General features: G+C 55.1%; 190 protein-coding genes, 1 tRNA gene, 2 pseudogenes and 1 riboswitch (2 of these 194 cut by a window edge). Of the genes and pseudogenes, 68 read left to right on the plus strand and 125 right to left on the minus strand.

The features are described 5' to 3' along the window. Both GSQ62_RS00750 and GSQ62_RS00755 read left to right on the plus strand, forming a co-directional pair. Positions 1–416, plus strand: the 3' portion of a protein-coding gene (locus GSQ62_RS00750) for a DUF4262 domain-containing protein (protein WP_161887731.1). 58 nt of this gene lie to the left of the window's left edge; the window shows 416 of its 474 coding nt (coding positions 59–474); its start codon lies off the left edge, out of view; the stop codon is at positions 414–416. Positions 417–503: 87 nt separating this feature from the next. Continuing rightward, positions 504–2027 carry an ArnT family glycosyltransferase gene (locus GSQ62_RS00755; protein ID WP_161887732.1) on the plus strand — a complete coding sequence of 508 codons (1524 nt, stop codon included), beginning with the start codon at positions 504–506 and terminating at the stop codon, positions 2025–2027. A gap of 220 nt (positions 2028–2247) precedes the next feature. On the opposite strand, the gene GSQ62_RS00760 is transcribed toward GSQ62_RS00755, so the two are convergent. Genes GSQ62_RS00760 through sdaAB form a run of 4 tightly spaced genes read right to left on the minus strand, consistent with a single transcriptional unit; the run spans position 2248 to position 6837 of the window. Continuing rightward, complete coding sequence (locus GSQ62_RS00760; protein WP_161887733.1) at positions 2248–3237, minus strand: NAD(P)H-dependent glycerol-3-phosphate dehydrogenase; 990 nt, start codon at positions 3235–3237, stop codon at positions 2248–2250. A 20-nt stretch (positions 3238–3257) separates the two neighbouring features. Then, positions 3258–4661, minus strand: coding sequence for an efflux RND transporter periplasmic adaptor subunit (locus tag GSQ62_RS00765; protein WP_202621817.1), 1404 nt, complete (start codon positions 4659–4661; stop codon positions 3258–3260). A 5-nt stretch (positions 4662–4666) separates the two neighbouring features. Next, positions 4667–6148: a TolC family protein gene (locus tag GSQ62_RS00770; protein ID WP_161887734.1), complete on the minus strand. Its 1482-nt coding sequence runs from the start codon at positions 6146–6148 to the stop codon at positions 4667–4669. Between the two features lie 11 nt (positions 6149–6159). Then, on the minus strand, positions 6160–6837 hold the full coding sequence (gene sdaAB, locus GSQ62_RS00775) for an L-serine ammonia-lyase, iron-sulfur-dependent subunit beta (protein WP_161887735.1): 678 nt from the start codon (positions 6835–6837) through the stop codon (positions 6160–6162). Between the two features lie 347 nt (positions 6838–7184). Here sdaAB and GSQ62_RS00780 point away from each other — a divergent pair, with 347 nt between their 5' ends. The 3 genes from GSQ62_RS00780 (at position 7185) to GSQ62_RS00790 (ending at position 10553) form a co-directional block, all read left to right on the plus strand. Further along, a complete protein-coding gene (locus tag GSQ62_RS00780; RefSeq protein WP_161887736.1) occupies positions 7185–8150 on the plus strand; it encodes a tryptophan 2,3-dioxygenase family protein in 966 nt (321 codons plus the stop codon). A 237-nt stretch (positions 8151–8387) separates the two neighbouring features. Further along, on the plus strand, positions 8388–9971 hold the full coding sequence (locus GSQ62_RS00785; RefSeq protein WP_161887737.1) for an NAD(P)/FAD-dependent oxidoreductase: 1584 nt from the start codon (positions 8388–8390) through the stop codon (positions 9969–9971). A 219-nt stretch (positions 9972–10190) separates the two neighbouring features. Beyond that, on the plus strand, positions 10191–10553 hold the full coding sequence (locus GSQ62_RS00790; protein WP_161887738.1) for a CoA-binding protein: 363 nt from the start codon (positions 10191–10193) through the stop codon (positions 10551–10553). A 266-nt stretch (positions 10554–10819) separates the two neighbouring features. On the opposite strand, the gene GSQ62_RS00795 is transcribed toward GSQ62_RS00790, so the two are convergent. From GSQ62_RS00795 to GSQ62_RS00810, 4 genes are all read right to left on the minus strand, one after another. Then, the gene (locus tag GSQ62_RS00795) at positions 10820–11653 is read right to left on the minus strand and encodes an SDR family NAD(P)-dependent oxidoreductase (RefSeq protein ID WP_161887739.1); all 834 of its coding nucleotides are present in this window, start codon (positions 11651–11653) and stop codon (positions 10820–10822) included. 237 nt (positions 11654–11890) lie between these two features. Next, positions 11891–14470 (minus strand): ABC transporter permease, encoded by a 2580-nt coding sequence (locus GSQ62_RS00800; protein ID WP_317164386.1) that lies wholly within the window; start codon positions 14468–14470, stop codon positions 11891–11893. A gap of 97 nt (positions 14471–14567) precedes the next feature. Then, positions 14568–14963, minus strand: a complete 396-nt coding sequence (locus GSQ62_RS00805) for a lysozyme inhibitor LprI family protein (RefSeq protein WP_237586872.1) — start codon at positions 14961–14963, stop codon at positions 14568–14570. 142 nt (positions 14964–15105) lie between these two features. Beyond that, positions 15106–15813, minus strand: a complete 708-nt coding sequence (locus tag GSQ62_RS00810; RefSeq protein WP_161887741.1) for an ABC transporter ATP-binding protein — start codon at positions 15811–15813, stop codon at positions 15106–15108. Between the two features lie 147 nt (positions 15814–15960). On the opposite strand from GSQ62_RS00810, the gene GSQ62_RS00815 reads away from it, so the two are divergent. Next, positions 15961–16677, plus strand: coding sequence for an arylesterase (locus GSQ62_RS00815; protein WP_161887742.1), 717 nt, complete (start codon positions 15961–15963; stop codon positions 16675–16677). A 110-nt stretch (positions 16678–16787) separates the two neighbouring features. On the opposite strand, the gene GSQ62_RS00820 is transcribed toward GSQ62_RS00815, so the two are convergent. Then, positions 16788–17000 (minus strand): hypothetical protein, encoded by a 213-nt coding sequence (locus GSQ62_RS00820; protein WP_161887743.1) that lies wholly within the window; start codon positions 16998–17000, stop codon positions 16788–16790. 157 nt (positions 17001–17157) lie between these two features. Between GSQ62_RS00820 and GSQ62_RS00825 the strand changes: the two genes are divergently transcribed. Genes GSQ62_RS00825 through GSQ62_RS00835 form a run of 3 tightly spaced genes read left to right on the plus strand, consistent with a single transcriptional unit; the run spans position 17158 to position 19751 of the window. Further along, positions 17158–17691, plus strand: a complete 534-nt coding sequence (locus tag GSQ62_RS00825) for an RNA polymerase sigma factor (protein ID WP_161887744.1) — start codon at positions 17158–17160, stop codon at positions 17689–17691. A 17-nt stretch (positions 17692–17708) separates the two neighbouring features. Further along, complete coding sequence (locus tag GSQ62_RS00830) at positions 17709–18614, plus strand: hypothetical protein (RefSeq protein WP_161887745.1); 906 nt, start codon at positions 17709–17711, stop codon at positions 18612–18614. Positions 18615–18626: 12 nt separating this feature from the next. Next, positions 18627–19751, plus strand: coding sequence for an outer membrane beta-barrel protein (locus GSQ62_RS00835; RefSeq protein ID WP_161887746.1), 1125 nt, complete (start codon positions 18627–18629; stop codon positions 19749–19751). 57 nt (positions 19752–19808) lie between these two features. Here the strand turns inward: GSQ62_RS00835 and GSQ62_RS00840 are convergent, their stop codons facing one another. After that, a complete protein-coding gene (locus GSQ62_RS00840) occupies positions 19809–20561 on the minus strand; it encodes a TrmH family RNA methyltransferase (RefSeq protein WP_161887747.1) in 753 nt (250 codons plus the stop codon). 16 nt (positions 20562–20577) lie between these two features. Here GSQ62_RS00840 and tamL point away from each other — a divergent pair, with 16 nt between their 5' ends. Beyond that, a complete protein-coding gene (gene tamL, locus GSQ62_RS00845) occupies positions 20578–23028 on the plus strand; it encodes a translocation and assembly module lipoprotein TamL (protein ID WP_237586875.1) in 2451 nt (816 codons plus the stop codon). Between the two features lie 144 nt (positions 23029–23172). Here tamL and GSQ62_RS00850 read toward each other — a convergent pair whose 3' ends face one another. After that, positions 23173–25251, minus strand: a complete 2079-nt coding sequence (locus GSQ62_RS00850; protein ID WP_161887748.1) for an alpha-ketoacid dehydrogenase subunit alpha/beta — start codon at positions 25249–25251, stop codon at positions 23173–23175. Positions 25252–25481: 230 nt separating this feature from the next. Here GSQ62_RS00850 and hemF point away from each other — a divergent pair, with 230 nt between their 5' ends. From hemF to GSQ62_RS00870, 4 genes are read left to right on the plus strand one after another with little or no spacing between them, the layout of a single operon-like run. Further along, positions 25482–26384, plus strand: a complete 903-nt coding sequence (gene hemF, locus GSQ62_RS00855; protein ID WP_161887749.1) for an oxygen-dependent coproporphyrinogen oxidase — start codon at positions 25482–25484, stop codon at positions 26382–26384. 3 nt (positions 26385–26387) lie between these two features. Further along, complete coding sequence (locus GSQ62_RS00860; RefSeq protein WP_161887750.1) at positions 26388–26960, plus strand: phosphatase PAP2 family protein; 573 nt, start codon at positions 26388–26390, stop codon at positions 26958–26960. 50 nt (positions 26961–27010) lie between these two features. After that, positions 27011–29386 (plus strand): TonB-dependent receptor, encoded by a 2376-nt coding sequence (locus GSQ62_RS00865; protein WP_237586877.1) that lies wholly within the window; start codon positions 27011–27013, stop codon positions 29384–29386. Between the two features lie 2 nt (positions 29387–29388). Further along, complete coding sequence (locus GSQ62_RS00870; protein ID WP_161887751.1) at positions 29389–30324, plus strand: DUF4249 family protein; 936 nt, start codon at positions 29389–29391, stop codon at positions 30322–30324. Between the two features lie 255 nt (positions 30325–30579). On the opposite strand, the gene GSQ62_RS00875 is transcribed toward GSQ62_RS00870, so the two are convergent. After that, positions 30580–31164 carry a riboflavin synthase gene (locus tag GSQ62_RS00875; protein ID WP_161887752.1) on the minus strand — a complete coding sequence of 195 codons (585 nt, stop codon included), beginning with the start codon at positions 31162–31164 and terminating at the stop codon, positions 30580–30582. Positions 31165–31460: 296 nt separating this feature from the next. Between GSQ62_RS00875 and GSQ62_RS00880 the strand changes: the two genes are divergently transcribed. The 3 genes from GSQ62_RS00880 to GSQ62_RS00890 all read left to right on the plus strand — a co-directional run bounded on the left by GSQ62_RS00880 (position 31461) and on the right by GSQ62_RS00890 (position 33394). Next, the gene (locus GSQ62_RS00880) at positions 31461–32120 is read left to right on the plus strand and encodes a protein-L-isoaspartate(D-aspartate) O-methyltransferase (protein WP_161887753.1); all 660 of its coding nucleotides are present in this window, start codon (positions 31461–31463) and stop codon (positions 32118–32120) included. A 93-nt stretch (positions 32121–32213) separates the two neighbouring features. Continuing rightward, a complete protein-coding gene (locus GSQ62_RS00885; protein ID WP_161887754.1) occupies positions 32214–32747 on the plus strand; it encodes an acyl-CoA thioesterase in 534 nt (177 codons plus the stop codon). Between the two features lie 8 nt (positions 32748–32755). After that, positions 32756–33394: a hypothetical protein gene (locus tag GSQ62_RS00890; protein ID WP_161887755.1), complete on the plus strand. Its 639-nt coding sequence runs from the start codon at positions 32756–32758 to the stop codon at positions 33392–33394. 189 nt (positions 33395–33583) lie between these two features. On the opposite strand, the gene GSQ62_RS00895 is transcribed toward GSQ62_RS00890, so the two are convergent. The 3 genes from GSQ62_RS00895 to alaS are packed head-to-tail and all read right to left on the minus strand — an operon-like array spanning position 33584 to position 38821. Further along, the gene (locus GSQ62_RS00895; RefSeq protein WP_161887756.1) at positions 33584–34702 is read right to left on the minus strand and encodes a TlpA disulfide reductase family protein; all 1119 of its coding nucleotides are present in this window, start codon (positions 34700–34702) and stop codon (positions 33584–33586) included. A 10-nt stretch (positions 34703–34712) separates the two neighbouring features. Next, complete coding sequence (gene gatB / locus GSQ62_RS00900) at positions 34713–36170, minus strand: Asp-tRNA(Asn)/Glu-tRNA(Gln) amidotransferase subunit GatB (protein ID WP_161887757.1); 1458 nt, start codon at positions 36168–36170, stop codon at positions 34713–34715. 14 nt (positions 36171–36184) lie between these two features. Beyond that, the gene (alaS, locus tag GSQ62_RS00905) at positions 36185–38821 is read right to left on the minus strand and encodes an alanine--tRNA ligase (protein WP_161887758.1); all 2637 of its coding nucleotides are present in this window, start codon (positions 38819–38821) and stop codon (positions 36185–36187) included. 203 nt (positions 38822–39024) lie between these two features. On the opposite strand from alaS, the gene GSQ62_RS00910 reads away from it, so the two are divergent. Further along, the gene (locus GSQ62_RS00910; RefSeq protein ID WP_161887759.1) at positions 39025–39372 is read left to right on the plus strand and encodes a MerR family transcriptional regulator; all 348 of its coding nucleotides are present in this window, start codon (positions 39025–39027) and stop codon (positions 39370–39372) included. Positions 39373–39392: 20 nt separating this feature from the next. Next, positions 39393–40520 (plus strand): DNA-processing protein DprA, encoded by a 1128-nt coding sequence (gene dprA / locus GSQ62_RS00915; RefSeq protein WP_161887760.1) that lies wholly within the window; start codon positions 39393–39395, stop codon positions 40518–40520. Between the two features lie 258 nt (positions 40521–40778). Here the strand turns inward: dprA and GSQ62_RS00920 are convergent, their stop codons facing one another. Then, positions 40779–41780, minus strand: a complete 1002-nt coding sequence (locus GSQ62_RS00920; RefSeq protein WP_237586879.1) for a cation diffusion facilitator family transporter — start codon at positions 41778–41780, stop codon at positions 40779–40781. Between the two features lie 195 nt (positions 41781–41975). Then, the gene (locus tag GSQ62_RS00925; RefSeq protein ID WP_161887761.1) at positions 41976–42275 is read right to left on the minus strand and encodes a GIY-YIG nuclease family protein; all 300 of its coding nucleotides are present in this window, start codon (positions 42273–42275) and stop codon (positions 41976–41978) included. A 308-nt stretch (positions 42276–42583) separates the two neighbouring features. Between GSQ62_RS00925 and GSQ62_RS00930 the strand changes: the two genes are divergently transcribed. Next, complete coding sequence (locus GSQ62_RS00930) at positions 42584–42844, plus strand: hypothetical protein (protein WP_161887762.1); 261 nt, start codon at positions 42584–42586, stop codon at positions 42842–42844. A 6-nt stretch (positions 42845–42850) separates the two neighbouring features. On the opposite strand, the gene GSQ62_RS00935 is transcribed toward GSQ62_RS00930, so the two are convergent. Beyond that, a complete protein-coding gene (locus tag GSQ62_RS00935) occupies positions 42851–43051 on the minus strand; it encodes a hypothetical protein (RefSeq protein ID WP_161887763.1) in 201 nt (66 codons plus the stop codon). 144 nt (positions 43052–43195) lie between these two features. On the opposite strand from GSQ62_RS00935, the gene GSQ62_RS00940 reads away from it, so the two are divergent. Then, entirely contained in the window at positions 43196–43942 is a 747-nt protein-coding gene (locus GSQ62_RS00940) for a pseudouridine synthase (RefSeq protein WP_161887764.1), read from the plus strand. On the opposite strand, the gene GSQ62_RS00945 is transcribed toward GSQ62_RS00940, so the two are convergent. The 7 genes from GSQ62_RS00945 to GSQ62_RS00975 form a co-directional block, all read right to left on the minus strand. Continuing rightward, positions 43932–44285, minus strand: a complete 354-nt coding sequence (locus GSQ62_RS00945; protein WP_237586881.1) for a hypothetical protein — start codon at positions 44283–44285, stop codon at positions 43932–43934. The genes GSQ62_RS00940 and GSQ62_RS00945 overlap by 11 nt on opposite strands. 40 nt (positions 44286–44325) lie before the next feature. Continuing rightward, positions 44326–45261, minus strand: a complete 936-nt coding sequence (locus GSQ62_RS00950) for a DnaJ C-terminal domain-containing protein (protein WP_161887765.1) — start codon at positions 45259–45261, stop codon at positions 44326–44328. Positions 45262–45398: 137 nt separating this feature from the next. Next, positions 45399–46019 carry a YqaE/Pmp3 family membrane protein gene (locus GSQ62_RS20725; protein ID WP_237586883.1) on the minus strand — a complete coding sequence of 207 codons (621 nt, stop codon included), beginning with the start codon at positions 46017–46019 and terminating at the stop codon, positions 45399–45401. A gap of 166 nt (positions 46020–46185) precedes the next feature. After that, positions 46186–46902 carry an N-formylglutamate amidohydrolase gene (locus tag GSQ62_RS00960; protein ID WP_161887766.1) on the minus strand — a complete coding sequence of 239 codons (717 nt, stop codon included), beginning with the start codon at positions 46900–46902 and terminating at the stop codon, positions 46186–46188. Then, entirely contained in the window at positions 46896–48155 is a 1260-nt protein-coding gene (locus GSQ62_RS00965) for a carboxylate-amine ligase (protein WP_161887767.1), read from the minus strand. Before GSQ62_RS00965 ends, GSQ62_RS00960 begins: the two co-directional genes overlap by 7 nt. Further along, complete coding sequence (locus GSQ62_RS00970; protein ID WP_161887768.1) at positions 48148–49617, minus strand: RimK family protein; 1470 nt, start codon at positions 49615–49617, stop codon at positions 48148–48150. Before GSQ62_RS00970 ends, GSQ62_RS00965 begins: the two co-directional genes overlap by 8 nt. A 3-nt stretch (positions 49618–49620) precedes the next feature. After that, on the minus strand, positions 49621–50346 hold the full coding sequence (locus GSQ62_RS00975; protein WP_161887769.1) for a C39 family peptidase: 726 nt from the start codon (positions 50344–50346) through the stop codon (positions 49621–49623). Positions 50347–50534: 188 nt separating this feature from the next. On the opposite strand from GSQ62_RS00975, the gene GSQ62_RS00980 reads away from it, so the two are divergent. Next, entirely contained in the window at positions 50535–51221 is a 687-nt protein-coding gene (locus GSQ62_RS00980; RefSeq protein WP_161887770.1) for an MCP four helix bundle domain-containing protein, read from the plus strand. Here the strand turns inward: GSQ62_RS00980 and argH are convergent. The 9 genes from argH to GSQ62_RS01025 all read right to left on the minus strand — a co-directional run bounded on the left by argH (position 51218) and on the right by GSQ62_RS01025 (position 60597). Next, the gene (gene argH, locus GSQ62_RS00985; RefSeq protein ID WP_161887771.1) at positions 51218–52549 is read right to left on the minus strand and encodes an argininosuccinate lyase; all 1332 of its coding nucleotides are present in this window, start codon (positions 52547–52549) and stop codon (positions 51218–51220) included. The two genes, GSQ62_RS00980 and argH, sit on opposite strands and share 4 nt — an antisense overlap. A gap of 129 nt (positions 52550–52678) precedes the next feature. Next, on the minus strand, positions 52679–53719 hold the full coding sequence (locus GSQ62_RS00990; protein WP_237586885.1) for a M20 family metallo-hydrolase: 1041 nt from the start codon (positions 53717–53719) through the stop codon (positions 52679–52681). A 29-nt stretch (positions 53720–53748) separates the two neighbouring features. Continuing rightward, a complete protein-coding gene (gene proC, locus GSQ62_RS00995) occupies positions 53749–54570 on the minus strand; it encodes a pyrroline-5-carboxylate reductase (protein WP_161887773.1) in 822 nt (273 codons plus the stop codon). Positions 54571–54687: 117 nt separating this feature from the next. Continuing rightward, positions 54688–55482, minus strand: a complete 795-nt coding sequence (gene argB / locus GSQ62_RS01000; protein ID WP_161887774.1) for an acetylglutamate kinase — start codon at positions 55480–55482, stop codon at positions 54688–54690. A gap of 19 nt (positions 55483–55501) precedes the next feature. Beyond that, the gene (locus GSQ62_RS01005) at positions 55502–56452 is read right to left on the minus strand and encodes a Rossmann-fold NAD(P)-binding domain-containing protein (protein WP_161887775.1); all 951 of its coding nucleotides are present in this window, start codon (positions 56450–56452) and stop codon (positions 55502–55504) included. Further along, a complete protein-coding gene (locus GSQ62_RS01010; RefSeq protein WP_161887776.1) occupies positions 56452–57606 on the minus strand; it encodes an aspartate aminotransferase family protein in 1155 nt (384 codons plus the stop codon). Before GSQ62_RS01010 ends, GSQ62_RS01005 begins: the two co-directional genes overlap by 1 nt. Before the next feature lie 85 nt (positions 57607–57691). Continuing rightward, entirely contained in the window at positions 57692–58699 is a 1008-nt protein-coding gene (gene argC / locus GSQ62_RS01015) for an N-acetyl-gamma-glutamyl-phosphate reductase (RefSeq protein WP_161887777.1), read from the minus strand. Continuing rightward, the gene (gene argG, locus GSQ62_RS01020; RefSeq protein WP_161887778.1) at positions 58684–59889 is read right to left on the minus strand and encodes an argininosuccinate synthase; all 1206 of its coding nucleotides are present in this window, start codon (positions 59887–59889) and stop codon (positions 58684–58686) included. The genes argC and argG overlap by 16 nt, the downstream gene beginning before the upstream one ends. Positions 59890–59916: 27 nt before the next feature. Then, the gene (locus GSQ62_RS01025) at positions 59917–60597 is read right to left on the minus strand and encodes a GNAT family N-acetyltransferase (protein ID WP_161887779.1); all 681 of its coding nucleotides are present in this window, start codon (positions 60595–60597) and stop codon (positions 59917–59919) included. Positions 60598–61168: 571 nt separating this feature from the next. On the opposite strand from GSQ62_RS01025, the gene GSQ62_RS01030 reads away from it, so the two are divergent. Continuing rightward, positions 61169–61459 (plus strand): hypothetical protein, encoded by a 291-nt coding sequence (locus GSQ62_RS01030; protein WP_161887780.1) that lies wholly within the window; start codon positions 61169–61171, stop codon positions 61457–61459. A gap of 50 nt (positions 61460–61509) precedes the next feature. Here GSQ62_RS01030 and GSQ62_RS01035 read toward each other — a convergent pair whose 3' ends face one another. Together GSQ62_RS01035 and GSQ62_RS01040 are read right to left on the minus strand one after the other, a co-directional pair. Continuing rightward, complete coding sequence (locus GSQ62_RS01035) at positions 61510–62766, minus strand: aspartyl protease family protein (protein WP_161887781.1); 1257 nt, start codon at positions 62764–62766, stop codon at positions 61510–61512. A 155-nt stretch (positions 62767–62921) separates the two neighbouring features. Continuing rightward, positions 62922–64262 carry a voltage-gated chloride channel family protein gene (locus GSQ62_RS01040; RefSeq protein WP_161887782.1) on the minus strand — a complete coding sequence of 447 codons (1341 nt, stop codon included), beginning with the start codon at positions 64260–64262 and terminating at the stop codon, positions 62922–62924. A gap of 45 nt (positions 64263–64307) precedes the next feature. Further along, a riboswitch (Fluoride riboswitch) is annotated at positions 64308–64380 on the minus strand. A gap of 309 nt (positions 64381–64689) precedes the next feature. Between GSQ62_RS01040 and nhaA the strand changes: the two genes are divergently transcribed. Next, positions 64690–66030 (plus strand): Na+/H+ antiporter NhaA, encoded by a 1341-nt coding sequence (nhaA, locus tag GSQ62_RS01045; protein WP_161887783.1) that lies wholly within the window; start codon positions 64690–64692, stop codon positions 66028–66030. A gap of 431 nt (positions 66031–66461) precedes the next feature. On the opposite strand, the gene GSQ62_RS01050 is transcribed toward nhaA, so the two are convergent. Beyond that, on the minus strand, positions 66462–67385 hold the full coding sequence (locus GSQ62_RS01050; protein ID WP_161887784.1) for a universal stress protein: 924 nt from the start codon (positions 67383–67385) through the stop codon (positions 66462–66464). Positions 67386–67746: 361 nt separating this feature from the next. Next, positions 67747–68577 carry a metallophosphoesterase gene (locus GSQ62_RS01055; RefSeq protein WP_161887785.1) on the minus strand — a complete coding sequence of 277 codons (831 nt, stop codon included), beginning with the start codon at positions 68575–68577 and terminating at the stop codon, positions 67747–67749. Between the two features lie 209 nt (positions 68578–68786). On the opposite strand from GSQ62_RS01055, the gene GSQ62_RS01060 reads away from it, so the two are divergent. Then, on the plus strand, positions 68787–70565 hold the full coding sequence (locus tag GSQ62_RS01060) for a chloride channel protein (RefSeq protein ID WP_161887786.1): 1779 nt from the start codon (positions 68787–68789) through the stop codon (positions 70563–70565). Between the two features lie 288 nt (positions 70566–70853). Next, positions 70854–71714 carry an alpha/beta fold hydrolase gene (locus GSQ62_RS01065; RefSeq protein WP_161887787.1) on the plus strand — a complete coding sequence of 287 codons (861 nt, stop codon included), beginning with the start codon at positions 70854–70856 and terminating at the stop codon, positions 71712–71714. A 206-nt stretch (positions 71715–71920) separates the two neighbouring features. Here GSQ62_RS01065 and hisIE read toward each other — a convergent pair whose 3' ends face one another. The 19 genes from hisIE to GSQ62_RS01160 all read right to left on the minus strand — a co-directional run bounded on the left by hisIE (position 71921) and on the right by GSQ62_RS01160 (position 96458). Then, entirely contained in the window at positions 71921–72529 is a 609-nt protein-coding gene (gene hisIE, locus GSQ62_RS01070; RefSeq protein WP_161887788.1) for a bifunctional phosphoribosyl-AMP cyclohydrolase/phosphoribosyl-ATP diphosphatase HisIE, read from the minus strand. A 118-nt stretch (positions 72530–72647) separates the two neighbouring features. After that, positions 72648–73406: an imidazole glycerol phosphate synthase subunit HisF gene (gene hisF, locus GSQ62_RS01075; protein WP_161887789.1), complete on the minus strand. Its 759-nt coding sequence runs from the start codon at positions 73404–73406 to the stop codon at positions 72648–72650. Continuing rightward, complete coding sequence (gene hisA, locus GSQ62_RS01080; RefSeq protein WP_161887790.1) at positions 73396–74124, minus strand: 1-(5-phosphoribosyl)-5-[(5-phosphoribosylamino)methylideneamino]imidazole-4-carboxamide isomerase; 729 nt, start codon at positions 74122–74124, stop codon at positions 73396–73398. The genes hisF and hisA overlap by 11 nt, the downstream gene beginning before the upstream one ends. Continuing rightward, positions 74121–74702, minus strand: coding sequence for an imidazole glycerol phosphate synthase subunit HisH (gene hisH / locus GSQ62_RS01085; protein WP_161887791.1), 582 nt, complete (start codon positions 74700–74702; stop codon positions 74121–74123). Before hisH ends, hisA begins: the two co-directional genes overlap by 4 nt. A gap of 254 nt (positions 74703–74956) precedes the next feature. Beyond that, positions 74957–76312: a magnesium transporter gene (mgtE, locus tag GSQ62_RS01090; RefSeq protein WP_161887792.1), complete on the minus strand. Its 1356-nt coding sequence runs from the start codon at positions 76310–76312 to the stop codon at positions 74957–74959. A 167-nt stretch (positions 76313–76479) separates the two neighbouring features. After that, complete coding sequence (locus GSQ62_RS01095) at positions 76480–77490, minus strand: bifunctional 3-deoxy-7-phosphoheptulonate synthase/chorismate mutase (RefSeq protein ID WP_161887793.1); 1011 nt, start codon at positions 77488–77490, stop codon at positions 76480–76482. Between the two features lies 1 nt (position 77491). Next, a complete protein-coding gene (gene trpA, locus GSQ62_RS01100) occupies positions 77492–78268 on the minus strand; it encodes a tryptophan synthase subunit alpha (RefSeq protein WP_161887794.1) in 777 nt (258 codons plus the stop codon). Then, positions 78261–79448, minus strand: a complete 1188-nt coding sequence (gene trpB, locus GSQ62_RS01105; protein WP_161887795.1) for a tryptophan synthase subunit beta — start codon at positions 79446–79448, stop codon at positions 78261–78263. The genes trpA and trpB overlap by 8 nt, the downstream gene beginning before the upstream one ends. Positions 79449–79560: 112 nt before the next feature. Continuing rightward, positions 79561–80193 carry a phosphoribosylanthranilate isomerase gene (locus GSQ62_RS01110; RefSeq protein WP_161887796.1) on the minus strand — a complete coding sequence of 211 codons (633 nt, stop codon included), beginning with the start codon at positions 80191–80193 and terminating at the stop codon, positions 79561–79563. Further along, positions 80190–81005, minus strand: coding sequence for an indole-3-glycerol phosphate synthase TrpC (trpC, locus tag GSQ62_RS01115; protein WP_161887797.1), 816 nt, complete (start codon positions 81003–81005; stop codon positions 80190–80192). Before trpC ends, GSQ62_RS01110 begins: the two co-directional genes overlap by 4 nt. Positions 81006–81045: 40 nt before the next feature. Next, entirely contained in the window at positions 81046–82056 is a 1011-nt protein-coding gene (gene trpD / locus GSQ62_RS01120) for an anthranilate phosphoribosyltransferase (protein ID WP_161887798.1), read from the minus strand. Between the two features lie 73 nt (positions 82057–82129). Beyond that, positions 82130–82693, minus strand: a complete 564-nt coding sequence (locus tag GSQ62_RS01125) for an anthranilate synthase component II (RefSeq protein ID WP_161887799.1) — start codon at positions 82691–82693, stop codon at positions 82130–82132. Position 82694: 1 nt separating this feature from the next. Further along, positions 82695–84107, minus strand: coding sequence for an anthranilate synthase component I family protein (locus GSQ62_RS01130; RefSeq protein ID WP_161887800.1), 1413 nt, complete (start codon positions 84105–84107; stop codon positions 82695–82697). Positions 84108–84352: 245 nt separating this feature from the next. Beyond that, entirely contained in the window at positions 84353–85855 is a 1503-nt protein-coding gene (locus GSQ62_RS01135; RefSeq protein ID WP_161887801.1) for a M20/M25/M40 family metallo-hydrolase, read from the minus strand. A 297-nt stretch (positions 85856–86152) separates the two neighbouring features. Further along, positions 86153–87253 (minus strand): bifunctional histidinol-phosphatase/imidazoleglycerol-phosphate dehydratase HisB, encoded by a 1101-nt coding sequence (gene hisB, locus GSQ62_RS01140; protein WP_161887802.1) that lies wholly within the window; start codon positions 87251–87253, stop codon positions 86153–86155. Positions 87254–87344: 91 nt separating this feature from the next. Then, positions 87345–88388 (minus strand): histidinol-phosphate transaminase, encoded by a 1044-nt coding sequence (gene hisC / locus GSQ62_RS01145; protein ID WP_161887803.1) that lies wholly within the window; start codon positions 88386–88388, stop codon positions 87345–87347. Continuing rightward, the gene (gene hisD, locus GSQ62_RS01150) at positions 88381–89673 is read right to left on the minus strand and encodes a histidinol dehydrogenase (protein WP_161887804.1); all 1293 of its coding nucleotides are present in this window, start codon (positions 89671–89673) and stop codon (positions 88381–88383) included. Before hisD ends, hisC begins: the two co-directional genes overlap by 8 nt. A gap of 3 nt (positions 89674–89676) precedes the next feature. Further along, positions 89677–90528, minus strand: a complete 852-nt coding sequence (gene hisG, locus GSQ62_RS01155; protein WP_161887805.1) for an ATP phosphoribosyltransferase — start codon at positions 90526–90528, stop codon at positions 89677–89679. A gap of 782 nt (positions 90529–91310) precedes the next feature. After that, complete coding sequence (locus GSQ62_RS01160; protein WP_161887806.1) at positions 91311–96458, minus strand: HYR domain-containing protein; 5148 nt, start codon at positions 96456–96458, stop codon at positions 91311–91313. A gap of 1507 nt (positions 96459–97965) precedes the next feature. Here GSQ62_RS01160 and GSQ62_RS01165 point away from each other — a divergent pair. Next, a complete protein-coding gene (locus tag GSQ62_RS01165; RefSeq protein WP_161887807.1) occupies positions 97966–98826 on the plus strand; it encodes a DUF2911 domain-containing protein in 861 nt (286 codons plus the stop codon). A gap of 83 nt (positions 98827–98909) precedes the next feature. Here GSQ62_RS01165 and GSQ62_RS01170 read toward each other — a convergent pair whose 3' ends face one another. The 5 genes and pseudogenes from GSQ62_RS01170 to mnmA all read right to left on the minus strand — a co-directional run bounded on the left by GSQ62_RS01170 (position 98910) and on the right by mnmA (position 105595). Beyond that, positions 98910–101345, minus strand: a complete 2436-nt coding sequence (locus GSQ62_RS01170) for a TonB-dependent receptor (protein ID WP_161887808.1) — start codon at positions 101343–101345, stop codon at positions 98910–98912. A gap of 9 nt (positions 101346–101354) precedes the next feature. Then, positions 101355–102011: a ribulose-phosphate 3-epimerase gene (gene rpe / locus GSQ62_RS01175; RefSeq protein ID WP_161887809.1), complete on the minus strand. Its 657-nt coding sequence runs from the start codon at positions 102009–102011 to the stop codon at positions 101355–101357. Between the two features lie 68 nt (positions 102012–102079). Beyond that, on the minus strand, positions 102080–103750 hold the full coding sequence (locus GSQ62_RS01180) for a S8 family serine peptidase (protein ID WP_161887810.1): 1671 nt from the start codon (positions 103748–103750) through the stop codon (positions 102080–102082). A 2-nt stretch (positions 103751–103752) separates the two neighbouring features. After that, entirely contained in the window at positions 103753–104466 is a 714-nt protein-coding gene (locus tag GSQ62_RS01185) for a hypothetical protein (protein ID WP_161887811.1), read from the minus strand. Continuing rightward, positions 104466–105595: pseudogene (mnmA, locus tag GSQ62_RS01190) on the minus strand (tRNA 2-thiouridine(34) synthase MnmA). Before mnmA ends, GSQ62_RS01185 begins: the two are co-directional and overlap by 1 nt. A gap of 235 nt (positions 105596–105830) precedes the next feature. On the opposite strand from mnmA, the gene trpF reads away from it, so the two are divergent. After that, positions 105831–106454, plus strand: a complete 624-nt coding sequence (gene trpF, locus GSQ62_RS01195) for a phosphoribosylanthranilate isomerase (RefSeq protein ID WP_161887813.1) — start codon at positions 105831–105833, stop codon at positions 106452–106454. A gap of 95 nt (positions 106455–106549) precedes the next feature. Then, complete coding sequence (locus tag GSQ62_RS01200) at positions 106550–107476, plus strand: alpha/beta hydrolase (protein WP_161887814.1); 927 nt, start codon at positions 106550–106552, stop codon at positions 107474–107476. A gap of 158 nt (positions 107477–107634) precedes the next feature. On the opposite strand, the gene trmB is transcribed toward GSQ62_RS01200, so the two are convergent. The 9 genes from trmB to holA form a co-directional block, all read right to left on the minus strand. After that, positions 107635–108297 carry a tRNA (guanosine(46)-N7)-methyltransferase TrmB gene (trmB, locus tag GSQ62_RS01205; RefSeq protein WP_161887815.1) on the minus strand — a complete coding sequence of 221 codons (663 nt, stop codon included), beginning with the start codon at positions 108295–108297 and terminating at the stop codon, positions 107635–107637. Between the two features lie 5 nt (positions 108298–108302). Continuing rightward, complete coding sequence (locus GSQ62_RS01210) at positions 108303–109595, minus strand: bifunctional folylpolyglutamate synthase/dihydrofolate synthase (RefSeq protein WP_161887816.1); 1293 nt, start codon at positions 109593–109595, stop codon at positions 108303–108305. Between the two features lie 24 nt (positions 109596–109619). After that, a complete protein-coding gene (locus GSQ62_RS01215) occupies positions 109620–110540 on the minus strand; it encodes a hypothetical protein (RefSeq protein WP_161887817.1) in 921 nt (306 codons plus the stop codon). 9 nt (positions 110541–110549) lie between these two features. Next, positions 110550–110945, minus strand: coding sequence for an ExbD/TolR family protein (locus GSQ62_RS01220; RefSeq protein ID WP_161887818.1), 396 nt, complete (start codon positions 110943–110945; stop codon positions 110550–110552). Positions 110946–110947: 2 nt separating this feature from the next. Next, positions 110948–111652 carry a MotA/TolQ/ExbB proton channel family protein gene (locus GSQ62_RS01225; RefSeq protein WP_161887819.1) on the minus strand — a complete coding sequence of 235 codons (705 nt, stop codon included), beginning with the start codon at positions 111650–111652 and terminating at the stop codon, positions 110948–110950. Between the two features lies 1 nt (position 111653). Then, entirely contained in the window at positions 111654–112808 is a 1155-nt protein-coding gene (locus GSQ62_RS01230; RefSeq protein ID WP_161887820.1) for an HU domain-containing protein, read from the minus strand. Positions 112809–112817: 9 nt separating this feature from the next. Continuing rightward, complete coding sequence (locus tag GSQ62_RS01235; RefSeq protein WP_161887821.1) at positions 112818–114512, minus strand: porin family protein; 1695 nt, start codon at positions 114510–114512, stop codon at positions 112818–112820. Positions 114513–114555: 43 nt separating this feature from the next. Next, positions 114556–117780: a tetratricopeptide repeat protein gene (locus GSQ62_RS01240; RefSeq protein ID WP_161887822.1), complete on the minus strand. Its 3225-nt coding sequence runs from the start codon at positions 117778–117780 to the stop codon at positions 114556–114558. A gap of 242 nt (positions 117781–118022) precedes the next feature. Beyond that, the gene (gene holA, locus GSQ62_RS01245; RefSeq protein ID WP_161887823.1) at positions 118023–119069 is read right to left on the minus strand and encodes a DNA polymerase III subunit delta; all 1047 of its coding nucleotides are present in this window, start codon (positions 119067–119069) and stop codon (positions 118023–118025) included. Positions 119070–119454: 385 nt separating this feature from the next. Between holA and tyrS the strand changes: the two genes are divergently transcribed. Beyond that, a complete protein-coding gene (gene tyrS / locus GSQ62_RS01250) occupies positions 119455–120759 on the plus strand; it encodes a tyrosine--tRNA ligase (protein WP_161887824.1) in 1305 nt (434 codons plus the stop codon). Between the two features lie 77 nt (positions 120760–120836). Here the strand turns inward: tyrS and GSQ62_RS01255 are convergent, their stop codons facing one another. After that, positions 120837–121028 (minus strand): histone H1, encoded by a 192-nt coding sequence (locus tag GSQ62_RS01255; protein WP_161887825.1) that lies wholly within the window; start codon positions 121026–121028, stop codon positions 120837–120839. Positions 121029–121133: 105 nt separating this feature from the next. Beyond that, positions 121134–122372, minus strand: a complete 1239-nt coding sequence (locus tag GSQ62_RS01260; protein WP_161887826.1) for an aminotransferase class I/II-fold pyridoxal phosphate-dependent enzyme — start codon at positions 122370–122372, stop codon at positions 121134–121136. A 209-nt stretch (positions 122373–122581) separates the two neighbouring features. On the opposite strand from GSQ62_RS01260, the gene accC reads away from it, so the two are divergent. Next, complete coding sequence (gene accC, locus GSQ62_RS01265) at positions 122582–124081, plus strand: acetyl-CoA carboxylase biotin carboxylase subunit (RefSeq protein WP_161887827.1); 1500 nt, start codon at positions 122582–122584, stop codon at positions 124079–124081. A 59-nt stretch (positions 124082–124140) separates the two neighbouring features. Here accC and bshB1 read toward each other — a convergent pair whose 3' ends face one another. From bshB1 to GSQ62_RS01305, 8 genes are all read right to left on the minus strand, one after another. Further along, complete coding sequence (gene bshB1, locus GSQ62_RS01270) at positions 124141–124860, minus strand: bacillithiol biosynthesis deacetylase BshB1 (RefSeq protein WP_161887828.1); 720 nt, start codon at positions 124858–124860, stop codon at positions 124141–124143. A gap of 13 nt (positions 124861–124873) precedes the next feature. Beyond that, the gene (locus tag GSQ62_RS01275; RefSeq protein WP_237586887.1) at positions 124874–125920 is read right to left on the minus strand and encodes a M23 family metallopeptidase; all 1047 of its coding nucleotides are present in this window, start codon (positions 125918–125920) and stop codon (positions 124874–124876) included. A 139-nt stretch (positions 125921–126059) separates the two neighbouring features. Beyond that, positions 126060–126998, minus strand: a complete 939-nt coding sequence (trxB, locus tag GSQ62_RS01280) for a thioredoxin-disulfide reductase (protein WP_161887829.1) — start codon at positions 126996–126998, stop codon at positions 126060–126062. A gap of 152 nt (positions 126999–127150) precedes the next feature. Further along, complete coding sequence (locus GSQ62_RS01285) at positions 127151–128014, minus strand: sigma-70 family RNA polymerase sigma factor (RefSeq protein ID WP_161887830.1); 864 nt, start codon at positions 128012–128014, stop codon at positions 127151–127153. A gap of 187 nt (positions 128015–128201) precedes the next feature. Beyond that, positions 128202–130343, minus strand: coding sequence for a polyribonucleotide nucleotidyltransferase (gene pnp / locus GSQ62_RS01290; RefSeq protein WP_161887831.1), 2142 nt, complete (start codon positions 130341–130343; stop codon positions 128202–128204). Positions 130344–130481: 138 nt separating this feature from the next. Continuing rightward, on the minus strand, positions 130482–130757 hold the full coding sequence (rpsO, locus tag GSQ62_RS01295) for a 30S ribosomal protein S15 (protein WP_161887832.1): 276 nt from the start codon (positions 130755–130757) through the stop codon (positions 130482–130484). A 113-nt stretch (positions 130758–130870) separates the two neighbouring features. Next, complete coding sequence (locus GSQ62_RS01300) at positions 130871–132292, minus strand: LptF/LptG family permease (protein ID WP_161887833.1); 1422 nt, start codon at positions 132290–132292, stop codon at positions 130871–130873. Between the two features lie 99 nt (positions 132293–132391). Next, positions 132392–132796: an START-like domain-containing protein gene (locus tag GSQ62_RS01305; RefSeq protein ID WP_161887834.1), complete on the minus strand. Its 405-nt coding sequence runs from the start codon at positions 132794–132796 to the stop codon at positions 132392–132394. A gap of 134 nt (positions 132797–132930) precedes the next feature. Between GSQ62_RS01305 and GSQ62_RS01310 the strand changes: the two genes are divergently transcribed. Continuing rightward, positions 132931–133004, plus strand: a tRNA-Met gene (locus tag GSQ62_RS01310). A 199-nt stretch (positions 133005–133203) separates the two neighbouring features. On the opposite strand, the gene GSQ62_RS01315 is transcribed toward GSQ62_RS01310, so the two are convergent. Next, positions 133204–134028, minus strand: a complete 825-nt coding sequence (locus tag GSQ62_RS01315) for a DUF481 domain-containing protein (protein WP_161887835.1) — start codon at positions 134026–134028, stop codon at positions 133204–133206. 424 nt (positions 134029–134452) lie between these two features. On the opposite strand from GSQ62_RS01315, the gene GSQ62_RS01320 reads away from it, so the two are divergent. Both GSQ62_RS01320 and treZ read left to right on the plus strand, forming a co-directional pair. Beyond that, on the plus strand, positions 134453–136060 hold the full coding sequence (locus GSQ62_RS01320; protein ID WP_161887836.1) for an alpha-amylase family glycosyl hydrolase: 1608 nt from the start codon (positions 134453–134455) through the stop codon (positions 136058–136060). Positions 136061–136127: 67 nt separating this feature from the next. Then, positions 136128–137993, plus strand: a complete 1866-nt coding sequence (treZ, locus tag GSQ62_RS01325) for a malto-oligosyltrehalose trehalohydrolase (RefSeq protein ID WP_161887837.1) — start codon at positions 136128–136130, stop codon at positions 137991–137993. A 157-nt stretch (positions 137994–138150) separates the two neighbouring features. On the opposite strand, the pseudogene GSQ62_RS01330 reads toward treZ, so the two are convergent. Then, positions 138151–140084: pseudogene (locus GSQ62_RS01330) on the minus strand (ABC-F family ATP-binding cassette domain-containing protein). Positions 140085–140454: 370 nt separating this feature from the next. Here GSQ62_RS01330 and GSQ62_RS01335 point away from each other — a divergent pair. Continuing rightward, on the plus strand, positions 140455–141006 hold the full coding sequence (locus GSQ62_RS01335) for a 2'-5' RNA ligase family protein (RefSeq protein WP_161887838.1): 552 nt from the start codon (positions 140455–140457) through the stop codon (positions 141004–141006). Between the two features lie 75 nt (positions 141007–141081). Continuing rightward, positions 141082–141447, plus strand: a complete 366-nt coding sequence (locus GSQ62_RS01340) for a DUF2200 domain-containing protein (RefSeq protein ID WP_161887839.1) — start codon at positions 141082–141084, stop codon at positions 141445–141447. Positions 141448–141574: 127 nt separating this feature from the next. Here the strand turns inward: GSQ62_RS01340 and GSQ62_RS01345 are convergent, their stop codons facing one another. The 7 genes from GSQ62_RS01345 to GSQ62_RS01375 all read right to left on the minus strand — a co-directional run bounded on the left by GSQ62_RS01345 (position 141575) and on the right by GSQ62_RS01375 (position 148694). Further along, positions 141575–142546, minus strand: a complete 972-nt coding sequence (locus tag GSQ62_RS01345) for a deoxyhypusine synthase family protein (RefSeq protein WP_161887840.1) — start codon at positions 142544–142546, stop codon at positions 141575–141577. 182 nt (positions 142547–142728) lie between these two features. Next, the gene (hslV, locus tag GSQ62_RS01350; protein ID WP_161887841.1) at positions 142729–143271 is read right to left on the minus strand and encodes an ATP-dependent protease subunit HslV; all 543 of its coding nucleotides are present in this window, start codon (positions 143269–143271) and stop codon (positions 142729–142731) included. A 281-nt stretch (positions 143272–143552) separates the two neighbouring features. After that, positions 143553–143984, minus strand: coding sequence for a monoheme cytochrome C (locus GSQ62_RS01355; RefSeq protein WP_161887842.1), 432 nt, complete (start codon positions 143982–143984; stop codon positions 143553–143555). A 131-nt stretch (positions 143985–144115) separates the two neighbouring features. Continuing rightward, positions 144116–145318 (minus strand): sulfite oxidase, encoded by a 1203-nt coding sequence (locus GSQ62_RS01360; RefSeq protein ID WP_237586889.1) that lies wholly within the window; start codon positions 145316–145318, stop codon positions 144116–144118. 455 nt (positions 145319–145773) lie between these two features. Beyond that, entirely contained in the window at positions 145774–146043 is a 270-nt protein-coding gene (locus GSQ62_RS01365) for a sigma-70 family RNA polymerase sigma factor (RefSeq protein ID WP_161891262.1), read from the minus strand. 183 nt (positions 146044–146226) lie between these two features. Further along, positions 146227–147945 (minus strand): pyruvate dehydrogenase complex dihydrolipoamide acetyltransferase, encoded by a 1719-nt coding sequence (locus GSQ62_RS01370; RefSeq protein ID WP_161887844.1) that lies wholly within the window; start codon positions 147943–147945, stop codon positions 146227–146229. Positions 147946–148052: 107 nt separating this feature from the next. Beyond that, on the minus strand, positions 148053–148694 hold the full coding sequence (locus tag GSQ62_RS01375; protein WP_161887845.1) for a histidine phosphatase family protein: 642 nt from the start codon (positions 148692–148694) through the stop codon (positions 148053–148055). 112 nt (positions 148695–148806) lie between these two features. Between GSQ62_RS01375 and GSQ62_RS01380 the strand changes: the two genes are divergently transcribed. The 8 genes from GSQ62_RS01380 to GSQ62_RS01415 all read left to right on the plus strand — a co-directional run bounded on the left by GSQ62_RS01380 (position 148807) and on the right by GSQ62_RS01415 (position 156515). Continuing rightward, on the plus strand, positions 148807–149175 hold the full coding sequence (locus tag GSQ62_RS01380; protein ID WP_237586891.1) for a PaaI family thioesterase: 369 nt from the start codon (positions 148807–148809) through the stop codon (positions 149173–149175). Between the two features lie 77 nt (positions 149176–149252). Next, on the plus strand, positions 149253–150395 hold the full coding sequence (locus tag GSQ62_RS01385; RefSeq protein WP_161887847.1) for a chorismate-binding protein: 1143 nt from the start codon (positions 149253–149255) through the stop codon (positions 150393–150395). Between the two features lie 152 nt (positions 150396–150547). Beyond that, positions 150548–152254 (plus strand): 2-succinyl-5-enolpyruvyl-6-hydroxy-3-cyclohexene-1-carboxylic-acid synthase, encoded by a 1707-nt coding sequence (menD, locus tag GSQ62_RS01390; RefSeq protein WP_161887848.1) that lies wholly within the window; start codon positions 150548–150550, stop codon positions 152252–152254. A 128-nt stretch (positions 152255–152382) separates the two neighbouring features. After that, a complete protein-coding gene (locus GSQ62_RS01395; protein WP_161887849.1) occupies positions 152383–152841 on the plus strand; it encodes a DoxX family protein in 459 nt (152 codons plus the stop codon). A gap of 206 nt (positions 152842–153047) precedes the next feature. Then, positions 153048–153503: a DoxX family protein gene (locus GSQ62_RS01400; protein ID WP_161887850.1), complete on the plus strand. Its 456-nt coding sequence runs from the start codon at positions 153048–153050 to the stop codon at positions 153501–153503. A 246-nt stretch (positions 153504–153749) separates the two neighbouring features. Then, on the plus strand, positions 153750–154574 hold the full coding sequence (menB, locus tag GSQ62_RS01405; protein ID WP_161887851.1) for a 1,4-dihydroxy-2-naphthoyl-CoA synthase: 825 nt from the start codon (positions 153750–153752) through the stop codon (positions 154572–154574). A 210-nt stretch (positions 154575–154784) separates the two neighbouring features. Next, positions 154785–155897 (plus strand): AMP-binding protein, encoded by a 1113-nt coding sequence (locus GSQ62_RS01410; protein ID WP_161887852.1) that lies wholly within the window; start codon positions 154785–154787, stop codon positions 155895–155897. Between the two features lie 195 nt (positions 155898–156092). Next, entirely contained in the window at positions 156093–156515 is a 423-nt protein-coding gene (locus GSQ62_RS01415; RefSeq protein WP_237586892.1) for a hypothetical protein, read from the plus strand. A gap of 348 nt (positions 156516–156863) precedes the next feature. Here the strand turns inward: GSQ62_RS01415 and GSQ62_RS01420 are convergent, their stop codons facing one another. The 13 genes from GSQ62_RS01420 to GSQ62_RS01480 form a co-directional block, all read right to left on the minus strand. Continuing rightward, a complete protein-coding gene (locus GSQ62_RS01420) occupies positions 156864–157820 on the minus strand; it encodes a sugar phosphate isomerase/epimerase family protein (protein WP_161887853.1) in 957 nt (318 codons plus the stop codon). 47 nt (positions 157821–157867) lie between these two features. After that, a complete protein-coding gene (locus tag GSQ62_RS01425; protein ID WP_161887854.1) occupies positions 157868–158758 on the minus strand; it encodes a hydroxypyruvate isomerase family protein in 891 nt (296 codons plus the stop codon). A gap of 27 nt (positions 158759–158785) precedes the next feature. Further along, entirely contained in the window at positions 158786–160051 is a 1266-nt protein-coding gene (locus tag GSQ62_RS01430) for a nucleoside permease (protein WP_161887855.1), read from the minus strand. Positions 160052–160222: 171 nt separating this feature from the next. Beyond that, positions 160223–160966 carry a 3-keto-disaccharide hydrolase gene (locus tag GSQ62_RS01435; protein WP_161887856.1) on the minus strand — a complete coding sequence of 248 codons (744 nt, stop codon included), beginning with the start codon at positions 160964–160966 and terminating at the stop codon, positions 160223–160225. 4 nt (positions 160967–160970) lie between these two features. Beyond that, positions 160971–161522 carry a c-type cytochrome gene (locus GSQ62_RS01440; protein WP_161887857.1) on the minus strand — a complete coding sequence of 184 codons (552 nt, stop codon included), beginning with the start codon at positions 161520–161522 and terminating at the stop codon, positions 160971–160973. Between the two features lie 24 nt (positions 161523–161546). Then, on the minus strand, positions 161547–162599 hold the full coding sequence (locus tag GSQ62_RS01445) for a sugar phosphate isomerase/epimerase family protein (protein ID WP_161887858.1): 1053 nt from the start codon (positions 162597–162599) through the stop codon (positions 161547–161549). Positions 162600–162815: 216 nt separating this feature from the next. Next, complete coding sequence (locus tag GSQ62_RS01450; RefSeq protein ID WP_161887859.1) at positions 162816–163379, minus strand: gluconate 2-dehydrogenase subunit 3 family protein; 564 nt, start codon at positions 163377–163379, stop codon at positions 162816–162818. A gap of 62 nt (positions 163380–163441) precedes the next feature. Further along, the gene (locus tag GSQ62_RS01455) at positions 163442–164908 is read right to left on the minus strand and encodes a Gfo/Idh/MocA family protein (protein WP_161887860.1); all 1467 of its coding nucleotides are present in this window, start codon (positions 164906–164908) and stop codon (positions 163442–163444) included. A 98-nt stretch (positions 164909–165006) separates the two neighbouring features. Then, complete coding sequence (locus GSQ62_RS01460) at positions 165007–166686, minus strand: GMC oxidoreductase (RefSeq protein WP_161887861.1); 1680 nt, start codon at positions 166684–166686, stop codon at positions 165007–165009. A gap of 572 nt (positions 166687–167258) precedes the next feature. After that, a complete protein-coding gene (locus GSQ62_RS01465) occupies positions 167259–168083 on the minus strand; it encodes a pirin family protein (protein WP_237586893.1) in 825 nt (274 codons plus the stop codon). Between the two features lie 441 nt (positions 168084–168524). Further along, positions 168525–169406: a cysteine synthase CysM gene (gene cysM, locus GSQ62_RS01470; RefSeq protein WP_161887863.1), complete on the minus strand. Its 882-nt coding sequence runs from the start codon at positions 169404–169406 to the stop codon at positions 168525–168527. Positions 169407–169590: 184 nt separating this feature from the next. After that, complete coding sequence (locus GSQ62_RS01475) at positions 169591–170007, minus strand: EamA family transporter (RefSeq protein ID WP_262886641.1); 417 nt, start codon at positions 170005–170007, stop codon at positions 169591–169593. Between the two features lie 188 nt (positions 170008–170195). Next, positions 170196–170870 carry a type 1 glutamine amidotransferase domain-containing protein gene (locus tag GSQ62_RS01480; protein ID WP_161887864.1) on the minus strand — a complete coding sequence of 225 codons (675 nt, stop codon included), beginning with the start codon at positions 170868–170870 and terminating at the stop codon, positions 170196–170198. Positions 170871–171133: 263 nt separating this feature from the next. Here GSQ62_RS01480 and dinB point away from each other — a divergent pair, with 263 nt between their 5' ends. From dinB to GSQ62_RS01515, 7 genes are all read left to right on the plus strand, one after another. Further along, the gene (gene dinB / locus GSQ62_RS01485) at positions 171134–172213 is read left to right on the plus strand and encodes a DNA polymerase IV (protein WP_262886642.1); all 1080 of its coding nucleotides are present in this window, start codon (positions 171134–171136) and stop codon (positions 172211–172213) included. Positions 172214–172435: 222 nt separating this feature from the next. Continuing rightward, on the plus strand, positions 172436–173341 hold the full coding sequence (locus GSQ62_RS01490) for an IS982 family transposase (RefSeq protein WP_161887865.1): 906 nt from the start codon (positions 172436–172438) through the stop codon (positions 173339–173341). 172 nt (positions 173342–173513) lie between these two features. Continuing rightward, positions 173514–175127, plus strand: a complete 1614-nt coding sequence (locus GSQ62_RS01495) for a CTP synthase (RefSeq protein ID WP_161887866.1) — start codon at positions 173514–173516, stop codon at positions 175125–175127. A gap of 29 nt (positions 175128–175156) precedes the next feature. Beyond that, positions 175157–176986 carry a membrane protein insertase YidC gene (gene yidC / locus GSQ62_RS01500; protein ID WP_161887867.1) on the plus strand — a complete coding sequence of 610 codons (1830 nt, stop codon included), beginning with the start codon at positions 175157–175159 and terminating at the stop codon, positions 176984–176986. A gap of 218 nt (positions 176987–177204) precedes the next feature. Beyond that, positions 177205–178041, plus strand: a complete 837-nt coding sequence (locus GSQ62_RS01505; RefSeq protein WP_161887868.1) for a M48 family metalloprotease — start codon at positions 177205–177207, stop codon at positions 178039–178041. Between the two features lie 30 nt (positions 178042–178071). Further along, the gene (locus GSQ62_RS01510) at positions 178072–179211 is read left to right on the plus strand and encodes an App1 family protein (protein WP_161887869.1); all 1140 of its coding nucleotides are present in this window, start codon (positions 178072–178074) and stop codon (positions 179209–179211) included. A 308-nt stretch (positions 179212–179519) separates the two neighbouring features. After that, positions 179520–180425, plus strand: a complete 906-nt coding sequence (locus tag GSQ62_RS01515; protein ID WP_161887865.1) for an IS982 family transposase — start codon at positions 179520–179522, stop codon at positions 180423–180425. Positions 180426–180586: 161 nt separating this feature from the next. Here the strand turns inward: GSQ62_RS01515 and GSQ62_RS20965 are convergent, their stop codons facing one another. From GSQ62_RS20965 to GSQ62_RS01535, 5 genes are all read right to left on the minus strand, one after another. Further along, positions 180587–180700, minus strand: a complete 114-nt coding sequence (locus GSQ62_RS20965; protein ID WP_202621818.1) for a glycerophosphodiester phosphodiesterase — start codon at positions 180698–180700, stop codon at positions 180587–180589. After that, positions 180697–181422 (minus strand): glycerophosphodiester phosphodiesterase family protein, encoded by a 726-nt coding sequence (locus GSQ62_RS01520; protein WP_202621819.1) that lies wholly within the window; start codon positions 181420–181422, stop codon positions 180697–180699. Before GSQ62_RS01520 ends, GSQ62_RS20965 begins: the two co-directional genes overlap by 4 nt. Positions 181423–181518: 96 nt before the next feature. Continuing rightward, positions 181519–182250: an MIP/aquaporin family protein gene (locus tag GSQ62_RS01525; protein WP_161887870.1), complete on the minus strand. Its 732-nt coding sequence runs from the start codon at positions 182248–182250 to the stop codon at positions 181519–181521. A 33-nt stretch (positions 182251–182283) separates the two neighbouring features. Beyond that, positions 182284–183780, minus strand: coding sequence for a glycerol kinase GlpK (gene glpK / locus GSQ62_RS01530; protein ID WP_161887871.1), 1497 nt, complete (start codon positions 183778–183780; stop codon positions 182284–182286). Positions 183781–183802: 22 nt separating this feature from the next. After that, complete coding sequence (locus GSQ62_RS01535) at positions 183803–185458, minus strand: glycerol-3-phosphate dehydrogenase/oxidase (RefSeq protein ID WP_317164387.1); 1656 nt, start codon at positions 185456–185458, stop codon at positions 183803–183805. Positions 185459–185978: 520 nt separating this feature from the next. Between GSQ62_RS01535 and GSQ62_RS01540 the strand changes: the two genes are divergently transcribed. Beyond that, positions 185979–186551 carry an HD domain-containing protein gene (locus GSQ62_RS01540; RefSeq protein WP_237586894.1) on the plus strand — a complete coding sequence of 191 codons (573 nt, stop codon included), beginning with the start codon at positions 185979–185981 and terminating at the stop codon, positions 186549–186551. 523 nt (positions 186552–187074) lie between these two features. Continuing rightward, positions 187075–187917, plus strand: a complete 843-nt coding sequence (estT, locus tag GSQ62_RS01545) for a macrolide hydrolase EstT (RefSeq protein WP_161887873.1) — start codon at positions 187075–187077, stop codon at positions 187915–187917. 402 nt (positions 187918–188319) lie between these two features. On the opposite strand, the gene GSQ62_RS01550 is transcribed toward estT, so the two are convergent. From GSQ62_RS01550 to GSQ62_RS01560, 3 genes are all read right to left on the minus strand, one after another. Then, complete coding sequence (locus tag GSQ62_RS01550) at positions 188320–188958, minus strand: alpha/beta hydrolase (RefSeq protein WP_161887874.1); 639 nt, start codon at positions 188956–188958, stop codon at positions 188320–188322. Positions 188959–189044: 86 nt separating this feature from the next. Next, positions 189045–189980 (minus strand): ring-cleaving dioxygenase, encoded by a 936-nt coding sequence (locus GSQ62_RS01555; protein ID WP_161887875.1) that lies wholly within the window; start codon positions 189978–189980, stop codon positions 189045–189047. A 220-nt stretch (positions 189981–190200) separates the two neighbouring features. Then, positions 190201–190962 carry an NUDIX hydrolase gene (locus GSQ62_RS01560; protein ID WP_161887876.1) on the minus strand — a complete coding sequence of 254 codons (762 nt, stop codon included), beginning with the start codon at positions 190960–190962 and terminating at the stop codon, positions 190201–190203. Positions 190963–191075: 113 nt separating this feature from the next. Here GSQ62_RS01560 and GSQ62_RS01565 point away from each other — a divergent pair, with 113 nt between their 5' ends. Then, the gene (locus GSQ62_RS01565; RefSeq protein ID WP_161887877.1) at positions 191076–192731 is read left to right on the plus strand and encodes a carboxylesterase/lipase family protein; all 1656 of its coding nucleotides are present in this window, start codon (positions 191076–191078) and stop codon (positions 192729–192731) included. 121 nt (positions 192732–192852) lie between these two features. Here GSQ62_RS01565 and GSQ62_RS01570 read toward each other — a convergent pair whose 3' ends face one another. From GSQ62_RS01570 to GSQ62_RS01580, 3 genes are all read right to left on the minus strand, one after another. Next, on the minus strand, positions 192853–193062 hold the full coding sequence (locus GSQ62_RS01570) for a zinc ribbon domain-containing protein YjdM (RefSeq protein WP_161887878.1): 210 nt from the start codon (positions 193060–193062) through the stop codon (positions 192853–192855). Positions 193063–193132: 70 nt separating this feature from the next. After that, on the minus strand, positions 193133–194776 hold the full coding sequence (locus GSQ62_RS01575) for an ABC-F family ATP-binding cassette domain-containing protein (protein WP_161887879.1): 1644 nt from the start codon (positions 194774–194776) through the stop codon (positions 193133–193135). Positions 194777–195035: 259 nt separating this feature from the next. Next, positions 195036–197954, minus strand: a complete 2919-nt coding sequence (locus tag GSQ62_RS01580) for a malectin domain-containing carbohydrate-binding protein (protein WP_161887880.1) — start codon at positions 197952–197954, stop codon at positions 195036–195038. Positions 197955–198821: 867 nt separating this feature from the next. On the opposite strand from GSQ62_RS01580, the gene GSQ62_RS01585 reads away from it, so the two are divergent. From GSQ62_RS01585 to GSQ62_RS01595, 3 genes are all read left to right on the plus strand, one after another. Continuing rightward, positions 198822–200015 (plus strand): Pycsar system effector family protein, encoded by a 1194-nt coding sequence (locus GSQ62_RS01585; RefSeq protein WP_161887881.1) that lies wholly within the window; start codon positions 198822–198824, stop codon positions 200013–200015. A 106-nt stretch (positions 200016–200121) separates the two neighbouring features. Next, positions 200122–200646, plus strand: coding sequence for a GreA/GreB family elongation factor (locus GSQ62_RS01590; RefSeq protein ID WP_161887882.1), 525 nt, complete (start codon positions 200122–200124; stop codon positions 200644–200646). A gap of 385 nt (positions 200647–201031) precedes the next feature. Beyond that, positions 201032–202156, plus strand: coding sequence for a class I SAM-dependent methyltransferase (locus GSQ62_RS01595; protein ID WP_161887883.1), 1125 nt, complete (start codon positions 201032–201034; stop codon positions 202154–202156). Positions 202157–202165: 9 nt separating this feature from the next. Here GSQ62_RS01595 and GSQ62_RS01600 read toward each other — a convergent pair whose 3' ends face one another. The 4 genes from GSQ62_RS01600 to GSQ62_RS01615 all read right to left on the minus strand — a co-directional run bounded on the left by GSQ62_RS01600 (position 202166) and on the right by GSQ62_RS01615 (position 209268). Next, positions 202166–205567 carry a sensor histidine kinase gene (locus GSQ62_RS01600; RefSeq protein WP_161887884.1) on the minus strand — a complete coding sequence of 1134 codons (3402 nt, stop codon included), beginning with the start codon at positions 205565–205567 and terminating at the stop codon, positions 202166–202168. A gap of 223 nt (positions 205568–205790) precedes the next feature. Next, positions 205791–206429 carry a hypothetical protein gene (locus tag GSQ62_RS01605; RefSeq protein ID WP_237586895.1) on the minus strand — a complete coding sequence of 213 codons (639 nt, stop codon included), beginning with the start codon at positions 206427–206429 and terminating at the stop codon, positions 205791–205793. Positions 206430–206557: 128 nt separating this feature from the next. Next, complete coding sequence (locus GSQ62_RS01610; protein ID WP_161887885.1) at positions 206558–207667, minus strand: acyloxyacyl hydrolase; 1110 nt, start codon at positions 207665–207667, stop codon at positions 206558–206560. Between the two features lie 113 nt (positions 207668–207780). Next, positions 207781–209268 (minus strand): glycoside hydrolase 5 family protein, encoded by a 1488-nt coding sequence (locus GSQ62_RS01615; RefSeq protein ID WP_237586896.1) that lies wholly within the window; start codon positions 209266–209268, stop codon positions 207781–207783. Positions 209269–209992: 724 nt separating this feature from the next. Here GSQ62_RS01615 and GSQ62_RS01620 point away from each other — a divergent pair. Beyond that, positions 209993–210466 (plus strand): hypothetical protein, encoded by a 474-nt coding sequence (locus GSQ62_RS01620; protein WP_161887886.1) that lies wholly within the window; start codon positions 209993–209995, stop codon positions 210464–210466. A gap of 4 nt (positions 210467–210470) precedes the next feature. On the opposite strand, the gene GSQ62_RS01625 is transcribed toward GSQ62_RS01620, so the two are convergent. Next, the gene (locus GSQ62_RS01625) at positions 210471–211367 is read right to left on the minus strand and encodes a sulfotransferase domain-containing protein (protein WP_161887887.1); all 897 of its coding nucleotides are present in this window, start codon (positions 211365–211367) and stop codon (positions 210471–210473) included. Between the two features lie 120 nt (positions 211368–211487). Between GSQ62_RS01625 and cysC the strand changes: the two genes are divergently transcribed. Next, the gene (gene cysC / locus GSQ62_RS01630; protein ID WP_161887888.1) at positions 211488–212123 is read left to right on the plus strand and encodes an adenylyl-sulfate kinase; all 636 of its coding nucleotides are present in this window, start codon (positions 211488–211490) and stop codon (positions 212121–212123) included. A 354-nt stretch (positions 212124–212477) separates the two neighbouring features. On the opposite strand, the gene GSQ62_RS01635 is transcribed toward cysC, so the two are convergent. The 3 genes from GSQ62_RS01635 to GSQ62_RS01645 all read right to left on the minus strand — a co-directional run bounded on the left by GSQ62_RS01635 (position 212478) and on the right by GSQ62_RS01645 (position 220059). Beyond that, positions 212478–213869, minus strand: coding sequence for a glycoside hydrolase family 140 protein (locus tag GSQ62_RS01635; protein WP_161887889.1), 1392 nt, complete (start codon positions 213867–213869; stop codon positions 212478–212480). Between the two features lie 476 nt (positions 213870–214345). Further along, entirely contained in the window at positions 214346–218467 is a 4122-nt protein-coding gene (locus GSQ62_RS01640; protein ID WP_161887890.1) for a chemotaxis protein CheB, read from the minus strand. 41 nt (positions 218468–218508) lie between these two features. Then, complete coding sequence (locus GSQ62_RS01645) at positions 218509–220059, minus strand: GAF domain-containing protein (RefSeq protein ID WP_161887891.1); 1551 nt, start codon at positions 220057–220059, stop codon at positions 218509–218511. A 516-nt stretch (positions 220060–220575) separates the two neighbouring features. On the opposite strand from GSQ62_RS01645, the gene GSQ62_RS01650 reads away from it, so the two are divergent. Then, entirely contained in the window at positions 220576–221154 is a 579-nt protein-coding gene (locus GSQ62_RS01650; protein WP_161887892.1) for an O-methyltransferase, read from the plus strand. Between the two features lie 121 nt (positions 221155–221275). After that, entirely contained in the window at positions 221276–221683 is a 408-nt protein-coding gene (locus tag GSQ62_RS01655; RefSeq protein ID WP_161887893.1) for a hypothetical protein, read from the plus strand. A gap of 139 nt (positions 221684–221822) precedes the next feature. Here GSQ62_RS01655 and GSQ62_RS01660 read toward each other — a convergent pair whose 3' ends face one another. Next, positions 221823–222701: an alpha/beta fold hydrolase gene (locus GSQ62_RS01660; RefSeq protein WP_161887894.1), complete on the minus strand. Its 879-nt coding sequence runs from the start codon at positions 222699–222701 to the stop codon at positions 221823–221825. A gap of 420 nt (positions 222702–223121) precedes the next feature. On the opposite strand from GSQ62_RS01660, the gene GSQ62_RS01665 reads away from it, so the two are divergent. The 3 genes from GSQ62_RS01665 to GSQ62_RS01675 all read left to right on the plus strand — a co-directional run bounded on the left by GSQ62_RS01665 (position 223122) and on the right by GSQ62_RS01675 (position 224902). After that, positions 223122–223538, plus strand: coding sequence for a hypothetical protein (locus GSQ62_RS01665; protein ID WP_161887895.1), 417 nt, complete (start codon positions 223122–223124; stop codon positions 223536–223538). Positions 223539–223746: 208 nt separating this feature from the next. Continuing rightward, complete coding sequence (locus GSQ62_RS01670) at positions 223747–224541, plus strand: HipA family kinase (protein ID WP_161887896.1); 795 nt, start codon at positions 223747–223749, stop codon at positions 224539–224541. Continuing rightward, positions 224519–224902 (plus strand): DUF3037 domain-containing protein, encoded by a 384-nt coding sequence (locus GSQ62_RS01675; RefSeq protein WP_161887897.1) that lies wholly within the window; start codon positions 224519–224521, stop codon positions 224900–224902. The genes GSQ62_RS01670 and GSQ62_RS01675 overlap by 23 nt, the downstream gene beginning before the upstream one ends. Positions 224903–225111: 209 nt before the next feature. Here GSQ62_RS01675 and GSQ62_RS01680 read toward each other — a convergent pair whose 3' ends face one another. Continuing rightward, complete coding sequence (locus GSQ62_RS01680; RefSeq protein WP_161887898.1) at positions 225112–226299, minus strand: XdhC family protein; 1188 nt, start codon at positions 226297–226299, stop codon at positions 225112–225114. Positions 226300–226711: 412 nt separating this feature from the next. Between GSQ62_RS01680 and msrA the strand changes: the two genes are divergently transcribed. From msrA to GSQ62_RS01700, 4 genes are all read left to right on the plus strand, one after another. Beyond that, complete coding sequence (msrA, locus tag GSQ62_RS01685) at positions 226712–227251, plus strand: peptide-methionine (S)-S-oxide reductase MsrA (RefSeq protein WP_161887899.1); 540 nt, start codon at positions 226712–226714, stop codon at positions 227249–227251. A 222-nt stretch (positions 227252–227473) separates the two neighbouring features. Beyond that, positions 227474–228229 carry a sulfite exporter TauE/SafE family protein gene (locus GSQ62_RS01690; protein WP_161887900.1) on the plus strand — a complete coding sequence of 252 codons (756 nt, stop codon included), beginning with the start codon at positions 227474–227476 and terminating at the stop codon, positions 228227–228229. 15 nt (positions 228230–228244) lie between these two features. Then, positions 228245–228487 (plus strand): molybdopterin converting factor subunit 1, encoded by a 243-nt coding sequence (gene moaD / locus GSQ62_RS01695; RefSeq protein ID WP_161887901.1) that lies wholly within the window; start codon positions 228245–228247, stop codon positions 228485–228487. 12 nt (positions 228488–228499) lie between these two features. After that, a complete protein-coding gene (locus tag GSQ62_RS01700; RefSeq protein ID WP_161887902.1) occupies positions 228500–228916 on the plus strand; it encodes a molybdenum cofactor biosynthesis protein MoaE in 417 nt (138 codons plus the stop codon). Positions 228917–229016: 100 nt separating this feature from the next. On the opposite strand, the gene GSQ62_RS01705 is transcribed toward GSQ62_RS01700, so the two are convergent. Next, positions 229017–230686, minus strand: partial view of a cation-translocating P-type ATPase gene (locus tag GSQ62_RS01705; protein ID WP_161887903.1) — the 3' portion only. 1000 nt of this gene lie beyond the right edge of the window; the window shows 1670 of its 2670 coding nt (coding positions 1001–2670); its start codon lies off the right edge, out of view; it ends in the stop codon at positions 229017–229019.

The raw sequence follows: 230686 nt of genomic DNA on the forward strand, positions 1-230686 counted from the left end.
TGCATGTTATCCATGTTTTAGAAGATGAAAAAGGCCCTAAATTTTCTTACTCAGTAGGGCTATTTCACAATTATCAGCATCCAGAAATCATAATAATTGGTCTCAAAAGAGAATTAGCTCATATCCTAATCAACAATATCGCCTTTGACATCAAAGAAGGTAAAACATACAAGGGTGGACAATTTTATTCTGATATATTAGATGATTTTAAATGCCTAATGCTGGACGTTGAAGCGAAATACTATGATGAATACTTAGGTCAGGCAAGCAGGTTTTATGAAAGCAATGATTTTCCTGTGCTGCAATGTGTTTATCCTACTGTAAGTGGGGTATACCCATGGGAAGATAGTTGGCCAGAAGACCTAAAAGCCATCCAACCATTATTGGGTGAAATCAATAGTAACTTTATCAAGTAAAAATACAGTGGCTAACCACACCCATAAGCCAGCTACGCCGCCTTATGGCCAAGTCCGTTAGATGGTAATTCTAAAGCCCAGCACCTGATGGCAAGAAAAGCAATTATCTTAACAGGCTTTATCATCTTGAAATTTCTTTTGCAGTACATGCTGATAAGCCCGGAGTATGATTTGCAACGTGATGAATACCTCTACCTTGACCAGGCAAACCATCTGGCGTGGGGTTATATCTCCATACCACCTCTGACTGCCTGGATATCCTTCCTCATCAAGCTTTTGGGCAATAGCGTGTTTTGGGTTAAGTTTTACCCTGCCCTTTTTGGTGCCTTGACAATTGCTGTCGTTTGGAAAGCCATTGAAGAACTCAACGGGAACTTAGCTGCCTTGATTTTAGGGGCTACCGGCGTTTTATTTTCTGCTCTTTTAAGACTCAATACGCTTTATCAACCTAACTCATTGGACGTACTCTGCTGGACGACGCTTTACTTCGTTGTCATAAAGTACCTCAATACCCTAAAACCGAAGTGGCTGTATGTCGGCGCCCTTGTATTCGCCATAGGTTTTTTGAATAAGTACAACATCATCTTCCTGCTCATAGGTCTTTTACCGGCCATTTTGATGACCGAGCAACGTGAAATACTGTCCAGGAAGGACCTATACCTGGCCATGCTACTAGGGCTGCTGCTTATCCTGCCAAACCTTGTATGGCAATACCAGAACCAATTTCCGGTTGTGCATCATCTGAATGAACTGGCTGAAACCCAATTGGTAAATGTGGATACCGGGGGATTCTTGAGATCGCAAGTGCTTTTTTATATAGGCTCTTTGTTTGTCATCATTTCAGCCCTTTACGCCTTATTGTTTTACAGACCTTTCAGAAAATATAGAGCCTTTTTCTGGGCGATTATTTTTACGCTGGCTGTTTTTATTTATTTCAAGGCGAAAGATTACTATGCCATAGGGTTGTATCCCATTTACATAGCTTTCGGTTCTGTATTTATTGCCGATATGCTGAAGACTGGCTGGAAAAGATATTTGCAGGCTGTTGCCATTGCCATTCCGGCCCTACTTTTTATTCCGATGTATAATATCGCTTTTCCCAATAAAAGCCCGGAATACATCCTGCAACATGCAGAGCGATACAAGGATCTGGGAATGCTTCGGTGGGAAGACGGCAAAGACCATGCTTTGCCACAAGACTTTGCCGACATGCTCGGGTGGAAAGAGCTGGCCCACAAAGTGGATAAGATTTATGCGGGTCTTCCTGAACCAGGTAAAACATTGGTGCTCTGCGATAACTACGGTCAAGCCGGTGCCATCAATTACTACACCAATAAGAATATCAGGGCTGTCTCTTTCAATGCTGATTACGTCAACTGGTTTAACCTCGAACAACCATTTGATCATCTGATAAGGGTTAAAAGCTATACAGGCAGGGACAGCGAATTGGAGGAAACCAGTCCGTATTTCCATACTTCACTCGTATCGGATTCCATTACAAACCCATTTGCAAGGGAATACCGAACCACCGTTTACACATTTATAGGGGCTAAAGTGAACATCAATGAAAGAATAAAAGAAGAAATTGATAAAACAAAAAACTACCGCTGACCGCCTGTAGAAGAAGGCAAATGGAATGAGGGCTTTTAATCTGCATATATACGCAGGCCTCAACTACTATTTAAAAATCTACTATAGAAGATTTAAAGCTTTTTGATGTAGCTTTAGTTTTTACAAACAATAAAATCACTGCCACCAACCACACCTTAACTTTAGCTGCGCCACTGTTTAGCCCAGTCGTTAAGCGCAAGCGAAAGGGCTTCTCTCTGATTTACTTCAATTTGTCCTTCAGGATTTCGAACTCTACCGCCGGCGAGATGCGCTCATACAGGATATGATACACGGCATTCGTGATGGGCATATCCACCTGCAGTTCCCTGTTCAGCTCGAAAATGCTTCGCACAGCATAATAACCCTCCGCCACCATGTTCATCTCTATCTGGGCCGATTTAACGGTATAGCCGCGGCCAATCATGTTGCCGAAGGTGCGGTTGCGGCTGAACTGCGAGTAAGCCGTCACCAGCAGGTCGCCCAGGTAGGCGGAGCCGCTCAGGGCGCGGTGGATGGGCATGATGGCATCCAGGAATCGCTCAATCTCGAACATGGCGTTGGACACCAGCACCGCCTGAAAGTTATCGCCGTAGTTCAGGCCACGGGCAATGCCGCAGGCCAGGGCAATCACGTTCTTCATCACGGCGCAGTACTCAATGCCGTCCAGGTCGTCGAGCGGGTTGGCTTTCACATAGCGGTTGCGGAGCAACTGGCAGAAGCGCTCGGCGGTGGGCAGATCATGCGAGCCGATGGTGAGGTACGACTGCTTCTCAAGCGCCACCTCCTCGGCGTGGCAGGGGCCGGCAATCACCAGCTGGCGCGCGTCGGGCACCTGGTAGTGGCGCTCCATATACTCCGTTATCAGGATGTTCTCCTGCGGTATCATGCCCTTCACAGCAGACACCACCACTTTCCCTTTGAAAGCCTCTGCAGGAAGGTCCGCGAGTACGTGCTGCACGAATGCGGCGGGCACCGCCAGCACCACCCAGTCAGCGGCAGCCACCACGGCTCGCAGGTCCTTAGACGGCTTTACATAGTCAAGGTCGAACGACACCTGGCTGAGGTAGCGCGGGTTGTGCCGGTATTGGATCAGGTGCTGCACATCCTGCTTGTTGCGCATCCACCAGTGTACGTGTGCTCTGTTCTCCGAGAGGATTTTCGCCAGGGCTGTTGCCCAACTTCCGCCCCCAAGTATGGCTATTTTTTCCAAAAGTATTTTATCGGTTAATGCTACTTTGTATCCGCGGCGATGGCCTCTTTGTTCAACGAGGCCTCGTCTTTCACGGCTACTTTGGCACCGTCTTTCAGCGTCTGCGACACAGCTCTGAACGGACCCGCCACCACTTCCTGCCCTTCTTTTATGCCGCTGAGGATCTCGATGTTCTCAAAATCGCTGATGCCGGTTTCCACTTCAACGGTTTCAACGGTATTCGTGGCGCTTTCATATACAAAAACTACTTCCTTCACCGGCTCGTCGCTGGCGGCGGCAGGCTGGGCATTGCCTTGGTTCGGCTGCGGCCCCTCCTCCTCCGGTTCTGCATTTCCGGCAGGTGCGGCCTCACCGCCGGGGGCACCGGGCGAGCGCGTTGTAACGGCAGACAAAGGCACAGACAATACGTTTGACTTCTTTTCGGTGATGATGTCAACTGATGCCGTCATTCCGGGGCGGAGCGGGCGCACTGTGATGTCTTTGAGATGGCTGTAGGAATCGTTGAGCAGGCGGATGCGCACCTCAAACTCCGTTACGGCCTCCAGCGTGGTGGCGTCGTTGGCGGTGTTGGCGATGGCTGTCACCACGCCCTTGAATTTCTCGTCGCGGCTGGAGTAAGATTCCACCTCCACATCCACCGAGTCGCCCAGTGCCACCCGGATGATGTCGTTCTCATTCACGTTTACGCGCACCTCCATGTTGTTGAGGTTGGCGATGCTCATTATCTCGGTACCCGCCATTTGCGAGGTTCCCACCACGCGCTCGCCCTGCTCCACGTTCAGCTTGGAGACGGTGCCGCTCACCGGGGCATATATGGTCGTTTTGCTGAGGTTTTCACGGGCATCCTTCAAAGAGGCCTGGGCGTTCTGCACGCCAAACTGCGATGCCCGCACACCTTGCCGCGCTGTTTCCACCTCCGCCTTCATGGCTTCGTAATTGGCGTTAATCTCCTGCCACTCCGACTGGGATATAACTTTCTGGTCGAACAGCGGCTTGTTTCGCGCGTGGTTCTGTTCAATCTGCACAAAGTTTGCCTCTGCCTGCGCCAGCCGGGCCCGTGCCTGCGCCAGGTTGGCCCGCGAGGTGTTCACCGAGGCTTCCTGCGCGTCCACCATCGACTGGTAGTTGTCGGGGCGGATGCGCAGCAACAACTGGCCTTTCACCACCGAGTCCCCTTCCTCCACCTGCAGCTCAATGATCTCGCCGGACACGTCCGGGCTTATTTTCACTTCTGTCTCAGGCTGTATCTTGCCGGAGGCACTGACCTTCTCCACAATCTCGGTTTTCTTCGCTTTTGCCAGCACTACTTCAATGCCTTCCACCTTCCCGATCCAGCCTTGCTTTTTTGCGACGAGCACACCCACCAGTACCAGCACGAGCACTCCGATCAGAATAGGGATCAGCTTTGATTTTTTCTTAGCCATAATTTTTAGAGAGAAATGTCTTTGCCCTGGTAGAAATCCAGGACCTTCAGTTTAAACGTGTATTCATACTTTGCCTGCGCCAGGTTAGACTGGGCGGCGCGGTAGTTGTTGGCCACAATGTTAAAATCGACGGTGTTGATCACCCCGCTGTTCAGGCGCAGTTGGGCATTGCTGTAGTTTTTCTCGGCGGCCCGCAACTGCTCTTTCGCGGCGGCGTACCTGCGCTGCGCAGCCAGGGCATCCACGTAGGCTTGCTCAATAGTCTGGCGGAGGTTGTTGCGGGCAATATCTGCGTTGATTTTGGCGTTCTGCTGCTGCAGCTTGGCGCGCTGCACGCTGGAGCGGACCTGCAGCCCATTGAGAATGGGCACCTGCAGCGATAACCCTACCTGCTTGTTGATGTTGTCCTGCAGCTGGTCGAAGAATGGATAATCACCATACATTGGGACCTCATATATGTTTGGCACATAAATAACTACTGCATCATTGCCACCCTCGTCATAAAAGCCCAGCTCCCGGCGCTGCAGCCCTTCGTTTACCGTCTGCCTGCCTACCAGAAACTGACTCGTGCTGGAGTACCTCGAAAATAAGCCTGCATTCAGACTCAGGCGGGGGTAATAACCGCCTTTGGCCACCTCAAGCGCCTTTGCGGCGCTCAGCACGCGCAGGTCAGCCGCTTTGATGGCAGGCAGCGTCTGGGCAGCCACGTCATATACCTGCTCGCCGTTGACGAGCACCGGGTTCTGGTCCGGCTCAGGAATTTCCGGCACTTCAATCTGGAAATCTTCTGTGGTGGGCAGGTTCAGCAGTTGCATCAGCGAGAGGCGGGCGATGTCGTGCTGGTTCTGCGCGTTGATCAGCTCCAGTTCGTCCGCCGCCAGTTGCGACTCCAGGTCCAGCACCGCGTTTTCTGCCACACTGCCCGCGTCAAACAGGATGCGCGTGCGCTCCAGTTGCTGCCGGGTCAGGTCGCGCGTTTGCTCGGATATCTTGGTAAGCTCGTCTGCGAAAAGGATGTTGAGGTAGGCGGTAACGAGCTGCATGGTGATGTCGTTCTGCGCCGACAACACATCCTGCTGGCTGGCCTGCAGGTCCAGTTCTGACTGCTTTATCTGGTTCACCTGCTGAAAGCCCGCAAAGAGCGGCACTGAGGCGCTCAACTGAAAGCTTCCGGTCTGTGCGTCCTGGGTCACGAGGTTAAAAGTAACCGGGTCCTGAAACGAGCCTGTATTGTAATTGTAGCTGCCGCCAGCGTTGATGCTCGGGAGCCGGTCAAACTTAAGCTGGTTCAGATCCACCTGGTTCACGCTATTGTTGAGCCGGCTCTGGCGCACCTGCAGGTTATTCTCTCTGGCATAGTTCACAGCCTCCTCTAACGACCATGTGCCGTCGCTGCCGCCTCCCTGCTGCTGGGCCGCCGCGCCAGCCATGCCCGACAGGGACAGGCCGATAACCAGCAACAGCTGTTTTGATAATTCTTTTTTCATAGTGTTCAATGTTATAGGTCGATGTTCGGGATATAAACCACGTGCTTCACCCAGCTCAGCTGCCGCAGGTATTCCAGTGTGATGGGCTTGATGCCGGAGTCCATCTCAATAAACTGCCGGGCCTGCTCGTTGCGCCCTTTCCTGGAAACGCTCATGGTGGCGATGTTGCACTCGTCGTGCGCCAGCACAGAGGCAATAAAGGCGATGCTGCCCTTCACGTCCCCGGCGTCGATGATGAGCGTGTGCAGGGTGGCGGAGAAACTCGCCGTAAACCCGTCCACTTCTGTGATGCGGATCACGCCGCCGCCCCGGCTCTCCCCCACCACCTCCACTTCGCGGCCAGCTCCCTTCAGGTTCAGCCGGATAGTGTTTGGGTGCAGCGTGGAAGCATTCCCGATGGCTTTAAAGCTGTATTTCAATCCCCGCTCTCCGGCATGCGCGAACGCGTCCTTGATGCGCTTGTCATCCGTCTTGAAGTCGAGCAGGCCTGCTATAATGGCCCTGTCGCTGCCGTGGCCCTCGTAGGTGCGGGCAAAAGAATTGTAAAAGGTAATGACAGCCTCCTCGGGCGGAGCGCCAAGGATGCGGATGGCTGCCCTGGCAATGCGCACCACCCCGGCCGTGTGCGAACTGGAGGGTCCTATCATGACGGGGCCTATCATATCAAATACGCTGCTTCTTTCAGCCATATACCTTTTTTGCTAAAATATCGCAAAAACCAAATTTAGCGATAAACTTCAGAGTTTTGCAGCTATATAATCTAAAAACAGGGGAATTTCTACCAACCCCGCGTTTCCATCTACAAAATCTGGAATAGGCCCCACATATATTTGGACCCCACATATATAGCGGAGTGTGTCGTGCTGGCGGAGGTCCTATAAGGCAGATGCCGGAAAAGCCGGAAAGGTTGCCTGCTGCGCGTGCCGGGGAAGAATTTTTCTGCGCCAGCAATAATTTGGCCGCAAACTGGATGCTCTGGCGCATATTTGCGTTATTTGTGCATCGGAACATCATCACGCACAAGATACCGCCTGATATGAAACACCAATTCAAGCCCGAGGTACTGGATCAGCTGAAGCGGCTGGAAGAAAAATATGTGCCGCTGGGCCAGAGCCTGGCTTCCTACCTCGAGGGGCTCTACCACACCGACTTCCTGAACTACTGGGACTATATCCACCTCGACACCCTCCTGAGCCTGCAAAACCCCCGCACCACCCTCCCCGACGAAAAGATATTTATCATTTACCACCAGATCACAGAACTCTATTTCAAGCTTTGCCTGGAAGAGTACCGCCAAATCGGGGACGACCCGCATATCACAGCCGAGTGGTTCCTGAAGCGCCTGAAGCGCATCAACCGCTACTTCGACAACCTGATCAACTCCTTTGATGTGATGGTGGAGGGCATGGACCCGAAGCAGTTTCTGCAGTTCCGGATGGCGCTGATGCCCGCCAGCGGCTTCCAGTCGGTGCAGTACCGTCTGGTGGAGATCGCCTCCACGGATTTGCGCAACCTCGTGGACAAGGACCGGAGGGCGGCCTTGGGGCTGCAAAGCACCCAGGAGGAGATGATCGGCTGCATCTACTGGAAAGAAGGGGCCACCGAGGTGGCGTCCGGCACCAAAACGCTGACGCTGCTGCGGTTTGAGGAAAAGTACACTGCCCAACTGATTCAGTTCGCAAAAGAGTACGAGCACAAGAACGTGTGGTCGGTGTACAAGCGGCTTCCGGCGGAGGCGCAGCAGGACCCGGCCATCACCAATGCCATGCGCTCGCTCGACAGCAACGTGAACGTGAACTGGCCCCTGGTGCATTACAAGTCTGCGGTGCGTTACCTCCAGAAAGACCCCGAGGTGATAGCGGCCACCGGCGGCACCAACTGGCAGAAGTACCTGCCCCCGCGCTTCCAGAAGCGCATCTTCTACCCCGAACTTTGGACAGACCAGGAGGTCGGCGAATGGGGACGGGGCTGGGTTGAGCGGGTGCTGAAGGAATTGATGTGATGGTTGGTTGTTACTTGATGATTGGTTGAATGGTTGATTGAGCTTATATATAGCTGGGAGCGCAGCGCATAGTTAGCTCCATTTTCAATAGTTTATATATAAACCCCAATCATATATAAAAGCCGAACTTCGAGCGAATAAAAAATGTTGTGGATCAATAATTTAACAATAATCCACTTCAACAATCAACAACAAGCAATCAACAGGTTTAAGGATAAATCCCTTACCCACCACTATATGAGAAAAAAAGAACTGGAACTGGTGCTGGCACCGGAGGTGGCCTTCGATGCGCAGCAGCTGGAGCGCGAGATACTGAAGAGTGCCCACCTGAAGCCAGAGGATGTAAAGTTCCTGCACCGGATAAAGCGCTCCGTCGATGCCCGCGGCCGCGAGGTGCTGGTCCGCGTGCGGGCTGACATATACCTCGACAACCCTCCTGCTGATATTCTTTCACCCAGATACCATTACCCGGATGTGACCAACGCCAGGCGCGTGGTGATTGTGGGGGCGGGCTCTGCCGGCTTGTTCGCGGCCCTGCGCTGCATCGAGCTTGGGCTGAAGCCTGTGGTGCTGGAACGCGGCAAAGACGTGCGCAACCGTCGCCGCGACCTCGCCGCCATCAACAAAGAGCATACCGTGAACCCGGATTCCAATTACTGTTTTGGGGAAGGCGGCGCCGGCACCTATTCTGATGGCAAGCTATATACCCGCTCCAAAAAGCGCGGCGACCTGCAGCGCATCCTCCAGATACTGGTGCAGCACGGCGCCACACCGGATATCCTGTTCGATGCGCACCCGCACATCGGCACGAACAAGCTTCCCAAAATTATCGAAGCTATCCGCGAGCGCATCCGGGCAGCGGGCGGCGAGGTGCTGTTCGAGAGGCGCGTGACGGATTTTGTGGTGGAGCAGGGCGAGATGCGCGGGGTGCTGACGCAGGACGGCGCAGCCTATATGGGCGAAGCCGTGATATTGGCCACCGGCCACAGCGCCCGCGATATTTTCGAGCTATTGCACGCCAAAGGCATCACTGTGGAAGCCAAGCCCTTTGCCATGGGCGTGCGGGTGGAGCACCAGCAAAGCCTGATCGACCACATCCAGTATAAGCTGGAGGACCGGGGGCCCTACCTGCCAGCCTCCTCCTACGCCCTGGTACACCAGACGCACTATAACGACAAACAGCGCGGCATTTTCTCCTTCTGCATGTGCCCCGGCGGGTTTATCGTGCCCTCGGCCACAGCACCCGGCGAGGTGGTGGTCAACGGCATGTCGCCGAGCCGCCGCGATTCGCGCTTCTCCAACTCGGGCATTGTGGTGGCGGTGGAACTGGAGGATATGGATTTGAAAAACCACGGACCGCTGGCGGGGCTGCGCATGCAGCAGGACCTGGAGCGGAAAGCCTGTGCGATGGCAGGCGGCACACAGGCGGCTCCGGCGCAGCTGCTGCAGGATTTTACGGGCCGCAAAACAGGCGGACCTTTGCTGGAAACGTCTTACCAGCCGGGCTTGGTGGCAACAGACATGAATGCGCTGTTTTCGGAGGATATGGGCTACCGCCTGCGCGAAGGCTTCAAGGCATTCGGCAGCAAAATGCGCGGCTACCTCTCGAACGAGGCGCAGATCGTGGGCGTGGAGAGCCGCACCTCCTCGCCTGTCCGCATCCCCCGCCACCGCGACACACTGGAGCATGTGCAGGTAAAGCGTTTGTTTCCCTGTGGCGAAGGAGCGGGCTATGCCGGGGGCATTGTTTCGGCGGCAATGGACGGCGAACGCTGTGCGGAAATGGCTGCCATGAAGCTTGGTGTTCGTGTCTCTGAATGAACCGGTTAAGTGGAAGACAGGGGCTGGCATATACCTTAGCGCATCCTCGCAAACCAACAATTTGGCGCGGGATGAGTAAGATATATGGGCAGTATATGGCAGTTCGCCCGAGAGCCGGTGCAATTTAGATAGGCTCTTTTCGTGGCGGCTGGACAAGAAGTGTAACCTTCAGAGTCCGTCTGCCGCTGCTAAAACATGTTGAACTGAATAAATTTATATATGAAAAAGACAGTAGTATTGGGGGCCACCGACAACCCTACGCGCTATGCCTACAAAGCCGTACACCGGCTGAAACAGCATGGGCACGAAGTAGTGCCCGTCGGTATAAAAAAGGCGGAGGTTGTGGGTATTCCCATTATAACCGACAAGGCTGAGGCCATTACAGATGTAGACACGGTCACGCTGTACGTAGGGCCGCAGAACCAGCCCTCCTGGTACGATTACATCATCAGCCTGAAACCAAAGCGCATCATCTTTAACCCCGGCACCGAAAACCAGGAACTGGAGCGGCTGGCAGAAGAAGCCAACATCCAAACGCTCCACCACTGCACTTTGGTGATGCTGGCAACGGATAGTTATTAATTTTAATAAAATATTTATAAAAACTAAACCCCGCAAATTACTAAACGTATAAATAAGAAATTAAGCAGATGGCATTTGTTGTCTATGCTTAAAAAGGAGAAGGGGTCTTTAAACAAGGTCCCTTCTTTCATTATGTGGCTAAAATCATAATTATAAAAGCAGCGCCCTGGTATATATACCGGGGCGCTGCTTTTGTCGGATCATATATAACCCGGTGCTCCTTCCGCTTTCTTGAAGCTGACGATGCAGCAGGTGGCTTTAACGATCTAGTCCTGATAGGAAGAATGCACCTCCTCATCTTCCTCCTCCATCAGGTGGCGCATTGAGGCGGCCGTGGCGCTGTCGGGCAGCACACCTGTAGCCACTGCCTGCACCTTGTTCATCATACCCGACACTACGCGCATCTCACCATTCATCAGCGCGTTATAGCCGTCGCGGGCCACATCAGCCGGTTCGGATAGGCTGCCGTTTGCAGCTCTGGTGTGCGCTGCGCCCGCTCTCCGGAAGAACATGGTGTTGCTGGCTCCCGGACAAAGGGCGGTCACGGTGATGTTTGTGTCCTGCAGTTCGTTGGTGAGGGCTTCGGAAAAGGATAGCACGAAAGCCTTCGTGGCGCCATATATGGCCATCAGCGGCGACGGCATGAACGATACCACAGAGGCCACGTTCAGGATCTTGCCTTCGTTGCGCAACTTCATGTCCTGCAGGAAAAGCTTTGTGAGCGCGACGGGCGTGCCGATGTTCAGTTGGATGATGGCCTGCTCGCGCTCCAGGTCGGTGTCGTGGAAGAAGCCGTGCAGGCCCGCCCCGGCGTTGTTCACCAGCACGTCCACTTCGATGCCGCTGCTCCTTACTGCGTCGTATACCTCCTGTGCGGCCTCAGGCCTTGTCAGGTCTGAGGTGATGATGCAGACATGCTCCAACTGATGTTCGTCCTGCAACTCATAGCCGAGGTTTTTCAGCCGGTCGGTGCTGCGGGCCACCAAGATGAGGTTGTAGCCATCCTGCGCAAATAATTTGGCAAACTCCATCCCGAAGCCGTTCGACGCCCCGGTAATCAATACGGTCTTCCCTTTGTTTTCTTCTTTCGTTGTTTTCATAGTATATACCTGGTTTCTGTATCTGTGATAAGTCACGTCCTCTCTTTTACCAGTGAAGCAAGGCTTAGGTTGTGGCGGGAAAGCTGGGAGCGATGAATAAATGGCAGATAGAACTCCGGAAGAGGTACCCCCTGTTGTCTTAAAACCATAGAAATCATATATAGAATGAGGCACATCTATATAGGCCATGGCGCATTCTATATATAATTTGAATACAATTTGCCCGCAAAAGATTACCTACCCTTCCCGGCGCAGCACCTCCAGGGGAGGTTTGTTCAGAATGCCCCGGCTGTTGAACATCCCGATGAACACGGTTAACCCGGTGATACCGATAAAAACCGGCAGAAGCGGCACAAGGTCCGGGACAAAGGGCATTTCGAAACTGAACACGGCCAGCGCCCAACTGGCCGCCACCGACAGCACAATACCCGTCCCGGCGGCCAGCGCGCCCAGCAGCAGGTACTCAAAAGCATTGATGGTCAGGATCTGCCTGCGGCTCGCGCCCAGCGTTCGCAGCAGCACACTCTCCTGCACCCGCTGAAACTTGCTGATATTGACCGAGCCGATGAGCACCAGCAGGCCGGTGGTGATGCTGAAGAGTGCCATGAAACGGATCACAAATGAAATCTTGCTCAGGATGTCGTCCAGCGTCTCCAGTATAAGCCCTAAATCAATAGCCGATACCGTCGGGAACTGCTGCACGAGCGTCTGCTGAAACTTCGCCGCCTGGGCGTCGGATGCGGTGCGCGTCATGAGCACGTGAAACTGCGGCGCCTCCTCCAGCACGCCAGCCGGGAAGAGCACCAGGAAATTGGTCTGCACCCTGTTCCAATCCACTTCCCGCAGGTGCGCCAGCACCGTAGGCACCAGCGCGCCCTGCACATTAAAAATTAGCGTATCACCCAAGCCTATCTTCAGCCGCTCCGCGTAACCTTCCTCCAGCGAAATGGGAATCGGGCCCTCGTCTAAAGAGGCCGTTCCCTTCCAGGTTCCGTCCACAGTTTCTTCGGAGTCTATCAGCGTGTCGCGGTAGGTGACGCGGTACTCGCGGGTAAAGCTCCAGTCCGGGATGTCGAGGGTCGTGTCTTCGCGCACATCAGCCGCGGTCAGGCCTTTCATTTCTTCCAGGCGCATCGTCACCACGGGCACCTGCTGCAGAATGGGCAGCCCTTCCTCCCGCGTCAGCTGCGCCACCTCCTCTTTCTGCGCGTTCTGGATGTCGAACAGCACCAGGTTCGGCTGGTTCTCGCTGCCCGCAATGGACACCTCGCTCAAAAGCAGGCGCTGCATCAGGAACAGCGTGGCAATCAGGGTGGTGCCCAGGCCAATCGAAACGGTCAGCAGCAGCGTCTGGTTGTTGGGGCGGTAGAGATTGGCCAGGCTCTGGCGCCACACATAGCCCCAACCCGACGGGAAAAAGCGTTTCACCAGCCACATCATCAGCCGGGCAATCAGGGCCAGCACCACAAAGCCCACCAGCACGCCGCCGGTGAAGGCCAGCGCCCGGAGCCACTCGCCCAACTGCAGGTAAGCGAACACCAGCACAAAGGCCAGGATGAGGCCATACACCCCGACGCGCCATTTATCCGGCTGCTTCGAGACGTGCTCGATGCCTGCCCGCAGGGTGATGAGCGGCGACACGTTCCGGATGGTGAGCAGCGGGAGCAGCGCAAACAGGACAGAAATCACAAGCCCGATACCGATTCCTCCGGCGATGGCCGCCCATGACACCGACACCGTCACCTCCACGGGCAGAAAAGACTGGAAAAGCTGCGGCAGGTACAACTGGATGAGGCTGCCCAGTATGGCGCCCACCACCGCCCCTATCAGGCCCATCGCCGCCACCTGAATCAGGTAAATCAGAAAAGCCTGCGTGCCGCTCATGCCCAGGCAGCGGAGCACCCCAATCGTGGCCAGTTTCTCCCGGATATAGACATGCACCGCGCTGGCCACACCCACACAACCCAGGAGCAGCGCCACAAACCCCACCAGCGCCAGAAAGCGGGACAGGTTTTCATAGGATTCTCCGGTGCTCTCCTTGCGGCTCTGCACGGTGTCGTAGCCAAAGCCAGCCTCCTCAAAGCGCGGTTCAAGTTTCTCCACCAGCTTGTCGGCATCGGTGGAGGCGGGCAGTTTGTAATAATGGTAATAGCTGACGCGGCTGCCTTTCTGCAACAGGCCCGTCTCCTCCAGGTAGCGCCGGGGGATATAGACGGCCGGGGCGATGGTGGCCGTCATGGCCGTCTGGCCGGGTATTTTGTGCAGCGCACCGGCAATCTCAAAAGTCAGGTTTCCTACCTTAATGGAATCACCGGGCCTGGTGTCGAACTGAAGCAGCAGCGTATTGTCCACCAGCGCTTTGCGCCCCCCGGCCCGGAACGTCGTGCTGGCAGCCACCGGCACCGATTCTATCTCCCCGTAATAAGGGAAGCCGCCTGCTTCCAGGGCCCGCACCTGCACCAGCCGCGTGCCCTGCGATTTCTGAAACACCACCATCGAGGCAAAGCGCACCTCATCCGAGCGGTCGCCGCCGATAGCCAGTGAGTCCAGCAACTGCTGCATTTTTGGCTCTACCTCCTTGTTGCTGGCCACCACCAGATCAGCCCCTATCAATGATTTTGCCTGCCGGTCTATATCCGCGCGCAGGTTATCGGAAAAGGAGTTGATGGCCACCAGCGCCGCAATGCCCAGCACGATAGAGGATATAAACAGCGCGAGCCGCCCGCGGTTGCGTCTGCTGTCGCGCCAGGCCATCTTCAGCAGCCAGGGCAGGTTCAGGTTCTTTTTCTTTTCTATCTTAATGATGGTATCGGGCACAGGTGGATAGTTGATGATTGTTAATTGTTTATCCTATATATGTCAGTTATCCAAATCGCAGCAAAGCTGGTGCGTCGGGTGTGGTGTATGCTGGAGGTTAATTCTTCAAGCTGACGGAACCGGAACAGGCATCGCCCTCCGCTGCGACCTGAAGCCATTTCCGCAGCGTCGCTGTGCGTTCCCGCGTCAGCTCGGCCAGGTAGCTTGCCCGGCAAAGCGGATGCATGGAGCCGTAGAAACCGGCATCTCTTGCCGGGTACTTCATGTTGAGCTCTGCATCCCGGAAGGCGATCCATATCCGTTGGGAAGCCCGCAGGTTATATATAAAAGCCGTGTCTGATTTATATGCCAATAAAATATCCCGGTACACCTCGTTCAGTTCTTTGTCCGCCTTCTCGTAGGCAGCATATGCTTCCTTGTTCATGTCGGCCTGTGTCTGTGCAAAAGACGCATTCACTGTAAAAACAAAGCATAGATATAGGAGCTTCCTCATGTTGTTCTTGATTAGCATATATATGAAGCCGCAGTTGGACAGGTACCAGGAGCATCTCAAAGCGGCGGCAGCGAACTCTGTTTCCTCTATACCGCCGTTTGCCGCATCTTCAGGAGAGTTATATATGGCTCTGAGAGACTTTTCAGAACTGCTCTCTGTCCACCGAAACCGGGGCGCCGGTGTCCGAGACCACGGTGCCGCCTTTGATGCGGATGATGCGCTGGGTTTTCTCGGCCAGTTCCAGGTCGTGCGTCACCAGCACCAGCGTGGTGCCCGACTCCCGGTTCAGGTCGAACAGCAATTGCTCTACCCGCTGGCCCGTCTCCTCGTCGAGGTTGCCGGTGGGTTCGTCCGCGAACAGAATGGTGGGCCTGTTGGAGAAAGCCCTGGCCAGCGACACGCGCTGCTGCTCCCCGCCCGAAAGCTGTGTTGGGTAGTGGTCGTGGCGCTCGGCAAGTCCGACGCGGCCCAGCAGCTCCATCGCCTGCCGCTGCACATGGCGCTCGCCCCGCAGCTCCAGCGGCACCATCACGTTCTCCAGGGCCGTCAGCGTCGGGATGAGCTGAAAATTCTGAAAAATAAAGCCCACATACTGGTTGCGCACCTGCGCCCGCTCGTCCTCCGAGAGGAAGTCGAGCCTTACGCCGTTCAGCACAACCGAGCCGGAACTGGCCCTGTCGAGCCCGGCGCAGAGGCCGAGCAGGGTGGTTTTGCCGCTGCCGGAGGGCCCCACGATGGAGCAGGTGTCTCCCGCCTGTAAGGAAAAATTGATGTCCTGCAACACCGTCAGGTGGCGGTCGCCGCTGTTGTATGTTTTCTTTAAATCCTGTATATCGAGTATAATAGACACGCGCTGGGGTTTGTTTATATATAAATTTAATTCAATGACGCCTGCGAAAAGAATGACAGTAATTTATCCTCAAACCAAATAACTCTTACAGCACGTTATTAGTTTTGAGCTTAGGAGTATAAATTTAGCAAACATAGTGCGAGACAGATGATAAAGATGAAATATTTAATGCTTCAGCTGACGGCAGTGCTGGTGCTGGCTGGCTGTGGCAATGCACAGAACAACAACCGCCTGGAGGCCGGGGAAGATGCCACGGCCGCAGCGGAAACCAGCGAGGCACCCCCGAAAGAAACGGAAACGAAGACCATCCTCTTTTTTGGAAACAGCCTAACGGCAGGCTACGGACTTGAGCCGGACCAGGCTTTCCCGGCGCTTATCCAGCAGCGCATCGACTCGCTGGACCTGCCTTACAAGGTCATCAATGCGGGTGTCAGCGGCGAGACCACGGCAGGCGGCAAGGCGCGCATCGACTGGCTGCTGAAACAGCCGGTCGATATTTTTGTGCTGGAACTGGGCGCCAACGACGGGCTGCGGGGCATCAGCACAGAAGAAACCTACAACAACCTGAAGGCCATCATCGAAAAGGTGCGCAGCAAGAACCCGGAGGTGGAAATCCTGTTGGCCGGGATGCAGATTCCGCCGAGCATGGGCCAGAAGTACACGCAGCAGTTCCGGGAGGTGTACACTAGGCTGGCCGAAGAGGAACAGGTGGTGCTGATTCCATTCCTGCTGGAGGGCGTGGCTGGCGATCGCGACCTGAACCAGGGCGACGGCATCCACCCGACCGAGGAAGGCCATAAGATTCTGGCGGAAAATGTGTGGACTGTTCTGGAACCTGTACTTCAGGAGGAAGCAGCATCATAAAATAAAAAATAGTTATTATTTCAGCAACCGCACAACCATCTTCACTTCGTGCCGTTTATATGAATGGCTAAAAGTTGAATAATCAATTCTATAAACAGCAGCGGCTCCTGTCAAAGGGAGCCGTTGTTGTTTATAGCTATATGGCCTATATTCGCTCCTGCCGGAGTTGCCTCCCTCCCATTCCTCCTCTGTTCAGGCCACTGTGTTTCTATATCTTTTTCGTTCCTGTCCTTATCCTCCTGACGGTATGCAAAGACGTACGCGAACAGTAAATTTATATATGCTATACAGAATGTTCTGCTAATTTTGTGGCTGATACTCATGGTTTTAAAGTAAGCGAATTGCATCTTCCGGAATATATTTAAAAATTTATTCTTTCTCAGGCAACCAAACCTCCACCACTTTGCATCTAAGGGATAAAGAGCCCCAAAGCTCCTGTTTTGAACCAGATCCGGATTATTTGATAAACCTTTACGAAGCGTGACAGAAGCAGAACTGATAGCAGGATGCCAGCGGGCAGACACCAAGGCGCAGAAGCTCCTGTACGAGCGCTTTGCCTCGCAGATGTACGGCGTGTGCCTGCGCTATCTCAAAAACGGGATGGACGCTGAAGAAGCGCTGCTGAACGGGTTTATGAAGATTTACCAGCACATCGGCTCGTTTGAGGCAAAGGGCAGCTTTGAGGGCTGGGTGCGCCGCATCATGGTGAACGAGGCACTCGGCTTCCTGCGAAAGAAGGAACCGCTGCACCTTGCCATCGAGGACAGCCATGTGCAGGTGGCGGGCACCGGAAGCGCCGACCATGAACTGGCAGAAGGCGAACTGCTGGAGCTTTTGGCGGCTTTGCCCGCCGGTTACCGGGCTGTTTTTAACCTGTACGCGATTGAGGGATATGCACACAAAGAGATAGCCGACATGCTCGGGATTACCGAAGGCACCTCAAAATCGCAGTTGAGCAAGGCGCGTGCCATGCTGCAGCGCCGCCTGACAGGCAAAGAGGCTGTAGTTTTATAACGAAGGAGGAGAAGACCATGAGACCAGAAGAGATAGACAAGTTATTTAAGGAGCGCCTGGGCAACACCGCCCCCACACCTCCCGCAGATTTGTGGGGCAGGTTGCAGGAGCGGATGCAGACTGAAGCCCTGTCGCGGGAAGAGGAGGAAGTGAAAGTGGTGCCGCTGCAGTCGGAGAAAAAGAAAAGCAACTATATATGGCTGTACCCCTCTATCGCCGCCGCCGTGTCGCTGGTGCTTTCGGTGGGTGTGGTGTTTTACAACATCAACAACGGCACACCGGAAGTGAGTGAGGCGCTTGCCGGTAAAAACCAGCCACTGGAACTGCACGAGCAACCCGCTACCGCACAGGCAGCACCGGAAACAATGGCACAGGCCGCGCCAGCAGAAGCGGAAACCACAGCAGAAGAAAATATTTCTACCTCCCAGGCAACCGACCCAACCTCAACTGCATCTAACGGTACAGAAGCGGTTGCAAAGCCGGAAGCCATAGCAAAGGCAGCTCCCAAAGCCATACAGCCTGAACCTGCCAAAGCTATTGCCACCGCTAAACCCGAGGCTGATGCGCAGCCGGCCATCGCTGTTAATGTTTCCGAAAGCGCCGCCGAAACGCACGAAACGGCACCGCAGCCGGCTGTGAAGCCCGCGACCCCTGCTGCCCTGGCCAAAGCAGCAGCTAACCTGAACGCGGAGCCGGTCGAGATCATCATCAAGCGGTCTGTCGCCTCTCCGCCTGCCATGGCAGAGGCAGCCCCGAAAGGCCTTGGCAAGAAAGCGAAGCTCGCCAAAGGCATTTTCAGGCAGGTGCGCAACCTGGCCAACGGTGATGGTGTGGAGCTTTCGGAGGTGGGCATCAACGCTGATAAAGTGGCGCTGAACACGCAGATCGGCAATCAGAAATTCTCAAAAGTTATTAATCTCTAATCCCAAAAAAAGATGAAACGAGTATTACTTCTCCTGGCCATTTTCATGGCCACCGCTACCGGTGTGTTCGCCAAGGGCGGTCCTACGGTTGGCCAGTACCTCGAAACCCCCGAGGACACCATCATCATCAAAATGGCGAACGGCGCCAAGATGATCCTGCAACTCCAGAACATCCAGCAGCTGAAGGCCTTCCAGAACTACAGCCTCGACTCGCTGATGCGCGAACTGAATAAATATGTGGAGCGCGTGGACGAGATGGAAAGCTCCAACCCCGGCTCGAAAGACATGACTGTCACCTTCAACACCTCCGAATCGGAGGACGGCAAGGCTGAGCAGGTGACGGTGACGGTGCAGGAAAACGACCCGAAAACCGGTGAGGTGAAAACGGAGCGCCATGAGATACGCATCAACAAAAACTTTAAGATTGACGTGGAAGTGGAGGAAGACGGCGACAACACCAAAGTGAACGTGGACGTGCCCACCAAAGACGAGCGCGACAGCACCCGTGCCGCCCACGAAGAGGAGCATTACAAGGTCACCCGCTTTGAATCCGGCCTCGACCTGGGACTGAACGCCTTTACCGGCGACGCCAGCAACCTCGTCGACCTGAAGCCATTGGGCTCGCGCTACGTGAGCCTGAACCTTCACCTCAAATCGCAGGTGGGTGGCCGCAAAAGCCCTTTCTATATCGTCTCAGGCCCTGAGTTCGCTTTCAACAACTACATGTTCGAAGACAATGTGGTGGTGGAGGAAGAGGGCGACATGACCGTGTTCCGCGAGGAAGAGGAGCTGAATTTCGAGAAGTCAAAACTGACGCACTCTTCCGTTAACCTGCCCCTGATGGCTCTGTTTCAGTTCAAGCGGGAGAACGGCAAAGACGGGTTTACGATTGGGGCCGGCCCTTTTATAGGCTACCGCCTGGGCAGCCACACCAAGCAGAAGTACGAACTGGAAGGCAGAACGGAACGGGACAAGACGCGCGACTCCTTTAACCTGACCGATTTTCAGTACGGCGTAGAGGGTGTGGTGGGCTACGGCAGCCTGAGCCTGTTCGCCAAATACAACATGAACGACCTGTTCAAGGAGAACCGCGGCATCCAGACCAACGTTGTCAGCTTCGGCATCCGGCTGAATTGACCGGGGCTATATATAAATTACGTCAGAAGAGGAGCCTAACAAGGCTCCTCTTCTGCATTACTGCCCGGTGTGCCGCCTGAAGTTATCGATGATGATGGCCGCAGCGGTAGCCACATTCAGTGATTCGGCGGTGCCAAAAGCGGGGATTTTGATGAGTTGGTTCACCTGGGCGGCCACCTCCGGCCGCAGCCCACTGGCCTCATTCCCCAGCACCACGATGCCCTCCGGCTTCAGGTGCATGGCGTGCAGGTTCTCCCCGGCCAGCGATGCGCCATATATGGCATGGCTCGCACGGTGCTGTTGCAGCCATACGGCCAGGTCCAGGTAATGCACCTGCACCCGGGTAAAGGAGCCCATAGAGGCCGCGATGACCTTGGGGTTGTAAAAGTCGGCGCAGGTTTCGGAGCAGATTATTTTTTGGATGCCGTACCAGTCGGCGATGCGGACGATGGTACCCAGGTTTCCCGGATCCCGTATGTCGTCTAAGGCGATCGCCAACTCGTCCGGGGCTACCCGGAGCGGCGGGCGCTCCCGCATGCGAGCCACGGCCAGCGCCGCGTTGTTGCTGGAGAAGGTCCCGGCTTTTACCAGGTCGTCTTCCGTCACCACGTCTAAGGCTATGTTTTCGGGGAAGCTGTGCCCGTGCTGCCGGTAAAACGGCTCCGTCACGAACAGGTATTCGGTTTCAAAACCGGACTTGAGCAGCTCCAGCACGCTCTTGCCCCCCTCCACCACAAATGCCCGGTGCTGGGTGCGGTATTTTTTTAATTGCAGGGATTTGATATACTTTACGACCGCTTTTGACAACATAGTAGGCGCTATACGTTTGAAACCACGATTATACATATCCATCCTGGCATTTACAATGGCCTGCCTGCAGGGCTGCATCCCCACCAGGTACCTGGCCGAGGACGAAAAGCTGCTGGTGAGCATGGAGCCGGTGGGGCTTGAAACCGTGGAGCCAGCCTCCATACAGGCGCTTTACCAACAGGAGCCGAACCGCATGGTGCTGGGATCCACCCCCTACCTGGCGCTCTACAACTTCGGAAAAAAATTCTACGACCCGCAAAAGATACAGCACCGCATTGAGCGGCAGGAGGCGAAGCGCGACCGCAAAATAGCGGAGGCGAAAGCCGACAACGACTCGACCAAAGTGCTGCGGCTGCGGGAGAAGTTCGACAGCCGCATCGATCGCCTCCAGGAGAACAAGAAAGAGGGGAACGTGCTGATGCAGATAGGCGAACCGCCCGCCATATATGACTCTACCCTGATGGAGGAGACGATGGAGCAGATTCATATATACCTCAACTCCAAAGGCTATTTCAACCACCAGGCCGACTATGAAAAGAAAGTGCGGAACGAAAAGCTGGTTTACATCACCATTAACGTAGAGGAGAACGCCCCGTACCGCTACACCGCGTTCAGCTACGACATACCCGACTCTGCCATGCTGCGCCTTGTGAAGGCCACCGCCGACCGCTCGCTGCTGCAGCTGGGGGAGAAATACGACGAGGAGCAGCTATCTGCCGAGCGCGACCGCCTGTACGACCTGATGAAGAACCGCGGCTACTATGACTTTGCCCGGGCCTATATAGAGTTTGAAGTGGACACCAGTTTCGCCGGGAAGACCGCGCACATTGAAACCATCATCCAGAACCCGGAGGACGGGGAAAAGCATCCGCTGTACACCATCAATAAGGTTTATTTCAAAACCGACGCGGACCGCTTCGGCATCCCGCGCGACACCATCCGCTACAACGGGATTAACTACGTGGCTTACAAGCACCGCTTCTCCCCGCTCATCCTCGACAAAAAAGTGGATATATACCCCGGCCAGCGGTACAGCCAGCTGCGCACCTCCACCACACAGCGGAAACTGGCGGAGCTGGACGTTTTCCAGTTCAACAACGTGCTCTACAACAAAACCGATACGCCCTCAGACTCCAGCTTCCAGCTCGATGCCTATATCAATGCGCTGCCCGCCAAGAAGTTTCAGGAAACAATTGAGCTCGGACTGAACTTTACGGAGCGCACGCCGGGACCCTTCTCCAGCGTCAGGCTGCGGGTGCGCAACCTGTTTGGCGGCGCCGAGAACCTGGACATCGGGCTGCGGGGCGGTATCGAGGGGCAGATCAGCATAGCCGACAATAACCAGACGGTGCTGATACGGGAGTTTGGGGGCGACGTGGCATTGTCGTTTCCTGTTATCCTGCTGCCCTTCACCAACAAAAGCCTGCTGTCGGAGTACAGCCCGCGCACCCGCATTTACACCGGCTACACCAACAGCGACCGCCAGCAGTACATCCGCACCAACTACGAGCTGGGCCTGGACTATATATGGCAGGTGACGCGCAACCCGCTGCGCCCCCCCGTGATGCAGTTCATCTTCTCGCCCGTGAACCTGAACGTGGTGCAGGGCGAGATACTGGACCGTGACTTTGAGCGTAGCCTGATTGCGAACAGCGAGGGCAGCCGCTCCCTGATAGAGAGTTTCTCGGATGGCATCATCTCCTTTGTCGGCTTCAGCTTTATATATAACACCAACGACTTTACCCAGACACGCAACGCCCATTACTTCCGCACGCAAATGGAAGTGGGCGGGCTGACGAAAGAACTGGGCCTCGACCTGAGCAACAGCAAGCTGCAGACGTTCCAGTATTTCAAAATCAACCCTGATTACCGCCGCTATATACCGCTCGGGGGCGCCCGCTACTTTGTGTACCGCCTGAGCGCGGGGGTGGCCTCTCCTATTTTCGACTCGGAGATACTGCCCTATGAAAAGCACTTCTTCTCTGGCGGGGCCAGCAGCGTACGGGCCTGGCAGTCGCGGCGGCTGGGGCTCGGCTCTTATTCAGCCATAAAGCCCGTGGAGGAGACGGAGCCTTACCGTGTGGGCGTGGAGCGCGATTATGACCTAGAGCAGCCCGGTGAGGTGCTGGTGGAGGCGAACGTGGAGTACCGGTTCAATATCTTCAGCTTCCTGAACGGGGCCCTTTTTGTGGACGCGGGAAACGTGTGGCTTTTGGATCCGGACATTAACCGGCCAGGCGCAAACTTCGAGTTCGACAGGTTTTACAGGGAGCTTGCCGTGGGCACCGGCTTCGGCCTGCGCCTGGATTTGTCGGTGCTGATCCTGCGCTTCGACCTGGCCACGAAGGTATATGACCCCGCCGGACTCTACGGCAATAAGTTCATTCTGAATGATTTCCGATTCGGGAATTTCCTCACTCGCAACAACCAGAGCACGCTGCAGATAGGGATTGGCTACCCGTTTTAAGGTGCTATATATAAAGACACCTTATTCAGAATCATCCTATATGGCGGAATCCTATATGAATCAGGAAGAAACGTTAGCGATATAGAAATCCTTATATAAAATCACAAACCGTAGAGACGCAAAGTATGGCGTCTCTACATGATGTCAATAGTTCAGCAGTTCTTCAAGAGCCGCCGCTACTTTAGCAGCATCGGGCAGCATCATTCGCTCCAGCTCCACATTCAGCGGGACTGCCGGAAGGTTGGCGGCACCCAGGGTATGTATAGGTGCATCCAGGTGCTGAAAGCAGTCTTTCGCAAGGCGACCGGCCAAGGACTCTGCGAACGAGTTCAGCAGCGGCTCCTCGGTCAGTACCAGCGCCTTGCTGTGGCGTATGACAGCTGCTTTCACTGTTTCATAATCCAATGGGTTGAGGGTGCGCAGGTCGATGATTTCGACGGATCCTGGAAATTTCTTAGAAGCTGCTTTTGCCCAGTACACAGCCATGCCATAGGTTATCACTGCCATGCTGTTGCCTCTTTTTATTTCCTGTGCGGCCGCCTGCTGCGCTACACACGCTTTGCCCAAAGGCAGGATATAATGTTCATCCGGCTCCACAGTCTTGGCTTCCTCCGTGCCGGGCACTTTAGACCAGTATATCCCCTTGTGCTCCAGCATCACCACCGGGTTCGGGTCCAGAAAGGCGGCTTTCATCAGGCCTTTCATATCGGCGGCATTGCTCGGGTACACCACCTTGATGCCCCGTATGTTGAGCAGGGAGGACTCGATGCTGCCCGAGTGGTAGGGTCCGCCGCCGCCATAGGCCCCGATGGGCACCCGGATGACAGCCTGAACCGGAAACTGGCCGTTGGACAGGTAGCAGCTCTTGGACAATTCCTCCACCAACTGGTTGAGGCCCGGCCATATATAATCTGCAAACTGTACCTCCACTATTGCCTTGGCGCCCACCGCCGACATGCCCGCCGTGGAGCCGATGATGTAGGCCTCCTGAATCGGCGTGTTGAAGACGCGGGCATCACCGTATTTCTTCGCCAGCAGCGCCGCCTCCCGGAACACCCCGCCTAATTGACGCCCCACGTCCTGCCCATAGAACAAGGCCTCCGGGTAGACGCGCAGCAAATCGTCTACGGCATGCAGGCCCGCATCCACCATGGTCACTTTGCTGGCTCCGGCAGGGGTTCGCTCTCCTTTTTCCTCGGTTATGGGCGTGGGAGCAAACTCGTGCTGGTCAAAGGTGGCGGGGTCAGGGGCCGGAGCAGCGAGGGCTTTCTCAAAATCCCGCGCTACTGTCTCTCTTGCCTCCCGCTCCAGCGCTTCTATATCGGAGGAAGGCACATGTGCCTCCAGCAATACCTGGTGCAGCAGCGGAATCGGGTCGTTGACGGCCTGCTTCTGCAGGTTTTTGCCCCGGTACCATTCCCGGCGCACCCCGGAGGTGTGATGGCCCAGCAGCGGCACTTTCGCGTGTACCAGCACCGGCCTCCGCACCTGGCGGGCATACTCAAACGCCACCCGCATCCCCTCGCAGGACTCCAAAAAATCAGCCCCGTTCACGCTGAGGCGCTCCATCCCTTTGAAACCGGCGGCATACTCGTAGGCGTTCATGGCACGCATTTCTTTTCCTTTGGCCGATATGCCCCAGTCATTGTCCTGGATGAGGTAGATGATGGGCAGCCCCTTCAGCACCGCCATCTGGAAGGCCTCCGCCACCTCGCCCTCCGTCACGGCCGCGTCTCCGAGCGAGCACAGCACCACCGGCCGCTCCCCTGCCTGCAGCAGCCCCTGCCCTTCGAGGTAACGGAGGCCATGCGCCATGCCGGTGGCCGGAATAGCCTGCATGCCCGTGGCCGAGCTCTGGTGCGGTATAGTGGGGAAGCCTTTGCGCCTCAGTGCCGGGTGCCCGTAATAGGTGCGGCCGCCGGAGAAAGGGTCATCGGCTTTGGCCATGAGCTGCAGCATGAGTTCGTAGGGTTGCAGCCCGATGCCCAGCAGCATGGAATCGTCGCGGTAGTAGAGCGAGGCGAAGTCGCAGGGCTTGAGCTGGAAGGCGGCGGCCAGCTGGATGGCTTCGTGGCCGCGCGAGGTGCTGTGAACATACTTGCTGCAGATGGCTTTCTGCTCCTCATAGGTATCCGCCATAATTTTGGCGGTCATCATCAGCCGGTACGCTTTTTTTAACAGGTCAACGTGCAGCTTCGCCGCCGCCATGGTCTCCTTCGGCATAGTTCAGTAAGGGTTTGCCTCCATGTACGGATTTCCGCACCGGAAGTAAAAAGCGCTGCCACGCGCGGTACTCCGGCCTTTATTCGCTAATTTTGCCATATAACAGGCGGAGGATACAGGTTTTTGAAAGGGCTTCAACAAGCTGCTGCCAGCGCTGTATAAGTTGGCAAGAGAAGAAGCCTTTTGTTCCTCCTTTGTCATTTTCCTATATAAATTCTTTTTCTGAAAGCATGTTTAGAGAAAAAGTAGAGGCGTTTATGCGCCGGTTCCAGAATGACCTTTGCCGTGACCTCGAGACCTGCGACGGCGGCGCCACCTTTGCATCGGACGCGTGGCAGCATGAGAGCGGCGGCGGTGGCATATCGCGCGTGATAGAGGGCGGCAATGTGCTGGAGAAGGGTGGCGTGAATTTTTCGGCGGTGGAGGGCGAGCTCTCCCCGGCTTTCCTGAAGATGCTGCAGATGCCCGACCCGGCTTATTTTGCCACCGGCGTTTCGGTGGTGCTGCACCCGCACAGCCCGATGGTGCCCATCACCCATATGAACGTGCGCTACTTTGAGGCGGGCAACGGCCAAGCCTGGTTCGGCGGCGGCATCGACCTCACGCCCATATACCTCGACCTGAAACAAGCAAAAGAATTTCATGCGCAGATGAAGGCTGTCTGTGACAGGCACCACCCGTCGTACTACCCGGAGTTTAAGAAGTGGGCCGATGACTATTTCTACAACGAGCACCGCGAGGAAACCCGCGGCGTGGGCGGCATCTTCTTCGACAGGCTTTCCGCCACCGACGAAATCAGCCTGGAAGAACGGTTTGCTTTTGTACACGACGTAGCTTACGCTTTTGCGCCATTTTATACCGCTATCATGAACCAGAACCGCGACCTGCCCTACGGGGAGCGCGAAAAGCAGTGGCAGCTGCTGCGCCGGGGCCGTTATGTGGAGTTTAACCTGGTATATGACCGCGGCACCAAGTTCGGGCTGCTGACGAAAGGGCGCATCGAGTCTATCCTGATGAGCCTGCCGACGAACGCCTCCTGGCTCTATAACTTTAAGCCTGAGCCGGGCAGCCCCGAGGCGCAGATGCAGGCGTACCTCAAAAAGGATATAGACTGGGTAAACGTGCAGGCCTAGCGCATGGAAGAACTGGAGCAACTGGACCAGGAGGCGTTCCTATACCTCAACGACATGCACAGCCCGTTCTGGGACAGCGTGATGGTCTTTGTGTCGAACAAATACGTCTGGATTCCCTTTTACCTGGCCCTCATCGGCTACCTCGTCTGGCGCTACCGGAGGCAGAGCATCCCGATGCTGCTGCTGGCCATTGTGGCCGTGGGCCTGGCGGATTTTATCGCATCCGGCATTTTCAAACCCTATTTCGCCCGCCTCCGCCCCTGCCACGACCCGGAGCTTTCGGAGGTGGTGAACCTGGTGAAAGGCTGTGGCGGCCGGTTTGGTTTCATGTCCTCGCATGCCTCCACGGGTTTTGCACTGGCAGTTTTCTTCAACCTCATCCTGCCCGACCGTTACCTGATTTTTAAGATTGTGCTGGTGGCCTGGGCGGTGGTGGTGTCGTACAGCCGCATTTACCTGGGGGTACACTATCCGGGCGACATCCTGGGCGGGGCTTTGCTGGGCGCTTCTCTGGCTTATGGCTGCTCGCTGTTATATACCTTTCTGTTGAACAAATACCCTTCGCTGGTGCGTTAAACCTTTACAGCAGCAAGCTGTTCATTCAAGGATTACACAACAGCAAGGGTTTGCCACACTACAGCTTCTTTTTCCTCTATATACTTCTGATGCTTCTCGCTGCGGCTCCCGTTTCAGCGCAAACAAGTTACACCCTGTCCGGCCGCGTGGTAGATGCCGGGACGGGCGAAGGACTGGCGGGAGCCCTTGTGGCCCTGAAGGAACGCATCAGTCCCGGCACGACCACTGATGCCAGCGGCCGCTATTCCTTTTCGGTCCCAGCCGGCGCTTATACTCTTGTGGTACAGTATATCGGCTACAGCACTTTCGAGCAGAAGCTGCAACTGAGCCAGAACCGGCGGCTTAACATAAGTTTAGCACCCGTGACATACGATGTGCAGGAGGTGGAAGTGATAGCGGAGCGGCAGCAGCCGCTGACGCAGACACCTGCGATGGGGCAACTGGAACTGCCCATGGAAACCATCAAAACGCTGCCAGTGCTTTTTGGGGAGGTGGATATCCTGAAGACGGTGCAGTTGCTGCCGGGCGTGCAGTCGGGCGGTGAGGGCAACACGGGCTTTTACGTGCGCGGCGGCGGGGCCGACCAGAACCTCGTGCTGCTCGATAAAGCCACCGTATATAACCCCGGCCACCTGTTCAACTTTTTCTCGGTGTTCAACAGCGACGCCATTGAGAACACCACGCTCATCAAAGGCAGCATGCCCGCCCGCTACGGTGGCCGCCTCTCCTCGGTGCTGGAAATCGAAAGCAAGGACGGGGACAAAAATGGCTTCCGTGCCGATGGCGGTATCGGGCTCATTGCCTCCCGCCTGACGGTACAGGGGCCATTGCTGGAAGACAAGGCGGCTTTTATTTTCTCCGGTCGCCGCACCTATATAGATGCCCTGTTCAACCCCTTCCTGAAGAACACAGAGCAGGGCGGCGTCCCCTACCGCTTCTACGATCTCAACGGAAAGCTGCAGTACCTGTTGTCGGAGCAGGACGAGTTGTCGCTGAGTGGCTACTATGGCCGCGATGTAGGCAAACTGAAGCTCTCGGACGGCCGCTTCGCTGCAGACTTCTTCTGGGGGAACGCCACCGCCACCGCCCGCTGGCGGCACCGCTTCAACGATAATCTATATATGGATGTCAGCGGGGTGCTGAGCAACTATGCCTTCCAGTTCTCCTGGGACTACGGCGGCTACAAAACCCTGCTGCAAACAGGCGTGCGCGACTATGCCGCCAACATCGACTTTGACTATACCCCCAGCGTGCGCCACCACCTGCAGTACGGGGTGCAGTACACCTACCACACGCTGCGGCCGCGCACCGGCGAGGCCGAGGGCGAAGCGGGTGAGCTTTTCGGAACCAACCGGGTGCTGCCGAAATACGGACATGAAACAGCGGTCTATATATCCGACGACTGGAACGTGACGGATAAACTCCTCCTGAGCCTGGGGCTGCGGAACAGCTATTTTACACAGGTGGGGCCGTTCAGCTATTACCGTTTCAACGAAAACCAGCTTGTGACGGACTCCACGTCCTATGGAAACGGTGATGCGGTGAAGACATATACGGCTTTAGAGCCACGGGCATCGGTGCGGTACCTGCTGAGCGAGCAGGCCTCCATCAAAGCGGGTTTCACGAAATCAGCCCAGTACCTGCACCTCGTCTCGAACGCCTTTACCACCCTGCCGCTGGATGTGTGGGTGCCAAGCTCAGCGATCGTGAAGCCGCAGCGGGCAACGCAATATGCCCTGGGCTATTTCCAGAGTATCGACAACAACCAGTACGAAGGCTCGGTGGAGGTGTATTATAAAGAACTGCAAAACCAGTTGGAGTACCGCGAAGGCTTTGCGCCCGGCCCCAGCAACCGCGATTTGGAATATGAGTTTGTGCGCGGCAGTGGCATGTCCTACGGGGCTGAGTTTTTCCTGCGCAAGAACTACGGCGACCTGCAGGGCTGGGTCGGCTATACCCTTTCCAAAACCACCCGCCGGTTTCCGGATTTAAATAATGGTGAAGTGTTTCCGGCCCGCTACGACCGCCGCCACGACTTGTCGCTGGTGGGCAGCTACCGCTACAACAACCGCTGGACCTTTGGCGGCACTTTTGTGTTTGGCACCGGCCAGGCCACTACACTGCCGGAGCGGCGCTATTATCTGGAGGGCACGGTAAACTACCAGTATGGCGACCGCAACAGCTTCCGGATGCAGCCCACGCACCGCCTCGATCTTTCCGCCACCCTTGAGGGAAAGGCGCGCGAGCATATACAGTCGAGCTGGACCTTTTCTATCTACAACGTATATGGCCGCCGCAACCCGTTTCTGTATTACGTCGACAACGAGGGAAGCCCAGGCAGCCAGAACGTGCAGCTGCAGGCCAAGAAGGTGTCTATCATCCCCTTCCCGCTGCCCTCCGTTACCTGGAACTTTAGCTGGAAATAAGCATGCGCAAGACTCACTTTATATATATACTCCTGCTGCTCCTGCCCCTGTATGGCTGTGAGCAGGACCTAACAATTGATTTGCCGGAGGGAGATGAAAAGCTGGTGGTGGAAGGGCATATAGAGCAGGGCGCACCGCCCATTGTGGTGCTGACGCGCACGGTGCCGGTTTTTTCAGAAATATCGCTGGCGTCGCTGGAAGAGAGTTTCGTGCATGGGGCGCAGGTAACGGTAAGGCATGAAGGGCAAAATTATATACTGCAGGAAGTGTCCTCAGCAGTTTTATCAGAGCAGTTGCGTGAGGTGGTGAGCATGCAGTTGGGGATATCAAAGGCGCTGTTAAGCGGCAGCGGCGGGTTTCAGTTTTATGTCTACACCACCGAAGAGCTGTTTGGGGAGTTGGGAGAAAGCTACAGCTTATATATAGACCACGAGGGTCAAACCCTCTCCGCCGTCACCACCATTCCGCAGCTAAACCCCATCGACTCGCTCTGGCTTGTGCCGCACCCCGACCCGGAGCAGGACAGCCTAAAAACACTGTATTACCGCTACTCCGACCCTGACACCCTCGGCAACAGCGTCCGGTATTTCACCAAGCGCAACAGCGAGCCTTTCTTCCCCGGCCTCTTCACCTCCGTTTTCAACGACGAGTTGATAAACGGAAGCACCATCAGTTTTCCGCTGGACCGCGGGGAGCCGAAAGGCCAGCAGGAGATTGACGAGGATTTATATAGCTACTTCGGCGTGGGCGACACCATCACCGTACGCTGGGCCGCCATCGATTTACCCCACTACCGCTTCTGGTACAGCCTGGAGAACGAACAGAACAGCAACGGCAGCCCCATCGGCACCCCCAACATCACCCAATCCAACATTGAAGGAGGCCTCGGCATCTGGGGCGGCTACGGCGTGACGTACCACAAGATAATTGTTGATTGAGTGGATGAGTGATTGAGTGGATGAGTGATTGAGTGATTGAGCGAATGAGTGAATGTTATATATGGAATTCATCCCAAGGTTATCCTGTAGGATTACTGATGTAATTAATTTTCACTTTGCGCCTCGCCTCCATAATTCTCCAAAGCAAATCCGAGAAGAAGAGCTTCCTCAATGTGAGGTGTATATATTCAAATTTTCAAAATTCAGTTTTTCAAAATTTATTATTCACTCAATCACTCATTCGCTCATTCAAAATTACCTGCGCAGCAGCCGCGCCACGTACTTGCCGATGATGTCGAACTCCAGGTTCACGGTATCGCCAGGTTTTACGTGCTGCAGGTTGGTGTGCTCGTAGGTGTAGGGGATGATGGCGACGGAGAAGGAAGCCTCTTTGGAGTTCACCACCGTCAGGCTGATGCCGTTGACGCAGATGGAGCCTTTTTCGACGGTGACGTTTCCTGTGCCCGCATCGTAGCGAAAAGTGAACACCCAGCTGCCATCTATATCCTCCACCGACTCGCAAACCGCCGTCTGGTCTACGTGCCCCTGCACCACGTGCCCGTCGAAGCGTCCGTTGGCCTGCATGCAGCGCTCCAGGTTCACCACATCGCCCACTTTCAGGCTGTTCAGGTTTGTCTTTTGCAGCGTCTCATCTATGGCTGTAACCGTGTAGGCATCCCCATATATACCCACCACCGTCAGGCACACGCCGTTATGCGCCACGCTCTGGTCAATCTTCAGCTCGTTCGCAATAGCCGCGGTAATGGTGAAATGCCTGTTCGTGTTTTCCTGCCGGATGTCGGTGACGCGCCCCAGCGTCTCTATAATGCCTGTAAACATTTTCTCTTTCCTAAACTTATATATTGTGATGAGCCGCTGTAGCCGATGTCTTTGGAATAACTAAGCAGTAGGCCATCATGAAATTACACCAGCCCCTTCCCTTGTTTTGTCCGAATACTTATAGAAACATACAGGACTGAAACTGTATCAAAAATAACAGCATTTTACGGCTTATAGGCAAGGTAGATTATTTTAAAGTTAATGCTAGGATAAACGGAATATATGGGCCGGTATGCTTATTTTCGCAGACCTGCGCTCGAAAGCAGGGTAAACAGGAGTATAAACAGCAGCTATAGATGCAAACAGACTCGTACAGACACAAAGGCATGCGCCGGGCTTTGATAAAAGTGCTGCAGGAAAAAGGCATCCGCGACCCGCGCGTGCTCGCTGCCATAGAGGCTGTACCCCGGCATTTCTTTTTCGAGAAGGCTTTCCTGGAGCAGGCTTACCAGGACAAGGCTTTCCCCATCGGAGAAGGGCAAACCATCTCGCAGCCCTATACCGTCGCCTTCCAGACGGAGCTGATGCAGCTGAAGCCCACCGACAAAGTGCTTGAAATTGGTACCGGTTCCGGTTACCAGTGTGCAGTGCTGCTGCAACTCACGCCGCACGTCTATACCATTGAGTACAACCGGGCGCTTTATGAGAAAGCCGTCATGTTTTTCAAGAAATATGGGCTGAAGCCGCACACCTTCCATGGCGACGGCTCAGAAGGCCTTCCTGCCCATGCCCCATATGACAAGATTATTGTCACGGCTGGTGCGCCGGGCGTGCCCCGCAGCCTGGTGCGCCAGCTGAAAGTGGACGGTTCGCTGATAATACCGGTAGGGGATGCCAAGAGCCAGAAGATGATGCGGATTACCCGTGTGGAGGAAGACGAGTTTACCAGGGAGGAATTCCACAGTTTCAAGTTTGTGCCGCTGCTGGGCTCGTCCGGCTGGGATGCTGCCCAGTAAGCCTGCTATATATAGCAGGCTCCTCCACACAAGTATTTTTTCTCCTTAGCGGAATGCCGCGTATCTTTGCGGCAGCAAACAAGGCACCCTTACATGCGCAAATCAAAAAAAGTACAAGACTCCTACGTCATCATGACGGAGCTGGTGTTGCCCAACGATACCAACACCCTGCACAACCTGATGGGTGGCCGCATGATGCACTGGATGGACATCGTATCAGCCATCTCCGCTCAAAAGCACTCGAACCGCATCGTGGTGACAGCCTCCGTCGACAACGTTTCTTTCACCGAAGGCATTAAATTAGGTAACGTGGTCACGCTGGAGGCAAAAGTGACGCGCGCTTTCAATTCCTCCATGGAAGTACACATTGTGGTATATGCCGAGGACATTCCGAGCGGTAAGCGCGTGATGTCGAACCAGGCCTTTTTCACGTTTGTGGCGGTAGACCAGCTGGGTAACCCGATTGATGTGCCGGAGGCGGTGCCGGAGACGGAGGACGAGGTAAAACTTTATGACGGTGCCCTGCGCCGACGGCAGCTGCGCCTCGTGCTGGCCGGACGCATGAAACCCAGCGAGGCGAAGGAACTGAAATCCATTTTTGAGATAAAGGAAGACGCACAAGGATAAGCTAGGATATGGCAGGACTGCAGGCAGACGATATAAACGAGGCGTTCCTGAAGAACCTCTTCACGGAGACCCTCTATATGGTGGGTGGGGAAAATCCTGCGCCTGCCAAACCGGAAGCGCCTGTGCCACCAGTTCCTGCTAAAGCAGTTTCTAAAGTAGCAGAAGAGAAACCAGAACCGGCAGTAAAAAACCTGATTTTGGACCATAAACCTGTGGATACTCCGGTTATACCGCATGTTCCTCTCCCGTCGGCTCCGGCTAAATATAAAGTGGCCGGCACAAACGACAAGGGCGTGGTGGTGCTGGTGACGCTGCCTGATGATGCATTTGAAAAGCTGCCTCAGCTCACTTTCCTGCAGAAAATATTATACGCCATTGGGCTTAAACCGACAGATGTGGCCTATGTCAACAACCTGTCGGGAGCGACCGCCAAATTCGAAGACTTGCAACAGGAGCTTCAGGTGAGCTACATCATCAGCTTCGCCAGCCGCCTCGACACCGTGTTGCCGCACGATAAATTCACTTTATACCATCCCGTACTGGTGGGCGATGTGCCTGTCGTGTTTTCGCAGGCACTAGCGATGCTGGAGCACAATACTGAGCACAAGCAACTGCTGTGGAATGCCCTCAAGAAGGTCTTTCTTTAAGCTCTGATATAAGAGTTTTTGACGAAGGACATAAGATAAAATGTTTCTGGTTGACAATTTATCATACAGCCAGCACATCCCTGTAAGAAATCATATATAACAAAGCAGCGGCCTTCCTATATACAGGAAGGCCGCTGCTCGTTTACATATACGTCCTATATAACATCTTATATATGGCCGCTTAAAAATTTACTGTAACAGGGACGCCAGCTTTTGCTCCAGCTCCGCTCCTCTCAGGCCTTTGGCAATAATCTTTCCCTCCGGGTCGACGAGCACTGTCTGCGGTATGGCTGTGATGTTATATAGCTGCGCCGCCTGACTTTCCCAGCCTTTCAGGTCAGAAACATGGGGCCAGGTAAGTTTGTCTTTCTCTATCGCCTGCAGCCACTTGTCGCGCGACTGGTCCAGCGACACGCCGAAAATCTCGAAGCCCGCGCCTTTGTCTTTGTAGGCGTTGTACATCCGCACCACGTTCGGGTTCTCTTTGCGGCACGGCCCGCACCAGCTTGCCCAGAAGTCGATCAGCACGTACTTGCCCCGCAGCTCAGAAAGCGACTTGCTGCCGCCTTCCGGCGTAGGCAGGGATATGTCCGGTGCCAACTGACCAACGGCCGTGCTTTTAAATGGCTCCAGCCGCTCGTTCAGTAAAGCTGTGTACTTTGAATTCGGCAGGTTCTGGTTGAACAGCGTCGCCATGCTGTCGGCAAAGGCAAAATCGTTGGTGGGGTCAATGAGGCTGGCGGTGCCAAAGGCAGCCACTACGGAGTTGGGATGCTGAGCAATAAAGTCTTTCACCTGCCGCTGCATCACCACGTAGTCCTGGCGCACCGCCTCGGCCTCTTCCGTATTTCCTTCCTGCATCGCCTTGTTGAAACGCTGCTCCAGTTCCGCCTGCTTCTGGCGCGTATCGTTCACGATCCGGTTCAGCTCCAGGAAAAGTTTGGTGTCTTCAGAGCCTTCCACCTTCGCGGTGCCGTTCATGTCCTTTGCATCCGCCTCCAGCTGGATTTCACCTTCGTCCAGCACCAGCATCAGGCCGTTCTGCTGATCAAGGCCGATGCGGTAAAAAGTCGGCTCCTCCACATTCCCCTCAAACTGGAAGGTGCCGTCCTGCGAGATCTGCGCCGTATCACGGGCCACAAACTGTACCTCGCCCAACTCATACAGGTATATGGGGCCGGCTGTGGCATTGTTCAGCTTGCCTTTGATGGTATAATTATCGCCGCCGTTGGAGGCAGTCTTGTTTCCCTGGCAGCTGGCCAGCACGGCAACAGCCGATGCAACGGCTGCTAAGTTTCTCCATTTCATAGGATATGGTTTAAGCGTTCAGGCTCTCCCGTAGCAATTTGTTTGCCACTTTGGGGTCGGCCTTTCCTTTTGTCTTTTTCATGATCTCGCCCATGAACATGCCGATCAGCGACTGCTTTCCTGCCTTGTACTCTTCCACCTTGGCAGGATTTCCGGCCAGCACGTCATTTATGATCTGGCTCAATTCATCAGCATTGGATTCCTGCAGCAGGTTCTGCCCTTCTGCCACCTGCAGCGCCGTTTTCTCCGGGTGCTCCAGCATATAGGGGAAAACCATTTTGGCAGCCACGGAATGACTTACCTTGTTTTCATCTACTAAAGCGATAATTTGTGCGATTTGTTCCGGGGCCAGCGGAAAGTCACGGATGTGCAACTGCAGCTCGTTCAGATAGGACTTCACCGGGCCCATCATCCAGTTCGAGGCAGCCTTATAGTTAGATGTCTCCTTACAAAGCTCTTCGAAATACAGCGCAATTTCTTTGGCATCCGTCAGCACGGCAGCATCGTATTCCGGCAGGCCATATTCTCCCACAAAGCGGTCATATAGCTCCTGCGGAAGACTCGGCATGCCCGCCCGGATGCCCTCCAGCCAATCCTGCTCGATAATGAGCGGCGGAAGGTCCGGCTCCGGGAAGTAGCGGTAGTCGTTCAGGGTTTCCTTGGATCGCTGCGGAGTGGTGTTGCCGGTGTTGGCGTCATAGCCGCGGGTTTCGCCCTCTACCTTTTCGCCGCTCTCCAAGATGGCAATCTGTCGCTCAATCTCGTGCTCGATGGCGCGCTGCACGTTGCGGAAGGAGTTCATGTTCTTCACCTCCACCTTGGTGCCATATATGGAAGCGCCTTTTAGCATCACCGACACGTTGGCATCACAGCGCAAAGAGCCTTCCTCCATGTTGCCGTCACAGATCTCAAGGTACTTCACCAGCTTTTTGATCTCCGTCAGGTAGTTATATGCCTCCACCGAGTCGCGTATATCCGGCTCCGACACGATCTCGATCAACGGCACCCCGGCCCGGTTCAGGTCTACCAGCGTCTCCACCTCGCCCGGCAGGTGCATTGATTTTCCGGCATCCTCCTCCATATGGATGCGCGTGATGCCGATGCGCTTGTCCTTGTTCTCGGCGTCTTTTACGATGAGATGTCCGTGCGTGCATACCGGCGTCTTGTCCTGCGTGATCTGGTAGCCCTTCGGGAGGTCCGGGTAAAAGTAATTTTTGCGCGCATACACGTTGTAGCGTGTGATGTCGCAGTTGGTGGCCAGGCCCATTTTCACGGCCATCTCCACCACTTTCTTGTTCACGCGCGGCAAGGTGCCCGGGTGCCCAAGCGTGATGACGCTGACGTTGGTATTCGGCAGCATCCCGTACTCGGTGGAGTCGGAAGAGTAGGCCTTGCTCTCCGTCAGGAGCTGCGCGTGTACTTCCAGACCTATCACTGCCTGGTATTTATCTTTTATCTCTTTATCCATCTGCTTCTTACAGCTTATGCGTTCAGTGATTTCTTTAACAATTCAAGCGCCTTGCCGGGTACTGCGGGCAAACCGGCAGTATCCTTGCCTCCAGCCGTGGCATAAAAGGGCTGTCCGCCCCCGCCGCCCTTGATCTCTTTGGCGAGTTCGCGCACCAGCTGTGTAGCGTTCAGGTTCTTGTCCGCCACCACATTGTCTGAGAGCATCACGGCAATCTGTGGCTTGCCATCTATTTCTGCGGCCAGCACCAGCACCAGGTTGTCCACCACCTGCCGTATGTCGAAAGCCAGCTTCTTCAGGTAATCGGCGTTGCTCACTTCCACCTGCTCTGCCACAAAGTTCACTCCGTCCAGCGCCTGGGCCTGCTGCACCAGGTTGTCTTTCAGACTTCCCAATTGTTTCAGCTCGTATTGCTCCAATTGCTTCTGCAGTGCCTTATAATCTTCCTGCAGCTTCTGTACCGCCCCTGACAGGTTGCTTTGGGTGCCCACCACCTCACGCACCGCCTGAAGTTCGTTCAACTGCTGCTGCACGTAGTCCTCTGCCACGGCTGCCGTCACCGCCTCAATGCGGCGCACGCCCGCCGCCACAGAGCTCTCCGACACGATTTTGAAGTAGCCGATCTGTCCGGTGTTGTACACGTGCGTGCCGCCGCAAAGCTCCACTGAGTGTTCCCGATCGAAAGCGATAACACGCACGAACTCGCCGTATTTCTCCCCGAACAAAGCCGTGGCTCCCATGCCTTTGGCATCAGCGATAGGCGTATTGCGGAGTTCTTCCAGCGGGATGCTCTGGCGGATGCGCTCGTTCACGAGATGCTCTACCTCGCGCAGTTGGGCATCCTCTACTTTAGCGAAATGCGAAAAGTCGAAACGCAGGAGCTTTTCATTTACCAGAGAGCCGCGTTGCTGCACGTGGTCGCCCAATACTTTTCTTAAAGCAGCATGTAATAAGTGCGTGGCGGAGTGGTTTTTGCGGATATAGTTGCGCCGATCCACATCTATGTTGCTCCTGAAAGCCGCCTCTATATTTTGCGGCAACTTGCTGGTGATGTGCAGGGTCAGGTCGTTTTCCTTTTTCGTGTCCAGCACCTCCACCTGCTCCGTGTCGGAGATAAGGTAGCCGGTATCCCCTACCTGCCCGCCGCTCTCGGCATAGAAAGGCGTCTGGTCCAGCACCAAATGATACTCGCTCTTGTTCTTGGTTTTCACCTGGCGGTAGCGCACGATGTGCGAATCCGCCACCTCGCAGTCGTATCCGACAAATTCATTCACCACATCCGGCTGCAGGATCACCCAGTCGCTTTGCTCAGTGGCCGAAGCGTTGCGCGAGCGGTTTTTCTGCTGCTCCATCTCCTCCGTAAAGCCTGCCTCGTCAACTTTCAAGCCTTTCTCCCGGGCAATCAGAGCCGTCAGGTCCAGCGGGAAGCCGAAAGTGTCATATAGTTCGAAAGCGGTTTTGCCGTCGATGGTGTTGTTGTTCTCTCTGAATTTCTCTTCCAGCGCATCCAGCCGCTTCAGGCCATTATCTAGGGTGCGCAGAAAAGCGTTCTCCTCTTCCTCTATCACACGCTGCACAAAACCCAGCTGCTGCTTCAGTTCCGGGAACACATGCGCCATCTGGTCGGCCAGCACTTCGGCCAGCTTATATAGGAAGGGCTTTTTGAAGTCGAGGAAGGTGAAGCCATACCGCACCGCGCGGCGCAGGATACGGCGAATCACATAGCCCGCTTTGTTATTCGAGGGCAACTGTCCGTCCGTAATAGCGAAGGCGATGGCGCGAATATGGTCGGCCATCACCCGGATGGCAATGTCCGTTTTATCGTTCGCGCCATATATAACCCCAGCTTCTTTGGCGATATATTGAATCAGCGGCTGGAAAACATCAGTGTCATAGTTGGAGCGCTTGCCCTGGATGGCCATGCACAAACGCTCGAAGCCCATGCCCGTATCCACGTGCTGCGCAGGCAGTTTCACCAGCGAGCCGTCAGCCAGGCGGTTGAACTCCATGAACACGTTGTTCCATATCTCCACCACCTGCGGATGGTCGTTGTTCACCAGATCTTTGCCCGGCACCTGCGCGATTTCTTCTTCTGAGCGCAGGTCAATGTGAATCTCGGAGCAGGGGCCGCAGGGACCGGTGTCGCCCATTTCCCAGAAGTTGTCTTTCTTTGAGCCATACAGGATGCGGTCTTCGGAGATCATGCTTTTCCATATCTCAAACGCCTCTTGGTCTTTCCCGAGGTTATCCTTCTCATCGCCCTTGAACACAGACACATATAACCTGTCTTTCGGCAGCTTGTATACCTCCGTCAGCAGTTCCCAGGCCCACTGCAGCGCTTCCTTCTTAAAGTAATCCCCGAACGACCAGTTGCCCAGCATCTCGAACATGGTGTGGTGGTAGGTGTCGTAGCCTACTTCCTCCAGGTCGTTGTGCTTGCCGCTCACGCGCAGGCATTTCTGCGTGTCCGCGATGCGTTTATAGGGGGCTGGTTTGTTGCCCAGGAAATAGTCTTTGAAGGGAGCCATGCCCGAGTTGATAAACATCAAGGTCGGGTCGTCTTTTACCACGAGCGGCGCGGAAGGCACGATCTGGTGTTGCTTGGAAGCGAAGAAGTCGAAAAACTTCTGCCTGATTTCAGCTGAATTCATGTATGAGTATTAAGCCTTTAGATATTGAGCGCTATACTTGTTGTTTAATAACAAAAAATATCGAATTTTTGTCTGACAGTACGCCACAAAACTGGCACCGCCTGAAAGCCTCAATAGAGGCAAAAGTAGCACATTTTAGGCGTAATCAGTAGTGCCTGTCTTAAAATTAGTGAAGGTGCGGCTTTATATATAGCAAAAGGAATATGCCTTACAAGGAAAGAGAAATCGAGAAACAATACTATACCATCGGCGAGGTGGCAGCCCAGTTTGACGTGGCTCCGTCGCTCATCCGCTTCTGGGAAACCGAGTTTGAGCAGCTCAAGCCGAAGAAAAACAAAAAAGGCAACCGCCAGTACACGCCCAAAGACATCGAGACGCTGCGCACGGTGTATCACCTGGTGAAAGAGCGTGGCTACACCATCCAAGGGGCCAAGGAGGTGCTCAAGAACAAGTCGGTGCAAACGAAGGACAAGATCGAAATCATTGAGTCGCTGGAGAAGGTGAAGGCTTTTCTGCAGGGAATCAAGAGCCAGCTGAACACCAAAGGCTAAGATTGCCGTAAGCGGCTACCATGGCGGAGGATCAGAAACTGTATGAGGTCGCACTAACGCGGCTGCCAGGCATCGGGGCGCAGCTGACACGGCTGTTGGTCAGTTACTGCGGCTCCCCAAAAGCCGTTTTCGCCACCCATGCGGGCAAGCTGCTGAAGATACCTGGCGTCGGAAACGGCGTGGCCCGGAATATCTTGGATGGTTCTAAAGGAGCTTTGCAGGAAGCAGAGCAGATTCTGAAGCAGGCCGAAGAACTGGACGTGCAACTGCTTTTCTATACCTCTCTCAACTATCCTGATCGCCTGAAACAAATTGCCGATGCGCCTACGCTGCTGTACTTCCGTGGCAATGGCAACCTCAACCAAAAGCGCATTGTCAGTATTGTGGGCACCCGCCAGGCAACCTCCTACGGCCAAACGGTGACAGAGCGGATTGTGGAGGATCTAAGGCCGCATCACGTGATGGTGGTCAGTGGTTTAGCCTACGGAATCGACATTATGGCGCACAGGGCGGCGCTCCAGGCGGGGCTGCCCACCATCGGCGTCATGGCCAGCGGACCGGACATTATATATCCGGCCATCCACCGCAAATATGCCGAGCGCATGCTCACCCAGGGCGGTCTGCTGACGGAGGGTGTTTTCGGCACGAAACCTGATGCGCCGCGCTTCCCCGCCCGCAACCGCATCATCGCGGGCATGTCGGACTGCACTATTGTGGTGGAGGCGGCCCTGAAAAGCGGCACTTTAATTACAGCAGACATCGCCCACAGCTACGACAAAGAAGTGATGGCTGTGCCGGGCAACATTACTTCCCCCGTCTCGGAGGGCCCAAATTTCCTGATAAAGTCGATGAAGGCTGCCGCCTATACATCGCCACAGGACCTGGTGGAGTTGCTGAACTGGGATCTGGAGGATGCCGCCACAGCCCGGACGAAGGCTAAAGCTGCCGCCGTGTTCGACCCCGCTGATTACAGCGAGGATGAACTGAAAGTGCTGCAGGTATTACAGCAGTCGCGGGAGGAGCAGATGGACAACCTGAGCTGGAAAGCGCAGGTGCCGGTGAGTCTTTTGGCCTCTGTGCTGCTGGGGCTTGAGTTTAAAGGTGTGGTAAAGGCGATGCCGGGCAAGAAGTTTATGCTGCTGGTTTAAATTTTGAATCAGCGGTTGAGTGAATTAATTTTGAATAAATGACTTTTGAATAACTGAATATAGCCTACCGCTCATTCTGGAAGCTATTAATCCCGGACGCGCTGCGCAAAATAAAAATTTACTGCATGGGGATTTCCACAGGATACGCTTGATAGATTTTATATATAATATTCACTCATTCGCTCCATCACTCATTCAAAATCCATTCACAAATTCACTCATTGAGGATTCAATTATTCAAAATTCAAAGCTCATTCACTACTCCAGGCTGTGCTTCCGGTCTGCAATCACTTTATCAAAATCCCACTCTACCCGCGCTTTGAAGGGGTGCCGGCGCACCGCACAGGTTTCTAACTTGGTGCAGACAGAACAGGACGATTCAATACACGGGTCCGTATGAATAAACAGCTCGATGCTGGGGTCGATCTTTTCACGTACCACCCTGGCGACGGCCTCTACCTCGTCATGCGCCTCCAGCACGTTCAGATACCACGGCACGGTTAAATGGCAGTCGATGTGCAGCGTGGAGCCGTATTTGATGACGCGCAGGTTGTGGATGTCGATCCAGTTCTCGCGGCGGTTCTCGTTCAGCACCTTCACAATCTCCTTCAGTAGCGCATAATCGGCCTCATCCATAATGCCTGCTACCGAAGCCCTGAGAATCCGCGAGCCGGTTACGGCAATAATCCCCCCAAAAATAATGGCTACCACGCTATCGAGCCATACCAGCCCGGTGAGGTAGATCAGCACCAGACCGACCAGAATGCCTGCTGTGGAGTAAGCGTCGGACATGAGGTGCTTGCCGCCTGCCTCCAGCACCATCGATTTGGAAAGCTTCCCCTTGCGGGAGGTGATATAGCCTACGCCGTAGTTGATAATACCTGACACGGCGATAAGCAAAATACCGATGTCCAGCTTTTGGATCGGGACAGGCTCGATCAGGTTATATATAGATTTGAGAATGATGATGCCTCCCGCCACCAGAATCAGTGAGCCTTCCAGCGTGGCCGCGATAAATTCTATTTTGCCGTGCCCATAGGGGTGGTTCTCGTCGCGGGGGCGGGCAGACAGGATGAGGCTGTAGAGCGAAAAGCCGCCAGCCACCACATTGATGATGGACTCCAGCGCATCGGTCAGGATGGCATTGGAGTTTGTCAGGAAGAAGGCGAAGAACTTGGCCAGCAGCAGCAGCACGCCCACCGCCACCACCATCAGTTGCAGTCTTATATTCTCACTCTGATTCTTAAGTTTCCCGAACACGCGTCTCTTTCTCCTGAAGATAAACCTGATCACAAACAATTCCTGCCGGATATGTTTGAGGGGAATAAAGGTAACAGAATAGGTTGTGAAAGTCTAACCGAATGAGCCGTGGCGGGAGATATTCGATAAGTCCCGCAGAAAGGCAGTTATATATAGAGAAAAAGGACTGTAGAGATATCAAAACCATTCGGGTTTCTAACCAATCATATCGCTCAGATCCAGCCAGTTCGGGTTCATCGACTCAATGAGGCGCAGGACGGTATCCTCCCCGCCGCGCATGATTTCCTGCTCCCGGTTGCGGGCGATTTCTTCTCTCTCGTAATGCTCGTAATACACCAGCCGGGGCATTTCCTTTACAGCGGCCACACCGGAGGAGGCCTCTCCGCTTATTTCCCGCACCTGCTTCTGTAAATCTCCGGCAACACCTACCTGCACGCTGTTGTGGGGGGCGGTGCCAAAAATATAGACATAATAATGTGGTTGTATAGCTACCATGTTTGTTTTTTTATTTGCGGTTGCGCCAGGCCGTTTGGTTCAAAAGCAGCACAACTGCCTCTGCTTCTTTCAACGCCGGCGCAGTCAGCTTATTGCAGACTAACGGGGCGCGTTCATTATTGGTTTAACCCCAGGCGCCTGGCGTCGTTTATAGTTTATATGGCGCGCAGCAGGCAGCGCCTCACGCGGAAGCCACCGTTGAACCCGCTGCATTTGCGCGGGATTATCTGGTAAGGTGGGCTCTCCGGCTGCTGGCCAGGCAGGCTCTAAACCATATATCCTATATATAATTTTACTTGAAAAGGACGATGCCACTCAACCCCAAGCTGACAAAAGTGCTCGAAAAAAGATATGAGCCGCAGGAGCGGTACGACCAGAAGCTGCTCGGCAAAGACATCACTTTCGTGACAAACGAACACGGAGAGCCGGTGACGTTGTTTATCGGCCAGCGGCGGGAGGATGGCAGCATTGCCGGGGAGCGCTACGTGCGCCGCATTGTGCGGGAGCCCTACAGCCTGGAGATTCAGAAGAGCCACTGGGAGAATAAAGGCAAAGTAGGCCGGGGCTAAGGGGTGCTAAAGTTCGTCCATGTCAAAGTCCTGGCCTTTGCCGTACTTCACGAGGTCGTGCAGCAGGTATATATCCAGTGTGTTGAGGTCCTTGACTTTGTACGCCCCTTCCTCCGGCATTTCCACCACCTGAAACTCAAATGACTCGCCGTAGTTGGTGAGCCGGTATTTCTTTCCGCGCCGGAGGTTGTCCATGGATATCGCCATCGCTGCTGCCTTTCACTTTTTCAATTTCAGGTTTCTGCAAATATACGTGATGCACACCGTTTATGAACGGCACGAACGGAAGTATATGCCTGCCGCGGCCTCAGGCGGAATGACTTTTCTTTATATTTGTGAAAAAAGGAAACGGTGCTGGAGATTATATATGAGGATGCGCAATATGTAGCCATTAACAAGCCGAATGGTTTGCTGGTACACCGCACGCGCATTGCCGAGGAGAAAAAGGAATTTGCCCTGCAGCAGCTGCGCGACCAGCTAGGCTATCACCTCTATCCAGTACACCGCCTCGACCGCGGCACTTCCGGCGTGCTGCTCTTCGCAAAAACGCCGGAGGCGGCGGTTCCCCTGATGAAAGCTTTTGGGCAGCGCCAACCCGATAAAATCTACCTGGCCATTGTGCGGGGATATACACCCGAGAGCGGCTCCATCGACAGCCCTATCCGCCCCGACAAAGACCACCGGCACAAGGAGCCGCAGGAGGCCATCACCCATTACAGCCGCTTGGCTACCATAGAACTGCCCATTCCCGTCGGACCCTACCTGACGGCCCGCTACAGCCTTGTCAGGATAAAGCCGGAGACAGGCCGGATGCACCAGATACGCAAGCATTTCGCGCATATCCGGCACTATATAGTGGGCGACAAGCGCCATGGCGACTGGCGGCACAACAGAATGTTTGAGGAGGAACTGAACAGCCCCCACCTGTTGCTCCATGCAGCGGCACTTACCTTTCAGCAGCCTTTCACGGGAGCAACGGTAAAGGTGAAGGCGCCATTGCCGGAGAACATGCGCCGCCTGTGCCACCAGTTTGGCTGGAGCAATGTGCTGGCTAATGAGGGAGCGCTCCCCCAGCCGGTTCCGTCCGTTACAGACTAAGCACGCGCCGCACCAGCTCCACCTGCGTGCGCGCCACCATGTCGTTGTGCGGGTCAGCGTTCAGCACCATCAGCAGGTAGGCCATCGGCGACAGCCGCCAATCCTGCACCACTTTCCCGCCCTGCGAGCGAAAAACGACCTTGAAGTTCTCGCGCAGCGGCAGGTGCATGCTGTGGCACACTTCCGTGGCGCGTCTTACTGCCTGCCCCAGTTCGGTAATGCTCGCGCAGCCGCGCTGCTGCAGCAGGTCGGAGGCGTAGCAGGTCAGTTCCCGGTCTGCCAGGCTGTCTATAAAGTCATTCAGCCGGCTGTAGGTTTGCGGTCGATCAATGGTCATCAACATAGGCACAGTGATTAAGCTTGTTTATATGGGACGGGTGCCGCTATACTGCCTTCGCCTGCCTGATGTCGCGCAGCTTCTCCAGCAACTGGCGTTCCTCCGTGCTCAGGTGCGTAGGCAGGGTCACTTCTATTTTTACGTAAAGGTCGCCGAACTGGTCGGCTTTGCCATATATGGGCATGCCCTTGCCCCGCAGCCGCAGCGACTTGCCTGGCTGCGTACCCGCCGGAATGGTCAGCTTCAGCTGGCCGCTCATGGTGTTTACATGGGCCTGCCCGCCCAGAATGGCCGTGTACATGTCCACCGGCAGGTTCGTGTAGAGGTCATCGCCCCGCCGCTCGAAGCGCGGGTCGGGCTGCACACGCACGTTTATATATAAATCGCCGCTGGTGCCGCCGCCTGCGGCCTGTCCGCCTTTGCCTTTGATGCGGAGCTGCTGGCCGTCGGCCACGCCGGGTTTGGTGGTGATGCGCAGTTGCTGGTTGTGGAGGTTTATCAGCCGGGAAGTGCCGCTGTATGCCTCCTGCAGCGTAATTTCCAGTTCCGCTTGGTAGTCCTGGCCTTTGCGCGGCTGGCTTCTGCCTCTGCCCGCCTGCCCGAAACCGGCGCCTCCGCCCCCACCAAAAAACTGCTGGAAGAAGTCGGAGAAGCCCCCGCCGCCACCTCCGCCGAACATGTCGCTGAAGTCGCCCTCGTAATAACCGCCGCCGGGCTGGCTCTGATACTGTCCGCCGCCTGCCCCGGCGTTCTGGAACTGCCGCCAGTTGGCGCCCAACTGGTCGTACTGCTGGCGCTTTTCCTTATCGCCCAGCACCTCGTAGGCTTCGCTTATATCCTTGAATTTTTCCTCTGCGGTTTTGTCGCCTTTGTTTTTGTCGGGGTGGTACTTCTTGGCCAGGCTGCGGTACGCCTTTTTTATATCGGCCTGCGAAGCAGTTTTATCCACCCCAAGAATACTATAATAGTCTTTATAGTCCATCTGGTACCTGGTTTTTAAACAGCAATCATCTTTTCTGGTTTAACGAGATCAGCTAGTGGAGGTTAACAGGAAAATTCCGCCAAAAGAAGAAGCACCGCTTTAGGCGGTGCTTCGGGTACTGGTTGTGCTGCCGGGCATCAGATAGTGTCCGTCACGACGAGCAGGGCATATATAACTCCCGGAACCCAGAACAGCAGCGTGAGGATAACGCTGATCCAGAACGAGGTGTCGATGCCATCGTGCAGGAACACGGCCAGCGGCGGCAACAGTATCGCCAGAATGATCTCGACAATGGAAGCGCCTCCGCCACTCTGCCGGAACGCCTCTTTCATCTCCCGCTTCAGGTCCTTTTTCTCTGCTTTCGTCATATCGGCGAGCCGCTCTTTGGCCATTGTCAGGGCCTCTGCCTCAGCCACTGTCATCTCCCGCTTTTCGAGCGCGATGCCCTCTGTTACAGCTGGCGCTTTTACCACCTCAGCGGTTTTGTTGCCGATTACGGCCGGGCTTGGCGCTGCGGTGCTTGCCTCCAGTACCGGAGCAGGCGGTACAGCTTGCTCCTCAACAGCGGCCAGCGTTCGCTCCTGCGCTACAGGAATGGTTATAACTGGCTCCGCCGCAGGGGCTGGTTTATCCTTCGCCGTGTTATAGGCTTCGGGTTTTGTGGCGGAGAAACGGTAGTACTCGGCGGAGCTACAGCCAAACAGCATCTGGCCCACGAGCAGCACGGCAACGGCGTGTAGTAAATTTTTACTTTTCATAGTTTTGGTTTTTAAATGTAAGGATTATGCTTTAAAGTTAAAACACCTTTTGTGCCTGCCGCACATGTCTCTCCTACGCTGCAAAAGGCCGCTTTCTTTACTGTACAATACTATATATAAACTGTTTTTGTTCTCCTGGCTGCAGTTTTTACTCGTTTCATCCCTACTATTCCACGTCGGTGTTGCGGTAGGGCTGCAGCGTATGTTGCAAACTTTGCCTGATCAGGTGCCGCAGGCGCCGCCACTGCTGCTGATCGCCGGTGGCGAATTTCTGGTTCACCTCCAGTTCGATGCCCATATATTGCCGCTCATTGAATTTGCGGCGCAGGTACGTCGGGAAGCCGTCTGATATGCCCAGGTAAGGGTAGTTGTACCGCACGAGCACACTGGGGTCGAGTTGCTGCAACTGCCGCTTCCAGTGGCGGCAAAAATTCTGCTCACTACTGCGCCCGGGGTCGTAAAGCAGGCCGATGTCGCACTGGCGTTCCTCGCCGTGCAGCACGGGCGTGAAGGTATGCACGGCGAGGTGCAGCACCTGCCGCCCTGCCATGATAAAGTCATGCACAAGGCTTTCCACGCGCTCGCGGTATGGCCTGTAGTGCTCCCGCAGGATCTGCTGCTTCTCCTCCTCGGGCAGTTGCCGGGTGAAGGCCGAGAAAAGCTGCTTGTGGTGCAGGGAACGGTTCAGTTCCACCAGCAGCCGCGTGGTGTCGGCACAGAAAGACTTCTGCGCCAGGTCTTCCAGCTCCAGAAAAAGCTCCTTCGCCCCGATGTCATAACCCTCGTGTGAGGCGAGCAGCTGCTGGTGCGTTTCAAATAAATGGGTATAGACGGCGGGCACGGTGTTTCCGCCGTGTTCGCAGGTCAGTACGAGTATCAGCATGGTTCATCGTGAAGGAAGGTGCCGCCCTGGTGCAGGCAAACTGCCAGTTGCCGGTACACTTCCCGTATTTTTTCATCTGTTGGGTCCTCGCCGGTGGCCTCCAGGATGCGCACCGCCAGGTTGCCGCGGGAGGTGATGGTGTTCAGGATATAGGCTGTTTCCGGTTCATCTTCCAATTCCAGCGCTTCGCGCACCAGGTGTTGCCATAGCTCTCCGGCCGTAGCACCTTCTGCTCCGCTCAGCCCAAAGCAACTCAGGTAATCCTGATTCAGGATAACGGCTTCCTGCCCTTTCCGGATTACCTCCAGCAATACGGAAGCAAGCATATCCTCCCCGAAATTCTGAAGGTGCGCTATTGTTGCCCAACGCTCCGCCACCAGCGCCTGCAGCACGCCCGTCACCGCCCGCAGCACCGCCATATCCGCCGCCGGGTTCTCCTGTATATCTATCAGGCGAATCTCAATGGCGTTGCGGCTGAAGCGGGCAATGGCGCCACGGGAGTTTAGGAACTCGTCCTGCAATACTCCCTCCGGATCATAAGGGGCCACGGCTTTATATATGCGCCGGAAAATCTGTTCCTCGTACGCTTTCTTCGTAAAAACAGCCTCCGGTATCACCTTGCCTGCTATCGCCGGAATCTTGTCCTGGTTGTGGCGGTACACCTCCAGCCGTGTGTCCTGGAGTCCGGTCACTTTGCCATCCAGGATGGGGGAAGAGGCGCTAATGGCCGGGATGAGGGGCAGCAGGATGCGGATGGCCGCATGCAGTTTTCCAAACTCCTCATCACCCGCGAAAGGCAGGTTCAGGTGCGTGCTCTGCAGGTTGGCCCAGCCGTGTCCGCGGCAGTCGAAAATACGGTTGTAGGCTTCATATACCACATTGTATTCGTGCGGCCAGAGCTTTGTGTCGGTGTACGGGTTCATCAGCGGGTGCGCGCCGGTGGGCAGCAGCATGGCATCGTACTTCGCCAGCATCCTGTTTATCTTCTGCACGTGCTGTTGGAATTTTTCCGACAGCCCCACAAGGCTGCTGGCGGGTCCGTTTGTCTTCAGCTCCACCACGTGCAGCACCAGTTCGTTGCTCCAGGCGATGTCTCCGAACTCCACGTCCGACAGGTATGCCCCCACCTCATCATATATAAGCCTGTCTGTAATGGGCAGCACACGCAGGTCGCCGCGCTGCACAATCATATACTCAAGCTCTACGCCAAAGCCCTCAAACAAGTGCAGCGGCGACTGTGGCTGGTTACTCATCGCTCCGGATGTTTTTGTTTGCGTTGATGCGCCGCTTGATAGACTTGATGATGGTGGCGTAGAGTTCCTTTTTCAGAATCCTGTCCTCCACCCCGGCATCGATACTGGGGTTGTCGTTCACCTCTATCACATAAGCTTTGCCCTTGATCTCTTTCAAATCCACCCCGTACAGGCCGTCGCCGATGAGGTTGGCGGCCTTCAGGGCCGTGTGCAGCACATGGAAGGGTACCTGCTCAAAGGGCACCACCTCGCCGTCGCCCTCCTCGTCCTGCTTCTTCCCGTTCCAGTTATATATCTGCCAGTGGCCTTTCGCCATATAGTATTTGCAGGCGTACAGGGGCTGCTTGTCCAGCACGCCGATGCGCCAGTCGAAATCAGTGGGGATATACTCCTGCCCGATGATGAGCTCGGAGTCCGCCAATAGCTGGTCCAGTTCCCGTTGCAGGCTTTCCCTGTCTTTGGCTTTCACCACTCCCTGCGAGAACGAGCTGTCGGGCTTTTTCAGGACACAGGGCAGCCCCAGTTCCGCCTCTACGCGCTCACGGTTGTCTTTGTGGATGATCATGGTCTTCGGCACCGGCACCTTCGCCTTGGTCAGCAGCTCGGCAAGATACACTTTATTGGTACACCGCAGGATCGAAACCGGATCATCAATCACCACGAGGCCGTCGGCGTGCGCCCTGCGGGAGAAGCGGTAAGTATGGTGGTTCACGGCAGTCGTCTCGCGGATAAACAGGGCATCAAACTCCGCCAGCCTTCTATAGTCGTCTTTCGTGACGAGCTCGGTGTAGAAGCCCTGGCACTCGGCGGCGTCCACAAAGTTCTGGATGGCCTTCTCGTTGGAGGGCGGTGCCTTCTCGTGCGGGTCCACCAGTATGGCCAGGTCATATACCTTGCGGGAGACACGGGCCCCCGAAAAACGGTGCCGGGCGAAATATACCCTGGCGAAGCGCTTGAGGTCGGGCCTGTGGCTTTCGGGCACTTCGTTCACCGGTATCGGCGAGATGCTCTGCAGCACCCATTCCTCCTTCAGCACGAACTGCGCCCGCAGCAGGGGGGCCTGGAACAGGTCGTGCAGTTGCTTGCACAGCTTCTCGTACTTCACGGCCACGTTGTGTCCGAAGTAGATGCTGAGGGTAAAGGTATTGGAGCGCAGCCCGGCAAGGCTTTTCTGGATCAGGTCGTTTATCTCGACCGTGATAGCCCGCACAATGGTGGGGCTCTTCAGATCCTGCATCGTCGTGACGCTCGGGATAGCCTTGTGGCCCCGTGCCTCCGCCAGCAGCGAAACATAGTAGCCGGCGCTCTGGTAGCGGTACGACCGGCTGAGGTTGAACACCCGGGCATTCTTTATGTCGGTGTAGGCGGCGTCTGTCAGGTATGTCTGCGTGTCCACCACTTCTGTATCTTCCGTCGCCTCATCCCAGTCCCTTGGGTGATCCACAACCACAATTTTTCGCATGTTTCAGTCTTGCTCAGGTTCTTCTTGAATGGCAGGTTGTATGGCCAGCAGGTTGGCATCGAACGTGGCCATGCCCAGCATAATGGAATTGATCAGGTGCGAGGCCTTCACCTTGTAGTAATTGTCGTGGAAGTAGGGATTCTCCCGGTAAGGGTCCGCGACAACCACACTCCGCTGGTCTTCGGCAAAACCGCAAAGCACCACAAAGTGCCCCATCGGGAAGCCACTCACGTCGTCATATATGGATTTGTCCATATCGTCCACCATCTCGCGGGCGCTCTGGTAAAGGTATGTGGCGCTAAGCCCCGTCAGCAGCGGGATATCCTTGTCGAAATACTCCCGCAGCATGGTCTTTGTCAAATCGCGGCAGCGGAGCTCGCCGCCCAGCTGCAGAAAATCGATGTAGGCGCGGGAGGCCCTGTGCAGCTTGCTGCCTTTCTTAACCTGCATCTGATCCTCCAGCTTCATGATGATTTCCTCGTTTTCGAGGTTAAACCAAGTTGGGTCGAAGATATGCAGGTTGTAGGTGTAGATGCGGGCGCGGTAGCCGCGGCGCAGTGCATGGCATGCCAGCAGCACCTCCAGCGTCCCGCCCTCATCCAGGTAAGGCACTTCCTTTATCACCTCGCTCAGCGAAATGGTGTCCTTGAAGTAGCGGTAAACGGCATGCAGGCTGGTGGGCCCGCAGGTCGAGTCGTCTGGCTGCGTGTGGATCTTGATTGGTATCACGGCTGAAAGCGCAGGTTATATATACATGGTGCTAGTATGTGCCCCTTATACGCGGCCTGGGGCATTAGTTATTTTGTTATTTCAAGATTAATCTGCTACATCGGGAGCCGGGCCATATACCTGCCTCACAAATTGGTGATTATGAATTAAATTGGTTAAATTCAATAAGAAAAAGCAGGGGCATTGATATGAACCGGATCATAAAGAACAAGGAACGGCAAAAGATTGCGCTGGCGCTGTGCATCGTATTCGTGATTATTGTGCTGGCAAACTGGTGGGTGAGCCACAGCATGACGCAGGTGAGCAGCCAATTCGCCTCAGTGTACCACGACAGGCTGGTGCCCGCCCTGGACCTGGCCGCCATGCAGGAGCGCTATTACCAGAACAGGATGCTGCTGGAGGAACACCTGCTGGCAAAGGACCCGGCGCAACAGCGGCGCATCGGGGAGCAGCTGCAACAACACACAGCAGAGATCGACTCCCTCTCCGCCAAATACGAGGCAACTTACCTCACGAAGCAGGAGTCACAGGATTTGCGGCAATACAAGCAGGCGGTGGCACACCTGACGGCCGTGCAGGCACAAGCCCTGGAGCTGAGCCGGGCAGGCGATAAGGCCGCCGCTGAACGGATATATAAAGCGGAGGTGGTGCCCGCCTTCGACCGGCTGTTGATGCCGATGCACGCGCTGAGCAGCCTGCAGCAGGACGTGGGCCATGAGCTCTATGCTTCGGCCGAGCGGCAGCTGAACTCGTTGCGAATGCTCTCTTCCGTAGTGGTGGCCTGCGCCGTAATTCTGGCCTTGCTGGTGGGGGTGCTGCTGCAGAACAAGCGCCAGCAGATCAAGATAAAGCCGCAGAAGTTCCACCTGAACTAGGCCAACAGCGCGTTATAGGCCGCCTTCACCCGTTCGAAATTGAACTGCGCCAGCGCCTGCTGCATCAGCTCGGCTATTTTGTCGTTGCACAGGTTGCCGATGCTGCCTTCGTGCGTATGCGCTACAGCGGCTGCCGGTGAGAAAGTGCCATTTTCTATCTGTGCCCCCACGGCTTTGTAGGCATCCCGGAACGGCATGCCCTGCAGCACCAGCGCGTTCACGGCGTCCACACTGAACAGGTACTGGTATTTCTCGTCATCGAGGATGTTTTCCCGCACCTGCACCTGCGACAGCATATAAGCCATCATCTCCAGGCAGCTTTGCAGTTCCTCAAAGGCCGGGAACAGGTTCTCTTTCAGCAGTTGCAGCTCGCGGTGGTAGCCGGAGGGCAGGTTGATGAGCAACATCGAAATCTCGTTGGGCAGGGCTTGCAGTTTGTTGCACTTGCCGCGCAGCAGCTCAAACACATCCGGGTTTTTTTTGTGCGGCATGATGCTGGAGCCCGTAGTGAGGCTGTCGGGTAGTGTGATGAAACCGAAGTTCTGATTCATATACAGGCACAGGTCCATCGCCATCTTTGCTACCGTGGCCGCCACCGAAGACAGGGCTGTCGCCGCCACCCGCTCCGATTTGCCACGTCCCATCTGCGCATACACTACGTTGTAATTCAGCGTCTCGAAACCCAGCAGATCCGTCGTCATCTGGCGGTTGAGCGGGAACGATGAGCCGTAGCCAGCCGCGGAGCCCAATGGGTTTTTGTCTGCTATCTTATAGGCGGCGTGCAGCAGGTGCATGTCGTCCATCAGGCTTTCTGCATAGGCACCGAACCACAGGCCGAACGACGAAGGCATGGCCACTTGCAGGTGCGTGTAGCCCGGCAGCAGCACATTTTTGTAGCGTTCGCTTTGCTGCTGCAGCACATCGAACAGGGCTTCCACGCCTTCCACCGTGGCCTGCAACTGATGGCGGAGATACAGCTTCAAGTCGAGCAGCACCTGATCGTTTCGGGAGCGGCCGCTGTGTATTTTCTTGCCCGCGTCGCCCACCCGCCGCGTCAGTTCCAGTTCCACCTGCGAGTGGATGTCCTCCACCCCGGGCTCAATCTTAAACTCTCCAGCTTCAATGCCTTTATAAATTTCCTTCAGGTGCGCCTGCAGCACCTCCAGTTCTCCGGCAGTCAGCAGGCCGATGCTCTGCAGCATGCGCGTGTGCGCCAGCGAACCCAGCACATCAAATGGAGCCAGCTGCATATCCAGTTCCGCGTCTTTGCCCACCGTAAACGTTTCTATTTCAGCGGCCGTGCCGGATGTTTTCTGCCAGAGTTTCATATATGGATTTGAAGATTTGGATATGTGAAGATTTGGGAATGTGTTGATGAGGTGATGTGATAATGTGATAATGAGCTTCGGCTACTGGTGGTTTTATATATGGCTGAGACAAAAACAAAAATTTAACCATTAAACCACCTGCTCCAGCATTTTTATATATAGGTTGATGCCTTCCTCGATTTCGTGCAGGTATATATATTCATCGGCCATATGGGAGCGGCCCGAAAAGCCTGGGCCCATTTTCAGCGACGGCATGGGTAGCAGCGCCTGGTCGGAGGTGGTGGGGGAACCGTACGTTAGGCGCCCGAGCCGCAACCCTGCCTGCACCAGCGGGTGCTCTTTCGGAATAGACGAGGGGCGCAGGCGCATGGAACGCGGTTTTACCTCCGCTTTCACGTGCTGCCGGATTATCCCGAGCACTTCTTCCATGCTGTATTTGTCGGTGAGGCGTACGTCTACGGTGAACTGGCAGTTGTCGGGCACCACGTTGTGCTGCGTGCCCGCCTGCACCACCGTCACGCTCATCTTCACCGGCCCCAGGTGCTCCGACTCCTCCGGAAAGCGGTAGTTCTGGAACCACTGGATATCCGGCAGCGCTTCATATATGGCGTTCACCCCTTCTTCCCGCGCGGCGTGACCTGCCTTGCCTTTTGCGACACAGTCCAGCACCAGCAAACCTTTCTCCGCCACGGCCAGGTGCATCTCAGTGGGCTCCCCTACGATGGCGGCTTCAATCGACCCCAGTTGCGGCAGGATATGCTCAATGCCATTGCGGCCCGATATTTCTTCCTCCGCTGTCGCCGCCAGCACCAGATTATAGGCCATCTCCTCCCGCTCCTGAAAATGCAGGAACGTGGCTATCAGGGAGACCAGGCAGCCCCCGGCGTCGTTGCTGCCCAGGCCATATAGCTTGCCGCCTTCCTCGGTGGCCGCAAACGGATCGCGGGTCCAGCCGGGGTTTGGCCTCACGGTGTCGTGGTGCGAGTTGAGCAGCAGCGTGGGTTTTTCTGCATCATAATGCCTGTTGAAGGCCCACACGTTGTTCAGTTCGCGGTGTACCGCCACTCCCCGCGCTTCCAGGAACTGTGCTATCAGACCAGCCGTTTTGTCTTCTTCTCTGCTGAACGAGGGCGTCTCTATCAGCGCTTTCAGCAATTCGACAGCTTCCATGTATAGCTTCCGGTCAGACATATGGCTTTTTATTTCTCCTTATGATACAGCTGCTCCGCTTTGAGAGAGGACGTTTTGATGCCTTTGATCATGGCGGAGCTGAAACCATGGTGCTCCATCTCGTTCAGACCGGCAATGGTGCAGCCTTTTGGGGAAGTCACTTTGTCGATCTCGTTCTCAGGGTGGCTCTGGAAGTGCAGGAGCAGCGAGGCTGCGCCCTTGGCCGTTTGGGCCGCCATGCGCAGCGCATCCGCCGCATGAAAACCAATCTCGGTGCCGCCCTGTGTGGCCGCCCGGATGGAGCGCAGGAAAAATGCAATGCCGCAGGCGCAGAGCGCGGTGGCCGAGGTCATCAGTTCTTCCTCTATCTCCACAGTCTCTCCCACCGCACCGAATATCTCCCGCACCAGCGCCTGGTTCTCAGGGGTGGCTTTGCTTCCCGCAATGCAGGTCATTGACTCCCGGATAGCGATGGCGGTATTCGGCATGGCCCGGATGACCTGCACCTCGCGCCCTACACGGTACACGATATCGGCTACGTTCACGCCCGTCACGATAGACACAAACAGGTGCCGCTGTGGGTCGATGCTGGGAGCGATGGTGTCCAGCACACCGTCCAACTGCTGTGGCAGCACGCTCAGGACCACAATGTCGGCACCGGCAACGGCCTTGGCGTTGTCGGTAGTCACCTGGAAGCCCCCCACTGCGATGCTGTCGAGGGAGCGGAGGGTGCGGCGCGTGAGCGTGATGTCGGCTGGCTGGTATTTGCCGGAGGCGACCATGCCCCGGGCCAGCGCCACCCCCATATTGCCTCCGCCCAGAATGGCAACTTTCTTCTTCTCTGTACTCATATAGGTAGGTTACAGTGTTGCGTGTTAAATATGATGGTGAAACTAATCCGGAGAATGAAAGTCAAATTTATATAGGAATCCGGATTTAAGCGGAATCATATATAAGCTGACAACCCGCTACAAGGTAATCAGCGTTCCGGCCTTCCCTCCTGCTGCCATACGCCCCACGGCAGACGCATCGCCAATCTGTACCGCCCGCACACCTTTGTCCAGAGCCGCAAACGCATTGTCGAGCTTCGGAATCATTCCCAGCGACACCACGCCCGTTTCCTTCAGCTCATTGTATAACGCTTTGTCTATTTCAGGAATGACGGAGTCGTTATCTGCGGCATCCTGCAGCACGCCTTTTTTCTCGAAGCAGTAGATGAGTTTCACCTCGTAATGCGGAGCCAGGGCGGTGGCCAGTACCGAGGCAATGGTGTCAGCGTTCGTATTCAGCAGGCTGCCGTTGCCGTCGTGTGTCAGGGGGGCGAAAACAGGCGTCAGGTCCAGAGAAAGCAAACCCTTTAAAGCAGCCGCGTTGATGTTTTTGGAACCGGACACATCGCCGGCAAAACCATAGTCCACCTCCCGCACCGGCCGCTTCTCGGCATATATGGCATTGGCATCGGCGCCCGTCAAGCCAATGGCGTTGCAGCCCAGGGCCTGCAGTTGCGCCACCACCTGCTTGTTTATCAGCCCGCCATATACCATCGTCACCAGTTCCAGGGTCTCTGCATCCGTTATGCGTCGGCCTTCCACCATTTTAGGCATGATGCCCAGCCGCTGCCCGATGGATGAAGCGGTTTTCCCGCCGCCGTGTACCAGCATCTTCGCCCCATCCAGCGAGGCGAAATCACTGAGGAAGCGGTGCAGCTGCACAGGGTTATCGAGGATGTTGCCGCCGATTTTAATGATATTCAATTCTTCCATAGTTGCCGTGGTGTCGTCATTACAAACTTTCCAGCAGCCGCTTCAGCACAGCCTGTGCGGCGTAGGTGCGGTTATTAGCCTGCTCCAGCACCAGCGAGCTCGGACCGTCCAGCACCTCGTCGCTGAGCTCCACGTTGCGGCGCACCGGCAGGCAGTGCATCACTTTGCCGTTGTTGGTGGCCTGCAGTTTCTCGTTTGTCAGCATCCAGCCCTCGCCATCTGTCAGCACCTTGCCGTAATCGGTGTAGCTAGACCAGTTCTTGACATATATAAAATCGGCGTCCTGCAGCGCCTCCTGCTGGTTGGTGGTCACCTGCGCGTTTTGTGTAAACTCGTCCGCCAGCTCATATCCCTCCGGGTGCGTAATCACCAGGTCCACATCGGCCTCCCCCATCCACTCGGCAAACGAGTTGGCCACGCACTGCGGAATCGCTTTCACGTGCGGCGCCCAGGTCAGCACCACTTTTGGCCGCTTGCTGGCCGCTTTATTCTCGGTAATCGTAATCAGGTCGGCGAAGCTCTGCAGCGGGTGGCGCGTGGCCGACTCCAGGCTCACCACCGGCACCTTGCAGTAGGAGATGAATTTATTCAACAAGTCTTCGCTGTAGTCCTCCTCGCGGTTCTGCAGTTTTGGGAAAGAGCGGATGCCGATGATGTCGCAGTACCGGCCCATCACGGCAGCGGCCTCTTTTATATGCTCCACGGTGCTGCCGTTCATCACGGCTCCTTCCTGCGTCTCCAGCGCCCAGCCTTCCTTGTCGAGGTTCATCACCATCACGTTCATGCCCAGGTTAGCGCCCGCAATCTGCGTGCTCATGCGGGTGCGCAGGCTCGGGTTGAGGAAAAGCAAGCCGAGGACTTTGTTTTCCCCGAGGTGTTTATAGGCGTACGGATTCTGTTTCAGGTGCAGCGCCTCGTTCACAAAGTCATCGAGGTTGGCTACGTCCTGCACAGCTGTAAATTTTTTCATTAGTTCGTTTGTATGGTGATGGTGTGTAAGATTGACTCGAAAGCAGACAGAAAGGTGTCTACCTCGCGGGCGCCGATGCACAGGGGCGGCAACAGGCGCAGTGTGTTTTTATCAGAGGAGGAACCGGTGAAAATACCATGCTCCGCCAGCAGTTGCTTCCGGATGGGGGCACAGGGCTCTTCCAACTCCACTCCTATCATCAATCCCTCGCCACGCACCTCGCGCACGCCCGGCAACTGGCGCAACTCCTGTATCAGCCGGTTGCCCATGTGCTGCGCATTCTCCATCAGTTTCTCTTCTTCCATCACTTCCAGCACGGCAAGCGCCGCTACGCAGGCGAGGTAATTTCCGCCAAAGGTGGTGCCCAGCAGGCCATGCTTCGCCTCTATTTTAGGGTTAATGAGCACCCCGCCAATAGGGAAGCCATTGCCCATGCCCTTGGCTATCGTAATCAGGTCGGGCTGGATGCCAGCGTGCTGGTGCGCGAAAAATTTGCCGGTGCGACCATAGCCTGTCTGTACTTCATCCAGAATCAGGAGCGCGCCTGCTTGCTCGCATCCGGCGGCAATCTCCTGCAGGAAGGCTTTCTCCGGCACATGCACGCCACCCACGCCCTGCATGCCTTCTATGATAACGGCAGCCAGCTCCGGTCCGTGCGTTTGCAGCGATTCTTTAAAGGCGTTTATATCATTCAGCGGAAGAAAAACGACGTTGTCCGTCTCGTTGATGGGCGCCTGTATGGCAGGGTTGTCGGTAACGGCTACGGCTGCGGAGGTGCGTCCGTGGAAAGCGCCTTTGAACGCAATTACCTTTTTGCGACCGGTATGGAAGGAGGCCAGCTTCAGGGCGTTCTCGTTTGCCTCGGCACCAGAATTGCACAGGAACAGCTCGTAATCAGGATAGCCGCTCAGCCTTCCCAGCTTTTCGGCGAGTTCCTGCTGCAGCGGCATCTGCACCGAGTTGGAGTAAAAGCCGATGTCATAAAGCTGGCGGGCGATGCGCTTGAGGTAGTGCGGGTGGCTGTGGCCAATGGATATGACGGCGTGGCCGCCATACAGGTCGAGGTAGCGCCGGCCGTTCTCGTCCCAAAGGTAGGCTCCTTTTGCCTTGACAGGGGCTATATCAAAAAGCGGATAAACGTCGAAAAGATTCATTTCTCGTGTTTTAGAGGTAAGAAGTTAAACAGTAAAGGAAGTACTTGACGTACATGGCTTTGATTATTAAATTGTTGATTGCCCTTTAGAAGGCAGAGGCTTTCAAATTCAAGCCGGCTCTTTCGTCCAGTCCGAACAGCAGGTTCATGTTCTGCACCGCCTGCCCGGAAGCGCCTTTCACCAGGTTATCGATCATACTGGTAATCACAAGCTGGTCACCTTGCTTCTCTATATATAAAAGGCACTTGTTCGTGTTCACGACCTGCTTCAGGTCGGGTGTGGTGGCGCTCACGGTTACAAAAGGGTGCGGCGCGTAATAGGTTTTATAGAGCTCGACCGCTTCGCTCTGGCTGAGGCTGCAGCGGGTATAGGACGTACACAGGATGCCACGCGTAAAAGGCCCGCGGTAAGGAACGAAATGAATGGCGGGCACCTCTGTCTCCTGCAGGCTCTGCAAAGTGCGGCCCAGTTCGCGCAGATGCTGGTGGTTCAGCACCTTGTAGTTCGAGATGTTGCTGCTGCGCCAGCTGTAGTGCGAGGTGGGGCTCAGGCTCTGGCCAGCGCCGGTGCTGCCGGTGATACCGCTTACGTGTACTTCTTCTGTTAGCATACCTTCCGCGGCGAGCGGGAGCAGCGCCAACTGGATGGCTGTGGCGAAGCAGCCAGGGTTGGCAACATTCTGCGCCTCCCGTATCGCCTCGCGCTGCAGTTCGGGCAAGCCATATATAAAAGTGCGGCCAGCTGCCGTCACAGCATTCTCCTTAGTGCCTTCGTTCCAGCGGAAGTCCTGGCTCAGGTCAATTACTTTTACCTGCTCTGGGATGGCGTTGGCCTCCAAAAAATGTTTGGCGTCGCCGTGGCCCACGCAAAGGAAAAGCACATCCACCTCTGGCTGCAACTCGCCCGAGAAGTCCATTTCTGTGTCTCCCTGCAAATCCCGGTGTACTTCATATACCGGCTTCCCGGCCTGGCTGTTGCTCTGTACGAAAGCGATGTCGACGTTGGGGTGGTGCAGGAGCAGGCGCAGCATCTCACCGCCTGTGTAGCCCGCTCCGCCCACAATGCCTGCCTTTATCTTTACTTCGCTGCCCATTCCGTGTCGCTGTTTATGCTGTGGTACATCTTGGTCTGGTTGCCGAAAATCTTGGCAAATCCCTTTACATCGTCCGAGGTCCAGGCGCGGTTCATTTCGCCGTAGGTACCGAACTTGTTGCTCATCAGGTCATGCGCGCTCTCAATGCCCTCTATCTGGAAACGGTACGGTGCCAGCAGCACATATACTTTACCGGTCACGTGCTGCTGCGTGCTTTGCAGGAAGGCTTCTATGTCGCGCATGGTCGGGTCGAGCAACTGCCCTTCGTGCAGCCAGTTGCCGTACCACACCGACAGCTGATCTTTCCAGTACAATTGCCATTTCGTGAGCACATGCTTCTCTAAGGTATGGTGGGCTTTGATGATGACCATCGGGGCCGCAGCCTCAAAACCTACCCTGCCTTTGATGCCTATGATGGTATCGCCGACGTGGATATCGCGGCCGATGGCAAAAGGCGCGGCCAGTTCCTGCAGGTGCTGGATGGCCTGCACCGGGTGCCCGAATGTCTGGTCATTCACGCCCACCAACTCGCCCTTCTCGAAGTGCAGGGTGACGCGCTCCGGCTGTTGCTTGCTCAGTTGTGTCGGGTAGGCCTCTTCAGGCAAAGGCAGGTGCGAGGTGAGTGTTTCCTTTCCGCCCACCGAGGTGCCCCATATCCCTTTGTTGATGGAGTACTGCGCCTTTTTGAAGTCCATCTCCACCCCATTTTCCTTCAGGTATTCGATCTCCTCCTCGCGTGAGAGTTTTTTGTCACGGATGGGCGTAATGATCTCTACCTCCGGGATGATGGCCTGGAAAATCATATCGAAGCGCACCTGGTCGTTCCCGGCGCCGGTGCTGCCGTGGGCTACGTAATCAGCCCCGATGGTTTTAGCGTAGTTGGCGATGGCGAGTGCCTGCGTCACGCGCTCCGCACTCACGGATAGCGGGTATACGTTGTTTTTCAGCACGTTGCCATATATCAGGTAGCGGATGCAGCTGTTGTAGAAGTTCTCAGTTTCGTTCAGGTGCGTGTGCTCTTTTGCCCCCATGGCATACGCCCGGCGCTCCACATCCTGAAGCTCCTCCTCCGAAAAGCCGCCGGTGTCTACTATGGCGGTATAAACTTCCAGGCCCAGTTCGCGGGAAAGGTATATGGCGCAGTACGAGGTGTCTAATCCGCCGCTAAAGGCTAAAACTACTTTTTTCATTGTTTCTATTTTCTGGTCACTGGCTGCTTAGGCCGCCGACATGTTAGTGTTTTTGTCTTCTGAATTTTGGTTCTGGCGCTGGCGGTGGCGTGTCCAGCGCTCCTGCACGCTGCTCGCCTTGGGCTGCGCCTGCTTCTCCACCACTGGCAGCGGCAGATAGTTTTCGTCCTTGGCCGGATCGTACAGCATGGCGGTGCAGAGGCAGTTCGTTCTGTTTTTGCTCTGCAGAATCTCAAAGTTGACGCAGCTGCGGCAGCCTTTCCAGAATTCCTCGTCATCCGTCAGTTCGGAGTAGGTAACCGGCTTATAGCCCAGGCTGGAGTTGATGCGCATGACGGCCAGGGCCGTCGTCAGCCCAAAAATCTTCGCATCGGGGTACTTGGTGCGCGACAGCTCGAATATCTTACTTTTGATCTGCCGGGCCAGGCCGCTCTTCCGCAGGTCAGGCGCAACGATAAGGCCGGAGTTGGCCACGTACTTGCCGTGTCCCCAGGTCTCGATGTAGCAAAAACCCGCCCAGCGCCCATCCCGGTGCAGGGCAATCACCGCTTTGCCTTCCAGCATCTTCTGGGCGATGTAGTCAGGGGAGCGCTTGGCAATGCCAGTGCCTCTGGCCTTCGCCGATTCCTCCATCTCAGTGCAGATCTGCTGTGCGTAGATGATGTGTTGCTCTCCGGCAACGGTAACAATGAATTCGGATTGATTCATTTTAAATATATATTCCTCTGTGCTCCCGCACAGTGTAAAATGAAAAACTTAAAAGGATGCAGCCCACATGCACAAAGTAGCTTTGTGCTTAGGTGTTTCGGCTTTTACAGGAAGATTATGGGGAGTGTGACCACCACATAGGCGGCCGGGAAAAATGCCGGCCTAGGGCCTGGAGCGGACCACGGGTGAGATGGCCCCAAAAACTACCCCTCCGGGAAGGGTAGAAAAAGTCGCACGCTTCTGGATAGAAGAGTGTTTTATCATATTGGATGATAAATGCGCCTTTTTTTGCATTGCTTTAGTAGATTGTTAATAAAAAGGTATGGTTCTTATACCCATATGAACAGTACAAATGTTTCACATTATTTTTTTTATTAACAAATAAACCGTCAAAAATTATCCAAAAAAATAGAAAACTGCTTTTTCTCAGGCCAAGCTGCTGCCAATATCGCATTTGTCGCAGGTGATGGCTTTGTTTTCTGCTGCCCGGCTGCATCCCAATCTGCGGCAAAAAATATATCTTGCCACTTAATCAGGTTAAATCCGGCAGCAAGAACAATTTTCTATAACCATGCCAAAATTTACACCCAAAGTCATCATCGGATTATTTTTCTCAGCGGTTGGACTGGCGACGCTCCTCCTGCTGCGCCAGCCCCTGACGGCAGCGGCATGGCTGAGCTTTGGGAACGGCCTTGTGCTGATGGACTTGAAGTTTACCGGGACCGACGCGAAAGGTAAAATCTTCCTGAAGCCTGTTCCCGCCATTAGGTTATATGTGGCCGCGTTTCTGATACTGCTGGCTGTGCTGCTCCTGGCGCTGCAGATGTACCTCGATTTTCAGAAGTCAGACGCTGCGCCATAAAGGCTAAGTGATATAGCATGTTATATATGCCCTGTGCCGCCAGCCCACTTTTATATACGGCTTTCCAGCACCAGGTCCACATCCAGAATCTCAGCTTCGCGGCGCAGGCGCAGGCGCAACTTGCGGCCGGGCTTGCTCTCCAGCAGTTGCAGCAGTTCCGACAGCTTTATTTCAGTGCAATTGCGGCCGTTCACGTGCAGCAGTTGGTCGCCGGGTTCCAGGCCCCCGAGCTTCGCCGGTGAGTCCTCCACCACGTTCGATACGATATATAAATTAGTGCCCGGCAGCGGCGTGGTTACCTCAAAGCCCGCCATGTTGTAGTGGAAGGGTTCCCGAAAGCGCCTGTTCGGGAGCATGATGAGCCGGTTGTGCGGGTAATCAAATATAACCGTGAAGCGCGACAGGATATCCGAACCCAGGTTGCCGTTGCGGTTGGCGATGTTCAGCGCCAGTTTGATCGATTCCTCGTCCGGGTAAGCTGCAGTGAGGTCCTCCAGTTCGTACTTGCCGAGAGAGAACGCATCCAGGCGCCCGATCTGCCCGTTGATGTCGCCGCTCAGCCCTGTGCCCAGGTAAGCCTTCATCACCTTGGGGGGCAGCATCAGGCGCTCGTCGGAGGGCAGGTAAAGCGAGATGCTGTTGCTGGCGCCCGTGTCCACCACCAGTTTCACCTTTACCGTGTCACCATTGTGCTGTCGTACTTCGCCGTACACATAGGGTTTGGTGCCCTCTATATACAGCGGGTATTCTTCTGCCCTGCGTTTCTTTTTGACTTCCTCGTCGGGCCTGTAAAGGGTGATGACCTTGCTGCTGTAGTTAATCTTGACGATAAAATTCTTGAAGATGTCGAACCCGATGATTCCGTGAACGGGCATGCCCATGCGCGTGGATAGGTTGAAGACATCCTCCATCAGCACATACACCAGGTTGTTTGTGCCCCTGATGCCAGGCATGTGCAGGTTATTTCCCTTCGACTGGTACGCCTCTATCGAATGCCCTTCGCCCAGCCCCCGGACACTGATCTTGTTCACGTCGTTCAGGTCGAGCGAATCAGAGAAGAAGAGATGGGTGATCAGGATGTTTTTCACACCGGAGTCCAGGATGAAGTTGAGCGGCTGTGAGCTGTTAATCCGGACCGGGAGGATAATCAGGTTATGGACGAATTTGAAGGGAATCTTGACGCTCTTGTGATTGGTCGTGAAAAAGACTGTGTCGCTGCCTGAAACAGGTTGTACCTGTGCCTGTGCCACTGCCGGCAGCAACAAAAGGGACAGCACTATCAGTGTGATGAAAGAGGCTCGTGTCATACCCTGTTCGTAAAAGGGTGGTACAATATCAGCGCATTATATTTACATACGAAAAACCATGTCTAAATATCTATCTTTCAATCAGTTATTGGTAATATTTTTTTTAACGAAACGCTGTTTTAACATTGGTGGGTTTCAGGCAGCAGAAAAGGGGTTTATCCTTTTCTCTTTTTCCGGACCGATGCCACAGCTGACAGGCTCCGCCCCTTTTCGCGGCCAAAGAAGAGGAATTTAGGACTGCCGATAACCTGCGCACCATATATGCCGGAATGGCCGGAGAAAAGGTAGGCCGTAACGCAGGCCAGTGCCATATAGACGCTGCTCTCGGCACCGAATAGCTCGGTGGCCATGATGGTGCAGGTAAGGGGGGTGTTGGTGGCGCCTGAAAACACCGCCACGAAGCCCATGCCCGCCAGCAGGGCTATCGGGAGCGGCACCACAACAGACAACGCGCTGCCCAGCGTGGCGCCGGTGAAGAATAGCGGCGTCACCTCCCCTCCCTTGAAGCCCGCCCCCAGCGTGAAGGCTGTCAGCAGCACCTTCACGAAGGCCGCGTACCACGGCTGCGCCTGCTCAAACGACTGCAGAATGGTGGGGATGCCGAGGCCAATGTATTTCGTGGTGCCCATGGCCCACACCGCTGCGGCTATTACGGTGCCGCCCAGCAGCGGCCGGAGCGGCGCCCAGGCGATGTGCGCTTTGAACTGCGACGTAAAAAAAAGAGTGGACTTGGCGAAGAACATCCCGGTGAGACCAAAAGCCGCCCCCAGCAGCAGGGTATAACCGATGCCGGCAAGCGTGACCTCCGGGACATAGGGAATGGCGTAGTGGGTGTGGCTTACCCCCCAGGCCAGGCAGGTATAATCGGCAATGACGGCGGCCAGGAAACTGGGGAGCAGCGCCTCGTAGCGCAGCCTGCCCAATATAAACACCTCCAGCCCGAAAACGGCGCCTGCCAGCGGCGTGCCGAAAAGCGAGGCGAACCCGGCGCTAATTCCGGAGATGATCAGCACTTTGCGGTCGCGGGGGCGCAGGCGGAAAATACGCGTGAACTGATCGGCGATGCTGCCGCCCATCTGCATGGCCGTGCCCTCCCGCCCTGCCGAGCCGCCCAGCAGGTGCGTGACCAGCGTACCCAGCAGCACGAGCGGGGCCATCCGGAAAGGCAAAACCTCCCGTGGCCGCTGAATCTCCTCCAGCAACAGGTTATTGCCTTTGGCGGCACGCTGTCCATAGTAATGGTAAAGCAGACCCACCGCTAAACCACCGAGTGGCAGCAGCCATAGAATCCCTATATGGGCCTCCCTATAGTCGGTCACCCAGTCGAGCGCCACCAGAAAGAAGGCGGATGCGCTGCCAGCCGACACGCCCACCAGCAGGCAGATAACCAGCCACTTCAGCAGGTAAAGGGCGGCTGTTGCCTGCTCACCGGCAGAAAGCGCCTTGCTTGCAAATCTTTTGAGGAGGGAAGGCTGGGAGTAGGCTCGTTTTTTCATATGCTGCTGACGACAAATATACAATAATGGCAAAGCAATGCTTGCCAGTTTGCAGGAGTCATCAGCCGGTGCGGCGGGCGGCGGCGGTTCGAGGCGGTACCCCATCGCCTTCAGGTTGAAGGTATGTAAAATTAAGCGCTTAAGAAAACCTGATGCCGTTTTTTAGCATTGTAGCTGACAGGTGGTTTTTTAATAGGACATGCTATATATAAAGCAGCGCAGCAGCCCAAAACCCGGCACTCCTTCTCCTCACCATGTTCCATATGTAAGAATTGCATTCCTGCTCATCCTTTTCCAGCACGCTATATGCCAGTGGCTTGCGGATTTTTGTACTGTTTAAATGCCGATGCCCTATATGGCAACAACATTTAAGGAAAAGTCACGTCTCTTAATGGGATTATATAACCTCAAATTCCAGGACAAGCATATGCCCAAGCTTCAGTTGGTTCGCCGGATTATCTATCCGTTGCAGGAATTTGTGAAAGCGGAGGCATTCAGCGGGATCCTCTTGCTGCTGATAACTCTGTTAGCTATTGCCTGGGCCAACTCTCCCTGGCCTGAAACTTATGTCGCCGTTTGGAACACGCCGCTCACGATTGCGCTTGGCGAGTACGGCCTCACCAAACCTGCCATCCACTGGATTAACGACGGGCTAATGGCGGTTTTCTTTTTAGTGGTGGGGCTGGAGATAAAGCGGGAAATGCTGATGGGAGAGCTTGCCTCTCACCGCAAAGCCGTTTTCCCGGTGGTGGCTGCACTGGGGGGCATGCTGGTGCCCGCCGGTATATATGCCGCGTTGAACTACGGCACCGGTGCGCTAGCTGGCTGGGGTATTCCGATGGCGACGGACATCGCCTTGGCGCTCGGCGTCCTGGCGTTGCTGGGGCGGCGGGTGCCGCTCTCCCTGAAGCTTTTCCTGGTGGCCTTCGCCATTTTGGATGACATCGTTGCGGTGCTCTTAATTGCACTGTTCTATTCCTCGGAGGTGGATTATCTCATGCTCTGGTGTGCCATGCTGGTGTTTGGGGTGCTGCTGGTCCTCTGCGCAGTGCATGTGCGCAGTATCTGGGTTTATATCTTCCTGGGCATCGTCATGTGGTTTGCCTTGCTGCAATCGGGGGTGCACGCCACTGTGGCTGGCATCCTGCTGGCCGCTACCATCCCCACCCGCTCCAAAATCTCGGATTCCGATTTTATAGCCACCACCGACACCCTACTGGGGGAGTTGCAGGCATTTCATTACAAACGCAGGGGGGATGATGACGAGAAACCGGAAGAAGAGAATTTCCAGGCTGCCGTACACACCCTGGAGAACAACTGTGGGGAAGCCCTGTCTCCGTTGCACCGGCTGGAGCATGCCCTGCATCCCTGGGTGGCTTACTTCATCATGCCCATGTTTGCCCTGGCCAATGCCGGGATCTACATCGACGCCTCGCTGACGGACGGATTCTTCAACGCTGTCTCGTGGGGCATCCTGCTGGGCCTTGTGGTCGGCAAACCGGTGGGCATCCTGCTGTTTGCCGCTCTTGCCACCGCTACAGGCCTGGTGGCAAAACCGGATTCCATCAGTTGGGGCCAGTTATTGGGTGCCGGAATATTGGGCGGAATTGGCTTTACGATGTCTATTTTTATTGCCAACGTGGCCTTTGCGGCCTCCCCTTCCCTGCCGCAGGCTAAGCTGGCGATACTGCTGGCCTCTGCCCTGGCGGGCATTATCGCTTACCTGCTGCTCCGCTATACCTCTCCACGCCCGCCTGAAGAAGCCTGACCAAACTTCTGCTGCACACCATATACTCACATTAGCGCATCAGCCCAAAGCCTCACCGAGTTTATAACCCAGGCTTCTATATGCCCCATCTTTATCTCTTTGGAGGAGCAGGGCCATTATATGCTGAGCAATTTTGCCATATGGCGTGTATATGGTGTGCGCGTCCCCACTCGTGCTTATTATCAATAGCCTCCAACCCAAATTCATATATAAACCCCATTTATATATAGCTTGAGTGCATATATAGGTTTCGTTTAGATATAGAACCTGTTTAGCGTTTCCGATTTTAGTGTCAAAACCTGCCGTTGTAGGTGTTTTCACCGACAGCTATATTTTCACTAACAAGTTTTTGCTGGTGAAAACACGCAGCAAGGGCATCATGCATCGATTTTTTGGAAACGCTAAGCAGGTTCAATATGTACCGGGTGCCGCTATTCCATGATGGCATCCAGAAAGCCCAGTTTCTCCCCGTCTTTGTTCTCGAATACCAGCAGCGGAATATCCATATCGTGGCGCAGCACTTTTTCCGTGACGCTGCCGATAACGTACACAGCCACTGTCGTCATGCCCTTCGCACCCATCACCAGCATATCGGCACGCAGTCTTTTTGCCTCCATCACCAGCATGGCTCCTACATCACTGTGCTCCCCCTGGCGCACCAACACAAACGCTGCCCTGTGCTGTAGGTCCGGGAAACGCTCCATCAGGTTATCGTATTTCTCTTGGGCAATATCCTGCATGCGCTTATCAAAATCCTCATAGCTCATACCGAGGGTAATGTAGCCGGTTGGCACCTGGTATACATGCAGGCACGCCACCTGCACATCGGGTTGGACCAGGGCGAAGTGATTTACACGATCCAGCGCCATTTCACTGTGCTTGGAGAAGTCCAGGCTTACCACCACCTTGCGCAGCCTCGGCTCAAAAGCCTCAGGAACAAACAGCACACTGATACGTCCGTGGCGCAGCAACTTCTGCCCCACCGCACCGCTGCCATGCAGGCGCAACTTTCGCCCCACCAGTATAAGGTCCGCTTGCTTCTCCGTCGCCCAGTGAAGCAATTGCTTCAGCGGATCGCCTGTCACTACGAGCACCTCGGTTTCTACCTGCGGCAATCCCGAAAAGTCTGCCGCCACGCGCGAACTAATCATTTCATGGATATGTGCCCCGCTCTCCCTATTTTCTGTCCCTAGGTTATTCACCCGTTTAGGGGGTGTTTCCGGATGCCTTTCTACATGGATGAAACTTACCTGCCGCACCGGTAGCCGGGTGCATATATAGGCTGTGTAATTGATAAGTGTTTGGTCCGCAGAACTTAGGTCAAGTCCTACCAGAAGTCGATTCAGGGTGTCCATGCTTTGATTCGATACAAGTTTAAATGATGGTTTGTGCAGCTTGCACGGTCTTCATCGAAACTGATCTGCCGGAAGCGCGCAGGTTGCTGGTAATTCCTATCACATACGGGAATATCGCGAAAGCAATGCATTAAATCTATATAGGGGGGGCTAAAATCGGTGACCAATAGCTGGCGGGTCAGTTCATGTTTCTTTTGGTTGTTTAATTTAACCATACCAATAGTTGCCCATGAATCGTGCTCGCAGTGGTTTCGCACAGAAATCTCTTTTAGAAGAAGAGAAATTTAAGCAAGGTGAAGATGCTTCTGAACCGTAGCAACCTGGTAAAGGAGCGGTCCAAAAAACGATACGGAACAGCAACTCAGGAAATAGAAGAGTGCTGCTCGTGGCGGGGATGTGAAATAAAAGGCCGCATCGGCTCCGCATATCTTCCGAAAGCCTTTACGGCGGTAAGCTTGAAGTCCGGGTAAGTGAGGGCGGTGAGGCTGCCGCCGAAAACACAGCCTGTGTCTATGTTGATGGTGTTGTTGCGCCAGAACGGCTCGTGTACCGGCGAGTGCCCATATACCACCACGGGCTTACCGCAGTACTCAGCTGCCCAGTCCAGCCGAATCGGCAGTCCGTTTTCATCTTTGCCACCAGCGGTGGGACCGTAGAGACAAAGCGCCCGCACGCCTTTGGAGTTCTTGCCGTGCAGCCGCTCCTCCAGCCCCGCGTGCGCCACTATCAGCCGGCCCTCGTCGAGTATCAGGTGGTGCGGAAGCGACCCCAGAAACAGCCTCACCCGCTCAATGAATGCGGCATCTCTGGACGCTAACTGGGCAGCCGTCAGTTCCAGACCATGCCGCACCTGCACATTGTGCCCCAGCAGCATGCGGTGCAGCTTATCATCGTGGTTGCCGCTCACGCAGTAGGCTATTCCCTGTTCCACCATATCCATCACCAGACGCAAAACCTCCGGCGAATCAGGGCCTCGGTCCACCAGGTCACCCACGAAAATCAGCTTGCTGTCATCGGGTGGCAGCGTTACGTACCGTTGCTGCTGCGCATCAAAGTTAGTGGCGTACTTCAGCTGCTGCAGCAGCGCCAGCAACTCACCCAAGCAGCCGTGTACATCTCCGATGATGTGAAACGGACCCCGCTGCTCCGGAAGCGCCAGATACTCCTGCTGTTGCTGTTCGTGTGTTGACATTTTTAAACGGACGCTATAAACTAAATAAACAAATATGCATAGATATGAATTAGCCCTCTATATGAACAGTACAAATGGCGCGCAAGTTAAGTTGCAAGCTGAATTTTTCGTGAACGGACTGCCAAATAAGTTTAACATCTGGTGGAGGATGGTCTTAATTCTTTCTAATTTTACCTCCCGTATATATTGTCCCGCAAAGGGCACCCGTAATGCCTTCGTTTAAAAAGTATAAAATTCCCCTCCTCTGGCTGCGGCGCCATATCTCTGCCCGCGATTTCATGCTTGTTTCCAGTGTGCTGGTCGGGTTTACTGCCGGCCTGGCTGCCGTCGTGCTCAAATCGCTGGTGCATTATATACAGCTTCTGCTGGCGTACGGCAACAGGCTGCTGGACCAGCCCTATTGGCTTGTCATCTTCCCCATCCTGGGCATTCTTCTGACCGTGCTTGTGGTGCAGTCGCTGTTTAGGGGCAGCATCGGTCGCGGCACGGCGAACGTGCTGTTCAGCATATCCCAGAAGTCGAGCCTGGTGGAGCGCCACAAGGTGTACTCTCATATGCTGACCAGCGCCCTCACGGTGGGCTTTGGCGGCTCTGCGGGCCTTGAGTCCCCGATTGTGGTGACGGGCTCCGCCATCGGCTCCAACTATGGGCGCGACTACCACCTGAACTACCGCGACCGCACGCTGCTGCTGTCGTGCGGCGCGGCGGCCGGTATTGCGGCGGTGTTCAACGCCCCCATTGCCGGTGTGCTCTTTGCCATTGAGGTGCTGCTCAGCGACATCAGCATCGCCGCTTTTATCCCGCTTATCATTTCGGCGGTTACCGGCGCTCTCTGCTCCCGGATTATTCTGGACGAGGAGATCCTCTTTAATATTGCGAAGCATGACTTTTTCGCCACAGGCCACGTTCCGTTTTATATCCTGCTGGGCATTTTGTCGGGCATGCTGTCAGTGTTCTACACCAGGGTGTCGCTGCGTGTGGAAGCGGTATTTGAGATATATCAACACAGGGTATATACCCGGGCGCTGGTGGGAAGCCTGCTGCTGGGGCTGCTGATCATGCTTTTCCCGCCCCTTTTCGGTGAAGGGTACGACAGCGTTCTTTTGCTGGAGCGCAACCAGGCCGACAGGCTTCTGCAGGACAGCTGGCTTGCCTTTTTCGGCACAAACGAGTGGCTGGTGCTGGGCTTTGTGGGGGCGATGGCGCTGGTGAAGGCCTTTGCCACCTCCTTTACCATTGCCGCAGGCGGAAACGGCGGCAATTTTGCCCCCTCCATGTTTGTGGGGGCCTGCGCCGGCTATTTCTTCTCCCGCCTCATGAACCTGCTCCACATCTCCGACCTGTCGGTCAGCAGCTTTTCGATGGTGGGGATGGCCGGTATCCTGAGCGGCGTGATGCACGCCCCGCTCACGGCGGTCTTCCTCATCGCAGAGATTACGGGCGGCTATACCCTCATGATACCCCTTATGATTGTCTCGGCCGTCTCCTTTGCCCTGGTCAAGTACTTTGAGCCGTACTCGCTCGACACAAAGAAGCTGGCGCAGAAAGGCCAATTCCTGAAGGGCAACAAGGACAGCACCATCCTGCATATCATGAAAATCCGCCACCTGATCGAGCACGAGTTCCAGACAGTTTCGCCGGACGCCACGCTCGGGGAACTGGTGCAACTTATCGCGCACTCCCGCCGGAACGTTTTTCCGGTGGTGAATGCGGAGAAAGTGCTGGAGGGGGTCGTGTACCTGGAGAATGTGCGCGAGATCATGTTCAAGGCAGAGAAATATGATACGGTGCGGGTACATGATCTGATGGTGCAGCCTCCCGCCGTGGTGCAGTACGACGACAGCATGGCGGAGGTGATGAAGAAGTTTGATGAGAGCGGTGCCTGGAACCTGCCGGTGCTCCGGCAGGAAAAGTACGTTGGCTTTGTCTCCAAGTCCAGCATCTTCACCAAATACCGGAAGCTTCTGATCAAGACGACAAATATGTAATGGTGCCCCCTTTTATATATCTGCTTCCGAGACGCACCATCCCGCGCAATTGCTATATTAACCAAAAATCATACAGCAACAGTTGGGGATATTGAAAACACAGCCTATCTTGAACAGGCGTTCGGCTGCATCTATCCATATATGGCAAATCATTAAGAGAAGCGGGAGGGAAATATGGCTTTGCCAGGGGTGCCGAACTGCTTTATTTTCTCATGTAGGGGGATTACCCGCCTGATGAAGTAGCTGCCCTGCATATATAGAAACACGGACTACCTAACTCCTGAAACGATGGAATCTCCGAAGTGGCTCGATCGCATTCTCTACCCTTTCCGGCACCATACACTGGCTTTGCAGGCGGGGCAAATGCATTATATAGACGAAGGAAGCGGCGCGCCCATCGTATTTGTGCATGGCACGCCCACGTGGTCGTTTGTGTGGCGACAGCAGCTAAAATCGCTGAGCCGCGGCTACCGCTGCATCGCCCCCGACCATCTGGGCTTTGGTTTGTCAGATAAACCCGCTGATTTTGCCTATACTCCTGAGGCACATGCTGAGAACCTGGAGGCGCTGATAAACCACCTGCAGCTCAAAGACATCACGCTGGTGGTGCACGACTTCGGCGGCCCCGTCGGGCTGCGCTATGCGCTGCGCCACCCGGAGAACGTAAGAAAACTGATAATACTGAACACCTGGATGTGGAGCCTGCAGGACGAAAAACAGCTGATGAAAATCAGCAGGTTTATGAGCGGTGGCATCGGGCGTTTTTTATATATGAATGGCAATTTCTCTGCCCGCGTACTGCTGCCCAAAGGCTATAACGAGCGCAAACACCTGACAAAGGACATCCACCGCCACTACCTCAAGCCCCTTTCCACCTCTCCGGACAGGCAGGGCACTTGGCGCTTTGCAGTGGCTTTGCAGGAGGCTAATCCTTATTTCGCCCAACTGTGGGAACAGCGGGAGAAACTGAAACCTATTCCAAAGCTCATTATCTGGGGCGAAAAAGACAGCCTGCTGCCGTTGCACTGGCTCGCCAAGTGGCAAATCGCTTACCCGGAGGCCCGGGTGGTCACGCTGAAAGCTGGCCACTTCCTGCAGGAGGAAAAAGGCGGGGAGGTAGCAGATGCTATCCGGGCGTTTCTGAATTGATTATATATCGCCCCTTGCTGCATATCCTTTGATAGCCGCGCTCCAAACCTCGTGGCGTGCACAGTTCCCGCAAGTGGTTTAACCTGACTGCCGGGACTACTTTTACATTACATCGAACAGGCTTCTGCCACAGACGCTCGCGAGTTGTAAAAACACCGCAAGGTCTTTAAAACAGGAAGTGCAACAAGGGCAAAATGCCGGATTCTTTACTTCCTGTGCCGCTCCTCCAGCACTTTCACCACGTCTTTCAGCTCCAGGCCGGTGGCGGATAGCAGCACCAGCAAGTGGTAGAGCAGGTCGGCGGCTTCGCCTTTCATGGTGTCCAGCTTTCCGGCCACTGCGTCAATCACCGTCTCTACGGCTTCCTCCCCTACTTTCTGCGCTATTTTGTTCACGCCTTTCCCGAACAGGAAATTGGTATAGGACCCTTCCGCCGGGTTTGCTTTGCGTTGCTGGATAACCTCCTCTAGGTTTGCGATAAAGCGGATGGCCGCCGCCCGGTTTGAGGCTTCTTCCTCTCCGAAACAACTGGTGGTGCCGGTGTGGCAGGTGGGGCCATTTGGCTTCACCTTAATCAGCAGCGTGTCATTATCGCAGTCGCGGGTGATGCTGACGACCTCCAGCGTGTTTCCAGAGGTTTCACCTTTTGTCCAGAGTCGGTTCTTGGAGCGGGAGAAAAAGGTGACTACCCCCTCCTGCCGCGTTTTTTCCAGCGCCTCCCGGTTCATATAGCCCAGCATCAGCACCTGTGCTGTCAGATTGTCCTGTATCACGGCGGGCACCAAGCCGCCTGTTTTGTCAAAATCGAGTTCCACCTTTTTTAATTACGAATTAAAAATTACGAATTATGAATGAGTTTTTGATGAAGCGTGTGCAGGAAGTTCCTGATTCAGTTATTCAACATTCCCCATTCATACATTCACTCATTCAAAATTATATACGCACGTCCACGCTCTGTTCCTTCAGAAACTGCTTCAGGTCAGGTATTTCCAATTCGCGGAAGTGGAAGAGGCTGGCGGCCAGCGCCGCATCGGCATGCGCCTTTTCAAACACGTCCGCGAAATGCTGCCTGTTGCCTGCCCCGCCGGAGGCTACTACCGGAACAGTAACGGTTCTGGCCACTTCGCCGGTTATATCCAGGGCAAAGCCGCCTTTGGTGCCGTCGTTGTTCATGCTGGTCAGCAATATTTCGCCTGCCCCCAAATCTGTCACGCGCTTAGCCCAGTCTAAGGTGGCGTGTTCGGTTTCGACGGTGCCGGCGCGGGCATATACTTTCCAGCCGGTGGCAGCGGTGTGCTTGGTGTCAACGGCTACGGTGATGCACTGGCTGCCGAAGCGCTTCGCCAGTTCCTCCACCAGTTGCGGGTTCCGGATAGCGGCGGAGTTGACCGAAACCTTGTCGGCCCCGGCCTGCAGCAGCACCTCCACATCGGCCACGGCGCCGATGCCGCCGCCCACCGTGAAGGGGATGTCTATATGGCGGGCTATATCGCGCACGAGTTCGGCGAAAGTCTTGCGCTCTTCGTTGGTGGCGGTTATGTCCAGAAACACAAGTTCGTCCGCCCCCTGCTCTGCGTACCATTTGGCCAGCTCCACCGGGTCACCTGCATCCCGGATGTTCTCGAAGCGCACGCCTTTCACGGTGCGCCCGTTCTTGATGTCGAGGCAGGGAATGATGCGTTTAGTCAGCATATATAAATCGTTCTAAATCCTTTAACTGTATGGTGCCTTCATAGATGGCTTTGCCGATGATGGCTCCCGTCACGCCGATTTCCTGCAGCACTTCCAGGTCCTGGATGGTGGTCACGCCGCCGCTGGCGATTATGCCTGCCTCGGGCAATGTGGTCTGTAACTGCCTGTATGTCTCGATGGAGGGGCCCTGCAGCTTGCCGTCTTTGCTCACGTCGGTGCAGATGAACAGTTTTGCTCCGTGCCGCACGTAGTCATATATAAAATCCTGCAGCGCGTAAGAGCTTTCCTCGGTCCAGGCGCTGATGGCGATGTTGCTGCCCTTAAAATCTGCCCCAACGATAATTTTCACCGGGCCATAGAGTTGTAGCCAGTTTTGCACGGTTTCCGGCTCGCGCACCGCAATGCTTCCTGCCGTTATCTGCGCCGCCCCTGCCTCAAAGGCCTGCCGCACCGCCTCCTCCGACTGCAGGCCGCCGCCGAAGTCAATGGTCAGGTTAGTGTTGGCGGCAATTTTCTCCAGCACCGCCAGGTTCACCGGCTTTTTGGCCCTGGCTCCGTCTAAGTCCACGAGGTGCAGGCGCTGGATGCCATAGGCCTCAAAACGTTTGGCTACCTCCAGGGGGTTGCTGTCGTAGGTGGTTTGCTGGGCGAAGTCGCCTTCGGTGAGGCGCACGCACTGGCCGCCGATCAGGTCTATGGCTGGGATGATCTCCATCATATGGCTAAAAAGTTCTTCAGGATTTGTGAGCCGGCAGGTCCGCTCTTCTCAGGGTGGAACTGCGCGGCATAAAAGTTTTTGTATCGCAAAGCAGCGGAGAATGGCTCCGGATAGGAGGACTGGGCGATGGTGTATTCGCTCAGCGGCACATAGTAGCTGTGCACATAATACACATACTCCTGCTCCTGCAGCCCCTCAAACAAAGGAGATTGAAGGTTCTCCAGCTGGTTCCAGCCCATGTGCGGCACCTTCAAATCCGTCTGAAAGCGCTTTACCTGCAGGGGGATGATGCCCAGCAAATCGGTGTCGCCTTCTTCGGAGTGCTGGCACAGCAACTGCATACCCAGGCAGACGCCAAAAAAAGGCTGCTCCAGCGTGGGGAGCAATTTGTCGAGGTTGCGGGCTTTGAGCTGTGCCATGGCCGACGAGGCCTCGCCCACTCCCGGGAATATAACTTTGTCCGCCGCTTTTATCGTCTCGAAGTCGGCACTCAGCGTGGCCTGCACTCCCAGGCGCTCCAGCGCAAACAGCACCGACTGCACGTTTCCCGCTTTGTAATCAACTATAACTAAATTCATCCCTTTTGATTCAAAATTCAGAATTAGAAATTAGAAATAAATGGTGCTTCAGAACTAATCTTTAAATAAAAAAGCCTGACCCATTTCGGAGTCAGGCGCTTGGATTACATTCTATATAGGCTCAGCAAATCCATAGGCAGACGGCTCCGAAACTGTTGCTTCGTGCGTGATGCGGATGCAGATGGGTTGTTTTTTGTGCCACAGGTACAAATATAAAACATGCGGGGTACTTTATATCAAGAAACAGCAATTATTTACAGCAGCGTGCCCGTCAGCAGGGCGGCGGCAATGGAAAAATAGATGACCAGGCCCGTTACATCTACCAGCGTCGCTACAAACGGGGCCGACGAAGTGGCGGGGTCCAGCCGCAAGAGGCGCAGCAGGAACGGAATCATGGAACCCGAAAGGGTGCCCCACAGCACAATCCCGATCAGAGAGAAACCAACCGTCAGAGCTATCAGCCAGACAAACTCCCCGTAGTCGTAAAATCCCGCCTGTTGCCACAACACAATGCGCAGGAAACCGACTACACCCAGTATCAGCCCCAGCAGCATGCCCGACAGCACCTCTTTCCGCATCACATACCACCAGTCCCGGATGCCCAGTTCTTTGATGGCCATGGCGCGCACAATAAGCGTGGCCGCCTGAGAGCCGGAGTTGCCGCCGCTGGAGATGATGAGCGGGATAAACAGCGCCAGCACCACCGCCTGCTCAATCTCCGCCTCAAAAAAGCCCATGGCCGAAGCCGTGAGCATCTCGCCCAGAAACAGGATCATGAGCACGCTGGCCCGCTTCCGCACCAGCGTCAGCAGCGGAGTGTCGGTGTAGGAAAGCTCCAGCGCCTCCAGGCCACCGAACTTCTGGATGTCTTCGGTGTCGCGGCGCTCGATCTCATCAAAAATGTCATCGAACGTCACGATGCCCACCAGCACGCCGCTTTCGGACACCACCGGCATCACCGCCCGGTCGTACTTGTCGAACTGCTCAATGGCTTCCTCCCGCGTCATGGTGGTGGTGAGGCTCACGAACTGGTAGTCCATGACCGACTCCACGGTCTGCTCCTCGTCGGCCATCAGCAGCTTGCCTATCCGGATATCGTCTATCAGCTTGTTCTCTTTGTCTACCACGTACACGTGGTTCAGCGTCTCGGCTTTTTTGCCGTAGCGCCGGATGTTGTTCAGGGCCTGCTTAATGGTCCAGCCCTTCTTGGCCTGTATATAGTAAGGCGTCATGATGCGGGCGATGCTCTTCTCGGGGTAGCCAAGCAGGTTCAGGGCGATGCTTTTCTCCTCATCCGACAGCAGGTTAATGGACTCTTTGATGAGCAGGTCCGGGAAATTCTCGAAAATCTCCGTGCGGTCGTCCGGGGCCATGTTCTCCAGCATCTCTGCCGTATCGGCAGAGCCCAGCTTTTTCAGCAGTTCCTCCTGCGTCGTGTAGTTGAAGTAGGTGAACACTTCTGACTTCAACTCGCCCGGCAGCAACAGGAAGCCCAGCACCCGCTCCTTCTCATTCAGCCCCCCCAGTACTTCGGCTATATCGTTGGGGTGTTTGCTGTTGAGGTCGTCGAGGTTTAAATTCGTCCGGAAAGTGTCGAGTGCTTTTGCCATATTTTGCGCTTCCTCATCGGGGTGCTGTAAACCTTCGCTCTTTAACGGTTAAGCTTGCTTCAATTTATATATAGCCGGAGACTGACGTGCGGCTGCGTCAGGCTTTGGCTATATATAAATTCTGAAAGTACTCCTATAATCAATATGCACCCGATTCCTATATATACTTAAAAGCTTTCGCGCAGCGCATAGGTCTGACGCATGCGGCGGATCAGGCGCGCGGACTCCTCGAAGTTCAGGGTCTGCTGCCCGTCCGAGAAGGCTTCCTCCGGCTTCTGGTGCGTTTCATATGTCACACCGTCTGCCCCGGCCATCACGGCTGCTAAAGCCATATCAGCTACATAATCGCGCAGGCCGATACCGTGCGAGGGGTCCACGATCACGGGCAGGTGCGTTTTAGCCTTCAACACCGGCACGGCGTTCAGGTCGAGGATATTGCGGTACGCATTCTCGTAGCCCCGGATACCGCGCTCGCAGAGCATGATGCTTTCGTTGCCGTTCGAGAAGATATACTCCGCCGCCTGCAGCAGTTCCTCCAGCGTGCCCGAGATGCCGCGTTTCAGCAGCACCGGCTTCTGCGCTTCCCCCAGTGCGTCCAGCAAATTAAAATTCTGGCTGTTGCGCGCCCCCACCTGGAACACGTCCACATAGTCCATCATCTCCTCGATCTGCGACACCTGCATCACCTCTGTGATGATTTTGATGCCATTCTCCCGGCAGATGCGGTAGAACATCTGCAGCCCCTCAATGCCCATCCCCCGGAAATCATAAGGTGAGCTACGCGGTTTAAAAACCCCGCCGCGCATAATCCTCACGCTGTTCTGTTTCAGGTGCTCCACCACCAGCTCGATCTGCTTCTCACTCTCAATCGAGCAGGGCCCGGCCATGATGCTGAAGCTGCCCTCCCCCACCGTTACGCCATCGCCTAAATCGATGCGGGTCGGCTCCACGCGCCACTTTCGGGATATGAGTTTATAGTCTTCTGACACCCGGTGTATGTCCGCCACACCGGGCAACTGGCCGATGGTGCGAATGTCAAAGTCTTTCTTGCCGATGCCAACCAGGTAATTCCCCCGTTGTGTTTTCACCTCGCTGGCTTTATAGCCTATATGCTTTACCTGCCGCAGAATATTTTCTTTCAGGTCGGCAGGTATGCCTTGCTGTAGTTGTATGATCATGTCAGTTTTTGATGCGTTGAATGAAATTCGCGATGTTTTGCTCGAGTGTCCCTTCCTGCGCCAAAGCCTTGATGAAGGCACTGCCGATGATGGCGCCCTTCGCGTGGTTGCAGGCCTGCGAAAAGGTGTCACGGTCGTGGATGCCGAAACCGATAATGCCGGGATTGCGGAGCGCCATCTTCCCCACCCGCTGAAAATAATCCGTGTTTACTACGGCATTGCCATTGGTGCTGCCTGTCGTGGAAGCTGACGACACCATATAGACGAAACCGTTGGTGTGGCTGTCTATCTCCCGGATGCGCTGCTCCGGTGTCTGCGGCGTGATCAGGAAGATCTTGCTGAGGTTGGACCGCTCAAAAATCTCCTTGTACTCCCGCACGTAGTCGGCCAGCGGGAGGTCGGGCAGGATGATGCCGTCGATGCCCACTTCACTGGCTTTCTGGCAGAAGCGCTCCACGCCGTACTGCATCACCGGGTTCAGGTAGCCCATCAGCACCAACGGAATCTGGGTTCGCTGGCGTATGTCTTTCAACTGCTCAAACAGCTTCGGGATGGTCATCCCGTTTTTAAGGGCGATGTCGCTGCTCTGCTGGATGGTGGGGCCATCGGCCAAAGGATCGGAAAAGGGCATGCCTACCTCCAGCAGGTCCACGCCGTTCTTCTCCAGTTCCAGGATGATCGGCACGGTATCTTCTAAATTCGGGTAGCCCGCCGTGAAATAAACCGACAGCAGTCCCTGCGGCTTCTGCTCGAAAAGGGTTTTGATTCTGTTATCCATGGAGTTGGAATCGATCTAAGTAAGTTGACAAATCTTTATCGCCGCGGCCGGAGAGGTTCACCACCACCACATCCCCCGGCTTCGCCCCGATTCTATCCAATGCGGCCAGGGCGTGGGCACTCTCAAGCGCCGGAATAATGCCTTCCAGCCTCGTCAGTTCCAGCACGGCCTGCAGCGCCTCTTCATCCGTGATACTCTCAAAAATGGCGCGCTTCGACTGGTGCAGGTGCGCGTGCAGCGGCCCCACTCCGGGATAATCCAGTCCGGCGGAGATGGAGTAAGGCTCCGTCACCTGCCCGTCCTCGGTCTGCATCAACAACGTGCGGCTGCCGTGGATGATGCCTTCCCTGCCCAATACGGACGTAGCCGCCGACTCACCGGAGTCAACGCCCATGCCGGCTGCCTCCACGGCTACCAATTTTACCTCGGGCACGTCGAGGTAATGGTAAAAAGCACCGGCTGCGTTGCTGCCGCCGCCCACACAGGCCACGATATAATCAGGGTTCTCGCTACCGGTTTTCTCCTTCAACTGCCACTTCATCTCCTCGGATATAATCGCCTGGAAACGGGCCACCATATCCGGGTAAGGATGCGGCCCCACCACTGAGCCGATGATATAGTAAGTGTCTTCCGGGTTGTTGATCCAGTCGCGGATGGCTTCGTTGGTAGCGTCTTTCAGTGTGCGGCTGCCGCTAATGGCTGGCACCACCGTCGCTCCCAGCATTTTCATGCGCGCCACGTTCGGGGCCTGGCGCTCTATATCCACCTCCCCCATATAGACGATGCACTCCAGGCCCATCAGGGCGCACACCGTAGCCGTGGCCACGCCATGCTGCCCGGCGCCGGTTTCGGCGATGATGCGGCGCTTGCCCAGGCGTTTCGCCATCAGCACCTGCCCCACCGTGTTGTTGATCTTGTGCGCGCCGGTGTGGTTGAGGTCTTCGCGCTTGAGGTAAATGTTGGTGTCGTGCTTTTCAGACAGGCGCTTGGCAAAATAGAGCGGGGTCGGGCGGCCCACGTAGTCCTTAAGCAATAGTTGCATCTCTTCCTGAAAGGCAGGCTCCTGCATAATGTTCAGGTAATTCTGCCGAAGCTCTTCCACATTCGGATAAAGCATCTCGGGTATATAGGCTCCCCCGAACTGACCGTAGAAGCCGTTCTCATCAACTGCGTATTTCATCTTTTTAGACGTTAGATATAAGACTTATATAACTGTTTGTTCTATTGTTGTGTTATTATTCAAGCAGCAGAATACTGTGCTTTGAAAAATGACAGCTATAAACTCTTCACTCTCAACTTTTAACTCTCAACTTATCAAGCAATTGCTTTAGCTCCTCCACCTTTTTCAGGCCTGGCTCCTGCTCAAAGCCGCTGTTTACATCCACGGCAAAGGGTTTGGGTCTGAGATTTTCAAACTCCGGGCTCTGCAGGTTCTCCAGGGTCAGGCCGCCGCTCAGGAAGTAAGGTTTGTCAGCTATATACCCTTTCAGGATTTCCCAGTCGAAGACGGTGCCATTCCCGCCGTAATTGTTGCCCCGGGTGTCGAACAGGAAGTAGTCGCAGTAGCGCTCGTACAGCAAGGTGTTCTGAAAGGAGAACCCTTCGTCCACTGAGAACGCCTTGATGACTTTGATTCCCGCTTCCTGCAGTTCCTGGCACTGGCGGGGCGTTTCCCTGCCGTGCAACTGCACCAAGTCTAGGTTATATATAGCTGCCTTCTGTTTGATGATGTCTGGCTGCTCGTTTACAAAAACACCAATTTTTTGGATAGATGCCGGGAGCGAAGCCAGTAAGGCAGCCGAAAGGTTGTCTCCTACAAAACGTTTAGACCCGCTGTAGAAAATAAAGCCCATGAAGTCGGGTTGCAGCGCCGCCACCTGCCGGATGTTCTCCGAATCGCGCATGCCGCACACTTTCACCTTCACGCCAGCGCCTCCATCTTCCCCTGCAGCGTCCGCAGTTCTTTAATAAAGGACGCCGCCGCCTGCTCCGGCCGGCTGCTCGTCATAAAACTCTCCCCGATCAGGAAGCCGTTGTAGCCCGCCTCCTGCAACTCCACCAGTGTCTGCGGCTGGCTCAGGCCGCTCTCAGATATCTTTGTGAAGCCAGCCGGTATATGCTTCGCCAGTTCAAACGACAAACCCACGTCTGTTTTAAAGGTTTTGAGGTTGCGGTTGTTCACCCCCACCACCGTCACATTGTCATTCAGGCTGCTTTGCAGTTCCTCCAGGTCATGTACCTCCAGTAATACTTCAAGCCCTAAAGTCCGGGCGAAGGCGGCCAGTTCTTTTAGCCGGGCAGGCTCCAAAGCTGCCGCGATCAGCAGGATCGCATCGGCTCCGATGGACTTCGCTTCCACAATCTGGTATTCATCCACCATAAAATCCTTGCGGAGGATGGGGCAGTAGTTGAACTTCCGGGCGGTCATCAGGTCTTCGCTCCGTCCGCCGAAATAGTTTGTATCCGTGAGGATGGACAAAGCCGAGGCGCCCGCCTGCATATATCCAATCGAGGTCCGCTCCACCGACACGTGCGGGTTGATATCGCCTTTGGAAGGGGATCTGCGCTTGATTTCGGCGATGATACCGCTCTTGTCGGGGCGCAGCAGGTAATGCTCCAGCGACACGCAGGGAGTTCCGAAGTAGAGGCTTTTCTCCAGCAGCTTTACCGGAAATAGCTCTTTCCGCTCCGCTACCTCTTTGTGCTTATGGGCGATGATTTCGTCAAGTATGTTCATGGGTGTTTTTATATAAACCAACATTTTACAGGCAGCCTGCCTATGCCGTTGCAAGTTCTTTGTCCTGTATCAGCCTCTTAAACAAATCATAGGCCTTGCCAGATTCAAGTGTTTCTTTCGCAAGCGCCACGGCCTCCTGCGGGGCAAGTTCCGGTTTGGCAGTCATTAGGGCCATGCCTGCGTTCGCGGCCACCACGGCTCTTTGTGCTTCGGTGCCCTTGGCCTGTATCACCTCCAGGAAAATCCTGGCGGAGGAATCTATATTGCCCCCGCCCTGTATCTGCTCGCGCTGCAGTGTTGGGAGGCCCAGTTTTTCGGCATCATACAAAGCCTCCCGGTTGTCAGAGATAACCTTGAACGGACTTGTCAGCGAGATCTCGTCGTAGCCGTCGAGGGTGTGAATGATGCTGTAGCTGACGTCCGGCTGCTGCTGAAACAGGTAGCCGTACATCCGGGCCAGCTCCAGGCTGAAAACGCCGACCATCTGGCGCTTCGGGAAGGCCGGGTTCACCATCGGGCCCAGCATGTTAAAGAATGTTTTCACGCCCAAATCCCTCCGGATGGGGCCCACGCTCTTCATGGCCGGATGAAACAGCGGCGCATGCAGAAAGCAGATGTTGTATTTGTCGATGCTGCGCTCTAACAGGTCTGTGTCGGTGGTGAATTTGATGCCTAATGCCTCCAGCACGTTAGACGAGCCGCAGGACGAAGACACGCCGTAGTTGCCGTGCTTGGCCACATGCACCCCGGCGGCGGCCACCACAAAGGAAGACAGCGTGCTAATGTTGAAGGTATCCTTGCCGTCGCCACCCGTTCCGCAAAGGTCTATCGGGTCGTACGCATCCAGGTCCACGCGGTGGCAGAGTTCCAGGAGGGCGTTGCGGAAGCCTTCCAGTTCCTCCACCGTAATGGAGCGCATCATATACACCGTCAGGAAACTCGAAATCTGGCTCTGGTTGTATTTGCCCGCCGTCACGTTGGCCAGCACTTCCCGCGCCTGCTCCCGGGTAAGCGTCTTATGCTCGAATAAGTGATTCAGTATCTCTTTCATTTTTGTATTTGCGTATCACGTAGCACGACACATGTAGCACGACACATGTAGCACGACTATTAACTCTCAACTTTTAACTATCTAACCAGTTCTTGATCATCTGCCTGCCGTGCTCCGTCAGCACCGACTCGGGGTGGAACTGCACGCCGCGCACATCGTGCTCTTTGTGGCGCAGCGCCATGATATGGCCCGTCTCGTCCACCGCCGTTGGCAGCAGGCACTCCGGCAGGTCCTGCCCCACCAGCCATGAGTGGTAGCGGCCTGTCCCGAACTGCTGCGGGATGTTCCGGAAAAGCGGCTCGTCCTCGCTTACCACACGCACCGGCGTCGCCACGCCATGCCATACCTCGCTGCTGTTGAACAGCCTGCCGCCATATACCTCCCCGATGGCCTGATGCCCAAGGCACACGCCAAACAGGCTCCTGTTGGCACCGTAGGTCCGGATGATGTCTTTCAGGATGCCCGCCTCTTCCGGAATGCCGGGGCCAGGCGAGAGCATGATTTTCTGAAACTCACCAACCTCTTCGAGCGTGATTTTATCGTTCCGGCGCACGGTTACCGTGGCGCCCAGTTCCTGGAGCAGGTGTACCAGGTTGTAGGTGAACGAATCGTAGTTATCGATGACAAGGACTTCCATATCAGTTAATTTCTTGGGCTATTTGAAGGGCGCGGCGCAGCGCCATCAGTTTGTTGTCTACCTCCTGCAACTCGCTCTCCGGATTGGAGGCGGCCACAATGCCTGCACCGGCCTGGTAAAATAGTTTGTAGTCTTTGCTCAGGAACGAGCGGATCATGATGGCGCTGTTGAAGTTGCCGTTGAAGTCGAGGAAACCGATGCAGCCGCCGTAGAAAGCACGATTGGTGGTTTCGTAGCGGTCGATGAGTTGCATGGCCATATGCTTTGGAGCCCCGGACAAAGTGCCCGCCGGGAAGGTGCTGGCTACCATTTTCAGCGAGTCCTCCTGCTGGTGCAACTGCCCCGACACCTTCGACACGAGGTGAATGACGTGCGAGTAAAACTGAATTTCGCGGAAGGTCTCCACCTCTACGCTGTGCCCATTCCGGCTCAGGTCATTCCGGGCCAAGTCCACCAGCATCACGTGCTCGGCGTTCTCTTTCGGGTCGGCCAGCAGCTTCTCGGCGAGGGCGGCGTCGGCGGCATCGTCACCGGTCCTTCGGAATGTGCCTGCAATCGGGAAAATACTCGCTTTCTTGTCTTTAATCACCAGCTGCGCCTCCGGCGAGGAGCCGAAGATTTTGAAGCTGCCATAATCGAAGTAAAACAGGTATGGCGACGGGTTGACCGAACGCAGCGCGCGGTACACATTGAACTCGTCACCCTGAAAAGCCTGGGCGAAACGCCGCGAGAGCACCAACTGGAATACATCACCCCGGAAACAATGCTGCTTTGCCTTCTCAATATTTTTCAGAAACTCGTTGCCGCTGATGTTGTGCTCTTCGTCCCCCACAGGCCTGAAGGTATAGCTCGGGATATTGCGGCTGTTCAGCAGCGCCTCCAGTTGGCTGATGCCGTCTTCAATGCCGTCCGTGTAGCTGTGCGCAAAGATAAAGGCCTCGTTGGTGAAGTGGTTGATGGCGATGATGTGCCGGTACACCGCGTAGTACAAATCAGGAATCTGCTGGCGGTCCGGGCGGAGGGTTAGCTGTATATCCTCGAAATAACGCACCGCATCGTAGTTCATATAGCCGAACAGGCCGTTGTGGATGAAATTGAAGTTGTTGTGCTCGGCAATATCGAAGCTGCCTGCGAAGGCGGCCAAGTGCGCCGGCACATTTATATCTGCCGTTATGTCGGTGTGGCGCAGGGTCCCGTCGGGAAAAATTTCCGTCAGCACCTCGTTTTCTGCCTTGATGCTGGCTATGGGGCTGCAGCATATATAAGAGAAGCTGTTCTCGGCGCCGTGGTAGTCAGAACTTTCCAGGAGGATGCTGTTGGGGAAGCGGTCGCGCAGCTTCAGGTACACGCTCACGGGGGTAAGGGTGTCGGCCAGAAGGCGTTTGTAGGTAGTATTGATTTTGTACTTTTCCATCGTTTTATATCAGGGTGATAAACAAAAAGCCCGCTATTCAGGTGAACAGCGGGCTTAAATCTTTTTATCGTGTGCTATCGAAGGCCTTCCGGACTATATAGCAGGGCTGTTCACGCTCGGTTCTGAAACGTGCCACCACCATGCCATATGAATATTCTGAATCACTTTATCTCTCTCTTGTTTTGTTTTCTCTTTCGCAAATCTATTCTCTAATCTTAGAATTCCCAAATTTTATTTAAAATTTTTTATTTGACGCCTGCCGCCACAGGAGCAGCCTGTTTTTGGTGCTGTATTACCAGTTCTTTTGCCGCCGTCCCGCAGGTATTCCGAATGAGGTTATCATAGAACACGATGCACCTGCCAAACACCTCCACCGACAGGCGCTCGTTCACGTTATGCACCAGCTTGGCGCTCTGCCGGTCCACCACCTGCGGCGCAAAGCGGTATATGTTACTGGTTAAATGGCTGTAGTGCTTTGCGTCGGTGCTCCCCGGGAAAAGTGCCGGGGCAACAAGCGTTACCTCCGGGAATGTCTGCCTGATGGTTTGAGATAAGGCTTTGTATGTCCAGGTGTCTGTAGATGTTACCGGAGAGGGAGGTATGTACAAGCCGCTTACCTCCACCTCCACCCGTTCGTCAGCAATGGCCTCCCGCACATGCGCCAGCACGGTCTCCCGGTTCTCGCCGCTCAGGATGCGAACATTGACGACAGCCGTGGCCAGGCGCGGCATCACATTGTCCTTCTCGCCTGCAGCCAGTATGGTGGGTGCCATTTGGGTGCGGATAAGCGCATCGGTGGCGCGGTCTTTCGCCAGCATCTTCAGCACACGGCCCTTCAACAGGCCATAGTGCCGCATCGCGAATCGGTACCTGCCGCCCATTTTAGCTGACAGCAGTTCCAGCGTCTCTATGGTGGTGGGTGTCATGTGGGGGGCGAAGGGGTGGTCGTGCAGGCGGCTGATGGCGACGCTCAGTATATAAATCGGCGAGTCTCTCTTCGGGACGGAGGAATGGCCGCCCTCGCCCTTCACCGTCAGTTGCAGGTTCAGGTTGCCCTTTGCCGCGGTTCCCACAAAAGCGACAGGCTCCGTTACGCCCGGCACAATATTGTCGGCCACCGCCAGCCCTTCGTCAAAAACCGCCTCCAATTGTACCCCCTGCGCCTGCAGGAAAGCGCCTATCTCCCCTGCTCCAAATTCTCCCCCTGTCTCCTCGTCGTGCCCGAAAGCAAGGTACAGGGTGCGCTCCGGCTGGTATCCCTCCCGCACCAGTTGCTCTACCGCTTCCAGAATGGCCACTACCCGGTACTTGTCGTCCATGGTGCCGCGCCCCCATATATAACCATCTTCCACGGCTCCCGCAAACGGCTGATGCTCCCACTGGTCTTTTGTGGCTTCCTCCACGGGCACCACGTCCAGGTGCGCGCTCAGCAGGATGGGCTTCAACGCTTGGTTTTTGCCGGGCCAGGTATAGAGCAGGCTGTACCGGTTGATAACCTTCCGCTGCAGCCGGTCGTGCAGGGCGGGGAATGACTTCTGCAAATAACGGTGCAGGGCGATGAAGGCGGCGGCATTGGTTTCGCCCGGGGTCGCGGAAGAGACTGTGTGGAACGCAATGGCCCCGGCGAGTTTCTGAACGGCCCTGGTCGGGGCAGCCGTGGCGGTTGTGTCGGAGAACGCGGCCGCCTGACCGGACAGGAAGAACTGCACCGGAAACAGACAAAAAAAGACTCTATAATAAAGCTTCATATATACCTGTCTCAGCTGTTTGAAAATTGATATCGCTGTAAGTGCGAAGCAGGAGGAAAAAGTAGCCGGAGCATATCTGCTTTTAACAGGCTGTCTGGCTTATACTTACAGTACGGACATATTCCCCTGCAGTTCTGATGGATGGTCACACTGCTGATTACTGCTGAGAAATATATAGTTAGCGTCGACACAGCAGAAGGCACACGCTTCAGACATAATGCTATATACCTATGTTATTTAAACAAAAGAGGGATAGCCGACGCTATCCCTCTTTTGTTACTGACGGGCAATCTTCTTTTATAGAATGCCTTTGGTGCTGGGGATGGAGTTGTCCTGGAGGTCGCGCTGCACCGCCATCCGGACAGCCCGCGCGAAGGCCTTGAAAATTGCTTCTATCTTGTGGTGCTCGTTCTGCCCTTTCACCTGCACGTTCAGGTTGGCTTTGGAGGTGTCGCTGAAGGATTTGAAGAAGTGGAAAAACATCTCTGTGGGCATGTCCCCTACTTTCTCCCGCCTGAACTCCCCTTCCCACACCGTCCAGGGCCTGCCGCTGAAGTCGATGGCCACCTGGGCCAGCACGTCGTCCATGGGCAGCAGGAAAAAGCCGTAGCGGCTGATGCCGCGCTTGTCGCCCAGCGCCTGCAGAAACGCCTCACCTAGGGCCAGCCCTGTGTCCTCGATGGTATGGTGCTCGTCAATATGCAGGTCCCCTTTCACCTGGATATATAAATCTACCCTCGCGTGTTTGGCCACCTGCTCCAGCATATGGTCAAAAAATCCGAGCCCGGTGTGGATGTCCATCTTGCCGGTGCCGTCGAGGTTGAGCTCAATGCTTATATCTGTTTCGGAGGTGCTGCGCCGCACGCTGGCTGTGCGGCCATTGGTTTGGGTGAGAAACGTGTAAATGTCATCCCAGTTATCCGTGCTCAAGGCCGCGCCTTCTGCGGCGGTGTCGCCTATATAGATGGCTTTGGCTCCTAAATTCTGCGCCAGTTTCACGTCTGTCAGGCGGTCTCCAATCACGTAGCTGTTGGCCAGATCATACTCCCCCGCAAGATAGCGCTTCATCAGGCCGATGCCGGGCTTGCGCGTCTCCAGCCCCTCGTGCTCAAAGCTGCGGTCAATCAGGATTTCATCAAACCGGATCCCCTCGCTCTCCAGTATCTCCAGCATCTTGTTCTGGTAAGGCCAGAAAGTGTCCTCCGGGTAAGAGTCGGTGCCGAGGCCGTCCTGGTTCGTCACCATCACAAACTCGTAGTCCAGCTCCCGGAAGATGCGGGCCATGTTGCTGATGGATTTTGGGATAAAGGCAAACTTTTCAAAGGAGTCCACCTGGAAATCCGTCTTCGGCTCTACCAATATGGTGCCGTCACGGTCAATAAATAAGGCTTTTTTCATGTTAGCTTTCGATAATCGTATCACGTATCACGACACACGTATATATAGCATTACGTATATATAAGTGTCGTGCTACGTGCTACGTGATTCGTTAAAACGCGGCAATAGCCTGCAGCAGCCGCTGGTTCTCTTCCAGGGTTCCGACAGTAATGCGCAGGCATCCTTCACAACCTGGCAGGCTGGAGCGGTTGCGCACCACGATGCCTTTGTCCAGCAGGTAGGTATATAGCCCGTTCGCGTCCCGCACCTGCACCAGTATAAAGTTGGCGTCCGAGGGAAATACTTTCTCAACAGCGGGCAAATCCGGCAGCGCCTGCATCAGCAGCGCGCGTTCCTGCACAATTTCCTCCACCATGTCCTTCAGCGCCTCGGTCTGCGTCAGCGCCTTCAGGGCGAGCTCCTGCGTTGCTTCGTTTATATTGTAAGGGGGCTTTATCTTGTCCAGCACCGCGATGAGCTCCGCAGAGGCAAACGCCAGGCCGAGGCGCAGGCCAGCCATGCCCCATGCCTTAGAGAAAGTCTGCAGCACGACAAGGTTCGGGAACTCCGCCAGGCGCGTGGTCCAGCTCGGGCTGTCGCTGAAGTCGATATAGGCCTCGTCCAGCACTACCAGCCCGTTGAAGTTCCGGAGCACCTGCTCAATGCTTTCGGGTGCAATTGCATTGCCGGTCGGGTTGTTGGGGGTGCAGATGAAGATGATTCTGGTGTTTGGCTTCACTTGCGCCAGCAGTTCCTGCACCGGCAACTGAAAATCAGGCGTCAGCTGCACGGCCTCCAGCGCCACATCATTCAGGTTTGCCGACACTTCGTACATGCCGTAGGTGGGCGGCAGGTGCAGCATCGCATCCTGACCCGGGCGGCACACCATCCGGAACAGCAGGTCGATGGCTTCGTCGCTGCCGTTGCCCAGGAAAATCTGCCCGGGCTGCACACCTTTTATTTCAGCGATGCGCGCCTTCAGCTGCTTCTGGTGCGGGTCCGGGTAGCGGTTGTAGTTGCCGCCGGCCAGGCTGCCGAGGTTATTCTCGTTGGCATCCAGAAACACGCTGGCGCTGCCCTTAAACTCGTCGCGGGCCGAAGAATAGGCTTTCATCTTCAGCACGTTGGGTCTGATGATATCGTTCAGGTTAAACACGGTTCACCTCTTTAAGTCGTATTGTTACTGCATTTTTGTGCGCCTCCAGCCCCTCGGCGGCGGCCATGGTTTCGATGGTGCCGCCAATATTTTGCAAGCCCTCCGGCGTGATGTGCTGGAACGTGATTTTTTTCACGAAGCTGTCCAACGACACGCCGCTATAGGCCCGGGCATAGCCGTTGGTGGGTAGGGTGTGGTTGGTGCCGGAGGCATAGTCGCCGGCAGCCTCGGGGCTGTAGTTGCCCAGGAACACGGAGCCCGCGTTCACGATGCTTTCCAGCGCCTCCTCGAAGTTCAGGATAGAGAGAATCAGGTGCTCCGGCGCGTACAGGTTCGAGAAGTCCAGCATCTCCGCCACGCTGTCGAACACCAGGCCCAGGCTATTGCCCAGGGCCTGTGAGGCAAACGCCTCGCGCGGCAGCACCGCCAGTTGCGCCTCCAGTTCCGCCTCTACCCTGTCCAGAAAATCCTCAGAATTCGTAAGCAGCACCACCTGCGAATCGGGTCCGTGCTCCGCCTGCGACAACAAGTCAGCCGCCACAAAAGCCGGATTGGCCGAATCATCCGCTATCACCAGCACCTCCGACGGACCAGCGGGCAAATCAATGGCCACCCCGCCTTTGCCCACCAGTTGCTTGGCCACCGTCACATACTGGTTTCCGGGGCCGAATATCTTATATACTGCCGGCACTCTCTCCGTGCCGAAGGCCATGGCCGCGATGGCCTGCGCGCCGCCGGCTTTCACTACGCGCGTGACGCCTAGCAGGGAGGCTATATATAAAATAGCGGGATGCACCGAGCCGTCCTTGGAAGGCGGCGTGCAGAGCACCAGTTCGCGGCAACCGGCAATGCGGGCTGGCACGCCCAGCATCAGCAGCGTGGAGAACAGCGGCGCCGTACCGCCCGGTATATATAACCCCACCTTTTCGATGGCCACGCTCTTGCGCCAACAGGTTATGCCCGCCATTGTCTCCACCTGCTGCACCTGCTCCGCCTGCTGTGTGTGGTGAAACACCTGGATGTTGCTGTATGCCTGCAGAATCGCCTCTTTCAGCTCCACCGGCAGCTTTGCCTCGGCCTCCTCTATTTCCTTCTGGCTCACCAGCAGGCTTTCCAGTCTCACGCCGTCAAATTTTTCGGCCAGTTCCAGCAGGGCCGCGTCACCGCGTTCCTGCACCTGCCTGAATGTTTCCTGAATGCCAGGCTCCAGTTCCTCCAGGTTTTTGGTGGGCCGCTTTACCAGCTCCGGCCACTGCTCCGGCGAAGGGTTTATCAGTTTGCGCATGGTTTAAACAATCATTTTCTCTATGGGAATCACCAGGATGCCCTGTGCCCCGGCGTCTTTGATTTTTTCGATGATCTCCCAGAAGTCATCCTCGTTCACAACCGAGTGGAGCGAACTCCAGCCTTCTTCGGCCAATGGAAGAATGGTGGGAGATTTGATACCTGGGAGCAGATCCTTAATCTCCTGCAGACTTTCGTGCGGGGCGTTCAGCACGATATACTTGGCCTTCTGCGCGCGCTGCACCGCATGAATCCTGAAAAGCAACTTATCCAGCACCCTACGCTTCTCCTCGTCCAGGCTGTCGTTGGCTATCAGGACCGCCTCGGATTTAAAGACCCGCTCCACCTCTTTCAGGCCGTTGCTGATCAGGGTGCTGCCGGAGCTTACGATGTCGCAGATGGCTTCTGCCAGCCCGATGCTCGGGGCAATCTCCACGGAGCCGCTGATGGTGTGGATGTGCGCCTGCACGCCCTGCTCGTGCAGGTAAGCCTGCAACAGGTTCGGGTAAGAGGTGGCGATGTTCTTTCCGTTCAGGTCGTGTATCGATTTATAGTTATCGCTTTTGGGAACGGCAAGCGACAGGCGGCACTTGGAGAAGCCCAGCTTTTCCACGGTCAGGGCCTGCTTCCCCTCCTCCACCAGCACGTTCTCGCCCACTATCCCGATATCCGCCACGCCGTCGGCCACGTAGCCTGGAATGTCGTCGTCGCGGAGGTAGAGGATCTCGAGCGGGAAGTTCGTTGACTCTGTTTTGAGCTTGAGGGAGCTTGTGATAAATGAAATGCCGCATTCACGGATCAGTTTCAGCGAGTCTTCGCTCAACCTGCCGGACTTCTGGATGGCCAATCGTAGCATATGGGGCTATGGTTATATATAATCTGGTTAAAAAAGGACTGCTGCCTTTGCTGCCGGCAAAGTACACAAAATGGGTCAGTACCCGAAGGGGCGGTATGATTTTGTTATTCCTCTTACGAGGAATGGTGGTTGCGATGGAGATGCACGGGCACAGCCTCGGCAACCGAAAAGGCCGGAGAGGAAAGGAGGCTATATATAGAAGTTGTGCTCATGTGCGATGCCGCAAAGTAAAGTTGTTTTGGGTATATATGAAAGCAAACGACACAAAAAAAAGCAGCGGCACGGACTCTACACGTCCGGGCCGCTGCCTTACCCGCTCTTATTTTGAGGCTGATACCAATTCTAAGAGCCTCTTAAAGATAAACCGACACACAATCATGTTAATAAATTTATGTATAGCGTTAGCTGTGTTCCCAAAGCAGCTGCATCCCTAAAATACCCCCTTATACCCCCTGCTGCTAAAAAAGTTGTAGACGCACTGCCTGGTATCTTCCTGGCAGCTACAGCGCAAATGGCAATTTTCAAGTTTCATCATTAGAAATTGCCCCGACACTGCCGTTGCGATATAGACAGAAACCATACTATCATGATATCTGAAGTCTGCTCCAAGCAGGTTGCTCATTAAGGCCTTCTTTATGTTGGGGAGCTTTGCGTATGTCACGTTTCCTGAAGTTCATAATGATAGGAAGCTCGTATTCATAATCAGCCTTTTTCAAACAGCAAGCGCCGGCTCCCTCACGGGCACCGGCGCTTGCTGTTTGAAAAAGGCTTACCTCCAGATACTACCTCTTCAGCACCATCTTGATGGTCTGAACACCAGAAGCGGTGATGAGGCGGGCAAAGTAAACTCCTTGCGGAAGATTATGGCCTTCGAAGTCGTACGCATAGACCTTTCCGGCTTCCGTCACGCCCATGTCCACTTTCTGCACCAAGGCACCTTTCACCTCGTACACCTCCAGTGCAAAGCTCTCCTCCTTCTCTGTCGAGAAAGTGATCGTTGTTCTGTAGTTGAACGGGTTCGGGTAGTTGGAAAATTTAGTAGTTTCAGACAAAGCAGGTACTTCAACTGCTGTTACAGATTTAGAAGAAGTAGACTTGATATTAGGGTTATGGATAACGATAGAACCACTACCTATTGCTGTAGTAGCATCAGCATTTTCTACAATCCCAAGTTCGTTATCATACACAACTGCTTTTGGAGAGCCAGCACCTACTATTCTAATCCTGAATCTATCGATACCATCTCCACCATTTAAATTTCCATCAATCACAGATACCATAAATTCATACTTTCCTTCTCCATTCACTGTACCTTCTCCACGATAAGTTGCTTTACGTCCTGCAACTACTAAGCTCATAGCAGTATGGTTTGTACTTTTGAAGTGGAAATCTCCATCTCGGAACTGGAAATTAGTACTTCCATCTACCTCAGTAACATCATTCTTTCCACTCTTATACTTAGCATTGAATCCAAATGTAGCCCTGCCCTCCGCAAGAGGCTTGCTTGGCATACTACCAGGATTAGAGTAAATCCAGCCTCCACCAGTTACAAAGCCCCCGTTCGGATCGTAGATTACGATGAAACCATCATATAAAACTTCGGCCGTAGCTCCGCATGCATCGGAAACAACTAATTTAACATTGTAGACGCCTGGAGCCAGATTGAATGAGCCAGATACTGTACCATTAGAAACCACCCCTTGCTGCGGGTTGCCGTAGATTTCCCCATCCGTGCTGAAAGTGAAAGTTGCTAATACCAGATTATTGTCTGTATAATTTGCAGATAGCGTTGCGGCAGTACCAATCTGCACAGGATGTGCAGGACCTGTAATCGGAGATAGAGTTGGATTTGCATTTTCTACAGTAACCGTGAAGCTCGCTGTGGCCGGGTTGCCGGCTTCGTCTTCCGTTTCATAAGTCACGGTGGTGGTGCCAACTGGGAACTCAGCGCCGGAAGCAAGACCAGCACTCAACTTAGGAGTAACGGTGGAGCAGTTATCTGAAGCAGAAACTGCGTATGTAACCACCGCAGTGCATTTACCTGCATCGTTTTTCACGGTAATGTTTGCAGGAACGGTAACAACAGGAGCTTCATCGTCTGTTACTGTTACCAACAGTTCGTCAGATGACGAGTTGCCAGCCACATCAGTGCCCGTATATGTGATGGTTGTTACTCCCTGATTGAAAGTATAACTTCCTACTTGACCTGTACCACTATTTGTAGTAGCGCCTGTCATTACCCAACTTAATTGGCCAACAGCACAGTTATCTGTGAATTCAGCATCAGGGATAGAAACTTCTGCAGTGCAAGTACCTGTGTTAGTGCCAGATGTCTGGTTTTCGGCTGCTGCCAGCACTGGGGCGGTCTCGTCCACGACCGTCACGGTCTGCGTGGCTGTCACTGTGTTGCCGGCTGCGTCTACTGCTGTGTAAGTTACAGTTGTTTCGCCCAGCTCGAAGGTCTCGGGAGCATCGTTGGTCACTTCAACATTGGCTGTGCAGTTGTCAGTGGCTGTGGCATCGCCAAGGTCCACGCCGGTGGCCTGGCACTGCGCATTGGCCGCTACCTGAACTGCCGCTGGCGCTGCCAGCACTGGGGCGGTCTCGTCCACGACCGTCACGGTCTGCGTGGCTGTCACTGTGTTGCCGGCTGCGTCTACTGCTGTGTAAGTTACAGTTGTTTCGCCCAGCTCGAAGGTCTCGGGAGCATCGTTGGTCACTTCAACATTGGCTGTGCAGTTGTCAGTGGCTGTGGCATCGCCAAGGTCCACGCCGGTGGCCTGGCACTGCGCATTGGCCGCTACCTGAACTGCCGCTGGCGCTGCCAGCACTGGGGCGGTCTCGTCCACGACCGTCACGGTCTGCGTGGCTGTCACTGTGTTGCCGGCTGCGTCTACTGCTGTGTAAGTTACAGTTGTTTCGCCCAGCTCGAAGGTCTCGGGAGCATCGTTGGTCACTTCAACATTGGCTGTGCAGTTGTCAGTGGCTGTGGCATCGCCAAGGTCCACGCCGGTGGCCTGGCACTGCGCATTGGCCGCTACCTGAACTGCCGCTGGCGCTGCCAGCACTGGGGCGGTCTCGTCCACGACCGTCACGGTCTGCGTGGCTGTCACTGTGTTGCCGGCTGCGTCTACTGCTGTGTAAGTTACAGTTGTTTCGCCCAGCTCGAAGGTCTCGGGAGCATCGTTGGTCACTTCAACATTGGCTGTGCAGTTGTCAGTGGCTGTGGCATCGCCAAGGTCCACGCCGGTGGCCTGGCACTGCGCATTGGCCGCTACCTGAACTGCCGCTGGCGCTGCCAGCACTGGGGCGGTCTCGTCCACGACCGTCACGGTCTGCGTGGCTGTCACTGTGTTGCCGGCTGCGTCTACTGCTGTGTAAGTTACAGTTGTTTCGCCCAGCTCGAAGGTCTCGGGAGCATCGTTGGTCACTTCAACATTGGCTGTGCAGTTGTCAGTGGCTGTGGCATCGCCAAGGTCCACGCCGGTGGCCTGGCACTGCGCATTGGCCGCTACCTGAACTGCCGCTGGCGCTGCCAGCACTGGGGCGGTCTCGTCCACGACCGTCACGGTCTGCGTGGCTGTCACTGTGTTGCCGGCTGCGTCTACTGCTGTGTAAGTTACAGTTGTTTCGCCCAGCTCGAAGGTCTCGGGAGCATCGTTGGTCACTTCAACATTGGCTGTGCAGTTGTCAGTGGCTGTGGCATCGCCAAGGTCCACGCCGGTGGCCTGGCACTGCGCATTGGCCGCTACCTGAACTGCCGCTGGCGCTGCCAGCACTGGGGCGGTCTCGTCCACGACCGTCACGGTCTGCGTGGCTGTCACTGTGTTGCCGGCTGCGTCTACTGCTGTGTAAGTTACAGTTGTTTCGCCCAGCTCGAAGGTCTCGGGAGCATCGTTGGTCACTTCAACATTGGCTGTGCAGTTGTCAGTGGCTGTGGCATCGCCAAGGTCCACGCCGGTGGCCTGGCACTGCGCATTGGCCGCTACCTGAACTGCCGCTGGCGCTGCCAGCACTGGGGCGGTCTCGTCCACGACCGTCACGGTCTGCGTGGCTGTCACTGTGTTGCCGGCTGCGTCTACTGCTGTGTAAGTTACAGTTGTTTCGCCCAGCTCGAAGGTCTCGGGAGCATCGTTGGTCACTTCAACATTGGCTGTGCAGTTGTCAGTGGCTGTGGCATCGCCAAGGTCCACGCCGGTGGCCTGGCACTGCGCATTGGCCGCTACCTGAACTGCCGCTGGCGCTGCCAGCACTGGGGCGGTCTCGTCCACGACCGTCACGGTCTGCGTGGCTGTCACTGTGTTGCCGGCTGCGTCTACTGCTGTGTAAGTTACAGTTGTTTCGCCCAGCTCGAAGGTCTCGGGAGCATCGTTGGTCACTTCAACATTGGCTGTGCAGTTGTCAGTGGCTGTGGCATCGCCAAGGTCCACGCCGGTGGCCTGGCACTGCGCATTGGCCGCTACCTGAACTGCCGCTGGCGCTGCCAGCACTGGGGCGGTCTCGTCCACGACCGTCACGGTCTGCGTGGCTGTCACTGTGTTGCCGGCTGCGTCTACTGCTGTGTAAGTTACAGTTGTTTCGCCCAGCTCGAAGGTCTCGGGAGCATCGTTGGTCACTTCAACATTGGCTGTGCAGTTGTCAGTGGCTGTGGCATCGCCAAGGTCCACGCCGGTGGCCTGGCACTGCGCATTGGCCGCTACCTGAACTGCCGCTGGCGCTGCCAGCACTGGGGCGGTCTCGTCCACGACCGTCACGGTCTGCGTGGCTGTCACTGTGTTGCCGGCTGCGTCTACTGCTGTGTAAGTTACAGTTGTTTCGCCCAGCTCGAAGGTCTCGGGAGCATCGTTGGTCACTTCAACATTGGCTGTGCAGTTGTCAGTGGCTGTGGCATCGCCAAGGTCCACGCCGGTGGCCTGGCACTGCGCATTGGCCGCTACCTGAACTGCCGCTGGCGCTGCCAGCACTGGGGCGGTCTCGTCCACGACCGTCACGGTCTGCGTGGCTGTCACTGTGTTGCCGGCTGCGTCTACTGCTGTGTAAGTTACAGTTGTTTCGCCCAGCTCGAAGGTCTCGGGAGCATCGTTGGTCACTTCAACATTGGCTGTGCAGTTGTCAGTGGCTGTGGCATCGCCAAGGTCCACGCCGGTGGCCTGGCACTGCGCATTGGCCGCTACCTGAACTGCCGCTGGCGCTGCCAGCACTGGGGCGGTCTCGTCCACGACCGTCACGGTCTGCGTGGCTGTCACTGTGTTGCCGGCTGCGTCTACTGCTGTGTAAGTTACAGTTGTTTCGCCCAGCTCGAAGGTCTCGGGAGCATCGTTGGTCACTTCAACATTGGCTGTGCAGTTGTCAGTGGCTGTGGCATCGCCAAGGTCCACGCCGGTGGCCTGGCACTGCGCATTGGCCGCTACCTGAACTGCCGCTGGCGCTGCCAGCACTGGGGCGGTCTCGTCCACGACCGTCACGGTCTGCGTGGCTGTCACTGTGTTGCCGGCTGCGTCTACTGCTGTGTAAGTTACAGTTGTTTCGCCCAGCTCGAAGGTCTCGGGAGCATCGTTGGTCACTTCAACATTGGCTGTGCAGTTGTCAGTGGCTGTGGCATCGCCAAGGTCCACGCCGGTGGCCTGGCACTGCGCATTGGCCGCTACCTGAACTGCCGCTGGCGCTGCCAGCACTGGGGCGGTCTCGTCCACGACCGTCACGGTCTGCGTGGCTGTCACTGTGTTGCCGGCTGCGTCTACTGCTGTGTAAGTTACAGTTGTTTCGCCCAGCTCGAAGGTCTCGGGAGCATCGTTGGTCACTTCAACATTGGCTGTGCAGTTGTCAGTGGCTGTGGCATCGCCAAGGTCCACGCCGGTGGCCTGGCACTGCGCATTGGCCGCTACCTGAACTGCCGCTGGCGCTGCCAGCACTGGGGCGGTCTCGTCCACGACCGTCACGGTAAAGTTACAAGTTGTCGAACCACATGAATTTGTTGCTGTAACAGTAACATTTGTAGTTCCTATATTGAATGTAGAACCACTGCCTGTTCCACTGCCACTGCCATTGGTGTCACCGCTAAATGCATAAGTGTATGTTGGTGCCGGAGTACCGGAAGCTGTTGCATCATAATTTACCATAGCAGAACAAGCTCCAGAAGCAGTAGGCGTAGTAATATTATCAGGGCAGGAAGTAAATGATGGAGCTTCGATCAAAGTCAAAGTTCCTGTACCTGTCCCTTGATCTTGCCCTGCAGCAGCTGTTACTGTAAAAGTATAGTTGCCAGGAGTTGCTGTTGAAGGAATAGTAAGTGTTAATGTAGAGGAAGGAATCGCAGTTCCACCACCTGAATTTACTGTAGTAGGCGAGAAAGATCCTGTAACTCCTGTTGGCAAGCCCGAAACTGAATATGTCACATTTACAGTTCCGTTTTGAAGTCGGGACGCCTGCACAGTATAAGATATTGTTATAGTACCGCTTTCCGGTATACAGGCAGTCTGAGTGATAGGAGTAACAGTTACAGGTCCAACTCTCTGTGCGTCAGTAAAAATATGTGTAGATGTATAACCACTCTGTTTACCGACGGCAACAACCGTGAATTTCACACCTAAATGCCGCCATTCAATTGGATAATCAATTCGCCAGATACCGTTTGAATCAACGCTTACATCATATTTATGAAAGTCAGGATAATCTGGTTCTTCTTTTAATTCTACATGGACACTTTGATCCTGTGTCCAACCATAGCCAGTGATATGAGCAGTATCGCCAGGGTAGTAATCTTCCTTATCAGATGAGACAGTTGGTGCGTAAATGTCAAGTGCATTGGCACCTACAAAAGAAAGAGCGGCTAATATTGCAACCAGGTAGAGCACCCGCCATTTCGCCGTACGTTTTAGTAAAAGTTTTACATTCATGTGTAAGTTGAGGTTAAATAGTTGAGAAGAAGTGTAGAATAAAGCAGTACAATCGAACGCAGCAATAGCCTTACCATGGCAAAATGCTGCTGCATCAGGCGAGGATGTAGCTGTCCTTAGCGCTTCCTGGAAGCAATGGGGACTACTTTAGGTGTTTCTAAGAAAAAAGTGGAGGTATTTTAAGAATTATTTGACTGCTACCCTTAAGCCAACTTTATTGCTGGTTTAATAGTTCAAATTTACGTTCTTATTATACAATTAAACAAGCTTTATGTTGCAATTATTTCAAAATAAATTTATATAGTCATATATAGAAATCGCACAAGAATAAAAAATTAGTAAATAAATGTATATATGGCTGTACATCAAATGACTAAACACTGATTGGTACTTTCGTTTTACCTGATTAAAGTAAGGAACTGTGCCGCAACTGGAATTGCTTTTTTGCTACCTTTGCTGCCTCTGCCATATATATAGCCACTCTGGCATAGTTTTTTCTTTTATATGACTTGAGCAAAAGCGCTTAAAATTCTTTTACACTATGAAAATATACTTGTCTCTCCTTCTGTTGTTTCTCTTTTTGGGAGTGTCTGCCGCCACTGCACAGGTGATCTTGCCGCAGGCCAGCCCGGCAGCTATGGTGAAGCAAACCATCGGCTTAACGGATATCACAGTTAATTACCACGCCCCGGGCGTGAAAGGGAGAAAGGTTTTCGGAGACCTGGTCCCTTACGGTTCGCTTTGGCGGGCGGGTGCCAACGAGGCAACGCTCATCACTTTTACTGATGAATTGTTTCTGAACCATGAGCGGGTACCCGCCGGGACCTACTCCTTCTTCATTTTTCCGCAGAGCGACACGCTGTGGCAGGTAGTGCTGAACAAGGACACGGGCCTGTGGGGACTGGAAGGATATAACGAGTTGGACGACGTGGCATACCTGGAGGTAAGGCCAGTGAAAAACGAATTCAACGAGACGATGCAGTTCTCTTTCTCCGACATCGGCGCCAACAGCGGCAAACTTAATCTGGTATGGGAAAACATGAAGGTGAGCCTCGATATTGAAACGGAAGTAGAGAAGAAAGCGCTCGCCAACATCAACGAAGCACTCGCCAAGGCAGCCCCGGACGACTGGTATATATGGGCGCAGTGCGCGGAGTATATGCTCCCCCGAAAGGAGTACCACCAGAAGGCGCTGGAGTGGATCAACAAGTCTATCGCCATCAAAGACAATTTCTTCAACAACTGGATCAAAGCCAAGCTATATGCCTCCAACAATGAGTATGAGGTGGCATCTAACCTTTCGGCCAAGGCCATCAAGTTAGGCTCTACCGAGCCGGAAAGCTACCAGGAGTATGCCAGCCAGATTGAGACAGCCTATAACGACTGGAAAAAGCGCAGGTAATTATCGAAAGTTTATGTAAAGCAGCGGCGGGAGTTATATTCTAAATATAGCTCCCGCCGCTGCTTTACATAATATATATAGAATCAGAACTTCGCCACGAACCGGAGGTTGAGGCGGCGGCCAGTCAGGAAGTTTGGCACAGCATAGGTCAGGCCGTTCACATCGTTCACGTAGGTATAGGATATCCTGTTCTTCGCGTCGATCAGGTTCAGCACCTCCAGCCCAATCCATAGGCTCTCCAACGATGCTTTCTTCCGCTCCACCAGGTCGCTCTCCAGAACAATCAGCTTCGAGAATCCCAGGTCCACCCGTTTGTAGGATTTCCCGTCGAAAGCGTTCCGGTACTCTGGCCGGCGGGGCGGGCCGAAGGGAAGGCCGCTGCCGTACACGAGGTTGAGGGACATCCGGATGGTGGGATTGTCGGGCAGGTGGTCCTGAAAAAACACCCCCACGTTCACCAGTTGGTCTGTTGGCCTGCGGATATAGCCCTGCTCCTGCCTGCCTGTCACTTCGCCCTGTGCGTTATATATAAATGAGGAATCCCCTTGCACATCTTCTTTTGTTGTCAGCAGCCCCAGGCTCAGCCACGACTCCGCGCCCGGTATAAACTCGCCGTTCACGCGCACATCCAGCCCGGCCGCGTAGGCCTTTGCGTTGTTTCTGGCATAGTAACGCAGGCGCACGTTGTCGATGTCATACGGAATTACGTTAGTCATCGATTTGTAATACGCCTCCGTCGTCAGCTTAAAGTCACGCCCCCAGGCCTTGAACAGGTAGTCGCTCCCAACGATGGCATGCACCGCGCGCTGCGCCTTCAGTAGTGGGTTAAGCTCGCCCTCAAAGTTACGTAGTTCCCGGTAAAAAGGCGGCTGGTAATACAGGCCCAGCGCCGCTTTGAAGGAGAGGTCCGGGTTGTGGCGGGAGATAAACGCATACTGCACACGCGGCGAGATGTTCAGCTCCTGGTTATAATCCCAGTAGGTGGCCCGAAGGCCGTAAGTGATGGTCTTGAGCGAGTCAAGCTCGAATGTGTGCTGCACAAAGCCGCTGTAGCGCATCGTGTTCAGGCCGAGCTGCGAGCGCAGGAAATAGTTTTGGAAGACATAATCAGCCGAATCCACAAAACCGTACTCCGACAGCTCATCCGAAATGTTCTCGGAGGTTGCCTTAGCACCGAACTGCAGGTTGCTGCCCTGGCCCATGCGCCAGCTGTTCCGGATCTCGGCAGTGCCGATGCGCGCCAGCAGTGTGTTGCGGGCATGGTCGTACTGCGTGCCGAAGCCCAGTTCCTGCTGGCACTCACCAATGTTGTTGCCCGAGGTGCTCACGTCGCAGAGCCGGTAATAGGCCTCCACCTCCCGGAACTCGCGCTCCCAGGAATGCACTGCCGAAAGAATTACCTCGGTGGTATAATCATCCGTAAACCGGTGCGTCAAATTAAGGCCAGCCTGGTAGGTGGTGTATTCCATCAGTTCCTGCCCCTCAAAGCCCACCGCCAGCCGCAACGGCGACTGGCGTGTGCCGAAAGTGGTGACCTGCGTCTCCGGCTCCACAGAATAGTTGTTGCGGGCGTAGCTGCCCAGTATGCCCAGTGTGGTACGACCAGAAGGCACAGTGTCCTTGGCAAGATCAAGATGTATATAGGCTTGCGCGTCCGTGAAGACCGGATTATATCTGCCATCCACGGGAAGGCCCTGCAGCAGGTAACGGCTATTTTTGTGGCGCGCGCCGAGCAGGTAAGACACCTTTCTGTTTTTGGAGGCCGACTCCAGGTGCAGGGTGCCGCCGGTTAAGCCGCCGCTCACAGAGGCGGCAAAATCCTTCGGCTGCTTGTACTGGATGTTGAGGACCGAGGAGAGTTTATCGCCGTATTTGGGCTGCCAGCCGCCTGAGGAGAAGGAGATATCCGCCACCAGGTCGGGATTTACGAAGCTGAGTCCCTCCTGCTGCCCGGCCGTGATCAGGAAGGGCCTGTAAATTTCGATGTTGTTGACGTAAACGAGGTTCTCGTCGTAGTTGCCGCCCCGCACAGCATAGGTGCTGGACAGCTCGTTGTTGCTGGTAACACCTGGCAGCGTCACGAGCACCTTGTTAAAATCGCCGAAAGCGGAAGGTAGGCTTTTAATGTCGCGCGGGTCCAGCTTCGTGACGCTGACCTGCTCACGGGTATCCTGATGGTTTTTCCCGCGCACATCCAGCGTGCCCAGTTGTTGGGAATCCGGCTGCAAAATCAACTCTACATGCAGCGTCCCGCCGGGTTGCGGCTGTACGGTTCGCTCCAGTTCCTGATAGCCCAGGTATCTTACCAGCAGCACGAGTTCCTGCTGTGCCGCCACCCGCAGTTCAAAAACGCCCTCCGGGCCTGTCTGTGTTGCCAGCGTCGTCCCCTTCACCGCGACCGTCGCGAGTTCCAGGGGCTGCCGCGCCGGGTTCAGGACCTTGCCAGTGATGCGTGCCTGCTGCGCTGAAACGGCCAGGGGTAAAAGCAGCACAAACCACACCGGCAAAAATCTCAGCATCAGGGAAAGCTATATAGAAGATGATTTGAGCGCCGCAATAGTGTGCAGCGGATCGGCGGAAGTGAACACGAAACTGCCGGCCACCAGCACATCGGCCCCTTTCTCCAGCAGCAGCGGAGCGTTCTCCAGGTTCACTCCCCCGTCAATTTCGATCAGGGCATGCGAGTTGCGGGCGATGATGAGATTTTTGAGCGCCTCAATCTTGCGGTAGGTGTTATGGATAAACTTCTGGCCGCCAAAACCGGGGTTCACCGACATCAGGAGCACCATATCTACATCAGCGATGATATCCTCCAGCAGTTGCACCGGAGTATGCGGGTTCAGCGCCACGCCCGCTTTGGCGCCGGTGTCCTTGATCTGCTGCACCGTGCGATGCAGGTGGATGCAGGCCTCCAGATGCACCGTGATGGTGTCCGCGCCTGCCGTCCTGAACCGCTCTATATATAGCTCCGGCTCCTGAATCATCAGGTGTACGTCCAAAGGCTTCTGCGCGTGGCGCTGAATGGCCTCCACCACCGGAAACCCGAAAGAGATATTGGGCACGAAACGGCCGTCCATAATGTCGATGTGCAGCCAGTCGGCCTGGCTCTTGTTAAGCATCTCTACCTCTGCCTGCAGGTTGGCAAAATCGGAGGCTAGCACTGAAGGAGCAATAAGTGGAATCATACCTGCAAAGGTAGTTTTTTAATTAAATTAAGGAAGAAAATCAGCCGTGGAAAATGGTATACCGAATGTTACAGCTTCACAAAGCGGAGCGTGACCACCCGGCTGCCCGAACGGAGGCGGCACAGGTAAACACCTGTTTTCAACCGGAAGGGATCCAATTGCAGCACCTGCTCTCTGGCAGCCGCGCCAATGGCTTGGTTATATAGTGTTTTGCCGGTCATGTCCAGCACCTGCACCTGTACAGCTTGGCTCCACCAGTCCGGCCCTAATGCCAGTATAATGTCCTGCTCCTGCACCGGATTGGTGATATAGGCCGTGCTCTTCAGCGGCAGTTGCGGCAGGGCCGTCAATGTCCTGCTATAAGTCGGGATGCCGTAGCCAACGGCGCTGTCCGGCGAGGCGGCATTGCTCCCGCTCTGGCGCAGCAGTTGGATCACCTGCATGTTTTTTCTGCTGCGGTTGGCCTGCCACAGGCAGGTCGCGAAGCCCGTCATGATGGGCCCCGCGAAAGAGGTACCGTTAGATCTGACGACATTCCCGCTGGTGGACAGCACGTAGGCATTCCGCCCCAGCGCCACCACATCCGGCTTTACCTGCCCGTCCGCGGTCGGGCCGAAGGAACTGAAGCCTGCCTTCACACCCAGCGAATCCACGGCGCCAACGGCAAGCACCGAGTCGGCATCGGCGGGAGCGCCTATATAGTGCCACTCCTTGCCGCCGTCGTTCCCGGCGCTCACCACTACCAGCATACCCGTGGCTGCGGCCATGTCGGCTGCCCGCGACACAAGGGTGGTGTTGCCGTCAAGGTCGTTGTAAGTGTAACTGGTGGAGGGGCTGTCGAAGGAGGTATAGCCCAGGGAGGAGTTAATGACGTCGGCCCCGGCGCTGTCGGCGTACTCGGCGGCCAGCAGCCAGTTAATTTCCTCGATGTTGTGCTCTGAGGCTGCATTTTCGGTGCGCAGCAGCAGGTAGTTGGCGGCATAAGCCGTGCCGATCATTTTGCCGGGAGCATAGGCCGCCATGGTGGAGAGTACGGCCGTGCCATGCGCATCGGCACCGAAGGCCTCCGGCTGCTTCTGCACAAAATCAAACGTGCCTTTTATCCTGTCGTTCTGGAAAAGGTGGGAAAAGGCATCGAGGGTATTTACCTCCGGAAAGCCCGCATCAAACACCGCGATGGTCATGCCTTCGCCGGTAAAACCTTCCGCATGCAGGGCCGTTGCCCCCAGCATATGTGCCTGATGAAAAGCCAGTCCGTAATCTTTATCCTCCAGTGCCGCCTTAAGAGGCGCCGTAAACGGCAGCGTCTCCATCTCCTGCTTCGACTGAACGCTTCGATCCGGTGCAGGCACCGCTACTCTGTTCAGGTTGCGTGCATTTTTTACAAAGGGCAAGGCCTCTATTTTCTGGAGTTTATCGGCCGGGCACTGCACCACCGCCGCATTGAACCAGCGGGAGGTATACCACACCTGCACACCCAGTCGTTTGAGATTGGCTATATATGTAGGGTTTACCGGAAGGTCGCGGACAGTGAGCGGGATGTGCTGCCGCTGCCTGCGCTCCAAAGCTTTGGCCGACAGAAAGGCTTCCGGCTCGTTTAGCGAAAAAGTCGAACCGGACTTGTCGGTAAAGTAAATCAAATGCTTCTGCTGCGCTTCTGCCGTGCTGTCTGCTCCCTGCCCGTTTGTGAAAGGACTATATAGGAACAGCGCACAGATGAAGAGGAGCAGCTGTCGCATGGCTACATTTTTCCGTAGGAAATCAATTCTTCATGCCGCTCATGGCCATCCAGTTTATAATCTGCTCCGAATTCGCAGACGGAGCCGCTTGTCTGGTTGCAGTACACTACCCGGTTAAAAAGCCTGTATACCCGTCCCACGCCTTCCGCATATACCTCCTTGCGATTGTCCAGGTACACCAGGTTCTTTACAGGAGTGCCCTGGATAACGGTGGCGGTGATGGGAAACACCTGGCCGTTTACCTCATAGGGCTCCCCCACCTGGGTATAGGCATATGTCTCTTTCTCACCCTTATTGACTGCGCGTGTATTAAAGGCATCGCCTGCCCAGGTTTTACCGTTGCTTACAGGAAAAACCAATTTGACGAAGGTGGAGTTATCTTTAGTGAGCAGGAGACTGTTCTCCACTTGCCACACCACCATCACGGAGTCTTCCACCCACGCGCTATTCTCATCAGGACGCGTGGAGCGTACAACTTTGTAGCTGAGCGTGTTGGTCTGATCGTAGAACGAAGTATCTACCCGCTCCTGCAACTGGAAGTGCAGGGTATCGCCCACATTGTCTCTGAACTTGATGTCCGTGACCTCATATATGCGGTAAGCACCTATTTCCAGCGGGTAATAAGCATAGCCCATGGCCTTCGGATCGGGGTACTTCTCTTCGCAGCCGGAAACAAAGCCCGCCAGCACCACCAGGAGCAACAGCACTTTTCTCATCAGGATAACACGTCCAGTTTTATATAGTCCAGGTTGTAATTCGACTCTATCCAGCCGCCCCCACCACGTCGTCGCCTTCGTAGAACACGGCGGCCTGGCCCGGGGCAATGGCATGCACCCCCGTCAGGAAATGCACTTTCATTTTGTCGCCCTCCTGCTCAATAATGGCCTCGGTGCCGGCATCGTTGTAGCGCACCTTCGTCACCGTCGGGATGGGCTGGTCGATCAGGTTGTCGTACTTGGACATACTGAGCTTGCCCACCGTCATCGCGTTCTTCGACAATTCCTCGTAGTTGCCGAGCACCACCTGGTTCCTATCCTTCTCAATGCGTGTTACATAGGCCGGGAAACCTAAAGCGATACCTAGACCCTTGCGCTGCCCGATGGTGTAGAATGGGTAGCCTTCGTGCTTGCCCACCACCGTGCCGTCCTCCAGCACAAAATCACCTCCGGCCACTTTCTCCTCCAGGCCTTCCACGCGCCGCTTCAGGAAGCCGCGGTAGTCGTTGTCCGGGATAAAGCAGATCTCATACGATTCGGGCTTGTTCACCAGTTCGGTAAAGCCGCGGTCCATCGCCATCTGCCGTATCTCCGACTTGTGCAGTTTACCCAGCGGGAAAATAGTGCGGCTGAGGCTCTTCTGCGAGATGCCCCACAGCGCATATGACTGGTCTTTGTGCTCGTCTAGCCCCTTGGAGATGATGTAGCGGCCGTTCTCCTCGCGCACATTGGCGTAGTGCCCGGTGGCGATAAAATCGCAGCCCAGCTGGTCGGCGCGGCGGAGCAGCGCGTCCCATTTGATGTGGGTGTTGCACAGCACGCAGGGGTTTGGCGTGCGACCCGCCAGGTACTCGTCCGTGAAATGGTTGATCACAAAATCGCCGAACTCCTCGCGGATGTCAATGATATAATGCGGGAAGCCCAGTTGAACGGCAATGTTGCGGGCATCGTTGATGGAGTCGAGGCTGCAGCAGCCGGTTTCTTTCTTGCTGGCGCCGCTGGAGGCGTAGTCCCAGGTTTTCATCGTCATCCCCACCACCTCGTAGCCCTGCTCGTGCAGCAGCACGGCAGCTACCGAACTGTCGATGCCGCCGCTCATGGCCACCAATACCCTTCCTTTGTTACTCATTTTATATATAAAATGTATTTCTGCTTGATCTGTTAAATGTATGCAAATATAGCAACAACTCTACAGTTATAAAGATTCAGGAACGCAAAATTGGACGCCCCGGCGTATGCCTCCCGCTCCAAAGCCACAGGACAGAGAAAAAGGACATAAAAAATTGGCATGGTTCGGGAAATCGGATTTACTTTGAGTAACAAAACGAGTATATATACCTCTAACATATAAAGCATACAGTACCATGGGCTTACGTACCTCTGTGATAGTGAACGGCATAAACAACCTGAGCGACGCCCGTTATTGCGCCGGCATGGGTGTGGACATTATCGGATTTAACCTGAAACTGGATGATCCGGAGCGCGTGAAACCCGAGGCGCTGAAGGAAATAATCGGGTGGGTGTCGGGCGTACACATCGCTGGCGAGTACACCCGCGCCCGGCCTGAGATGATAAACGATATGGCGGAGGAATTCGGGCTCGATTATATACAGCTCGACACGCCGTACCTGATCGACGAGATTGAAGAAATCAACCGCCCTGTGATTCAGAAGATATTCATCAACAAGGACACGGTGGAGAGCGAACTGCTGGAGATGATGGAACTCTACAGCCCGGTGGTGCATGCCTTTATTGTGTACTCCGACGATTTCAGTTCGGTAGACGAGACGAACATGAAATTCTTGAAGAGCCTCGCCAAGCAGTTTAAGGTTTATATAGGCTTCGGCATCGACAAAACAAACATCACCGCCATCCTCACCAGAATCAAACCGGCCGGAATTGGTTTGCACGGCGGCCACGAGATTAAGCCGGGGCTGAAGGATTTCGACGAGCTGCAGGAAATTTTCGAGGAGATAGAGGAAGCCTAGCGCTGCCGGTGCATTGGAACGCATATACCCTATATATAAGCATATAAGCCTGACTGACAGCCGCGTCATGTTGTTTCCATAAATAAAACTAATCCATGAAAAAACGAATCCTGCTCCTGCTCTTGCCCGCATTATGCTTTGTGCCATTCTCCAAAGCCCTCAGCCAGAAAGCCCCTCTGGAAATACCGCTGTACCGCAAGCAAATCCCGAACGAAGTGAAGGGACCGGACGAAGAGGCATCCGCGACCGACGGAGGCATCATGCGCGTCAGCAAAGTCCGGAACCCGTCTCTGGCCGTATTTCTCCCTCCGAAAGAAAAGGCAACGGGCACGGCCGTGCTCATATGCCCGGGTGGCGGGTATGGCATTATCGCGATAGACCATGAGGGATATGATGTGGCGAAGGCGTTTAATGAGCAGGGCATTGCGGCCTTCGTGCTGAAGTACCGCCTCCCATCTGACAAGACCTCCTCCAAACCAGAGATAGCGCCTATTCAGGATGCACAGCAGGCCCTGCTCCTCATCCGGGAGCGGGCGAAGGAGTGGCAGGTAAACCCCGCCAAAGTGGGCGTCATGGGCTTCTCGGCAGGCGGGCACCTGGCCTCCACCGTGGGTACGCATTTTCAGAAGTCCTATATAAGCAATCCGAAGCAGACGAGCCTGCGGCCCGACTTCATGCTGCTGCTGTACCCGGTTATCAGCGGCGACAAAAAAATTACGCACCAGGGCTCTTTCGACAATCTACTGGGCAAGGACGCCACCCCGGAGGAAATCAACGAATTCTCGAATGAGCTGCAGGTGACGGCGCAGACACCGCTCACTTTCCTGGTGCACGCCTCCGACGACAAAGCGGTTCCGGTTCAGAACAGCATCCGGTTTTACGAGGCGCTGCTGCAGCACGAGGTTCCGGCGGAACTCCATATATACCAGAACGGTGGCCACGGCTTCGGCCTGAATAACAAAACTACTGCGGATGTATGGTTTGAGCGCTGCGTTAACTGGCTGCACAGTAACAAGTTTTAGGCTTTGTATATAACCTATATATAAGTTGGTTGACGGGAGAAATCAATATCCTCCCAAGTTTTAGATGCTCCTGACTGGCATATATAGAAAAGAGCCCGTGAAGGTATATATCCTCACGGGCTCTTTTCTTTAGGAGTACAGCTGTACCTTTTCAGGATTTACCTAAACCTGAACTGCAGGTACTTTATTGGAACTCCTTCTGCCATATAGCGATTTTCATACGTGGTATATATCCCCATGGTGTGCTCCTGCAACTCGGAATGGTAGAGGTCCTGGGTATATAGCAGATCCCTTATCTGTCCCGCCCGCTCCTGCAGCACCTCCAGGGTATATTCATAGAGCGCCAGGTTGTCCGTCTTGAGGTGCAGAATCCCGTCGGGCTTGAGAATTTTCCGGTACAGGTCCAGGAAGCGCGGCGAGGTGAGGCGGCGCTTGATGTCTCGGTCGCGGGGGCGCGGGTCCGGGAAAGTTATCCAGACCTCATCCACCTCCTGCGGCGCAAAGTTGTCTTCCAGTTGCTCGATAAACGTGCGCAGGAAAGCCACGTTGTCCAGTTCCTCCTCCTCCGCCAGGGTGCTTCCCTTCCAGAGGCGGGCGCCTTTTATATCACTCCCGATAAAGTTCTTCTCCGGGAAAAGCCGCGCCATGCCTACCGTGTACTCGCCCCGGCCACAACCTACCTCTAGCACCAGCGGGTTATTATTCCCGAATTGAAGTTCCCGCCACCTTCCCTTTATTTCGCCATACAGCTCGTCGCCCGGCTCAATGACATTCTCCCGCTCCCCGATGGCGGCAAATTTTGCTAATTTAGATCTTCCCATGAATTCTACAGTTCCTCAATTTCTGCGACCACAAAGGTACTGCCCCCGATGAAAATCACCTCATCCGGCGCAGCATTTGCTTTAGCCGCCGCCACGGCCTGCGACACGGTGCTATATGCCACTCCCCCCAGCCCCACGGCCTGCGCCCGCGCCAGCAGGTCCTGCACCGGCAATGCCCTCGGGATGCTGGCCTGGCAGAAATAATACCTGTACTGCTTTGGCAGCAATTTCAGGATGGCCGTGATATCCTTGTCGTTTACCGCACCGAATACCATATGCACCTGTTTCGGATGCAGGCTCTCCAGTTGCTCCAGTATCTGTTTAATACCATCTTCGTTATGGCCTGTATCACAAATGGTTAATGGCTCATGTCGCAGCACCTGCCAGCGTCCCTTCAGCCCCGTCAGCTTTTTGGTGTTGGCCAGCCCGCTTCTTAAAGCCTGATGGGTAATGTGAAAGCCTTTTTCATGCAGCAGCACCAGCGCCTGCAGCACACCGGGCAGGTTATATATCTGATATGCGCCCGCCAGGTCCAGTTCCAGGCCGGGCAAAAAGGGTTTTTCATTCCGGTATACCTGCAGCACCTGCCGCTCAAGCGTGGCTTCCGTCACCTCAAACCTGAAGTAGTCGGGCGCAAAATAGATGGGAGCCCCTGCTTCCTCTGCCTTCGCTTCAAACACCTCCTGCGCCTCCTGCTGCCGCGTGCTGATAACGGCCGGTATGCCCGTTTTGATGATACCTGCTTTTTCAGAGGCAATGGCGCTGATCGTGTTGCCCAGCAAAGCCTGGTGGTCGTAGCCGATATTGGTGATAAGGGAAAGCTCGGGCTGAACGATATTGGTGGAGTCGAGGCGGCCGCCGAGGCCTACCTCGATGACGGCTATATCTACCTGCTCCTCAGCAAAATACTGGAAAGCCAGCGCCACCGTCATCTCAAAAAAGGAAGGCTGGATGCGCTCGAAGAGCGGCTTGTGCTGCTCTACAAAGCGCACGAGGTAATCCTGCGGCAGTTCCTGCCCGTTGATGCGGATGCGCTCTGTGAAGGACTTGAGATGGGGCGAAGTATAGAGGCCGGTTCGGTAGCCGGATTCCTGCAGCACGGCCGCCAGCATATGCGAACTGCTGCCCTTTCCGTTGGTGCCCGCCACATGTATGGATTTGAACTGCTGCTGCGGCTGTCCCAGCGCCTCGCACAGGGCGATGATGTTGTCGAGACTCTTCTTAAAAGCAGCATTGCCGATGCGGTGAAACATCGGCAATTGCTCATATAGGTAATCAAGGCACTCCTGATAAGTCATAAAGTTAATGCTGACGCGCAGCGATTAGCGCGAGGTGATCCTGAAAGTCACGATACCGGAGGCACCTGCGTTTGCCGCTCCGCCCCCGGTGCGGCTAAACGTTGTTTTCTGCAACTGCTCTTTATACCAGGCCACTACCTGCGGCGATACATTGCTCTCCAGCACATTAATCCCGCTCAGGTTGCCGTCCGCGTCAATCTTAATGGCGAATTTGATGATGCCGGTCACGTTGCTGTAAGGGTCCTTGCGGGGCTCAATGTCGTAGCGCCAGCCGGGCATGTCCAGCGAACCGCCCGAACCACCGCCTGCTTTGCCATACAGGGCCTTGGCGTCTACCTTGCCCTCAGGGTCTCCCTTGTCGCCCACTGCGCCGTCATCGTCCCCATTGTTGTTGCCGGTGGCCGCGTCTGCTGTGCCGCTCTTCCCGTTTCCGGTGCTGGTGGTCGGCTGGCCCGGGTACAGCGACTTCGGCTTCTCCGGCTCCTTCTTTACTACCTCCTTGGTGGGCTCTGCCTTAGGTTGCGGCTTGACCTCCTCCTTCTTCGGCTCTGGCTTGGGCTGCGGCTTCACCACCTCCTTCACAGAAACCGGCGCCTCGGCCGTAGTGGTGGTCACCTTCGGGGTTTCTACCGGCTGGGGGGGCGATGGCGGGGTGGTTGTCGCGACAGGCTCTGGCTCGGGCAAAGGATCGGGCTGCGTGGGCGCTGGCTTGCTGTCTTCCACGTTTTCAGATTCGTTAGCCGCCGCCAGTGTCTGCACTTCGCCGCTCCCCACCTCATCCATACCAAAGTTCAGCTCAATACCGTATTCCGGGGCGGGCGGGTAAGGCGCCTCCCAGGCAAGCATAAAGATCAGAAGAAGCAGCAGAAGGGCATGGAAGCCGATGCTCACGCCTGCGGCTATGCGTTTGTTCTTTTCTTCTTCGTGTGGTTGGGCAATAGCCATATATAGTTCCTATTCACCTGGCACCGTGGCCAGTGTAACGCTTGCATTCAGGTTTTTGGCGATGCCGGCCACCCTCACCAGGTGCTCTACCGGCACGCTCTTGTCTACGTGTAACACCACGGCACCCTCCTCCGTTCCCTGCAGCAGGGCCGTCAGTTGCGGTTCAATGTCGTCGAGCGCAATGGGCTTCTCGTTCAGGTAGTACTTCAGGTCCTCTGTTATAGTGACGCTGATCTTCTGCATGGTGATGTCAGAGGCCTTGCTGGTGGGCAGGCTGACCGGCAGACCCGTGGGTGCCACGAAGTTTGAGGTGAGCATGAAAAATATCAGCAACAGGAAGATGATGTCCGTCATGGAGGACATGCTGAACTCAGCGTTTATCCTGTTTTTGGAGCGTAGATTCATTTCTAAAGCTGTGGTTCTTGTAATAGATCGAGGAACTCGATGGAAGAGTATTCCATGCCATGCACAATGCTGTCAATTTTCGATACCAGGTAGTTGTAACCAACATAGGCCGGAAGACCGATAATCAGACCCGCTGCTGTCGTCACCATGGCTTCATATATACCACCCGATAATAGCTTTGGGCTGATGGAGCCCTCGGCCTGCGCAATGGCGATGAAAGCCTGAATCATACCCGTTACCGTTCCGAGGAAGCCCAGCATCGGGGCGGCTCCGGCGATGGTAGCCAGGGAAGAAAGATTTTTCTCAAGGCGGCTAATCTCTATCTTGCCTACGTTCTCAATAGAAGTCTCGATGTTCTTAAGGGGGTTTCCGATCCGGGTGAGGCCTTTCTCAATCATGCGTGCGACAGGGGTGTTAGTCTGCGCGCACAGCATTTTTGCGCCGCTTATATCCCCGGCAAGCACCATCTTCTTGATCCGGTCGTTGAAACCATCGGGATTTTTGGCGGCTTTCTTCAGGGTGAGGAAGCGCTCCACGAAGATATAGATCGCGGCCAGGGACAATATCGCCAGCGGGATCATCGCCCAGCCTCCCGCCAGGGCAAGGTCAATAAGCCGTACTGAATCAGGTCCCGATCCGGCACCCTCTGCCAGGGCTGCAGTTGTGTCAGCTGCTGTAGTTGTGATTTGTAATAAGAGTGATGTCATGTTAGTAATTAAGTACCCAAATTGTTTCTCCGAATGATTTTTTATAGTCTTTAAGCGCCGCCTTTGCTTCGTCGGGTGTGGCAAAGTCGGCTACAGAAACCCGGTAAAGTTTGCCGGACTTGCCAGGCAACAGCATTTTGGAGGCGAAGCCTGCCTCGCGCACCGCCTCGCGGCGGTTTTCTGCATTCTCCGCGGTAGAGTAGCCACCGATGATGATATAGGAACGGCCGGTCTCAGCCTTTATCGTCATGACAGGTTTCTCCGGAGCCTTGATTTCCTCTGCCAATGGCGCGACCTCTGTTTCTGCTTGGCTGTCAACGCTTTTTATGTGCGCATCTGCAGTGATGCTTTCACTTGCTGACACCGCTGTGCCAGTTCCGAATGGCGGAGCCAGCACCGTTTCTTCTTCCGCTACCGGGGCTTCCACAGGCAGTATGCTGCTGTAGTTCGCCGCCTGCTCCTCCACAGTAAAGGGTACATAGTCTGAGGCATACTTGCTGGCAGTTGCACCGTTGCTTGCGGCATAACCGGAGTTGAACAGCGCAACCGGGTTCAGGCTGCTGATGTTGTAATCGGCCTGCAGCGACAGGAAATAAAGGGCTGTGCCCGTCAAACCCGCCAGCGCCAAGCCCGCAGCAACGTTGTAGGCGCGCTTCAGGCGCTTCTGCAACGGCTGCCGCTGCAACTGGTGCTCCTGCTGGCGCTCTTTTATGAGGGCGCGCAATACGGCAGGCTCCTCTATCCTGACCGGCCTTGCCACCAGTTCGGGCAGACCGAAGCTGTCCTCCAGCAGGTTGTCGCCTTCTGTATATTCAAACTGAATTTTGTGCTCAGGGCTGTATCTGAAAATGCCTATATCCTTCAATTCAAACCGGTTTTCCGCCTGCAGGCGCGCCTTTGCCCGGTACACGAATGAAGCCACCAGTTGCTGCGCCTCCTCCACCGGCAAGTTATCCCGGTAAGCGATTGTGCTGATCAGCAAACCGTCGTTCAGCACCAGTTTTTCGTTAAAAGCAATCTTTTTGGAGGGCGGTGCAAAAGAGTGCCTCACCGGATTGATTTTAGCGGACACATACCGTGTTATCAGCCCACCGAAATCGGGTATGATAACGCAGTCGTTGTCATAAAGCAGTGACTTAATGTGCTTCTCAACCATAAGCAAATTTTAGAATGAGTAAGTAACGCCTCCAATCAGGTTCAAGCTCTTGCCCGGGTAGTTGACGAATCTTTCGTACTTCTTCCCAAACAGGTTGTTGGCCATCAGAAACACCGTGAAGTTGTTTGTGAAGCGGTAGTCTGCCTTCAGGTTCAAGTCCACGATGGTGTCTGTCTCACGCAACGCGTGGGTTCCGTCGGGGCCGGTAACCTGCCCAAACGAGCTTCCAATATAATAAAGTTCTGAATTAAAGAGAATCTTGTCGTAGAAGTTGTAGGTGCCGTAAACGCTTGCCAGCAGTTCGGGGCGATGAAAGGGATGCTCCAAGGAGGCGGTATTATAGTTGTTATAATCAGCCTTTACACCCAGCCTGAACTCATCGGAGTAATTAAAGGACGCCTCTGTATAAAAATTCAGAACATTTGTCACGCCGTCGTCATACACCAGCTCAAACTTGGCTGGGTTGAGCGGTGAGTTGTTGTAGAAGTACAGGTTACGGTAGTTCTGGTAGGCGACGCGCGCGTTCAGCTGCACGTAGTTGGCAATGTTGGCCTGCATGCCGCCATATATCTCCAGGCCCTTGTTGATGTCGGCTACCCGTGCATCAGGCGCCAGCCACGGGTTCTCCTGTGTCAGCTGGTATAAAGTAACCCTTTCCAGATCGCCGCCTAAACCAGCATATAACAGCAGGTTACCTTCAATAGGCTCTACCCCTACACGAACCATCGGGTATATATTCACCTTCTTGGCGTTGTTGACGGTATCGCCGGTATACGCCACCTTGGCGCCCAGCGTCAGGCGCAGGGCATTCAGCTGGCGCTCGTAGGCCGCACCCAGCTTCACAAAATTCCGGCTAAAGAAAAGCGAATCCTTCTGCGAAAGGAAGGAAAGGTCTGCATCAACCCGGAAGGCCGATGTTTCGTCTATGCCGTACTCGCTGCGCAGTTTGAGGGCCAGGTTGCTCTCGCTCATGTCGTAGCGGTCGTTCAGGTAGCGGAACTGCACATCCCCTTTGTACTGGAATGGCGCATCCGAGGAGTGGTTGTGCAGGAAGCCCTCCGCCGACACCCGGTTAAAAACCTGCCGAATGGAATCCTTCTCCACTTCCTGATCTCCCTCCAGCGCCGGCTCGTAGCCATAGAAGTGGTACTTGTCGCGGCCGTAGTGCAGCTTGCCTCCGGCGGTGAACCCCTTCATATAGCGCTCACCGTGCAGGGAGATGTCCGAGTTGGCAACGGCGGAATTGCCTTTGTCAACGGGGCCGCGGCCGGAACCGATATGGCTCACTTCCGCGCCAAGGTCCGCTGTTTCGCTGCGTTTGTTATGAAAGTAGCCCTTCAGGTAAAGCGATGCATAATTCCCGATTCCGGCTTTCAGGTAATTGCCATATAGCTTCGTGAGCTCGTCCTGCTTTATGGTGAGCACGCGCATCTGAAGCTCTATGTCCTGCTCCGGCAGGCGGTAGTCGGCAAAACGGTAGCGCACGTTGCGGTCGCCGGTCTCGGGCGGGTCGATCCGGAATTTCTCGAAGTTGCGGGCTGCCTGGGGCAACTCTATCACGCGGTCTTTCTCCACCACCACCTCCGTGTCCTCCAGTTTGGCGCCTTCGCCCCAGCCCTGCGTTTGCGCCTGTGCATCGTTGAGGTAGCTGTACCCCACACTCATAACAATGGCAAGCGAGGCTAATCTTACTTTATTTCTCATGTTTTGATGATCCTAAACTAAACTGCTTTTGAACTTCCTTTGCCTACTCCTGCCCCGTTGTGTCCACCTCCGGCTCCAGGTCCAGCGAATCGATCCGGGGTTGGAGCTCGAGTGAGTCGCCTTGTTCCTCTATATCCAGCGAATCGCTCTGAGGCTTCATATCAAGCGAATCTTGCTGAGGCTGCATGTTCAGGGAATCGCCGGAGGGAACCAGCGTCGGCTGCGGCGCCTGCCCCTGCTGCTGTGGCTGTGTGCCTGCGTTGGTTCCCTCCATTTTGGCCAGCTTCTGCTTCGCCTCTGCCACAATCTCTTTGTTTGGCGCGTTCTCAATGATGGAGTTGAGGGTGGCTTTGGCCTGGAACATCTCGTTCAGGGCCGCATAGTTGTCGGCAATAATCAGGAAGGTCTTGCCCAGCCAGTAATCGTAGTTGGCGTATTTGGTGTTGAAGTCAAACGCCACCTCATTCGACTCCTTGTATTTCTTCTGCTTGTGAAGAATCTCTGCAATCAGGTACTGCGCCTCCGCCCCGTTCACGTCTGTGGCCGAGGCCACCGCCTCCCGCAGTTCCTTGAGGGCCTGCTCCAGGTTTCCTTGCGCGTAGGTGGCTTTCCCTCTGAATAAAAGCGCTGTGTTATAGGCATTCAGCGAGGCGTTGCCCTGGCTGATCAGCTCGTTTGCCGTGCGTTTGGTGGACGTGTAGTCGTTGGTGAGGTAATAGGTTTGCATCAGGCCGGTAAGGGCGGTTTGCTGCTCTTTCCGGTTTGTGGCCAAATCGCGCAGGCGGGTGTAATACTTGATGGCCTCAGGATAGTTCTTCGCCTCAAACTCCAGATCAGCCACCCGCTGGATCGCTCTGTTCACATACTCGGATTTGTTTTCTTCGATCACCTGCTTCATGCGCGGCAAGCCTTTCTGCATGTTGTTCTGGCGCAGGTAAGAATCCGCGAGGAAGTACCGGGCATCGGCGCCGTAAGTGCTCTTCGGGTAAGCCTTTAAGTAAGCCTCGAACTTAGGCACCGCCTGATCATATTTCTGACTGAAGTACAAAGTCTTGGCAGCCTCGTATTCAACGCTTTCAAGCGCGTTGCTTTCCGGGTTGGCGGCCTTAAACTTATCCAGGTACTCGTCAAACTCATTGCTGCGGTTCTCGGTGCCCAGCATCTCCTGCAGGCTGTACAGGGCGCCGCTGGCCACACCCGCATCCGGGAACTCTTCTATCACCCGCTTCTGGTCTGCTATAGCCAGGTCATTCTGGCCCAGGTTGGCATATGCCGTGCCCCGCTTCTGCAGTGCGTTCGGTATCAGCTTGCTGTCAGGCATCAGCCCGATCATGGTGGTAAACTCTTTTACAGCCGCCTGGTAGTTGCCTGCCTCATAATCAATTACGGCAATCTGGTAATAGGCATCGTCGAGGTACCTGGACTTGGGATATTTGCTGATCAGCTCCTGCAGCGCCTCTTTCGCCATAGCGTCGCGGTTGTTGATGCTCAGGAGGACACCCTTCTGGAACAGCGCGTAATCGCGGTCAGGGGAACTGGAGGAAATCACCCGCTCATATAGTTTCAGCGCTTCCGCATAGTTCTTGCCTACATAATAAGTATCGGCCAGCCGGAGCGTGGCGTCGTTGTAGTTGGGGTTGCTCGGCTGAATAGCGTCTAAATAGGCTTTGAAATGCGTCTGCGCCTTGTCGTATTCCTTGGTGTTGAAGTACGCGTAGCCAATGCCGTAGCGCGACTTGGTATAATAGTCTTCTTTGGCGTTGGGCGCCGTGCGGAACACCGCACCATAGCTGTTGATGGCGTCTTTGTAGCGGTTGCCGATGGAATAGGCTTCTCCTTTTACGAAATGGCTCGCGGCGGTCACTTCTTTGTCGTAAGGATACTGCAGCGACTTGTCGAGCATCTGCACGGCCTGCGGAAACTTGGCGTCGTTGAACAGGTTTACGCCCTGGTGATAGGTCACGCGCTGGTAAGTCTGCAGAATGCGCCAGCTTTTGTTGGGCAGGCTCTCTATATGGCGGATGGCCTCGGCGTAGTTGTTAGAGCTGAAGTAAGCGTCGCTCAGCAGTTTGTCTGCCTCCTCCCCCTGCTCCGAGTTGGGGTACTTCTCATTGAACTCCGCAAGCGCATTGATCACCTCCCGGAAGTTGCCAAGTTCGTAATTCACCTGGGCATACTTAAGCGTAGCGGCCTCTGTGATGCTCTTGTCCTGGTCGTTCTTCCTTGCCAGATCAAAGGCCGTCAGGGCAAACTGCTTGTTTTCGTCCTTCAGGTAGCTTAGGCCAAGGTAGTAGGCCGCGTTCTGGCCAAGTGAGTCTTTCTGCAGCGCCACTTCCTTGAAGTTGGCGATGGCGTTTTTGTAGTTGTTGTTCTTATAGTCCGTAAAGGCGATTTTATACTGCACCGTCGGCTCGAGGGTGCGCTTGCCGTCGGCAAACTGGCTGAAATACTTTTCGGCGGTTTTGTAGTCTGCCTTCTGATAATAAGCGTCTCCCACCAGCAGGGCGATGTCGTCGGCCTGCTGCACCGGGGGCGTTCTGGCCAAGGCCGCCTCGCCATACCGGATCACCTCATATATGTCGTCCTCCTTGTACAGGATCTCTGTAATCATATAGGGTACAATATTGGCGTACGCCTCGTTCTTCTCCGCAATTTTCAAGTCGGCTTTTGCGGCGGCGTAGTCGCCTTTGCGGTAGGCTATATAGCCGGCGTAGTAGTTGGAGGCATAGGCGAAGCGGTGCTCATCCTCCCGGAAGCCGTTCGTCTTGTTCTTGTCAAAGTAAATTTTGGCGTTGTCGAAATCCTTGGTGGCAAAGTAAGAGTAGCCCAGCTTGAACTCCAGCTCCTTATTCTGCTTGATGCCAAGCAGGTGCGTAGGAGCCTGCTTCAACAGTTCAATGGCTTTTTTATAGTCCTTCTGCTCGAAGTAGTACAGGCCCAGCTCGTAGTTGGCCAGCGCGGTCTTGGGGTGTGCAGGGTATTTGTGCGCGAAGTTGAGGATGAGTTGCTCGGCGTCGGGGTGAAACAGGTAAAGGCCGCTGAGCGCATAATAGTACTGGGCATCCGCAGTTTTGGCATCGTCGCCCATCAGCGCTATATACTTCTGGAACGCCTCCTGCGCCGCACCGTATTTGGCTCTGTCGAACAGCTCCAGCCCCTCGTGGAAATATCGTTCTTCGTTGGTAAAAACCTGCGTGTGCTGGGCCACCACCACATGGGAGCCACCCGCCAGTACGGATGCAAGTGCTACTTTGTACGCTATCTTCATATATAGTTTAATTGCCTTTGCAGGCCTTCAGACTTCGCTTTTATCTGAGGGAGAACCAGCCGGGATTTTGTGCTCTTTCCCGGCTTCGATGGCTCACCCACCTCATCCAAAGTTAATAAAAATTGATTAGCCGCTGCCCGAAAATCGAAAATCTTCTGCCGCCCGGAGCGCAAATATTGTGTATTATATATACAATGACAAGTTGCCCCGGAATATTGCATGGCGTGGAAAATATACCGCCGTCAGAAGACCAGCGCCTGCGGCACCGGGTGCAACACCTTGAACACCAGTTCCCGCAGAATGGCGGCGTCTGACATGTCGCCTCCTTCAATGCCCTTAACCTGCAGGTCGGCCACGCGCACAAAATGGATGATGTCGACGCAGCGCTGGCGAGGAAACACCCGCAGGGCCTGCATATACTCTTTCACCAGAAATCCCCGGTTGCCCAGGCTCCGGCGCACCGCCGCCTCCGACTTGTCGGGGGCCATATGCAGGCACAGCAGCTTGGTGAAGAAGGAAAACAGCAGCGTGAGGTTGGGGATGAGCGGGTTGTTCTTCGGGTTGGCCTCGAAGTACTGGATGATTCGGTAGGCCTTCAGCGCGTCGCGGGCGATCAGGGCCGACTGGAGCTCAAAGATATTGTACTCTTTGCTGATGCCGACGTTCTCCTGCACCACCTGCTCGTCAAGGGTTGCGCCCGGCCTGAGGTTAAGCAGCAGTTTGTCTATCTCATTCACCAGCCGCGACAGGTCCGCCCCGATGTACTCGCTCAGCAGCAGCACCGCCTGCGGCGTGGCCTGCACCCCTTTCTGCTTCAGGTAACCATTTATCCACGTCGGAACCTGGTTGTCGTACAGCTTTTTGGTGGTGAGCAGCACCGCCCGCTTGCCCACGGCTTTGGCCAGGCTCTTGCGGCCGTCGAGGGTTTTGTGTTTGTAGCAGAGCACGAGGATGGTGGAGGGCAGCGGATGGTTCAGGTAAGCCTCCAGTTGCTTCACGCCCTCCTCCTTCTCGATATCCGGAATGCTTTGGGCCTCCTTCACAATCACCACCGACCGCTCTGACATCATCGGGAAACGCTTTGCCTGCAGCAGCACCGTGGCCACGTCCACGTCCTTGCCATATAGCACCACCTGGTTAAAGCCTTTCTCGTGCTCCTGCAGGGCGTGCTCGGCTATATAATCCGAAATGAGGTCGATGTAATAAGGCTCCTCGCCCTGCAGAAAATAGACGGGCGCGAACTGCCGCTTCTTAAGCTGCTCCAGAATGGCCTCGGGGGTGTGCGACATAGCGGTTTATATATAAAATTGAGAAAGACGAGCGGATAACGCTGGTGGCTATATGCCGACCACAAAAGTAAGCATTGCCCAGTAAGTAACAGAACGAATATGGGAATAAACCTTATATATGGGAGCGGCCTAAATAGCTGCTATGCCCCCGCTTGTATTACAGATTAAGGGGTGCCTTCACTCCACTTTTCCTCATTCTCAATCTGAACTTAAGGTAACCTTCTCTTATATATAAAGCTAATCTCAAAAGCAGCTGCATAAAATTCTCCGGCAGTACAGCGCTGAGCAAATAGCTCCGCGTGTGTTGCTCGGAAGGTTCTGGATTTTCACCAGCCAGTCTGCCAACTCTTTTATATATTTGCCCTGAACTGAGATGTAAGCATTCATGAATCTGATAGAAGAATTGCGCTGGAGAGGCATGCTCCATGATTTCATGCCAGGCACCGAAGAACAGCTGGCATCCGGCATGACGACCGGCTATATCGGCTTCGACCCGACGGCCCACTCCCTGCACATCGGCAACCTGGCCACCATTATGCTTTTGGTACACCTGCAGCGGGCGGGCCACAAGCCAATTGCATTGGTGGGCGGCGCCACCGGCATGATCGGCGACCCATCAGGCAAGTCGGCGGAGCGCAACCTGCTGTCGGAGGAGGTGCTGCAGGCGAACCTGAGCGGCATCAAAAAGCAGTTGGAGAAGTTCCTTGACTTTAACGCCGGCGCCAACTCCGCAGAGATCGTGAACAACTACGACTGGTTCAGGGAGTTCAGCTTCCTGGGTTTCCTGCGGGAGGTGGGCAAGCACCTCACCGTGAACTATATGATGGCAAAGGACTCGGTGAAGAAGCGCATCTCGGCGGATGAGGACGGCGACCGCGCCGAAGGGCTTTCCTTCACGGAGTTCTCCTACCAGCTCATCCAGGGCTACGATTTTTACCACCTGTACAAAAACAAAGGGGTGAAGCTGCAGATGGGCGCCTCCGACCAGTGGGGCAACATCACGACCGGCACCGAACTGATCAGGCGCATGGACGGCGGCAAGGCCTTTGCACTGGTGGGCAGGCTGGTGACAAAGGCAGACGGCACCAAGTTCGGCAAGTCAGAAGGCGGTAATGTGTGGCTCGACCCGAACCTGACCTCCCCGTACAAGTTTTACCAGTTCTGGCTCAACCTGTCGGACGAAGAGGCGGAGAAGCTGATAAAGGTGTACACGCTGCTCCCGCAGGAGGAGATCAAACGCATAACCGAAGAGCACAAACAGGCCCCGCACCAGCGCGCCTTACAAAAAGCCCTGGCTAAGGATGTTACAATTCGCGTGCATTCTCAGGAGGATTATCTGGCTGCGGTGGATGCCTCTGAAATTTTATTTGGCAAAGGCGATCTGGAGACGCTGAAGGGGCTTCGGGAGGATGTTTTGCTGTCGGTGTTCGAGGGCGTGCCGCAGATTGAGGTGAGCCGGCAACAGTACGCTTCGGCGGAGACCGTGACCGATCTGCTGTCGGAGGCGACGGGCGGGCAGGTGTTCGAGTCGAAGGGCGAGGCAAAGCGCATGATCAAGAACGGCGGCGTGAGCATCAATCGGGAGAAGGTGCAGGGAGCCGATGACGCTGTGCGTTTTGAGCTGCTGCAGGGTAAATACCTCGTGGTGCAGAAGGGAAAGAAGAACTACTACCTGGTGTGCGTTAACTAGTTGGTATACTGTATATTAACAAAAAGAGGAGGCTGTAGACAGCCTCCTCTTTTTAATTGTAACACTTCGAGCCGTAATTACTTTGCGCTCTCTGTGCTGTTTTTCATGTCCTGAACTTCTTTGCGGATATCCTGCGCCATGTTTTTCAGGTCCTGCATGCCTTTGCGTACTCTCGTACCCGCCGCTGCGTTTCCCTTATCGTAGAACTTCTCGAAATCGCTTTCCAGCGACATTACCAAATCCTTGAGTTTGCTGAAGTTGTTGTTCATTTGTGCTATTGATTATGTGAAACATATAGTTTAATAGCTCTAATATACACATTTAATCATAGCAAGCAAAAATTAAGGAATTTTAATATAAGCCTTTGCAGGGCATCAGGCAGTAACTGCCGGGCTGGAGTAAAGTCCCTTGTCCAATTTTTGTGCAATTTTCTCAAACGCAGCGATGGTCTCTTCCACGTCAGCCAGGGTATGAACGGCCGTCGGGATAAGGCGTAGCATGATCACATCCTTGGGCACCACCGGGTAAACCACAATGGAGCAGAAAATGCTGTAGTTCTCGCGCAGGTCCAGTGTCAGTTGCGTGGCATCCGGAATCTGACCGTTCAGGAACACCGGCGTCACCGGCGAGTCCGTCGTGCCGATGTTGAAGCCCTTCCCGCGCAGGCCGCTCTGCAGCGCCCTTACGACCTCCCACAAATTGTTTTTCAGTTCAGGCTTGGTGCGCAGCAATTCGAGGCGCTTCAGGGCGCCCACTGTGATGGGCATGGGCAGCGACTTGGCGAATATCTGGGAGCGCATGTTGTAGCGCAGGTACTCCACCACCTGCTCGTTGGAGGCCACGAAGGCCCCGATGCTGGCCATGGATTTGGCGAAGGTCGAGAAGTACACATCAATGCCGTCCTGGCAGCCGAGGTGCTCGCCGGTGCCGGCGCCTGTGGCACCCATCGTGCCGAATCCGTGCGCATCGTCCACGAACAGGCGGAAGTTGAATTTCTCTTTCAGGGCCACTACCTCGCGCAGCTTGCCCAGGTTACCGGACATGCCAAACACGCCCTCTGTTATCACCAGAATGGCACCGCCTGTGTTCTCAGCCCAGCGCGTGGCGCGCTCCAGTTGTTTCTCCAGGCTCTCCATGTCGTTGTGGCTATATACAAAGCGTTTTCCCTGGTGCAGGCGCACGCCGTCGATGATACAGGCATGCGACTCGGCATCATATACAATCACATCGTGGCGGTCCACCAGGGCGTCGATGATAGACACCACCCCCTGATAACCGAAGTTGAGCAACAGCGCATCGGGCTTCTTCACGAAATCTGCCAGTTCTGCCTCCAGCTGCTCGTGCATGCTGGAGTTGCCGGACATGATGCGCGCGCCCATTGGCGTGGCCATGCCCCATTCTGCAGCCGCCTCAGCGTCAACTTTGCGAACCTCTGGGTGGTTGGCAAGGCCAAGGTAGTTGTTCAGGCTCCACGTCAGTACCTCTTTTCCTCTGAACTTCATGCGCGGGCCGATTTCCCCCTCCAGCTTCGGGAAGGTAAAATAGCCATGCGCATAATGAGAGTGGCTGCCTAACGGGCCTCTGTTGGTCAACAACTTTTCGAATAAATCCACTTGTGTAATGATTAGGTTATCAGGATAGTTTCATACTTAACACTAGCTTTATATAGTATGTGCTATATAAGTGTAAGGCAGGGCAAAGTTATCATTTATTCAAATCATATACAATCGCTATATCCGCTGCCGGAAAGCTTTTTCAGGCCTCCCTTTTTAGTCTCGCGGTAATCTGTTTTCTTTGGAGGAAATCAATCAGAAGCCGCTGCATGAGAAAGATAAACAAGCTGCTGGTCGCCAACCGCGGCGAAATAGCCCTGCGCGTGATGCGGACGGCAAAAGAAATGGGCATCCGCACCGTGGCCATATATAGCCAGGCCGACCGGAACGCCCTGCACGTGCGCTTCGCCGATGAGGCGGTGTGCGTGGGCGGGCCCAAATCGAGCGAGTCTTACCTTCACGGCGAGGTAATCATAGAAGTTTGCAAGCAGCTTAAGGTAGATGCTATTCACCCGGGTTATGGCTTCCTGTCGGAGAACGCGGGCTTTGCCAGCATGGCGGCGGCCGCCGATATCATCTTCGTAGGCCCCTCTCCGGAGGCTATCGAACTGATGGGCAACAAGCTGGCGGCCAAGGCAGCCGTAGCCCGCTACAACATCCCGATGGTGCCCGGCACAGAAGAGGCCATCACGGATGTGGCGGCGGCAAAACAAATTGCCACCGAGGTGGGCTTTCCCATTCTGATCAAGGCCAGTGCGGGGGGCGGCGGCAAGGGCATGCGCGTAGTGGAAAGCGTGGATGCGTTTGAGCAGCAGATGAAGCTGGCCGTCAGCGAGGCGACTTCCGCCTTCGGCGACGGCTCCGTGTTTATCGAGAAGTACATCGGCTCGCCCCGCCATATCGAAATACAGGTGCTCGGCGACACGCACGGCAACATTGTACACCTGTTCGAGCGGGAATGCTCTATTCAGCGGCGCCACCAGAAAGTGATTGAAGAGGCTCCGTCGGCGGTGCTCACGCCTGCCTTACGGGAGGAAATGGGCCGCTGCGCCGTGAATGTGGCCAAAGCCTGTGACTATATAGGCGCTGGCACGGTGGAGTTTCTGGTGGACGAGAACCTGAATTTCTACTTCCTGGAGATGAACACGCGCCTGCAGGTGGAGCACCCGGTCACGGAGCAGATCACGGGGCTTGATCTGGTGAAAGAGCAGATCCTGATTGCCGAAGGGCATCCATTAAGCTTTACGCAAGAGGATTTGCACATAAAGGGGCATGCGCTGGAACTGCGGGTATATGCCGAAGACCCGGCCAACAACTTCCTGCCGGACATCGGTAAACTGGAAACATACATTCGGCCGCAGGGCCTCGGTGTGCGGGTGGACGATGGGTTTGAACAGGGCATGGACATTCCCATATACTACGACCCGATGATAGCCAAGCTGGTGACTTTCGGAAAAGACCGAGGCGAGGCCATCGCCAAGATGCTGCGATCCATCGAAGAATACCAGATAACCGGCATCGAAACCACACTTTCATTCGGGACGTTTGTTTTGCAGCACGAGGCGTTCGTGAGCGGCAACTTCGATACCAAATTTATAGACCGCCATTTTACGCCGGAGGCACTGCAGCAGCAACCTGGAAGCGATGAAGAGGAAATTGCCGTGGCGCTGGCCGCTCTCCTGATGGAGGAGAAAAAACCAACCGCCACAAGTGGCAGCGAACAAGCGGCCCCTGTGGCCACCTCTAACTGGAGAAAGAACAGGACCTAGCCATATATAAACACAGGGACTATTATAGCTGTAGCCCCTGTGTTTATATATGGCTTGTGTTAAATCAGATCGAAAAGGCTCCGCGTGCCAATCAGCCTATCCGTGGTGAAGCCCTCACCGTACTTTACGCCAATGGCATGGCCTAGCTCCTGCGCCCGTGATTCCACAAAGCCCAGGAACTCCGGAGAGGATATATGGGTGTTTGGCGTGGGATCATCGGGATTGTAAAACTGAGACTTGAAGGCGCGGATAGCCTCCATCTTCTTCTCCCAGAAGGGCGTTACATCCATTACGATGTCCGGTGTGATGAGGCGGTCCTGGATAAAATGATAGATGGCTTTCGGCCGCCAGGCTTCCTGCTCATTCCCCGCTGCATCTTCCGTGGGTATCATCTTCAGGCCTGCCTTAAAGCAGGCCTCCGTTACCAGTTCAGAGCCGCGGCCGTGGTCGGGGTGGCGGTCATGAATGGCGTTGGCCAGCACAATGTCGGGGCGGTACTGGCGTATTTTCCGGATAACCTGCAGTTGGTGCTCCCGGTCGTTTTGGAAAAAGCCGTCTGCCATGCCCAGGTTGTCACGCACCGCAATGCCCATTATTGCCGCCGCCGCCGCCGCTTCCTGCAGCCTTGTCTCCGGCGTGCCGCGCGTGCCCAGCTCGCCCTCCGTCAGGTCCACGATGCCAGCTTTTTTCCCTGCGGCGATATGGGCGATAAGGGTTCCGGCACAGCCTAGCTCCACATCATCGGGATGCGAGGCAAAAGCGAGTATGTCTAGTTTCATGTGATTTGCTGGGTTATCTGATGCGCAGCGATTTTCCGATGCGGAGCGTTGAGCGGGTGCTCATGCCGTTCAGCCTCGTCAGCTGCTTTACGGAAACGCCGTACTTTTTGGCAATACCGGAGAGCGTATCGCCCCTGCGGATTTTGTGGTAAGCCGCCCGCCTTCCCCCGCTGGTGCCGCTCTTTGCTTTGTTGTAATAGTTGAACAGCGCTGAAGTGATCTGGAAATTCTCGCCTTTCAGCAGGTAGTCCGGAAAGTCATATATATATTCCGGGTCCAGAGGGTTGCCCTGGTAGCGCACCTCATAGTGCAGGTGCGGCCCCGAGCTTCGCCCCGTGCTGCCACCCAGTCCTATCAACTGGCCTGCCTCCACAAAATCCCCGGGCTCGGCTATCGCCTTGCTCATATGCCCATATAGCGTCTCAAGGCCGTTGTAGTGCCGCACCACGATATAGTTGCCGTAGCCGCCACCGTCCCACTTGTTGATGCGCACTACACCGTCAAACGCCGCCACAATCGAATCTCCTGTGTTCAGGTCAATGTCGGTGCCGTAGTGCCAGCGCCCCCCCCTGCTGCCGAAGTGGCTCGTAATGGGTGTTTTCTCCAGGGGCATATCATACTTGCGGTCGCTGGCCAGGTCATATAGCTTTATATCGACGGTGTCTTTCAGCTGGCGGCCATCCATCTTGTACGGGTTTAGGTTGTGCGTATCCCATATGGCGTAATATCCCGCGATCTTAATCCAGCTGGAGTCCACCAGCACCTCCTCCGACATTTCCACGATGTGCTGCTCCCCCAGGTCCAGTTCAGAGGTGTCCTCACTCACGATGGAGAGTTCTTTCTTAGGGTTGAAGTTAACCGACGCGTCGGCATCCGAGCCTTCGTCCGGAAAATCCTCGTACTTGATGAGGATCGTCGTGTCCGGGCGCACATAGTCTATCTTCGGCGTCTTCACCTTGAAAAGGTCCTTCACCTTGCCCTGCGCCTTGGCGCCTCCGGCGCACCAAAGCAGGCAGCATAAAAGCAGTATGAAAGTAAAGGGTGCTTTGAATTTGTACATTCGGTTTTCCTGGTAGGCTATGCTGCTTCGTCCACAACACAGTTGCTCATATCTAACTGCAGCGGTGCCTTTTTATTGTAATATCCCACCCACACAGGAGGCTTCCAACGCGCATCGGCAGGTTGTTTACTTCCTGAAATTAATGCAGACTCTGGGCCGCCAGGTATCTTTCCGCATCCAGGGCAGCCATACAGCCCGTGCCAGCGGCCGTCACAGCCTGGCGGTAGGTAAAGTCCTGCACATCGCCGCAGGCAAACACGCCGTCAATATTCGTTTTAGAGGTACCCGGTATGGTGCGTATATAGCCATTCTCATCCAGGTTCAGGTAATCGGAGAAGATGTCGGAGTTCGGTTTGTGGCCGATGGCCACGAAGAAACCGGCCACCGGAATCACGCGCGTTTCCTCCGTCAGCACGTTCTTCACGCGCACGCCTTCCACCACGTGTTCTCCCAGAATCTCTTCCGTCAGCGTGTTCCACAGGATTTCAATATTTCCGGTTCTCTTCACACGGTCCTGCATGATGGTAGAGGCCCGCATTTCGTCGCGGCGCACAATCATATATACTTTTCTGCAAAGGTTGGCCAGGTAAGTGGCCTCTTCCGCAGCCGTGTCACCGGCCCCGATGATGGCCACATCCTGCCCCCGGTAAAAGAACCCGTCGCACACCGCACAAGCCGATACGCCGCTGCCGTTCAGCCGCGCCTCCGACTCCAGTCCGAGCCACTTGGCCGAAGCGCCCGTGGATATGATAACGGTGTGCGCCTCGATCACTTTCTGATCGTCGATGGTCACTCTATGTGGCTTCGATGAAAAGTCCACGGAGGTGGCTATGCCATATCGCACATCGGTGCCGAATCGCTCTGCCTGCACCTTAAAGTCCTCCATCATCTGCGGGCCGTTAATCCCCTGAGGATAACCCGGATAGTTCTCAACGTCGTTGGTGATGGTGAGCTGCCCGCCCGGTTGAAGGCCCTGGTACAGCACAGGGTTAAGGCCGGCCCTGGAGGCATATATAGCGGCCGTATACCCAGCAGGGCCCGACCCGATGATAAGGCATTTTACTTGTTCTATTTCCATTTGTAAGGTGTGTCAAAAGAAATCAGGTGCAAACATACAAAATTTCTGTGCCTCCGCCTGCATCCGGGGGCATTTTGCTCATGTCCTGTCTATATATAACAAAAGAAAAGCCCCGGCTGTTTGGCCGGGGCTCCTGCTTCTTAAAAAGGCCGCTACCCTAGGTAAGGCTTCAGCGCCTTGCTGCGGGAAGTGTGGCGCAGCCTTCTGATGGCTTTCTCCTTGATCTGGCGCACGCGCTCGCGCGTCAGGTTGAACTTCTCGCCTATCTCCTCCAATGTCAGGGAGTTCTCGCCGTTCAGCCCGAAGTACAGCGTAATCACGTCCGCCTCGCGCTTGGTCAGCGTGGACAGCGCGCGTTGCACTTCTTTGCGGAGCGAGTCGTTCATCAGTCCCATATCCGGCGACTCCTCGTCCTCGTTCTCCAGCACGTCCAGCAAACGGTTTTCCTCACCCTGAACAAAGGGCGCATCCACCGACACATGACGACCAGAAATTTTTAGGGTGTCCACCACCTCGGCCGTGGTCAGTTCCAATACTTCGGCGATCTCTTCAGGCGACGGCTCACGCTCGAACTTCTGCTCGAGTTCCGAGAAGGATTTGGAAATTTTGTTGAGGGAGCCGACACGGTTCAGCGGCAGGCGCACAATGCGAGACTGCTCGGCCAACGCCTGCAGAATTGACTGGCGGATCCACCAAACGGCGTAAGAAATAAATTTAAAGCCCCTTGTCTCGTCAAATCGCTTGGCAGCTTTGATCAGACCCAGGTTGCCTTCGTTGATAAGGTCGCCCAATGATAGCCCCTGGTTCTGATACTGCTTTGCCACCGATACCACAAAACGCAGGTTGGCTTTTGTCAACTTCTCAAGCGCAAACTGATCTCCTTCCTTTATTCTCTGTGCAAGCGACACCTCTTCGTCCGGAGTAAGCAAATCGACTTTGCCAATCTCCTGGAGGTACTTGTCAAGCGATTGGCTTTCGCGGTTTGTAATTTGTTTGCTTATCTTGAGTTGTCTCATCAGAGTGTATGGTTATTGCAAAAAATGTGAAAATTTAAATTCGGCCCGGTATCGTAACATTAAAAAATCCCGCAAAGTTCTTGCATCTTTCAATTATAAGCAAGACGACTTTGGTGAGATGAAAAAACTCCTGACACCATGCCTTTAACCAAAGCCGGGCACCAAGAGTTCTTTTTCAGGAGATATACTACTTATTTTGTTCCGGAGCGCCTGGCTTAGGCAAGATGGCTTTGCGGGAAAGCTTGAATTTGCCCGTTTTCTTGTCTACGTCGATCAGTTTCACCTTCACTTCCTCCCCGATTTCCAGCACCCCGTCCATCGTCTCGAGGCGCTCGTGCCTGATCTCAGAAATATGCAATAAGCCGTCTTTGCCGGACATAAACTCCACAAAAGCGCCGTAAGGCTGGATAGATTTCACCTTGCCGATATATACTTCGCCAACCTCCGGCTGCGCCACAATCGCCTTGATCTTGGAAACCGCGCTGTCCATGGCGTCCTGGTTGCTGGCGAAGATGTTCACGTGGCCGCGCTCATTCTTCTCTTCGATGATGATGGTGGCACCGGTGTCTTTCTGGATTTGCTGGATGACTTTACCGCCTGGTCCTATCACCGCGCCGATAAACTCTTTATCAATCACGATGTTGAACGAACGCGGCGTGTGCGGCTTGTAATCGGCGTTGGGCGCGGCAAGAGTTTTGGACATCTCGTTCAGGATGTGCTTTCGGCCTGCGTTTGCCTGTGCCAGCGCCTGGGTCAGCACCTCGTGAGACAAGCCCTGTACTTTAATGTCCATCTGGCAGGCGGTGATGCCGTCTTTTGTGCCAGCCACCTTGAAGTCCATATCCCCCAGGTGATCCTCATCGCCCAGGATATCAGACAGCACGGCAAACTTTCCGGTTTCCTTGTCTGTGATAAGGCCCATCGCAATACCGGACACGGCGCCTTTTACAGGTACACCGGCGTCCATCAGCGCGAGGCTGCCCGCGCACACAGTAGCCATAGAAGACGAACCGTTTGACTCCAGGATATCGGAGACGATACGGATGGTATATGGATTCTGGTCTTCGGGCGGAAGCACTTTCTTCAGGGCGCGCAGCGCCAGGTTTCCGTGGCCCACCTCGCGTCGGCCGGGGCCTCTGTTTGGCTTCACCTCTCCGGTAGAGAAGGCCGGGAAGTTGTAGTGCAGCAGGAATTTATTCGTACCAGACACCATGGCGCTGTCGATCATCTGCTCGTCCAGTTTCGTGCCAAGTGTCACGGTTGTCAGCGACTGGGTTTCGCCGCGCGTGAAGATGGCGGAACCGTGCGTGGCCGGCAGGTAATTTACCTCTGACCAGATAGGGCGGATTTCATCCAGCCGGCGGCCGTCCAAACGAACACGGTCGTTCAGGATCATGTTGCGGACAGCTTCTTTCTCCACCTCGTGGAAATATGTTTTGATGAGGCCCTTGTCGTAGGTGTGATCTTCCGGCAGGGAGGCGATGAATTCATCCACCACGCTGGCGAAGCCTTCTTTGCGCTCGCTTTTGTTGGCGCTGCCTCTCTTGGCTACCTCATATGCCTTGGCATAGGTGGCGTCATATACGCGCTGGCGAAGTTCTTCGTCGTGCGTTTCGTGCGAATACCCGCGCTTTACGGTTTTACCGACTAACTCAGCCAGTTCGAGCTGTGCCTGGCACTGTACCTTGATGGCTTCGTGCGCATACTGGATAGCCTCCAGCATTTCCTCTTCCGACACCTCGTTCATCTCCCCCTCTACCATGGCCACGCTGTCAATGGAGGCACCCACCATCAGGTCGATGTCAGCGCGCTGCAGGTCAGATATTTTTGGGTTGATGATCAGTTTGCCGTCGATACGGGCAACGCGCACCTCTGAAATAGGCCCTCCGAAGGGAATATCGGAAACAGCCAGGGCGGCAGAAGCAGCCAGGGCGGCCAGTGCATCCGGCATCACCTCTGCGTCGGCCGAGATCAGGTTGATGGTCATTTGCGTCTCCGCGTGGTAATCATCCGGGAACAGCGGGCGCAGCACGCGGTCTACCAGGCGGGACACCAGTACTTCATAGTCAGACAGGCGGGCTTCCCGGCGCAGGAACCCCCCCGGAATTTTGCCGGAAGAGGCGAACTTCTCCTGATAATCCACTGACAGCGGCAGGAAGTCCACGCCTTCGCGGGCTTCTTTGTTAGAAACCACGGCAGCCAGCAGCATGGTGTTACCCATTTTCACTACTACTGAGCCATCGGCCTGCTTGGCGAGTTTTCCGGTTTCGATTGTTATCTCCCGGCCGTCCGGGAGCAGAATGGTTTTGTTAATGGCGGTGTAAGGCATCTTCAGTTTTTCGTTAACATCAAAAAGACAGGGCTACCCGTTGCGGCCGCTGTCGGTACTGGCACTGGAGGAAGGAAGGGGTGCTTTAAAAAACATTAGGGAATCCCTGTTTGAAGAAATTCCCTAACGCTCAAGAGCTTATTTACGGATACCTAACTCCGCAATGATGGCTCTGTATCTTTCAATATCATTTTTCTGCAGGTAGTTCAGAAGTCTTCTTCTTTTACCTACCAGTTTCAACAGGCCCAGCCGTGTGCTGAAATCCTTCTTGTGGATTTTCAGGTGCTCCGTCAGGTCGGCAATGCGTGTGGTGAAAAGCGCAATCTGTGACTCGGCAGAACCTGTGTCAGTCTTAGACTTGCTAATGCCGTGCTTCTCGAAAATTTCTTGTTTCGCTTCTGTGGTTAATCTCATTGCGTGAATATATCAATCTGTTTTATCTTGCAAAGGCTACTATACAAGCCACAAAGGTATATAATTAACTTTAACAAAAAAATATTTTACCGCATCTTTATATATCAAACCGGCTATAGTTTGTTGCGGCGAAGGCGGGCCATCAGCTTGCGCCAGAAGTCGACCTCCAGCAGGCTGGAGTCGTTGCGGGCCTGGTTCAGGAAGAACAGCCCGATCGGGAGCAGAATAAGGTTGCCTCCCCAGAGCCCGGCCCCCACCGGCACCAGCCCCTCGCGCGCCCACTTCTCCCCCAGGATCGACATCACATACATCAGGATAAAGAACATGATGGAGATAAGCACCGGCACGCCCAGGCCGCCTTTCTTGATGATGGCGCCGAGGGGCGCACCGATCAGGAACATGATGAGGATGGCCGCGGACTGCGTGTACTTTTTCCATATCTCTATCTCGTAGTTGTTGGCCTCGCGCAGGGTGTTGCGGATGTTCTCGACATAGCCGCCCGTGTAGCTCTTGATGTTGCGGGCCTTGTTCGTGGCCATCTTCAGTGTTTCGATGTCTGGCGCCGGAAGCACTTTCGCCACTGCAGAAGTGTCAATCGCATCCAGGCGCCTGCCGTTCTTCACCTGGCCGGTGTCGGCTTTAAAATAACTGTAATACGGATCCACGGTGGGCGCGTAGAGCTTCACTTCCCGGTCCTTGTACTGGCGCAGCGAGTCCGTCACCACTTCCAGCTCCGCGATGTTCTTCATCATCTTGTTGTCGGAGAAGAGTTCTTCGCGGGTGCGGTCGAGGTTAAAGGAGGCCATGCTCAGGATGATTTTGCTCTCATCGAACTTCTGCCGCACAAACTGGTCGCTGGAGCTCCGGAACGAGGCGTTGTTCTGCGCCACGTAGGTATTGCCCCTGAACAGCTCCAGGATCAGGTAGTTGTCGTCGTAGGCCATATACATCTCCCCCGAGTCGGCCAGTATCACGGTGGTGTTGGAGCCTCCCTTGGAGTGGTCGTAGATCATCACCTCGCCCAGTGTCTGCCCGTCGTTCATTTTCTTGTTCACCTTGATGCTGTAGCCCGGGATGCCGTTGTAAAAGGCGCCCTCCTTGAAGTTCATGGCGGGTTTCTTCTGCCGGATATCCCAGAGCAGGCTATATGCCTTCAGGTTAGCCTTGGGCACGATGCGGTTGTTGAAAAAGAACGCGCCGACGGTGAGGAGCGTGACGGCGATAAAAACGGGGCGCAGGATGCGGGTGAGGGTAATGCCGGAGGTTTTGATGGCGGTGAGCTCGTTGTGCTCGCCCAGCGTGCCGAAGGTCATCAGCGACGACAGCAGCACGGCCAGCGGGAGCGCCACCGGTGCCATGTTGATGCTGAAGTAAAAGAGCAGCTCGCCGAACACCTCCGCGCCGAGGTCTTTGCCCACGAGTTCGTCAAGGTACTTCAGCATGTACTGTGTGAGCAGAATAAACTCCACCACAGCGAAGGTAAGGATAAAAGGGCCGAAGAAGGCCTTCAGTATAAGCTTGTCTAATTTCTTCATGCGCAACTGGGGGCGGTGCAGCCGGGCGCCACATAGCCCTAACCCTGCCTGAGGCAGTCAAATATCGTGCAAAGATAAGCAGATGCAGGCGCAAACCTGCTACCCCCCCACTATTTCGCGCAGATTTTGCATCAGGTTGTCCCAGAGCTCTTCCAGTTCCTGGGTGTCCTCCTCGCTGTTGTAGTCTATCACTTTCAGAAACTGCTCCTGGGTCAGCTCACTCGACTCGATGGAGAAGTCGACATAGGCGGGGTCGGCGGTGTGCATTTTCTTGTCGTTGAGGAACAGGAACCGGACGGAGCGGTTGGTGCGGTAGCTGGTCAGTTCAGCGTAATGGCTGCGCCCGTCCCACAGGAAATTATATATCTTGTCAGAGTCTACTTTCACATCATCGCAAAACCACTGCGCAAGACCGCCTGGCGTCGCTAAATAAGGGAAGAGAAGCTTAGCGGAAGCATTGATCGGGTACTCGCGAACAAACTTAGTCTTCGAAGCTTTTGTCATGATAAGGGATGTATGTATCTGAGTAATTATAAGCTTTATTTCCGAGTGTTTATATATCTAAAAAATAAAATATTTTTTTCAAGCCCAGATTTGCTTCCATATAAAACAATCTGTTATATTTGCACCCACAATTCGGCGGGGTAGCTCAGATGGTTAGAGCGCAGGATTCATAACCCTGAGGTCGGCAGTTCGATTCTGCTCCCCGCTACTGCAAAAGCCGTACCGCCTTCTGGCGCTGCGGCTTTTTGCATTTTCGCCCTGCCACTGCGTGCATCTCTCGTTTTTCCTTGATTAAAGTTATATATGCCTCAGCGTGAGCTGCCAATGCTAAGGCGGCTGTCGGTTCATATCTCTAAGCCATTGCTCATATGTATCTTGCGCGCTGCAGTCCCAAAGCCACCGTTTACTTACAGGCTGTTGCCAAGCGAAACGCCGAAGGTAAAGATGGAATCGTGGTGGCTGCGGGTGGCCTCCACCTCACTCTCGTAGGTGTTTGCATAGCTGGTGCGGATGGAGACCCACTTGTACAAAGGCATTTGCAGGGATATGAGCGTATTCCAGCGCAGGTTCGAGAAGTCTGAGAGGGACGGCTGCACGAAGGTGACATGGTTTAGCTGCAGCTTGTTTTTCAGAAGCGCGTGGCTGCCTTTGGCCCTGAACGAATTCCGCTGCGTGACGATGGTGGGGCGCTCCGCAAAATCAGTTGACTCATGGATAAGGGCGTTGGTCAGCGTCAGGGTGTTTCGCTCGGTCTGCAGCAGGCGGTAGCCGATACCCGCCCCGGCCAGTTGCCGCAGGTCGATGCCCCGCAGGTTGCTGATTTCTACGGTGGCCAGGCCGAACACGTAGGTTTTTCTCTTCTTAAACACATCCACAAACAGGTCCACGTACGTGTCGCGCTCTGCCAGCACCCCGCTTTGCTTGCCATAGCTGAACCGTGGGTTGGTGGAGATGGAGAGCACCGGCCCGTTCACCGCCACCTCCGCGCGCAGCACCACCAGGCTGCGGCTCACGTTGCCCTGCGTAAAGCTTCCGTCGCCGAAAAAGCGGTAGCTGATGCTGTCGAGCGCAAAAACGGTGGGACGGGACAAGCTATCCGGGGGAGACTGTCGGAGGGAATCTCCCTGCGAGAGCAAAGCGGGTGTTGGCTGCCGGGCGTGCGCAGGGGTGGAAAAGGACAAGAAAAGGAGGACGGTCAGGCCAAAAAAAGAACGGGAGGCAGTATTTTCCATTCGCTAAAGTTAAGTCAAAAAGTAAAGACGGAGAAGCCTGTCCTCCCGTTTCCACTGGTTCTGAAGTAAAAGCCGGCAGCGCGCTCAGGCTGGTCAGGCACCTACTTACGCCAAACAGCTGTGCTGCAAAGTGCTACATGCTCCCCACCAACCAACCCGATCTCTGCTAGCTATATATAGGATTTGTAAGCCCTAACGCCGCAGGAACTACGAAGAATAGGATAGTCGGCTTGCCGGACAAAGACCCCATCCGCAGTGCCCACAACAGATTTCACATTTAGGCTTTCCACGGATATATAGGTCTGACTGCTATGCATATAAGTTCAGCAGCGCAATGTCTTTCTCTGCCCCCTCCCCTGCCCTTCAATATCCTCTGACGGATTGTTCCGTACAACCAAGGCAAAATCAAAGAAGCACACGCTATATGGAGGAATCACAGGAACAACAACATCTATGGTGGCACCAGGGAATCATATACCAGATTTACCCGCGGTCTTTCCAGGACAGCGACGACAACGGTGTCGGTGATCTGAGGGGCATTATCGGTAGGCTGGATTACCTGAAATGGCTGGGCATCACGGCGGTGTGGATCTCCCCCATCTATCCCTCGCCCATGGCTGACTTTGGCTACGACATCTCGGATTACCGGGGCATTCACCCGCTGTTCGGCACGATGGATGATTTCGACGAGTTGCTGCAGGAGGTTCACAAGCGCGACATGCGGCTGATCCTGGACCTGGTTCCCAATCACACTTCCAGCGAGCACCCGTGGTTCCTGGAGTCGCGCTCCTCAAGGGACAACCCCAAGCGGGACTGGTATATATGGGAGGACCCGCAGGAGGACGGCAGCGAGCCCAACAACTGGCTGAGTGTGTTCGGCGGCAGCGGCTGGGAATGGGACGAGAAAACGCAGCAGTACTACTACCACGCTTTCCTGAAGGAGCAGCCCGACCTGAACTGGCGCAACCCCGAGGTGCAGCAGGCCATGTTTGATGTGATGCGCTTTTGGCTCGACAAGGGAGTGGACGGCTTCCGGGTGGACGTGATGTGGCATATGATCAAGGACAAGCAGCTGCGCGACAACCCGCCGAACCCCGATTACCAGGACTATATGGCCACCTACGAGAGGCTGATTCCGGCCTACTCCACCGACCAGCCCGAGATACACGACATAGTCCAGAAGATGCGGGCGGTGACGGACGAATACAAGGAGCGCCTCATCATCGGGGAAATTTACCTGCCTGTACACCGGCTGGTGACTTATTATGGCCCTGATAACGATGGCGCGCACCTGCCCTTTAACTTTATGCTTGTAAACCAGCCCTGGGACGCCAGCACGCTTGCGCTGCACATCAGCGAGTATGAAGGCGCCATTCCGCCAGGAGGCTGGCCGAACTGGGTCATCGGCAACCACGACCAGCCCCGCATCACCAGCCGGGTCGGCTACCAGCAGGCCAAGGTGGCGGCCATGCTGCTGCTCACGCTGCGCGGCACCCCCACCATGTACTATGGCGACGAGATTGGCATGCGCGACGTGCCGATACCACCCGAGGAGGTGCAGGACCCACAGGGCCTGAACATGCCCGACAAAGACCTGAGCCGCGACCCCGCCCGCACGCCCATGCAGTGGGACGGAAGCGAGAACGCCGGCTTCTCGAATGTAAAGCCCTGGCTCAGGCTGCCCGATAATTACAAGCGCGTGAACGTGGCCGCACAGCGCGACGACCCCTACTCCATGCTTTTCTTTTACCGCCGCCTCATCCAACTGCGGCAACATGAGCCGGCTTTGTATTTAGGCGATTACGCGCCGGTGGTGACCAAAGGCCCGCTGCTCGCCTTCCTGCGAAGGCACGGGGGCAAGAGGTTCCTGGTGCTCCTGAACCTGAGCCACAGGCCAGCCCTCTTCCGCTCGGAGCACACCATCTATGCCGGAACCATTGTGCTGGCCACGGACCCGGAGCGCGAGGATAGGCATGTGGAAAAAAACATCAGCCTGTCTGGCGACGAGGGCATTGTGGTGGCGCTGGACTAGCGGGTCTGCCCCAATTTATATATACCCCTGAGTAAATTTGACTCTCATCAACATAGCATCGGCATACATGAAAACAGTTGGTTCAGAATACCAGGGCAACGGCCGTTGCCGCTTTACGGTATGGGCACCTGAAAAAAAGAGCATGACGCTCCACCTGGTGCATCCCGAGGAGCGGGAAATAGAAATGACGCGTGCGGAATGGGGCTACTTTACCTACGAAACTAAAGAGGCCACCCCGGGCACGCGCTACTTCTACAGACCGGATAACGGGCAGGATTATCCCGACCCGGCCTCGCACTTCCAGCCGGAGGGCGTACACGGGCCCTCGGAGGTGGTGGACCACAGCACCTACACCTGGCGCGACACAGGCTGGCGGAACCTGCCCCTGCAGGACCTGGTGCTGTACGAACTGCATGTGGGCACCTTCACCCCGGAGGGTACCTTCGAGGCCATTATCCCGAGACTTGACGACTTAGTACAGACGGGCATTAATGGGATAGAGCTCATGCCGGTGGCGCAGTTTCCAGGCAGCCGCAACTGGGGCTACGACGGTGTTTTCCCTTATGCGGTGCAGCATTCTTACGGAGGCCCGCCCGGCCTGAAGAAACTGGTGGACGCCTGCCATGCCAAGGGTATCGCCGTGTACCTGGACGTGGTGTACAACCATATGGGGCCGGAGGGGAATTACTTTGGCAAGTTCGGCCCCTATTTCACCGACGCGTACAGCACCCCCTGGGGGGACGCGATCAACTTCGACGGGGAATACTCGGACGGGGTGCGGGAGTATTTTTCGAACAATCCGCTGTACTGGCAGGAGCACTTCCATATAGACGGACTGCGGCTGGATGCCATCCATACCATCCACGACAAGAGCGCGGTCTCTATTTGGGAGCTCACGCAGCATAAAATTCAATCGGTTACGGAGCAGACCGGGAAGCCTTTTTACCTGATTGCTGAGAGCGACCTCAACGATCCAAAGGTGGTGAAGCGGCCGGAGGTGGGCGGCTTCGGCTTCAGCGCCCAGTGGCTCGACGATTTCCACCATGCCCTGTATGTGCTGCTGGATAAAAAAGGCCGGGAACGGTATGAGGATTTCGGCAGGATGGAGCAACTGGCAAAGGCCTACACAGAAGGCTTCGTACACAGCGGCGAGTATGTCAGGTTCCGGAAGAAAACCTTCGGCCGCTCATCTGCCGCCGTGCCTGGAGACCACTTCTTATGTTTTGTGCAAAACCACGACCAGGTCGGGAACCGCGTGAAGGGCGAGCGCCTGTCGGTGCTGGTAAACTTCGAGCGGCTGAAGCTGGCCGCCGCCGCCCTGCTGCTGTCGCCTTATATCCCGATGCTGTTTATGGGCGAGGAATACGGCGAGGACGCGCCTTTCCTTTATTTTGTGAGCCACTCTGACAAAGAGCTGATAAAAGCCGTGCAGAAAGGCCGCAAAAAGGAGTTTGCCCATTACAAATCAGAAAGCGATTTTCCGGACCCACAGGACGAAAACACGTTTGAGGATTCGAAGCTGCAATGGCAGAAACGGCAACAGCCAAAGCACCAGCCGCTGCTGAAGTGGCACAAAAAGCTTATCCAGTTACGGCAAACCCTGCCCGCCCTGCGAAACTTCAACAAGGCGGATGTGCAGGCGCAAACCCTGGGGCAGAACGCCCTGGTGCTGCTCCGTCAGAGCCACGACCACCAGTACCTGCTTCTCTGCCTGTTCAATTTTTCGGAGCAGGAAGTGCCTTTCACCCTGCCGGACACAGCGGCTTCCTGGAAGCTGGTGCTCACCTCAAAGGAGAAGCAATGGCTGCCGCAGCAGGACTCAGTACAGGCCGCCGGGGTTCCTGCACAGGCTGCAGCGGGCAAAACCGTTGCCTTGCCTCCCCTGAGCGTGGTTGTATATCAGAACAAAGTAAGTGAAACAGGAGCTATATAGCCCATATTTAAAGAGCTTCCGCAGCAGCACATTTCATATGTGGTTTTAGCCCACACATACAAGAAAGGAAAAATGGCTGCTTTTAGAAAGCCCTATATATAAAACGGCCCCGGTCATATATAGCCGGGGCCGTTTTATATAGGACGCGTACCGAAAATTAATCCGCTATCCTGGCTTCTAGCTCTTCTGCCTCTAGCATCAGTTCTTCCCATTTTTCCTGCGTGGTGCCGAGCTTTTTCTGCACGGCCTCAAACTTCAGGGTTGTTTCCTGCAGCGCCCCCACGTCGCCATATATCTTCGGGTCAGCCAGCTGCTTTTCTAAGCCAGCGCGGTCCGCCTCCAGTTTCTGCACCTGGTCCTCCACCTCGCGCAGCTGCCTGTTCACCTGCTTCAGCTGGTTTGTCAGCTGCGTCACTTCGCTTTTCTCCCGCGGCGGCTTTGGTTTTTCTTCCTGCTTCGGCTCCGGCGCAGCCACTGTGTTCTTTTTGTTGTCCTTCTCGCGCTTCTCCATCCAGGCCTCGTACTCATGATAAGTACCGGGATAGGTTTTGAGTTCGTAATCCTCTATATACCAAATCTTGGTGGCCACGTTCTCCACAAAAAAGCGGTCGTGCGAGATAATAACGAAAGTGCCCTCGTACTGCTCCAGCGCCTGAATCAGGATGTTCACCGATTGCATGTCGAGGTGGTTGGTCGGCTCGTCGAGCATCAGGAAATTGGCCTCGGAGATAAGCGTTTTGGCCAGCGCCACCCGGCTCTTCTCCCCCCCCGACAGCACTTTAATCTTCTTGAAAACCGAGTCGCCGGTAAACAGGAAGGAGCCCAGCAGCGTGCGCAGCTCCACCTCCGTTTTTTTGGACCCGGCCTGCTGCAGTTCCTGCAGTATCTCGTTTTCCACATTCAAAGACTCCAGCTGGTGCTGCGCATAAAAGGCCATGATGACGTTGTGGCCCAGCTCCCGCTTCCCTTTGATGGGCTCGGTGCCGGCAATGATGCGGAGCAGCGTGGACTTTCCCTTGCCGTTGGCCCCAATCAGAGCAATCTTGTCGCCGCGCTCTATATGCACGTGGGTGTCTTTGAAAATCACTTTTTCGCCGAAGCTCTTGCTCATATGCTCCAGCCGGAAAATATGGCGGCCAGGCTGTGTGCTGAACCTGAAGCTGAAGTTGACCTTGGCGGCGTCGGGAGCCACGTCCTCAATGCGCTCCATGCGGTCCAGCTGCTTCATGCGGCTTTGCGCCTGCTTGGCTTTGGTGGCTTTGGCTTTAAAGCGCTCGATAAACCGCTCTGCCTGCCGTATCTGCGCCTGCTGGTTCTCAAACGCGCCTTTCTGAATCTCGTTCCGCAGCACCTTCTCTTCCATATAGAAGCTGTAGTTGCCGGGGTACAGGTTCAGCTTGCTGTTGGAGACCTCCACGGTGATGTTGGTGGTGCGGTCCAGGAACTCGCGGTCGTGCGACACAATCACCACCGCCCCTCAAAACGCTCCAGGTACGTCTCGAGCCACTTGATGGAAGGCAGGTCGAGGTGGTTGGTAGGCTCATCCAGCAGCAGCAGCGAGGGTTTCTGCAGCAGGATCTTGGCCAGCATCACGCGCATGCGCCAGCCGCCTGAGAAAGTGGCCAGCGGCTGCTTCAGTTCTTCGGTCGAAAAGCCAAGGCCTTCGAGAATGGCCTCGGCATTGGCCTGCATGGTATAGCCGCCCAGCGCCTCGAAGCGCTCCTGCAGGTGCGACAGCCGGTCCACCAGGTCGTCGTGGAAGTTGTGCTCGAACTCCACCAGCACCTTGTCTATCTCCTGCTGCAGGCTCACCGCCTCCTCAAAGGCCTGCATGGCCACCGACAGGATACTCTCGTGCGTCTCGTAACTCAGCAGGTCCTGGTTCAGGAAACCGATCGTGGTGTCCTTGCTCATCTGGATGCTACCGCTGTCCGGCTTGTACTCCCCCACAATGATGCGCAGCAGGGTGGATTTGCCGGTGCCGTTCAGGCCAATCAGGCCGATCTTGTCTTTAGGCTTGATGTGGAGGCTGGCATCCTCGTACATGGGGCGGCTGCCGAAATGGAAACTGAGATTATTAATCGAGATCATGTGCTTGTTTCTGCTGAAACCACAAAGGTACTTAAATTTGCGCTTCTCTTAAAAACGCATCGCGGCGGCGGCTGATGACGGATTTGCTATCTTTGCTGGTGAGGGTGTCATCTCTGTTCTGATTGTACATCGGAGAAGCTATATAGGCAGCCATATATGCCGCAGGCAGCAATCCGAACGTTCAGAGGCAGTGCCTATGAAATAACACAACGTGCTATATATAATGGGACCTCAGTTATATATAAAACATCAGGAATCGCCTGCGAAAGAGGCTTGCCCTAAACAATAATATAGAGGGCACGTTTTATACTCGTGTGCGACAACACGCACGCTTTTGCCTACAGCCAAAGAGCACCAAAAGCCATACCATATGATTGCGATTGCTTCGCTTTTAGACCAGAATGCATCAGACCGTGTGACAGACCTCACCAATAAGCTGGAGACGAAGTTTGGTTTAAGTGGCGTCAAAATCACGCCATACCCGCACCTGACCCTGCTTACGGCAGAGATGCCGGACATGGAAGAGTTCAAGGAGTACCTGGAGCTAACCTGCCTCGAGTCGCGCAAGATTACGGTGCGCACCACCGGCCTGGGGATTTTTCCGGGGCAGAAACCGGTTGTTTTCATCCCGGTGCTGCGCACGCTCCCACTCAACGAACTGCATGCCCGCCTGCACCGCGACGTGTCTGAAATGAGCTCCGAGATGGGTGTTTTCTACAACCCGAACCTGTGGCTGCCGCACATCAGCCTGGCGCTCGGCGACACCACCCCTGAGATTCTCGGCCCGGTGCTCGCCTTCCTCTGCGACTATAACTTTAACTGGGAGATAACGCTGGACAACCTCACCATCCTGCAGAAGTGCGGCAATTACTTTCTAAAAGACGATGCCTACCACTTCGGCAGAAGAGAGCTGATCAGCTAAGTTTGTATATGCGTTTCGGCGATTTATATACTGCGCCACCTATTTCTGGGCAGCCACAAAATGAAATATACTAACTTGAACACAACGACAGATCACGATGCAAAGATGGCAGAAATGACCTTTGCATCGGTGTACCCGCACTATATCACGAAAGTGGAGCGCAAGGGCAGGACAAAGGAAGAATTGCATCAGGTTATCGAGTGGCTAACGGGCTTTGGGGATGATAAACTACAAAAGCTGATCGATGAGAAAGCAAACTTTGCAATATTCTTCGGGCGTGCAAAGCTGAACCCGAATGCCCATTTAATTACAGGAGTAATTTGTGGCTATCGGGTAGAAGAAATTGAAAATCCTTTAACAAAACAGATAAGGTATCTAGACAAGTTGGTGGACGAACTGGCGAAAGGCAGGAAGATGGAGAAGATCTTGCGGCAAGCGTAAAAGCAAAGGGCAAACGGATTTAGCCCCACCGTCCCAAAGTAATCCACGCTATATTACCACCCCTGTATAAAAAGAGAAGGGGCTGTAGAATTCTACAGCCCCTTCTCTTTTTATATATGATTTAGCACTACATATCCAGCACTATCGCAAAAATAAGCGGCGCTACAATCGTGGCATCCGACTCGATCACAAATTTTGGCGTTTCTTTGCCCAGCTTGCCCCAGGTTATTTTCTCGTTCGGCACGGCGCCGGAGTAAGAACCGTAGCTGGTTGTGGAGTCCGATATCTGGGCGAAGTAGCCCCAAAGCGGCACGCTGGTGCGCTGCAAGTCCTGGTGCAGCATCGGCACCACACATATCGGGAAGTCACCGGCTATACCGCCGCCAATCTGGAAGAAGCCTATCTTGGATTCCTCTGTGGCGGTGTTTGTATAAAAGTCAGCCAGCTCTATCATATACTGAATGCCTGTTTTGACGGTGTGCACGTTCTTGATATCGCCGCTGATGACGTGGCCGGAGAAGATGTTTCCCAGCGTGGAGTCTTCCCATCCGGGCACAAAGATCGGCAGGTTCTTCTTGGCCGCCTCCAGCATCCAGCTGTTTTTCGGGTCGATCTGGTAGTATTGCTCCAGCTCGCCGGACAGCAGAATCTGGTAGAAGAACTCGTGCGGAAAATAAGCCTCTCCGGCTTTGTCGGCTTTCTCCCAGAATTTCAGCACCGTGTGCTCGATACGACGCATGGCCTCCTCCTCCGGAATGCACGTATCAGTCACGCGGTTCATGTGGCGGCTCAGGAGCGCTTCCTCGTCGGCGGCAGACAGTTCGCGGTAATGCGGCACGCGCTCATAAAAATCGTGCGCCACCAGGTTAAAGATGTCCTCCTCCAGGTTTGCACCAGTGCAGGAGATGGCATGCACCTTGTCCTGGCGGATCAGCTCGGCCAGGATGATGCCCAGTTCAGCCGTAGACATGGCACCGGCCAGCGTAATCAGTATCTTGCCACCCTCGTTCAGGTGCGTTTTGTAGGCTTCAGCAGCATCTATCAGAGCGGCCGCATTGAAATGTTTGTAGTGTTTCTTTAAAAAATCTGTTACCTGCATAGTTATCTGTTTTTCCGGCCCGCTGCCCTGTCTGGCAGCCTGGCTCCGCAATATATATAAAATCGTACTTCTGCTGCTTGTTATTCGTAGTTCGGGCTCAGAATGTTCTGAATGTGGATGGGGCGTATTACAACCTCCTGTTTCCATTGGTGGCGGGTGGCTGCCGCTCTCAATTAACAGATTTAAGAGGCGGGTTTCTCAATTACCAGGTTATGGTTGGTATAGATGCAGATATCGGCGGCAATATTTAGGGCCTCCCGCACCATTTCCTCGGCCGACAATTGTGGGGCATATTTCTTCAGTGCCAAGGCGGCGGCGTGGGCGTACATGCTGCCCGATCCGATGGCGGCAATCTGGTTGTCCGGCTCCAGCACATCGCCCGTGCCGGATATGATGAGCAGTTCCTCTTTGTTGGCCACCACCATCATCGCCTCCAGTTTGCGCAGGTACTGGTCTTTGCGCCAGTCCTTGGCGAGTTCTATGGCCGCACGCTTCATGTTGCTTTGATAAGCGCCCAGCTTTTCCTCGAAACGCTCCAGAAGGGTAAAAGCATCTGCGGTGGAGCCGGCAAAACCCGTTACTATCTTTCCGTCCAGCAGCTTCCGTATCTTCTTCACGTTGCTTTTGGCGATGTGCTTGTCCATGGTGGCCTGTCCGTCTGCGCCCACCGCTACTTCGCCGTTGTGGTAGATGCCGACTACTGTGGTTGATCTTATTTTTGTCATAGCTTCGTTTCTTTGGGTTCTCTGTTCACAAAGAGAAAGCCAGAGGCAGGGAGTGTGCCAAATTGACTGTGTTTCTGAGGGCTTGTTAGCTATATATAATGAAGCAATACAGGTGCTATATAAGCTGCATAAGCTGCGATTGTTGCGGTAAAGAATCCTGACATCGGCTCGTAAAATTTAATCAGATGCTACAACAGCTTCCGCAGCAAAGAAAAGATTTAAGTCGTGAAGGAGGATGCTGATTCCTGTTCTGAATACTTCACAGTGGCAGGGAATCTGCCTCACTCCTCCAGTATATACCACTCTATACCTGTCAGTTGCCTGCGCCTGCCTGTATCTTCGGGTGCGTAGTTTTTAGCGAGATAGTCCAGTATTGGCTTTTCATTCTTACCCAGGTCCCAAAGGCCCTGCGTCTGCTGCATCCACCGGATGGTCGCCAGCCAGCCTTCGAGGGAGGCGCGCTTGTTCTTCACCAGGTCCAGCGAGTGGCAGTTGCTGCAGTTGTTCCGCACCAGCAGGTATCCATCATCCGCGACCAAGCCCGTGGGCACATGAATTCCGTTCACCACCTGGCTGTCAGGGGCCACGCTCAACGCCTGAGCTACAGAGTCTATTGCCATGGCGCTCTCCACTACCTGTGCTTCGGGCTGCTGATCGTTCGTAGAAGATTGGCTCTGGCAGCCGGAACCCACCATCAGGAAAAGCCAGAGCACGGACAGTAGCCAGCTTTGCTTCCTTGTTCGGGAAGCAACAACGGACTTCACCAAGTGTAGGTTATATTTAAATGTTTTGGTCAAACCAGCGCCAGTTATATATAAATAAAAACTATCAAAGCACGAATGTGCTACCCCACCTGCACCGCGATGCGGTGGCAGGCATTGTTTAAGTAGCCGCCGGGGTTCCAGGCTGGCACCACCATCGGCTGCATGGTCCCTTCGGTGTCGGTGGCGCGGGCCCACACCTCGTAATAGCCGGTGGAGGGAAATGTAACTTGTGCATTCCAGTGCTGCCATGCCAGTCTGTTTACCGGTTTTTGGAGCTGGCAGGGCTGCCAGGTAGCCCCGAAATCAAGCGACACATGCATTTCCTTCACTTCCAGGTCTCCGGCCCAGGCATGGCCGCGGAGTTTGAGGGTTTTCTTATTTTGCAGGATCGCACCCGTCTTCGGGTAAGTGATGAGCGACCGCACAGGCATCGACTCAATGATCCGCATGTCTTTGTCTTCGGGCGCCTTGGCACCGGGCGCAATAGGCCGCGCGGGAACCATATAGCTGCCGTGCGTCATCTTAGGGCCGTCATGCACCTTGTTCCGGACCACGAGGCGGTCTACCCATTTGCCACTTGTGGAGGCGGGCCAGCCACCAAACACTACCCGCAGCGGGTAGCCGTGTATCAGCGGGATATCCTCGCCGTTCATCGCCCACGCCAGCAGCGACTCCTCCTCCAGCGCCTTTTTTATCGGCACGCCCCTAGAGATCGGCACTTTCTCCGGGTCGCCGCTCACATGCCGGTCTTTGCCGTAGTAAGCCACGTACACCGCATCCGGCTTTACCCCAACCGCCGCCAGCACGTCCTTCACCCGCACACCTGTCCATTGGCAGCACTGGATGGCCCCGTTGCCCCACTGGTTTCCCTTGCCAGGCGGGCTGAACTCCCCGCGCCCGTTGCCGCCGCACTCAAGCTGCAGTTGGTAGGTGTAATGCTTGAAGTTTTTCTTCAGATCGGCCAGCGTGAATTTCTTCCGGGTTTTGGCAGATTCCCCTTCCACGGTCAGCGTCCAGTTGGTGGCGTCAACGCTTTCAGGCGGTAAGCCATTGTTCCGGATGAAAACGTTTGCGGTGGGTGTCACCTCGTCGTTGAGCAAATGGGGCGGCGTCTCCACGTTCAGGGGGCGGTCGCTGAGCACTATCAGTTCCGGGTTTTTCCCTTGCATGTTAAATCCCGAAGGCCTGAGCGTTCCGGAACTGGCTTGCGCCCGCAACGATTCGGTATGCAGGGTGCTTTTGCCCAGCGCCAGCGACATGGTGAGCAAAAGCCCTTTCGCCATAAAAGTTCGTCTCCCCGAAAGGCTGTTCGATGGGCCTGCTTTATTTCCCGAAGGTTCTGTTTTACCTGTATATTCGGCCATAAAAGGTGTTTATGCTCGCTGAGAGCAGCATTTTGATATATGATAAAGCCATGCTAAATATAAAGCTTTTACCGGAAAGCCCAAAGGCGGCCGCCTTGTTCCTTTAGGTCACTGTTGCAGGAAACATTATCTGTCCCCTGCCTCCAACTTGACACATCATGCGTGGCGATCAGCAGGAGCGTCTGTTCTCTACTGCTCTCCGGGCACAACCTGATGCATCCAGTTGGTTTATATAGGCAACTGTGATTTTACTTCATATATGACGCTGTTGCATCACACGGCGTTCTCATATGCTGCCAGTTATTCTTTCAGTTCCTTTATTTGGCTTCTGTAGCGCGTTGATGGCCCGTTGCAACTCCTGGTCGTGTTCCACGTCAAGCCGCTCGGGTTTCCGGGCCAGAGAAGTTCAGGTGCTGCAGTTTGAGCGGCTGCCATTGCGGCCTCCGGCTGTTGCTGCGCAGGCTGGTGATTGCCGTGTTCAGCGCCAGCCGGTACAGCCAGGTGGTCACTTTCGCGTCGTGCCGGAAGCTGGGATATGAGCGCCACAGTTGCAGCACCATCTCCTGGAAAAGGTCCTCGGCATCATCCCGGCTGCTGCCATATACCCGGCACACCTTCAGAAGGATGCCCTGGTGCTGGCTGATGCTCTGTAAGAATAACTTTTTCCAAGGGAGGAGGCGACTTTATATATAGGTCGCAGCGTGTGCGGAAAACGTAGAGGTATATATAAATTCTATTTCAAAAGCGCGCATTTATATATACCCCGAAAGCATGAGAGCCTCTCCGTTTCCGAAGAGGCTCTCATGCTTTATATATCAATCAGAAGTTTACACCAGTATTCTTACCGGGTTCTCCAGCAGGTTCTTGAATGTTTGCAGGAAAGCGGAACCTACCGCTCCGTCCACTACGCGGTGGTCGCAGGAGAGCGTTACCTTCATCACATTGCCTACCTTTATCTCGCCGTTCCTTACCACAGGCGTCTGCTTGATGCCACCCACGGCCATGATGCATGCATCCGGCGGGTTGATGATGGCGGTGAACTCCTCAATGCCGAACATGCCCAGGTTGGAGATAGTGAAGGTGCTTCCCTCCCAATCGGCTGGCTGCAGTTTCTTGCTTTTCGCCCTTGCCCCGAAATCTTTCACCTCGGCAGATATGGCCGATAAGGATTTGAAGTCGGCGTTGCGCACCACCGGCACCAGCAGCCCCTCTTCCACGGCCACCGCCACCCCGATGTTGATGTTCTTGTTGTAGCGGATCTTATCGCCCAGCCACGACGTGTTGACGGCCGGGTGCTGGCGAAGCGCCGCAGCGGCGGCTTTTATCACCAGGTCGTTAAACGACACTTTCACCGGTGCCACCTCGTTCATGCTGGTACGCGCTTCGATGGCCTTGTCCATGTCGATTTCCATGGTGAGGTAGAAGTGCGGCGCCGTGAACAGGCTCTCCGACAGGCGGCGGGCAATGACCTTGCGCATCTGCGACACGTTCACCTCCTCATACGCCTCCGACGGAAGGCCCGGGATAGAAGTGGCCGGAGCGGCCTGTGGGGCAGCGGTTTTAGGGGCCGCCTGCTGCGGCGCAGCCGATGGCGTGAAGCTCTCGATGTCGCGCAGTACAATGCGGCCGCCTTCACCTGTTCCTTTTATCTGTGAGAGGTTGTAGCCTTTATCCTGCGCCACTTTCTTGGCCAGTGGGGAGGCCTTGATGCGGCCGTCCTCAGAAGGAGTCGCACCGCCGCTGGCAGCAGCCTCACCACCCGGAACAGCTGTTTCCTGTACCTTGTCTTCCGTTACGGCATCAGCGCTGGCCTCAACGGCCTCGTCCGTCTGCGCATTCTCCTGCCGTGAACCTGTGTTCCCTGAAGCGGCTTCCAGCAGGGCCTTGTAATTAGCGCCTTCTTCCCCGATGATGGCGATGATGGCATCCACGGCTACAGAATCACCTTCTTTCACACCTGTGTAGAGCAGCGTGCCGTCCTCATACGACTCCAGCTCCATGGTTGCCTTATCGGTTTCCACCTCGGCCAGGATGTCACCGGACTTCACTTTGTCGCCCTGCCTTTTCTGCCAGCTCACGAGCACGCCCTCCGTCATGGTGTCGCTCATTTTGGGCATTCTGATGATATTGGCCTTGATGCTGCTGACGTCCACAGCCGGTTTGGCGGGCGCTGCTTCCTTCGTGGGAGCAGCTTTGGTTTCTGCTGGTTTCTCTTCTTTTGGAGCCTCCTTTGCAGACGGCTGCTCCGCTTTGGCAGCTGGCTGGCCACCGCCTTTTAGCTCTTCCAGCAAGCCTTTTATATCTTCCCCCTCTTTGCCCAGAATGGCGATCACGGCATCCACCGGCACAGAGTCACCCTTCTTGGGGCCTATATATAATAGTGTGCCGTCTTCGTATGATTCCAGTTCCATGGTCGCCTTGTCGGTTTCCACCTCGGCCAGGATGTCGCCGGAGCTCACCTTATCGCCTTCTTTCTTCAGCCAAGATGCAATCACCCCCTCCGTCATCGTGTCGCTCATCTTGGGCATTCTTATAACTTCAGCCATAAATTTAGTCTTATTTTGTTCGCCCAGTTGGTCTTCGTGTTCTCAGCCCAAATTTAGATTTAAAAATATTTTATTCAAACTATATGCTTCTTATTTGTTAGAAGCCGCTATTTGTCCTTTGTGCCGCTCTCCAACTCCTGCAGGTGCGCCACGTCGCAGTACTTCTTCACGGCGAACATACTGCCGGTGTAGTCCAACTGGTAAAGGCACAGGTTCTGGTGCTCGAACTCGTCCATGCAACGCAGCGGGTAGTGCAGCAACTGGCACAGCAGCACGCGCATGGCACGGCCATGCATGCATATCAGCACGGTCTCCTCCTCCGGGCGGCTCAGCAACAGGTCGATGAAAGGCTGCTGCCGCGCCGCCACCAAATCAGGGCTCTCCCCTCCTTCGATGCACACGTCGCAGTTGCCCTCGCGCCAGGTCTGCAGAATGTCGTAGTAATACTTATCCTCTTCCGGCGTCATGCGGGTTCCTTCGCGGGTGCCCCAGTGAATCTCGTTCAGGCCCGCGTGCTGCTCGTGCGGCAGGCCCAGGTCCAGGAAGCCCTGCACCGACTGGATGCTGCGCTGCAGCGTAGAAGTATATACTTTGCCGAACGGAATGTCTTTGTAGTGCTCGAAAAACAGCTCGGCCTGGCGCCGCCCGGTCGCGTTCAGCGAGGAGTTGATGCCGCTGCCCTGCACGATGCTCTGCAGGTTGTAATCGGTTTGGCCGTGCCGGATGAGGTATACTTTCTTGCTACTCAAAATTCTTCTACTTTTGGCTTTTGACTTAAATTTAGCCCAAATTTAGGCATCTATGTCTGTACAGAAAAATACTAGTACGTTAGAACGGGTAAAAGAATGGTGCCGGAACTCCATGGTGGAACATTTAGGCATAGAAATAACAGCGGTCGGCGAAGGGTATGTCTGCGGCCGCATGCCCGTTGACCACCGCACGCACCAACCCATGGGCCTGCTGCACGGCGGGGCCTCCGTGGCGCTGGCCGAGTCGCTGGCGAGCATGGGCGCCGCGCTGCAGGTTGATTTAACAAAAAAGGCCTGCATTGGTTTAGAAATAAACGCAAACCACATCCGCAGCGTACGCGATGGCTGGGTATATGCCCGCGCCGAAGCAATTCATTCCGGGCGCAGCACCCAAATCTGGGAAACGAAAATCACTACGGAATCCGGAGACCTGGTTTGCATCAGCCGCATGACGGTGGCTATCATAGACAAGAAAGCATAATGGAATCAGAAGAGGGCATTTTTTCCTCAGCAAATATAATTACGGGCGCTGAACGCAGGGGAAACTCCCTGGATCACATGTATCGAACAGCCATTGCGAAACAATACTCCATGGCCATGTGGTGTCTGCCAGAGACCGGGGAACTGCAGGCTTGCATCTCGCTGCAGCCAAACATGGTGGTGCCGAAGCCGGACCTGGAGCAGAGCCCTTTCGGCTTTTTGTTCTGCCCCTTCGCCCCACAGGGCCCGCACCAGAACCTGTTCATCAAAGCCGATTTATTTTATACTGCCGAAACAGGCAAGCTGACAGCTGCGCCCGATGTGCCGGTGCAGGAGTATGAATCTTTTCGTGCCGCATTAAAAGTGCCGCACCCGAACAGCTGGCACATTTCGGGCCCGGCCTTTCTGCACGCATACCAGCAGGAAGACTGCTTTACGAGCGGCGTCGCGAAGGCTGTGCAGGCAATCAGGGCGGGCGAAATGGAAAAAGTAGTGCTGTCGCGGGATTACTTGGAGCAATTACCCTCAGACTTTAGCCCGGTAGCTGCGCTGGAGGCAATGCAACAGGCATACCCGAGGGTGTTTGTTTCGCTGGTCTCTATTCCGGGCGTCGGCACCTGGATGGGGGCCTCGCCTGAGATACTGGTGAGCGTGAACGAAGAGAAGGTATTCCACACCGTTGCGCTGGCAGGCACACAACCGGCAGTGGCCGGCGAGTCGGTGGCGTCGGCTATCTGGCGGCAGAAAGAGATTGAGGAACAGGCGATGGTGGAGCGCTACATCCTGAAATGCTTTAAGACCCTGCGCCTGCGCGATTATACCGAAGTGGGGCCACGCACCATCATCGCCGGGAACCTGATGCACCTGCGCACCGATTTTAAAGTGGACCTGAAAGAGGTGGATTTCCCGACGCTGGCGTCCGACATGCTGGCGTTGCTGCACCCGACTTCCGCCGTTTGCGGGCTGCCCAAAGAACCCGCCCTGCAGTTCATCCTGGAGAATGAGGGCTTCGACCGCAGCTACTACAGCGGCTTCCTGGGCCCGGTGAACAGCGCCACCGGCACCCACCTGTACGTTAACCTGCGCTGCATGGAGCTGCTCGAGGAAGAGGCCATCCTATATGCCGGGGCCGGTATCACCGCCGAGTCAAACCCGCAAAAAGAGTGGCAGGAAACGCAGCACAAGATGCAAACGATGCGACGGATTCTGGCTCAATTTTGAATAACTGGATTTTGATAATTGAATAATATGGTATTAGAGGGGTATCAATCATCTTGAATATGGTTTCATGCATATATAAATCATTTCTTATGCTGCTTTAAATAGATTAGATTCAGTCATTCAATATTCAGTCATTCAAAATTAGCTTCCCCATGCTTATCCAACCTGTTGTCAATATTGCTGAAATCTGTGCCCGCAAGGGAGTGGAACAGGTGGTGCTGTCGCCGGGGTCGCGTTGCGCGCCGCTGACCATCGCGTTTGCCCGCCACCCGAAGCTGACGGTGCGCACGGTGAGCGATGAGCGGGCCGCCGCCTTCATCGCGCTGGGTATGGCGCTGACGACAGGAAAGCCAACCGTGCTGGTTTGCACTTCGGGCACCGCCACGCTGAATTACGCGCCTGCCGTGGCCGAGGCGTTTTTCCAGCAGGTGCCGCTGCTGGTGCTCACCGCCGACAGGCCTCCGGAGTGGATTGACCAGCTGGACGGGCAAACGATTCGGCAACAGGGGATATATGGCCAACACATCAAGCAGAGCTATACCTTCCCGGTTGACTTTACGCACCCGGATGCCATATGGCACAGTGAGCGCATGGTGTCGGAGGCACTGAACGAGGCCGTGGCATTCCCGGCCGGCCCGGTGCATATCAACGTGCCGCTGCGCGAGCCTTTTTATCCTGCCCCGGATGAAGAAGTCACTTTTGGTGAGCATATAAAAGTGATTGAGGAAGAGCAGCCTATATATAAAATGGGCCCGCAGCAGGCGCAGCAAATGAAACAGGAACTGCAGGCTTACGGGCGCGTGCTGGTGGTGGCAGGCCAGCACCCATATGATGCCGCATTACTGCAAGCATTAGAGGCGTTTGCACAGGCAACAGGCGCTGTGGTGGTGGGTGATGTTATCAGCAATGTGCAGTGGAACACATTGGCGGTGCGCTATCAGGACATCCTCCTCTCCTGCCCGGACGAGGAACAACTTGCGCAACTGCAACCGGACCTGCTGCTTACCTTCGGCATGTCCATCATCTCCAAAAGCCTGAAACTGTACCTCCGCAAATACAAACCGAAGGCCCACTGGCACCTGCAGCAGGCCGGACAGGTGGCGGATACGTTTCAAAGCCTGTCAAAGATAATTCGCTGTTCACCGGCAAATTTTTTCTCAGCCTTTTCTGGCAACGCGGAGCAAGCGGCGAAATACCCGGATGTCTGGAAAACCAGGGATGCAACGGCTGGCGGTTTCATCAGGTCCTATATAGCCGAGGCTCCTTACAGTGAGTTAACCGTTGTGGGGCGCGTGCTGCGGCAGCTGCCGCAGCAGAGCAACCTGCACCTCGCCAACAGCATGGCGGTGCGCTACGCCAATATCGTAGCGCTGCAGCCGGGACAGCAGGTACGGGTATACGCCAACCGGGGCACCAGCGGCATCGACGGCAGCACCAGCACCGCCGTGGGCTGCGCGCTCATGAGCACCGGCATCACCACATTACTCACCGGCGACCTCGCCTTTTTCTACGACCGCAACGGCCTGTGGCACAACTACCTTCCGCAGAACCTGCGCATCGTGCTGCTCAACAACCACGCTGGCGGCATTTTCCGGCTGATTGACGGCCCGAAGCAGCAGCCTGAGCTGGTGCCGTTTTTTGAAACGCACCAGGCCTTGGACGCTCAGAACACGGCCTGGGATTTCAAACTGCGCTATACGGCGGTTCACGATTTGCCAGAACTGGAGCAGGCGCTTCCGGCCTTCTTCTCCCCGGAGGCCGGGGCAGGCGTTCTGGAGGTTTTCACTGACAGCGCCGCGAACGCAGCAGCTTTTGCCGCTTACAAACAGGCTGCCCGAAACATCGCCTATATTGGTTGACCAGGCGCCTGGCGGCTCATCTCACAGCACCCGAACCAGGTTTAAAATCATCCGGGAAAGATAACCATGTCTGACGTGAAAGGCGTATATTCATATATAGACGCATACTTTCATTTAACCTCACAGTCATGAATGTAGCACATAATGTTTCAACTCCCGCACGAATCAACAGCGCCAGCAACCCTGTCTGGATGGATGGCCTTCGGATTCTGCTGGGCCTGTTTCTCTTCACAAAGGGAATTTTGTTTCTGGAGAACACCAGCGACGTGTTTTATGTCTTCAGCGCGAGCCAGGATATAATCTCTGCGGAGCGAGCCACGCTACTTACCAGCGTCGTGCATATCGTGGGCGGGCTGATGATTGCGTTCGGTTGCCTCACGCGCCTGGCGCTGCTCTGCCAGTTCCCCATCTTAATCGGGGCGGTGCTGCTCGTAAACCCACAGCGCGGGGTGCATATGGAAAACACCGAACTCTGGCTCTCTGTTGTGGTAACCGGGCTGCTGCTGTTCTTCATGATTGTCGGGCCGGGTCGCTACTCCATCGACAACAAGGTGCTGCGGCAAAAACAGCCGGAGCCTGAAAAGTAACATAAAAGCTATTTATATATACCGGCCTATTTACCATATTTCCCAGCCGCATCTGTCCCACAGGTGCGGCTGGGCTTTTATATAGGGCCAGTTGCAAATCACGCCCCGGCCCCGGCTCTTAAAATACCCCCGGTTTATATGCCCTTATCCAGCTGAGATACGTTTAAAACATTATATTTCAGTTATTTAATTTAAAACTTATCGCCATGAATTTGTCACACAACATGCACCACATGGAGCGCTGGGCTGATATGCACCACCCGCTCTGGCTTGACTTCATTCGTATTGGGCTTGGCATTTTCATCTTCATCAAAGGGGTCATGTTCATTCAGGACACAACTGCCCTGATGGATATCATGCGCAAGAGCCAGTTTCCGTGGGTGTCGGTGGGTCTTGCGCATTATGTGGCTCTGGCGCACCTGGCCGGGGGCGCCATGATCGCAATGGGCCTTAAAACGCGTGCCGCCATCCTGTTCCAGTTGCCGATACTCATTGGTGCTGTGTTTTTCATCAACCCCAACAGGGGGTTTTACTCTGAAAACACGGAGCTGTGGTCTTCCATCATCGTGCTGCTGCTGCTGGTGTTCTTCCTTATTTTCGGCTCCGGCCGCTTTTCGATAGACAGGGCTATCAGCAAGTCAGAGAAAGACTGGCTCTATTGAACAGCCCAGCCAGCAGGCTATATATACAGTTCAGGCGCCTCCTACGGCGCTAAACGCAACTATTGCGCGTTTCCAGTAAAGAGCTAAGACCTTTGCAGTAAGATAATTAGGCCCTGCCTTTCTGTGGCAGCCTCCGAAAAGGGCGCAATCCCTTTAAACAATTACGTCAAAATCGTACTTTTACAGGCAGATGTGTAGCTGCCTGTGGGGCTGCCATTGCTTATCTTTAAACGTAGCTATTTTTACATGGAGAGCAAATACAACTGGACCACCCTGAAAGAGTACAAGGATATTCTTTTCCAATTCTACAACGGCATCGCCAAAATCAGCATCAACAGGCCCGAAGTACATAACGCCTTTACCCCGCGCACGGTGATGGAGATGAGCGACGCCATGGAACTGGTGCGCCAGAACCCGGATATAGGCGTGGTGATACTGACAGGCGAGGGCGGTAAAGCCTTCTGCAGCGGCGGTGACCAGAGCGTGCGTGGGCATGGCGGCTATGTAGGCGAGGATGCGGTGCCCCGCCTGAATGTGCTGGACCTGCAGATGCAGATTAGGCGGCTGCCCAAGCCCGTGGTGGCCATGGTGGCCGGCTGGGCCATTGGCGGCGGCCACGTGCTGCACGTGGTGTGCGACCTGACCATTGCCGCCGTGAACGCCCGCTTCGGCCAGACCGGCCCGAAGGTGGGCTCTTTTGACGGTGGCTTCGGGGCCTCTTACCTGGCGCGCATCGTGGGCCAGAAGAAAGCGCGTGAGATATGGTTCCTCTGCGACCAGTACGATGCCCAGGAGGCACTGGAGATGGGCCTGGTGAACAAGGTGGTGCCGCTGGACCGGCTGGAGGAAACGACGGTGGCCTGGTGCGAGAAAATGCTGGAGCGCAGCCCGCTGGCCCTGCGCATGCTAAAAGCTTCCTTCAACGCGGAACTCGACGGCCAGGCGGGCATTCAGCAACTGGCAGGAGACGCCACGCTGCTTTACTACCTGTCTGACGAGGCCAAAGAAGGAAAAGACGCCTTCCTGGAGAAGCGCAAACCGGATTTCTCGAAATACCCCAAATTCCCTTAATCTGACACTGCACTTGCAGGTATATATAGTCTATATAGTTGGCGTGGGACAACCCTGCACATTTATAGCCTGAAGCAGGCAAAGCAACCGCAGACTTTGCCTGCTTTCTTTTTGGTGACTCCGGAGAGGTGCTTAAGCCACTATGGAAGTGTTGGGCTTAGCACCCTGAACTGTTCTATATCAGTTGTAATATAAAGGACCATTTGATGCATGGCTGAAAAGTATCTTCTCCTCAACGGCAAAAAGTTTTACTACGATGAAATCTCCGGGTACTCGTTCCGGAACAGCATTCCGCTGAACGGGTATGAGACAAAGACGCTGGAGTTCTGCCGCAGCTGGCTGAACGGGGTGCAGGAGTTCCCGATGCAGACTTCCGGCTCCACAGGGGAGCCCAAAAACATCCCGCTCACCCGGCGGCAGATGGAGGCCAGCGCCCGCCGCACCACCCGCCTCCTGCAGTTGCAGCCCGGCGACAGCGCGTTCATCTGCCTCAACACCGATTTTATTGCGGGCATGATGATGCTGGTCCGCGGGTTTCAGGCTGATCTGCAAATGACGATTGTGGAGCCCGTGAGCAACCCACTGGCCCTGGTGAGCCGCGACGAGAAGTTCGACTTCTTTTCCTTTGTGCCGATGCAGCTGCAAACTATTCTGCACGATATGCCGGAGGCGCTGCCCCAGTTGAATGGTGCCAAAGGCATCTTAGTCGGCGGCGCCCCCGTCACGCTTTCCCTGCAACGCGAATTGCAGCGGATAAAGCCCCCCGTGTACCTGACCTACGGCATGACCGAGACAGCCTCGCACATCGCGGTGCGCCGCCTCAACGGACCGGAGGCAGCCGATTATTACGAAGTGCTCGACAACATCCAAATCAGCATGGACAAACGCGGCTGCCTGACCATAAAAGGCGATGTGACGAACAATGAAGTGCTGGTGACAAACGACATCGTGGAGCTCCTCACCCCCACCCGCTTTCGCTGGATTGGCCGGGCCGATAACGTCATCAATACGGGCGGTGTGAAAGTGCAGATAGAGCGGGTGGAGCTTGCCGTGGCAGAGGCGCTCAGCACGATAGATGAGGCGCAGCGCTTTTTTGTGGCCGCACAGCCCGACGAGCTTTTGGGGGAGAAAATTGTGCTGATACTGGAGGGAGTTGCGCAGCCGCAGGCGGCAGAGGAAGCGCTATTGAACCGGATGCACGCGCTGCTGCAGAAGTTTGAGGTACCGAAGCAAATCTTATACAGCCCATCTTTTTCAGAGACAGCCTCCGGCAAGGTTTCTCGGCGCATCACCCTCCGGAAAATGGGCCTGTCTTCAGATTGATTCTTTCTTCTTGAAGGGGCTCCTGCATCTATAACGGAATAAGCGGCAGGCGCTGTATATATAGCTGTATATATAAGCGGTAGCCGCGTTCTGAGAAGGCATCGGATGTAAAATTCCGGTCTGATGGCAACCACTTTCCGCTACTCTGGCCCCAAATGTGCATATAGCCTGCTGTACCTATACTTTTTAGAAAGGATGATGAAGCAAAAGCAAAAGTATACCCTCGTGCTGGCACTCGGCCTGCCGTTTACCACCGCCGTTTTCAACCACACATCAGCGCAAGAGAAGATTACCCCGGTGACGCCGCAGCAGAAGCAGCACGTGCTGGTGAGCCAGAACGCCCGCAGCGACAGCCGTTTCGAGACGCTCTCGGGCATCCACCTATCCCCCTCTAAAAAAGGAACGTTTGAGTTGGACTTTAAGCAGGAACTGAAAGAGAACGGGGTGCTGGAGATAAAGAACAGGGCCGGGAAACTGGTCTATCAGAAGCCCGTCAGCATCTCCGAAGCGCAGTCGCAGTGGCGCTACAACGTCGGGAAGCTGAAGCCCGACACCTACCTGATCGAGGTGAAAACCAGCGACACAACTTACTGGACCAAGTTTAGAGTCGGGAGATAAAGAATTTATATAGGAGTCTTTATATAAATGTCATAAAGTCATTTGTATAAGCAAGCAGCGCTGGTCCTATATGAGTATCCCAGCACTGCTTGCTTATAACCATCACAGCTTCATCCGCTTTTCATCGAGCAAACCTCATGGGGCGAAAGCGAAGCAGTATGAGAATGCATATGTCGGGAAACTTTTTTGCGCCCGATATGATACTGGCGGTTATATATGCAGAGTCGTGAAAACGCCTTCCTCCGGAAGGCCCTATATAAAAGAAGCATCCTTCTCCTGAACAGGGATATATGCCTGCGAGGTTGAAGGATGCTTCTTTTATATTGGTATGCTGATCCTACTGCCGCACTAGGCGTTTAGTAGGTTGTTCACGATATAGTCGTGGCTTTGGCGGATGCTCTTGTAGGGGTCCATGCCCTCCGCAAAGTTTTCCTGCTCCACAAAGATATGCTCCGCCTCAGCCTGTACCTCAGAGAACAGCTTTTTGTAATCGATGCTGCCGCTTCCAACCTCTGTGTTCAGTGCCTTATCGTTTTTATCCATGTCCTTCACGTGCCACATTACAAAGCGGCCGGGGTGCTCCTTCATCATAGCGATGGGATCCTTGCCTGCTCTGTAGGCCCAGTAAAGGTCCAGTTCCATTTTTACCTGCTCAGGGTCAGTTTCCTGCAGCAGAATCTCGTACCCTGTAGTGTCGCCGAACTCCTTGAACTCGAAGTCGTGGTTATGGTAGGCGAGCTTCAGACCGGCATCACTAATAGTTTTGGCTGCCTCGTTTATCCGTTTTGCCAGTTTCCTGTAGCCTTCGGCATCCTGTCGCAGCGAATCGCCCAGGTAAGGGATGGTGATATACGTATGGCCCACAACTTTGGCAGCGTCTATATAAGACTGGAGCAGTTCCTCATTGCCCCCGGCCAGATACGGATCCAGGCCGTAGTGCCCGCTTGGGCTGGTCAGGTTGTTGGCCTTCAGCAGCTCGCTGAAGGCATTCGCATCAAGCCCCCAGTAGCCGTTCTCTTTGGAGTAGCCATAGGTTTCCACCTCTTTGTAGCCGGCTGCGGCCACTTTGGGGATCACGGCCTCTATTCCCTCCGCACCGATCTGCTCGCGCAAAGAATACAGCTGAAGCCCGATAACCGCGTCTGACGCAGTTGCGCTGGCCACGTCTGTGGAGTCAGCAGCCGCATCGGCTGATGCGTCTTCGGCAACTTCCGTGTTTGAGTTGCAGGAAATAATGGCTGGAGTCAGAAAGACTCCGGCTGATAACAAACCAGCCTGTCGCAGGAAAGATCGTCTTTTGTTCATTAGCTTTAGTAGAAGTATGAGTGTATATATGGTTGTTTGTAAGAAAGTTATACATCACAAATTTTAATGGCCTCCCGAAGGGAAGCGAGCTTATCCGGCTGCGCTGGAATAAACTCCTGCGCCACAAATCCCTTGAAGCCAGTTTCCTTAATGGCACGCATAATAGCCGGATAATTCAGCTCCTGTGTCTCATCGATCTCGTGGCGGCCGGGCACACCGGCGGTGTGGTAGTGGGCGATGTAGGGATGGCTGTCTTTGATGGTGCGGATTACGTCTCCTTCGTCAATCTGCATGTGGTAAATGTCGTACAGCAGCTTGAAATTTTCAGAACCGGTCGCTTTTGCCAGTTCCACTCCCCAGGCCGTGTGGTCGCACATATAGTCTTTGTGGTTCACCTTGCTGTTAAGCAGTTCCATCACCAGCACCACCTTGTGCTTTTCGGCCAGCGGCAGCACCTTCTTCAGTCCCTCGGCGCAGTTTTTCAGGCCTGTCGCATCGTCCATGCCGTTCCGGTTGCCGCTGAAGCATATCAGGTTCTTGTATCCGGCTTTGGCAACGCGCGGAATCATATCGGTGTAGTTTTTAATAAGCGTTGCGTGGTACTTCGGGTCGTTCCATCCTTCGGTCAGGCTAATCTCGGCACCGTTGCACATAGCGGACTCAAGCCCGTGTTTCTTCAGCACCGGCCAGCCCTGCGGGCCGATCAGGTCAATGCCCGTGATGCCCATATCCTTCGCGGCAACGCACAGTTCCTCCAGGGATAAGCCGTTGAAGCACCAGTGGCAAACGGAGTGGTTGATGTTTCCCTTCAACTTTTGAGCAGATGTGGTAGCAGCGGCGCTGGCAGCTAAAGGACTGAACATGCCGGCCGTGGTGATGGCTGCGGTACCGGTTAATACATTTTTGATAACGGTTCTTCGGTTAGGGTGCTGTGGCATATATAAATGTTAGGTATGAGATCGCATTCAGGAGAAGTTACGCACTTCCCTTGTGCCGGTGGTTGTTGCGGCGGGTGGTTGAGCCGTACCGCTGGGAGAAGCATTCCTGTCTCTGAACAGCAGCAGGAACAGCACCAGCACTGCCGCCGCAATTCCGGCGGGCACAAGCCAGATGGCCTGCCAGTCGTGCCCGCCTCCAGAGGCTTGGTTGGCGTCTACAACCACTCCGGATAGCAGCGAGCCCATCAGCATGCCCACGCCATAGGTGGCCAGCGTGATCATGCCCTGCGCGGCGCTTTTGAAGCGCGGCCCGGCGAGGTTGTCGGTATAAATCTGACCGGTCACAAAGAAGAAATCATAGCAGATGCCGTGCAACACAATGCCTCCAACCAGCATCCAGTACCCGGTTGCTATATCCCCGAAAGCGAAGAACGCATACCGCAGCACCCAGGCGAACATCCCGATGGCGAGCATCTTTTTAACGCCCAGCCTCACAAAGAACAAGGGCATCAGGAGCATAAACAACAGTTCGGACATCTGCCCCATGGCCTGTTTACCGGCCGCCGAGTCCATGCCAAGCTCGTTCAGGAAAGGGTTGGTGAAGTTGTAGTAAAATGCAAGCGGAATGCAGATGGCAACGGAGGCGAGGAAAAACGTCAGGTAAGAGCGGTTTTTGAGCAAACCCACGGCCTCCAGGCCAAGCAGGTCACCTATAGAGGACTTGTTCGCGTCACGGGCGGGAGGCGTGTGGGGAAGCGTAAAGCTGAAGAAGCCCAGTATGGCAGAAGCAAGCGCCGCCATCCGGAAGGTAAGCCCCAGGTTCCCGTCTTGCTCCCAGTTAAGCCAGCCGATCGTCAGTCCGGCGATTATCCAGCCGAGCGTTCCCAGCACCCTGATGGGCGGAAACTCCTTGCTCGGGTCCTGCATCTGCCGGAATGAAACGGAGTTTACCAGCGCCAGCGTAGGCATATATAAAATCATATATACCAGTATGACGGGGTAAAAGCTGTCGAAGTCTGATAAGGTGGAGGCGTACCAGAGAAGGGCGGCCCCTAAGAGGTGCAGCACACCCAGGATGCGCTGCGCCGGGAAAAAGCGGTCGGCTATGAGGCCAATGATAAACGGGGCAACAATTGCCCCGATGGACTGCGTCAGAAAGGCTACCCCCACCTGCGTGGCGGAGGTTTCCAGTTCAGAAAGTAAATAGGTGCCCAGTGTCACAAACCACGCCCCCCAGATAAAAAACTCCAGGAACATCATGAACGACAGTTTGATGCGGGTGACCAGGTGCATGCTTGTAGAGTTAGGCTATGAAACGTATTTACAGCAATGGCTGCCCACGCCAATGCGCGGGCAGCCTTCGCTGCTATATATCAGTCGCTGGGTGCTGAAACTTGAAAAGCAGGCAGGCCACAGGAACAGTCATATATAGATTATCACCTGAAGCCATACTTGACTATATCACTATAACTCCTTGATCATGATATCCTTGTACCACACCGCGTCGCCATGGTCCTGCAGCGCGATTTTGCCCGACTTGAAGGTGCCGAAGTCTTCCATGTCCGCAAACTTGCTTCCCGCAACCATGGTCTTCCAGTTATCATCCCAAAGGGTGGTGGTCACAACTTTCTCCCCGTTCTGGTACAGTTCCAGGTTTCCATCCTTGCTGATGATCTCCACATGGTTCCACTCGCCAGCCGGTTTCACGGTCTCCGGGTCACTCGCAATCAGGTCATACAGGTCGCCAGCACGGTGCTTGTTGATTTTGGCGTCGGGGTGCCCTTCGTTGTCGAGCACCTGCATTTCAAGGCCGGTGTTATAGGTGTTGGCGTATTTGGCGGTGTCCTCCTCCACATAGAAGATGATGCCGCTGTTTCCGTTCTCCGAAATCTTCCAGTCGAGCTTCAGGTGGAAATCATCGTACTCCTCGTCGGTCACCAGGTCGCCCCCACCCTGTCCGTCCTGCTTCGCAGACGGATCGAGGTAAAGCGCTCCGTCCGCAATTGTCCAGGCCTGGCCTACGCTGTCGGAGCCATAGGTGTGCCAGCCTTCGGTTGTGGTGCCATCAAAAAGCGGCGTCCATTCTTCATTTGCTGCAGTTGTTTCAGCGGCAGGCTCCTCCGTCATGGTTGTTTCAGTTTCTGATGTGGATGACTGGCAGGAGAGAAGCGCTGCCAGTGAGCAAAAGGCGACAAAATTACGGGTCATCGTTTTATTTTCTTAGAGATAGAACATATTTGGCCATTTCCTGGGCATCTTCTTTGCTCAGGTCGGGGTGCGGAGTCATCGGGATCTGCCCCCAAACACCGGCTCCACCCTTGATGATCTTGTCAGCCAGGTACGCCACATTCTTCTCGTTCATCTCATATTTGGCTGCTACTTCCTCGTAGGCAGGGCCCACCAGTTTCTTGTCTACCTGGTGGCAGGCAAGGCAGTCAGACATAGCTATCAGGTTCTTGCCTTTCTCATAGTCCTCCTTCGCGGGGGTTTGCTGGGCAGCGGCAGGCTGCTCTGTGGCAGCGGGTTCAGCAGCGGCGGCATCCTCGGTGGCGGCAGTTTCTTCGGTAGCAGCAGGCACGGTGGCTGTGCGGTCAGTGCCGATGTCATTGATGCTGGTATCCACTTCAGACTGGCGCGTGGCGGCGCTTACTTCTGCCTCTGAGGTAGAGTTATTATAATACTCTTCCCCTTCCAGCTGCGTTTCAGAATTGCTGCAAGCAGCAAAAAGGGCGCAGCAGCTGAATACGAATAATACTTTTTTCATAATGTTGTTTTGTTTAAATAATAATTAAAGGCCCAATATAGTACGATTTTTCGCGTCATCTATACCTGTGGCAGCAAAATCATCGAAGGCTTTCTCTGTCACCCTGATAATGTGATCTTTAATGAAGATGGCTCCCTCGCGGGCTCCGTCTTCGGGGTGCTTCAGTGCGCACTCCCACTCCAGCACGGCCCATCCTTTGTAATCATAGGCGGTAAGTTTGCTGAAAACAGATTTAAAATCTACCTGTCCGTCGCCAAGCGAACGGAAGCGCCCGGCGCGGTTCACCCAGTTCTGGTAACCTCCATATACTCCTTGCCGGCCTGTAGGGTTGAACTCAGCGTCCTTCACATGGAACATCCGGATGCGCTCGTGGTAAATATCGATGTACTCGAGGTAGTCCAGGCACTGCAGCACGAAATGCGACGGGTCGTAGAGCAGGCAGGCCCGCGGGTGGTTGTTCACTTCCTCCAGAAACATCTCATAGGAGGCTCCGTCGTGCAGGTCCTCTCCCGGGTGAATTTCGTAGCAGAGGTCTACGCCGGCTTCGTCAAAGGCGTTGAGGATCGGCGTCCAGCGTCTGCCTAACTCCTTAAAACCGGCCTCTACCAAGCCGGCAGGGCGTTGTGGCCAGGGGTATACCGTGTGCCAGAGCAGCGCGCCGCTGAAAGTAGCGTGGGCATTGAGGCCTAAATTCTGAGAGGCTTTTGCGGCATATTTTAGTTGTTGCACGGCCCATTCGGTGCGGGCCTGCGGGTTGTTGTGGTACTTCTCCGGGGCGAAGCCGTCAAAGAGCGTGTCATAGGCCGGGTTAACAGCCACCAACTGGCCCTGCAGGTGGGTCGAAAGTTCTGTAATCTTCAAACCCAGTCCTTCTACGGTACCCTTGATCTCGTCTGCATAGGTCTTGCTCTCGGCGGCCTTCTGAGGGTCGAAATACCTGCTGTCCCAGGTCGGTATCTGCACCCCTTCGTAACCGAGGCCTTTGGCCCAGCGGCAGATGTTCTCTAAAGTGTCGAATGGTGGCTGGTCGCCCAGAAACTGTGCCAGGAAAATGGCCGGTCCTTGTATGGTCGTCATAGTTTATGTTTAGATGATAAAGTCAATATACGAATAGAGAATTCAACTGACATCCCAAAGCGAAAGGAACCTGCTGCGGTATAAACCAAGGCTCCCTTCGCTCCACAAATAGCTATATTCTATTATAGGGTGTTAAAGTAAATGCAAGAAGCCTGCATGACAGGCTCTGCACTTGTAATTGGTATGTCTGGTAGTGGTGTACGTTTCTGATGCAATTTAGGTGGCCCAGGCCCTGTCTCCTTTTTTGTAAGGCATGCAACCGTCGTATCGGCCCGGCACCGGATCATAGCGCAGGGCCTTCGTTGCCCCTATCTCAGAAGAAAAATAACCCAGCAGCGTCAGTTCCTTCATCATGCGGAAGTAGTGGTTCGGGTCTTCCGGGGCTTTGGAGCGCTGGTGCTCTTTCTGTTCGGCGTCCAGGGCAGTCAGCAGTGCGGTGCGCTGCTTCGCGTCCAGCTCCATAAAGTCCTTGCCGAACTTGTCGTCGCTGGCCTTGTTCAGTTTCGTGATGCCCTCCAGGAATACCTTCTGATCTTCCGGCGTGTAGCAGTCGCGGACCATGACAGCGACAAACTCTCCCACGTTGGCCGCCTTCGCGCCAGGCGTGCTGGTGGTGGGCAGAATGGTTTCTCCCACCTCGTTCAGAAAAGCAATCTGCTCTGGTTTAAACAGATCGCTGACGTCTTTTGCCTTGGTCGTGCAGGAAACCAGCATTTCAGCGCTGATCAACGTGCCTCCCATCAGCCAGGCAACGGCTGTTATTGCTTCTCGTCTGTTCATGTCTTTTTTATATGACAGCTAATTATCCTATATATACTGCGGGGCAGGGCAACAGCCTGCTGTTAAACTCCCAGGCTCCAGCCTTTCCGGTAATCCCGCTTCACAAACTGGTTCACCGCATCGAAGTTGGTGACGCGCATGTTCTCGTTATCCCACAGCAACTTAATAGATCTGCCCGGGTAGTCATACCCCTCGCCGGATGCCTTCGGCGTGCGGATATCGTACCCACGTATCGCAAGGTTTGCCATGAGCAGGGCCTCTGTCAGCGGGCCAGCCGTATCGAACGGCGAACTCACCTCTTTTTTGCCATACCCGGCAATGGCCGCTTCCACCCATTGGGCATAATGGCCTTCTGCGTCGCCTGGTACGCGCGCAAACTTCTGCTTCACCTTCGTCTGGCTGGTTTTGGAGGTGGGCAGCAGTTGCGGGTTCTCGCTGTAGGTGCCGCACATCATCTTGCCTTTGGTGCCGATGAACAACACGCCGTTTCCGCCGTCGCCGAACACCTCGTTCGGGCCCAGCTCCTCTGGCCGCGCCGGCTGTATGCCGCCGTCCATCCAGTGCAGTGTGATATCGCCTTTGGTTTTGGCTGTTTTCGGGAAGGTGAGGATGGCATGGCTGGAGGGCGGGCAGCCCTCAGGGAAATAGCCGCGCTTAAACTCGTCTACATACACGCTGCCTACGCTGCACTGCACATCTTTCGGGTAGGTTAGGCCCAGCACCCGGAACGGCACCTCCACCAGGTGGCAGCCCATGTCGCCGAGGGCGCCGGTGCCATAATCCCACCAGCCGCGCCAGTTGAAGGGCACTACCTTGTCCACGTACTCTTTGTAAGGGGCGGTGCCGAGCCACAGGTTCCAGTCCAGCTCTTTGGGCACTTGGGCGGTGGCGTCAGGCCACGGAATACCCTGCGGCCACACCGGCCTGTCGGTCCAGGCGTAAATCGTGTGTACATCGCCTATTTCGCCGGCGTCGTACCATTCCGCCATCAGACGGGTGCCGGGGTTGGAGGCACCCTGATTGCCCATCTGCGTCACCACTTTATATTTTTTAGCGGCGTTTGTCAGCGCACGGGCCTCGTAGAGATCGTGCGTGAGGGGTTTCTGCACATACACGTGCTTGCCCAACTGCATGGCGGCCATGGCCTGCACGGCATGGTTGTGGTCGGGGGTCGAAACAGAGACAGCGTCTATATGCTTGGCCTCTTTGTCGAGCATCTCGCGGTAGTCTTTGTAGTATTTCGCCTTCGGGAATCGCTTGATGGAATTGGCTGCCCTTCGGTCGTCCACGTCGCAGAGGTAGGCGATTTCCGCTTTTCCGCTCTTATGGAAGTTGGCAATGTCACTCTCTCCTTTTCCTCCTACACCGATGCCGGCAATCACCAGCTTGTCGCTGGGCGCGATAAAGCCCGGGCCGCCGAGCACATGGCGTGGTACAATCAGGAAACTGGCGGCCGCTACGGCACCGGCCTTCAGGAACTTACGACGCGAGCTATCCGCTGAGGAAGTGTTTGCTTCTTTTTCTGACATAATGCTGTTTTTATATATGCCTCCGCTATATAAGTTGAGGACTTTTAAAACAATTTAATTTTAACAAATGCTTTCTTTGTTTGGCAACGCCTGTGCCGCTATATGTTCTGACGCTTCAACTCATTCACAGCATGGTCTACGGCTCTTGCGGTAAGGGCCATATAGGTGAGCGACGGGTTCTGGCAGCCGGCAGACGTCATGGCGGCGCCGTCCGTAACGTACACGTTCTGCGCGTCCCATACCTGGTTGTGGGCGTTCAGCACCGAGCTCTTTGGGTCCCTGCCCATACGTGCGGTTCCCATCTCGTGTATGCCCTGGCCCAGGCCGTAGTCCGCATCGTAGGTATTCACGTTTTTCACCCCGGCTATCTCCAGCATCTCCTTGGCGTCGTTCATCATGTCCTTGCGCATCTTGCGCTCGTTCTCTTTAATCTCTGCATCTATCGCCAGCACAGGCAGCCCCCACTTGTCTTTCTTGTTCTTGTCGAGCGTCACCTTGTTCTCGTGGTAAGGCAGTGTCTCGCCGAAGCCGTTGATGCCCATCGTCCAGCTGCCCGGCTCGGTCAGCGCGTCCTTGAATTCGCCGCCGATGTTCATCTCGGCAATTTCGCGGCTCCAGCCCTCGCGGCCGGCGCTGCCTTGGTAACCAAACCCGCGTATATAATCGCGCTTGTCGTCGCCGATGTTGCGGAAGCGGGGAATATAGATTCCGTTCGGTCGGCGTCCGTAGTAGTACTTGTCTTCGTAGCCTTCCACGGTACCGGAGGCTCCCACTTTAAAATGGTGGTCCATCAGGTTGTGGCCGAGCTCTCCGCTGCTGCTGCCAAGGCCCTCTGGCCACACGTCCGTGGCAGAGTTCATGAGCACCCAGGTGGTGTTCAGTGCCGAGGCGTTCAGAAAAACCACTTTGGCCAGGTACTCATAAGTCTGGTTTGTTTCAGCGTCCAGCACCTCCACTCCTCTCGCCTTCTTGGTGTCCTTGTCATACAGCACCCTGGTCACGATGGAGAAAGGACGCACGGTCAGGTTGCCGGTGGCCATGGCGGCCGGCAGCGTGGCCGACTGCGTGCTGAAATAGGCGCCGAAGGGGCAGCCGAGCCAGCATTTGTTGCGGTACTGGCAGTTGGAGCGGTCATGGTGGGGCTGCGTGAGGTTGGCCGTACGGCCAATGATCATGTGGCGGGTGTTGTTGTAGTGCTGCTTCAGGCGGGCGGCCACGTCTTTCTCCACACAGTTAAGCTCCATGGGGGGCATAAACTCGCCGTCCGGCAGGTGCGGGATGTTCTCTTTGGAGCCGCTGATGCCTGCGAACTTCTCCACGTAGCTGTACCACGGAGCGATATCCGCATACCGGATCGGCCAGTCAGTGGCGATACCGTCTTTGGCATTGGCTTCAAAATCAAGGTCGCTGAGGCGGTAGCTCTGGCGGCCCCACATCAGGGAGCGGCCCCCCACATGGTAGCCCCGGTACCAGTCGAAGCGCTTTACCTCCACGTACGGGCTCTCTTTCTCGTTTACCCAGTAGTCGAGGTTGCGCTCGTTCAGCACGTAGTCGCGTTTCAGCACCGGGTAATTCTTGATCATTTCCTGCGTGCGGCCGCCGGCGTGGGGAAACTCCCAGGGGTGCTTGTTTGCGTTCGTATAATCCTTGATGTGCTCAATGTTGCGGCCTCGCTCCAGCATAATGGTTTTCAGGCCCTTCTGGGTCAGCTCTTTGGCAGCCCAGCCACCGGAGATGCCGGAGCCGACTACAATCGCATCATAAACATTTTCAGCCATAATTCAGGGTGATAAGCTATTTATATATAATAAGGTTAAGTATAAAACTCCAGCACTATCGAGCACGCCGTTAAAGCGGTGAGAAGTTGTTCAGATGCAGTTGAGCAGGAAATGAACGGTTAAGTATAACGCTTTATTCAAAAATAAGCAAGTTATAAGGATAAAATGCTGCATATAGTTGAGTGCTCACTATGGCTAATCCGCTACAGCTAAACGTGATAGTGATGAGAAACACCTTAGCGCCTTTAGTTCTATCTATTTAACGTATAAATAGATCTTATAGAATTTCTTCAATATAAAATGAGCTGATTTTAAGGATTGCCTTACTAGTATATATAGTGGAAGCGTTTTGAAGTGAGCCGCTACTTGCTGCGTTTCCGCTTCGTTTCTTTACAAGCTATTGCTATATAAACTTCCCTGACGATAACCCGTCCTTCAGAAAGAGCGACTCCTGTTCCATTGGCGGCGCTTTTTTCTTTGTGCCATGCCACCACCGCCACCGCCACGATTTATTTAATGAAGCGTTGCGCCCTATATATAGCACCGAGCGTGCTATATATAGGGCGCAACGCTTACTCGTGCCAGGTGCCCATTTTACCCTGCTGGTAGTCTTGGAAAGCCTCCTGTATCTCCTGCTCAGTGTTCATCACAAACGGCCCGTGCGCCACCACTGGCTCGTTGAACGGCTCGGCATGGCCGAACAACACCACCGCGTCTTCCGATGCCGCTACTTTTACCTCCTCGCCCTCGTTCCCAAACTCCACCAGGTGCAGTTTGCTCACTGGCTGCCCGTTCACGTTTACCCGCCCCCGCACCACATAAAAGAAAATGTTGCGGCTGGCCGCGACTTCCCTTGTAAAGCTGCCGCCTTGCTTAATTTCTATGCTGCTCATGTCGATGCCGCTCAACGAACGGACGGGCCCCTGCACGCTGCCCCATTTGCCTGAGATGACATTTACCTTCACCCTGCCTCCGTCTTCTGTCACAGTCGGTATCTCGTCCTGCTGCAGCCCGATGTAGTTTGGCTTGACCATCTTGTACCTGGCGGGGAGGTTAAACCAGAGTTGCAGGATCTCCAGAGGGCCTCCCTCCCGCTTGAATTTGTCGGAGGAGACTTCGGCGTGAATCAGGCCGGAGCCCGCTGTCATCCACTGCACACCGCCTTTCTGTATCACGCTCCGCCCGCCGCCGGTGTCCTGGTGCATGATGTCCCCCTCCAGAATAAACGTCAGCGTCTCGAAGCCCCGGTGTGGGTGCGGCCCAAAGGGCAGGCCGCTGTTGTTGGGGCCGTAGGTCTGCGGCCCGTGGTGGTTCAGAAACAGGAACGGGTCAATGTATTCCACTTCCCGCGTCGGCAGTGCCCGGTATGTAACCAGGTTGCCAAGGGGTGCGCTCATGGCTTTATGAGCTTTCTTTATTTTCCGTGTTGCCATATATCTGTTTATAGGAAAAAGGACACATGCCTCAAGACATAAGGTATTTATACTTTATATCGTTGATCTTCGGCTGACTTATATATGTGGTGATTTAATGGGTAGTGCAAGTTAATTTTGACCGGGTACTTATATAAATTTTGGTTTAAAGGAACTCATCTGTTGTTCTCCAAAAGCTATATATGAGTTGCTGCTAACTATTTGCCCCTGTTCCCTCCGGGACAATCTAAGATGTTGTTTGCGGCACGGGAATGTACAGGGTAAATAAGTTGCCTTTTATATATGGCTGGTATATATGGCTTTGAAGCCTGTCCAGCTTCAGGTGCGCAGGAGGCCTTTAGCAGAAAAGCCGGAGAGGCTGTGTACATCAGCTTCTCCGGCTTTGTTATGCTCGCTGCTTCTCCCTTAACCAAACAGGTCGGAGGAAAGGTAACGGTCGCCGCGATCGCAGATGATGCAGACTACCACGCCCTCGTCCAGTTGCTCGATGAGTTTGGTGGCCGCAAACACAGCGCCGCCGCTGCTCATGCCGGCGAACACGCCTTCTTCCCTGGCCAGGCGGCGCGTCATCACGGTGGCCTCGTGCTGCGACACGTCGATGGTGATATCCACACGCTCCTTTTCAAAAATCTTTGGCAGGTACGCTTCCGGCCAGCGCCGGATGCCGGGTATCTGGGAGCCCTCCACAGGCTGCGTGCCCACAATCTGCACCTCCGGGTTCTGCTCCTTCAGGTAGCGCGAAACGCCCATGATGGTACCCGTGGTGCCCATCGAAGACACAAAATGGGTGACCTGCCCCTTAGTGTCGCGCCAGATCTCGGGGCCGGTGGTGTGGTAGTGCGCCAGGCTGTTGTCGTGGTTTGCAAACTGGTTCAGCAGCAGGTAACCACCCTCCGATACCTTCTTGTTTACATAGTCAATCGAGCCTTCCATCGATTTCTCGGCGGGCGTCAGGATAACCTTTCCGCCGTAGGCCTCCATCGTGAGCACGCGCTCCTGTGTGGCGTTGTCGGGCATCACCAGTTCTATCTCCACGCCGAAGAGCCGCGCGATCATAGCCAGGGCGATGCCGGTGTTGCCGCTGGTCGCCTCAATCAGCTTCATCCCCGGCTTCAGTTCTCCCCTGTCCAGGGCCCCTTTGATCATGCCGTAGGCGGCGCGGTCTTTCACGCTGCCGCCGGGGTTGTTGCCTTCCAGCTTGCCATATAGTTTTACGCCGGGTTTGGTGTTTATATGCTGCAACTCCACCAGGGGCGTGTTGCCTATCAAATCAAGTAGGGTAGCCATTCGTTTCGCTTTGTGATAAAACTGTTCCCATTAACTACAAATGTAAAAGGTTTGTTGTAAAACGGACAAAGAAATGAAGCCCGGCTACAGCCGAATAGCGACCATGCCGCAGGCGCCCGAAAAGCCAACACCCGGAAAGGCCCGGGCGGAGGCAGAACAGCTGAATACAAAACGCTCCCGGCGTTCAAAGGATTAGCACCAGCGTACCCCCGATAATGAGCAGCGCGCCGACAGCCGTTTTCAGCGTCAGGTCCTCGTGCAGGAAAATTATGGATAGCAGAATGGTCAGCGCCACGCTCAGTTTATCGACAGGGGCCACCTGCGACACCTTGCCCAGCTTCAGTGCCTTGAAATAGAATATCCAGGAGAGTCCCGTAGCCAGCCCGGACAGAATCAGAAAAGACATGCTGTGCCTGGATATGGCCTGAATCCCCTGAAGCTCTCCCCTGGCCACGGTAATGCCCCACGCGACCACCAGAATCACCACCGTCCGGATAGCCGTAGCCAGGTCAGAGTTTACGTTCGAGACACCAATTTTGGCAAAGACAGCGGTCAGGGCCGCAAAAAAAGCCGAACCCAATGCATATACCCACCACATCATTTAGCAGTTTTATATGCATAGTACGAAAATTGCCGCGCCATGGCTTTGGGTGGCTACACGGCTGTAGTAAGAAAGGCGATACAGGAGGGGTGGCACAGGCCAAACCAGCTTAACATATAAATCCCACCAAAGACATTGATTCTGATGCGCGTTTCTTATATAAGCCTACAATCTATCCGGGGCTACCTCTACATGAGTCGCAGCAGTTCTTCTGCGGCTCCCTCCGACGAGGCGGGGTTCTGGCCCGTAATCAGGATGCCGTCGCGCACCACGTGCGGCTGCCAGTCCTCCACTTTGGAGTATTGCCCTCCGAGCGCCTTCAGCTTGTCCTCCACCAGAAAAGGCACTACCTCGGTCAGGTTCACGGCCGCCTCTTCGGTGTTGGTGAAGCCAGTCACGTTTTTCCCCTTCACCAGTGGCTCACCGTCTCCTTTTTTCACCTTGGCAAAAACCGCCGGCGCGTGGCACACAGCCGCGATCGGCTTGCGCTGCCTCTCAAAGGCTTCCAGCAGCCGGATAGAATCCTCGTTATTCGTCAGGTCCCACAGCGGCCCGTGGCCTCCCGGATAGAAGACAGCGTCATAATCGTCCGCCTTCACCTCGCTCAGCTTCACTGTGCGCGACAGCTTTTCCTGCAGTTCCCGGTCTTCGTTGTAGCGGTTGGTGGCGTCTATCTGCGCACCGGGCGCCTCGCTGTTGGGATCGATGGGCGGCCTCCCTCCCGCCGGAGAGGCGAGCGTGATGTCTGCCCCCGCATCGGATAGCACGTAGTAGGGCGCGGCGAACTCCTCCACCCAGAACCCAGTTTTATGGCCTGTGTCGCCCAGTTTATCATGCGACGTTAACACAAAGAGTACTTTCATAGCTATTGGTTTTTCTGTTGTTGCTGTTCGGTACTTATATATAGCTGCTGCTTGACGGCTTCAGCCATATATAATCAGGTATACGGGGAGGCGTTGCCGGTGAGTTGTGCTGCAGGTCGAGGCAATCCCGTGCTTTTGAAGCAGCGTCCCAGTCGCTCCACTCCCTTGCCCTCCGGAGGGGATATATAAATGCGCTGCAGCGGCCGCAAGGCAAATACAGATATGCTCCTGTTTTGTACCTTTGCCACTTAACCCCGCCTGTTTTGAGCCAGACAATCCGGAAGATCATTCATGTGGACATGGACGCTTTCTTTGCGTCGGTGGAGCAGCGCGACAACCCGGAGCTGCGCGGAAAGCCGGTGGCGGTGGGCGGCTCCAGGGAGCGCGGCGTGGTGGCGGCGGCCAGCTACGAGGCCCGCAGGTTCGGGGTACACTCTGCGCTGGCCTCTAAAATTGCGGCGCAGCGGTGCCCGCAACTGGTTTTCGTCAAGCCCCGGTTCGAGGTATACAAGGCCGTGTCGCGGCAAATCCGGGAGATATTCTTCTCCTACACCGATCTGGTAGAGCCGCTGTCGCTGGACGAGGCATACCTGGATGTGACGGAAAACAAGATCGGGATGCCTTCGGCCAGCATCATCGCCCGGGAAATAAAGTCGCGCATTCTGGAAGAAACGGGGCTGACAGCTTCTGCAGGTGTGTCTTTTAACAAATTCCTGGCGAAGATTGCCTCGGACATGGACAAGCCCAACGGCTTCACCCTCATTACCCCGGACAGGGCCGAGGAGATGGTGGCCAGCCTGGCCATCGAGAAATTCCACGGCATCGGCAAAGTGACGGCAGCTAAAATGCAAAGCATGGGCATTATGACGGGGGCCGACCTGCGGCAACGGCCGGAGGAGGAACTGGTGCGCCACTTTGGCAAGGTGGGTCGCTACTACTACCGCATCTCCCGCGCACTAGACGAACGCGCCGTGCAGCCGCACCGCGTCCGCAAATCCATCGGCTCGGAGCGCACCTTCGACGTGGACCTGACGGAGGAGCAGGACATGCTGGAGCGCCTCCAATACCTGGCACAGGAGGTGGCCCAGGACATGGCACGGCTGCAGGCGACCGCCAAAACCGTGACTCTTAAAATCAAATACTTCGACTTCACGCTGAACACGCGCAGCAAAACATATGGCAGCGCGTTCAGCTCCGCCGACGCCATCTTCACCATCGCCCGCGACTTGCTGCGCACGCCCCAACTCCCGACCTACCCGGTGCGCCTGCTCGGCATCACCGTCTCCAGCCTCCTCTACCAGCACGACAAGCAGGAAGGTTACCAGCTGACAATTGAATTTTGAGGAAGCAAGGTGTTATATATGAATATATATGATTTTACTGAATTAGATTTTTTTCTGAAGGGCTTGTCAGAGAGACATGCAGCAACCAGGGTGGCGTGCAGGAATCACTCAATAAACGTGAACTCGGGAATTAAATATTTTTAAATCAAGTACTTGCGCAACAAAAAAGGCTAAGGATCAGGTAGAAATATTGCCTTATGTTTCACCTAAACCCTTAGCCTTATGCACTTTATCATAGATACTGCCAGGGTGGTAGAAGTGTTCTGCTTCATTGACGATTTCTGTAAGGAGGTTGAGGATTATTTCACTTCCCATCCGCTGCCAAAAGGGCTCTTAGAAAAGCACCCCGCCGGCAGGAAGCCCTCCCTCTCCGAGAGCGAGGTGCTCACCATCCTGGTGCTCTACCACCTCTCGGGCTTCAAGTGCTTCGAGTACTACTACCGGCGCCTGGTACTCGGAGAACTGAGGAGTTTCTTTCCCAGGGCCGTCTCCTACACGCAGTTCCTCTCGCTGGCCCGCCAGGCCTGCTTCCACGCCTTTCTGCTGGCCCAGTGCCGGTGCAGCCTCTCCGCCCGCACCGGCCACTACTACATAGACTCCAAGAAGCTCCCTGTCTGCGACAACCTGCGCATTCACTCCCACAGGGTCTTCGAGGGGATAGCCTCAAGGGGAAAAGGCTCCACCGGCTGGTTCTTCGGCCTCAAGCTGCACCTGGTCATAAACCAGCACGGAGAGCTGGCGCGCCTGCTCATCACACCGGCTAACGTGGCAGACAACAACCACCAGGTGCTGGGGCGCCTGCTCGAGGGGCTGAAGGGCAAGTGCTACGGGGACAGAGGCTACCTCTCCTCCCTGCTCGGGGAACTGCTGGAGAAGGGCCTGCACCTGGTGGCTAAAATAAGGAAGAACATGAAAAACATGCTCCTGACGCTCTCAGACAAGCTCAACCTGATGAAGAGGGGAGGTATAGAGGCCGTCAATGATATTCTGATGAGCGTTTGCGACATCGACCACACCCGTCACCGAAACCCGCTCAACGCCCTGGTCCACATCCTCTCCGGCCTGACCGCCTACACCTTTCTCGACCACAAAAACAAAAGATTTAATCCTGCCAGAACTTTGGCTTAATTCCCGAGTTCACGCTCAATAAGCAGGCGTGTTGTTGTCTTGCTTTAGAAACAGGCCCTATGTTTCAGGTTCAGCTTTAATTTTAAGAAAGAAATCCTAAGCTCCCAGCTTGTGTTCAGGATAATCAAATAATTAAGCGTACCTTTGTAGCCCATAAGACTTACCCTAACTTATGGCTACTAAATACATATTTGTTACAGGCGGCGTGACGTCCTCCCTTGGCAAAGGCATTATTTCTGCCTCCCTTGCTAAACTGCTGCAGGCAAGGGGCTTCTCTGTAACCATCCAGAAATTTGACCCCTACATTAACATTGACCCGGGTACGCTGAATCCCTACGAGCACGGCGAGTGCTACGTAACCGAAGACGGCGCGGAGACTGACCTCGACCTGGGCCATTACGAGCGCTTCCTCAACACCCCCACCTCGCAGGCCAACAACGTGACCACCGGCCGCATCTACCACCACGTCATCACCCAGGAGCGGGAGGGCGCTTATTTGGGCAAAACCGTACAGGTAATACCCCACATCACCGACGAGATAAAGCGCCGCATGCTGCTGCTGGGCCAGACGGGCGAGTATGACGTGGTGATAACGGAAATTGGCGGGTGCGTGGGCGATATCGAATCGCTGCCATTTATCGAGGCGGTGCGCCAGCTGCGCTGGGAACTGGGCGTACACGAGTCCTGCGTGATACACCTGACGCTGGTGCCTTACCTGCGGGCCGCCGGCGAGCTGAAGACAAAGCCTACACAGCACTCGGTGCGCGCGCTATCGGAAGCAGGTGTGCAGCCCGACATCCTGGTGTGCCGCTCTGAGTACCCGCTGCCGACCGAGATGCGCAAGAAAATAGCGCTGTTCTGCAACGTGAAGACCAACTCCGTCATTGAGTCGCTGGACGCGGAAACTATATATGACGTGCCCCTGCTGATGCGCAAGGAGAAGCTGGACGAGCGCGTGATCAGCAAACTGAAGCTGCCGCACCGCATGGACCCGAACCTCGACAGTTGGAAGGAGTTCCTGGGCCGCCTCAAAAACCCGACCGCTGAGGTAAACATCGCCCTGGTGGGGAAATACGTGGAGCTGCCTGACGCCTACAAGTCCATCATCGAGTCGTTCGTACACGCGGGCTCTGCCAACGAGTGCAAAGTCAACATCAAGTGGTTCCAGTCCGAGAACATCACCAACGAGAATGTGGGGGCCATGCTGCAGCAAATGGACGGCGTGCTGGTGGCGCCCGGCTTCGGGGAGCGCGGGTTTAAGGGCAAGCTGGAGGCCATCCGGTTTGTTCGCGAGAGCAACATCCCGTTCCTGGGCATCTGCCTGGGCATGCAGTGCGCTGCCGTGGAGTTTGCCCGCAACGTGCTGGACATGGCGGGCGCCGCCTCCACCGAAATTAACCCCGACACGCCTTACCCGGTCATTGACATGATGGAAGATCAGAAACAAGTGACCCAAATGGGAGGAACTATGCGATTAGGTTCTTATACTTGTGAACTAAAACGCGGGACAAAGGCTTATTCAGTATATGGCAAGTCTAAGATCTCGGAGCGCCACCGACACCGTTACGAGTTCAATAACAAGTACTTACCAGATTTCGAGCAGGCAGGCATGATAGCCTCGGGCATAAACCCCGAAACAGGCCTGGTGGAGGTGATAGAGTTGCAGAATCACCCCTGGTTTGTGGCGGCGCAGTATCACCCCGAGCTGAAAAGCACCGCGCTGAACCCTCACCCGCTCTTCGTGAGGTTTGTGAAGGCGGCCATCAACCACACAAAATCAAAATAAACACCTTACACAATTCAACAATATAGTAAATGGATAGAAATCAAGCGATTGGCTTCGGATTGATTGCCTTGCTGCTGCTGGCTTACTCGTTCTTCTTCACGGCGAAGGAGGAGCCCGCCCGGCAGGCGGCAATACAGGAAACAGCCAAGGTAGAGCAACTGCCCCAAGCCGCAGTTGTGGAAGACGACTCGCTGGCCCAGGCCCGCAGAGCAACCGCTCTGGGCGCTTTTAGCGCTGCCGCCACCGGCGAGGCGACCACTACCACCCTCGAGAATGCAAACCTCCGCGTCACCTTCAACTCGCAGGGCGGGCAGGTGGAGGAAGTGCTGCTGAAGAATTACGAAACCTACCAGGGCGAGCCGCTGGTGCTGTTCGACAGCGAAAGCAGCAGCACCGACATATCCTTCACCTCCGGCGACGGGAAGCAGATAAAACTATCCTACCTGTACTTCACGGCCTCCGAAGTGAAAGAGGTGCAGGGAGAAGGCGGGACCTCGGGCAAAACGGTGTCCTTCCGGGCGCAATTGGGCGACGGGCAGTACATAGAGCAGGTATATACCCTGTTCGATAAGAATTTCCTGCTGGGCTATAAGCTTGATTTTGAAGGTCTGGAGCAACAGGTAAGCGGCCAGAACATCACCTTTACCTGGACCGACCAGCTGAAGCAGCTGGAGCGCGACCTGAAACAGAACCGGGACAAGTCCACCATCAATTTCGCCACGGTAGAGGATGGCTATGATAATCTGTCCATTGCGGAAGAAACGGTGGCGGAGACAGTGGAGCAACCTTTGAAGTGGGTGGCCTACAAGCAGAACTTCTTTACCGCAGGCATCATTGCCGGCAGCCAGTTTGCCGGAGCCAGGATGGAGGCCGCCACCGACCCCGCCGACTCGGCCGTCGTGAAGACAATGGCCTCGCAGATACTCATTCCAACGAAGGAGGTGCTGGATGGCGCTGGAGAGTTCACGTTCTACTTCGGCCCGAACGACTACAAGATACTGAAGCACATCGGCCACGACTTCGACAAAAACCTGGACCTGGGCTGGGGCATTTTCTCGTACGTGAACAAGTGGCTCATTATCCCCGCCTTCGATTTCCTTGAAAACTACATCGGCAACTACGGCATCATCATCATCCTGCTGGTGCTTTATATCAAGACCATTCTCTTCCCGCTCACTTACAAGTCGTACGTGTCGATGGCGAAGATGAAGGTGCTGAAGCCGGAGATCGACGCCATCAAGGAGCGCAACGACGGCGATATGCAGAAGACGCAGATGGAGACGATGAAGCTCTACCAGGAAATGGGCGTAAACCCCATCAGCGGCTGTATCCCGATGCTGCTGCAGATTCCGATCCTGTTCGCAATGTTCAACTTCTTCCCGAACTCCATCGAGCTGCGGCAGGAGCCGTTCCTATGGGCGGCAGACCTCTCTACCTACGACGTCTTCATGAAGCTGCCGTTCACCATTCCGTTCTATGGCGACCACGTGAGCATGTTCACGCTCCTGATGACGGCCTCCACCATCCTGTATACCTGGTCTAACAACCAGGTGAACACGATGCAGGGTCCTATGAAGTTCTACAGCTATTTGATGCCGTTCATCTTCATGTTCGTGCTGAACTCCTACCCCGCTGGCCTTTCCTTCTATTACTTCATGTCTAACATCGTTACCTTCGGACAGCAGGCCGCCATCCGCAAGTTCGTGGACGAGGGCAAAATAAGAGCGAAACTGGAAGACAACAAGCATAAGATAAAAGAGAAGAAGAAAACCGGCGGCCCATCGTTTACAGAGCGTATGCAGGAAGCCATGCGCCAAGCCTCTGAAAAAGAGCAGCAGAAACGCAAAGCAAAGAAATAGAGCGAAGCCGCTCCCCGAAAAGCCCCTGAGACTTCAGGGGCTTTTTTGTTATATAACGTCTGCAGCACTTTTCGAACAAGTCTGGATATAACCTTACAGAAGCAGACTTTCGTACTGCAGATAACTGTGCAATCCCGGGGTTAGAATTTGCGTGGTTTACTGAATAGAAAGCCTGACAATGGCTATTGCCGCTAACAGATAATATATAAAAGCTATACATGAAAAAGACATATAATTACCATTCCTATTTGCTGTCCATGCTTTGCCTGCTCCTGCTCGGCGGCTGCGGCGACGGGGACGGAGTCATTTTCTCCATACAGGATGATTTAAAGCTGGGGCAGCAGGTGGCCCACGAGGTGGACTCTACTTACCGGGCCGAGGGAAAGCTGCTGGAGCGCGGCAGCGGCGACCCCGATGTGCAGCAGGCCTACCAGAGCATCGACCGCATCGTGGGCCGCATCCTCACGTCGGGGCAGGTTAAGTACCAGGAGGAGTTTCCGTGGACGGTGAAAATCATAAGTGATGACGAGACACTGAATGCCTTCGCCACGCCGGGGGGCCATATATATGTCTATACGGGCCTCATCAAATACCTCGAGAACGAAGACCATTTCGCCGGGGTGCTGGCCCACGAAATCGCCCATGCCGACAAGCGCCACAGCGTGAAGCAACTGCAACGCAACTACGGCATCTCCCTGCTGCTCTCGATTGCGCTCGGCAACGACCCCGGCGCGCTGCAGCAGATTGCGGCCCAGCTAACCGGAACACTCACCGGATTGAAGTTTAGCCGCGATGCCGAAGCAGAGGCCGACAGAGCCTCGGTGGCCTATCTGGCAGGCACCAACTACTATGCCTGCGATGGCGCTGCCGGTTTCTTCCTCAAGCTGGAGCAGGACGCGCAGCGGGGCGGCGCTCCGCCCGAGTTCCTGAGCACCCACCCGGCTTCTGACAATCGTATACAGAACATACAGGAGATGGCGGAGCAGGAAAGCTGCAAAACGAACGCCAGCCCTGACACGGATTTCCTTCAGCTGAAAAAAGCGTTGAACATTTAACACCATGGGCAGCTACCTAAAGCGGCAACTATGAAAAACCTGAAGAACAAAGCTGCAAAAGGCATCTTAAAGGCAGAAGATAAAATCGACTACCTCACTTTTGAGCTTAAAAACAGGCTGGGCATGAACCGCCCACTGCAGATCGTCACATACCGGAGCTACGGCACCCCCACAAGACTGTATGTGAAAGGGCGCGTGCTGGTAGACAAAGGCATCAGGCGCTCTGAGGAGAACGACACACTTTGGGAGAACCTTCTGAACATGTACCGCCGCTTCGAGAGCGACGAGGTGCCCAACGCCCGGGTGCAACTGACGCTGCAGGGGCAGCAACATGAAATCACTACGGATGTGGAAGGTTATTTTGTGCTGAATATCGAGCCGAAGGAACCGCTGCAGTTAGAGGATATATGGCACCCGATCGATATAAAACTGATTGACGCGCCCATGAAACTGGTGGAAGAGGTGTGCGAGACAGCCTTTGTGCTGGTGCCGCCCCCGGACGCGGAATATGGCATCATCTCCGACATCGACGACACCATCGTCCGGACCGGGGCCACTAGCCTGCTTGAGACCGGCAGGAATGTGCTGCTGAACAACGCGCACTCGCGCATCCCGTTTCACGGCGTGTCGCAGTTTTACCGCTCGCTGCAGCTGGGCCGCAACGGCAAGCGTAACAACCCTTTTTTCTACGTGTCCAGCAGCCCCTGGAACAACTACGACCTGCTCTTCCACTTCCTCGAACTGAACGAGATTCCGCAGGGCCCGCTCCTGCTCCGCGACTTCGGCATTGACGAAAACAAGTTGGGCCACTCCGACCACATGAGCCACAAGTACAAGGAGATCGAGAACATCCTAATCACCTATCCCAAGCTCGACTTTATCCTGATTGGCGACAGCGGCCAGCAGGATCCTGTTATCTACCGCGAGGTGGTGAAGAACCATCCGGGCCGTATCATGGCCATCTACATCCGTGATGTGAACATTGCGGATCGCGCCAAGGCCGTCACCACCATTGCCGACGAGCTGAAGCGGCAGGGCGAGGTGGAGATGGTGCTGGTGAAGGACACAGCCGCTGCCGCTGAGCATGCCGCCGATAGTGGCTTCATCTTTACAGAAGAGGTGCAGGAAGTAAGCCGTGAGGCCGAACTGGATGAAAAGGGGGATAAGTAGTCATACAAATGACGATTAACGCACATTATTAACTCCGCCCCAACTTCGCTGAATAGGTGAAAAGACTGCTAACGCGATAATTCCCCTTCTCGAAGCATGTCGTCTCCTTCTGAGCAATCCTGCTATATATGGCACATCAATGTCGGGAGCGTTCTCGCTCGTGTCTACTATAACAGGTCCTCCGGACTGTGTTTATATATAACGTGAACTCGGGAATTAAATATTTTTAAATCAAGTACTTGCGCAACAAAAAAGGCTAAGGATCAGGTAGAAATATTGCCTTATGTTTCACCTAAACCCTTAGCCTTATGCACTTTATCATAGATACTGCCAGGGTGGTAGAAGTGTTCTGCTTCATTGACGATTTCTGTAAGGAGGTTGAGGATTATTTCACTTCCCATCCGCTGCCAAAAGGGCTCTTAGAAAAGCACCCCGCCGGCAGGAAGCCCTCCCTCTCCGAGAGCGAGGTGCTCACCATCCTGGTGCTCTACCACCTCTCGGGCTTCAAGTGCTTCGAGTACTACTACCGGCGCCTGGTACTCGGAGAACTGAGGAGTTTCTTTCCCAGGGCCGTCTCCTACACGCAGTTCCTCTCGCTGGCCCGCCAGGCCTGCTTCCACGCCTTTCTGCTGGCCCAGTGCCGGTGCAGCCTCTCCGCCCGCACCGGCCACTACTACATAGACTCCAAGAAGCTCCCTGTCTGCGACAACCTGCGCATTCACTCCCACAGGGTCTTCGAGGGGATAGCCTCAAGGGGAAAAGGCTCCACCGGCTGGTTCTTCGGCCTCAAGCTGCACCTGGTCATAAACCAGCACGGAGAGCTGGCGCGCCTGCTCATCACACCGGCTAACGTGGCAGACAACAACCACCAGGTGCTGGGGCGCCTGCTCGAGGGGCTGAAGGGCAAGTGCTACGGGGACAGAGGCTATCTCTCCTCCCTGCTCGGGGAACTGCTGGAGAAGGGCCTGCACCTGGTGGCTAAAATAAGGAAGAACATGAAAAACATGCTCCTGACGCTCTCAGACAAGCTCAACCTGATGAAGAGGGGAGGTATAGAGGCCGTCAATGATATTCTGATGAGCGTTTGCGACATCGACCACACCCGTCACCGAAACCCGCTCAACGCCCTGGTCCACATCCTCTCCGGCCTGACCGCCTACACCTTTCTCGACCACAAAAACAAAAGATTTAATCCTGCCAGAACTTTGGCTTAATTCCCGAGTTCACGCTATATATAGTACAGCCAGCTTATATAGCCGGTCAGAGGCCGCGGAATTGAAAGTCAAGTTTAAGGATGCTTCAGCCATATATAAACAGCAGGCACCTTTCCCATATACAAAATTCGGAAAGATGCCTGCTGCTGTGGTTGTTCGTGCTATTCAGGAGTTGTGAGCAGGTTCGGGTAGTCCGTGATGATGCCGTCTACGCCCATCTGTCTAAGCTCTTCCATTTCCCCGGATGTGTTCACTGTCCAGGGAATGAGTTTCATGCCCCGCCGGTGGCTTTCTGCCACAAGGCTGTCGGTGACCAGCTTGTAGTGGGGCTGTATATATCGGGGAGGAAGCCGATGCGGCGGAGGTTTTCTTCCAGCGAGGCGTTCTTGTCCGACGTCAGGAAGCCGGTCACCACCTGCGGATACTGCCGGTGCGCTTCCTGTATCTGCCGGATGTCGAAAGACTGGAGATAGAACCTGCTGCCTATCTTCTTTTCGTGCACCACATCCATCACCCGTTTTACAAGTTCTGCGGGTGCTGGCTGGTACACGCCATCTTTCGCGGGGTCGGCTTTGATTTCGATGTTATAGATAACGGGTGGCAATCCTTTGGCAGCGGCATACTGCTCCACGGAGTCAATCAATTCTCCCAGCAAAGGGATATAAGCCTTCAGCTTTTGCTGCTGTGGGAAAGCGGGGTTAACCTTAGAGCCCACGTCGAACTTCCGGATGTCGGCGTAGTCCATCTGGTGCAGAATGTATTTGTCGGCATCTTCCTTCGTGATTTCCTCCCCGTTGGGCAGAAGCGTGATTTCCGGGTTCAGCTTTGGGTCGTGCGCAACCATCACCTGGCCGTCTTTGCTAATCTGCACGTCTACCTCCAGCACATTCGCGCCCACATCCACCGCTTTTTTCATGGAAGGGATGGTGTTCTCCGGCATCAGGCCCCTTGTGCCGCGGTGGCCCTCTATGTAAAAGGCAGGGAATTCCTCTGCCACAACGGTTGACGGCGTTTTTGCATTACAACCCAGCAGGCACACCAAAGCCAGGCCGGTAAATAAAAGAAAACTGCAGGAATAGTTCATGTCCATCTGTCAAATTTGTAAAATCATGTATAACAAAGCGGCCGCGCCAGCGCCAAGCACAGGGCCCAGCACCGGCACCCAGGCATACGACCAGTCGCTGTCGCACTTGTTTTTGATGGGCAGCAGCGCATGGATGATCCGGGGGCCCAGGTCGCGGGCGGGGTTGATGGCATAGCCTGTGGTGCCACCCAGCGACAGACCGATGGCCCAGACCAGGAAGCTAACGGGAATGGCACCCAGCGCGCCCATGCCAATAGGTGTTTTCTCCTCGCCGATTTCCGGGTTGGTAAAATAAAACACCACGAATATCAACACAAATGTGCCCACGGCCTCACTGAAAAGGTTGGAGACAGGCTGCCGGATAGCAGGGCCGGTGCTGAATACCGCCAGTTGCGACTGCGGACTCTCCGTCGTCTCGAAGTGTGGCTTGTATACCAGCCACACCAGCAAAGCACCTAACATGGCGCCCAGCAGTTGCGCCGCTATATATAAACCGACCTGGTCCCAGCCAAACTTACCCACCAGGGCCAGCCCCAGCGTGACTGCCGGGTTCAGGTGCGCGCCGCTGTAGGGTGCCGCAATCACCACCCCCGTGAAAACGGAGAGCGCCCAGCCTGTGGCAATCACCATCCAGCCGCTGCTGTTGCCCTTCGTGTTTTTCAGGACTACGTTGGCGACCACGCCATTACCGAGCAGGATTAAGAACATAGTGCCGATAAACTCGGCCGCGAATGCTGACATAGAGGTAGCTTTTAGGGTTGTTTTATTAGAAGATTACTCGCTGTCGTCGGCCCAGGCCTTGGCGGCCCGCACCGCCCGCAGCCACCCTTTTATCTGGTCCTGGTGCGCATCGGACGCAGTGGGGTCATACTGTTTGCTGATGCTCCATTGCTGCTGGATGCCCTCCACGCTCTCCCAGAAGCCAACGGCCAGGCCCGCCAGGTAGGCAGCGCCGATGGCAGTCACTTCCGTCACCTCCGGCTTCACCACCCGCGCGTTCAGAATGTCCGCCTGAAACTGCATCAGCAGGTCATTGTCGGTTGCGCCCCCGTCTACCCGCAGTTCCTTGATTTCTATACCGGAGTCGGCCTCCATGGCCCGCAGCACCTCCATGGTCTGGTAAGCGATGCTTTCGAGGGCGGCGCGGGCGATATGGGCTTTGGTGGTGCCACGCGTCATGCCCACCATGGTGCCGCGCGTGTGCTGGTTCCAGTGCGGGGCTCCCAATCCGGCGAAGGCAGGCACCAAATATACGCCATCACTGCTTTTCACCTGCCGGGCAAGCGGCTCCACCTCCGCTGATTTTGAAATGACCCCCAACCCGTCGCGCAGCCACTGCACCACGGCCCCCGCTATAAAAATGCTTCCCTCCAGGGCATACTGCACCTCGTCCTTTATCTTCCAGGCAACGGTTGTCACTAATTTATGGGTAGATAAAATAGGCTTGTTCCCGATGTTCATGAGCATGAAGCAGCCGGTGCCGTAGGTGTTTTTGACCATGCCGGGCCTGGTACACATCTGCCCGAAAAGCGCGGCGTGCTGGTCGCCGGCAATGCCCGCAATGGGAATGCGCGCCGCAAACAGCGAAGCGGATGTCTCCCCCACCACCTCGCTCGATGACTTGACTTCCGGCAGCATGCTGGCCGGAATCCCGAACAGGCTTAAGAGCTCCTCATCCCAGGTGAGGGTGTTGATGTTATAGAGCAGGGTGCGGGAGGCGTTGGTCACGTCCGTTACATGCACCTTCCTCGCCGTCAGGTTCCATATCAGCCAGGAGTCTACGGTGCCGAAAGCCAGGTGACCGGCCTCCGCTTTTTCCTTCGCTCCGGCCACGTTGTCCAGTATCCAGCGTATTTTGGTGGCCGAGAAGTAGGCGTCTATCACCAGCCCTGTTTTCTCCCGGATCATCGGCTCGTGCCCCTGCCGCTTGAGTTCGTCGCAGTAGGCGGCGGTGCGCCGGTCCTGCCACACGATGGCGTTGCAGATAGCTTCTCCGGTCCGTTTGTCCCACACCACGGTTGTTTCGCGCTGGTTCGTGATGCCGATGGCCGCGATGTCTGTTGCCTGCAAACCAGCCTTTAGGATGGCCTCTGCGGCCACGCCCACCTGCGTCGACCATATTTCGCTGGCACTGTGCTCCACCCAGCCTGGCTGCGGATAAATTTGCGTGAACTCCTTCTGGGCCAGCGCTCTGATGTGGCCGCTCTGGTCAAACAAAATAGCCCGCGAGCTGGTGGTTCCCTGGTCAAAAGCAAGTATGTATTTCGCCATAGGTAGGTCTTATATAGGTGAGTTAGTCATATGTCGTCTGGATTGATGGCTGGTGAGGTTCGAGCAAATAGCCGTTCGCCACGGCCACAAACGCTTTCACCTGGCGCTGCTGCCACGCCATGTCTCTTCCCAACTCAGTTGCCATAATGGAGGCCACTTTGGGAGCCATCTCAATCGCCGCCCCGGCATCCAGAAACAGGACACGCAGGCGCCGGGCCAGCACATCTTCCACGGTTCTGGCCATTTCGCTCCGCACGGCCCACACTACTTCCGCGCCGGTGTTTGGGAACGCCGCGTGCAGCCGCTGGCCAAGCTCGGGCCGCTCCTGCTCCACTTCCAGGATGGCTGTCGCATCACTCCCATATATAGCAAGGTGCGGAGCCTGCCCAGTTATAGTGCCTGCGCCTGCATAGCCATGGATTTTCAGAGACTGCGTGACACAGGCTTTGGCAGGCAATCCGGCAACTTCAATAGCTTTGTCCACGGTGTGCTGAGCCATGCTGCGGTAGGTGGTCCATTTGCCGCCGGTGATGGTTACCAGGCCCGAAGGCGACACAACTAATTTATGGCTGCGGGAGATTTCTTTGGTGCTAGCGGTACCTGCTGCAGAGGCAGCCAGCGGCCGAAGCCCGGCAAACACGCTGCGCACGTCGCGGCGGGTGGGCTTTTTCACGAGGTACTGCCCGGCAGTCTCTAATATAAAATCTATCTCTTTATCGGAGGCGGTCGGTTCCAGGTCGCTTTTATCAAGAGGAGTATCGGTAGTGCCCACCAGCACGTGCGCATGCCACGGCACGGCGAACAGCACCCGCCCGTCCGGGGTTTCGGGAATCATCAGGGCGCTGTCGCCGGGCAGGAAGGATCTGTCAAGCACCACGTGTACCCCCCGGCTAGGCCGCACCAGCGGGCGCTGGCCGGGCGCATCCATCTGAAGGACCGTATCCACAAAAACCCCGGTCGCGTTTACGACCACTTTGCTCTTCAGTTCAAATACACGGTCGCTTTCCGTGTCCAGAGCCTTTACTCCTGCTGTTTTCCCGTCCGCGTCTTTCAGCAGCCCTGTCACTGCCATATAGTTTAGCAGCACACCGCCGTTCCCGGCACAAGTCTGGGCCAGGTTCACGGCCAGGCGCGCATCGTCAAATTGCCCGTCGAAATACTCCACGCCGCCTTTCAGCCCTTCCTGCCTGATGGACGGCAGCAGCCGGGCGGTCGTGTCTTTCGCCAGTAAGCCTGTTTTACGAAACCGCTGCCTACCCGCCATTATATCGTAGAGGGTGAGCCCGGCCCCATAAAAGAGCTTTGTCAAGTAGCTGTAAGCGGGGATGACAAAAGACTGCACCATTACGAGGTGCGGCGCGTTTTTCAGCAGAAGCCCGCGCTCGTGCAAGGCCTCGAACACCAGTTTCACGTTGCCCTGTGCCAGGTACCGCACGCCGCCGTGAACCAGTTTGGTGCTGCGGCTGGAGGTGCCTTTCGCAAAATCGGCCTGCTCCAGCAGCAGCACGCTATATCCCCTTGCGGAGGCGTCCACCGCCACGCCCAGGCCTGTTGCCCCGCCACCTATCACCAGCACGTCCCACACCCGCCGCGGGTCTGAAACGGCTGCCATATATGCCGCGCGGTCCAAAGACCAAGGCTTGTTTTCCGCCATTTCCACCTGTCGATTATGAAGCATGCGCTGTTAATTTTCTTCTGCCAGCCCAAAGGCTAAAACCGCGACCGCCACTTGCGGCCTTTATAAAATCTCTCACCATCCGGCACTTAGCTAGTTTCGCCCCGCAGGTGCTGCGGCCTGCACAAGGGTACAGGTAACAATCTAAAGAAATCATAGCTAATATATGAATTTTATATACACTTCTGTCTTTTCGGGCTGCCGCCAGTGCAACTATAATAGCTTAACGGCAAGCGCTCCGTGTCTCCGGTGTTGAGGAAAACTATGTAGATTGTTTTCCGTCAACAGTTTGCAAGTTACGCTGCGGTGCCCGCTGTGCCATGGCCCTATCAAGGTATATAATATATAAAGGACGCCGTCGTTTTAACTCCGGCCCATATACTTAAGTAAAAGTATATCGTATAGCGTATTATATATCTTTGCCCGCAGAACTGGCAGTTAGTACCTACGCTTTTTTCCATCTATTCACATCTACCCGTTGCCCATGGCTCCGATCCCTTTCATGCTCTTGAAACGGCATGTAGTGAATAAACTGCTTGCCAGACTGCCCCAACAACTGACGTACCACAACCTGTCGCACACGCTTGATGTGCTGAGGCAGTCCGAGCATATCGCGCTTGCCGAAGGCTTTACGTGTCCCGAAGGCCTCCTCACCCTGAAAGTAGCCGCCCTTTACCACGATGCCGGTTTTATAGACCATTATTTTGACCACGAGGCGCAGGGCTGCAGGATTGCCCAGCAGGAGCTGCCCGGCTTTGGCTTCAGCGGGGCGCAGATAGACCGCATCTGTGGGATGATCATGGCCACGAAAATTCCGCAAAGCCCGCAGTCGCACCAGGAGCAGATAATATGCGACGCAGACCTGGACTACCTGGGGCGGGGGGACTTCACTGAAATCGCACAGAAACTATACACCGAACTGCTGGCCTTTCAGGTGCTGGCAGGCGAGGAAGAATGGGATGCCCTGCAGCTATCCTTCCTGGAGAAGCACCAATACTTTACCGGCTATTCCAAAGAGAACAGAGAGCATATAAAACAGGCCCACCTGGCTTCGCTGAAGGCCAAGTTCGGGCAGGCCAACCAGGAGTCGGCTTAAGTCGATCTCTTTTGTATAGGCCTGAGACATGGTAAACAATAGTTGCAAAGTTGTGGCAGAATAAGAGATACTTTTTGGTATAAAGAACTTCCTAAAAAAAAGCAGCCCCATGGGGTGTATCGTGAGTGCTACCGCCGATTGACTTTTCCGGTACAGCCCAGGTTGTGAGGAGTTATCCCCATGTGCTTCACAGAAGCGCTTGAAGCAGGAGAACCGGGTAATGCTGGTTTTTCTGCTTTACAGCTTTCTACATAGGAAAATTATACATGATTGGTTTTATTGGGAGACATAATAAACCTCATTACCTTGATTGGAAGGTACTGACGCCAGCAAATAATGGATAGCGTTTTCAAAAAATCGAGGCATGATGCCCTTGCTGCGTGTTTTCACCGGCAAGAACTTGTTCGTGAAAGTATAGTTGTCGGTGAAAACACCAACAACGGCAGGTTTTGACACTAAAATCGAAAATTCTAAATAGCTTCTATATTAAAAGCGAGCAGTTGTAAGCAGGAAAAATTTAAAAATGAAAGAAAAAGTAATTAAGATAAACAACATTGAAATTTACACTGAGAGTTTTGGGGATAACAATAACCCAGCAATATTATTAGTTGCAGGAGCGACAGTTTCAATGCTCTTTTGGGACGCTGAGTTTTGTCAGCGATTAGCTGGAAATGGATTTTTCGTAATTCGTTACGACAACAGAGATGTAGGAAAATCAACCTTTTACGAACCCGGCTTAACACCTTACGATATTGTTGATTTGACTAATGATGCCATTTCAATTTTAGATGGATACCATATAGACAAAGCTCATTTTGTTGGTTTGTCCTTAGGCGGTTTAATTTCTCAAATTGCTGCCATAAAAAATCCTGACAGAGTTAAATCACTGACACTGATGGCAACCGGGCCTTGGGCTGACTCTGACCCAACAATCCCTGAAATGGACACGCGAATCATAGACTTTCACAGTAGATCGGGTACTGTTGATTGGACGCAGGAAGATAGCGTTGTAAATTATTTAATTCAGGGTGCTGAGTTGATGTGTGGCCGAAAACCATTTGACAAACAAAGAAGCGAAAATCTGATAAGAGCGGAGTTCAAAAGAGCCAATAACTACTTAAGCATGTTTAATCACGCTGCCTTGGGAGGAGGTGACGATTATTGGAACAGATTAAACGAAATAAACAGACCAACACTGATAATACACGGAACGGAGGATAAAATATGGCATTACAAAAATGCTGGTATCCTACTTGAAAAGATAAAAGGCTCTAAACTAATTACTCTTGAAGGCACAGGTCACGAATTGCATTTTGATGATTGGAATTTCATAATTGACAAAATAGCAAAGCACATAAACGATTAGAATACAGTAACAGTGGTTCGGTTTAATTAATTGCCAGTGCAGTGTGCGTTTGGAGAGGCACAGTTCGTATCATAAGTAGTAGTAACTATATAGGGAACTGCTTTAAATCGGCAAAAGGCATAACCAAAAGTTAGGTAAAAGCTAAATAGGACCTATCTGGCCAGGAATTTGTGTTTTTACAAATAGCGTTATGACAGCTAACAATTTATACACAGATTAGGTCCTTGCCATCTGAACTCAAAAAAGAATAATCAGATATAGTCTCACTTTAAGTCGAAGTGACCCTTACAAGGCCTGACAGTAACGATAAACGATGTTGATGGAACAATTATAGTTGAGGCCCCGTCTCAACTCCTCTCAGCAGGAAAATTTCCTCAGACATTTAATACAACCGGCGTTACATCAGCCACTGGCCGATATGCCCGACAGGATTTCCCGCGCCAGGCTTATCTCTTCCTGCAGAATGGTATGGGGTCGGCCTTTATATATCCTTTCCGTTACGATAGCACCCATTGCCTCCATGATCTTGTGCGTTTCCTCCACCCGGCTTACCGGCACGTGCGGATCGGGATCGCCGGTAGTAAGCAGAACCGGCGTTCCCTCAAAATCTCCTTTGTAATTGCTGGTGTCTAGCTGTTGCCCAATCAGACCTCCGGTAAAGATCAGCAGCCCGCCATAGCGCTGGGCATGCCGGGTGGCATATTCAGCGGTGAGGCAGGCGCCCTGCGAGAAGCCCGCCAGCACTATATGCCGGCTGCTAATGCCCTGCGCTGCAATGCTGGTCACCACATCGTGCAGCAGTTCCAGGGCAGAATCCAGGGCAGGCTGGTTTTGCGCGGCCGGGGCCATAAAGCTGAAGGGATACCAACTGTGGTTGGTGGCCTGCGGCGCGAAAAGCGTAAAGTCCGTTGCCTGCAGATCCTGGGCGAGCCCAAGAATGCTTTCGGCTGTGGCGCCCCGGCCGTGTACCATCACAAGCGCCCTGCCCGTCTCAGAAAGCGGGCGGCCCTGCGTGATGATCTGTTTTTTATGCGTATACATCTGTCTTATCTCTTAAAGTGGAGCATGGCTTCTTCAATCCTGCCTAAATCATATATAATTTCCGGAAGAGTGCCTGCCTGTGGCATTTAATCCAGCTTGGGCAGGACCGACTCAATCTCTGCCCTGCGCGGCTCGTACTGCGGCGGCAGCAACAGGCCGGAGCCCAGCTTGTCCCAGGGCTCGTCTATACCGAAGCCCGGATTATCGGTGGCAATCTCGAACAGCACCCCGCCCGGCTCCCGGAAGTAAAGCGAGTAAAAGTAATTCCGGTCAATCTTGTTGGTGATGCTGAGGCCGCTTTGCGCTACCTTGTCATGAAACTGCATCAGCACATCCTCGTTCTTCACCCGGAAGGCGATGTGGTGATTCGTGCCGGCGCCGCCAATGCCATGGGTCTCGTTGGGCAGCTCCACCAAATCAATAATAGCGGCATTTTCCACAGCATCAGTTATATAGCGGTAGCGGTTGCCGCTTTGCTCCAGCAGCCTGTACCCGAGAATGTCTGTCAGAACAGCCGCCGTGGGGGCAATTTGCTGCAGGGTGAGCGTAACGCCGTGAAAGCCTCTTGTAGCCACATCAGCCTTTACCTCGTCTGTTTCCCAGGCCTTTCTGTTATCGCCGTTTTTCGGCACCACCAGTTCGAGTTTCAGCCCGTCGGGGTCGAGGAAAGTCAGGTAAGGCTCCCCGAATTTCTCGGAGGGCTTGTTATATATAACATTATGCTTCTCGAAGCGGTCAACCCAGAAATCGAAGCTTCCTTCGGGTACGGCATAGGCAATGTTGGTGGCCATCCCTGTTCCGGCGCGGCCTCTTCTGGCCCCTTCGTATGGGAAGAACGTCAGGATGGAGCCTGCGCTCCCCCGTTCATCGCCATAGTAGAGGTGGTAAGTGCCGGGGTCGTCGAAGTTGACGGTTTTCTTGAGCAGGCGCAGGCCCAGCACTTTGGTGTAAAAATCCAGGTTACTCTTGGCCGCCCCGGCGATGGCCGTGATATGATGCAGACCTAATATACTGTTCTCCATGATGTTCTTCTTCAATTTATATGTAACTACTTTACGTGTCCGTTTTTCTTCCTGCTGAACTTTCAGCCTCCGCTCTTCATTAACGTATTCCACAGGCGGCCGTCTCAGGGATATGCAAATATATGTAAATGTATTTAATGTATATACATATAATATCGCAAAAAAGTTTCTTTATATGTTTTGTCGGTGCAGGCACACTGCCTGGCGCTGATTCCGGGGATCAGACGAACAGCAGGCCCCCTTCTTTCAGCACTGCCTCGTACTTCTCTTTTATAAACCTATATAAGTAAGGCGACCGGAAAGCTCCTCCCCTGCGCCTGGCCTCCTGGCGCTCCAGTATGCCGAGGCGCAGCAGCTTCCGCTGAAAGTTGCGGGGGTCCAGGTTCCTGCCGAGTATGGTTTCATAGAGCCTTTGCAGTTCGGGCAGGGTGAACGGGTCAGGCAGCAGATTGTAGCCGATGGGCTGCCAGCTTAGCTGGCGCCGGAGCGACTCCAGCGCCACCTCTATCATATAGTTGTGGTCGAAGAGCAGGGACGGGATTTCCTGTATATCCCACCAGCGGCACTCGTCCGTATATGCATCTGGCGCGGGGTTCACTTTTGAATAATCGACCAGGGCATAGTACCCGATAGAGATGGCGCGCTTGTACCATATGTCAGGCGCGATGATGTGCTTCAGCTTGTCCTGAATCTCTTTTCGGTTATAGCGCACCTCCTCCCCAAAGATACGAAACTGCTGCAGAAAAATGTCATCCAGGCCCGTGCGCTCCTGCAGTATCCGGTTCGCCGCCGCATCCACCGACTCGCTCTGCCGGACTGGGCCACCGGGCAGGCTCCAGAAGGGCGTGTCCTTCCAGCGCAGCAGCAGGACGCGGAGCTGGTTGTCATGGAAACCCAATATGACGCAGTCTGAGGTGAGTTGTGGCACCAGGTCTGCGTCTTTCTGATGCTGTGCGGTAGGGGAAGTTTGCTGTGGAGACATATCTGAAAAATAATTTCAATATGTTAACCTGACATATTGAAAAGATGCTTATTATTATGTAATAATAACACAATGAATCTTTTTTTCATATCGCACACTCTAAAACCTTGCTTATGCTCCATTTAAAACCGATTTGCATGCTCCTGCTGCTGGCCGTGCTGATGGCACCGGCGGCTATTGCGCAGAAGAAAAACAAAGCTTCCGGCACTCTGGCCGCTAACCAGGTAAAAACAGCGAATGGCGTACTGGAAGGCACCACTGAAAAAAGCGGGATACGCAGTTTCAAGGGCGTGCCGTTTGCAGCCCCCCCTGTCGGTGACCTGCGCTGGAAGGCCCCGCAGCCGGCGAAAGACTGGCAGAGCGTGCGCCCGGCAAAGCAGTTCGGCCCGCGCGCCATGCAATTGCCCGTGTTCGGCGACATGAACTTCCGCTCGAACGGCGTGAGCGAAGACTGCCTCTACCTGAACGTATGGACACCCGCCAAAACAGGCCAGGAGCGCCTGCCGGTGCTGGTTTATTTTTATGGCGGGGGCTTTATAGCCGGCGATGGCTCGGAGCCGCGCTACGACGGCGAGAGCATGGCCACCAAAGGCATCGTGGCAGTAACCGTGAACTACAGACTTGGTGTGTTCGGCTTTCTGGCCCACCCCGAGCTGACAAAGGAGTCGCCGCACAAGGCCTCGGGCAATTACGGCCTGATGGACCAAGCCGCAGCCCTGCGATGGGTAAAGCAGAACATCGCGGCTTTCGGAGGCGATCCGGAGCGGGTGACCATCGCGGGTGAGTCCGCGGGCTCGTTTTCGGTGAGTGCGCAGATGGCCTCTCCCCTGTCTAAAGAACTGATTGACGGCGCCATTGCCGAGAGCGGCTCCATGCTCGCGCTACAGCCCACCGTTACGCTGGACCAGGCAGAGCAGGAAGGCGTGAAATTTGCCAAAAGCATCGGCGCCAATTCACTGGCAGAATTTCGGGCCTTGCCGGCGCAAAAGCTGCTGGAGGAGGCCGGTAAACCCGGAGCGGCGCGCTTCTGGCCAATCGTAGACGGTTATTTCCTGCCAAAATCTCCAATGGCGATTTTTGAGGCGGGCGAGCAGGCGCACGTGCCGCTGCTGGCCGGCTGGAACTCCGAAGAAATGAATTACAGGTACCTGCTGGGCCAGGACGAGCCAACGCCGGAGAATTATGCCAAGGCAGTGCAGCAGCGCTTCGGTGAGCGCGCGACAGAGGTATTGAAGTTATACCCGGCTACGACGCAGGAAGAAGTCATAGCGTCTGCCACAGATTTGGCGGGAGACTTGTTTATCGGCTACAGCACCTGGAAACTGCTGGACCTGCACCATCAAACAGGCAGCAGCCCGGTGTTCCAGTATATGTACGCACGGCCACGGCCCGAAATGCGGCCCGAAATGGGCAATGCCACCCCCGGCCTGGCAGGAGGTGTGGTGAAGAATGCGGATGCAGCAACCCCCAAAGCGCCCCCGGCGCGCGGCGCGGTACACTCGGCTGAGATAGAGTATGCCATGGGCAACCTGGCCACTAACGAGGTATATGCCTGGCAGCCGGAAGATTACAAGGTTTCAGAGGTGATGCAGGGTTATTTCGCCAACTTCATCAAGACAGGCGACCCCAACGGACCAAACCTGCCGAAGTGGCCAGCCGCCTACAGCGGTGATGGCGTGAAGGTGATGCACATCGACGTGAACACCCGCGTGGAGCCAGCCAACAACCGCGAACGCTACCTGTTCCTTGACAAGCAGGCAAAGCAATAGCCCGGCATATACAGCCCTATATAAAAGAGCCGCTCCAGCATTAGTTGGAGCGGCTCTTTTATATCCTGACACTCGCAGGAGCCCCCGAAATGCTTCGGGGCAGGCGCGCGCGCTGCGAGGCCTACGCTTTCTTCAGGAAGGAGGTCTTCAACACGATGTTGCTGCCGTCGATGCGGCAGTCCACTTCCTCGGGGTTGTTTGTCAGGCGAATGTTTTTGACCATTTTCCCGCGCTTCAGGGTTATAGAGGAACCCTTCACTTTCAGGTCTTTCGTGAGCGTGACGGCATCGCCCTCGCTGAGTATATTGCCGTTGCTGTCTTTTACATCCATGGTTGCAGTTGTTTTGTAGTTATTGTTAGAAGTTCCTGCCCTTCTTTATATAAGGCTTTATATATAGAGCCTACTTCGCCACTTTTCGCTCAATTTCCCGCAGGTTCTCCAGCTTCTTGTTTCTCAGGAAACCATTAATGTCCTCGAAATGCTCCCGGATGCGCTTGTTGCCGAACTCAAACACCTTGGTGGCCAGCCCATCCAGGAAATCCCGGTCGTGCGATACCAGGATGAGGGTGCCGTCGAAAGCCTTCAACGCGTCTTTCAGAATGTCTTTTGTTTTGATGTCCAGGTGGTTGGTCGGCTCGTCCAGTATCAGGAGGTTCACGGGCTGCAGCAGCAGTTTAATCATCGCCAGGCGCGTCTTCTCCCCGCCCGACAGCACCTTGACCTTTTTCTCTACCGTGTCGCCGCTGAACATAAAGGCACCCAGCAGGTCCTTTACCCGCGTGCGCACGTCGCCGATGGCAATCTCATCTATCGTCTGGAAAACCGTCAGGTCCTCGTCCAGCATCGACGCCTGGTTCTGGGCAAAATATCCGATCATACAGTTGTGCCCGAGTTGCAGCTTGCCCTCGTATTCCAGTTCACCCATCATGGCTTTCACCAGCGTCGATTTTCCCTCGCCGTTTTTGCCCACAAAGGCAATTTTCTCTCCCCGGTTGATGGTGAGCGAGGCGTCCTGAAACACGGTGTGATTGCCATACCGCTTGGTGAGGTTCTCCACAATTACCGGGTAGTTGCCGGAGCGCGGCGCCGGCGGAAACTTCAGGTTCAGCGCAGAGGTATCCACCTCGTCCACCTCAATGATCTCCATCTTCTCCAGCATCTTCACCCGCGACTGCACCTGAAGCGTTTTGGAGTAAGTGCCTTTGAAGCGATCGATAAAGGCCTGTATATCGGCCATTTCCTTCTGCTGGTCCTCGAATTGCTTCTGCTGCTGCTCGCGCCGCTCTTTGCGCAACTGCAGGTACTGGCTGTAGTTTACCTTGTAGTCGTAGATGCGGCCCATGGTCACCTCGATGGTGCGGTTGGTGATATTGTCCACGAAGGTTTTGTCGTGGGAGATCACGATCACCGCTTTCGCGTTGTTCACCAAAAAATCCTCCAGCCACTGAATGGACTCAATGTCGAGGTGATTGGTCGGCTCGTCGAGCAGGATCAGGTCGGGCTTCTGCAGGAGTATCTTGGCCAGCTCGATGCGCATGCGCCAGCCCCCGCTGAACTCGTTGGTGGGCCTGCCAAAGTCGGCTCTGGAGAATCCGAGTCCCTTCAGCGTTTTCTCCACCTCCGAATCAAAGTTGATTTCCTCGATGGAATAGTATTTCTCCCCCAGTTCCGACACCTGCTCAATCAGTTTATAGTAATCGTCCGAGTCGTAATCGGTGCGGGCTTCGAGTTGCGCGTTCAGGGCGTCCATTTGCGCCTTCATATCCAGCACACTGGCAAAGGCCTTGGAGGCTTCCTCAAACACGGTGCAGTTGTCTTCGGTGAGCAGGTGCTGCGGCAGGTAGGCAATCACGGCCTCTTTGGGGGCTGATATTTTCCCCCTGGTAGGCTTGCTCGCCCCCGCAATTATTTTTAGGAGCGTGGATTTGCCCGCGCCGTTCTTGCCCATCAGGGCGATGCGGTCGTTCTCGTTGATGTTAAAGGAAACGTTGCTGAAAAGGGCCATACCGTTAAACTCTACGGCAACCGCGTCAACTGAAATCATAGGTTGAATTTTAAAGCTGCAAAGGTAGCAAACGGATACAAGTATCACGCCACCGGCGCTTAGTCTTTTTAATTGGCTACCGTGACAAACATAACCGCCCTGCCGCGGGTTGGTGCGGCAGGGCGGTTATATATAGCCTGGTGTATCAATTATTTACCGCTACAGCCAGCTTTAGCAGGCAGTGGCGCAGTACCTGCATCATGGCTTTTCATATATAGGTATGATAAAAAGCCGCTGTGGCATCAGAAGTGGTTCCGGCTTACTCCACCAGCAGTTTCGCCTGCAGCTTCCGGCTACCGGCCTTGGCGCTGACGATATATAAGCCGCGTTGAAGACGCTCTTGCGCAGGCAGCTCAAAAGAGGCCGAACCAGCATGATTGCCCACTGCGGCTGTTGTTTTTACCAGTCGCCCCAGCACATCGTGTACCGTGATGGTCACAGCCTCGCCATCGCCCAGGTTCTCCAGGTTTATATGTACCCTGTCGCCCGTGTTTGGATTGGGATATACCTTGAGATGCAACCCTGCCGCGCGATTTTCAGCAACCGACTGTGCATCCTGCACCTGAGAAACTGCCAGCGCTGCGCTACTCTGTGCCTGCGTTAGCACAAAAAAGTTGTTTTCTGCTCCCGCCGCCGGACTAACCATATTCCCACCCAGGCTCACGGTTCCGGCCGCGAAGGTTTTGCTATATAGATTCATGTAGCTGATCTTCGAATCGTTCACCCCTACTCTGTCCGTAACTTTCTGCCAGCCGCTCAGCCACGCAGGCAGCGCTGTGGCCCGTGGGTCATAGGCCACATATACTGTGGCCTGCTGGCTCAGCTTAAAGGTGAGAAGGGTGGCAGCAGTGCTCCGCTTGTCGTCGTTGGCTGTCCTGATAAGCGTTGCTTTGCTGAGGGAGGCGGGCACGGTGGTGGCCTGGTAGGTACGGTCGGAATAAATTTTAGCGCCTACAACCAACTCTGCCAAGGCATAGCTTCTTCCGGAGGTGGCCGATACGTTACTTACCAAGCTGGCAGGCTGCTGCACCGGCACAAAATTGGCCGTTATCGCCTTGTTGCCGTTCATCGTCACCGACAGGGGGTTGGCGGTGCCTGTGGCGTCGCCGCTCCAGCCCGAGAACTGGTAACCCGATGCAGGTGTCGCCGTCAGCGCCACCACCTTGCCGCTGGCATAGCTTTGCTGGTTCGGGTTTCTGGCAATGGTGCCGCTGCCGGATGTGCTGGTTGTTAAGGTAAAGGAGGCTGCCGGCGCAATCTCTATCGCCGAAATAATAGCGTTGTTGGTGACGGAAATAAAACTCAGGTCGAGGGTGCCGCCGCTAACAGAAACATTTTCGAACGTTTTTACCACGGCTTTGCCCGCGCCGTCCTGCTTGTATATGTCGTAGTTGCTCAGCACCCGCGTCCCTTCCATGTCCACATGAAACACTCTTGCCCCGGTCAGGCCCGTTGTTTTACCGCCCGGCGCCCCAAAGTAAGGCTCCAGGAAATGCAGCCTGACGGTATAGGCTCCATCTGCGCTCACCGGGATGCGGTAGCTGAACGGCGCTCCGGACGCGGCATACCTGTAGGCCAGGTACAGCGCATCATCGGCAGTCCCCTGCACATCAAAGGATTTAGAAGAGGCGGTTCCGCCGTTGAAATAGGCGTCTGCTCCCCATTTACGCGCCTGACTGTCTGTAAGGGCTGTGCCACCTGCATTTAACAGGGAGGCATTGGCGGCGGCCACCGGAACGTCGTATTTCGCGCTGATGGTGTACTCTCCCATCGAGTTATAGTCGGAATTCGCTCCAAGGGCTCCTTTCGCTCCTTTTATATGCACGAAATAGGTGCCAGCGGGCAATGACTGGGTGATAGCGGCGGCGGCGGTGGCAGGGTCAGACACGGCGACCGCGGTTCCAGCTGAATTCTTCAGAGTGAGCAGCACGTCCAGGTTGGCATAAGTCAGAAAAGGATCCACCCGCACCTCCACATTTCCGCCCGAAGTCTGGAAAGTGAACACGTCCACATCCGTTCTGCTTCCGATGATGCCTTTTAGCGGTGCTGAGCCTGTGTTATCGGCAGGCAGCGGCGTGGCGCTGGCATGGGTGTTCGCGTGGTCATCGGCCTTGTAGCCAAAGCCATTCTGCCCGGCGATGATGCTAAGGTCGTCTTCCAGGTTGCTGGCATACGCGTATTCCCCTTTGCTCCACTGCACCTGCTCGCTGTAATACCCGGCGCCCATGATGGGTGCCCAGGAATTCTGCCCGTAGAAGTACGCCTCGGAAGGGTTCGTGCGCCCGTCGTGCGACAGGCCGAGCGTATGGCCGATTTCGTGTGAGCCTGCCTCGCCTGCGTATTTGGCGCTGCTGTTAAACACCCAGCAGGGAGTTTCGTTGCCCCACGTAAACGAGTTGGTATAGGCCACGCCGCCTGCGCCGGGGTAAAAGAAATCGGTGGGCGTAAAGATAACGCGCATCCTGCTGGTGGCGGGGGCGCTGAGATAGACAGATTCGCTGGTGGTGATGTTGATGGTAAAGGGCCTGAAGTCCTCGCTGATCAGCTTCCAGGCCTCTATGATTTCTGCTTCGCTCAGGTTGGCGGGTGCCGCATTGATCTCGCCGCCATCGTTCCAGTAAGTGCCGTTCACGTACTGGCCGTTAAAATCCAGCAGCACGACTGCCGACGCGCCGGGCAGGCTCTGCAGGTCTGTTGAAACCAGTGCCGTGCCGTCGCTGGCGCCTGTGGCGCTGGCGCTCTCCGCCGGTGCCTCCTGGTACTCCACGCACACCACCTTGTCTATGTCCACCTCCTGCAGGTAGGCCTGACCGTCATCTCCGGAGGCATATTTATAGGCTTTCTTCTGCTCCTTTAATAGAACGTAACCGTCCAGTTTTCCTTTATCTACTTTCAAAAAGAAGGTGCTGTGCTTCCGGCCTTCCACCCCGCCTATATAGACGTCAGCCGCGCCTTCCTTTTTGCTTTTCTTGATCTTGAGCACCAACGGGTCCTGGCCCGGCACCAGGTGGCTGATCAGCCGGTTATTCGCTTTTGTTTTCCCGATTTCAGACTTTGCTTTGAACAGGCCAGCCACATCGGCTGCGGCGCCTAAAGCCGTTTTAGACTGGGACATGGCAGGCGCGGCCCAAACCAGCAACACCAATGCAAGCAGGAAGTGTGTGTAAAATGTTTTCATATTGGAAGGAATAAAGGGGTGTATATCCTCAGGCATATAAAAGGCACAATAGCAGGTAACGTGCGGAGTTTTCTTACTGTTGCCAGTACGACCCGAAGCAGCATCTTTTTTTGGTGAACCGGCCTTCGTATGTAAATTTCACTAGTCTAGTGCCTGAGGAATACAGCGTATACAGAGAGAATAAATTAGGTAAAGAATCAGCGACAGGTTAAACAAGCGGCATCTGAGGCACAAGGCCGGAGAGAAGGCCTTGCCCGCAGCATAATTTCGGCTAAAGGGAGCGTCAGAGAAAGACCGGCTATATAGGCAGGCTTTTGCAGGTGCTGAAAAGCGCGAATCAGAAAGTGGATGTATATTTTCATTCCGGATACAGTTGCATCTTCTCCTGATGCGGCAGCCAGGGTGTATATGGCAAGTATAATCGTTACGATATACTAACCTTAATGTTTGCACAGCGGCACGTTTTGTTTACTGTTTCTCCTATAAAAGCATGGGGCTTACTCTTTTATATATGCTTTGTTATATTGTTTGATGTTTAAATTTAATTCATAAATAAAAGGCAATTTTTTATAAAAACATAAAATTTTATTTTTCCATGCAATGGAACTATTCCACTAAAACAGCAAAGCTGAATAGGACGAGTAACTAATCCGATACTACCTTCTGCTCCTGCTGGCTCGGCTGAATTATATATAGCTCAGGTGGATATATAAAAAGCATGCTGGCCTCCGGTATTTAAATTTAATTATACTGCTTATATTTTGAATCAATTTACTAAATTATATACCCGCAAAAGATGGCAGGGCCATAAGAAGAAGCGACGGGAAAAGACCGGATAAAGCACGAAAATAATGTAAAGAAGTGGGCATGATAACGCAAACCGATATTCTGGAAAAGGCTCCTGCCTTTGTAGCACAGCAGTTCTCCCGCGCAGGCGATGCTGCAAACGCCCTGCACAACTTATCCCACACGCAGGCGCTTGTGGCTCGGACTCAGGAAATCGGGGCGGCATGCGCTCTGGGCGAAGAGGACATGCGGCTGGTGCTGTTGGCCGCCTGGCTGCACGACATCAGTTATATAGCGACGGAGGCACCAGCCCCCTTACCGCCCCTGGTCCCCGCTTCCGAATTTCTGCAGCTCAACGGCCTGTCAGGCGAAGAAACCGAAGCCGTGCAGCAGTGCGTTGCCGCCAGCCACTACCCCCAGCGCCCGCAGAGCAAAAAAGAAGAGGTGCTGTGCGATGCGGTGTCCAGCTTTATGGCAGACCCGGATTACCTGGCGCAGGCTGAGAAGCAGATGAATGCTGACACTGGAAAAAAAACAGACGCCTATGAATGGATAAAAAGCCAGCGGGCGCTGCTGAAGCAGCACGCTTTCTTTACCAAGTACGCCAAACGCACCTACACCGAAGGCAAGGAAGCCAACCTGAAACTGCTGAAGAAAAAACGAAGGGAATTCTCTAAAGACAACGAGGAACTGGAGGCACTCTGGGAAGAAAACTTAACTCTGCGCAGAGGCCTGGAAAAAGAAAGGGCGCAGAAAGCGGGAAAGGGTATCGAAACCATGTTCAGGACCACCATGGCCAGCCACCTGCAACTCAGCGTGATGGCCGACAGCAAGGCTAACCTGATGATTTCCATCAACGCCATCATCGCCTCCATCATGATATCCTCCTTTGTCCGGAAATTTGACGAGGTGCCGCACCTGATCATCCCCTCCATCCTGCTCACGCTGGTCTGCGTTTTCACGATTGTGTTCGCGGTGCTCTCCACCCGCCCCAACATCAAAAGAAGGACCGCCGGAGAAGGCACGCTGGACTACCTCTTCTTCGGTGACTTTGTGCAGTTGACTCCAGAGTCTTACAAGGACGGCATCCGGAGCATTATGTACAAGAACGATGATCTGTACAACAGCATGATTAGCAACATTTACATGCAGGGGAAGGTGCTCGCAAAAAAATACCGCCTGCTCAAAATCTCCTATACCATTTTTATGGTAGGCTTTGTCGTGGTGCTTCTGAGCTATGCCTTTGCCTGGCTCTTCCTGGCCCCGCCACAGTAGCGGCTCGCTCCATCTATTATTCTTTCAGTAATTCCCGGCATACATGCAATGATTCAACTGCCAGTGGCGCAGGTAACCATGCAGGCGCTGGAGCGTTTAGCAAGGCATGAGCCGTGCTTTTGTAAAAGAAGATAATTCAGGTGAACCGCCTATCATTCCGCCGCGTGCCCCTCTACCCCCGGGGACACCCAATTATGTGACGCCGCAGGGGCTGGCACAGTTGCGCGCCGAACTTGCAGCACTGGAGGCAGAGCGGGCAAAAGCAGAAGCTGACCGGGAGGAAGAAGCGGAACGCACCCGGCGTCTCACCGTCCTCCACGCGCAACTCCAGGCCCTAAACCAGCGGCTGGCAAGCGCCAGGGTGATTGACCCGCAGGCGCAGCCCACCGACGAAGTTCGCTTTGGGGCAACGGTAACCCTGTGCACCATCAGCGGAAGCCGCCCAGGCAAAGTGCAGCAATTCACCATCGTAGGGGTAGACGAAGCCTCGGTGGCAGACGGCAAGGTTGCTTTTTTAGCGCCCATCGCACGGGCCGTGACAGGCCTTCGTGTGGGGCAAACCGTAAAGTTGCGCATTGGCCGAGTAGACGAAGTGCTGGAAGTGGTAGCGGTTCAGTATGGCACCACCTAAACAGCTGAAGCACAACGCTGCACGCTTTAAAAATTCTATAAAAGCGGGAGACGAGACGCCAGAAGAGAAATAAAAACTACATATTTTAGGTATCCTCTCCAAAATACTAAGTAAATTAGCGGCACTTGACGTTTCGCCAGGCAGTATTTTTGTAAGGCCTGTGCTTGCACCAAAGCCATGCTATATATCTACCTGATTTAGAAAGCACGCATCCTGTATATATCAGTAAAAGGACAAAATTAACTTGCTCTGTTCGTAAAATCATTACACATCTACTTTGTGTATATCAACTAGGTATAGCATAAATAGTCTTGTGTCTAAAGTCGTGTTACTGGTGTCCTTTTACTTATATAGAGGTAGTTCCTATATACCTATGCCAGCCACAGTGCCTACAGATTTTTTCGGGGAACAGCGCCATTTTGCGGAGGTAAAGCAGGAACTGCTTGTCAGGTATCTCAGGGCCTGGGGCGACAGGCAATGGGCTGCAAGACTGACCGACTCCAAAGAGCCGCTTCTTTTTATAGACCTGAATGCTGCGGCAGGACAAGATACGCAGACACAGCAGGCAATTCATCAGAAACTCCTACGCTGCGCCTTAAGGCGTAACGGGCTGCCCGAGGCGCTGCGGTTCTACTTCGGGGATTCTGCAAGGCCGGAACTTACCAGGCTGGCACAGGAGGCGGAGCAGTTGCCGGTATATGGAGAGTTTGCCAAGCAACCGGCTTTTCTGCACGAAGCGGAAAACAGGAGGCTGCTCGGAGAAATGCTTTCCGCCGGTCCGCCCGCCCTGGTCTTCATGGACCCCTTCAGCCATGGCTATGCGCAGGAGACGCTGTTAAAAGCCTTCACTACTGCACAGACCGATATGTTTCTGCTCCTCGACCCCGGCAACCTCCGCAAAGCTGTGGCCGGAAAAAAGGTGAGCCAGGCCATGAGCGCGCTACTGGGAGCGCGGCTACAACAAATCAGCGCTTTCTGCAGGAAAGAAAAGGAGAAGGGCAGGCAGGAAGTTTATATCCTGCAGCACCTGCAGGGCCTGCTCCGGGAGCAAAACCTGTACACACTCCTGTTCCGGATTAACGCGCCCGGCACCGACAATGCCAGCCACTACCTGCTGTTCGCCTCCGCCGACGCGGCCGCCTACCACAGCTTTAAAGAGCTGCTGCTGCCCTATACAGCCTACCAGCCGGACGGAGTGCCGCTGTTCGTTTCCAGCCAAGGGCCGCAGCACCAGTTGGCGTTATTTGAGCACCGCCCGGCGCACACGGTGGCAAAACTGGCCGATGCGCTGGCCGACAGTACGGCGCAGTACAAATTCAAACCGGTGGAGAAGATATATGAATGGCATAGCCTCAACACGCCCTACACCCTGGATAATTACCTGGCGGCCCTTGAGCACCTGCGCGACCAGGGAAAGGTGCAGCTCCTGAACGGCAAAACCATGCAGACAGTCCGGAAGGTGAGTCCCACCTCCATCGTGAAATACATCCCGCAGCCGCAGCCAGCCTAGCGTCCCATATCAGACAACCACGGGTTGAAGCGGTGAAACAACAGTAACTGGCAGCTGAATGGTAAATGCCGTGTACTCCCCTTCCGCCGTATCTACCCGCAGCTCCCCACCGTGCCCTTTCGCGATGATGTCGTAGCTGAGCGAGAGCCCCAGCCCCGTGCCGCTGCCCGTGGGTTTGGTGGTAAAGAAAGGCTGAAATATTTTGTTCTTCACTTTTTCGGGCATCCCGATGCCATTATCGCGCACCGTTATCTCCACCAGCCCCTCCCTGCGACAGGTGCTCACCTCCACTTTAGGCTCGTAGCCGGCACCGGCCAGTTTCTGTTTCTGCTGCACGGCGTAAAATGCGTTGCTGAACAAGTTAAGCAAGACCCTGCCCAGTTCCTGCGGCACTACCGCCACTTTCTCCAATGTTTTATCATAACTCGTTTCGATGGTTACGCAAAACCCCTTGTTTTTAGCGCGTAGGCCGTGGTATGAAAGCTGCAGGTATTCGTTTGTGAGCGCGTTCAGGTCTGTCAGTTCTTTCTGCCCGCTGCTGGAGCGGGAGTGTTGCAGCATGCCTTTCACAATGCTGTCGGCGCGCTGGCCATGGTATATAATCTTCTCCAGGTTTTGCCTGAGCATGGCTATGATAGATTTGGCCTCACCCTCAGGTTGTGCAGGCAACTCCTGCTGCAGCTCATCGGTTAGTTCGGCGCTCACCTCCGCAAAATTGTTGATAAAATTCAGGGGGTTCTGGATTTCGTGGGCGATGCCTGCCGTGAGTTCCCCCAGCGAGGCCAGCTTCTCCTGCTGCACCAGCTTCGCCTGCGTCTGCTTCAGCTCCTGATAGGCTCTTTCAATCTCGCGCGCCTGCTCCAGCTCGCGGCCCCGTGCCCGGTAACGCTCCCGCGCCACCAGGCGCTGGCGCTGCAGCCGGTTAAAGGTCAGGACGAGGGCCAGCAGCAGGGCGCCATATAGCACGTACGCCCACCAGGTATTCCACCAGGGAGGTTTTATATAGATGGACAGTGTCTTCTCCGCCCACACACCGTCGTTGTTTGATGCCCTCACGTGAAAGACATAATGGCCGGGAGGCACGTTGTAATACGAGGCGGTGCGCGCGGACCTGGCGGCGCGCCAGTCATGGTCATAGTTCTCCAGCCTGTATAAAAACCTGTTCTGCTCCGGGTTGCTGAAGTGGATGCCGGTAAAGTCTATCGTGAAAACGTTCTGGTCTGGTTTTAGCTCAATGCCGCTTATTTCACTCAGCGGCGCCTTCAGCAGGCTTCTAGGGCCGGGCACCACAGGCTCGTCGAACAGGCGCAACCCTGTAAAAGTGATGCGCGGCGGCTGGTTGTTCCGGTGCCACTGCTGCGGGAAAAACGCATAATAGCCCGAACTGTTCCCGAAATAAAGCCTGCCGTCGCGGCCTTTGTAGGCGGAGAGAAAAGACAACGCACCCGGCTGCACCCCATACGGCTCGCGCAGCAACTGTGCGTTGCTGCGTTGCCTGTCTATCTTCAGGAGCCCCTGCCTCGTGTTGAACCAAAGGTTCTGCTGGTTATCCTCCACCACGCCCATGGCATTGATGGCGTCCTCGTTCAGCTCCAGTGGAAAAGGCAGGAAAGCATCAGACGCCTTGTCGTAGCGGTATACCCCGGCATTCTCTGTTGCCGCCCAAATCACGCCTGCGGCATCCCGGTACAGCTGCCATATGATTTTGCCCAGCAGGTACTTTTTCGAACGGCCGGTCTGGGTGTTGAAGTAATTTACTCCGCCCGCATGGTGCGTGCCCAGCCACAGATAGCCTTTTTCTCCCTCCAGAATAGACGCGATGGAGTTATGGCTCAAGGTGCTGAGGTCGTCAGGGTCCTGCCTGTAATGCACAAACGTTCCGGACTCCCGGTCCAGCCTGTCCAAGCCGTTGCCGGTCGCTATCCATATATGCTGGAGGCTGTCTTCGAGTATGGCATATATAGAGCCGTAGCTCAGGCTGGCGGGGTCATTGGCGTCGTGTCTGTAGCTGGTGAAGGTGCGGGTCTGCAGGTTAAACCGGCTGAGGTAGCCGTTGCCAATCTTACTGCTGGCATGCCCCAGCCAGAATTCTCCCCGGCTGTCTTTATAAATGGTGGCGACCGTGTCAGCGCCTAGGCTGTTAGGGTCGTCCGGATGATGCACGTACTGCTCCTGCCTGCCGCTTTTGACATGCCGCACAATCAGGCCGTTAGAGGTGCCAATGAGCATATAGCCGGAGGGGTCCTCGTAGAGGCTGCGCACGATGGAACCCGTCTCTATGTGGGGGATTCGGTAGCGCTCCGGATCTGTTCGGAAGAGGTTGCCGTTGGCGGTTCCGAACCACAGGGTGCCCTCCCGGGTGTTTAAGGCCGTCCAGATGTTGTTATCATCCAGTCCGGTGGTTTTGGCAGAAATTTTCTGGTATTGCTTTACCTTTCCGGTCCCGGGGTCATAGCGGTTCAGCCCGCTGTCGTAAGTGCCGATCCAGATGGCTCCGGCGTGGTCTTCATGGATGATGTTGACGCCGTCGTTCTGCTTCTCTTTGTCTACGTACGGGCGGCTCAGCCTGTCCAGGCGCTGCGGGTCGTAGGGCAGACGCTCAACAGAACCTGTTTTCCGGTTCATCCGGTGCAGGCCGTCGCCGAAGGTGCCCACCCAAAACGTGCCCCTGCTGTCTTCATAAATGGCCCGCACCCAGTTCGATACCAGCGTGTTCGGGTTGTTTGGATCGTGTTTGAAGCGCTGGAAAGTCCCTGTCTTCGGGTCAAAGCGGTTCAGCCCCCCCTCACCGGGCTTCGACTCCCAGGGGCTTCCCGTGCCTACCCATATAGCTCCCTGCCGATCCTGGTACAGCGCCCTTACCTTGTTGTCGCTGATGCTCCCGGGGTTTGAGGGGTCGTGCTCGTAACGGGTGAAAGTGCCGGTTTCGGGGTGCAGCAGGTTGAGGCCTTTGTGGGTGCCCACCCATATATTCCCCTCCCGGTCTTCGAGCAGCGCGGTCACCACGTCGTCGCTCAGGCTGTTCGGCACCAGCGGGTTGTGCCGGAAGTGTGTGAAAACGCCTGTCCTGGGGTCGAACCGGTCCAGCCCCTTCGTCCAGACGCCAATCCATATATAGCCGTTCCTGTCGGCCAGCACGCACTCCAGCCGGTTGTCGCCCAGGGAGTTGTCATCGTACCTGTTGTTGATGTAGGTGACTTGTTCGTAGCCGTCGTAGCGGTGCAGCCCCGTATGCGTGGCCAGCCACAGGAAGCCCTGCCTGTCCTGGGTCATCCCCGCGATCAGCCCCAAGCCGTTGCTCTGGGACAGGGGCACTTTCACAAAGGTCAGGTCCTGGGCAGACAGGCCGCTGACGAAAAAAACACAGAAACTGATAAAGACAGCAACTGAGCGGGAGAGGCGGGATAGCATGGCATTACTGGATTGGATTTCAGCGCTACCGGAGCACGGGGCGCTACGCGACGAACCGGAACAAGACGAAAAACCTGTAACCGCCGCTCACGCATGGCGGAATCCAGTACCTAGGAGTTGTAAACACCTCCGACAGAACAGCGCGTCCGGGACCCAGGAAAACCAAGGGCAGTGGCAAGGCTGCTTGATAAAATTCAGCTTTGCCGCTGCCTGCCATACCCGGTTATTCGGCTTCCTTCTTCCTGGGGGGGCTAATCATGATATGCGCTCCATGGGTGCCGGGGTGCATGATCCAGGGCATGGCGGGTGCCTCGGGCTTCAGCGGCAGACCGGTGCTTTCGGCGGTGGCGTAAGGTATATAGACCACATAGCGCAGGTAGCCGTCCTTCACCTCGCCGGTGGTGGGGTTTACCTGATCCTCCTCCGCCGAGTAGACAAAAAGCGTGGAGGCTTGCTTCGGCATGGGCAGCTTTCCGCTCTTGGCCTCCTGCTCCCGCGTATCGAAAATCTCCTGCGATGCTTTACCGGCTTTCCTGAGTTCACGGCCCCGGGCCATGAACGGCTCCAGTTCACGGTGGTAGCAGGAGGCGGAGAAGCCCTTTTGGTTCGGATCATCTGCCAGGCAGATCATCTCGTTAGTGCCTTTCCGCAGCTCCACCAACTCGCCCTGTTGGTTATAGCCAAGCACGGCCGCGCCTTCCCGCTTCTCTGCCGGGGCAGCCAGCACGGCGGCCTTTATCTGGGCCTCGGGTGAGGGGGCTTTGGATTGCGCCTGTGCACTAACTCCGGTAAACAGCAGGGCCGCTGTAATAACAACACTAGCCAGTGATGTATCAGATAGCAGGATTGAAGATTCTCTCATAGGATAATTCAATATTATATGAATTTAATGAATATAAAATCGATATCAAAAAATAGCGCCTGCTTTTTATCAAAGAAGACTTTGCATAAATCTCTTCCGGGATTATGGATATTAACGGACACCTGCGCCTACAGTTGCAAGCCTAGCCCCCACTCCACCACGTTGGCGGTACGCGTGTGCGCCAGCAGCATCACACTGGCCGAAACGTGCTGTGTCACATCGTATTGCAGCCCATAGCGCTGGTAATAGTCCGGGAACAGCTTTAGCGGCTGGTAGAGGTAGCGCCCCAGCTGCACCACCAGCGACAGCCGCCCCAGGTGCAGCTGGTGACCGACGGTGACGCCTGCCATCCGGGCATCCAGTTCCCCGTCCGGCACTGGCCGCCCTACATTGATAAACTCTTCCCGCAAGGCGGTGTCATAAAAGCCGTCCGCGCCCAGCAGAAGGGTGTTGGTACGGGTGAGCTTTCTGCTGCCATATACCGACAGGTTATACACCGGATGCTTGGTGTCTATCAGCAGCACCTCTTTCACGCCAGCCCCAAACCGCAGGTTCAGGTGCGTGCTTCTGTCTGTTTCCGGCGGTAAGCCTTCGGCCGGCATCCGCCGCACCGCCGCCCGCTTCTGGTAGCGCAGCCCCAGCCCCAGCAAAGGGAAGTTCATGCCATTGTTCGGCTTGTCCCAGCCGCCGTTGGAGAAGTGCCGGAATGCGAAGTTCACATTCATATAGGTGTTGCGGCTTAATGGAAACTCATACCGCAGCGTGCCGCGCAGCACGAAGGCAAGCGGATTGCCGATGGCTTTGTTTCCCTCATTTGTCTCCGGCTTATAATAGCGGGTGGAGTAGACAAGTCCTGCCCCGAGGTTAAAGCGCAGGCTGTTCTTCCGGCCCTGCACCAGTGCATTGTCCAGATAAGTAGTAAGGGAGAACGCCTCCCCCAGTTCGTCCGGCACGCCGTAGTTGTAGTAGGAAAAACCAAAGCCCAGCAGCGGGTACCGGTACTTCACCTCCCATGGCCGGTTTCCGAGCGTGTGGCGATTGGCATACGCCTCCACCCCCACCGGGTTTGTGAAACTAAGGGTTGGCAAACCGCTCTTGTACCGGAACAGGGCGCCATAATAGCCGTTCATCCCAAACGACCAGGGCGCCTTCTCCTGCGGATGTGCGTGCTGCGCACAGGCCACAGGCAGGCAGTTTATAAGCAGCAGCAGGGTAATCGCAGCAAACTTCAAGTACAAAGGCATTGGCAAACCAATAACAGCAGGAGTATATGGCCCGAATCTCAAACAATCAGGGCAAGTGCTAAGTTAGTGTTTTTGCTTGTGGAACGGGATACCTGCCATATCGTTGTTTACTGTATCCGCCGCACCGCCAGGGCTATATCGGTTGAAACAGGCACTTGCTTCATTTCAAGAGTGGCACCAGTTGCATGAGTTAGATGCGTCTCGGCGATGATTTTCCCCTGCAGGGTGTCCCAGTGCGTGACGGCATAAGCGCCTGCCGCCATATCGGGTAACAAGATGTTTACCGCTACGGGCGCTGCCTCTGCGTCCAGGGTCCTTGATTTTTTGTGTATAGTATCGGTGCGCAGCAGCCACACAACCGCCTGCTGCCGGTCGGCACAGGCAAATACAGCCACGGCTGGCTCGCATCCCTGCACCGCATTATTCAGGTTCTTCCTCCGAAAATTCTTCCAGTCGATTAGCTGCACGAAACCGGCCAGGCTTTGCTGGGCGCGGCGCATGCCGTGCGTAAGCGTGTGCGGGTGCCGGTTGGGCCAGCGCATGCCGCCGCCCGCCCCCCCGGAAGCCAGGTGCGCCCATTGCATATGCCGGAAATACTCGTCATCGAAATGCTCCGGCAAGGTCACACGCCTGTCCTTGAACAGGTGGATGGGGCCGTGCTCGCTGTCGAAGAAGGGCCGGTTGACTTGCAGGTGCCCCAGCGCCTCCCGCACCAGCCTACCCGTGACGATGGCCGAATCCACGGTGTTTTTTGGGAAGTTGATGGTGGCGGCATCGTAGAAGTGCGTGCTGGCGAAGTCGAGCTTCGGGTGCCGGAAAATCACGTCGGCCACCGCCGGGTGCTCGTCCAGCACCGGCCCGTACAGCGACACCGTCTGCGGATGGCTGCGCCCATATAGCCGTTGCTCCGTCTCCCGCAGGTGGCCACTCAACTCGTCAATAAATTCGGAGAAAACGTCTGTTCTGCCCCCGGCATGGGCCGGGTGTATCTCGTTCCAGAGGTCCCAGGCAAACAACACGCCGCTCCCGCCCCAGCGTTCGGCTGCAAAGGTCAACCTGTTCTTGATGGCCCGCAGGGTGTCGGGGCAGAGCAGCCACTCCGAGCGCTTTTTGCAGGGGCCGCCGTTTTTGTGGTTGTAGGGGTGATTTTTCCACCGGATCCACATCCAGAAGGTGTCGACGGGGGTAAGGAGGATGCGGATGTTGTATTTCGCGCAAAGCACGAAAAGGTCGTCCCAGAGCCTGACCATGTTCGGTGAGAAGCGGCCTGCAGGTTTCTCAAAATACCGGTGCTCTCCCTGCGCGTACTCCAGCATCAGCCGCAGGCAGGTAATGCCATGCCCGGCCAGCCAGGCCAGGTGCCCCTCCACCTGCTGCATGTTTTTCCGCCGGAACAGCCCCTCGAAGTCAGGCCAGGTGATGGCATCGTTCTGCCCGATGGGTGTCCAGTTCTCTCCGTTCTCTGTTATAAAATAAGGCGCATCCGGTGCCACCTGCACCCAAGGCAGGTCCCGCCCAAGCTGAGGACTGGAGGGCAAACTGCTACCCAGCGCAGCCGCTTTGCCCTCCGCTTTCTTTCTTAATGTCTCTAGCACGCAGTTTTATCTTCTATATTCTGGACCTATATGGCTGGCACAAGGGCTATAGCATTGCAGCACCCACCATTGCCAGCTAAAGCAATACGCTATACACCTGTAAAAGTAATGCGAAAAGTGCCCGAACAGCAGCTTTATTTTGCGGTTGCGGTTTAACCCGGCTATAGAGATATAGCACGCCCCTGCCCTCTCCGTAGCCAGGAAAAATCAGGTAGAAGCGCAGCAGATGAGCACTTACACACTATTATAGTCCAGTCTTCTATATATAACCTCTGGCAGCCGTCACAAATGCGGACTGTGAGGTTGGTTATATATAAGTAACTGGACAGGATCAGTCTGGTGTACAAACAGCTCCAGTCTTTTTGAAAGCGGATCATCCCGAACTTAATTTAGCAGGACTTGGAGGAAGAGAGCCCTTATCCCCTGATGTTAAGCACTTGCGGCTTTCCCACAAGGTCCTTTCAGGATGACATTACAGGAGTCTGTGCTTATAATAAGGCTGGCGATTACTGCGCAAGCGACTGTAAACGCTCCCTTTGAAGCGCATTTATATATGAAGCCAATGGCCGAAAAGACGTCTGAGAATTGTCTGGTTACTTGTAACAAGGCAAAGAGTAGCGGTGGACAGGCAGTAACATTATGCCTGGGCGAACCGTTTCAGAGCTTCGGCAGCGGTGCCTATAGAGGCAAAAGCCGGAACTTTATATATAAACTGACAACAGAGATGAACTCAACCCCTGACACTGATGCCCTTGTTCGGAGCCAGCTTGTAGAATTGCTGCAGGGCGGCTTCGCTCCCAATGTTATCCTGCTGCGCGAATTCGACTACCAAAAAGCAGGCGTAATACTGGACGGCCTGCACTTCTCTGCCTGGGTGCTGCTCGGCCACATGCAGGCCCGGCAGCGCACGCTGCTGCACTTCATGAAACACCCGGAAGAAAATACGGATATATGGCCGGACGCGCACTGGCCGGAAAACCACGTGCCGCAGAGCGCGCAGGAATGGAACAGCGCCATCGACAGCTTCGAAAGCGAACTGGCCGAGGTAATTGCGCTGGTGCAAAATCCGGAAACAGATTTATTTAAAGTCCAGGCCAACGGCAAAACCATCTCCTGGGCCACCCTAACGCTGCTGCACCACAACGGCTACCACATTGGCCAGCTTAAAACGGTGGGGCGGCAACTGGGCGTCTGGTAGAACCTCAGTACTGGTACATCGGCTGCTGTGAGGCGATGATTTCCTGCTTCAGCCGCTCAAAATCCCCGTGCGGCAATTGGTTGCAGTAGGTCATCGGCTCGTTCGGACCGGAGGGATAATTCAGGAAGCGGATCAGCGGACCGGCTATGATGTCGGCTTTCGCAGCCTGCTCCTCCGTTAGCTGGTCCATCCAGTAGCCAGACTGCCCTTTTTTGAGGTGCTTCGGGTTTTTCTTTCTGAGAGTGTCGAAGCGCACCGCCTCCTGCAGCGCCACCCGCTGCGCCTCGCTCATATCAACACCCAAATAAGCCAGCAGCCGCGCCAGCTCCTCCTGGAAATCGAGCAGAAAGCCCTCGTAAAAGCAGATATGGATGTTGTGCTGCCGGCTCAGGCGCAGGTGGTCGTACACGTGCCACACCCATTCCAGCAGCAGCTGCTCAAAGTTTTTCTCCAGGAAACGCTTCGCATCCCGCTCCTCCTGCGGATAATACTTCAGCATATAATCCGAGGTATAATATTTGGAGGCCGAGATGGCCCGGTCACGCGGGTCGCGCACGATGTATACTTTCTTGTCCACCAGACTCAGCAGTTGAGGGCTTCGCTTGCAGATGGGCGAGTGCGTCCATATATGGCCGGTCCGGGATAGATAGGCCTCGATGTCCTCCACCGGCATCCTGAAAATGCTGCTGATGCGGTAGCTGTACTGCAGGTCGGTTATGTCGAGCACGTCGATGCTGGCCTGGCTCGGGTAGTTCAGGTCCCAGGTTCTGGCCAGCTCATATATAGGCTGCCGCTGGATGAAGCTTTGGGGAGGCTGGCCGGTTTGGGTGAGGATGTGCTGGATGATCTGGTACAGCCAGAAGTTGCCGCACTTGGGTGCTCCGCCTTGCAGGATTTTCATGCTTTGATTTGTTGTTTCTGAATGCATCCTGACGGAAGGCAGCTGCCAAAGGTTTTGCAAATGGGTAACTTGTATCGTGCTTTCCCGGTACAAGGTGTGACAATAAACCCGCAGCGGCACATGCAAATTCGCAAAGAACCGAAGAACCACCTCTACCCCTTCCACTCCAAAATAAGCGCCACCCAGCGGCAGGACATGCTGCAGCAGGAACCCCGGCTTGTCTGGCTCACCGGCCTGTCGGGCTCCGGCAAAAGCACGCTGGCCCTGCGCCTCGAGCACTACCTGTTTCACAAAGGCTACAAGGTGTACCTGCTGGACGGCGACAACGTGCGCAGCGGGCTGAACAGCGACCTGGGCTTCAGCGCGGAGGACCGCCGGGAGAACGTGCGGCGCGTGAGCGAGGTGGCGCGGCTGATGCTGGACGCGGGCCTGGTGGTTATATGCGCGTTTATATCTCCCTACGCGGAAGAAAGGGAGCTGGCCAGAAAAACGGTCGGGGCTGACAGGTTCACGGAGGTATATATAAACTGCCCGCTGCACGTCTGCGAGCAGCGCGACACCAAAGGCTTGTATGCCAAGGCAAGACAAGGGCTGATTCCGGATTTCACGGGTGTCAGCGCGCCCTACGAGGCTCCGGCGGAGCCGGATGTGGAGGTGCAAACGGCAGAAGAATCTATCGAAGACTCGCTGTGCAGACTGATCGGGTTTGTGGAGCCGCGGCTGGTGGTGCGGCGGGAAAGCACCGTCAATTGCTGATACATCACAATCTACTGATCACTCAACCGCCTATCCCTAAGGCAAGCTTTTTAGAAGATAGCGACTGCGCCGGGTGTGGAGGGTAGAGGCAGAAGCGGCAGCGGGTATATGCACCGCTGCCGCTTCTGCCTATATATAAATATGAGTACGCTATTAGTTTAAAGCATAAAAATAACAATCCTTCTGGAAGTGGCACATCCCGAACTTGATTCGGGGAAACTTGGTGGAAGGAAGTTTAAGCTGACGCGGCTTGCCCACAAGAGCCTTTCAGGATGCCAAAAAAGCATGCGTTAATTCTGGTATCATACTTATGAAGAAGGAAGCTGGCATGCTGCTGATTTCCTTCTTCGGGGTCTACTTTTTCCCTTTTTGTGGCGCCTTGTAATCTTTTTCCACGTCATCCAGCAGCAGCACCCAGTCGTTGCCGGGGCCGCTGGTGGGCGGCGTGAAAGTGCGGGTGCCGGTGTTCTTGAACTCGCCGATGAAGGTGGTGGTGCCGGTGCGCGGGTCATACCAGGAGGCATTTACTTTTTTGCCGGAGATGATGCCCATGTTCACTTCTATCGGCTTGCCCGCGGTGGTATATATAAAAGCATAGTCGTCGCCCCGCGTGGCCTGAATCCGCTCCGTGCCTTCATATGCCTTCTGCACCAGCGTCTGATCGGGCACCCGCTTCAGAATGGGCCGTGAGGTTATCAGGTTTTTCACGTGCGTCATCTGGCGGGCTCCCGGCAGGTCAAGCGATTTTTTCCAGGTCATCGTCGGGCCGTTGATGCCTTCCCGGTTGGTGTCGTGCATCTGCCAGATGTTGTGGCAGCCGTAGGTATGGCCGTGGGCCCCGGCAAACAGGTCCTGGTAGGCGGAGCGGCGCACGTCCCAGGCCTCGGTATATCCCTTCTCCTTTGCATTGAAACACATTGGGTGCTCCTCGTAGATAGGCTCTCCGTCCATGGTGGGCTTGGTGGGCTTCAGGTTGTAGTCGTGCGTAATTTTGTCGTACACGTTTGCATCGCGGCAATGGCCCGTCTGGAACATATTGAAATCCAGCCACGCGTCGTTGTGGAACCAGGTGGAGGAGCCGCCCCCCTCTTTGGGCTGCGGGTGAAACGTCATCATCACTTTGCCCGGGTCCCCGTCGCCAGCTCCGGCCACAATGCCCTCGGCCATGGCCCGCCAGATGGCCTCGTCCTGCTCGTGGCGCGGCAGGCGGTCGCCGCCCAGTATCCAGATGATGGGCTTGTCTTTGTAGCGGCGCCCGATGTACGCACCATAAACCTTCGCATTCGCCGGGTTGAAAATCTCCGGCCCCACGCCCCACGAATTTTTGAAAACCTTGTCGCCCCAGGTGGGCAGCATGCCAATGGTCAGCCCCAGTTCTTCGGCCTTGTCCACGATATAGTCCACGTGCCGGAAGTAGGCATCGTTGGGTTGGGTGGGGTCTTCGTTGTGCAGCGGCAGATCGCCGTAAGGGTTGGGGTCGCGCAGGCCGTTTAGTTCTGCCAGTGCCACGGCCTGTATCACCGTGAAGCCCTTATCGGCGCGGTCTTTCAGGTAAAGGTCCGCCTCCTCGCGGTTCAGGCGGTGAAACAGTTCCCAGGCCGTGTCGCCGAGGTAGAAAAAGGGCGTGCCGTCCGCCTTCACCAGGTAGCGCTGGTTGTCGCTCACGCGCAAATGTTGCGCCTCCGTCGCGAAGGCAGCGCACAGAAAAGCTGCCATCAGGCATAGCATATACCACTTTGGAATCATATATAGATTTATTGTTTTAGGATTTGCTATATGAACAGCCCGCCTTTTAGCTATATAGCCTCTGGCAGGGTGTCCCAAAAGCTATAGGAGCCTTTGGGAAGTTACGGTTATACAGGCTCAGACACCGGCTGCATCAGAAACAATATACTTAATTCAGCGCAAGTCTCCTTCTTTTTGAAGAGTCGCATCCGATTTTCACCACTTGCTGTGCTGATGGCACACAATCAGGCTGCTGCTGAGCCTTGAATGGCCTGCAAAAAAAATTGCACAGATTTAAAGCATCCTGTAACTCCTCTTCCTATTTAACCGTAAACAGGAATGGCTAAAAGTTGAAAAGTGATTTTCAATATAAAAACGAAGGCTCTCCATCTGTGGGAGCCTTCGTTTTTATTTTCTTTTTTCCTGTGTTATCCTGCCTGCCTCGGGCTGCAGCAAGAAGCGCACTGGCAAACAATATTAGGACGCCCCTCCTATTGCTAAGCCCGCTCCTTTTTGGTTTTCCCCTTCTCCGCCTGGAAATAGAGATTGAAAGTGGTGCCTTTTCCTTCCTCGCTCTCCACCTTTATCCTACCGCCAGAATTATCCATGATGCGCTTGACTATATACAGGCCCATGCCGGTGCCGTCTACGTGCGAATGGAAGCGCTTGAAAAGCGTAAAAATTTTGGATAGGTTGTCTTCGCTCATGCCCAGGCCGTTGTCCTGCACTGTGAGGACGATCTGCTTTCCTTCCCGCTTCGTCTGGATGCGTATATGCGGCGGCCGCTCCGGGCTGCGGTAGTTAATAGCGTTCAGCACCAGGTTGTAGAGAATGCTGTAGAGATTCTTCCGGGAGAAGCTGATGCGGGGCGCCTCCTCAAAATTGACATCGAGGGAGGCCCCTGACGATTTGATATGATCCTGTATGTTGAGCTTCACATTGCCCAGCACCTCCTCAAAGAGGACCGGCTCCGCCTTCCCATCCACATCCCGCTGCACCTTGGCGATGTCTGTCAGGTCCTTAATCACGTTTTTGAAGCGGCTGATGGAGCCCTTTACCATGTCAAACAAGGGCTCTGTGGGCGTGCCCGGCAGCGGCCCCGCCTCCTCTATCTGGTCCTCCAGCAGCAGCACCAGGCCTTCGATGTTGGCCACCGGGGCCTTCAAATCGTGCGAGGCGGTATATACAAACGTGTCGAGGTCGGCATTCACGCGGAGCAGGTGCTCGTTGGTGCGCTGCAGTTTCTCCTGCGTGGCCCGCAGGTCCGAGAGGTCGATGAAAGAGCCCAGCACGCGGTACGGGATGCCGTACTCGTTGTGCATGATGTAGGCCCTGTTCGACACGTAGGCGTAGGAGCCGTTGGCACGGGCGATGCGGTACTCACAAGTCCACTGATCTTTGCCGTAGTTGATGGCGTTGTTGATGCCCTTCATCGTCTCCTCGCGATCCTCCGGGTGTACTTTCTCAAACCAGCCCTGCACCCCCTTTCCCATATCGACAGCCTGATAGCCTAGGATGGCGCCCAGGCTGTCGCTCCACCAGAGTTCATTGCTTACCAGGTTCCAGTCCCAGACCACGTCGTTTGTCGCCATCGACACCATCCTGAAGCGTTCTTCGCTGGCAGCCAGCTCCTTTGTGCGCTCCTCCACGCGGCGCTCCAGTTCATCGTTCAGCTTAATCAGGTTTTCCTCCGCTTTCTTCAGCTCCTCGTAAGCCAGCAGCATTTTTTCCTCGCTGTTTTTCTTCTCTGTGATGTCGGCCATCGTCACTGTCAGGCCGTCTCCCATCTTCACGGCAGCAACTTCGTACCATGCCCTCTGCCCGTTTATGTGCAGCTGCTGCTCTATATGCAGGGGCTGCCCCGTCTCCACCACCTGCTGGAACTTCTTCAGCAGGCCACTCTTCTTCAGGAAGCCCATCTCCTGTTGCATGCCTGAGCCAAAAAGCTCGGCATAGGGCTTCCCGATGAGTTCTTCCGCACGGCGGTTCAACAGGCTCCAGTTGAAATCGATGATTGCCTGCTGCTCGTCCCGCACCGCCACAAAAGCCATGATGCTGCTCAGGGAGCTGTTGAGCACCCCCTGCACCACGTTGGTGAGCGTCTTAAGCGTTGTAATGTCCACAAACGACAGCACCACCCCATCCTTGTTGCCGTCGCGCTTCAGGTAGGGGATAATGCGCATGAGGTAATACCTTCCCTCCTTCGTTTCCACCTCCTGTTCCACTTCGGTGGAGGTGTTGTTGACCTGCTGGATGTCTTCCATCAGGCGGTGATAACTCAGGTTGTGCGACAAGTGATGTATGGGCCTGCCGACATCCCCATCGATGATGTTGATGATGTGCTTGACGACGGGCGTGAACTTTCGGATAACGAGGTGGTGGTCCACGAAAAGCTGCCCGATGTTGGAGCTCCGTATATAGTTGTCGAGGTCCTCGTTCAGCTCCTGCAGTTCCTTTATCTTCAGCTGGTGCTCCGAGTTCACGGTGTGCAGCTCCTCGTTCAGCGACTGCATCTCCTCATTGGAACTTTGCAGCTCCTCGTTGCTCGACATCAGCTCCTCGTTGCTGGATTGTAGTTCCTCGTTGGCAGTGCTCAGGTCCTGCACCGTCAGATGGAGGCTCTCACGGGCCTCCTTCAGTTCCAGTTCCAAGGCGGCCAGCTGCTGGTAAAAATCCGCCTCCGATACCGTGGCCGCGTCAGCGGCTTTGAAAGGCGTGCTGGCTTGGCTCTGCTCCTGCAGCAACACCAGTACCACCCGCGGCAGGTTTGCCTCCGTCGGAACAGGCTTCATCGACATGTGTACCAGCAGCTCCTTTCCATTGATTTTAACGGCCACCGGACGCACCAGCACTTTCCTGTTTTGCTTCAGCGCCTTCCGGATACCCACGCTCAGCGACACGGCAAGTTCCCCGGTCACCATCTTCAGCAGGTTGAAGTGCAGTCGCTTGTCCGGGAACTTCAGAAAGCGGTTAATGTCGCCGATGCCGTGCAGGAGTTGGTAATGCTCGTCAACGTACAGCCCGGTCACTCTGAAATCCTCGGTAACGGCATCCATGAAGAAGTCGTGATACTGCCCTACAGGCGTTGCCTTTGGGGCACCTGCCCGGCTAGGCGCTGTAATGGCGGGCGTATAGTCTGAGATGCCGTAGTGCTGCCGGGCGCCATTGCTCTCCTTTATCTTGCGGAACAGCTTCCATTTCCGGTTCTCCTCTGAGAAGACGCTCTTCAGCTCACCGATGTGCTCACTGGGTCCCAGCAGCAGGTATCCCTGCATGTTGAGGGCGTAGGGGAAGAGGGACAGTACTTTCTGCTGCAGTGCGGGGTTCAGGTAGATGAGCATGTTGCGGCACGTGATCAGATCGATGCGGCTGAAGGGCGGGTCCTTCTGCAAGTCGTGCTGCGCGAAAATCACCAGCTTCCGTATCTCCTCGCTCACCGTGTAGCGTGTGCCCTTGAAGTGAAAAAAGCGCTGCAGCCGTTCTTCGGTTACGTCGCCGGCAATGGCGGCTGGGTAAACTCCCTTCGATGCCTGTGCAATGGCGCGCTTGTCTATGTCGGTGGCGAAAAGCTTCACGAGCGGCTCCCGTCCCAGCCGCTCGTAAGCCTCCCGGAAAAGGATGGCCAGCGAGTACACCTCCTCGCCGGTGCTGCAGGCGGTCACCCACACTTTTACCGGCTCGTTCTCGTCCTTCTCGGCAATTATTTTCGGTATCACCTCCTGCTCCAGCAGCTCAAACGCCTCCCGGTCCCTGAAAAACTTGGTGACATTGATGAAGAACTCCTGGCAGAGCTGCTTGATCTCGCTTTGGTTATCGTGCAAGTACTCCAGGTATTCCGACAACGTGCCCACCCCCAGATAGTCCATCCGCTTGCGGATTCTGCGGTTGATGGTGGCTTTTTTATAGTTGTTGAAGTCGGTTTGGGTATGGGCGCAAACAAGGTCCAGAATCTCATCCAGCACCTCTTCCCCGTCTCCATCGATAGGTGTGTCGACAGGCTGCCGCACCAGCGGCACTTTGCGCGTGTACTCCATTATTTCCTCCGGCATCTGCTCCGGCGGCAGCACGTAGTCGGCAAAGCCCCCCTCGATTGCGCTGCGGGGCATCCCATCGAATTTGGCAGAGGCAGGGTCCTGTACCACCACCATGCCGCCCGCCGCTTTTATGGCTTTTATGCCTTTAGTGCCGTCGGTGCCAGTGCCCGACAGCACCACTCCGATGGCATAGCGGCCCAGGTCTTTCGCCATGGACTCAAAGAACACGTCGATGGCAAAGTTGGGCTCGCGGTTGCGTTCTTTGTTATGCAGCCGCAGCCGCCCATGCTCCAGGGTAAGCTGCTTGCCGCTCGGAAGCACATACACGCAGTTGGGCCTGGTGAGCATCTTGTCCTCGGCCTCCTGCACCTGCATGCTGGTGTGCTTCGAGAGCAGCTCGGCCATCAGACTCTTGTGGTCTGGCGACAGGTGCTGAATGATGACGAAGGAGAAGCTCGAGTTATTCGGGAAATGGTCAAAAAGTAAATGAATAGCCTCCAGGCCGCCTGCAGAGGCGCCTATTCCCACAAGGTAATGATCGGAGGGTGGTGCGGGTTCCGCTTTTGTCCGCTTAGGTGCTTTCATGTTGTTCATACCTCGATGCAGGATCGGGGCTCTCAGCTATATTACTGTTCCTTGATTATTTTCTCCAGCACAGCGCTGCGCAGGGCCTCTGCCGCCTCCAGTTCCTCAGGCTGCCAGGGCGGGGAGGTGTACTTGACAATTTCTTTATAGGTTGCAAAGGAGTTGCGCGGGTGGTACGTCTTTCCGTCCGGCTCCAGTTGGATGGCGTTATTGGGGTCTCCGCCCCAGGTTACGGTTTGCAGCACCTCCGGCCTGAAACCGAGTATATACTCTCCCTGCTCCGGGTTGATGGGCAGGACGATCAGGCCGCTGGCAATGTCTTTATAATCCTTGCTGCTGGCGTACAGGTGCGGCAGGCTGTTGGTGGCCAGCAGCTTCTCTGTCTTGTTGCGTCGGAGCCATCCTTCCAGTTCTTTCAGCTCCTGCCTCCCGGGTGTCTCACCGATGGTCTGTGTAGTGCCTTCATATATAACCGCCGCCCCCGTCAGCGAGAGCAGGTGCTGCAGGTTAGTTTCGCCATTCAGAAGTCCGTGGGCTAAGCTGAGGCTGCCGTACAACTGCTCCAGCAGCTTTCCGTGTATGCCGCGCAGCTGTGCCCGCAGCAGGATGGCTTTCTCCCTCTCGCGGCTGGCCAACTGGGCTGATACAATTCCGGAAAGCAGCTCGAGGGCGGACCTAAGCTCATAGCTCGGGTTGAGGGCAGCCATGTGGTGACACGAGATGAGGCCCCAAAGGCGGTTGTCAATGATCAGGGGCAGTGACATGGAGGCCGTTATGCCCAGGTTGGCGAGGTACTCGAGGTGCACGGCCGCCACGCTGCGCAGGTTGCACTCCGTCAGATCAGTGAAACGCTGCGTCAGCGGATTCACGATCGGGATAAGGCGCACCGGATCGTAAGAGCGGGTGGGGATGAGCCGGTACGGGTTGCTGAAATACAGCTCGCGGGCCTGCTTGGGCACGTCGGAGGCCGGGAAGCGCAGGCCCATGTAGTCGTCCATGCTTTCTTGCCTTGCCTGGGCTATCACAATGCCATTCCACTGCGGGTCGAACTGGTACACCAGCACCCTGTCGAAGCCGGAGATTCTCCGTATCTCCGTCGCCGCAATGGCTGCGGTCTCTGTGGCGGTGGCAGCCTGCTTCAGCAGCGCTGTAACGTACTTTATCTGCTGGTAGAGCCCGAGGAAAGAGGGCGCGTCTGCATCGTTAAATGCTTCCAGTTCTACCAGCACATAGCTTTCCTTTGGATGCACCAGCGCGGTAAAGCTCAGGTTATTCTCTGGCGCCAGCCAGGTCAGACTCAGGGGTATCTTCTCCTGGCTGCCCTGGATTTTTAATTTGGCGCGGATGTCCTCATACTGGTCGGAGGGCAGGTACTGCGACAGAGACTGCTCCAGCAGTCCCTCCACTGGTATATTCAACTGTGTGCCCACATTCTCGCTGGCCTGCACAATGCGCAGAGTGGCTTTGTCCAGCACCAGCAGCACGCCGTGTGGCTGTATCAGGTTAACCAGGTGCAGCGGAATGCTCCCGCAGAATTCAGAATCATAGTTTTTAGCGGTGGTCAGGTTAACCGAGGCTGCTTTTTCGTCCATCAAATAAATTGCTTAGCGCACAGGCTTTTCACCTGCCAGATTTTGGTAACACATTAAATTGCAGGTATGGGAGGGATTGGTCATCATCTTAGTACGGCCTCCGGTCATCGCCACAGCACAGGGAAACCGCCAGGCAACGACCTTCTTTCAATGCCTGTACACGCTATGCACCTTAATGCGTAACACCGTTTACGGCAGAAGGCTTAGCCCAAACGCTACCAACTCAAATTTACGAGATAATCGCCATTTACCAAAAGAGCCTGAACAGGCACTGTTATATATATATTTCGTGTCTTGCTCTTCCAACCATGATCTGACTTGTACATCCTTTATATATTGCATGTTCTGATGATCACTTACAGCGATCTGTTAAGTAGCAAGTAACTCCCTTCATCAGTTAGATGAACCAGTATCCCCGTATTGCTGGCACAGTGCAAAACATAGCATTATAACAACTAAATAATCATATATAACTATAACAGAATCAACCTGCCATTTTCAAGCTCACCCTACCCCATGACAGACGAGATAAACCAACACTTCCCAAGGGCCTATAGCCGCATCGACGAGGCGACGAAAGCCTCCGGTTTTACAATGGCCTCTGATGTGCAGACCTGCACGCTGCTCCGGACGCTCGCTGCGTCCAAGCCTGCCGGTAAATTCCTGGAACTCGGGACAGGGACGGGCCTTTCCACCGCCTGGATACTGGACGGCATGGATGCTGACTCTTCCCTGCTGTCTATAGACAACGACCCCACATTTCTGAAAATCGCGCAGCGGTTTTTGGGGGACGACGAACGGCTGCAGCTGATGCTGACTGACGGAGGCGAATGGGTGGCGCACAACAGGCACCAGCGGTTCGACTATATATTCGCCGACACCTGGCACGGCAAGTACCTGCTCTTAGACGAGGTGCTGGCCATGCTGAACAAAGGCGGCTTATATATCATAGACGACATGCTGCCGCAGCCCAGTTGGCCCGACGGGCACCATGCAAAAGCGACCGGGCTTCTCGCGGAATTAGAGTCCAGGGAGGACCTGCTGCTGACAAAGCAGAACTGGGCAACGGGCATTGTCATGGCTGTCAGAAAATAATTTAAAGAGGGTATTCCTGCTCTGCCTGCATACCGGTGGCTGAACACAGAAATTTAACATTGTTGATTAAAACCAAAAGGTTTCTGTTACCTTTGATTATTCCCACTCCCAGTTACCTTATATGCCGGCAAAGAACCTCTACGCGTCTGATTTTTATAGCATCGAAATCGACACGGAGCAAAACATACTTCGATCCAGATGGCTCAGGTCGGTGAACTGTGAGGAGATGGTAACGGGTGGCACGAAGTTGTATGAGTCCTTGCTCGATACCGGGGCCGAACTCGTGGTTGCCAATGCACAGCTGCTGTGCAACCTCGACACAGAGACAAAAGAATGGATGTCTTCCGGATTTTACGAGCTGCTCTCGCTTACGAGGCTCAGGCGGATAGCCCGCGTGCTGCCCGCCAATGTGTTCAGCAAAATAGCACTCGAATCTGTGGCGACCAGGGCCGAGGCATCCGGCGCAGCGAAGTTCAGCTTCCGGAATTTTGTGGATCAACAGGAAGCGGAAAAGTGGCTGCTCTCCTGAACTTATTGCCCGAATCTCCTCCCCTATACCTCATTTTGTGCAATTCGCCACTTCCTCTCCGGTATATTGCTTAGCTGGTTGGGGCTAAAGATTAGTTTCCCGCTTTTGGCACCCCTGCCGTGCGTCCGGAAACCGTTTATCAGCTAACGAGCGCCAGCTCCACTATTCTCTTCGAGATATCCTCCCACCGCTCCTCCTGCAACAGGTGTCCCGCCTTCAGCGTGTAGAGGTGCTCAAGTTCGGCGGCCTCCATTATCTCAAACCCATACCGCCGGAACGTCAGCCCCGGATCGTCAGAGCCCCAGATGGCCTGCACCGGGTAAGGCGTGCGCTGCACGGCCTTCAGGCACAGATCCCTGAACTGAGTGGAACGGTCGAAGTTGCGCATGATTTTGAGGAAGGCCTTGCCACCGTCCTCCCGCTTCAGCAGGTCCACATAAGCGTATATTTCTTCCTTTGAAATGCGGTCGTGGTTGACGGTGCCCATGCTTTTGAACATCATGTACCAGGTGCTGTGTTGCAGCGCCGCCAGTTGCAGTTTTCCCAGCACCGGCTTTTCGAAGGGGCGCATGGGCATGGGTTTCCGGAAGTTCACCACGTCAATCCAGGTGTTCAGGATGGTGAGCGACAGGATTCTGTCGGGGTGGGTGGCCGCAAGGGCAAAGCCGATGGGGCCGCCGATGTCGTGTACCACCAGGTGATATTTGTCCAGCCCCAGTTCTTCGGCGGCCCTGGCCAGGAAGCGGGCAAAGTTGCGGAATGAGTAGTCAAAATCAACGGGTCTGTCGGCAAGTCCCAGCCCGGGCAGGTCTATGGCCACGCCCCGCAGGCCTTTCCAGGACAGGGTGCGCACCACGTTGCGGTACAGGAACGAGGAAGTGGGCACCCCGTGTACGCACAGCACCGCCTCGCCGCTGCCCTCATCCAGCGCGAAAGTCTGCACGCCGTCTACCATAAAAAATTTCCCCAAGGCTTTGTGTTGGGCTATCACCTGCTCTACAGTTTGTTTGTCTTTCATATATGGCTATATAGATTCGTGTAATTTCCAAGCTTTCTACGAAAAGGTATACTGGCTAAACTCCCCGGCCGTTGCTCCGGGAAACTATTCCGGCCATATAAACCGGATCAGGAGCATGTTTTTCAGCCTCAACCCGGCAGAAAGTATTTGCCGAAATTTCCCTGTATGCTATGTTAAAGGACATTAGTACCAAGATATAAGTGGACCATCCCGAGCATCGGGGACTCAAGACCTTTTAAGCTATATACTATTGATATTCAAGCGGTTTATGCATGAGGTTTTTTATGGATAGTGCAAGTTGATTTTGTCCATGTACTTATGTAGAATTACTTTATTTTTATTACTTCAGGGGCGGAGACTCCCGATTTTTCAGGGGTTTAAAGACCAAGCTAAACCAACACTTTACTCAAACCAAAACAGATGCATAACCCTGTGATGACACGCGTAGCCATATATGGCCTACTCATTCTGCTGTCCCTTTTCGTGCTGTTTCATTTCGCCATTCTGCTGGGCATTGTTCCGTATGGGATGGTGTGGGGTGGCAGGCTGAAGAGCCACGACCAGATGCTCTCTTTCGAGACATTTTCCATTCTGGTGAACCTCTTCATGGTGGCGGTCATTGCAGTGAGGGCTGGTTTTTTGCGCCTCCGCGTACCTGCTCTCGTACTGAAAACTGCCCTGTGGATCATGTTTGTGCTCTTCCTCCTGAACACAGCCGGGAACGCGCTCTCGACCAACGGGCTGGAGCAACTGCTGTTCACCCCAATTACGTTGCTGCTCGCTTTCTTCAGCCTCGTGCTGGCGCTGAGCAAAGAACAGAAGCCTTCCTGGAAGTAGGTCGCCAAAGCAGCGGCAAGCGCTGTACTTAGCAACCTATATATAGCATGCGGTTTCCGCGGCCATATAGGCTGCGCCGTTTCGCTTCATGAAGCCTTTCCATTAATATCCATATTTTTGCCGGGCTGTGCCTGGTGCTGTGGGGTGATAAGTTTAAACCTTGATTGCGCGGACGCGGAACACTGATTTAAAAAACTGGCTTAACAAGATGGAAAATTTGCCTGAGCTCCGGTCTGTCCAGGTCATCCGGTATGTCACGCCGCTGCGGGAGGGCGGTTCGCTGCCCGCGCTGGTGGAGGCGGACGACGAGTTTATGTATGTGCTCAAATTCAGGGGGGCCGGGCAGGGCGTGAAAGCGCTGATAGCCGAGTTGATAGGCGGTGAGGTGGCCCGCGCGGTGGGTCTGAAAGTACCAGAACTGGTGTTCGCCCAGCTCGACGAAGCCTTCGGCCGAACGGAGCCCGACGAGGAAATACAGGACCTGCTGCGGGCCAGCGAGGGACTGAACCTGGGGCTGCACTACCTCTCCGGCGCCATCACCTTCGATGCGCTGGTCACGACCGTGGATGCCACCCTCGCCTCGCAGATTGTGTGGCTGGACTGCCTGCTCACCAACGTGGACCGCACCGCGCGCAACACCAACATGCTCATCTGGCACCGGGAACTCTGGCTGATCGACCACGGCGCCTCCCTCTTCTTCCATCATTCGTGGCAGAACTGGGAGGAGCAGGCCAAAAGGCCGTTCGTGCAGGTGAAGGACCATGTGCTGCTGCCCCGCGCCACGGAAATAGCCGCCGCAGACGCCGCCTTCCGCACGATACTGACACCGGATCGCATCCGCGCCATCGTTTCCCTCATCCCGGACGAATGGCTGCTCGGCGACGCGCCTTTCGCGTCGGCGGAGGAGCACCGACAGGCCTATATATACTTCCTGGAGACACGCCTGGCCCATTCAGATAACTTTGTAAAAGAAGCGCAGCATGCAAGAAAAGCACTTATTTGAGTACGCCGTTATTCGCGTGGTGCCGTGTGTCGCGCGCGAGGAGTTTGTGAATGTGGGCGTCATATTGTACTGCTCCGCGCAAGGATTCCTGCAAACGCGCTACCACCTGAATCCGGAGCGGCTACAGGCTTTTCCCGGCAACGTGGATTTAGCTGAGTTGCAGGAGCGCCTCCAGGCCTTCGAGCGCATCTGCCAGGGCGGTGCGGCAGGCGGCACCATTGGCAGGCTGCCCCTCGCCTCGCGATTCCGCTGGCTCACCGCCACCCGCAGCACGGTGGTACAAACTTCGCCTGTGCATCCGGGGCTCTGTGTAGATGCCAGGGAAACACTCGATCGCTTATATACCCAGTTGGTGTTGTAGAGAGGAAGATTATATAACCTAAGTTGCGATTTACTCTTGTCGTTGAGAGATGACCTGCCCCTGCCCCTCGAAAAGGTAGGGACAGGGGCATGTTTCGCGTTATCAGAATTTGGGCAAGTTTATATATCGCAACTTGAGTTTATATGCTCGGTTAAAATTGCTTCTATCCTCCCTATATAGCTTTATGCTCAGGATAAAATGCAAACTGGTTACCCTGTCTCAGCCGACGCATCCACCTGGCCTGAAAAAGAGGCTTTCCGGATAACCGCGTCCTGACGCGGGTGAATCACGTCAGGCTTGTCGCGCAAAGGTGCACCGGATCTCCTGGAGAAAACTGCTTTGATTTCGGCTATAATAGACAGGGCGATTTCTTCGGAGGTTTCGGAGCCGATATCCAACCCCGTGGGACCATATAGCACCTGACGCTGCGCCTCCGTCACCGGCACTCCCTCCCCCTCCAGTTCCTCTAGCATGCGGCCCAGCTTTTTCTTCGGCCCCAGGGAGCCTATATAGGGAGGCTGCAGCGGCAGGATTTGTCGGAGCACGGCGCTGTCATAATTATAGTTGTGGGTCATCAGCACGAAGGCAGTGAGGTTGTCCGGGGATATATGGGCCAGCAGCAGCTCCGGTTTAGCCACCAGCACCCGCTTCGCCAGCGGGAAGCGTGCCGCGGTGGCGTAGTTGGCGCGGCCGTCGACCACCGTGATCTCCCAGCCCAGCACGTCGGCCAGCTGCACCAGCGGAATGGCATCGTTCCCGGCCCCCACCACCACCAGCGCGACTGGCGGCTTCAGCACCTCCACAAAGCTTGTCAGTTGCTGCCCGTCATCATATGCCACAAACGAGGAGGCGCCGGTTTGCAGCGCTTCCTTTGCCTGGGCTTCCAGCGCGGCCTGCAATGTTTTATCCGCAAGTGCATGTCCTTTTATATACCCGTTCTGCTCCATCAGGAAGCAGGTGCCCGGCTGCTCCGCCTTCCGGTGCGCCAACGAAAACAGCGTGACCAGCACCGCCGTCTGCCTGTGCCGGAGAAACGTCTTCAACAGCTGAATGGGATTAAGCGGGTTAGCGGGATCAATCGGTTCTATCAGTATCTGGATGATGCCGTTGCAGCCCAGCCCTACCCCCAGTTTGGCGTCATCCTCGTCGGTGGTGTCGTAGGTGGCGAGCAGGGCCTGCTGCCGCGCCATCACCAGGCGCGCCTTGCGTAGGGCATCCCCCTCCAGGCAGCCGCCGCTGATGGCGCCCGTCAGTTTCCCGTCGTCCGTCACCAGCATGCGGGCTCCCGGCCTGCGGTACGACGAGCCCAGCACGTGTACAACCGTTGCGAGGGCAGTTTGCCTGCCTTCGCGCTGCGCCTCGTCGTACGCTGCCACGATGTCCTGCACTTCCTTCATGTCAAGCCTGCTTCTATCTATAGGTTATATATGACTCGCTAAGTTGATAGCTTATATAGGGCATGGTGCCTCCCTGGGCGCTCTTCCTTCTCCGGCCAGGTAAATCAGGCGAATGTTCATACAGCCCCGATATCCGTGCCTCGGCCCTATCATACAAAAATAACATCTAATCAGGTATTTCCGCATGTCCGTGAAAATGAAAGATACAGCAAGGCGCGCCATATATGGGAGTAAAGATACTTCTACTTGAATTCCCCGGGTTCTCTTATCACCGCTGTGTAGCCAAGGAACAAATTCCGCCTGCCCTTGTTCATTTCTGTGAGCGGCTGCACCCTTGGCACCAGAAAACATAAGTGCCCCGGAAGCAGTAGCAAAAAGGATATAAAAAGAGCGTTTTAAATTATAATCGATTATGGAGAACGAAGATAAGCAATATGAGCTGGCCACGTTTGCGGGCGGCTGCTTCTGGTGCATGGTCAAGCCCTTCGACCAGTGGCCGGGCATCAAAAAAGTAGTGTCGGGCTATACCGGGGGAGAAATCGAAAACCCGACCTACGAGCAGGTGTGCTCCGACACCACCGGCCACTACGAAGCCGTGCAGATTACATTCGACCCCAGTGTTATCTCCTACAAGGAACTGCTGGAGGTTTTCTGGCAGCAGGTGGACCCGACCGACACGGGCGGCCAGTTCGGCGACCGCGGCTCCTCTTACCGGACGGCGATTTTCTACCACTCCGACGAGCAGAAGCAGCAGGCGGAGGAGTCGAAAAGGGAAATGAACGAGAACGGGCCCTTCTCCCAACCCATCGTGACGCCCATTCTGCCGGCCAAACCTTTCTACCCCGCCGAGGAATACCACCAGGACTACTACAAAAAGAACCCATCGCACTACCAGCGGTATCATGTGGGCTCGGGCAGGGCGGGCTTTATACAGAGGCACTGGCAGAAGTAATTTATATACAAAGCACCACTTTGCAGAAGGCAGCCATTCCTGGCGGATGGCTGCCTTCTTTTTTGATTTATGGAACTGCTTCACGGCCATTGATACTGCATTCGTTCCCCAAACCTATATATGTCTTCTCCGGCTCCCACTGCCCGGCCCGAACTCCGGTTTCGCAATTCTTGATTTTATTGAGTAGCTTCGCTGTGCCTATATATCAGTTACCCCACCGACATGCAGCATTGGGAGCTCCTGCTATTCTTCTTTGCCATCGCCTTTATATATGCCTCCGTCGGCTTCGGCGGCGGCTCCAGCTACCTCGCCATTCTTGCCCTGTACGCCCTGCCATTTAAGGAACTGCGGCTGATTGCCCTGCTCTGCAACATTGTGGTGGTAACGGGGGGCACCATCCTGTTTGTGCAGAACAACCACGTGAACTGGCGAAAGATACTGCCTCTGGTGCTGGCCAGCGTGCCCATGGCTTTTGTGGGCGCCACCCTCCGGATTGAGCAGCGCACGTTCTTTATCCTGCTGGGCTGCAGCCTGCTGGTAGCCGCCGTGCTGCTCTGGACGAGCAAAAAGAACCGGGACATAAACGCTGTTGTTCTCGCGAACCGGAAATCATATATAAAAGATAGTGTGTTAGGCGGCGGCATCGGGTTTTTGTCGGGCATGCTGGGCATTGGCGGCGGCATTTTCCTCTCGCCCTTGCTGAACCTGATGATGTGGGACAACTCCAGGAAAATAGCGGCCACCGCCAGCGTCTTCATCCTGGTAAACTCCCTCTCGGGCATTGCGGGGCAACTGCTGCAGTTGCCGCCAGAAATTAATTATACACGCATTCTGTTATTATGCGTGGCGGTGTTTGCCGGAGGGCAACTGGGCTCTCGGATGGCCATCATGAAATTTAACCCGCTCATGATCCGGCGCATGACGGCCGCGCTTATTTTTGTGGCGGGCATCGAGGTGCTCTATAAACACTTGGGTTGATAAATAGAACATGATATGAAACTGAATGTACTGGCCTTCGGGATTGCGAAAGATATATTCGGCGCTTCGGCTGTGGAGGTAGAGGTGGCAAACGAAGCAACGGTTGCCAGCCTGAAAGAAACGCTGGAGGAACAATACCCGCGCCTGAAGCAGCTGACTTCCTTTATGGTAGCGGTGAACAACGAGTACGCCGGGGCCGACGATGCTTTACAGCACCGCGACGAAATCGCCATCATTCCGCCCGTGAGCGGGGGGTAAAGACAGCTGCACATGATAGATATAAAAATAACGGCAGAGCCTCTGGATATACCGGCCTGTATCGATTGGGTGATGTCGCCGCAAAGCGGGGGCATCGACGTGTTTATCGGCACGGTGCGCGATGCCACCAAAGGCAAGCCGGTGGTGCGCCTGGAGTTTGAGGCCTACGTGCCGATGGCGCTGAGCGAGACGCGCAAGCTGGCGGAGCGGGCGATGGCGGAGTGGCCGCTGCACAAAGTGCTTCTCCACCACCGCACCGGCGTGCTGCCCATCGGCGATGTGCCCGTGGTGATTGCCGTCTCGGCCGCGCACCGCGCCGCCGCTTTCGAGGCCTGCCGCTTCCTCATCGACACGCTGAAGCAAACGGTGCCCATCTGGAAAAAAGAGATTTTTGAAGACGGCGAGGTGTGGGTCGCCGCGCACCCCTAGCTATACTGCCAACCCGGCAGCAGCTATATATAAACTGTATCGGGGAGTTTATATATACCGCTCCAGCGCCATAAACGCACAGAAACCTTTACCCTCAATCTTATCTTCTAATGAGTCTTCTCTCAAGCTTTATCACAAAGAAAACGATGCTGCCCGCTGCAAAGGATATGAGCAACTCCTCCAGCGGAAGGGGCACCAGCCGGAAGAAGGGCTGCGTAAAGGGCAGGTAAACAACTGCAAGTTGCAGCAGGATGGTGGCAACCACAACCAGCGCCATCAGTGGGTTGGTGCCAATGGAAAACGCGGAGTGGGCGGAGGATCGCAGCGCAAGGGCCTGAAAAACCTGCGCAAAACCGATGGTGGTAAAAATCATCGTCTGCCAGGTAAGGTCGTCTGGCTCCGAGGGGTTGTAGTAATACAGGGCCAGCCCCAGCGAGACAGCGGCGATGGTGCCTCCCACTATTCCCAACTGGAGGCCGTCTTTCTTCTCCAGCACTCCCTTTTCAGGGTCCCTGGGAGGCCGTCTCATGGTATCCTCTTCAGCGGGTTCTGTGCCCAGCCCTAGCCCCAGCAGGCCGTCTGTCAGCAGGTTCAGCCACAGCAGTTGCAGCGGCTGCAGGGCAATCACCATCCCGAAGAACGGGCCCAGCAGCATGACCACGACCTTCCCGATGTTACCTGCCAGGGAGAACTTAATAAACCGGACCAGGTTGTCAAAAATCACCCTGCCCTCCTCCACGGCGGCCACAATGGTGGCAAAGTTATCGTCCAGCAACACCATGTCGGCTGCCTCCTTGGCCACGTCTGTTCCTGTGATGCCCATCGCTACCCCGATGTTGGCCTTGCGCAGGGCAGGAGAGTCGTTCACTCCGTCGCCGGTCATGGCCACTACTTCCCCCCTTTTCTGGAGGGCGCTCACAATGCGCAACTTATCCTCCGGCGACACCCGTGCATATACAGAAGTTTTTCCGGCCAGCGCCATAAGTTCCCCTTCATCCGCCCGCTGCAGCTTTTCTCCCGTAATGGCATCCGGCTGATCCGCGAATTGCAGTTCCCGGCCGATGGCTGCGGCCGTTAGCGGATGGTCGCCGGTGATCATGATGGTTTTGATACCGGCCAGTTTGCAGTTCTCGACGGCGACCTTCACTTCTTCGCGGGGCGGGTCTATCATCCCCGCCAGGCCGATAAAAGTCAGGCCCTGCTCCATGTCCGCGCTGCCATTGGCTGCCTCTACCTCCCGGAACGCGAGTCCCAATACCCTGATGCCGTTTTCGGCCAGACTGGTGTTGGCTTCCAGTATCCTTTCCCGCCACACGTCGTCAAGGGCCTCCTGCACCCCGTTCACCCATACAGAATCAGCAACAGTGAGGAGGGCATCGGGAGCCCCTTTGGAGCACAGCAGGTAAGAACCCTGCGGCTGCGCCGGGAAATAAGCCGGCAAACTCCCGCTAATCTGGTGAAGGGTAGACATCCTCTTCCGGTCACTGTCGAAAGGCATCTCGTTCACCCGAGGGAGCGCACCGTAGAGATCTTCTTTGTGGATGCCCCTTCTGGCGCCTGCAACTAATAGGGCTGCCTCTGTGGGGTCGCCTATGATCTGTGCATTGTCCATATCAGCGGCCTTGTCTAATGTCGCATCGTTGCACAGCACGGAGACAGCCAGCGCGAAGTCAAGGGCATTCGCTGCTTTTCCCTCTGACTCTATGTTTGCCCCTCCCCTTATCTCTACTCTGTAATCCGCCGTGTCCACCACTGTCACGGCCATTTTAT

This window comes from Pontibacter russatus, assembly GCF_009931655.1.
In the GTDB taxonomy this organism is placed as follows: Bacteria; Bacteroidota; Bacteroidia; order Cytophagales; family Hymenobacteraceae; genus Pontibacter; species Pontibacter russatus.

What these genes read in the sequence shown, in the direction of transcription:
- GSQ62_RS00755 (WP_161887732.1), top strand. Translation starts at nt 504, where the DNA reads ATGGCAAGAAAAGCAATTATCTTAACAGGCTTTATCATCTTGAAATTT.
- GSQ62_RS00765 (WP_202621817.1), bottom strand. Translation starts at nt 4,661, where the DNA reads ATGGCTAAGAAAAAATCAAAGCTGATCCCTATTCTGATCGGAGTGCTC.
- GSQ62_RS00770 (WP_161887734.1), bottom strand. Translation starts at nt 6,148, where the DNA reads ATGAAAAAAGAATTATCAAAACAGCTGTTGCTGGTTATCGGCCTGTCC.
- sdaAB (WP_161887735.1), bottom strand. Translation starts at nt 6,837, where the DNA reads ATGGCTGAAAGAAGCAGCGTATTTGATATGATAGGCCCCGTCATGATA.
- GSQ62_RS00780 (WP_161887736.1), top strand. Translation starts at nt 7,185, where the DNA reads ATGAAACACCAATTCAAGCCCGAGGTACTGGATCAGCTGAAGCGGCTG.
- GSQ62_RS00785 (WP_161887737.1), top strand. Translation starts at nt 8,388, where the DNA reads ATGAGAAAAAAAGAACTGGAACTGGTGCTGGCACCGGAGGTGGCCTTC.
- GSQ62_RS00790 (WP_161887738.1), top strand. Translation starts at nt 10,191, where the DNA reads ATGAAAAAGACAGTAGTATTGGGGGCCACCGACAACCCTACGCGCTAT.
- GSQ62_RS00795 (WP_161887739.1), bottom strand. Translation starts at nt 11,653, where the DNA reads ATGAAAACAACGAAAGAAGAAAACAAAGGGAAGACCGTATTGATTACC.
- GSQ62_RS00805 (WP_237586872.1), bottom strand. Translation starts at nt 14,963, where the DNA reads ATGAGGAAGCTCCTATATCTATGCTTTGTTTTTACAGTGAATGCGTCT.
- GSQ62_RS00815 (WP_161887742.1), top strand. Translation starts at nt 15,961, where the DNA reads ATGATAAAGATGAAATATTTAATGCTTCAGCTGACGGCAGTGCTGGTG.
- GSQ62_RS00820 (WP_161887743.1), bottom strand. Translation starts at nt 17,000, where the DNA reads ATGAGTATCAGCCACAAAATTAGCAGAACATTCTGTATAGCATATATA.
- GSQ62_RS00830 (WP_161887745.1), top strand. Translation starts at nt 17,709, where the DNA reads ATGAGACCAGAAGAGATAGACAAGTTATTTAAGGAGCGCCTGGGCAAC.
- GSQ62_RS00835 (WP_161887746.1), top strand. Translation starts at nt 18,627, where the DNA reads ATGAAACGAGTATTACTTCTCCTGGCCATTTTCATGGCCACCGCTACC.
- GSQ62_RS00840 (WP_161887747.1), bottom strand. Translation starts at nt 20,561, where the DNA reads ATGTTGTCAAAAGCGGTCGTAAAGTATATCAAATCCCTGCAATTAAAA.
- GSQ62_RS00850 (WP_161887748.1), bottom strand. Translation starts at nt 25,251, where the DNA reads ATGCCGAAGGAGACCATGGCGGCGGCGAAGCTGCACGTTGACCTGTTA.
- hemF (WP_161887749.1), top strand. Translation starts at nt 25,482, where the DNA reads ATGTTTAGAGAAAAAGTAGAGGCGTTTATGCGCCGGTTCCAGAATGAC.
- GSQ62_RS00860 (WP_161887750.1), top strand. Translation starts at nt 26,388, where the DNA reads ATGGAAGAACTGGAGCAACTGGACCAGGAGGCGTTCCTATACCTCAAC.
- GSQ62_RS00870 (WP_161887751.1), top strand. Translation starts at nt 29,389, where the DNA reads ATGCGCAAGACTCACTTTATATATATACTCCTGCTGCTCCTGCCCCTG.
- GSQ62_RS00875 (WP_161887752.1), bottom strand. Translation starts at nt 31,164, where the DNA reads ATGTTTACAGGCATTATAGAGACGCTGGGGCGCGTCACCGACATCCGG.
- GSQ62_RS00880 (WP_161887753.1), top strand. Translation starts at nt 31,461, where the DNA reads ATGCAAACAGACTCGTACAGACACAAAGGCATGCGCCGGGCTTTGATA.
- GSQ62_RS00885 (WP_161887754.1), top strand. Translation starts at nt 32,214, where the DNA reads ATGCGCAAATCAAAAAAAGTACAAGACTCCTACGTCATCATGACGGAG.
- GSQ62_RS00890 (WP_161887755.1), top strand. Translation starts at nt 32,756, where the DNA reads ATGGCAGGACTGCAGGCAGACGATATAAACGAGGCGTTCCTGAAGAAC.
- GSQ62_RS00895 (WP_161887756.1), bottom strand. Translation starts at nt 34,702, where the DNA reads ATGAAATGGAGAAACTTAGCAGCCGTTGCATCGGCTGTTGCCGTGCTG.
- gatB (WP_161887757.1), bottom strand. Translation starts at nt 36,170, where the DNA reads ATGGATAAAGAGATAAAAGATAAATACCAGGCAGTGATAGGTCTGGAA.
- alaS (WP_161887758.1), bottom strand. Translation starts at nt 38,821, where the DNA reads ATGAATTCAGCTGAAATCAGGCAGAAGTTTTTCGACTTCTTCGCTTCC.
- GSQ62_RS00910 (WP_161887759.1), top strand. Translation starts at nt 39,025, where the DNA reads ATGCCTTACAAGGAAAGAGAAATCGAGAAACAATACTATACCATCGGC.
- dprA (WP_161887760.1), top strand. Translation starts at nt 39,393, where the DNA reads ATGGCGGAGGATCAGAAACTGTATGAGGTCGCACTAACGCGGCTGCCA.
- GSQ62_RS00925 (WP_161887761.1), bottom strand. Translation starts at nt 42,275, where the DNA reads ATGGTAGCTATACAACCACATTATTATGTCTATATTTTTGGCACCGCC.
- GSQ62_RS00930 (WP_161887762.1), top strand. Translation starts at nt 42,584, where the DNA reads ATGCCACTCAACCCCAAGCTGACAAAAGTGCTCGAAAAAAGATATGAG.
- GSQ62_RS00935 (WP_161887763.1), bottom strand. Translation starts at nt 43,051, where the DNA reads ATGGCGATATCCATGGACAACCTCCGGCGCGGAAAGAAATACCGGCTC.
- GSQ62_RS00945 (WP_237586881.1), bottom strand. Translation starts at nt 44,285, where the DNA reads ATGTTGATGACCATTGATCGACCGCAAACCTACAGCCGGCTGAATGAC.
- GSQ62_RS00950 (WP_161887765.1), bottom strand. Translation starts at nt 45,261, where the DNA reads ATGGACTATAAAGACTATTATAGTATTCTTGGGGTGGATAAAACTGCT.
- GSQ62_RS20725 (WP_237586883.1), bottom strand. Translation starts at nt 46,019, where the DNA reads ATGAAAAGTAAAAATTTACTACACGCCGTTGCCGTGCTGCTCGTGGGC.
- GSQ62_RS00960 (WP_161887766.1), bottom strand. Translation starts at nt 46,902, where the DNA reads ATGCTGATACTCGTACTGACCTGCGAACACGGCGGAAACACCGTGCCC.
- GSQ62_RS00965 (WP_161887767.1), bottom strand. Translation starts at nt 48,155, where the DNA reads ATGAGTAACCAGCCACAGTCGCCGCTGCACTTGTTTGAGGGCTTTGGC.
- GSQ62_RS00970 (WP_161887768.1), bottom strand. Translation starts at nt 49,617, where the DNA reads ATGCGAAAAATTGTGGTTGTGGATCACCCAAGGGACTGGGATGAGGCG.
- GSQ62_RS00980 (WP_161887770.1), top strand. Translation starts at nt 50,535, where the DNA reads ATGAACCGGATCATAAAGAACAAGGAACGGCAAAAGATTGCGCTGGCG.
- argH (WP_161887771.1), bottom strand. Translation starts at nt 52,549, where the DNA reads ATGAAACTCTGGCAGAAAACATCCGGCACGGCCGCTGAAATAGAAACG.
- GSQ62_RS00990 (WP_237586885.1), bottom strand. Translation starts at nt 53,719, where the DNA reads ATGGAAGCTGTCGAATTGCTGAAAGCGCTGATAGAGACGCCCTCGTTC.
- proC (WP_161887773.1), bottom strand. Translation starts at nt 54,570, where the DNA reads ATGAGTACAGAGAAGAAGAAAGTTGCCATTCTGGGCGGAGGCAATATG.
- argB (WP_161887774.1), bottom strand. Translation starts at nt 55,482, where the DNA reads ATGGAAGAATTGAATATCATTAAAATCGGCGGCAACATCCTCGATAAC.
- GSQ62_RS01005 (WP_161887775.1), bottom strand. Translation starts at nt 56,452, where the DNA reads ATGAAAAAATTTACAGCTGTGCAGGACGTAGCCAACCTCGATGACTTT.
- GSQ62_RS01010 (WP_161887776.1), bottom strand. Translation starts at nt 57,606, where the DNA reads ATGAATCTTTTCGACGTTTATCCGCTTTTTGATATAGCCCCTGTCAAG.
- argC (WP_161887777.1), bottom strand. Translation starts at nt 58,699, where the DNA reads ATGGGCAGCGAAGTAAAGATAAAGGCAGGCATTGTGGGCGGAGCGGGC.
- argG (WP_161887778.1), bottom strand. Translation starts at nt 59,889, where the DNA reads ATGAAAAAAGTAGTTTTAGCCTTTAGCGGCGGATTAGACACCTCGTAC.
- GSQ62_RS01025 (WP_161887779.1), bottom strand. Translation starts at nt 60,597, where the DNA reads ATGAATCAATCCGAATTCATTGTTACCGTTGCCGGAGAGCAACACATC.
- GSQ62_RS01030 (WP_161887780.1), top strand. Translation starts at nt 61,169, where the DNA reads ATGCCAAAATTTACACCCAAAGTCATCATCGGATTATTTTTCTCAGCG.
- GSQ62_RS01035 (WP_161887781.1), bottom strand. Translation starts at nt 62,766, where the DNA reads ATGACACGAGCCTCTTTCATCACACTGATAGTGCTGTCCCTTTTGTTG.
- GSQ62_RS01040 (WP_161887782.1), bottom strand. Translation starts at nt 64,262, where the DNA reads ATGAAAAAACGAGCCTACTCCCAGCCTTCCCTCCTCAAAAGATTTGCA.
- nhaA (WP_161887783.1), top strand. Translation starts at nt 64,690, where the DNA reads ATGCCCAAGCTTCAGTTGGTTCGCCGGATTATCTATCCGTTGCAGGAA.
- GSQ62_RS01050 (WP_161887784.1), bottom strand. Translation starts at nt 67,385, where the DNA reads ATGGACACCCTGAATCGACTTCTGGTAGGACTTGACCTAAGTTCTGCG.
- GSQ62_RS01055 (WP_161887785.1), bottom strand. Translation starts at nt 68,577, where the DNA reads ATGTCAACACACGAACAGCAACAGCAGGAGTATCTGGCGCTTCCGGAG.
- GSQ62_RS01060 (WP_161887786.1), top strand. Translation starts at nt 68,787, where the DNA reads ATGCCTTCGTTTAAAAAGTATAAAATTCCCCTCCTCTGGCTGCGGCGC.
- GSQ62_RS01065 (WP_161887787.1), top strand. Translation starts at nt 70,854, where the DNA reads ATGGAATCTCCGAAGTGGCTCGATCGCATTCTCTACCCTTTCCGGCAC.
- hisF (WP_161887789.1), bottom strand. Translation starts at nt 73,406, where the DNA reads ATGCTGACTAAACGCATCATTCCCTGCCTCGACATCAAGAACGGGCGC.
- hisA (WP_161887790.1), bottom strand. Translation starts at nt 74,124, where the DNA reads ATGATGGAGATCATCCCAGCCATAGACCTGATCGGCGGCCAGTGCGTG.
- hisH (WP_161887791.1), bottom strand. Translation starts at nt 74,702, where the DNA reads ATGAATTTAGTTATAGTTGATTACAAAGCGGGAAACGTGCAGTCGGTG.
- mgtE (WP_161887792.1), bottom strand. Translation starts at nt 76,312, where the DNA reads ATGGCAAAAGCACTCGACACTTTCCGGACGAATTTAAACCTCGACGAC.
- GSQ62_RS01095 (WP_161887793.1), bottom strand. Translation starts at nt 77,490, where the DNA reads ATGATCATACAACTACAGCAAGGCATACCTGCCGACCTGAAAGAAAAT.
- trpA (WP_161887794.1), bottom strand. Translation starts at nt 78,268, where the DNA reads ATGGATAACAGAATCAAAACCCTTTTCGAGCAGAAGCCGCAGGGACTG.
- trpB (WP_161887795.1), bottom strand. Translation starts at nt 79,448, where the DNA reads ATGAAATACGCAGTTGATGAGAACGGCTTCTACGGTCAGTTCGGGGGA.
- trpC (WP_161887797.1), bottom strand. Translation starts at nt 81,005, where the DNA reads ATGAACATACTTGACGAAATCATCGCCCATAAGCACAAAGAGGTAGCG.
- trpD (WP_161887798.1), bottom strand. Translation starts at nt 82,056, where the DNA reads ATGAAAGAGATACTGAATCACTTATTCGAGCATAAGACGCTTACCCGG.
- GSQ62_RS01125 (WP_161887799.1), bottom strand. Translation starts at nt 82,693, where the DNA reads ATGGAAGTCCTTGTCATCGATAACTACGATTCGTTCACCTACAACCTG.
- GSQ62_RS01130 (WP_161887800.1), bottom strand. Translation starts at nt 84,107, where the DNA reads ATGGAAAAGTACAAAATCAATACTACCTACAAACGCCTTCTGGCCGAC.
- GSQ62_RS01135 (WP_161887801.1), bottom strand. Translation starts at nt 85,855, where the DNA reads ATGAAGCTTTATTATAGAGTCTTTTTTTGTCTGTTTCCGGTGCAGTTC.
- hisB (WP_161887802.1), bottom strand. Translation starts at nt 87,253, where the DNA reads ATGAAAAAAGCCTTATTTATTGACCGTGACGGCACCATATTGGTAGAG.
- hisD (WP_161887804.1), bottom strand. Translation starts at nt 89,673, where the DNA reads ATGCGCAAACTGATAAACCCTTCGCCGGAGCAGTGGCCGGAGCTGGTA.
- hisG (WP_161887805.1), bottom strand. Translation starts at nt 90,528, where the DNA reads ATGCTACGATTGGCCATCCAGAAGTCCGGCAGGTTGAGCGAAGACTCG.
- GSQ62_RS01165 (WP_161887807.1), top strand. Translation starts at nt 97,966, where the DNA reads ATGAAAATATACTTGTCTCTCCTTCTGTTGTTTCTCTTTTTGGGAGTG.
- GSQ62_RS01170 (WP_161887808.1), bottom strand. Translation starts at nt 101,345, where the DNA reads ATGCTGAGATTTTTGCCGGTGTGGTTTGTGCTGCTTTTACCCCTGGCC.
- rpe (WP_161887809.1), bottom strand. Translation starts at nt 102,011, where the DNA reads ATGATTCCACTTATTGCTCCTTCAGTGCTAGCCTCCGATTTTGCCAAC.
- GSQ62_RS01180 (WP_161887810.1), bottom strand. Translation starts at nt 103,750, where the DNA reads ATGCGACAGCTGCTCCTCTTCATCTGTGCGCTGTTCCTATATAGTCCT.
- GSQ62_RS01185 (WP_161887811.1), bottom strand. Translation starts at nt 104,466, where the DNA reads ATGAGAAAAGTGCTGTTGCTCCTGGTGGTGCTGGCGGGCTTTGTTTCC.
- trpF (WP_161887813.1), top strand. Translation starts at nt 105,831, where the DNA reads ATGGGCTTACGTACCTCTGTGATAGTGAACGGCATAAACAACCTGAGC.
- GSQ62_RS01200 (WP_161887814.1), top strand. Translation starts at nt 106,550, where the DNA reads ATGAAAAAACGAATCCTGCTCCTGCTCTTGCCCGCATTATGCTTTGTG.
- trmB (WP_161887815.1), bottom strand. Translation starts at nt 108,297, where the DNA reads ATGGGAAGATCTAAATTAGCAAAATTTGCCGCCATCGGGGAGCGGGAG.
- GSQ62_RS01210 (WP_161887816.1), bottom strand. Translation starts at nt 109,595, where the DNA reads ATGACTTATCAGGAGTGCCTTGATTACCTATATGAGCAATTGCCGATG.
- GSQ62_RS01215 (WP_161887817.1), bottom strand. Translation starts at nt 110,540, where the DNA reads ATGGCTATTGCCCAACCACACGAAGAAGAAAAGAACAAACGCATAGCC.
- GSQ62_RS01220 (WP_161887818.1), bottom strand. Translation starts at nt 110,945, where the DNA reads ATGAATCTACGCTCCAAAAACAGGATAAACGCTGAGTTCAGCATGTCC.
- GSQ62_RS01225 (WP_161887819.1), bottom strand. Translation starts at nt 111,652, where the DNA reads ATGACATCACTCTTATTACAAATCACAACTACAGCAGCTGACACAACT.
- GSQ62_RS01230 (WP_161887820.1), bottom strand. Translation starts at nt 112,808, where the DNA reads ATGGTTGAGAAGCACATTAAGTCACTGCTTTATGACAACGACTGCGTT.
- GSQ62_RS01235 (WP_161887821.1), bottom strand. Translation starts at nt 114,512, where the DNA reads ATGAGAAATAAAGTAAGATTAGCCTCGCTTGCCATTGTTATGAGTGTG.
- GSQ62_RS01240 (WP_161887822.1), bottom strand. Translation starts at nt 117,780, where the DNA reads ATGAAGATAGCGTACAAAGTAGCACTTGCATCCGTACTGGCGGGTGGC.
- holA (WP_161887823.1), bottom strand. Translation starts at nt 119,069, where the DNA reads ATGTCGCACACCCCCGAGGCCATTCTGGAGCAGCTTAAGAAGCGGCAG.
- tyrS (WP_161887824.1), top strand. Translation starts at nt 119,455, where the DNA reads ATGAATCTGATAGAAGAATTGCGCTGGAGAGGCATGCTCCATGATTTC.
- GSQ62_RS01255 (WP_161887825.1), bottom strand. Translation starts at nt 121,028, where the DNA reads ATGAACAACAACTTCAGCAAACTCAAGGATTTGGTAATGTCGCTGGAA.
- accC (WP_161887827.1), top strand. Translation starts at nt 122,582, where the DNA reads ATGAGAAAGATAAACAAGCTGCTGGTCGCCAACCGCGGCGAAATAGCC.
- bshB1 (WP_161887828.1), bottom strand. Translation starts at nt 124,860, where the DNA reads ATGAAACTAGACATACTCGCTTTTGCCTCGCATCCCGATGATGTGGAG.
- GSQ62_RS01275 (WP_237586887.1), bottom strand. Translation starts at nt 125,920, where the DNA reads ATGTACAAATTCAAAGCACCCTTTACTTTCATACTGCTTTTATGCTGC.
- trxB (WP_161887829.1), bottom strand. Translation starts at nt 126,998, where the DNA reads ATGGAAATAGAACAAGTAAAATGCCTTATCATCGGGTCGGGCCCTGCT.
- GSQ62_RS01285 (WP_161887830.1), bottom strand. Translation starts at nt 128,014, where the DNA reads ATGAGACAACTCAAGATAAGCAAACAAATTACAAACCGCGAAAGCCAA.
- pnp (WP_161887831.1), bottom strand. Translation starts at nt 130,343, where the DNA reads ATGCCTTACACCGCCATTAACAAAACCATTCTGCTCCCGGACGGCCGG.
- rpsO (WP_161887832.1), bottom strand. Translation starts at nt 130,757, where the DNA reads ATGAGATTAACCACAGAAGCGAAACAAGAAATTTTCGAGAAGCACGGC.
- GSQ62_RS01300 (WP_161887833.1), bottom strand. Translation starts at nt 132,292, where the DNA reads ATGAAGAAATTAGACAAGCTTATACTGAAGGCCTTCTTCGGCCCTTTT.
- GSQ62_RS01305 (WP_161887834.1), bottom strand. Translation starts at nt 132,796, where the DNA reads ATGACAAAAGCTTCGAAGACTAAGTTTGTTCGCGAGTACCCGATCAAT.
- GSQ62_RS01315 (WP_161887835.1), bottom strand. Translation starts at nt 134,028, where the DNA reads ATGGAAAATACTGCCTCCCGTTCTTTTTTTGGCCTGACCGTCCTCCTT.
- GSQ62_RS01320 (WP_161887836.1), top strand. Translation starts at nt 134,453, where the DNA reads ATGGAGGAATCACAGGAACAACAACATCTATGGTGGCACCAGGGAATC.
- treZ (WP_161887837.1), top strand. Translation starts at nt 136,128, where the DNA reads ATGAAAACAGTTGGTTCAGAATACCAGGGCAACGGCCGTTGCCGCTTT.
- GSQ62_RS01335 (WP_161887838.1), top strand. Translation starts at nt 140,455, where the DNA reads ATGATTGCGATTGCTTCGCTTTTAGACCAGAATGCATCAGACCGTGTG.
- GSQ62_RS01345 (WP_161887840.1), bottom strand. Translation starts at nt 142,546, where the DNA reads ATGCAGGTAACAGATTTTTTAAAGAAACACTACAAACATTTCAATGCG.
- hslV (WP_161887841.1), bottom strand. Translation starts at nt 143,271, where the DNA reads ATGACAAAAATAAGATCAACCACAGTAGTCGGCATCTACCACAACGGC.
- GSQ62_RS01360 (WP_237586889.1), bottom strand. Translation starts at nt 145,318, where the DNA reads ATGGCGAAAGGGCTTTTGCTCACCATGTCGCTGGCGCTGGGCAAAAGC.
- GSQ62_RS01370 (WP_161887844.1), bottom strand. Translation starts at nt 147,945, where the DNA reads ATGGCTGAAGTTATAAGAATGCCCAAGATGAGCGACACGATGACGGAG.
- GSQ62_RS01380 (WP_237586891.1), top strand. Translation starts at nt 148,807, where the DNA reads ATGGTGGAACATTTAGGCATAGAAATAACAGCGGTCGGCGAAGGGTAT.
- GSQ62_RS01385 (WP_161887847.1), top strand. Translation starts at nt 149,253, where the DNA reads ATGTATCGAACAGCCATTGCGAAACAATACTCCATGGCCATGTGGTGT.
- menD (WP_161887848.1), top strand. Translation starts at nt 150,548, where the DNA reads ATGCTTATCCAACCTGTTGTCAATATTGCTGAAATCTGTGCCCGCAAG.
- GSQ62_RS01395 (WP_161887849.1), top strand. Translation starts at nt 152,383, where the DNA reads ATGAATGTAGCACATAATGTTTCAACTCCCGCACGAATCAACAGCGCC.
- GSQ62_RS01400 (WP_161887850.1), top strand. Translation starts at nt 153,048, where the DNA reads ATGAATTTGTCACACAACATGCACCACATGGAGCGCTGGGCTGATATG.
- menB (WP_161887851.1), top strand. Translation starts at nt 153,750, where the DNA reads ATGGAGAGCAAATACAACTGGACCACCCTGAAAGAGTACAAGGATATT.
- GSQ62_RS01410 (WP_161887852.1), top strand. Translation starts at nt 154,785, where the DNA reads ATGGCTGAAAAGTATCTTCTCCTCAACGGCAAAAAGTTTTACTACGAT.
- GSQ62_RS01415 (WP_237586892.1), top strand. Translation starts at nt 156,093, where the DNA reads ATGATGAAGCAAAAGCAAAAGTATACCCTCGTGCTGGCACTCGGCCTG.
- GSQ62_RS01420 (WP_161887853.1), bottom strand. Translation starts at nt 157,820, where the DNA reads ATGAACAAAAGACGATCTTTCCTGCGACAGGCTGGTTTGTTATCAGCC.
- GSQ62_RS01425 (WP_161887854.1), bottom strand. Translation starts at nt 158,758, where the DNA reads ATGCCACAGCACCCTAACCGAAGAACCGTTATCAAAAATGTATTAACC.
- GSQ62_RS01430 (WP_161887855.1), bottom strand. Translation starts at nt 160,051, where the DNA reads ATGCACCTGGTCACCCGCATCAAACTGTCGTTCATGATGTTCCTGGAG.
- GSQ62_RS01435 (WP_161887856.1), bottom strand. Translation starts at nt 160,966, where the DNA reads ATGACCCGTAATTTTGTCGCCTTTTGCTCACTGGCAGCGCTTCTCTCC.
- GSQ62_RS01440 (WP_161887857.1), bottom strand. Translation starts at nt 161,522, where the DNA reads ATGAAAAAAGTATTATTCGTATTCAGCTGCTGCGCCCTTTTTGCTGCT.
- GSQ62_RS01445 (WP_161887858.1), bottom strand. Translation starts at nt 162,599, where the DNA reads ATGACGACCATACAAGGACCGGCCATTTTCCTGGCACAGTTTCTGGGC.
- GSQ62_RS01450 (WP_161887859.1), bottom strand. Translation starts at nt 163,379, where the DNA reads ATGAACAGACGAGAAGCAATAACAGCCGTTGCCTGGCTGATGGGAGGC.
- GSQ62_RS01455 (WP_161887860.1), bottom strand. Translation starts at nt 164,908, where the DNA reads ATGTCAGAAAAAGAAGCAAACACTTCCTCAGCGGATAGCTCGCGTCGT.
- GSQ62_RS01460 (WP_161887861.1), bottom strand. Translation starts at nt 166,686, where the DNA reads ATGGCTGAAAATGTTTATGATGCGATTGTAGTCGGCTCCGGCATCTCC.
- GSQ62_RS01465 (WP_237586893.1), bottom strand. Translation starts at nt 168,083, where the DNA reads ATGAGCGCACCCCTTGGCAACCTGGTTACATACCGGGCACTGCCGACG.
- cysM (WP_161887863.1), bottom strand. Translation starts at nt 169,406, where the DNA reads ATGGCTACCCTACTTGATTTGATAGGCAACACGCCCCTGGTGGAGTTG.
- GSQ62_RS01475 (WP_262886641.1), bottom strand. Translation starts at nt 170,007, where the DNA reads ATGATGTGGTGGGTATATGCATTGGGTTCGGCTTTTTTTGCGGCCCTG.
- GSQ62_RS01480 (WP_161887864.1), bottom strand. Translation starts at nt 170,870, where the DNA reads ATGAAAGTACTCTTTGTGTTAACGTCGCATGATAAACTGGGCGACACA.
- GSQ62_RS01490 (WP_161887865.1), top strand. Translation starts at nt 172,436, where the DNA reads ATGCACTTTATCATAGATACTGCCAGGGTGGTAGAAGTGTTCTGCTTC.
- GSQ62_RS01495 (WP_161887866.1), top strand. Translation starts at nt 173,514, where the DNA reads ATGGCTACTAAATACATATTTGTTACAGGCGGCGTGACGTCCTCCCTT.
- yidC (WP_161887867.1), top strand. Translation starts at nt 175,157, where the DNA reads ATGGATAGAAATCAAGCGATTGGCTTCGGATTGATTGCCTTGCTGCTG.
- GSQ62_RS01505 (WP_161887868.1), top strand. Translation starts at nt 177,205, where the DNA reads ATGAAAAAGACATATAATTACCATTCCTATTTGCTGTCCATGCTTTGC.
- GSQ62_RS01510 (WP_161887869.1), top strand. Translation starts at nt 178,072, where the DNA reads ATGAAAAACCTGAAGAACAAAGCTGCAAAAGGCATCTTAAAGGCAGAA.
- GSQ62_RS01515 (WP_161887865.1), top strand. Translation starts at nt 179,520, where the DNA reads ATGCACTTTATCATAGATACTGCCAGGGTGGTAGAAGTGTTCTGCTTC.
- GSQ62_RS20965 (WP_202621818.1), bottom strand. Translation starts at nt 180,700, where the DNA reads ATGAAACTCATTCCCTGGACAGTGAACACATCCGGGGAAATGGAAGAG.
- GSQ62_RS01525 (WP_161887870.1), bottom strand. Translation starts at nt 182,250, where the DNA reads ATGTCAGCATTCGCGGCCGAGTTTATCGGCACTATGTTCTTAATCCTG.
- glpK (WP_161887871.1), bottom strand. Translation starts at nt 183,780, where the DNA reads ATGGCGAAATACATACTTGCTTTTGACCAGGGAACCACCAGCTCGCGG.
- GSQ62_RS01535 (WP_317164387.1), bottom strand. Translation starts at nt 185,458, where the DNA reads ATGCTTCATAATCGACAGGTGGAAATGGCGGAAAACAAGCCTTGGTCT.
- estT (WP_161887873.1), top strand. Translation starts at nt 187,075, where the DNA reads ATGAAAGAAAAAGTAATTAAGATAAACAACATTGAAATTTACACTGAG.
- GSQ62_RS01550 (WP_161887874.1), bottom strand. Translation starts at nt 188,958, where the DNA reads ATGTATACGCATAAAAAACAGATCATCACGCAGGGCCGCCCGCTTTCT.
- GSQ62_RS01555 (WP_161887875.1), bottom strand. Translation starts at nt 189,980, where the DNA reads ATGGAGAACAGTATATTAGGTCTGCATCATATCACGGCCATCGCCGGG.
- GSQ62_RS01560 (WP_161887876.1), bottom strand. Translation starts at nt 190,962, where the DNA reads ATGTCTCCACAGCAAACTTCCCCTACCGCACAGCATCAGAAAGACGCA.
- GSQ62_RS01565 (WP_161887877.1), top strand. Translation starts at nt 191,076, where the DNA reads ATGCTCCATTTAAAACCGATTTGCATGCTCCTGCTGCTGGCCGTGCTG.
- GSQ62_RS01570 (WP_161887878.1), bottom strand. Translation starts at nt 193,062, where the DNA reads ATGGATGTAAAAGACAGCAACGGCAATATACTCAGCGAGGGCGATGCC.
- GSQ62_RS01575 (WP_161887879.1), bottom strand. Translation starts at nt 194,776, where the DNA reads ATGATTTCAGTTGACGCGGTTGCCGTAGAGTTTAACGGTATGGCCCTT.
- GSQ62_RS01580 (WP_161887880.1), bottom strand. Translation starts at nt 197,954, where the DNA reads ATGAAAACATTTTACACACACTTCCTGCTTGCATTGGTGTTGCTGGTT.
- GSQ62_RS01585 (WP_161887881.1), top strand. Translation starts at nt 198,822, where the DNA reads ATGATAACGCAAACCGATATTCTGGAAAAGGCTCCTGCCTTTGTAGCA.
- GSQ62_RS01590 (WP_161887882.1), top strand. Translation starts at nt 200,122, where the DNA reads ATGAGCCGTGCTTTTGTAAAAGAAGATAATTCAGGTGAACCGCCTATC.
- GSQ62_RS01600 (WP_161887884.1), bottom strand. Translation starts at nt 205,567, where the DNA reads ATGCTATCCCGCCTCTCCCGCTCAGTTGCTGTCTTTATCAGTTTCTGT.
- GSQ62_RS01605 (WP_237586895.1), bottom strand. Translation starts at nt 206,429, where the DNA reads ATGAGAGAATCTTCAATCCTGCTATCTGATACATCACTGGCTAGTGTT.
- GSQ62_RS01620 (WP_161887886.1), top strand. Translation starts at nt 209,993, where the DNA reads ATGAACTCAACCCCTGACACTGATGCCCTTGTTCGGAGCCAGCTTGTA.
- GSQ62_RS01625 (WP_161887887.1), bottom strand. Translation starts at nt 211,367, where the DNA reads ATGAAAATCCTGCAAGGCGGAGCACCCAAGTGCGGCAACTTCTGGCTG.
- cysC (WP_161887888.1), top strand. Translation starts at nt 211,488, where the DNA reads ATGCAAATTCGCAAAGAACCGAAGAACCACCTCTACCCCTTCCACTCC.
- GSQ62_RS01635 (WP_161887889.1), bottom strand. Translation starts at nt 213,869, where the DNA reads ATGATTCCAAAGTGGTATATGCTATGCCTGATGGCAGCTTTTCTGTGC.
- GSQ62_RS01640 (WP_161887890.1), bottom strand. Translation starts at nt 218,467, where the DNA reads ATGAAAGCACCTAAGCGGACAAAAGCGGAACCCGCACCACCCTCCGAT.
- GSQ62_RS01645 (WP_161887891.1), bottom strand. Translation starts at nt 220,059, where the DNA reads ATGGACGAAAAAGCAGCCTCGGTTAACCTGACCACCGCTAAAAACTAT.
- GSQ62_RS01650 (WP_161887892.1), top strand. Translation starts at nt 220,576, where the DNA reads ATGACAGACGAGATAAACCAACACTTCCCAAGGGCCTATAGCCGCATC.
- GSQ62_RS01655 (WP_161887893.1), top strand. Translation starts at nt 221,276, where the DNA reads ATGCCGGCAAAGAACCTCTACGCGTCTGATTTTTATAGCATCGAAATC.
- GSQ62_RS01660 (WP_161887894.1), bottom strand. Translation starts at nt 222,701, where the DNA reads ATGAAAGACAAACAAACTGTAGAGCAGGTGATAGCCCAACACAAAGCC.
- GSQ62_RS01665 (WP_161887895.1), top strand. Translation starts at nt 223,122, where the DNA reads ATGCATAACCCTGTGATGACACGCGTAGCCATATATGGCCTACTCATT.
- GSQ62_RS01670 (WP_161887896.1), top strand. Translation starts at nt 223,747, where the DNA reads ATGGAAAATTTGCCTGAGCTCCGGTCTGTCCAGGTCATCCGGTATGTC.
- GSQ62_RS01675 (WP_161887897.1), top strand. Translation starts at nt 224,519, where the DNA reads ATGCAAGAAAAGCACTTATTTGAGTACGCCGTTATTCGCGTGGTGCCG.
- GSQ62_RS01680 (WP_161887898.1), bottom strand. Translation starts at nt 226,299, where the DNA reads ATGAAGGAAGTGCAGGACATCGTGGCAGCGTACGACGAGGCGCAGCGC.
- msrA (WP_161887899.1), top strand. Translation starts at nt 226,712, where the DNA reads ATGGAGAACGAAGATAAGCAATATGAGCTGGCCACGTTTGCGGGCGGC.
- GSQ62_RS01690 (WP_161887900.1), top strand. Translation starts at nt 227,474, where the DNA reads ATGCAGCATTGGGAGCTCCTGCTATTCTTCTTTGCCATCGCCTTTATA.
- moaD (WP_161887901.1), top strand. Translation starts at nt 228,245, where the DNA reads ATGAAACTGAATGTACTGGCCTTCGGGATTGCGAAAGATATATTCGGC.
- GSQ62_RS01700 (WP_161887902.1), top strand. Translation starts at nt 228,500, where the DNA reads ATGATAGATATAAAAATAACGGCAGAGCCTCTGGATATACCGGCCTGT.